This is a genomic window from Pseudomonas sp. TE4620, from assembly GCF_056279045.1.
The window spans coordinates 1,075,808-1,302,501 of record NZ_JBWBQO010000001.1 but is presented as its reverse complement, the minus strand read 5'-3'; the positions used below and the strand labels follow the sequence as shown (position 1 = coordinate 1,302,501).

191 protein-coding genes, 9 tRNA genes, 3 rRNA genes, 4 pseudogenes and 1 riboswitch (2 of these 208 running past the window's edge) are annotated in these 226,694 nt (G+C 62.5%); of the genes and pseudogenes, 93 read left to right on the top strand and 114 right to left on the bottom strand.

Going from position 1 to position 226,694, the window contains the following annotated elements; genetic code table 11:
* The 4 genes from ACZ9A3_RS06160 to ACZ9A3_RS06145 form a co-directional block, all read left to right on the top strand.
* Positions 1 to 226: the final stretch of a GlcG/HbpS family heme-binding protein gene (locus tag ACZ9A3_RS06160; protein ID WP_093385019.1), read on the top strand. It extends 305 nt beyond the left edge of the window; only the last 226 of its 531 coding nucleotides appear in the window; the start codon falls outside the window, past its left edge; its stop codon occupies positions 224 to 226.
* Complete coding sequence (locus ACZ9A3_RS06155; protein WP_256326751.1) at positions 223 to 900, top strand: response regulator transcription factor; 678 nt, start codon at positions 223 to 225, stop codon at positions 898 to 900. Before ACZ9A3_RS06160 ends, ACZ9A3_RS06155 begins: the two co-directional genes overlap by 4 nt.
* A complete protein-coding gene (locus ACZ9A3_RS06150; protein WP_476252234.1) occupies positions 884 to 2,098 on the top strand; it encodes a sensor histidine kinase in 1,215 nt (404 codons plus the stop codon). The genes ACZ9A3_RS06155 and ACZ9A3_RS06150 overlap by 17 nt, the downstream gene beginning before the upstream one ends.
* A 74-nt stretch (positions 2,099 to 2,172) precedes the next feature.
* Positions 2,173 to 2,649, top strand: a complete 477-nt coding sequence (locus ACZ9A3_RS06145; RefSeq protein ID WP_258597176.1) for an LEA/WHy family protein — start codon at positions 2,173 to 2,175, stop codon at positions 2,647 to 2,649.
* 21 nt (positions 2,650 to 2,670) lie between these two features.
* On the opposite strand, the gene ACZ9A3_RS06140 is transcribed toward ACZ9A3_RS06145, so the two are convergent.
* Positions 2,671 to 2,925, bottom strand: coding sequence for a hypothetical protein (locus ACZ9A3_RS06140; RefSeq protein WP_045201352.1), 255 nt, complete (start codon positions 2,923 to 2,925; stop codon positions 2,671 to 2,673).
* Between the two features lie 131 nt (positions 2,926 to 3,056).
* On the opposite strand from ACZ9A3_RS06140, the gene ACZ9A3_RS06135 reads away from it, so the two are divergent.
* Complete coding sequence (locus tag ACZ9A3_RS06135; protein WP_045201351.1) at positions 3,057 to 3,377, top strand: ElaB/YgaM/YqjD family protein; 321 nt, start codon at positions 3,057 to 3,059, stop codon at positions 3,375 to 3,377.
* A gap of 54 nt (positions 3,378 to 3,431) precedes the next feature.
* Here the strand turns inward: ACZ9A3_RS06135 and ACZ9A3_RS06130 are convergent, their stop codons facing one another.
* Together ACZ9A3_RS06130 and ACZ9A3_RS06125 are read right to left on the bottom strand one after the other, a co-directional pair.
* Complete coding sequence (locus tag ACZ9A3_RS06130; protein WP_093385032.1) at positions 3,432 to 4,046, bottom strand: response regulator transcription factor; 615 nt, start codon at positions 4,044 to 4,046, stop codon at positions 3,432 to 3,434.
* Position 4,047: 1 nt separating this feature from the next.
* Positions 4,048 to 5,847, bottom strand: a complete 1,800-nt coding sequence (locus tag ACZ9A3_RS06125; RefSeq protein ID WP_283817137.1) for a PAS domain-containing sensor histidine kinase — start codon at positions 5,845 to 5,847, stop codon at positions 4,048 to 4,050.
* Positions 5,848 to 6,040: 193 nt separating this feature from the next.
* On the opposite strand from ACZ9A3_RS06125, the gene ACZ9A3_RS06120 reads away from it, so the two are divergent.
* The 3 genes from ACZ9A3_RS06120 to ACZ9A3_RS06110 all read left to right on the top strand — a co-directional run bounded on the left by ACZ9A3_RS06120 (position 6,041) and on the right by ACZ9A3_RS06110 (position 10,652).
* Entirely contained in the window at positions 6,041 to 7,663 is a 1,623-nt protein-coding gene (locus tag ACZ9A3_RS06120) for an acyl-CoA synthetase (RefSeq protein WP_045201348.1), read from the top strand.
* Positions 7,664 to 7,687: 24 nt separating this feature from the next.
* Complete coding sequence (locus ACZ9A3_RS06115) at positions 7,688 to 9,457, top strand: acyl-CoA dehydrogenase C-terminal domain-containing protein (protein WP_476252233.1); 1,770 nt, start codon at positions 7,688 to 7,690, stop codon at positions 9,455 to 9,457.
* Between the two features lie 190 nt (positions 9,458 to 9,647).
* Positions 9,648 to 10,652: a FecR family protein gene (locus tag ACZ9A3_RS06110; RefSeq protein ID WP_093385040.1), complete on the top strand. Its 1,005-nt coding sequence runs from the start codon at positions 9,648 to 9,650 to the stop codon at positions 10,650 to 10,652.
* Positions 10,653 to 10,678: 26 nt separating this feature from the next.
* Here ACZ9A3_RS06110 and ACZ9A3_RS06105 read toward each other — a convergent pair whose 3' ends face one another.
* Positions 10,679 to 11,998, bottom strand: coding sequence for a Na+/H+ antiporter family protein (locus ACZ9A3_RS06105; protein WP_045201345.1), 1,320 nt, complete (start codon positions 11,996 to 11,998; stop codon positions 10,679 to 10,681).
* Positions 11,999 to 12,267: 269 nt separating this feature from the next.
* Between ACZ9A3_RS06105 and ACZ9A3_RS06100 the strand changes: the two are divergent.
* The 4 genes and pseudogenes from ACZ9A3_RS06100 to ACZ9A3_RS06085 all read left to right on the top strand — a co-directional run.
* A pseudogene (locus ACZ9A3_RS06100) lies at positions 12,268 to 13,557 on the top strand (cache domain-containing protein); the annotation flags it as partial.
* Between the two features lie 102 nt (positions 13,558 to 13,659).
* Positions 13,660 to 14,415 (top strand): methyl-accepting chemotaxis protein, encoded by a 756-nt coding sequence (locus ACZ9A3_RS06095; protein ID WP_371128684.1) that lies wholly within the window; start codon positions 13,660 to 13,662, stop codon positions 14,413 to 14,415.
* 104 nt (positions 14,416 to 14,519) lie between these two features.
* Entirely contained in the window at positions 14,520 to 15,506 is a 987-nt protein-coding gene (locus ACZ9A3_RS06090) for an ABC transporter substrate-binding protein (protein WP_476252232.1), read from the top strand.
* Positions 15,503 to 16,354 carry an ABC transporter permease gene (locus ACZ9A3_RS06085; protein WP_476252231.1) on the top strand — a complete coding sequence of 284 codons (852 nt, stop codon included), beginning with the start codon at positions 15,503 to 15,505 and terminating at the stop codon, positions 16,352 to 16,354. Before ACZ9A3_RS06090 ends, ACZ9A3_RS06085 begins: the two co-directional genes overlap by 4 nt.
* A 40-nt stretch (positions 16,355 to 16,394) precedes the next feature.
* Here ACZ9A3_RS06085 and ACZ9A3_RS06080 read toward each other — a convergent pair whose 3' ends face one another.
* The 4 genes from ACZ9A3_RS06080 to ACZ9A3_RS06065 are packed head-to-tail and all read right to left on the bottom strand — an operon-like array spanning position 16,395 to position 19,001.
* Complete coding sequence (locus ACZ9A3_RS06080; RefSeq protein ID WP_476252230.1) at positions 16,395 to 17,714, bottom strand: sensor histidine kinase; 1,320 nt, start codon at positions 17,712 to 17,714, stop codon at positions 16,395 to 16,397.
* A complete protein-coding gene (locus tag ACZ9A3_RS06075) occupies positions 17,711 to 18,379 on the bottom strand; it encodes a response regulator transcription factor (RefSeq protein ID WP_045201340.1) in 669 nt (222 codons plus the stop codon). Before ACZ9A3_RS06075 ends, ACZ9A3_RS06080 begins: the two co-directional genes overlap by 4 nt.
* Positions 18,379 to 18,693: a PepSY domain-containing protein gene (locus tag ACZ9A3_RS06070; RefSeq protein ID WP_093385064.1), complete on the bottom strand. Its 315-nt coding sequence runs from the start codon at positions 18,691 to 18,693 to the stop codon at positions 18,379 to 18,381. Before ACZ9A3_RS06070 ends, ACZ9A3_RS06075 begins: the two co-directional genes overlap by 1 nt.
* A complete protein-coding gene (locus tag ACZ9A3_RS06065) occupies positions 18,693 to 19,001 on the bottom strand; it encodes a PepSY domain-containing protein (RefSeq protein WP_093385069.1) in 309 nt (102 codons plus the stop codon). Before ACZ9A3_RS06065 ends, ACZ9A3_RS06070 begins: the two co-directional genes overlap by 1 nt.
* Positions 19,002 to 19,160: 159 nt before the next feature.
* Between ACZ9A3_RS06065 and ACZ9A3_RS06060 the strand changes: the two genes are divergently transcribed.
* Both ACZ9A3_RS06060 and queD read left to right on the top strand, forming a co-directional pair.
* Positions 19,161 to 20,243: a patatin-like phospholipase domain-containing protein gene (locus ACZ9A3_RS06060; protein ID WP_476252229.1), complete on the top strand. Its 1,083-nt coding sequence runs from the start codon at positions 19,161 to 19,163 to the stop codon at positions 20,241 to 20,243.
* A gap of 49 nt (positions 20,244 to 20,292) precedes the next feature.
* A complete protein-coding gene (gene queD, locus ACZ9A3_RS06055) occupies positions 20,293 to 20,649 on the top strand; it encodes a 6-carboxytetrahydropterin synthase QueD (protein ID WP_010226613.1) in 357 nt (118 codons plus the stop codon).
* Positions 20,650 to 20,773: 124 nt separating this feature from the next.
* On the opposite strand, the gene rrf is transcribed toward queD, so the two are convergent.
* From rrf to ACZ9A3_RS06030, 5 genes are all read right to left on the bottom strand, one after another.
* Positions 20,774 to 20,889, bottom strand: a 5S ribosomal RNA gene (gene rrf, locus ACZ9A3_RS06050).
* 136 nt (positions 20,890 to 21,025) lie between these two features.
* Positions 21,026 to 23,915, bottom strand: a 23S ribosomal RNA gene (locus ACZ9A3_RS06045).
* 214 nt (positions 23,916 to 24,129) lie between these two features.
* Positions 24,130 to 24,205: transfer RNA gene (locus ACZ9A3_RS06040), tRNA-Ala, on the bottom strand.
* Between the two features lie 10 nt (positions 24,206 to 24,215).
* Positions 24,216 to 24,292: transfer RNA gene (locus ACZ9A3_RS06035), tRNA-Ile, on the bottom strand.
* An 85-nt stretch (positions 24,293 to 24,377) separates the two neighbouring features.
* A 16S ribosomal RNA gene (locus ACZ9A3_RS06030) occupies positions 24,378 to 25,915 on the bottom strand.
* The 16S, 23S and 5S rRNA genes sit together here with 2 tRNA genes alongside, the layout of an rRNA operon.
* Before the next feature lie 596 nt (positions 25,916 to 26,511).
* Between ACZ9A3_RS06030 and rhtA the strand changes: the two genes are divergently transcribed.
* The gene (rhtA, locus tag ACZ9A3_RS06025; RefSeq protein WP_045202035.1) at positions 26,512 to 27,399 is read left to right on the top strand and encodes a threonine/homoserine exporter RhtA; all 888 of its coding nucleotides are present in this window, start codon (positions 26,512 to 26,514) and stop codon (positions 27,397 to 27,399) included.
* A 185-nt stretch (positions 27,400 to 27,584) separates the two neighbouring features.
* Positions 27,585 to 27,866: a hypothetical protein gene (locus tag ACZ9A3_RS06020; protein WP_045202036.1), complete on the top strand. Its 282-nt coding sequence runs from the start codon at positions 27,585 to 27,587 to the stop codon at positions 27,864 to 27,866.
* Between the two features lie 59 nt (positions 27,867 to 27,925).
* Here the strand turns inward: ACZ9A3_RS06020 and ACZ9A3_RS06015 are convergent, their stop codons facing one another.
* The gene (locus ACZ9A3_RS06015; protein WP_213601939.1) at positions 27,926 to 29,737 is read right to left on the bottom strand and encodes an aminopeptidase P family protein; all 1,812 of its coding nucleotides are present in this window, start codon (positions 29,735 to 29,737) and stop codon (positions 27,926 to 27,928) included.
* Positions 29,738 to 29,793: 56 nt separating this feature from the next.
* Positions 29,794 to 30,954: a cysteine desulfurase family protein gene (locus tag ACZ9A3_RS06010; RefSeq protein ID WP_213601941.1), complete on the bottom strand. Its 1,161-nt coding sequence runs from the start codon at positions 30,952 to 30,954 to the stop codon at positions 29,794 to 29,796.
* Between the two features lie 220 nt (positions 30,955 to 31,174).
* Between ACZ9A3_RS06010 and ACZ9A3_RS06005 the strand changes: the two genes are divergently transcribed.
* Positions 31,175 to 32,284, top strand: coding sequence for a DUF3182 family protein (locus tag ACZ9A3_RS06005; RefSeq protein WP_258597161.1), 1,110 nt, complete (start codon positions 31,175 to 31,177; stop codon positions 32,282 to 32,284).
* On the top strand, positions 32,271 to 33,041 hold the full coding sequence (locus ACZ9A3_RS06000) for an alpha/beta hydrolase family protein (RefSeq protein WP_045202044.1): 771 nt from the start codon (positions 32,271 to 32,273) through the stop codon (positions 33,039 to 33,041). Before ACZ9A3_RS06005 ends, ACZ9A3_RS06000 begins: the two co-directional genes overlap by 14 nt.
* Here the strand turns inward: ACZ9A3_RS06000 and ACZ9A3_RS05995 are convergent.
* Positions 33,024 to 33,401 carry an antibiotic biosynthesis monooxygenase gene (locus tag ACZ9A3_RS05995; RefSeq protein WP_093385094.1) on the bottom strand — a complete coding sequence of 126 codons (378 nt, stop codon included), beginning with the start codon at positions 33,399 to 33,401 and terminating at the stop codon, positions 33,024 to 33,026. The two genes, ACZ9A3_RS06000 and ACZ9A3_RS05995, sit on opposite strands and share 18 nt — an antisense overlap.
* Before the next feature lie 88 nt (positions 33,402 to 33,489).
* On the opposite strand from ACZ9A3_RS05995, the gene soxR reads away from it, so the two are divergent.
* Entirely contained in the window at positions 33,490 to 33,954 is a 465-nt protein-coding gene (gene soxR / locus ACZ9A3_RS05990; RefSeq protein ID WP_476252228.1) for a redox-sensitive transcriptional activator SoxR, read from the top strand.
* On the opposite strand, the gene ACZ9A3_RS05985 is transcribed toward soxR, so the two are convergent.
* Positions 33,951 to 35,375, bottom strand: coding sequence for an FAD/NAD(P)-binding protein (locus ACZ9A3_RS05985; RefSeq protein ID WP_093385103.1), 1,425 nt, complete (start codon positions 35,373 to 35,375; stop codon positions 33,951 to 33,953). The genes soxR and ACZ9A3_RS05985 overlap by 4 nt on opposite strands.
* Before the next feature lie 78 nt (positions 35,376 to 35,453).
* Positions 35,454 to 36,434 carry a GlxA family transcriptional regulator gene (locus tag ACZ9A3_RS05980; RefSeq protein WP_093385108.1) on the bottom strand — a complete coding sequence of 327 codons (981 nt, stop codon included), beginning with the start codon at positions 36,432 to 36,434 and terminating at the stop codon, positions 35,454 to 35,456.
* A gap of 107 nt (positions 36,435 to 36,541) precedes the next feature.
* Here ACZ9A3_RS05980 and ACZ9A3_RS05975 point away from each other — a divergent pair, with 107 nt between their 5' ends.
* The gene (locus ACZ9A3_RS05975) at positions 36,542 to 37,099 is read left to right on the top strand and encodes a cysteine hydrolase family protein (RefSeq protein ID WP_093385113.1); all 558 of its coding nucleotides are present in this window, start codon (positions 36,542 to 36,544) and stop codon (positions 37,097 to 37,099) included.
* Positions 37,100 to 37,120: 21 nt separating this feature from the next.
* Here the strand turns inward: ACZ9A3_RS05975 and ACZ9A3_RS05970 are convergent, their stop codons facing one another.
* On the bottom strand, positions 37,121 to 37,684 hold the full coding sequence (locus tag ACZ9A3_RS05970; RefSeq protein ID WP_093385117.1) for a helix-turn-helix domain-containing protein: 564 nt from the start codon (positions 37,682 to 37,684) through the stop codon (positions 37,121 to 37,123).
* 84 nt (positions 37,685 to 37,768) lie between these two features.
* On the opposite strand from ACZ9A3_RS05970, the gene ACZ9A3_RS05965 reads away from it, so the two are divergent.
* The 7 genes from ACZ9A3_RS05965 (at position 37,769) to ACZ9A3_RS05935 (ending at position 44,929) form a co-directional block, all read left to right on the top strand.
* Positions 37,769 to 38,716, top strand: a complete 948-nt coding sequence (locus ACZ9A3_RS05965) for a DMT family transporter (RefSeq protein ID WP_476252227.1) — start codon at positions 37,769 to 37,771, stop codon at positions 38,714 to 38,716.
* A 149-nt stretch (positions 38,717 to 38,865) separates the two neighbouring features.
* The gene (locus tag ACZ9A3_RS05960) at positions 38,866 to 41,781 is read left to right on the top strand and encodes a monovalent cation/H+ antiporter subunit A (RefSeq protein ID WP_213601946.1); all 2,916 of its coding nucleotides are present in this window, start codon (positions 38,866 to 38,868) and stop codon (positions 41,779 to 41,781) included.
* A complete protein-coding gene (locus ACZ9A3_RS05955; protein WP_010224297.1) occupies positions 41,781 to 42,125 on the top strand; it encodes a Na+/H+ antiporter subunit C in 345 nt (114 codons plus the stop codon). Before ACZ9A3_RS05960 ends, ACZ9A3_RS05955 begins: the two co-directional genes overlap by 1 nt.
* Entirely contained in the window at positions 42,122 to 43,807 is a 1,686-nt protein-coding gene (locus ACZ9A3_RS05950; protein WP_476252226.1) for a monovalent cation/H+ antiporter subunit D, read from the top strand. Before ACZ9A3_RS05955 ends, ACZ9A3_RS05950 begins: the two co-directional genes overlap by 4 nt.
* Entirely contained in the window at positions 43,804 to 44,292 is a 489-nt protein-coding gene (locus tag ACZ9A3_RS05945; protein ID WP_045202063.1) for a Na+/H+ antiporter subunit E, read from the top strand. The genes ACZ9A3_RS05950 and ACZ9A3_RS05945 overlap by 4 nt, the downstream gene beginning before the upstream one ends.
* Positions 44,289 to 44,567: a K+/H+ antiporter subunit F gene (locus ACZ9A3_RS05940; RefSeq protein ID WP_038996132.1), complete on the top strand. Its 279-nt coding sequence runs from the start codon at positions 44,289 to 44,291 to the stop codon at positions 44,565 to 44,567. Before ACZ9A3_RS05945 ends, ACZ9A3_RS05940 begins: the two co-directional genes overlap by 4 nt.
* Entirely contained in the window at positions 44,564 to 44,929 is a 366-nt protein-coding gene (locus ACZ9A3_RS05935; RefSeq protein ID WP_045202065.1) for a Na+/H+ antiporter subunit G, read from the top strand. The genes ACZ9A3_RS05940 and ACZ9A3_RS05935 overlap by 4 nt, the downstream gene beginning before the upstream one ends.
* A gap of 2 nt (positions 44,930 to 44,931) precedes the next feature.
* Here the strand turns inward: ACZ9A3_RS05935 and ACZ9A3_RS05930 are convergent, their stop codons facing one another.
* Positions 44,932 to 45,138, bottom strand: coding sequence for a hypothetical protein (locus ACZ9A3_RS05930; protein WP_045202068.1), 207 nt, complete (start codon positions 45,136 to 45,138; stop codon positions 44,932 to 44,934).
* Positions 45,135 to 45,605: a hypothetical protein gene (locus ACZ9A3_RS05925; protein ID WP_045202070.1), complete on the bottom strand. Its 471-nt coding sequence runs from the start codon at positions 45,603 to 45,605 to the stop codon at positions 45,135 to 45,137. Before ACZ9A3_RS05925 ends, ACZ9A3_RS05930 begins: the two co-directional genes overlap by 4 nt.
* Positions 45,606 to 45,924: 319 nt before the next feature.
* On the opposite strand from ACZ9A3_RS05925, the gene ACZ9A3_RS05920 reads away from it, so the two are divergent.
* Positions 45,925 to 46,134, top strand: a complete 210-nt coding sequence (locus ACZ9A3_RS05920) for a hypothetical protein (protein ID WP_045202071.1) — start codon at positions 45,925 to 45,927, stop codon at positions 46,132 to 46,134.
* 12 nt (positions 46,135 to 46,146) lie between these two features.
* Here the strand turns inward: ACZ9A3_RS05920 and ACZ9A3_RS05915 are convergent, their stop codons facing one another.
* From ACZ9A3_RS05915 to exaC, 7 genes are all read right to left on the bottom strand, one after another.
* A complete protein-coding gene (locus ACZ9A3_RS05915; RefSeq protein ID WP_045202073.1) occupies positions 46,147 to 46,362 on the bottom strand; it encodes a hypothetical protein in 216 nt (71 codons plus the stop codon).
* Between the two features lie 114 nt (positions 46,363 to 46,476).
* Positions 46,477 to 47,697 (bottom strand): methyl-accepting chemotaxis protein, encoded by a 1,221-nt coding sequence (locus ACZ9A3_RS05910; protein ID WP_408980582.1) that lies wholly within the window; start codon positions 47,695 to 47,697, stop codon positions 46,477 to 46,479.
* Between the two features lie 543 nt (positions 47,698 to 48,240).
* On the bottom strand, positions 48,241 to 48,645 hold the full coding sequence (locus tag ACZ9A3_RS05905; RefSeq protein WP_045202077.1) for a TraR/DksA family transcriptional regulator: 405 nt from the start codon (positions 48,643 to 48,645) through the stop codon (positions 48,241 to 48,243).
* 283 nt (positions 48,646 to 48,928) lie between these two features.
* Positions 48,929 to 50,596: a PAS domain-containing hybrid sensor histidine kinase/response regulator gene (locus ACZ9A3_RS05900; protein ID WP_258597144.1), complete on the bottom strand. Its 1,668-nt coding sequence runs from the start codon at positions 50,594 to 50,596 to the stop codon at positions 48,929 to 48,931.
* Positions 50,580 to 51,743 carry an alcohol dehydrogenase-like regulatory protein ErcA gene (gene ercA, locus ACZ9A3_RS05895; protein WP_045202081.1) on the bottom strand — a complete coding sequence of 388 codons (1,164 nt, stop codon included), beginning with the start codon at positions 51,741 to 51,743 and terminating at the stop codon, positions 50,580 to 50,582. Before ercA ends, ACZ9A3_RS05900 begins: the two co-directional genes overlap by 17 nt.
* A 124-nt stretch (positions 51,744 to 51,867) precedes the next feature.
* Positions 51,868 to 51,939 (bottom strand): pyrroloquinoline quinone precursor peptide PqqA, encoded by a 72-nt coding sequence (gene pqqA, locus ACZ9A3_RS05890; protein WP_009394664.1) that lies wholly within the window; start codon positions 51,937 to 51,939, stop codon positions 51,868 to 51,870.
* Positions 51,940 to 52,049: 110 nt separating this feature from the next.
* Positions 52,050 to 53,570 (bottom strand): acetaldehyde dehydrogenase ExaC, encoded by a 1,521-nt coding sequence (exaC, locus tag ACZ9A3_RS05885; protein ID WP_213601948.1) that lies wholly within the window; start codon positions 53,568 to 53,570, stop codon positions 52,050 to 52,052.
* Between the two features lie 202 nt (positions 53,571 to 53,772).
* On the opposite strand from exaC, the gene ACZ9A3_RS05880 reads away from it, so the two are divergent.
* Together ACZ9A3_RS05880 and ACZ9A3_RS05875 are read left to right on the top strand one after the other, a co-directional pair.
* Positions 53,773 to 54,213 carry a hypothetical protein gene (locus tag ACZ9A3_RS05880; protein ID WP_476252225.1) on the top strand — a complete coding sequence of 147 codons (441 nt, stop codon included), beginning with the start codon at positions 53,773 to 53,775 and terminating at the stop codon, positions 54,211 to 54,213.
* Between the two features lie 30 nt (positions 54,214 to 54,243).
* Positions 54,244 to 58,284, top strand: a complete 4,041-nt coding sequence (locus ACZ9A3_RS05875; RefSeq protein ID WP_476252224.1) for a hypothetical protein — start codon at positions 54,244 to 54,246, stop codon at positions 58,282 to 58,284.
* A 41-nt stretch (positions 58,285 to 58,325) separates the two neighbouring features.
* Here the strand turns inward: ACZ9A3_RS05875 and ACZ9A3_RS05870 are convergent, their stop codons facing one another.
* From ACZ9A3_RS05870 to ACZ9A3_RS05835, 8 genes are all read right to left on the bottom strand, one after another.
* Positions 58,326 to 59,099: an enoyl-CoA hydratase gene (locus ACZ9A3_RS05870; protein ID WP_010224326.1), complete on the bottom strand. Its 774-nt coding sequence runs from the start codon at positions 59,097 to 59,099 to the stop codon at positions 58,326 to 58,328.
* 14 nt (positions 59,100 to 59,113) lie between these two features.
* Complete coding sequence (locus tag ACZ9A3_RS05865; protein ID WP_093385159.1) at positions 59,114 to 60,241, bottom strand: acyl-CoA dehydrogenase; 1,128 nt, start codon at positions 60,239 to 60,241, stop codon at positions 59,114 to 59,116.
* Between the two features lie 8 nt (positions 60,242 to 60,249).
* Positions 60,250 to 61,443, bottom strand: coding sequence for an acetyl-CoA C-acyltransferase (locus tag ACZ9A3_RS05860; protein WP_093385163.1), 1,194 nt, complete (start codon positions 61,441 to 61,443; stop codon positions 60,250 to 60,252).
* 18 nt (positions 61,444 to 61,461) lie between these two features.
* Positions 61,462 to 62,229: an SDR family NAD(P)-dependent oxidoreductase gene (locus ACZ9A3_RS05855; RefSeq protein WP_258597139.1), complete on the bottom strand. Its 768-nt coding sequence runs from the start codon at positions 62,227 to 62,229 to the stop codon at positions 61,462 to 61,464.
* Between the two features lie 12 nt (positions 62,230 to 62,241).
* Positions 62,242 to 63,894 carry an AMP-binding protein gene (locus tag ACZ9A3_RS05850; RefSeq protein ID WP_093385175.1) on the bottom strand — a complete coding sequence of 551 codons (1,653 nt, stop codon included), beginning with the start codon at positions 63,892 to 63,894 and terminating at the stop codon, positions 62,242 to 62,244.
* A 130-nt stretch (positions 63,895 to 64,024) separates the two neighbouring features.
* The gene (locus tag ACZ9A3_RS05845) at positions 64,025 to 68,404 is read right to left on the bottom strand and encodes an NEL-type E3 ubiquitin ligase domain-containing protein (RefSeq protein WP_476252223.1); all 4,380 of its coding nucleotides are present in this window, start codon (positions 68,402 to 68,404) and stop codon (positions 64,025 to 64,027) included.
* Between the two features lie 44 nt (positions 68,405 to 68,448).
* Positions 68,449 to 69,486 carry an AraC family transcriptional regulator gene (locus tag ACZ9A3_RS05840; RefSeq protein ID WP_476252222.1) on the bottom strand — a complete coding sequence of 346 codons (1,038 nt, stop codon included), beginning with the start codon at positions 69,484 to 69,486 and terminating at the stop codon, positions 68,449 to 68,451.
* Positions 69,487 to 69,559: 73 nt separating this feature from the next.
* A complete protein-coding gene (locus tag ACZ9A3_RS05835; RefSeq protein ID WP_045202095.1) occupies positions 69,560 to 70,423 on the bottom strand; it encodes a LysR substrate-binding domain-containing protein in 864 nt (287 codons plus the stop codon).
* 112 nt (positions 70,424 to 70,535) lie between these two features.
* Between ACZ9A3_RS05835 and ACZ9A3_RS05830 the strand changes: the two genes are divergently transcribed.
* From ACZ9A3_RS05830 to ACZ9A3_RS05815, 4 genes are all read left to right on the top strand, one after another.
* A complete protein-coding gene (locus ACZ9A3_RS05830; RefSeq protein ID WP_093385185.1) occupies positions 70,536 to 71,642 on the top strand; it encodes a 2-aminoethylphosphonate--pyruvate transaminase in 1,107 nt (368 codons plus the stop codon).
* A 56-nt stretch (positions 71,643 to 71,698) separates the two neighbouring features.
* A complete protein-coding gene (gene phnX / locus ACZ9A3_RS05825) occupies positions 71,699 to 72,526 on the top strand; it encodes a phosphonoacetaldehyde hydrolase (protein ID WP_476252221.1) in 828 nt (275 codons plus the stop codon).
* A 236-nt stretch (positions 72,527 to 72,762) separates the two neighbouring features.
* A complete protein-coding gene (locus tag ACZ9A3_RS05820) occupies positions 72,763 to 73,695 on the top strand; it encodes a dermonecrotic toxin domain-containing protein (RefSeq protein WP_476252220.1) in 933 nt (310 codons plus the stop codon).
* A gap of 32 nt (positions 73,696 to 73,727) precedes the next feature.
* On the top strand, positions 73,728 to 78,635 hold the full coding sequence (locus tag ACZ9A3_RS05815) for an NEL-type E3 ubiquitin ligase domain-containing protein (RefSeq protein WP_476252219.1): 4,908 nt from the start codon (positions 73,728 to 73,730) through the stop codon (positions 78,633 to 78,635).
* Positions 78,636 to 78,684: 49 nt separating this feature from the next.
* On the opposite strand, the gene ACZ9A3_RS05810 is transcribed toward ACZ9A3_RS05815, so the two are convergent.
* Positions 78,685 to 79,239 carry an NADPH-dependent FMN reductase gene (locus ACZ9A3_RS05810; RefSeq protein ID WP_093385206.1) on the bottom strand — a complete coding sequence of 185 codons (555 nt, stop codon included), beginning with the start codon at positions 79,237 to 79,239 and terminating at the stop codon, positions 78,685 to 78,687.
* 150 nt (positions 79,240 to 79,389) lie between these two features.
* Here ACZ9A3_RS05810 and ACZ9A3_RS05805 point away from each other — a divergent pair, with 150 nt between their 5' ends.
* Positions 79,390 to 79,608, top strand: coding sequence for a hypothetical protein (locus tag ACZ9A3_RS05805; protein WP_038996154.1), 219 nt, complete (start codon positions 79,390 to 79,392; stop codon positions 79,606 to 79,608).
* Between the two features lie 6 nt (positions 79,609 to 79,614).
* Here the strand turns inward: ACZ9A3_RS05805 and ACZ9A3_RS05800 are convergent, their stop codons facing one another.
* The 4 genes from ACZ9A3_RS05800 to ACZ9A3_RS05785 all read right to left on the bottom strand — a co-directional run bounded on the left by ACZ9A3_RS05800 (position 79,615) and on the right by ACZ9A3_RS05785 (position 84,040).
* Entirely contained in the window at positions 79,615 to 81,870 is a 2,256-nt protein-coding gene (locus tag ACZ9A3_RS05800; protein WP_093385210.1) for an Orn/Lys/Arg family decarboxylase, read from the bottom strand.
* A 78-nt stretch (positions 81,871 to 81,948) separates the two neighbouring features.
* Positions 81,949 to 82,746, bottom strand: coding sequence for a DNA polymerase III subunit epsilon (gene dnaQ, locus ACZ9A3_RS05795; protein WP_082075525.1), 798 nt, complete (start codon positions 82,744 to 82,746; stop codon positions 81,949 to 81,951).
* Between the two features lie 37 nt (positions 82,747 to 82,783).
* On the bottom strand, positions 82,784 to 83,230 hold the full coding sequence (gene rnhA / locus ACZ9A3_RS05790; protein ID WP_045202106.1) for a ribonuclease HI: 447 nt from the start codon (positions 83,228 to 83,230) through the stop codon (positions 82,784 to 82,786).
* Positions 83,231 to 83,281: 51 nt separating this feature from the next.
* Entirely contained in the window at positions 83,282 to 84,040 is a 759-nt protein-coding gene (locus ACZ9A3_RS05785; protein WP_045202108.1) for a class I SAM-dependent methyltransferase, read from the bottom strand.
* 79 nt (positions 84,041 to 84,119) lie between these two features.
* Between ACZ9A3_RS05785 and gloB the strand changes: the two genes are divergently transcribed.
* The 7 genes from gloB (at position 84,120) to ACZ9A3_RS05750 (ending at position 93,937) form a co-directional block, all read left to right on the top strand.
* Positions 84,120 to 84,899 carry a hydroxyacylglutathione hydrolase gene (gene gloB / locus ACZ9A3_RS05780; protein WP_045202110.1) on the top strand — a complete coding sequence of 260 codons (780 nt, stop codon included), beginning with the start codon at positions 84,120 to 84,122 and terminating at the stop codon, positions 84,897 to 84,899.
* A 99-nt stretch (positions 84,900 to 84,998) separates the two neighbouring features.
* Positions 84,999 to 86,423, top strand: a complete 1,425-nt coding sequence (locus ACZ9A3_RS05775) for a LysM peptidoglycan-binding domain-containing protein (protein ID WP_093385225.1) — start codon at positions 84,999 to 85,001, stop codon at positions 86,421 to 86,423.
* Between the two features lie 126 nt (positions 86,424 to 86,549).
* Positions 86,550 to 88,379, top strand: a complete 1,830-nt coding sequence (locus ACZ9A3_RS05770) for an extracellular solute-binding protein (protein WP_195885971.1) — start codon at positions 86,550 to 86,552, stop codon at positions 88,377 to 88,379.
* The gene (locus ACZ9A3_RS05765) at positions 88,376 to 90,229 is read left to right on the top strand and encodes an extracellular solute-binding protein (RefSeq protein WP_093385230.1); all 1,854 of its coding nucleotides are present in this window, start codon (positions 88,376 to 88,378) and stop codon (positions 90,227 to 90,229) included. The genes ACZ9A3_RS05770 and ACZ9A3_RS05765 overlap by 4 nt, the downstream gene beginning before the upstream one ends.
* A 1-nt stretch (position 90,230) precedes the next feature.
* Positions 90,231 to 91,304, top strand: a complete 1,074-nt coding sequence (locus tag ACZ9A3_RS05760) for a microcin C ABC transporter permease YejB (protein ID WP_045202116.1) — start codon at positions 90,231 to 90,233, stop codon at positions 91,302 to 91,304.
* A 1-nt stretch (position 91,305) separates the two neighbouring features.
* Complete coding sequence (locus ACZ9A3_RS05755; protein ID WP_476252218.1) at positions 91,306 to 92,325, top strand: ABC transporter permease; 1,020 nt, start codon at positions 91,306 to 91,308, stop codon at positions 92,323 to 92,325.
* A 1-nt stretch (position 92,326) separates the two neighbouring features.
* A complete protein-coding gene (locus ACZ9A3_RS05750) occupies positions 92,327 to 93,937 on the top strand; it encodes an ABC transporter ATP-binding protein (RefSeq protein WP_093385235.1) in 1,611 nt (536 codons plus the stop codon).
* A gap of 125 nt (positions 93,938 to 94,062) precedes the next feature.
* Here the strand turns inward: ACZ9A3_RS05750 and ACZ9A3_RS05745 are convergent, their stop codons facing one another.
* The 7 genes from ACZ9A3_RS05745 to ACZ9A3_RS05715 all read right to left on the bottom strand — a co-directional run bounded on the left by ACZ9A3_RS05745 (position 94,063) and on the right by ACZ9A3_RS05715 (position 103,111).
* Complete coding sequence (locus tag ACZ9A3_RS05745) at positions 94,063 to 95,934, bottom strand: SurA N-terminal domain-containing protein (protein WP_045202122.1); 1,872 nt, start codon at positions 95,932 to 95,934, stop codon at positions 94,063 to 94,065.
* Positions 95,935 to 96,132: 198 nt separating this feature from the next.
* Positions 96,133 to 96,405, bottom strand: coding sequence for an HU family DNA-binding protein (locus tag ACZ9A3_RS05740; RefSeq protein ID WP_045202124.1), 273 nt, complete (start codon positions 96,403 to 96,405; stop codon positions 96,133 to 96,135).
* Between the two features lie 148 nt (positions 96,406 to 96,553).
* Positions 96,554 to 98,950, bottom strand: a complete 2,397-nt coding sequence (lon, locus tag ACZ9A3_RS05735; protein WP_045202125.1) for an endopeptidase La — start codon at positions 98,948 to 98,950, stop codon at positions 96,554 to 96,556.
* Positions 98,951 to 99,101: 151 nt separating this feature from the next.
* A complete protein-coding gene (gene clpX, locus ACZ9A3_RS05730; protein ID WP_010224368.1) occupies positions 99,102 to 100,385 on the bottom strand; it encodes an ATP-dependent Clp protease ATP-binding subunit ClpX in 1,284 nt (427 codons plus the stop codon).
* Between the two features lie 108 nt (positions 100,386 to 100,493).
* Positions 100,494 to 101,135, bottom strand: coding sequence for an ATP-dependent Clp endopeptidase proteolytic subunit ClpP (gene clpP, locus ACZ9A3_RS05725; RefSeq protein WP_010224369.1), 642 nt, complete (start codon positions 101,133 to 101,135; stop codon positions 100,494 to 100,496).
* A 91-nt stretch (positions 101,136 to 101,226) separates the two neighbouring features.
* Complete coding sequence (gene tig / locus ACZ9A3_RS05720; RefSeq protein ID WP_476252217.1) at positions 101,227 to 102,540, bottom strand: trigger factor; 1,314 nt, start codon at positions 102,538 to 102,540, stop codon at positions 101,227 to 101,229.
* A 271-nt stretch (positions 102,541 to 102,811) separates the two neighbouring features.
* On the bottom strand, positions 102,812 to 103,111 hold the full coding sequence (locus ACZ9A3_RS05715) for a DUF6388 family protein (RefSeq protein ID WP_093385240.1): 300 nt from the start codon (positions 103,109 to 103,111) through the stop codon (positions 102,812 to 102,814).
* 262 nt (positions 103,112 to 103,373) lie between these two features.
* Here ACZ9A3_RS05715 and ACZ9A3_RS05710 point away from each other — a divergent pair, with 262 nt between their 5' ends.
* The 3 genes from ACZ9A3_RS05710 (at position 103,374) to ACZ9A3_RS05700 (ending at position 105,331) form a co-directional block, all read left to right on the top strand.
* Positions 103,374 to 103,787 (top strand): hypothetical protein, encoded by a 414-nt coding sequence (locus tag ACZ9A3_RS05710; RefSeq protein WP_052676584.1) that lies wholly within the window; start codon positions 103,374 to 103,376, stop codon positions 103,785 to 103,787.
* A gap of 72 nt (positions 103,788 to 103,859) precedes the next feature.
* Positions 103,860 to 104,375, top strand: coding sequence for a sigma-70 family RNA polymerase sigma factor (locus tag ACZ9A3_RS05705; protein WP_258610185.1), 516 nt, complete (start codon positions 103,860 to 103,862; stop codon positions 104,373 to 104,375).
* Complete coding sequence (locus ACZ9A3_RS05700) at positions 104,372 to 105,331, top strand: FecR domain-containing protein (RefSeq protein ID WP_476252216.1); 960 nt, start codon at positions 104,372 to 104,374, stop codon at positions 105,329 to 105,331. Before ACZ9A3_RS05705 ends, ACZ9A3_RS05700 begins: the two co-directional genes overlap by 4 nt.
* 7 nt (positions 105,332 to 105,338) lie before the next feature.
* On the opposite strand, the gene ACZ9A3_RS05695 is transcribed toward ACZ9A3_RS05700, so the two are convergent.
* The 11 genes from ACZ9A3_RS05695 to ACZ9A3_RS05645 form a co-directional block, all read right to left on the bottom strand.
* A complete protein-coding gene (locus ACZ9A3_RS05695) occupies positions 105,339 to 106,106 on the bottom strand; it encodes an ATP-binding cassette domain-containing protein (protein ID WP_476252215.1) in 768 nt (255 codons plus the stop codon).
* A 1-nt stretch (position 106,107) separates the two neighbouring features.
* Positions 106,108 to 107,118 (bottom strand): FecCD family ABC transporter permease, encoded by a 1,011-nt coding sequence (locus tag ACZ9A3_RS05690; protein ID WP_045202137.1) that lies wholly within the window; start codon positions 107,116 to 107,118, stop codon positions 106,108 to 106,110.
* Positions 107,115 to 107,945 carry a heme/hemin ABC transporter substrate-binding protein gene (locus tag ACZ9A3_RS05685; protein ID WP_093385269.1) on the bottom strand — a complete coding sequence of 277 codons (831 nt, stop codon included), beginning with the start codon at positions 107,943 to 107,945 and terminating at the stop codon, positions 107,115 to 107,117. The genes ACZ9A3_RS05690 and ACZ9A3_RS05685 overlap by 4 nt, the downstream gene beginning before the upstream one ends.
* Positions 107,942 to 108,514, bottom strand: coding sequence for an STN domain-containing protein (locus ACZ9A3_RS05680; RefSeq protein WP_476252214.1), 573 nt, complete (start codon positions 108,512 to 108,514; stop codon positions 107,942 to 107,944). Before ACZ9A3_RS05680 ends, ACZ9A3_RS05685 begins: the two co-directional genes overlap by 4 nt.
* Before the next feature lie 210 nt (positions 108,515 to 108,724).
* Positions 108,725 to 108,809: transfer RNA gene (locus ACZ9A3_RS05675), tRNA-Leu, on the bottom strand.
* 53 nt (positions 108,810 to 108,862) lie between these two features.
* Positions 108,863 to 108,938: transfer RNA gene (locus ACZ9A3_RS05670), tRNA-His, on the bottom strand.
* Between the two features lie 83 nt (positions 108,939 to 109,021).
* Positions 109,022 to 109,106 (bottom strand) — tRNA-Leu (locus ACZ9A3_RS05665).
* A 53-nt stretch (positions 109,107 to 109,159) separates the two neighbouring features.
* Positions 109,160 to 109,235 (bottom strand) — tRNA-His (locus ACZ9A3_RS05660).
* 83 nt (positions 109,236 to 109,318) lie between these two features.
* A tRNA-Leu gene (locus ACZ9A3_RS05655) sits at positions 109,319 to 109,403 on the bottom strand.
* 53 nt (positions 109,404 to 109,456) lie between these two features.
* Positions 109,457 to 109,532 (bottom strand) — tRNA-His (locus tag ACZ9A3_RS05650).
* A 41-nt stretch (positions 109,533 to 109,573) separates the two neighbouring features.
* Positions 109,574 to 109,650, bottom strand: a tRNA-Arg gene (locus tag ACZ9A3_RS05645).
* A 285-nt stretch (positions 109,651 to 109,935) separates the two neighbouring features.
* Here ACZ9A3_RS05645 and folD point away from each other — a divergent pair.
* A complete protein-coding gene (gene folD / locus ACZ9A3_RS05640) occupies positions 109,936 to 110,790 on the top strand; it encodes a bifunctional methylenetetrahydrofolate dehydrogenase/methenyltetrahydrofolate cyclohydrolase FolD (RefSeq protein WP_093385281.1) in 855 nt (284 codons plus the stop codon).
* Between the two features lie 61 nt (positions 110,791 to 110,851).
* Here folD and ACZ9A3_RS05635 read toward each other — a convergent pair whose 3' ends face one another.
* The 6 genes from ACZ9A3_RS05635 to ACZ9A3_RS05610 are packed head-to-tail and all read right to left on the bottom strand — an operon-like array spanning position 110,852 to position 116,786.
* Positions 110,852 to 112,591: an ABC transporter substrate-binding protein gene (locus tag ACZ9A3_RS05635; protein ID WP_045202144.1), complete on the bottom strand. Its 1,740-nt coding sequence runs from the start codon at positions 112,589 to 112,591 to the stop codon at positions 110,852 to 110,854.
* 50 nt (positions 112,592 to 112,641) lie between these two features.
* On the bottom strand, positions 112,642 to 112,914 hold the full coding sequence (locus ACZ9A3_RS05630) for a DUF2160 domain-containing protein (RefSeq protein WP_045202145.1): 273 nt from the start codon (positions 112,912 to 112,914) through the stop codon (positions 112,642 to 112,644).
* Positions 112,915 to 112,924: 10 nt separating this feature from the next.
* Complete coding sequence (locus tag ACZ9A3_RS05625) at positions 112,925 to 113,725, bottom strand: carbohydrate ABC transporter permease (protein ID WP_045202146.1); 801 nt, start codon at positions 113,723 to 113,725, stop codon at positions 112,925 to 112,927.
* A gap of 9 nt (positions 113,726 to 113,734) precedes the next feature.
* The gene (locus ACZ9A3_RS05620; protein WP_045202147.1) at positions 113,735 to 114,598 is read right to left on the bottom strand and encodes a carbohydrate ABC transporter permease; all 864 of its coding nucleotides are present in this window, start codon (positions 114,596 to 114,598) and stop codon (positions 113,735 to 113,737) included.
* On the bottom strand, positions 114,595 to 115,692 hold the full coding sequence (locus ACZ9A3_RS05615; protein ID WP_093385287.1) for an ABC transporter ATP-binding protein: 1,098 nt from the start codon (positions 115,690 to 115,692) through the stop codon (positions 114,595 to 114,597). Before ACZ9A3_RS05615 ends, ACZ9A3_RS05620 begins: the two co-directional genes overlap by 4 nt.
* Positions 115,692 to 116,786, bottom strand: a complete 1,095-nt coding sequence (locus ACZ9A3_RS05610) for an ABC transporter ATP-binding protein (protein WP_213601983.1) — start codon at positions 116,784 to 116,786, stop codon at positions 115,692 to 115,694. The genes ACZ9A3_RS05615 and ACZ9A3_RS05610 overlap by 1 nt, the downstream gene beginning before the upstream one ends.
* Positions 116,787 to 117,030: 244 nt before the next feature.
* On the opposite strand from ACZ9A3_RS05610, the gene ACZ9A3_RS05605 reads away from it, so the two are divergent.
* The 10 genes from ACZ9A3_RS05605 (at position 117,031) to ACZ9A3_RS05560 (ending at position 126,489) form a co-directional block, all read left to right on the top strand.
* A complete protein-coding gene (locus ACZ9A3_RS05605) occupies positions 117,031 to 118,839 on the top strand; it encodes a sigma-54-dependent Fis family transcriptional regulator (protein WP_213601985.1) in 1,809 nt (602 codons plus the stop codon).
* A 5-nt stretch (positions 118,840 to 118,844) separates the two neighbouring features.
* A riboswitch (cobalamin riboswitch) is annotated at positions 118,845 to 119,048 on the top strand.
* A gap of 106 nt (positions 119,049 to 119,154) precedes the next feature.
* Complete coding sequence (locus tag ACZ9A3_RS05600; RefSeq protein ID WP_045202155.1) at positions 119,155 to 119,541, top strand: (2Fe-2S) ferredoxin domain-containing protein; 387 nt, start codon at positions 119,155 to 119,157, stop codon at positions 119,539 to 119,541.
* A complete protein-coding gene (locus ACZ9A3_RS05595; protein ID WP_476252213.1) occupies positions 119,538 to 120,470 on the top strand; it encodes an ABC transporter substrate-binding protein in 933 nt (310 codons plus the stop codon). The genes ACZ9A3_RS05600 and ACZ9A3_RS05595 overlap by 4 nt, the downstream gene beginning before the upstream one ends.
* Before the next feature lie 133 nt (positions 120,471 to 120,603).
* Positions 120,604 to 121,521 carry a citrulline utilization hydrolase CtlX gene (ctlX, locus tag ACZ9A3_RS05590; RefSeq protein WP_093387627.1) on the top strand — a complete coding sequence of 306 codons (918 nt, stop codon included), beginning with the start codon at positions 120,604 to 120,606 and terminating at the stop codon, positions 121,519 to 121,521.
* Between the two features lie 20 nt (positions 121,522 to 121,541).
* A complete protein-coding gene (locus tag ACZ9A3_RS05585; RefSeq protein WP_093385303.1) occupies positions 121,542 to 122,588 on the top strand; it encodes an ornithine cyclodeaminase in 1,047 nt (348 codons plus the stop codon).
* 248 nt (positions 122,589 to 122,836) lie between these two features.
* Positions 122,837 to 123,616 carry an ABC transporter substrate-binding protein gene (locus tag ACZ9A3_RS05580; protein ID WP_045202161.1) on the top strand — a complete coding sequence of 260 codons (780 nt, stop codon included), beginning with the start codon at positions 122,837 to 122,839 and terminating at the stop codon, positions 123,614 to 123,616.
* Positions 123,617 to 123,691: 75 nt separating this feature from the next.
* Positions 123,692 to 124,417 (top strand): ABC transporter permease, encoded by a 726-nt coding sequence (locus ACZ9A3_RS05575; RefSeq protein ID WP_038996184.1) that lies wholly within the window; start codon positions 123,692 to 123,694, stop codon positions 124,415 to 124,417.
* Positions 124,414 to 125,127 (top strand): ABC transporter permease, encoded by a 714-nt coding sequence (locus tag ACZ9A3_RS05570; protein WP_093385307.1) that lies wholly within the window; start codon positions 124,414 to 124,416, stop codon positions 125,125 to 125,127. The genes ACZ9A3_RS05575 and ACZ9A3_RS05570 overlap by 4 nt, the downstream gene beginning before the upstream one ends.
* A gap of 3 nt (positions 125,128 to 125,130) precedes the next feature.
* Positions 125,131 to 125,982, top strand: coding sequence for an ABC transporter ATP-binding protein (locus ACZ9A3_RS05565; protein ID WP_256326752.1), 852 nt, complete (start codon positions 125,131 to 125,133; stop codon positions 125,980 to 125,982).
* A gap of 12 nt (positions 125,983 to 125,994) precedes the next feature.
* The gene (locus ACZ9A3_RS05560) at positions 125,995 to 126,489 is read left to right on the top strand and encodes an Lrp/AsnC family transcriptional regulator (protein WP_010224632.1); all 495 of its coding nucleotides are present in this window, start codon (positions 125,995 to 125,997) and stop codon (positions 126,487 to 126,489) included.
* Between the two features lie 9 nt (positions 126,490 to 126,498).
* On the opposite strand, the gene ACZ9A3_RS05555 is transcribed toward ACZ9A3_RS05560, so the two are convergent.
* The 8 genes from ACZ9A3_RS05555 to ACZ9A3_RS05520 all read right to left on the bottom strand — a co-directional run bounded on the left by ACZ9A3_RS05555 (position 126,499) and on the right by ACZ9A3_RS05520 (position 132,501).
* On the bottom strand, positions 126,499 to 127,551 hold the full coding sequence (locus ACZ9A3_RS05555) for an AI-2E family transporter (protein WP_045202231.1): 1,053 nt from the start codon (positions 127,549 to 127,551) through the stop codon (positions 126,499 to 126,501).
* 12 nt (positions 127,552 to 127,563) lie between these two features.
* Complete coding sequence (locus ACZ9A3_RS05550) at positions 127,564 to 128,331, bottom strand: DUF4892 domain-containing protein (RefSeq protein WP_249744445.1); 768 nt, start codon at positions 128,329 to 128,331, stop codon at positions 127,564 to 127,566.
* 145 nt (positions 128,332 to 128,476) lie between these two features.
* A complete protein-coding gene (locus ACZ9A3_RS05545; protein WP_476252212.1) occupies positions 128,477 to 129,331 on the bottom strand; it encodes an alpha/beta hydrolase in 855 nt (284 codons plus the stop codon).
* A complete protein-coding gene (locus tag ACZ9A3_RS05540; RefSeq protein WP_476252211.1) occupies positions 129,328 to 130,122 on the bottom strand; it encodes an alpha/beta hydrolase in 795 nt (264 codons plus the stop codon). The genes ACZ9A3_RS05545 and ACZ9A3_RS05540 overlap by 4 nt, the downstream gene beginning before the upstream one ends.
* A gap of 92 nt (positions 130,123 to 130,214) precedes the next feature.
* The gene (locus ACZ9A3_RS05535; RefSeq protein ID WP_045202171.1) at positions 130,215 to 130,562 is read right to left on the bottom strand and encodes a hypothetical protein; all 348 of its coding nucleotides are present in this window, start codon (positions 130,560 to 130,562) and stop codon (positions 130,215 to 130,217) included.
* A 100-nt stretch (positions 130,563 to 130,662) separates the two neighbouring features.
* Positions 130,663 to 131,118, bottom strand: a complete 456-nt coding sequence (gene sixA / locus ACZ9A3_RS05530) for a phosphohistidine phosphatase SixA (RefSeq protein ID WP_045202173.1) — start codon at positions 131,116 to 131,118, stop codon at positions 130,663 to 130,665.
* Positions 131,115 to 131,462 (bottom strand): DUF4389 domain-containing protein, encoded by a 348-nt coding sequence (locus ACZ9A3_RS05525; protein WP_045202175.1) that lies wholly within the window; start codon positions 131,460 to 131,462, stop codon positions 131,115 to 131,117. The genes sixA and ACZ9A3_RS05525 overlap by 4 nt, the downstream gene beginning before the upstream one ends.
* Before the next feature lie 13 nt (positions 131,463 to 131,475).
* Entirely contained in the window at positions 131,476 to 132,501 is a 1,026-nt protein-coding gene (locus ACZ9A3_RS05520; protein WP_045202177.1) for an NAD(P)H-dependent glycerol-3-phosphate dehydrogenase, read from the bottom strand.
* Between the two features lie 171 nt (positions 132,502 to 132,672).
* Between ACZ9A3_RS05520 and ACZ9A3_RS05515 the strand changes: the two genes are divergently transcribed.
* From ACZ9A3_RS05515 to fabB, 5 genes are all read left to right on the top strand, one after another.
* Positions 132,673 to 134,784 carry a TonB-dependent receptor plug domain-containing protein gene (locus ACZ9A3_RS05515; RefSeq protein ID WP_476252210.1) on the top strand — a complete coding sequence of 704 codons (2,112 nt, stop codon included), beginning with the start codon at positions 132,673 to 132,675 and terminating at the stop codon, positions 134,782 to 134,784.
* Entirely contained in the window at positions 134,784 to 135,677 is an 894-nt protein-coding gene (locus ACZ9A3_RS05510; RefSeq protein WP_045202181.1) for an ABC transporter substrate-binding protein, read from the top strand. Before ACZ9A3_RS05515 ends, ACZ9A3_RS05510 begins: the two co-directional genes overlap by 1 nt.
* The gene (locus tag ACZ9A3_RS05505; RefSeq protein ID WP_045202183.1) at positions 135,674 to 137,602 is read left to right on the top strand and encodes an ATP-binding protein; all 1,929 of its coding nucleotides are present in this window, start codon (positions 135,674 to 135,676) and stop codon (positions 137,600 to 137,602) included. Before ACZ9A3_RS05510 ends, ACZ9A3_RS05505 begins: the two co-directional genes overlap by 4 nt.
* Before the next feature lie 205 nt (positions 137,603 to 137,807).
* The gene (gene fabA, locus ACZ9A3_RS05500) at positions 137,808 to 138,323 is read left to right on the top strand and encodes a 3-hydroxyacyl-[acyl-carrier-protein] dehydratase FabA (protein WP_045202185.1); all 516 of its coding nucleotides are present in this window, start codon (positions 137,808 to 137,810) and stop codon (positions 138,321 to 138,323) included.
* An 11-nt stretch (positions 138,324 to 138,334) separates the two neighbouring features.
* Positions 138,335 to 139,555: a beta-ketoacyl-ACP synthase I gene (gene fabB / locus ACZ9A3_RS05495; RefSeq protein ID WP_045202187.1), complete on the top strand. Its 1,221-nt coding sequence runs from the start codon at positions 138,335 to 138,337 to the stop codon at positions 139,553 to 139,555.
* A 57-nt stretch (positions 139,556 to 139,612) separates the two neighbouring features.
* On the opposite strand, the gene ACZ9A3_RS05490 is transcribed toward fabB, so the two are convergent.
* The 3 genes from ACZ9A3_RS05490 to ACZ9A3_RS05480 form a co-directional block, all read right to left on the bottom strand.
* Positions 139,613 to 141,238 (bottom strand): methyl-accepting chemotaxis protein, encoded by a 1,626-nt coding sequence (locus ACZ9A3_RS05490; RefSeq protein ID WP_476252209.1) that lies wholly within the window; start codon positions 141,236 to 141,238, stop codon positions 139,613 to 139,615.
* A gap of 139 nt (positions 141,239 to 141,377) precedes the next feature.
* Positions 141,378 to 141,842 carry a DUF3859 domain-containing protein gene (locus tag ACZ9A3_RS05485; protein WP_045202191.1) on the bottom strand — a complete coding sequence of 155 codons (465 nt, stop codon included), beginning with the start codon at positions 141,840 to 141,842 and terminating at the stop codon, positions 141,378 to 141,380.
* Positions 141,843 to 141,908: 66 nt separating this feature from the next.
* Complete coding sequence (locus ACZ9A3_RS05480; protein WP_476252208.1) at positions 141,909 to 142,916, bottom strand: amidohydrolase family protein; 1,008 nt, start codon at positions 142,914 to 142,916, stop codon at positions 141,909 to 141,911.
* Positions 142,917 to 143,020: 104 nt separating this feature from the next.
* Here ACZ9A3_RS05480 and ACZ9A3_RS05475 point away from each other — a divergent pair, with 104 nt between their 5' ends.
* The gene (locus ACZ9A3_RS05475) at positions 143,021 to 143,881 is read left to right on the top strand and encodes a pirin family protein (protein WP_093385334.1); all 861 of its coding nucleotides are present in this window, start codon (positions 143,021 to 143,023) and stop codon (positions 143,879 to 143,881) included.
* A gap of 84 nt (positions 143,882 to 143,965) precedes the next feature.
* Here ACZ9A3_RS05475 and ACZ9A3_RS05470 read toward each other — a convergent pair whose 3' ends face one another.
* The 4 genes from ACZ9A3_RS05470 to ACZ9A3_RS05455 form a co-directional block, all read right to left on the bottom strand.
* Entirely contained in the window at positions 143,966 to 144,691 is a 726-nt protein-coding gene (locus ACZ9A3_RS05470) for a dienelactone hydrolase family protein (protein ID WP_213601999.1), read from the bottom strand.
* Positions 144,692 to 144,747: 56 nt separating this feature from the next.
* On the bottom strand, positions 144,748 to 146,652 hold the full coding sequence (gene htpG / locus ACZ9A3_RS05465; protein WP_123568226.1) for a molecular chaperone HtpG: 1,905 nt from the start codon (positions 146,650 to 146,652) through the stop codon (positions 144,748 to 144,750).
* Between the two features lie 94 nt (positions 146,653 to 146,746).
* The gene (locus tag ACZ9A3_RS05460; RefSeq protein WP_045202202.1) at positions 146,747 to 147,208 is read right to left on the bottom strand and encodes a PaaI family thioesterase; all 462 of its coding nucleotides are present in this window, start codon (positions 147,206 to 147,208) and stop codon (positions 146,747 to 146,749) included.
* Positions 147,205 to 147,681 (bottom strand): PaaI family thioesterase, encoded by a 477-nt coding sequence (locus tag ACZ9A3_RS05455; RefSeq protein ID WP_093385345.1) that lies wholly within the window; start codon positions 147,679 to 147,681, stop codon positions 147,205 to 147,207. Before ACZ9A3_RS05455 ends, ACZ9A3_RS05460 begins: the two co-directional genes overlap by 4 nt.
* Positions 147,682 to 147,833: 152 nt before the next feature.
* Here ACZ9A3_RS05455 and ACZ9A3_RS05450 point away from each other — a divergent pair, with 152 nt between their 5' ends.
* Positions 147,834 to 148,109 carry a hypothetical protein gene (locus ACZ9A3_RS05450; protein WP_045202206.1) on the top strand — a complete coding sequence of 92 codons (276 nt, stop codon included), beginning with the start codon at positions 147,834 to 147,836 and terminating at the stop codon, positions 148,107 to 148,109.
* 86 nt (positions 148,110 to 148,195) lie between these two features.
* Here the strand turns inward: ACZ9A3_RS05450 and ACZ9A3_RS05445 are convergent, their stop codons facing one another.
* From ACZ9A3_RS05445 to sdhC, 12 genes and pseudogenes are all read right to left on the bottom strand, one after another.
* Entirely contained in the window at positions 148,196 to 148,936 is a 741-nt protein-coding gene (locus ACZ9A3_RS05445; RefSeq protein ID WP_045202208.1) for a DUF599 domain-containing protein, read from the bottom strand.
* Positions 148,937 to 149,125: 189 nt separating this feature from the next.
* The gene (gene brnQ / locus ACZ9A3_RS05440; RefSeq protein ID WP_045202210.1) at positions 149,126 to 150,439 is read right to left on the bottom strand and encodes a branched-chain amino acid transport system II carrier protein; all 1,314 of its coding nucleotides are present in this window, start codon (positions 150,437 to 150,439) and stop codon (positions 149,126 to 149,128) included.
* Positions 150,440 to 150,793: 354 nt separating this feature from the next.
* Entirely contained in the window at positions 150,794 to 151,678 is an 885-nt protein-coding gene (sucD, locus tag ACZ9A3_RS05435) for a succinate--CoA ligase subunit alpha (protein WP_045200545.1), read from the bottom strand.
* Positions 151,678 to 152,541, bottom strand: a pseudogene (gene sucC / locus ACZ9A3_RS05430) (ADP-forming succinate--CoA ligase subunit beta); the annotation flags it as partial. The gene sucD and the pseudogene sucC, both read right to left, overlap by 1 nt.
* An 89-nt stretch (positions 152,542 to 152,630) precedes the next feature.
* Positions 152,631 to 153,221 (bottom strand): annotated as a pseudogene (locus ACZ9A3_RS05425) (ATP-grasp domain-containing protein); the annotation flags it as partial.
* A 175-nt stretch (positions 153,222 to 153,396) separates the two neighbouring features.
* Positions 153,397 to 154,833, bottom strand: a complete 1,437-nt coding sequence (gene lpdA, locus ACZ9A3_RS05420) for a dihydrolipoyl dehydrogenase (protein WP_038996215.1) — start codon at positions 154,831 to 154,833, stop codon at positions 153,397 to 153,399.
* A gap of 105 nt (positions 154,834 to 154,938) precedes the next feature.
* Positions 154,939 to 156,159: a 2-oxoglutarate dehydrogenase complex dihydrolipoyllysine-residue succinyltransferase gene (gene odhB, locus ACZ9A3_RS05415; RefSeq protein ID WP_045200542.1), complete on the bottom strand. Its 1,221-nt coding sequence runs from the start codon at positions 156,157 to 156,159 to the stop codon at positions 154,939 to 154,941.
* A gap of 42 nt (positions 156,160 to 156,201) precedes the next feature.
* The gene (locus ACZ9A3_RS05410; RefSeq protein ID WP_045200540.1) at positions 156,202 to 159,033 is read right to left on the bottom strand and encodes a 2-oxoglutarate dehydrogenase E1 component; all 2,832 of its coding nucleotides are present in this window, start codon (positions 159,031 to 159,033) and stop codon (positions 156,202 to 156,204) included.
* A gap of 246 nt (positions 159,034 to 159,279) precedes the next feature.
* Complete coding sequence (locus tag ACZ9A3_RS05405) at positions 159,280 to 159,984, bottom strand: succinate dehydrogenase iron-sulfur subunit (protein ID WP_010224678.1); 705 nt, start codon at positions 159,982 to 159,984, stop codon at positions 159,280 to 159,282.
* Positions 159,985 to 159,995: 11 nt separating this feature from the next.
* Entirely contained in the window at positions 159,996 to 161,768 is a 1,773-nt protein-coding gene (gene sdhA, locus ACZ9A3_RS05400) for a succinate dehydrogenase flavoprotein subunit (RefSeq protein WP_045200538.1), read from the bottom strand.
* Between the two features lie 3 nt (positions 161,769 to 161,771).
* Positions 161,772 to 162,140 (bottom strand): succinate dehydrogenase, hydrophobic membrane anchor protein, encoded by a 369-nt coding sequence (gene sdhD / locus ACZ9A3_RS05395; RefSeq protein WP_028945358.1) that lies wholly within the window; start codon positions 162,138 to 162,140, stop codon positions 161,772 to 161,774.
* Positions 162,134 to 162,520 (bottom strand): succinate dehydrogenase, cytochrome b556 subunit, encoded by a 387-nt coding sequence (gene sdhC, locus ACZ9A3_RS05390; protein WP_174242293.1) that lies wholly within the window; start codon positions 162,518 to 162,520, stop codon positions 162,134 to 162,136. The genes sdhD and sdhC overlap by 7 nt, the downstream gene beginning before the upstream one ends.
* 350 nt (positions 162,521 to 162,870) lie before the next feature.
* On the opposite strand from sdhC, the gene gltA reads away from it, so the two are divergent.
* Positions 162,871 to 164,160 carry a citrate synthase gene (gene gltA / locus ACZ9A3_RS05385; protein WP_010224685.1) on the top strand — a complete coding sequence of 430 codons (1,290 nt, stop codon included), beginning with the start codon at positions 162,871 to 162,873 and terminating at the stop codon, positions 164,158 to 164,160.
* A gap of 142 nt (positions 164,161 to 164,302) precedes the next feature.
* Here gltA and ACZ9A3_RS05380 read toward each other — a convergent pair whose 3' ends face one another.
* The 10 genes from ACZ9A3_RS05380 to ACZ9A3_RS05335 all read right to left on the bottom strand — a co-directional run bounded on the left by ACZ9A3_RS05380 (position 164,303) and on the right by ACZ9A3_RS05335 (position 172,016).
* Entirely contained in the window at positions 164,303 to 164,908 is a 606-nt protein-coding gene (locus ACZ9A3_RS05380) for an START domain-containing protein (protein WP_213602003.1), read from the bottom strand.
* Positions 164,909 to 164,940: 32 nt separating this feature from the next.
* Positions 164,941 to 165,195, bottom strand: a complete 255-nt coding sequence (locus ACZ9A3_RS05375; RefSeq protein ID WP_045200534.1) for a YkgJ family cysteine cluster protein — start codon at positions 165,193 to 165,195, stop codon at positions 164,941 to 164,943.
* A gap of 127 nt (positions 165,196 to 165,322) precedes the next feature.
* The gene (locus ACZ9A3_RS05370; RefSeq protein WP_309475569.1) at positions 165,323 to 165,640 is read right to left on the bottom strand and encodes a translation initiation factor 2; all 318 of its coding nucleotides are present in this window, start codon (positions 165,638 to 165,640) and stop codon (positions 165,323 to 165,325) included.
* A 217-nt stretch (positions 165,641 to 165,857) separates the two neighbouring features.
* Positions 165,858 to 167,303 (bottom strand): aminotransferase-like domain-containing protein, encoded by a 1,446-nt coding sequence (locus ACZ9A3_RS05365; RefSeq protein WP_045200530.1) that lies wholly within the window; start codon positions 167,301 to 167,303, stop codon positions 165,858 to 165,860.
* Between the two features lie 425 nt (positions 167,304 to 167,728).
* The gene (locus tag ACZ9A3_RS05360) at positions 167,729 to 167,878 is read right to left on the bottom strand and encodes a hypothetical protein (protein WP_476252207.1); all 150 of its coding nucleotides are present in this window, start codon (positions 167,876 to 167,878) and stop codon (positions 167,729 to 167,731) included.
* A 351-nt stretch (positions 167,879 to 168,229) separates the two neighbouring features.
* On the bottom strand, positions 168,230 to 169,039 hold the full coding sequence (locus ACZ9A3_RS05355; protein WP_045200527.1) for an OmpA family protein: 810 nt from the start codon (positions 169,037 to 169,039) through the stop codon (positions 168,230 to 168,232).
* Positions 169,036 to 169,389: a DUF4398 domain-containing protein gene (locus tag ACZ9A3_RS05350; protein WP_045200525.1), complete on the bottom strand. Its 354-nt coding sequence runs from the start codon at positions 169,387 to 169,389 to the stop codon at positions 169,036 to 169,038. Before ACZ9A3_RS05350 ends, ACZ9A3_RS05355 begins: the two co-directional genes overlap by 4 nt.
* Before the next feature lie 9 nt (positions 169,390 to 169,398).
* Entirely contained in the window at positions 169,399 to 170,223 is an 825-nt protein-coding gene (locus ACZ9A3_RS05345) for a substrate-binding periplasmic protein (RefSeq protein WP_093385362.1), read from the bottom strand.
* Between the two features lie 113 nt (positions 170,224 to 170,336).
* On the bottom strand, positions 170,337 to 171,266 hold the full coding sequence (locus tag ACZ9A3_RS05340; protein ID WP_045200521.1) for an electron transfer flavoprotein subunit alpha/FixB family protein: 930 nt from the start codon (positions 171,264 to 171,266) through the stop codon (positions 170,337 to 170,339).
* Positions 171,267 to 172,016 carry an electron transfer flavoprotein subunit beta/FixA family protein gene (locus tag ACZ9A3_RS05335; protein ID WP_010224703.1) on the bottom strand — a complete coding sequence of 250 codons (750 nt, stop codon included), beginning with the start codon at positions 172,014 to 172,016 and terminating at the stop codon, positions 171,267 to 171,269.
* A gap of 544 nt (positions 172,017 to 172,560) precedes the next feature.
* On the opposite strand from ACZ9A3_RS05335, the gene ACZ9A3_RS05330 reads away from it, so the two are divergent.
* The gene (locus ACZ9A3_RS05330) at positions 172,561 to 174,225 is read left to right on the top strand and encodes an electron transfer flavoprotein-ubiquinone oxidoreductase (protein ID WP_045200520.1); all 1,665 of its coding nucleotides are present in this window, start codon (positions 172,561 to 172,563) and stop codon (positions 174,223 to 174,225) included.
* Between the two features lie 61 nt (positions 174,226 to 174,286).
* On the opposite strand, the gene ACZ9A3_RS05325 is transcribed toward ACZ9A3_RS05330, so the two are convergent.
* The 4 genes from ACZ9A3_RS05325 to ACZ9A3_RS05310 form a co-directional block, all read right to left on the bottom strand.
* Complete coding sequence (locus ACZ9A3_RS05325) at positions 174,287 to 174,688, bottom strand: type II TA system antitoxin MqsA family protein (protein ID WP_476252206.1); 402 nt, start codon at positions 174,686 to 174,688, stop codon at positions 174,287 to 174,289.
* A 229-nt stretch (positions 174,689 to 174,917) separates the two neighbouring features.
* Positions 174,918 to 176,228 (bottom strand): MFS transporter, encoded by a 1,311-nt coding sequence (locus ACZ9A3_RS05320; protein WP_476252205.1) that lies wholly within the window; start codon positions 176,226 to 176,228, stop codon positions 174,918 to 174,920.
* Positions 176,229 to 176,324: 96 nt separating this feature from the next.
* A complete protein-coding gene (locus ACZ9A3_RS05315; protein WP_045200513.1) occupies positions 176,325 to 176,810 on the bottom strand; it encodes a hypothetical protein in 486 nt (161 codons plus the stop codon).
* Between the two features lie 181 nt (positions 176,811 to 176,991).
* The gene (locus tag ACZ9A3_RS05310) at positions 176,992 to 177,471 is read right to left on the bottom strand and encodes a sigma-70 family RNA polymerase sigma factor (protein WP_093387632.1); all 480 of its coding nucleotides are present in this window, start codon (positions 177,469 to 177,471) and stop codon (positions 176,992 to 176,994) included.
* 227 nt (positions 177,472 to 177,698) lie between these two features.
* Between ACZ9A3_RS05310 and ACZ9A3_RS05305 the strand changes: the two genes are divergently transcribed.
* The 3 genes from ACZ9A3_RS05305 to ACZ9A3_RS05295 are packed head-to-tail and all read left to right on the top strand — an operon-like array spanning position 177,699 to position 182,249.
* Complete coding sequence (locus ACZ9A3_RS05305) at positions 177,699 to 178,877, top strand: efflux RND transporter periplasmic adaptor subunit (RefSeq protein WP_476252204.1); 1,179 nt, start codon at positions 177,699 to 177,701, stop codon at positions 178,875 to 178,877.
* Complete coding sequence (locus tag ACZ9A3_RS05300; RefSeq protein ID WP_093385375.1) at positions 178,878 to 180,845, top strand: MacB family efflux pump subunit; 1,968 nt, start codon at positions 178,878 to 178,880, stop codon at positions 180,843 to 180,845.
* A gap of 3 nt (positions 180,846 to 180,848) precedes the next feature.
* Positions 180,849 to 182,249, top strand: coding sequence for an efflux transporter outer membrane subunit (locus ACZ9A3_RS05295; RefSeq protein WP_476252203.1), 1,401 nt, complete (start codon positions 180,849 to 180,851; stop codon positions 182,247 to 182,249).
* Between the two features lie 79 nt (positions 182,250 to 182,328).
* On the opposite strand, the gene pvdP is transcribed toward ACZ9A3_RS05295, so the two are convergent.
* Positions 182,329 to 183,951 carry a pyoverdine maturation tyrosinase PvdP gene (pvdP, locus tag ACZ9A3_RS05290; protein WP_213602012.1) on the bottom strand — a complete coding sequence of 541 codons (1,623 nt, stop codon included), beginning with the start codon at positions 183,949 to 183,951 and terminating at the stop codon, positions 182,329 to 182,331.
* 145 nt (positions 183,952 to 184,096) lie between these two features.
* Between pvdP and ACZ9A3_RS05285 the strand changes: the two genes are divergently transcribed.
* Positions 184,097 to 185,068 carry a siderophore-interacting protein gene (locus tag ACZ9A3_RS05285; RefSeq protein ID WP_093387635.1) on the top strand — a complete coding sequence of 324 codons (972 nt, stop codon included), beginning with the start codon at positions 184,097 to 184,099 and terminating at the stop codon, positions 185,066 to 185,068.
* A 332-nt stretch (positions 185,069 to 185,400) separates the two neighbouring features.
* Positions 185,401 to 185,544, top strand: a complete 144-nt coding sequence (locus ACZ9A3_RS05280) for a hypothetical protein (protein ID WP_176794282.1) — start codon at positions 185,401 to 185,403, stop codon at positions 185,542 to 185,544.
* A 374-nt stretch (positions 185,545 to 185,918) separates the two neighbouring features.
* Here the strand turns inward: ACZ9A3_RS05280 and ACZ9A3_RS05275 are convergent, their stop codons facing one another.
* The 3 genes from ACZ9A3_RS05275 to ACZ9A3_RS05265 form a co-directional block, all read right to left on the bottom strand.
* Positions 185,919 to 187,331, bottom strand: a complete 1,413-nt coding sequence (locus tag ACZ9A3_RS05275) for an aspartate aminotransferase family protein (protein WP_093385389.1) — start codon at positions 187,329 to 187,331, stop codon at positions 185,919 to 185,921.
* Positions 187,332 to 187,489: 158 nt separating this feature from the next.
* Complete coding sequence (locus ACZ9A3_RS05270; protein WP_093385393.1) at positions 187,490 to 188,815, bottom strand: ATP-binding protein; 1,326 nt, start codon at positions 188,813 to 188,815, stop codon at positions 187,490 to 187,492.
* Positions 188,812 to 189,495, bottom strand: a complete 684-nt coding sequence (locus ACZ9A3_RS05265; RefSeq protein WP_045200496.1) for a response regulator — start codon at positions 189,493 to 189,495, stop codon at positions 188,812 to 188,814. Before ACZ9A3_RS05265 ends, ACZ9A3_RS05270 begins: the two co-directional genes overlap by 4 nt.
* 174 nt (positions 189,496 to 189,669) lie before the next feature.
* Here ACZ9A3_RS05265 and dsbD point away from each other — a divergent pair, with 174 nt between their 5' ends.
* The 4 genes from dsbD (at position 189,670) to ACZ9A3_RS05245 (ending at position 193,535) form a co-directional block, all read left to right on the top strand.
* Positions 189,670 to 191,373: a protein-disulfide reductase DsbD gene (dsbD, locus tag ACZ9A3_RS05260; RefSeq protein ID WP_476252202.1), complete on the top strand. Its 1,704-nt coding sequence runs from the start codon at positions 189,670 to 189,672 to the stop codon at positions 191,371 to 191,373.
* Positions 191,373 to 192,230, top strand: a complete 858-nt coding sequence (locus tag ACZ9A3_RS05255; protein WP_045200576.1) for a TlpA family protein disulfide reductase — start codon at positions 191,373 to 191,375, stop codon at positions 192,228 to 192,230. The genes dsbD and ACZ9A3_RS05255 overlap by 1 nt, the downstream gene beginning before the upstream one ends.
* On the top strand, positions 192,215 to 192,979 hold the full coding sequence (dsbG, locus tag ACZ9A3_RS05250) for a thiol:disulfide interchange protein DsbG (protein WP_045200491.1): 765 nt from the start codon (positions 192,215 to 192,217) through the stop codon (positions 192,977 to 192,979). The genes ACZ9A3_RS05255 and dsbG overlap by 16 nt, the downstream gene beginning before the upstream one ends.
* Before the next feature lie 76 nt (positions 192,980 to 193,055).
* Positions 193,056 to 193,535 (top strand): YkgB family protein, encoded by a 480-nt coding sequence (locus ACZ9A3_RS05245; protein WP_045200489.1) that lies wholly within the window; start codon positions 193,056 to 193,058, stop codon positions 193,533 to 193,535.
* A 4-nt stretch (positions 193,536 to 193,539) separates the two neighbouring features.
* Here the strand turns inward: ACZ9A3_RS05245 and ACZ9A3_RS05240 are convergent, their stop codons facing one another.
* Positions 193,540 to 206,502 (bottom strand): non-ribosomal peptide synthetase, encoded by a 12,963-nt coding sequence (locus tag ACZ9A3_RS05240; protein ID WP_476252201.1) that lies wholly within the window; start codon positions 206,500 to 206,502, stop codon positions 193,540 to 193,542.
* 335 nt (positions 206,503 to 206,837) lie between these two features.
* Here ACZ9A3_RS05240 and ACZ9A3_RS05235 point away from each other — a divergent pair, with 335 nt between their 5' ends.
* Positions 206,838 to 207,368 (top strand): RNA polymerase factor sigma-70, encoded by a 531-nt coding sequence (locus ACZ9A3_RS05235; RefSeq protein WP_093385407.1) that lies wholly within the window; start codon positions 206,838 to 206,840, stop codon positions 207,366 to 207,368.
* A 63-nt stretch (positions 207,369 to 207,431) separates the two neighbouring features.
* On the opposite strand, the gene ACZ9A3_RS05230 is transcribed toward ACZ9A3_RS05235, so the two are convergent.
* Entirely contained in the window at positions 207,432 to 208,445 is a 1,014-nt protein-coding gene (locus ACZ9A3_RS05230; protein ID WP_045200484.1) for a GNAT family N-acetyltransferase, read from the bottom strand.
* 62 nt (positions 208,446 to 208,507) lie between these two features.
* A complete protein-coding gene (locus ACZ9A3_RS05225; protein ID WP_045200574.1) occupies positions 208,508 to 209,269 on the bottom strand; it encodes a substrate-binding periplasmic protein in 762 nt (253 codons plus the stop codon).
* A gap of 207 nt (positions 209,270 to 209,476) precedes the next feature.
* Between ACZ9A3_RS05225 and ACZ9A3_RS05220 the strand changes: the two genes are divergently transcribed.
* Together ACZ9A3_RS05220 and ppnP are read left to right on the top strand one after the other, a co-directional pair.
* Positions 209,477 to 210,028: a 3'-5' exonuclease gene (locus ACZ9A3_RS05220; RefSeq protein ID WP_045200482.1), complete on the top strand. Its 552-nt coding sequence runs from the start codon at positions 209,477 to 209,479 to the stop codon at positions 210,026 to 210,028.
* Between the two features lie 70 nt (positions 210,029 to 210,098).
* Positions 210,099 to 210,383, top strand: a complete 285-nt coding sequence (gene ppnP / locus ACZ9A3_RS05215; protein ID WP_010225980.1) for a pyrimidine/purine nucleoside phosphorylase — start codon at positions 210,099 to 210,101, stop codon at positions 210,381 to 210,383.
* 78 nt (positions 210,384 to 210,461) lie between these two features.
* On the opposite strand, the gene ACZ9A3_RS05210 is transcribed toward ppnP, so the two are convergent.
* Positions 210,462 to 211,151 carry an alpha/beta family hydrolase gene (locus tag ACZ9A3_RS05210; protein ID WP_093385412.1) on the bottom strand — a complete coding sequence of 230 codons (690 nt, stop codon included), beginning with the start codon at positions 211,149 to 211,151 and terminating at the stop codon, positions 210,462 to 210,464.
* A 49-nt stretch (positions 211,152 to 211,200) separates the two neighbouring features.
* Here ACZ9A3_RS05210 and ccoN (ACZ9A3_RS05205) point away from each other — a divergent pair, with 49 nt between their 5' ends.
* The 16 genes and pseudogenes from ccoN (ACZ9A3_RS05205) to ACZ9A3_RS05130 form a co-directional block, all read left to right on the top strand.
* Positions 211,201 to 212,625, top strand: coding sequence for a cytochrome-c oxidase, cbb3-type subunit I (ccoN, locus tag ACZ9A3_RS05205; protein WP_038996264.1), 1,425 nt, complete (start codon positions 211,201 to 211,203; stop codon positions 212,623 to 212,625).
* Positions 212,626 to 212,635: 10 nt separating this feature from the next.
* Positions 212,636 to 213,244, top strand: a complete 609-nt coding sequence (ccoO, locus tag ACZ9A3_RS05200; RefSeq protein WP_038996265.1) for a cytochrome-c oxidase, cbb3-type subunit II — start codon at positions 212,636 to 212,638, stop codon at positions 213,242 to 213,244.
* A gap of 5 nt (positions 213,245 to 213,249) precedes the next feature.
* The gene (locus ACZ9A3_RS05195; protein WP_010225988.1) at positions 213,250 to 213,447 is read left to right on the top strand and encodes a cbb3-type cytochrome oxidase subunit 3; all 198 of its coding nucleotides are present in this window, start codon (positions 213,250 to 213,252) and stop codon (positions 213,445 to 213,447) included.
* Entirely contained in the window at positions 213,444 to 214,391 is a 948-nt protein-coding gene (gene ccoP, locus ACZ9A3_RS05190; protein WP_093385416.1) for a cytochrome-c oxidase, cbb3-type subunit III, read from the top strand. The genes ACZ9A3_RS05195 and ccoP (ACZ9A3_RS05190) overlap by 4 nt, the downstream gene beginning before the upstream one ends.
* A gap of 487 nt (positions 214,392 to 214,878) precedes the next feature.
* Positions 214,879 to 216,321, top strand: a complete 1,443-nt coding sequence (gene ccoN, locus ACZ9A3_RS05185; RefSeq protein WP_038993873.1) for a cytochrome-c oxidase, cbb3-type subunit I — start codon at positions 214,879 to 214,881, stop codon at positions 216,319 to 216,321.
* Positions 216,321 to 216,929 (top strand): cytochrome-c oxidase, cbb3-type subunit II, encoded by a 609-nt coding sequence (gene ccoO, locus ACZ9A3_RS05180; RefSeq protein ID WP_036994387.1) that lies wholly within the window; start codon positions 216,321 to 216,323, stop codon positions 216,927 to 216,929. The genes ccoN (ACZ9A3_RS05185) and ccoO (ACZ9A3_RS05180) overlap by 1 nt, the downstream gene beginning before the upstream one ends.
* A gap of 5 nt (positions 216,930 to 216,934) precedes the next feature.
* The gene (locus ACZ9A3_RS05175; protein ID WP_010225992.1) at positions 216,935 to 217,132 is read left to right on the top strand and encodes a CcoQ/FixQ family Cbb3-type cytochrome c oxidase assembly chaperone; all 198 of its coding nucleotides are present in this window, start codon (positions 216,935 to 216,937) and stop codon (positions 217,130 to 217,132) included.
* Complete coding sequence (gene ccoP, locus ACZ9A3_RS05170; RefSeq protein ID WP_045200473.1) at positions 217,129 to 218,109, top strand: cytochrome-c oxidase, cbb3-type subunit III; 981 nt, start codon at positions 217,129 to 217,131, stop codon at positions 218,107 to 218,109. Before ACZ9A3_RS05175 ends, ccoP (ACZ9A3_RS05170) begins: the two co-directional genes overlap by 4 nt.
* Before the next feature lie 252 nt (positions 218,110 to 218,361).
* Positions 218,362 to 219,774, top strand: a pseudogene (gene ccoG, locus ACZ9A3_RS05165) (cytochrome c oxidase accessory protein CcoG); the annotation flags it as partial.
* A gap of 62 nt (positions 219,775 to 219,836) precedes the next feature.
* On the top strand, positions 219,837 to 220,376 hold the full coding sequence (locus ACZ9A3_RS05160; protein ID WP_045200468.1) for a FixH family protein: 540 nt from the start codon (positions 219,837 to 219,839) through the stop codon (positions 220,374 to 220,376).
* A gap of 106 nt (positions 220,377 to 220,482) precedes the next feature.
* Positions 220,483 to 222,936, top strand: coding sequence for a heavy metal translocating P-type ATPase (locus ACZ9A3_RS05155; RefSeq protein WP_093385420.1), 2,454 nt, complete (start codon positions 220,483 to 220,485; stop codon positions 222,934 to 222,936).
* A 12-nt stretch (positions 222,937 to 222,948) separates the two neighbouring features.
* Positions 222,949 to 223,161 carry a cbb3-type cytochrome oxidase assembly protein CcoS gene (gene ccoS, locus ACZ9A3_RS05150; protein WP_010225999.1) on the top strand — a complete coding sequence of 71 codons (213 nt, stop codon included), beginning with the start codon at positions 222,949 to 222,951 and terminating at the stop codon, positions 223,159 to 223,161.
* Positions 223,154 to 223,837 carry a sulfite exporter TauE/SafE family protein gene (locus ACZ9A3_RS05145; protein ID WP_093385427.1) on the top strand — a complete coding sequence of 228 codons (684 nt, stop codon included), beginning with the start codon at positions 223,154 to 223,156 and terminating at the stop codon, positions 223,835 to 223,837. The genes ccoS and ACZ9A3_RS05145 overlap by 8 nt, the downstream gene beginning before the upstream one ends.
* Positions 223,838 to 223,920: 83 nt before the next feature.
* Positions 223,921 to 225,303, top strand: coding sequence for an oxygen-independent coproporphyrinogen III oxidase (gene hemN, locus ACZ9A3_RS05140; RefSeq protein WP_093385431.1), 1,383 nt, complete (start codon positions 223,921 to 223,923; stop codon positions 225,301 to 225,303).
* Positions 225,304 to 225,421: 118 nt separating this feature from the next.
* A complete protein-coding gene (gene fnrA / locus ACZ9A3_RS05135) occupies positions 225,422 to 226,156 on the top strand; it encodes a Crp/Fnr family transcriptional regulator FnrA (RefSeq protein ID WP_010226003.1) in 735 nt (244 codons plus the stop codon).
* A 53-nt stretch (positions 226,157 to 226,209) separates the two neighbouring features.
* Positions 226,210 to 226,694, top strand: the 5' portion of a protein-coding gene (locus ACZ9A3_RS05130) for an adenine phosphoribosyltransferase (protein WP_045200461.1). The gene runs 64 nt beyond the window's last position; the window shows 485 of its 549 coding nt (coding positions 1-485); its start codon is at positions 226,210 to 226,212; its stop codon lies beyond the right edge, outside the window.

Genomic DNA, 226,694 nt, shown 5'->3' with positions numbered 1-226,694 from the left:
CAACGACCACGAACAGAGCCTGAGCCTGGCCTTCCACGCCATCGGTCTGACCACCTTGAGTGGCGGCGTGCCAGTGTTGCTCGATAACCAGGTGATCGGCGCAGTTGGCATAGCCGGGGCGCCGGGGCAGAATGCCCTGGGCCAGGACTTCGACAGCCTTTGTGCCGAAGCCGGCATCAAGGCAATTGGGGCGCAATGGACGGTCAACACGGAAACCGGACAATGATTGAGATACTTCTGGTCGAAGACGACCGCACCCTGGCCGGTTCGTTGGCCGACTACCTGAGCGAAGTCGGCTTTGACATCGATTTTGCCTTCAATGGCCAAACCTGCCTGGAGCGCACCCTGCAGCAGCGCTATGACGCCATCGTCATGGACGTGACCATGCCCGGGCTCGATGGTCTGCGCGCCTGCAAGGCATTGCGCAAGCGCCAGGACCAGACGCCAATCCTGTTTCTTACTGCACGCGATGCCCTGGCCGACAAGCTCGACGGCTATGAGGCCGGCGCCGATGACTACCTGATCAAGCCGTTCGAGCCCCAGGAGCTGGTGTGCCGCCTGCATGCGCTGCTGCGTCGCGGCAAACTGCCTTCCCACGCCGAACAGCTACAGTGCGGCGAGCTGCTGATCGACCTCAAGCGTCAGATGGTTTACCGCCAAGGTATCGCCATCGAGCTACAGGAAGTGCCGATCCGCCTGCTTTCACTGCTGGCCGAAGCAGCGCCTGACGCCGTCAGTCGCAAGAAACTGGAAAATGCCCTGTGGCCTGACGAGTTGCCCGAGAGTGACCCGCTACGCAGCCATATCTATCGCCTGCGCCAGGCCCTGGACCGGCCATTCGAGCGTGAGCTGGTCAAAACCGTTCACGGAAAAGGTTATCGCCTTGCTATTCCCGACTAGATCGTTCTTCGCCCGCGCGCTCTATACCCTGCTGCCCTTTACGGTGATCGTCGCCGTGCTTTACAGCCTGCTGGTCTGGACTTCGATCACAGTCACAGAAGACCATATCGTCAACAGTTACCTGGATCGTGAGGTGGCGCGCTTTCAGCAAAACCATGCAAGCGCCCCGGACCAAGCCCAGTTGCCCGCCACCAGCTACCTGCACAGTTACTGGGGCAACGACAAAAGCCTGCCGGATGCCTATCGCGAACTGCCGTTGGGGCGCCATGAACTGGACGATGAACGTACCCACGTACAGGTCATCTACCTGCCAACGGCCGGACAGAACCTCTACATCGAACTGGACGAGTCGCAGCTCAGCTCCCTGGATCGACATGCCAACCTGTTGTTCAGTATCCTTTGGGGAGTGGCTGGGCTGGTGATCATTGCCGGCGCGCTGTTGGCGGTCATCGGTGCCCGCCACCTCGCCGCACCGGTCACGCAATTGGCCGATGCCGTAAGTCGGGGTTGGCAGCCGGACACTCAACTGCCCGGACATGAACGCCACGATGAAGTCGGCACCCTCAGCCGCGCGCTGTCGCAGTTGGTTGAACGCCTGCACTGTGCGCTTGAGCGTGAACGCGCCTTTACCCGCCACACCAGTCACGAACTGCGCACGCCACTGGCAGTGATGCGCAACAGCCTGGCGGTCTTGCGCCTGACCGGCTGCAGCGAAGAAAAACGCGCGCGCAACCTGGCCCGCCTTGAGCAGGCCAGCGGCGAGATGGAAACCATGGTGCAGCTGTTCCTCTATCTGGGCCGCGAAGATGAACGCATGCCAGCGCAGGCCGTGGCCTTGCGAGCGTTGCTGGAAGCGTGCGAGCACAAACACGCCGGGTTGATCGCCAGCAAGCACCAAGCCGTCGTCATGCACGTCGACCCGCGCCTGTGCATCGAAGCGCCCCCCAGTGTCTTGCAAGTGCTGGTCAACAACCTGATTGGCAATGCCCTGCAGCATGGCGCGCGCTACCTGTACATCGAAGCCGAGGCCAGTCACCTGCAGTTGGTCAACGGCCTGGGTGACGAACACACTGCGTTGTCGGGTTTCGGCTATGGCCTGGATATTGTGCAACGCCTTTGCGCCTATTGCGGCTGGCGCCTGAGCACCTGGCGCGAAGACGATCGCTTTATTGCTAGGGTGGACTTTCACCGCGCCTGATCAGCAGCGAGTGCCCTGACCGGCCAAAGCCTGTCTATGATGGGCTCGAACTGTTCACCTCAAGGACTGCCCGAATGAGCCATACCTTGCGCCTGTGTATAGCTTTAATGCTGACCTTCACCCTGAACGCCTGCGCCCTGTTGCAGCCCCGCGACCCGGTGAACATCAGCGTGATCGGCATCGAGCCCCTGCCCGGCCAGGACCTGGAACTGCGCATGGCGGTGAAGATCCGTGTGCAGAACCCCAACGAAACCGCAATCGACTACAACGGCATCGCCCTCAACCTTGAGGTCAATGGCCAGCCGCTGGCGGCCGGTGTCAGCGATCGCAGTGGCAGCATCGGGCGTTTCAGCGAGCAGGTACTGGTAGTGCCGGTGAGCATCACCGCGTTCTCGGTGCTGCGCCAGGCCGTGGGCCTGAGCCAGGTGCGCAGCCTCGATGGCCTGCCGTACACGGTGCGCGGCAAACTGGCCGGTGGCGCCTTCGGGACCCGGCGCTTCAGTGACAGCGGCCGGCTCAACCTGCCACAGCCAGCCAACGCCACCTGGTGATGGCGTGATGGGCCCGGGGGCTTACTTGGCCGCGGCCATCAGCTTGTTGACTTCACTGCGGACCATGTTGGCGTACTCGGGCGGCGACATGCCGTCCAGCTCTGCCCGCACCCATTCGGCCCACTTGCCCTTGCGCCGCGGCTTTTCGGCGATGATTCGCGCCGCATCGGCCTTGGCCTTGCCCAGGTTGGTCTGCCAGAGCTCGAACAGGCGTGCTTTCTCGTCCTCGATCTGCGCCCGTTCGGCGAAGCTCTTGTTGGCCAGATTGAAACTCATGAGGGGTGTCCTGCCGCTAGAAAATAGGCGCTATCTTACACTGTAGCCGCCGATGCCCGGCAAACCGCTGCAACTTTCAGCGCCCGCCGGCATCCACTGTTCAATGCCCATCAACTGACGAGGAAGCACCCATGGCCAGGAAAACCACCGTGCAAAGCGATGCCGAGCAAATCAAGGACCAGGCGTTCAGTGAGCTGCAGGCGTTGATCGAGGAGTCGGAAAAACTGCTCAGCGAAAGCGCCGCGCTGGTTGGCGAAGAAGCCGAAACCCTGCGCGCCCAGGTCGGACTGAAACTGAAACAGGCCCGCGACGCGGTCACTGGCGTGCGCAGCAAGGCGCAGCCGGTGGTCGAGGCCACCCAGGACTACATCGGCGGCCATCCGTGGCAGACGGTAGCGATTTCGGCAGGCTTTGGCCTGGTGGTCGGTTTGCTGCTGGGGCGCAGGCCATAAACGCATCGCAGGTCCTGCTCGCTCCTGTAAGAGCAGGCAGGACCTGCGATGAACTCAACGCAAACTCAACGGCTGCACCAGCCCACAGGCAATCGCCATGCCCACCAGCGCCGGCAAATGCTCGGCCTGCATGCGCTTCATGACCCGCGAGCGATAGAGGTCGACGGTCTTCACGCTGACCTGCAACTGCTCGGCAATTTCCCGATTGGTAAAACCCCGCACCAACGGCAGGAACACATCGCGCTCACGGGGCGTGAGGCTGTCGATGCGCGCCTGCACCGCTTCCAGCGGCCCGGCATGACGCGCCTGGCCAAGGGCGGCCTGAACGCTGTCGAGCAGTAGCTGGTCGTTGTAGGGTTTCTCGATGAAATCGCAGGCCCCGGCCTTGAAGGCGCGCACCACGATCGGCACATCGGCATGGCCGCTGACGAAGATTACCGGCAAATCGATGCCGCGGGCGCGCAGCGCTTCCTGCACGCTCAAACCGCCCATGCCCGGCATGCGCACATCCAGCAGCACGCACGCCGGCCGATGGCTGTCGCAAGCGTCAAGAAAGGCCTGGCCACTGGTGAACGGCAGCGCCTGCAAGCCCACCGACTCGAGCAACCACAGGGTCGAATCGAGCATGCCCTGGTCATCGTCGACCACATACACCCGCGGTTCCTGCATATCACTCCCCACTGTTGGCCACCGGCGCCAGCCGGCAGCACAAGATCAATCCGCCCGCCTCACCAGGCTGGGCCTGCAAGGTGCCACCAAAACCTTCGATGATACTGCGGCTCATGCTCAAGCCCAGCCCCAGGCCGTCCGCCTTGCTGGTGTTGAACGGCGTGAAGATACCGTCCAGGCGCTCGGCCGCCACCCCCGGGCCCTGGTCGCTGACGCGGATCGCCAGCCAACCGGCCTCAAGCTTGGCGCTGAGCAGGATACCCGAGGCCCGGCCGTTGTGCTGTTCGCGATTGGCATCGATGGCGTTGCGCAACAGGTTGAGCAGTACCTGTTCGAGCAGCACCCGGTCGGCGTACACCGCGGGCAGCCCGGCGACCACGCGCTGCTCGATGCTCACCTGGTCGCGGCTGGCTTCCCAGTCGCACAGGCGCACCGCTTCGGCCACGACATCGGCAATCGCCAGGGCCTGCAAGCGCCGCGGTTCCTTGCGCAGGAAGGCGCGCAAGCGCTTGATCACCTCGGCGGCATGGGTCGCCTGTTCGTTGATGCGCTGCAAGCCCTGGGCGACCCGTTGCGCCGCCTGCGGGTCGCGCTCAACAGCTTGCAGGTAGCGCAGGCTGGCGCTGGCGTAATTGACCACCGCCGCCAGCGGCTGGTTGATTTCATGGGCGATCCCCGAGGCCAGTTCACCGAGGGTGATCAACCGGGCGCTGTGGGCCAGTTCGTCCTGATGGCGGCGCTGCTGGTTTTCGCGCAGTTCCCGCTCGGTCATGTCGCGGGCCACCAGCGAGTAGTAGCGCTCGCCACCGGCAGCGCGATGGGCCAGCAGCACCAGCGATACCGGGAACGCCGCGCCGCCCTGATGCGGCACCAGCCGCGCCTCGGCCTGCCACACGCCCTGCTGCTCGGCGCGCTGCCAGCCTTCGCTGTGCAGGCGTTGCTGCAGCGCTGGGTCGAGCAAGGCCTGCAAGCCGGGCAGCGGCTCGACCTCCTGCAGCCCCAGGGCCCGGCGCGCCGAACGGTTGAGGTAGCTGAGGCGGCCGTCGCGGTCGCTGAACAGCACCAGGTCAGTGTTGGCTTCGACCACCTCGGCCAGGCGCCGGCGGTTTTCCTGGGCCTCGATGCGCACGCTGATGTCGCGCGAGACGCTGACAATTTCCACCACCGCGCCAGTGTAGGTTTCGCGGATGGCGCGGCTGGCGATCTCGAACCAAAGGTAACGGCCATCACGGTGGCGCACCCGCCAGGTCATGGTCTGGTAGCCGTCCTGCTCCAGCGCCTGGGACGCCTGCAACAGCGCTTGCCGGCGATCCTGCGGGTGAAACAGCGACTGCACCGGCACCCCGCGCAGCTCCTCTGGCCAGTAACCGAGCAGGCGCAAGGCGGCAGGCGAAGCATCGATAAAGCGGCCATCGGGCGTGTGCCGGGAAATCAGGTCGGTGGTGTTCTCGGTGATCAACCGGTACAGGCGCCGGGCCTGGCTGGCGTCGCGCTCGCCCTGGCGCTCCGGGGTGGCGTCGCGGCAACGCGCCAGCACTTGCTGGCCGGCGTCATCGGGGATGAAGGTCCAGAGCAGAATCTGCCCGGCCACCTGCGCCTCGACCTCGCTGATCGCCCGCCCCTGCTCCAGGCAAGCGCGTACCAGGGCCCGGTAGTTGCTCGGTAGCCAGCGCTCGACGTCACGCTCGGGGCCCATCAAGGCCTGCAAGGCTGGATTGCTGGTCAGCAGACGAGCCTCGGCATCCAGCAACAGGCTCGGTTGCGGGTCCTTGGCCAGCAGCAGGGAAAACGAAGTATCCAAAAACGGTGCCTCTGGGCTTTTATAGTATTTATACCATATTGCTATAGTCTATCTTCCAGTTACCATAGCCATTCGCGTAAAACTTGCGACAGCGGAAGGGCCTGCCCTTCACGACACCTGAACAGAGCTAACAATCAGCCATCGGGGGTTTCAGTTCGCCAATGGGCGGCTGCCTCCTGCACAGGACGACCTCATGTCGATTTTCTCCCAGGGCCTGGCGCCCGCCCCTGTCAATCATGTTGCCTTGAGCCCCTTGAGTTTCATCGAGCGTACCGCCGCCGTCTATGGCCAGTACCCGGCAGTGATTCATGGCGCGATCCGCCGTAACTGGCAACAGACCTATGAACGTTCGCGCCGCCTGGCCAGCGCCCTGGCCGGGCGCGGTATCGGCCAGGGCGATACGGTGGCGGTGATGCTGCCGAACATTCCGGCCATGCTTGAAGCGCACTTTGGCGTGCCGATGATCGGCGCCGTGCTCAACGCCCTCAACGTGCGCCTGGATGCCGAAGCGATTGCCTTCATGCTCGAGCACGGCGAAGCCAAGGTGCTGATCACTGACCGCGAATTTCACAAGGTCATCGAAGCGGCCCTGGCGCTGATGAAATACCCGCCGCTGGTGATCGATGTCGATGACCCGGAATACGGCGAAGGCCAGGCGGTCAGCGACCTCGACTACGAGGCGTTTCTGGCTGAAGGCGACCCCGAGTTCGCCTGGCACTGGCCCGAGGACGAATGGCAGGCGATCTCGCTGAACTACACCTCCGGTACCACCGGCAATCCCAAGGGCGTGGTCTACCACCACCGCGGCGCCTACCTCAATGCCCTGGGCAACCAGATGACCTGGGCCATGGGCAACCATCCGGTGTACCTGTGGACGTTGCCGATGTTCCACTGCAACGGCTGGTGCTACCCCTGGACCGTCACCGCCCTGGCCGGCACTCATGTGTTCCTGCGCCGGGTCGACCCGCAGAAGATTCTTACCCTGATCCGCGAGCACCAGGTCAGCCACCTGTGCGGCGCGCCGATCGTGCTCAATGCGCTGATCAACATGCCCGAGTCGGCCAAGGCAGCGATCGATCACCCGGTCAATGCCATGGTTGCCGGTGCGGCGCCACCGGCCAAGGTCATTGGTGCGGTGGAAGAAATGGGCATCAAGGTCACCCACGTCTATGGCCTGACCGAAGTCTATGGCCCGGTGACCGTCTGCGCCTGGCACGCCGAGTGGGATGAGCAACCGCTGGCTGAACGGGCGCGGATCAAATCGCGCCAGGGCGTGCGTTACCCGACCCTCGAAGGCCTGATGGTCGCCGACCCGCAAACCCTGGAGCCGGTGCAACGCGACGGCAACACCCTGGGCGAGATCTTCATGCGCGGCAACACGGTAATGAAGGGCTACCTGAAAAACCCCGAAGCCACCAGCGAGGCCTTCCGAGGCGGCTGGTTCCACACCGGCGACCTGGCCGTTTGGCATGCCGACGGTTACGTCGAGATCAAGGACCGGCTCAAGGACATCATCATTTCCGGTGGCGAGAACATCTCTACCATTGAAGTCGAAGACACCCTGTACAAACACCCGGCAGTCCTCGAAGCCGCCGTGGTCGCCCGCCCGGATGAAAAGTGGGGTGAAACCCCTTGCGCCTACATCACCCTCAAGGCCGGCTGCGAGGCCACCCGCGAAGCCGAGATCATCGCCTTTTGCCGCGAGCACCTGGCCGGCTTCAAGCTACCGAAGACCGTGGTATTCAGCGAGTTGCCGAAGACCTCCACCGGCAAGATCCAGAAGTACCTGTTGCGCGACTGGGCCAAGGCGCTCTGACCCCCTTTGACAGCGAGAACTGCCATGCCTGAATTCAATGCTCCCCTGCGCGACATGCGCTTTGTCCTTCATGAAGTGTTCCATGGCCCGGCGCTGTGGGCGCGCCTGCCGACCCTGGCCGAGCGGGTCGATGCCGACACCGCCGATGCCATCCTCGAAGAGGCGGCAAAAATCACCAGCCAGCTGATTGCCCCGCTCAACCGCAGCGGCGATGAACAGGGCGTGGCCTTCGAGGCCGGTGGCGTGCGCACCCCGGACGGCTTTCGCCAGGCCTGGCAAACCTACCGCGACGGTGGCTGGGTGGGCCTGGCCGGTAATCCTGAGTTTGGCGGCCTGGGCATGCCGAAGATGCTCGCGGTGCAGTTCGAAGAAATGCTCTATGCCGCCAACTGCAGCTTCAGCCTGTACTCGGCCCTGAGCGCCGGCTGCTGCCTGGCGATCGACGCCCACGCCAGCGAAGCACTCAAGGCCAGTTACCTGCCGGCGCTGTACAGCGGCCAATGGGCCGGCACCATGTGCCTGACCGAACCCCATGCCGGCACTGACCTGGGGATCATTCGCAGCAAGGCCGAGCCCCAGGCCGATGGCAGCTACAAGGTCAGCGGCACCAAAATTTTCATCACCGGCGGCGACCAGGACCTGACCGAGAACATCATCCACCTGGTGCTGGCCAAGCTGCCGAATGCGCCGGCCGGGCCCAAGGGCATCTCGCTGTTCCTGGTGCCCAAGCGCCTGGTCAATGCCGACGGCAGCCTGGGCGCCAGCAACGCGGTGAGCTGCGGTTCGCTCGAGCACAAAATGGGCATCAAGGCCTCGGCCACCTGCGTGATGAACTTCGACGGCGCCAGCGGCTACCTGATCGGTGAACCCAATCGCGGCCTGGCGGCGATGTTCACGATGATGAATTACGAGCGCCTGTCGATTGGCATCCAGGGCATTGGCTGCGCCGAGGCCTCGTACCAGAATGCCGCCCGCTACGCCCGTGAGCGCCTGCAAAGCCGCGCGGCCAGCGGCGCCCAGAACAAGCAGCAGATTGCCGACCCGATCATCGTCCACCCGGATGTGCGGCGCATGTTGCTGACCATGCGCGCCCTCACCGAAGGCGGGCGCGCCTTCGCCACCTATGTCGGCCAGCAACTGGATATCGCCAAGTACGCCGAAGACGCCGATGAACGCAACGCGGCGCAACGCCAGGTGGCCTTGCTGACGCCGGTGGCCAAGGCCTTTTTCACCGACAACGGCCTGGAAAGCTGCGTGCTCGGCCAGCAGGTGTTCGGCGGCCACGGCTACATTCGCGAATGGGGCCAGGAGCAACTGGTGCGGGATGTGCGCATCGCGCAGATCTACGAAGGCACCAACGGTATCCAGGCCCTGGACCTGCTCGGGCGCAAGGTGGTGGCCGATGGCGGCCAGGCGCTGGCGGCCTTTGCCGCGCAGATTCGCCAGTTCAGCGAAAGCGAACCGCCGTTTCGTCAACCATTGCTCGAGGCCCTGGCCCGGCTTGAAAACATCAGCCAGTGGCTGTGCGAGCAAGCGCGCCACGACCCGAATGCCATCGGCGCGGCCTCTGTGGAGTACCTGCAGCTGTTCGGCTACGTTGCCTACGCCTACATGTGGTCACGCATGGCTGCGGTCGCCCGCGATGCGCTGGTTCAGGACCCTGCCTTCTACGGTGCCAAGTTGGCCAGCGCCGGGTTCTTTTTCGAACGCCTGCTGCCACGCACCCTGTCGCTGCACGCGAGCATTCGCGCCGGCAGTGCTCCATTGTTCGAGCTGGATGCCGCGCAGTTCTGAAAACAACCTGCGCCGCTGCTCAGTGGCGCAGGCCTACCTTTCGTCTGTGATTTTGTAGGTAATCATTGTCAGATCCGCGGTTTTACGGGGTTTTGACGGTAAAAAATCTTACAACTGATAGTCATTCGCCATTATCTCGGTTCTCGCCCGCCTACCCTGCAAGGTAGAATGGACAAAACCGGGAGTTTCAATGAACCACACCAGTCTCAGCGACGCCGAACACGATGCCATCACCGATGCCGCCGCACAGTGGTGCCTGCGCCTGCAAGCTGAAGACTGTACCGCCGCCGAGCGACGCGCGTTCGAGCAATGGCTGAAAGCCCACCCGCTGCACCTGCAGGAATATCAGGCGATGGTCGAGATCTGGCAAACCGCCGATCACTTGCCACGCAGTTTCCCGGACAACGTCGTAGCGCTGCCTCGACCGCAGCGCAGCCAATGGCAACGGTTGGCCAGCGCCGCAGCCATCGCCCTGGTCGCCCTGCCAGCCGGCGCCTGGATCGGTTGGGAACAAGGCTGGCTGCCCAATAGATACCAGTCCCTGGAGACCGGCGAGCGGGTCAATCGCGTAGTGCTCAGTGATGGCAGTGAAGTCGAACTCAACCTCAATACCGAACTGCGCTTCACCAACTACAAGGATGAGCGCCGGGTAACCCTGGTCAGGGGCGAGGCGTTCTTCAAGGTCCGTCACGACAGCCAGCACCCGTTCGTGGTGCACGCGGCCAATGGCTGGACGCGGGTCACCGGCACCCAGTTCAACGTGTGGAAGTACGATGACCAGGTCAAAGTCACCCTGGTCGAAGGCTCGGTGCTGGTCAGCAGTGACGGCAACGCCAGCGACAGCAGCTATCGTCTTGGCCCGGGCATGCAGGCCAGCTACAAGGCCGGCGACTATGAGCCACGTCTGGACCAGACCGCCAACCAGGACAACAGCCTGGCCTGGCGTACGGGCAAGCTGATCCTCGACAACCAGAGCCTGGCCCAGGCCCTGCCGATGATCAACCGCTACCTGGAAAAACCGCTGCTGCTGGCCGATACCGGTACCGGCAGCATCCGCATCAGCGGCATCTACAACACCAGCGAGATCAAGCGCCTGGTCAGCACCCTGCCCAAGGTGCTGCCGGTGTACCTGACCCAGAACAAGAACGGCAACATGGTGCTCAACCGCATCTCGCCGCCGCCCGCCAAAGGCTGAGCCTTGCGCTCAGCCCTCGCCCTGCCCTAGAGCATCATCGCCGCCAGCCAACCGAACGCCAGCAACGGCAGGTTGTAGTGGATGAAAGTCGGTACCACAGTGTCCCAGATATGATGATGCTGGCCGTCGACGTTCAGCCCCGAGGTCGGCCCCAGGGTCGAGTCCGAGGCAGGTGATCCGGCATCGCCCAGGGCACCGGCGGTACCGACGATGCACACCGTGGCCACAGGATCAAAGCCCAGCTGTACGCACAGCGGCACGAAGATCGCTGCCAGGATCGGCACGGTGGAGAACGACGAGCCGATGCCCATGGTCACCAGCAGGCCCACCAGCAGCATCAGCAGTGCGCCGACGCCCTTGCTGTGGTTGATCCAGGACGCCGAGGTCTCGACCAGGGTCTTGACCTCACCGGTGGCCTTCATCACCTCGGCAAAGCCCGAAGCGGCGATCATGATGAAGCCGATCATGGCCATCATCTTCATGCCTTCGGTAAACAGGTCGTCGGTGTCTTTCCAGCGCACGATGCCCGACACCGAGAAGATCAGAAAGCCGGCCATGGCACCGATAATCATCGAGTCCAGCCACAGCTGGATGATGAACGCCGCCGCAATGGCAACGCCCGCTACCAGCAGGGTCAGCGGGTTGTAGCTGACTGCCACCTGCTCGACCTGTTCGATTTTCTCCAGGTTGTACACACGCTTTTTGCGGTAGCTGATGAACACCGCCACCAGCAAGCCGAAGAGCATGCCCGCAGCCGGGATGGCCATGGCATGGGTAACGTTGACGCCGCTGACATCCACACCGCTGCGGCTGACGTTGGCCAGAAGGATTTCATTGAGAAAGATATTGCCGAAACCCACTGGCAGGAACATGTACGGGGTGATCAGGCCGAAGGTCATCACACAGGCCACCAGGCGCCGGTCGATCTGCAGCTTGGTCAGCACGTACAGCAGGGGCGGCACCAGCAACGGAATGAAGGCAATGTGGATGGGCAGGATGTTCTGCGAGGAAATCGCCACCACCAGCAGCAGGCCGATCAGTAACCACTTGACCTTGCCGCCTTCGCCATGGCCTTGGCGATCGACCATGGCCAGGGCGCGGTCGGCCAGGGCGTGGGCCATGCCCGACTTGGCGATGGCCACGGCGAAGGCGCCGAGCAAGGCGTACGACAACGCCACCGTAGCACCGCCACCCAGCCCGCCATTGAACGCCTTGAGCGTGCCTTCGATGCCCAGACCACCCACCAGGCCACCGGCCAGGGCGCCGATGATCAGGGCAATCACCACATGCACACGGGACAGGCTCAATATCAGCATGATGCCGACCGCGGCAATTACTGCATTCATTCTGTAACCTCTAGAAACCAGACAAAAAGCGACCGATCCGGCGACAGACTGCCCGCGAGCAGTGGCCGAACGACAGGTATTTTTATGGGAGGGCGCACACTTTGAAGCAGCCCCCCGCACTTGTCAAAAAAAGGCCTTGGCGACCTGCGACAACGTGTCGCTTGAATAGACGAAAACGACGCATTTCAATTGAACGTTTGAATAAAGAAAACGGCATCGCGGCCGACATAGTCGGCAGCCTCAATCTTTCAGGATCAAAGGACTTCGCCATGTCGTTCAGACAACTTTCCATTCAGTGGAAGATCACCCTGCTGGCCGGCCTGTGCCTGGCCGGCATCGTCACCCTGCTGGTGGGACTCTCGCTGTATCGCATGGAGCACAGCACGCAACTGGTCAAGGCCAGCAGCATGCAGATGCTCACCGAAGCGGCCCAGGGGCGCATTGAATCCCAGGGTGAAGTCCAGGCACTGAACATCCGTCGCCAGTTCATGGACGCCTACCAGTACGGCGCCGGCTTCTCGCGCCAGGTGCTGTTTTTGCGCGAGCAGGCCGAAAAACGCTTCCTCGATGCCTTCGACCTGCGCGAAGACATGACCCGCCAGGTGCGCGCGGCCCTGCAGGCCAACCCCGAGCTGCTCGGCCTGTCGCTGGTGTTCGAGCCCAACGCGCTGGACAACAAGGACGCGTTGTTCGTCGACCAGAAAGACCTGGGCAGCAACGAGAAAGGCCGCTTCGCCCTGTACTGGTCGCAACCGACCCCGGGCCAGCTGACCTCGATGGCGCTGCCCGAACGCGACATGAATGACACCAGCATCGGCCCCAGCGGCGAGCCGGCCAACACCTGGTCGGTATGCCCGCGCACCACCGGCAAGGTCTGTGTGATCGAGCCCTACTTCTATGAGATCAACGGCCAGCAGGTGCTGATGACCAGCATCGTGTTCCCGCTGAAGGCGGCCGACAAAGTCATCGCCACCCTGTCCATCGACATCAATCTCAACAGCCTGCAGGCCATGAGCCAACAGGCCAGCCGCAACCTCTACCAGGGCCAGACCCAGGTCGGCATCCTCAGCCCCGTGGGCCTGCTGGCCGGCTACAGCCCGGACGCCAGCAAGCTGGCCCAGCGCTTTGACCAGGTCGATAGCGAAAAAGGCGCCGAACTGATCCGCCTGCTCGGCGACAGCACGCCGCTGCACAGCATCCACCACAATCAGCGCCTGAAAGTGCTGGCCTCGTTTGCGCCAATACCTGGCGGCAAGCCCTGGGGCGTGCTGCTCGACGTGCCGGAAAGCGCCCTGACCGGCCCGGCCGAAGCCCTCAAGCAAGAGCTCGACCAGCGCAACACCAGCGGCACCCTGATGGAATTGGGCCTGGGCCTGCTGGCGGCCATCGTCGGCTTGTTGCTGATCTGGTTGATGGCGCGCACCGTGACCCGGCCGATCCTTGGCGTGGCGGCGATGCTCAAGGACATCGCCAGCGGCGAAGGCGACCTGACCCGGCGCCTGACCTACGACAAGCGCGACGAACTGGGCGAACTGGCCGGCTGGTTCAACCGTTTTCTCGACAAGCTGCAACCGACCATTGCCGAGGTCAAGCGCTCGGTCCAGGCCGCCCGCGATACCGCCGACCAGTCTTCGGCCATCGCCACCCAGACCAGCGCCGGCATGGAGCAGCAGTATCGCCAGGTCGACCAGGTGGCCACCGCTTCCCATGAGATGAGCGCCACCGCCCAGGACGTCGCCCGCAGCGCTGCGCAAGCCGCCCAGGCCGCCCGCGACGCCGACCAGGCGACCCGCCAGGGCCTGGCGGTGATCGACCGTACCACCAGCAGCATCGACACCCTGGCTGCCGACATGAGCACCGCCATGAGCCAGGTCGAGGGCCTGGCCGAGAACAGCGAGAAGATCGGTTCGGTGCTGGAAGTAATCCGCTCGATTGCCGAGCAGACCAACCTGCTGGCCCTCAACGCCGCCATCGAGGCCGCGCGTGCCGGTGAAGCCGGCCGTGGTTTTGCCGTGGTTGCCGACGAGGTGCGCAACCTGGCGCGCCGGACCCAGGAGTCGGTAGAAGAAACCCGCCAGGTCATCGAACAGCTGCAAGCCGGTACCCGCGACGTGGTCGGCGCCATGGACAGCAGCCATCGCCAGGCCCAGGGCAGCGTCGAACAGGTCGGCCAGGCAGTCACCGCCCTGCAGCAGATCGGCAATGCGGTCACGGTGATCAGCGACATGAACCTGCAGATCGCCAGCGCCGCCGAAGAACAGAGCGCGGTGGCCGAAGAAATCAACAGCAACGTGGCGACCATTCGTGATGTCACCGAATCGCTGTCGGAACAGGCCAACGAATCGGCGCGGGTCAGCCAGTCGCTCAACAGCCTGGCCAACCAGCAGCAGGGGCTGATGGATCAGTTCCGGGTGTGAAAACTTCACGGGGCAAGCCTGCTCCTATTCATCTGTAGGAGCGGGCTTGCCCCGCGATCGGTCTACTACACTTGCCGGACTCCCTACCCTGCGAGCGAGGCACAATGAAGCCGATCACCACCTTGCTGGCCAGCGCCTTCCTGGCGCTGGGCCTGGTCACCTCAAGCGACGCCGCCGATAAATCCACGCCCATTCGCTTTGGCGACATCACCTGGGAAAGCGGCAGCCTCACCACCGAAATCCTGCGGCTGATTGTCGAAAAAGGCTACGGCTACCCCACCGATATCCTGCCCGGCAGCACCGTGAGCATGGAAGTGGCGCTGGCGCGCAACGACATCCAGGTCATCGGTGAGGAATGGGCCGGCCGCAGCCCGGCCTGGATCAAGGCCGAGCAGGCCGGCCAGGTGTTCAGCATCGGCGATACGGTGAAGAACGCCGATGAGGGCTGGTATGTGCCGGCCTACGTGATCAAGGATCTGGCGCCAAAGCTGCGCTCGGTGGCCGACCTCAAACAGTACAAGGCCGTGTTCAAGGACCCTGAGTCCCCCGACAAGGGCCGCTTCCTCAACAGCCCCAGCGGCTGGACCTCCGAGACCGTCAACAGCCAGAAGCTCAAGGCCTACGGGCTGGACCAGGACTACGTGAACTTTCGCAGTGGCTCGGGCGCGGCGCTCGATGCTGAAATCACCTCGGCGATCCGCCGCGGCAAGCCTGTGTTGTTCTACTACTGGAGCCCTACCCCGCTGATGGGCCGCTACGAACTGGTGCGCCTGGAAGAACCCGCTTTCGATGCCCAGGCCTGGAAGACCCTGACCGATGCCAGCAACCCCAACCCACAAGGCACGCGCTCACTGCCGGCGAAATTGTCGATTGGTGTTTCGGCGCCATTCAAAAAGGACTATCCCGAACTGGTCGAGTTCTTCGCCAAGGTCGACCTGCCCATCGATACCCTGAACAAGACCCTGGCGCAGATGAGCGAAAAGCGCGAGTCACCCAAGGATGCCGCGCTCAGGTTCATGCGCGATTACCCTGGTATCTGGAAAGCCTGGCTACCCGTCGAAGTGGCGCGCAAGGTCGAGGCCAGCCTGTGAGTGGAGGTTTTCCCGAAGCGCTGCACTACTCCTTTGCCGATGCCGTTAACCGTTTTGTCGATTGGTTGGTGCTGGCTTACGGCGACCAGCTGCGCAACGTTTCCGATGGCTTGCTGCAGGTGCTGGTTGGCCTCGAGAACCTGCTGCGCCTGGCGCCCTGGTGGCTGTTGCTGGTGATTGTCGCGCTGATGACCTGGCACGCCAGCCGCAGCATCACCCGCGCCCTGGTGCTCAGCGGCCTGTTGTTTCTGATCGGCGTGGTCGGCCTGTGGGACAAGCTCCTGCAGACCTGCGCACTGGTGCTGGTGAGCACCGGCCTGTGCGTATTGATCGGCGTCCCGCTCGGCATCCTCCTGGCCAGCCGACCGTTGGCGCGCAAGCTGCTGATGCCGGTGCTCGATGTCATGCAAACGCTGCCCAGCTTCGTCTACCTGATCCCGGTGCTGATGCTGTTCGGCCTGGGCAAGGTACCGGCGATCTTCGCCACCTTGATCTACGCCCTGCCGCCGTTGATCCGCCTGACCGAACTGGGCCTGAGCCAGATCGACCCGAGCCTGACCCAGGCGGCCCACGGCCTGGGCGCCAGTCGCTGGCAGCGGCTGCAGCGGGTGCAACTGCCGCTGGCGCTGCCGAGCATCATGGCCGGGCTCAACCAGTCGGTGATGATGGCGCTGTCGATGGTGGTGGTCGCCTCGATGATTGGCGCGCGCGGCTTGGGCGAGGATGTGCTGGCAGGAATTCAGACGCTCAATGTCGGCAAAGGGGTGGAGGCCGGGTTGGCGATTGTGGCGCTGGCGATGGTGATTGACCGGATTAGTCAGGCGTATGGGCAACCGCGGCGCGGTTAGAATTTGCGGGCCTCATCGCGATCCGACTTGCCCCGCGATGCTATCTGACCCTGCGCGGCAGCTCGATGCTGACCCGCAAGCCACCCAGCGGACTCTCAAGCAGACGCATCTGCCCGCCCCAGGCTTCGACGATATCGCGCACGATGCCCAGGCCCAGGCCGTGGCCATCGACCTGCTCGTCAAGCCGGGTACCGCGCTCAAGCACTTGTTCACGAGCCGCCTGCGGAATGCCGGGGCCGTCATCATCGATCCACAGGCAATAGCGTTGCGGCTGTTCTTCGATGCTCAACTGCACCTCGCTGTCGGCCCATTTGCAGGCATTGTCCAGCAGGTTACCCAGCAGTTCGAGCAGGTCTTCGCGGTCCCAGGGCAGGAGCAAACCGGGCGGCACCTGCTTGCTCAACTCCAGGCCTTCGCCATGGATCATGCCCAGGGTCGACAGCAGCCCGGGCAGCTCGGCATCGCAATCAAACTGCGCGCCCGGCAACGCATCGCCAGCCAGCCGCGCGCGATTGAGCTCACGGCTCAGGCGCTGCTGGATCTGCTCGAGCTGGTCGCGCAACTGGGCACGGACTTGCGGCAAGTCTTTGAGGCGTTCGCTGGAGGCCAGGCTAAGCAGCACCGCCAACGGCGTCTTCAGCGCATGCCCGAGGTTGCCCAGGGCATTGCGTGAACGACGCAGGCTGTCTTCGGTGTGGGCCAGCAAGTGGTTGATCTGTGCGACCAGGGGCTCAAGCTCGGTAGGCACCTGGGTATCGAGCTGCGAACGCTGGCCTTGCTGCAGTTGGGCGATCTGTTCGCGGGCGCGCTCCAGCGGCCGCAGCGAGCGGGTCACGGTGATGCGTTGCAGTACCAGGATCAACAACAGTGCGACCAGACCCAGCCCCAGGCCGATCTGCTGCATGCGCCTGAAGCCATCGCGCACCGGGGTATAGTCCTGGGCCACGCTGATGGAAATCGCCTGGCCCAGGCGCCGGTAATCGGCCCGCAGCACCAGCAGTTGCTGGCCTTCCGGCCCCAGCTCCAGGCCGGCGTGCAGCCCCGGGGATTGCGGCGCCGGCATGTCCATGTCCCACAACGAACGCGAGCGCCAGTTGCCGCCGTCAAAATCGATGCGAAAGTAATAGCCGGAAAACGGCCGCTTATAGGCCGAGGAAATTCGCCGCTCATCCAGTTCAAGGCCGGTCTGGCCGCGTACCAGGGCCACCAGCAGGTTTTCGCTCTCCTTGCGCAGACCGGTCTCCAGGTAGCGCTGCAGGCCAGCCTCGAACAGCCACAGGCTGATCTGCGCCAAGGCCAGCCCGACCAGCACCAATACCGCAATCAGGCCAAGGCTCAGGCGTGCCTGAATCGACTTCACTCGCAGCTCCCGGCATAGCGATAACCCTGGCCACGGCGGGTTTCGATCACGCTACGGCCGAGCTTGCGGCGCAGGTGATTGACGTGCACTTCGAGAACGTTGGAATCGCGCTCGGTCTCACCGTCGTAGAGGTGTTCGGCGAGGTGGCTTTTCGACAGGATCTGTTGCGGGTGCAACATGAAGTAGCGCAACAGGCGAAACTCGGCAGCGGTGAGCTGGATGTCGACGCCGGCGCGGGTGACGCACTGGCGGCCTTCGTCCAGCTGCAGGCCGGCGGCTTCAAGGGTCGGCTGGTTGGCCAGGCCGCGGGCACGGCGTAGCAGCGACTGGATGCGCAGCTGCAGCTCTTCTGGATGAAACGGCTTGCTCAGGTAATCATCGGCACCGGCCTTGAGCCCCTCGATACGCTCGGCCCACGAGCCGCGCGCGGTGAGGATCAGCACCGGTGTCACCAGCCCCGATGCCCGCCACTGGGCCAGCACCTCAAGCCCCGGCAAGCCAGGCAAGCCGAGGTCGAGAATAATCAGGTCATAGGGTTCGCTGCTGCCCTGGTAGACCGCATCCCTGCCGTCGGCCAGCCAGTCGAGCGCATAGCCCTGGCGTTGCAGGCTCTGGGTCAGTTCATCCGCCAGCGGCACGTTGTCCTCGACCAGTAACAGGCGCATCAGTCATCTTCCTCGTCTTTGAGCAGCGCTCCATTGGTAGCGTCGAGCTTGATCTCGCGTACCACGCCTTCAGGGGTCAGCAATTCGACCTCGTACTCATACCTGTCGTGTTTCTCTTCCAGCTCCGCTTCCAGCAGTTTCGCCCCGGGGTAACGCCCCAGGGCGGACTGCAGCAGTTGCTCAAGCGGCAGGATCACGCCCTGCTGACGCAATTGCAGGGCTTCATCCTGATCGAGGTCGCGGGCCGAAGCCAGCGAGCAGAGGGCCAACAGCGCGATGAGAAGTGTCTGTGCTGTTCGCGATCGAACGGTCATTAGTTATCCCGGGCATCCTTGAGGATTTCACCGGTCTTGGCATCCATGTCGACATCCCACTCGACATTCTGAGCGTCACGCAGTTCGACCTTGTAGATGTAGCGGCCGTACTCGTCTTCCAGCTCGGAATCGGTGACGGTTGCGCCTGGGTGCTTGGCTACTGCGGCGGCCTTGAGTTCGTCCAGAGACTTGATGGTCTTGGCGTTGACCAGTTTTACGACCTCGTCAGGCTGTACATCTTTAGCCATTGCAACGTTGGCGCTCAGGGCAAGGGCAGCAGTGGCGAACAGGGCAGTCAAAGTTTTCATGGTGTCTCTCCGTTGAGATCAAAAATGTTTCTACGGGGCCTAGAGTACCCAACCGAACTTAATTGAAGCTGAAAACAACTGGCGACATGATAGCGCAGCCCTGCCCCACTTCCGGAGCGCTGTTCTTTATAATTACCGGCTCAAGACAGCGAGGCCCGTATGAGTGCAATCCATATCAAGTACCCGGCGCTGACGCTCAAGGCCGGCAATCGCGCCTTGCAGCGCATCCGCGAGCGTGGATTACAGGCTGCCGATGTGGGTGTGCTGCCGGGTGCAGCTGGGGGGCCCAAGGCCCTCGGCATACAAGGCCTGGACCTGGCGTTGTTCGGCCATTGGTTGCCCAGCGCACCTCGTGAGCGGGCGTTGATCGGCGCATCCATCGGCTCCTGGCGCTTTGCCAGCGCCTGCTTGCCCAACCCCGCCCAGGCCCTGCAGCGCCTGGGCCAGCTGTACACCGAACAGGACTTTGCCAAGGGCGTGACCCAGGCCGAAGTCAGCCGCAGCTGCGAGCGCATGCTCGATGAACTGCTCGAAAACCGCGACGCACAGATACTCGCAAGCCCGGGCTACCGCCTGAACATCATGGTGGTCAAAAGCCATGGCCTGCTTGCTGACGATCACCGCGGGCGCCTGGGCATGGGCCTGTCATCGGTCATCGCTGACAACCTGATTGGCCGTGCACGCCTGTCGCGGCACTTCGAGCGAATCATCTTGCACGACGCCCGCAGCGCTCCGCCATTGCAGCCACTGACGGACTTCCCCTCGCGCTGCCTGCCACTGGATGTTGCCAATTTGCGCCATGGCCTGCTGGCCTCGGGGTCGATCCCGATGGTCATGCAAGGCGTACGCGATATTCCGGGTGTCGGTCAGGGGACCTATCGAGATGGTGGCTTGCTGGACTATCACCTTGACCTGCCTTTTGCCGGCGATGACCTGGTGCTCTATCCGCACTTCACCGACAAGGTCATCCCCGGCTGGTTCGACAAGGCCCTGCCGTGGCGCCGTGGGGATACCCAGCGCTTGCGCAATGTGCTGCTGCTTGCGCCTTCGCCGCAGTACCTGGCCAGCCTGCCCTACGGCAAGCTGCCGGATCGTAGCGATTTCAAGCGCTTCATGGGCGATGCGGGCAGCCGTCAGCGTTATTGGCACAAGGCAATGGCTGAAAGCCAGCGCCTGGGCGACGAGCTGCTCGAACTGATAGAAACCGGCAAGCTGCACACGCATCTGCAACCACTGAAGTGACCATGCTGGTAAACTGGCAGCCAGCATTGGTTTACAGAGTCAAGATATCGTGGAAATTTTCAAAGAGTTTACGTTCGAATCGGCCCACCGCCTGCCCCACGTGCCTGAAGGGCACAAGTGCGGTCGCCTGCATGGCCATTCGTTCAAGGTTGCCCTGCACCTGACCGGCCCGCTCGATCCACATACCGGCTGGATCCGCGACTTCTCCGAGATCAAGGCGATCTTCAAGCCGCTGTACGAACAACTGGACCATAACTACCTGAACGACATTCCTGGCCTGGAGAATCCGACCAGCGAAGTGATCGCCAAGTGGATCTGGGACCAGGTCAAGCCACTGCTGCCAGAGCTGTCCAAGGTACGCATTCACGAGACCTGCACCAGTGGTTGCGAGTACTACGGCGACTGAGTCGGCGAAGGAAGCGAACAAACCACCCTGCGGGGTGGTTTTTTTTGGCTGGCATTTTATCCAGCTGGGCGCTGAAAAGACAAAACCCCTACCTGCATATGCAGATAGGGGTTTCGGAATTTAATCTTGACGATGACCTACTCTCACATGGGGAAACCCCACACTACCATCGGCGATGCATCGTTTCACTGCTGAGTTCGGGATGGGATCAGGTGGTTCCAATGCTCTATGGTCGTCAAGAAATTCTGTTGCCAGAAGGTCTTGTTCAGACACTCCAGCGAATCGGGTATGTGATGTTTGTGAGTTACAAATCTTCGGCTGTGCAGTCTTCACAACACCGCAATCTGGTCTTCGACGCAAATTGCTTGGGTGTTATATGGTCAAGCCTCACGGGCAATTAGTATTGGTTAGCTCAACGCCTCACAGCGCTTACACACCCAACCTATCAACGTCGTAGTCTTCGACGGCCCTTCAGGGAGCTCAAGGCTCCAGTGAGATCTCATCTTGAGGCAAGTTTCCCGCTTAGATGCTTTCAGCGGTTATCTCTTCCGAACATAGCTACCCGGCAATGCCACTGGCGTGACAACCGGAACACCAGAGGTTCGTCCACTCCGGTCCTCTCGTACTAGGAGCAGCCCCTCTCAAATCTCAAACGTCCACGGCAGATAGGGACCGAACTGTCTCACGACGTTCTAAACCCAGCTCGCGTACCACTTTAAATGGCGAACAGCCATACCCTTGGGACCGGCTTCAGCCCCAGGATGTGATGAGCCGACATCGAGGTGCCAAACACCGCCGTCGATATGAACTCTTGGGCGGTATCAGCCTGTTATCCCCGGAGTACCTTTTATCCGTTGAGCGATGGCCCTTCCATACAGAACCACCGGATCACTAAGACCTACTTTCGTACCTGCTCGACGTGTCTGTCTCGCAGTCAAGCGCGCTTTTGCCTTTATACTCTACGACCGATTTCCGACCGGTCTGAGCGCACCTTCGTACTCCTCCGTTACTCTTTAGGAGGAGACCGCCCCAGTCAAACTACCCACCATACACTGTCCTCGATCCGGATAACGGACCTGAGTTAGAACCTCAAAGTTGCCAGGGTGGTATTTCAAGGATGGCTCCACGCGAACTGGCGTCCACGCTTCAAAGCCTCCCACCTATCCTACACAAGCAAATTCAAAGTCCAGTGCAAAGCTATAGTAAAGGTTCACGGGGTCTTTCCGTCTAGCCGCGGATACACTGCATCTTCACAGCGATTTCAATTTCACTGAGTCTCGGGTGGAGACAGCGCCGCCATCGTTACGCCATTCGTGCAGGTCGGAACTTACCCGACAAGGAATTTCGCTACCTTAGGACCGTTATAGTTACGGCCGCCGTTTACCGGGGCTTCGATCAAGAGCTTCGCGTTAGCTAACCCCATCAATTAACCTTCCGGCACCGGGCAGGCGTCACACCCTATACGTCCACTTTCGTGTTTGCAGAGTGCTGTGTTTTTAATAAACAGTCGCAGCGGCCTGGTATCTTCGACCGGCATGGGCTTACGGAGCAAGTCCTTCACCCTCACCGGCGCACCTTCTCCCGAAGTTACGGTGCCATTTTGCCTAGTTCCTTCACCCGAGTTCTCTCAAGCGCCTTGGTATTCTCTACCCAACCACCTGTGTCGGTTTGGGGTACGGTTCCTGGTTATCTGAAGCTTAGAAGCTTTTCTTGGAAGCATGGCATCAACCACTTCGTCGCCTAATGGCAACTCGTCATCAGCTCTCGGCCTTAAGATCCCGGATTTACCTAAGATCTCAGCCTACCACCTTAAACTTGGACAACCAACGCCAAGCTGGCCTAGCCTTCTCCGTCCCTCCATCGCAATAACCAGAAGTACAGGAATATTAACCTGTTTTCCATCGACTACGCTTTTCAGCCTCGCCTTAGGGACCGACTAACCCTGCGTCGATTAACGTTGCGCAGGAAACCTTGGTCTTTCGGCGTGGGAGTTTTTCACTCCCATTGTCGTTACTCATGTCAGCATTCGCACTTCTGATACCTCCAGCAAGCTTCTCAACTCACCTTCACAGGCTTACAGAACGCTCCTCTACCGCATCACCTAAGTGATACCCGTAGCTTCGGTGTATGGTTTGAGCCCCGTTACATCTTCCGCGCAGGCCGACTCGACTAGTGAGCTATTACGCTTTCTTTAAAGGGTGGCTGCTTCTAAGCCAACCTCCTAGCTGTCTAAGCCTTCCCACATCGTTTCCCACTTAACCATAACTTTGGGACCTTAGCTGACGGTCTGGGTTGTTTCCCTTTTCACGACGGACGTTAGCACCCGCCGTGTGTCTCCCATGCTCGGCACTTGTAGGTATTCGGAGTTTGCATCGGTTTGGTAAGTCGGGATGACCCCCTAGCCGAAACAGTGCTCTACCCCCTACAGTGATACATGAGGCGCTACCTAAATAGCTTTCGAGGAGAACCAGCTATCTCCGAGCTTGATTAGCCTTTCACTCCGATCCACAGGTCATCCGCTAACTTTTCAACGGTAGTCGGTTCGGTCCTCCAGTCAGTGTTACCTAACCTTCAACCTGCCCATGGATAGATCGCCCGGTTTCGGGTCTATACCCAGCGACTAAACGCCCTATTAAGACTCGCTTTCGCTACGCCTCCCCTATTCGGTTAAGCTCGCCACTGAATATAAGTCGCTGACCCATTATACAAAAGGTACGCAGTCACCTAACAAGTAGGCTCCCACTGCTTGTACGCATACGGTTTCAGGATCTATTTCACTCCCCTCTCCGGGGTTCTTTTCGCCTTTCCCTCACGGTACTGGTTCACTATCGGTCAGTCAGTAGTATTTAGCCTTGGAGGATGGTCCCCCCATATTCAGACAAAGTTTCTCGTGCTCCGTCCTACTCGATTTCATGACTAAGAGATTTTCGCGTACAGGGCTATCACCCACTATGGCCGCACTTTCCAGAGCGTTCCGCTAATCTCAAAGCCACTTAAGGGCTAGTCCCCGTTCGCTCGCCACTACTAAGGGAATCTCGGTTGATTTCTTTTCCTCAGGGTACTTAGATGTTTCAGTTCCCCTGGTTCGCCTCTTGCACCTATGTATTCAGTACAAGATACTCAGCTTATGCTGAGTGGGTTCCCCCATTCAGAGATCTCCGGATCAAAGTCTGTTTGCCGACTCCCCGAAGCTTATCGCAGGCTACCACGTCTTTCATCGCCTCTGACTGCCAAGGCATCCACCGTATGCGCTTCTTCACTTGACCATATAACCCCAAGCAATCTGGTTATACTGTGAAGACAACATTCGCCGAAAACTTGTAATTACTCACAAATTTTACCTTAGCCTGAACACACACCAGTGAAAGTGCTGTCCAGTCTATCTTTCTATCACATACCCAAATTTTTAAAGAACGATTCTGAAAAAGTTCAGAAATCAATATTCGATACGAATATTCATTTCTAAGCTTTGACGTAAGGTGGTGGAGCCAAGCGGGATCGAACCGCTGACCTCCTGCGTGCAAGGCAGGCGCTCTCCCAGCTGAGCTATGGCCCCAACAAGAAACTGGTGGGTCTGGGCAGATTCGAACTGCCGACCTCACCCTTATCAGGGGTGCGCTCTAACCAACTGAGCTACAGACCCAGTTAAGAGCTGTTACCGATATCGTCTTCTTCAATGAATCAAGCAATTCGTGTGGGAGCTCATAAGACAGCTGATGTCTGTCGATTAAGGAGGTGATCCAGCCGCAGGTTCCCCTACGGCTACCTTGTTACGACTTCACCCCAGTCATGAATCACACCGTGGTAACCGTCCTCCCGAAGGTTAGACTAGCTACTTCTGGTGCAACCCACTCCCATGGTGTGACGGGCGGTGTGTACAAGGCCCGGGAACGTATTCACCGCGACATTCTGATTCGCGATTACTAGCGATTCCGACTTCACGCAGTCGAGTTGCAGACTGCGATCCGGACTACGATCGGTTTTGTGAGATTAGCTCCACCTCGCGGCTTGGCAACCCTCTGTACCGACCATTGTAGCACGTGTGTAGCCCAGGCCGTAAGGGCCATGATGACTTGACGTCATCCCCACCTTCCTCCGGTTTGTCACCGGCAGTCTCCTTAGAGTGCCCACCATAACGTGCTGGTAACTAAGGACAAGGGTTGCGCTCGTTACGGGACTTAACCCAACATCTCACGACACGAGCTGACGACAGCCATGCAGCACCTGTGTCAGAGTTCCCGAAGGCACCAATCCATCTCTGGAAAGTTCTCTGCATGTCAAGGCCTGGTAAGGTTCTTCGCGTTGCTTCGAATTAAACCACATGCTCCACCGCTTGTGCGGGCCCCCGTCAATTCATTTGAGTTTTAACCTTGCGGCCGTACTCCCCAGGCGGTCAACTTAATGCGTTAGCTGCGCCACTAAAATCTCAAGGATTCCAACGGCTAGTTGACATCGTTTACGGCGTGGACTACCAGGGTATCTAATCCTGTTTGCTCCCCACGCTTTCGCACCTCAGTGTCAGTATGAGCCCAGGTGGTCGCCTCTCGCCACTGGTGTTCCTTCCTATATCTACGCATTTCACCGCTACACAGGAAATTCCACCACCCTCTGCCCTACTCTAGCTTGCCAGTTTTGGATGCAGTTCCCAGGTTGAGCCCGGGGATTTCACATCCAACTTAACAAACCACCTACGCGCGCTTTACGCCCAGTAATTCCGATTAACGCTTGCACCCTCTGTATTACCGCGGCTGCTGGCACAGAGTTAGCCGGTGCTTATTCTGTCGGTAACGTCAAAATACTCACGTATTAGGTAAGTACCCTTCCTCCCAACTTAAAGTGCTTTACAATCCGAAGACCTTCTTCACACACGCGGCATGGCTGGATCAGGCTTTCGCCCATTGTCCAATATTCCCCACTGCTGCCTCCCGTAGGAGTCTGGACCGTGTCTCAGTTCCAGTGTGACTGATCATCCTCTCAGACCAGTTACGGATCGTCGCCTTGGTGAGCCATTACCTCACCAACTAGCTAATCCGACCTAGGCTCATCTGATAGCGCAAGGCCCGAAGGTCCCCTGCTTTCTCCCGTAGGACGTATGCGGTATTAGCGTTCCTTTCGAAACGTTGTCCCCCACTACCAGGCAGATTCCTAGGTATTACTCACCCGTCCGCCGCTGAATCGAAGAGCAAGCTCTTCTCATCCGCTCGACTTGCATGTGTTAGGCCTGCCGCCAGCGTTCAATCTGAGCCATGATCAAACTCTTCAGTTCAATACTGCTTGGGTTTTGAGAAAACCCTAAACTTGGCTCAGCAATCTCAAATGACTTACTTTCAAATCTTTCGATTTTCGTGTAGCCACTTGTGATGCTGATAATCTTTTTGACTATCAGTCTGAGCTCACAAGCACCCACACGAATTGCTTGATTCAGTTGTTAAAGAGCGGTTGGTTAAGAGCTTTTCGTCTCAACCGAGGCGCGCATTCTACGCTTTCCTCAGAGCCTGTCAAGCGTTTATTTTGAAGTTTTTCGTTTCGCTTCAAACACTTGACTCGCTGCAATCTCTCGTAGCGGGAGGCGAATTCTACAGCGTTTCAAACCGCTGTCAACTGCCTTTTTCACCGCTGCCAATCTTTCGATCGAAGCCCCTCCGGATGACCCTGGAACCGCTAACTCTTTGAAACTCAAGGAGTTTTCAGTTCCGACTGCGCCGGAAGTGGGGCGAATTATAGAGAGATTAAATCGGACGTCAAGGGTTAATTCAGAAAACCCCGAACAAAAGAATAATGAGCAGTATATTGCTCATTATTGGGCCTTTGCGCATCATAGTCTGCCCGCGCTAGTACCTATATAAGGAATGCCCTCCCGCAATGAATAGCCAACCCCGCAGCCTGGCCGCCACTCTCTTCCCTATTGGCTTGCTGCTGATCGCCATGGCCTCGATCCAGTCCGGGGCCTCGCTGGCCAAGAGCATGTTCCCGGTAGTGGGCGCACAAGGCACCACCACCCTGCGCCTGATCTTTGCCAGCATCATCATGTTGTTGCTGCTGCGCCCCTGGCGCGCCAGGCTCAGTGCCAGCACCCTGCGCACCGTGATCATCTACGGTATGGCCCTGGGCGGGATGAATTTCCTCTTCTATATGTCGCTGCGCACCGTGCCACTGGGCATTGCCGTCGCCTTGGAGTTTACCGGCCCGCTAGCCGTCGCCCTGTACGCGTCGCGACGGGTCGTGGATTTTCTCTGGATCGGCCTGGCGGTAATTGGTTTGCTGCTGTTGATTCCGATCGGCCAGACCAGCGCCGGCATCGACCTGGTTGGCGCAGGCTACGCACTGGGCGCCGGCGTGTGCTGGGCGCTGTACATTCTATATGGGCAAAAGGCCGGTGCCGAGAACGGCATCCAGACCGCCGCCCTGGGCGTGATGATTGCCGCGCTGTTCGTCGCCCCCATCGGCATAGCCCATGCCGGTAGCGCGCTGCTCACCCCATCACTGCTGCCTATCGCCCTGGGCGTTGCGATACTCTCCACGGCCCTGCCCTACAGCCTGGAAATGGTCGCCCTGACACGCATGCCCGCCCGGACCTTCGGCACCTTGATGAGTATCGAACCCGCGTTCGGCGCACTATCAGGCTTGCTGTTCCTGGGCGAAGTGCTGACCGTAGCGCAATGGCTGGCTATTGCCGCAATCATTACCGCCTCAGTTGGCGCCACCCTGTCACTGCGCAAGGAACGCCCGGCGCTGGTTGCCGCTGACTGATTTGAGAAATATTTGCATTTAAATAGACGCTGGTCATTGTGCCGGACTTCCACCATCTTTAAGCTGTCATATAACGTCAACCTTAAAGATATCTAATTGACAAGACAGGGACGCGAAGAGGCATCAGGGACGAAGCACGGGAAATTAGACACGGGCGGTAGACCCGGTACGCATTAAGGACAGGAATGAAACGAATTTTGCTCATCCTAGCCATTTTGGCCATCGCGGGGTGTGCGGCGACGGCGAGCACCGAAGTCAAACGAGGCAAGAAAGGCCTGCACATCAACTGCTCTGGCCTGTCTTCATCTTGGGACAAATGCTACGCCAAGGCCGAAGCCTCCTGCGGCAGCAAAGGCTATAAAGTCATTGCCCGTTCAGGTGACGGCGATGCCGAGCCCGGTGACTATCCTTTTGGCCTCAACCCTGCTGGCTACACCAGCCGCAGCATGATCGTCATCTGCAAGTAAGCTGATCAAAAAACAAGGGCAGCCCACAGGCCGCCCTTGCTGTCACTGCCGTCTAGATATCAGATCGATTCCGTACGAACCTGCAACCAACGCAACGCAGGCCCCTCCAACAATGGCGAAAGGCGCTTGCGTACCTCTGCGTGATAGCCATTGAGCCAGTCACGCTCCTCACTACTCAATCGCTCCGTCAGCAGGCAGCGGGTATCGATCGGACACAGCGTCAGGGTTTCAAACTCGAGAAAGTCGCCAAACGCGCTTTTGCCCGCCTCACGGTTGAACACCAGGTTCTCGATACGCACGCCCCACTCGCCGGGACGATAGGTACCGGGCTCGATCGAGGTGATCATTCCCGCCTGCATGGCGGTCTGTGGCGCGGCGGCGGCCTGATAGGCAATCACCTGCGGCCCTTCATGCACATTCATGAAGTAGCCGACACCATGCCCTGTGCCATGACCGTAGTCGACCTGCTCCGCCCAGATGGGCGCACGGGCTATGGCATCGAGCAGTGGCGACAGGATGCCGCGAGGGAAACGCGCGCGGGACAATGCAATGACACCTTTGAGTACCCGGGTGCAGTCCTGTTTTTGTTCAACAGAGGGGTTGCCTATCGGCACCATCCGGGTGATGTCGGTAGTCCCGCCCAGGTACTGTCCGCCGGAATCGATCAGCAACAGACCATCGCCTTCAATGCGCGCGTGGGATTCGTCGGTTGCCCGGTAATGCGGCATGGCGCCATTGGCATTGAAGGCGGCGATGGTCGAGAAGCTCAGCGAGACGAACCCCGGGCGACGTGCACGCGAAGCACTGAGCTGTTCATCCACGCTTAGCTCGGTGATCGGCTCGCCGCGCCCCTGGGCCGCCTCGAACCAGGCGAAGAATTCGCACAGCGCCGCGCCATCTTGCTCCATGGCCTTGCGGATATGTGCAAGGTCGGCTGCGCTTTTCTGCGACTTGGCCAGCGTGGTCGGGTTCAACCCTTCTACCAGGCGAACGCCATTGGCGGCATTGGCCAACAGGCCACTGGTAACTCGCGCCGGGTCGATCAGCAGGCTGGCGCCAGCGGGAATCGCGGCCAGTGCCGAGGCAACCTCGGCATAGTCGCGCAAACTGATGCCGTCGACTTCCAGCACATGACGCAAATGTTCGTCGACCTTGTTCAGGGCGACGAACAGGGTGGCCTGACCTTGGCTGATCAGGGCAAAGGAGACGAACACCGGATTGTAGGAAACGTCACTGCCGCGCAGGTTGAACAGCCAGGCGATGTCGTCCAGAGTGGCGATGAAGTGCCAGTCGGCGCCACGCTCGCCCATGGCCTGACGCAGGTTGGCCAGTTTTTCGGCACGACTGACCGTGGCTTCGGGCGGCAGGTGCTGGTACACCGGGTTTTCCGGCAGCGCCGGGCGGTCAGCCCAGATTTGCCCGAGCAGATCCCTATCACTTAACAAACGCACGTTGCGCGCCTTGAGCCGCTCGCCCAGCTGGCGTGCAGATGCCAGGGCCATGACCGCGCCGTCGACCGCAACCACGCCGCCTTCAGGGGCCTGCTCGGCCAGCCAGTCCAGCGGACCGGGCTTGCCTGGCAGCAACTTCACCAGTTCGATGGTAGTGCCCGCCAGTTCCTTTTCTGCCTGTTCCCAATAGCGGCTGTCCGCCCACAGGCCGGCGAAGTCGGCGCTGACGATCAAGGTGCCGACCGAGCCATGGAACCCGGACAACCATTGCCTGGCCTGCCAATAACCGGGCAGGTATTCGGAAAGGTGCGGGTCGGCCGAAGGCACCAACAGGGCATCGACGCCTTCGCGCTGCATCACTTCACGAATACGTTCCAGGCGCGTATTCACCGCTTCCTGCGTTGAAGACTGAGTGTTCATGCTGACTCCTGCTACCACGGCATCCATTGTTATAGGCGCTGATAATGGAACAGGCTTCAGCCCTGGGCAACCGCCCAGAAGGGTTGTGATTGTAACGAGGCCTTTATCGCGCGGATTGCCTGGTCGATGTCTTCTGCCCGGGTGTAGCGGCCCAGGCTCAGGCGAAGGGTCTGGCGCGCGGCCTGCGGTTCGAGCCCCAGCGCAAGAAGCACGTGGGACGCTGCATTGCTCGCCGAATTGCAGGCTGAGGTCGAAGAAAATGCCAAGGTCTGGGCCAACGTCGAAAAATCGGGAACGTCACCGCCGAAGGTAAGACTCAGGGTATGCGCGACGCGTTGCCCGGCACTGCCGTTGAGCTTCACCCCGGGCACGCTCAGCAACTGATCGAGCAAGCGCTGCTGCAGATGAGCGATGCGCCGGGTTTCGTCGTCAAGCAGCGCCTGGGCCACGGCAAACGCCTCGCCCATGCCGACGATCTGGTGCGTTGCCAGCGTCCCGGAGCGCAGCCCGCCTTCGTGCCCGCCGCCGTGGATCTGCGCTTGCAGCAAGGGCCTGGCGCGCTCTCCTACATACAAGGCGCCAATACCTTTGGGCCCATAGACCTTGTGCGCGGAAAAGGACATCAAGTCGACCGGCCAGCGGGCCAGGTCGATCGACAGCTTGCCCGCCCCTTGCGCCGCGTCCACATGCAGCAAGGCGCCATGCTGGCGTACAACCTCGGCCAGCGCCGGGATATCGTTGACGGTCCCCAGCTCGTTATTCACCAGCATCAGTGAAACCAGGAAGGTATCTTCGCGCAGGGCTGCGCGAAGCGCTTCGGTTGTGATCAGGCCCTGGGCGTCGGGCGCGAGCAAGGTCAGCTCGAATCCGTTTTGCTCAAGCTGGCGAACGGTATCGAGCACCGCCTTGTGTTCGATCTGGCTGGTAATGATGTGACCACCCTGGCGCCCCTGGGCGAGGCCCTTGAGCGCCAGGTTGTTCGATTCGGTCGCCCCCGAGGTCCAGACGATCTGCCCGGCCTGCGCCCCCACCAGCCCGGCAACCTGGGCACGGGCATTCTCCACGGCCGTGCGCGCGTTCTGCCCGTAGTAATGGGAGCTGGAGGCCGGATTGCCAAAATTGCCCGAGGCGCCCAGACAGCTGACCATGGCCTGGATGACTCGCTCGTCGACCGGTGTCGTGGCGGCGTAGTCGAAATACAGCGGAAGATCGTTCATGACAGCAGGCTCTCTGGTTGTCGTCGCCATGCAAAGCAGACGTTGCCTAAATCCGTGTAGGGAAAGTGCAACGCCATAGTGCACCAGCCACCAATAGAACTATAAATTATCAATTTTCATATTTATATAACCTAAAAAACCATCCTTCAGTCACTCACCCTGAACTTCTGCCACTCATGGACTTCACATTCAGTACAGCCCGGCAAGGGAGGATCTGCCCATGCTCCGATCGACAGACCGCAAGCAAGGCGTGGTGCTGCTGGATACCCGTCAAAGTACACCCGAACACGAACACAGTGTGCACCTCAAGCTCGCCGAACGGCTCGCGCAGTTGTTCCACACCGAGGTGGTCAGCCCTGCCCAGCCGCCGACGGCAAAACAGAACTTCTACTACCTGCCCACTGAAACCCTGATCGGTGCCGAACGCTATCGGGCAATGGGCATTGGCGCACCGACCGATCTGTTTGGCGGCCTGGTCAGCCAACCGTTTATGGCCACCAAGGCGATTTCCCACCCGATTGCGGCCGATGCGCGTTTTCCGCTGGGCTGGAGCAATGATTTCGCCCGGCTGGCCCAGGATGCGCTGCTTCGTGGCTACAGCGTCTTTAGCCTCGACGATGCCCTGCGCGCCGCACAATTGCTGTTGCGCGAGGGGCCCCTGCGCCTCAAGCCGGTACGCGCCACCGCAGGCCGCGGGCAATCCGTGATCGACAACATGAAAGGCCTGGAACAGGCACTGGGCGCCATGGATGAACAGGAAATAGCCCTCTGGGGCCTGACCCTGGAGGAGAACCTCAGCCAGGTGCAGACCTTCAGCGTCGGCCAGGCCCTGGTCGCCGGCATCCTCTGCAGCTACTACGGCACCCAACAGTTGACCCGCGACCATCAGGGCGAGGAGATCTACGGCGGGTCGGACCTGGTGCTGGTGCGCGGTGACTACGACGACCTGCTGCAACTGCAACTGGAAGATCACCTGCGCCTGGCCATTACCCAGGCCAGGACCTACGAACAGGCCGCGCTGCAGAGCTTCCCTGGGTTTATTGCCTCACGGCGCAACTATGACGTGGCACGCGGCCTTAACAGCCAGGGCAAGCTGCGCAGCGGCGTGCTCGAACAATCCTGGCGCATCGGTGGTGCCAGCAGTGCCGAGGTACTGGCGCTGCAGGCGTTTGCCGCTGACCCGGCGCTGATGCGCGTGCGCGCCTCCACCCATGAAGCCTTCGACGCGCCTGAGCTGCCCGCCGATGCGACGATTTTCTATCAGGGGGACGACAGTGAACTCGGACGAGTCTGCAAATACGCACGGATCCGCGACTATGACCATCCATAGCGAAGCGATCGAGATTCCGGTCGATGGCGAGAGCATCGCCGGAACCATCGTCAGCCCCAGTGCCAAGGTGCCCGCCATCCTCTTTGTGCACGGCTGGGGTGGCAGCCAGCAACGCGACCTGGCCAGGGCCAAGCAGATCACCGGCCTTGGCTGCGTGTGCATGACCTTCGACCTGCGTGGCCACGAGAAGACCGAAAGCCAGCGCCTGAGCGTTACCCGCGAGCAGAACCTCGCTGACCTGGTTGGCGCCTACGATCGGCTGGTCAGTCATCCGGCAGTCGACAGCAGCGCCATCGCCCTGATCGGCAGCAGCTACGGCGGCTACCTGGCGACCTTGCTTACAGCCTTGCGCCCGGTCAAATGGCTGGCATTACGGGTGCCGGCGCTGTACTGGGATGAGGAATGGAAGCTGCCCAAACAAGCCCTCGACCGCCAGCGTCTGAGCGACTACCGTCAGCGCCCGCTCGCGCCGGCAGACAACCGTGCACTGGGCGCCTGCGCCGAGTTTGCCGGCGATGTGCTGCTGGTGGAGTCGGAACAGGACGACTTCGTGCCACACAGCACCTTGATGAGTTACCGCTCAGCCTTCGTCAGTGCCCATTCGCTGACCCACCGGATCGTCGACGGCGCCGACCACGCGCTGTCCAGCGACCGCAGCCAGAAGGCCTACAGCTCTATTCTCAGTGCCTGGATCAGCGAAATGGTCATTGGCGCGCGACTTGACCGCTACCCGCATCATTCACCCTGGTACTCCTGAGTCCATAGGCAGTTGGCAGTGCAGCCCGTGCTCGGCTGTACGCGCCAGGCTGCTGAGGGTCTGGAAGGCATTGAAGTTCACGCTTCTGGCCTGGTGCTGGCGAATCAGTTGCAGGAACGGCTCCTGCTCGAAACTGCTGACAGCAGCCTCCCAGGCAGTACGCGACCGCCACTGCAGGTATTGCAATACCCGGCTGCCATCATCGCTGGCCTGGATACTGGCAGCGACCAGGCCGTTGTGCTGCACGGCAAGGTACTCGCTGCGCAGCACCAGCGCCTGGGCCAGCGCGTGTTGACGATCCGGCGCCACCTCGAACTCGATCATCTGGGTAAAACACAGGCTGTTGTCTGAAACCAGCATGAAGCTACTCCCTCTGCCTTTGCACTTGCGGTGCGATGGCAGGCAGGGTAAAACCTCGAGTTAACTAGAGGTCAAGAGAAATCCTGTCATGCCCGATACCGCCCAGAGCGCCCTCAGCGTCGGCCAACTGTCGGCGCGCAGCGGCGTGGCCGTGACCGCCCTGCATTTCTACGAAAGCAAAGGCCTGATCTACAGCACCCGCAGCGCCGGCAACCAGCGCCGCTACCCGCGCGAAACCCTGCGTCGGGTGGCGGTGATCAAGATGGCGCAACGCCTGGGTATTCCCTTGGCCTCCATTCATGCCGCGTTGCAAACGCTGCCGGTGGGCCGTGCACCGAGCGTGAAGGACTGGCAACGGCTATCGGAGCAATGGCGCCAGGACCTGACCCGGCGCATCGACAAGCTGATGGTGCTGCGCGACCAGCTCGACGGCTGCATCGGCTGCGGCTGCATGTCGCTGCAAAGCTGCCCGCTGCGCAACTGTGACGACCAGCTCGGCGAACAGGGCCCCGGGCCGCAACTGCTGGAGCCTGGCGCCGAACACGACGACTAACGGCCCGTGCCGGCCAGAAGCTGCGCCAGCGCCTTGGCCTGCAAGGCCACGTCGGTCACCGATGTGCTCTCCCACCACAACCCGCGCAGCGGCGGGCCCATGGCAAACAGCTGCGAACTGTAGCGGCCCTCGCCATCCTGCACCGCGCCCTGGGCGTTTGCGGCGATGCCCAGGGCCAGCGGCCCCGGCTGGATCAGCCGGCGTTGCAGCAAATTCTGCGGCAAGGGCCGGGCCACCCGGCGCCAGTCGTACTCAATACCGGTGGAATTGATCAGGGCGTCGGCGCTGATCCGCTCGACCTGCGTTTGCCCGCGAAAGCGCAGCTTGACCACCGGCAGGCGGTCGGCGCCGGTTTCGACCCCTTGCAACGACGCCGCATGAATCCGCAATCGCCCTGCTTCGATCAACTGCGCCAGCAATGCCGCTCCCGGCGGTGGCGATCGATGATGATGGCTCTCCCACCAGGGCCGCACATGGCGCACGAACTGGCGCTTGTGACGCTCGCTGGCCTGGCTCCAGAGCCTGCCGATATGCACGCGCACGGTGTCCAGGGGCGCCTGCCAGTCGATGCCCTGCTGCTGGGCCAGGCGGCACTGATTGCGCAAGGCCCGCAGCAGTTGCAATGGACTGCGCAGTGACAGGTCCGCAGCGAGAAAATCTTCCCATGCCGGCGGTTGACGACGTACATGAGGTAGCAGGCCGTGGCGCGAAAACACCTCGATCGGGCCGCGATGGCCGGCTGCCTGCAGCGACACCACGGCGTCGACCATGGTCAACCCGGAACCGATAATGACCACCCGGCCGTCCGGGTTGATCGACCGCATGGCCTGGATATCCCAGGGGTCCACACAGGCGCTGTTGAAAGCATTGTCGCCGCGTTGGGGAGTACGCGCGGCGGCAAACATGCCGGTGGCCAGGACGGCCCGGCTGGCGCGCAAGGTCCGACCGTCGGCCAGGCTTACGCTGAGCCCCAGTTCATCCACCGCCAGGTCCAGCGCCTCGGCCTGAACATGCTCAAGCCACGAGCCCTGCTGCGCACCCACCGCCTGCGCCTCGGCCAGGCGCTGACGGACATACACGCCAAACAGCCCGCGAGGCGCAAACAGCTCTGTCACCGGTACCCCTTGCGCGGCCGACTCTGGCCAGCCTCCGGCAGCAATGTGCTGGCCCAGCCACTGGCTCAGGTCATCGGCGTTGTCCGGGTCGACACTCATGCGCGCGGCATTGCCGTTGAGGGTGTGCCCCAGGTGCGTGGCGCTGTAGGCTTCGCCGCGCCCCAGTTCATCGCGTGGCTCGACGACCAGTACACGGCGCTGGCCAGCTTGGCGCAGCAACTGCGCCGCGAGCAGCGCTGCGCTCAAGCCACCGCCAATGATCAGCACATCAGCCGCAGGGTTGTTGGGGTGTTCAGGGGCGCTCATGGCGTTCTCCGTCTTGTTTGCAACGGATAATAGGCAACAAAACGCCAGGTGCGCAGCCCGGCCTGTACCAAAGTAGGATCAAGCCACCACAGCGGTGAGTCGGCGCCGGTAGTCGCTGGGGGCAAGGCCGGTGACCTTGAAGAACACTTTGCGAAACGCGCCCGGGTCCTGATAGCCGACACCCCAGGCGATCTGGTCGATTGAGCGGTTGGTGAACTCAAGCATGCGGCAAGCCCGCCCGACCCTGACCTGCTGGCAGTACTCGGTGGGTTTAAGGCCCGTGGCGCTGCGAAACCGGCGCAGGAAAGTGCGCTGCTCAAGGCCGGCACACGCGGCCATGGCCGCCAGCGACACCTCACGCGCGCCACTGCCCTGCAACCAGTGCTGGACCTTGAGCACCGCCTCATCGCCGTGGTCCAGCCGAGGGCTGAAGACGCTGCCGGGGTGCTGCCCGCCGCTGACCCGTTCGACCGCCAGGAACCGCGCAGTCTCCGCCGCCAGGGTTTCGCCCAGGAAACGCTCGACCAGTTTCAGGCCCAGATCGGTCCAGGCCATCAACCCGGCCGAGGTGATGATGTCGCCGTCATCGAGCAGCGGCAGGTTGGCTTCGACCTGCACCTGCGCAAAGCGCTCGGCCAGTGATTGCGCGAAATTCCAGTGGGTGGTCGCCGGGCGCCCGTCAAGCAGGCCGCTGGCGGCGATGAAGAACACCCCGACGCAAACCGACACCAGCAACGCGCCGTCCGCATGCCATTGACGCAGGCTGGCACAGTAGCGATCGAGCAGTTCGGGCGAGGGCGCCTGGGTCAGGCTCGGCGGGATGATCATGGCCCGCAGCGGGTGCAGGCTGCCTGGGTGCGTGTCGAAGGTTACCTGCAGTTGCTGATCAGGCCCCTCGCTCCAATGGCTGACGCGCAGTGCAGGCCGCTCCAGCGCCCCCAACTCCAGGCGCAGGCGGTTGGCCACGGCAAACAGATCGGTCAGGCCATGCACGGCGGCCAGTTGCGCGCCGGGATAAACCAGCACGCCAATTTCCAGAGTGTCCTGCGCCGCTGCCATTGTCAGTTTTTCCCGCCAATTTGTCGTTCGCGCCAATCCGCAAGCGCATCGTCCAAGCCTATAACTATCACCACGCCACAACCACTCCCCAACACGAGGCTTTTGACATGAGCAAGCAGGCACTGATCGTCATCGATATCCAGAACGATTACTTCCCCGGCGGCAAATGGACCCTGGATGGTGCCGATGCGGCAGCCGACAACGCCGCCAGCATCCTTGAGGCCGCCCGCGCCCGCGGCGACCTGGTGGTGCATGTACGCCACGAGTTCGAGTCCGAAGACGCGCCGTTCTTCACCCCGGGCTCGCAAGGTGCGCAGATTCACCCCAAGGCCGCCAGCCGCGCAGGCGAGCCGGTGCTGCTCAAGCACAAGGTCAATTCGTTCCTGGGTACCGGGCTCAAGCAGTTGCTGGACGAGCAGAACGTCAGCGAACTCACGGTGATCGGCAGCATGAGCCACATGTGCATCGATGCCGTCTGCCGCGCGGCGGCCGATTACGGCTATGGCGTCACCGTGGTTCACGATGCCTGCGCGACCCGCGCCCTGGAGTTCAACGGTATCACCGTGCCGGCGGCGCAGGTGCATGCAGCCTTTATGGCATCGCTGGCCTTCGCCTACGCCCAGGTGATTTCCACCGAGCACTACCTGACCGACACCAAGCGCTGAGTGCCGTGACCCGCCGCGGGCTCAGATCACCACATTGCGCACGAAGCGGGTCGCCACCTCGCCGTCATTGCGATAGGCATAGCGGCGATTGCTGGCAAAGGTGAAGAACTCGCCAGCATTGAGCCGCTGTTGCTGCCCTTCGACCTCCAGGGTCAGGCAGCCTTCGAACACAAACAACTGCTCGCTCCAGCCATCGGCATCGGGCTCGCAGGGGTAGACCTCACCGGGTTCCAGGCGCCACTCCCAGAGTTCGACCTCCCGGGTGGCGGCGGAGCTTGCCAGCAGCACGGCCTTGCTGCCGGGATGCACACCGGCCCAGGCCAGTTCGTTGATGCGGCTCGGGTCGCGGTTATCCGGCGCCTTGATCAAGTCACTGAAGGCAACTTGCAGGGCTTCGGCGATCAGATCGAGAGTAGTCAGACTGACATTCTTTTCGCCGGCCTCGATGGCCACCAGCATGCGCCGGCTGACCCCGGACTTTTGCGCCAGGGCACTCTGGCTCAATTGGGCAGCATGGCGCAGGCGACGAATGTTCTGGCTGACATGCTGAAGCACCGAGGCGCGTTGAGGGGAATCTTTGTGCACTATATTGCTCATCAATAGGGGTTGCGCAGTATACTGCCCACTTTCGCCGCAATTGTGCGTCGACCCTCTTCCGTGTGCAAGGCCATGACCCCAACGAACTCCGCTGAACGCCCTTCCGTTTCCTTCCGGCTGAGCAAGGCCGAACTGGTGCTGGTGTTTATCACTATGCTCTGGGGCGGCACCTTTTTGCTGGTGCATAACGTGATGACGGTCAGCGGGCCGATGTTCTTCGTCGGTTTGCGCTTTGCCGCCGCGGCCTTGTTCGTCGGCCTGGTGACGGCCCGCTCGCTGCCGGGCCTGACCGCTACCGAACTCAAGGCCGGGGTGTTGATCGGTGTATCGATCATGCTTGGCTACGGCCTGCAGACCGTTGGCCTGCAAACCATCAGCAGCAGCCAGTCGGCATTCATCACCGCCCTGTACGTACCCTTCGTGCCCTTGCTGCAATGGCTGGTGCTGGGCCGCCGCCCGGGCCTGATGCCAAGCCTGGGGATTGGCCTGGCGTTTGCCGGCCTGATGCTGCTGGCAGGCCCCGGTGGTGGTTCGCTGCAGTTCAGTCCGGGGGAAATCGCCACCCTGGTCAGCGCCGTAGCCATTGCCGCAGAAATCATCCTGATCAGCCGCTACGCCGGCCAGGTGGATGTTCGCCGGGTAACCGTCGTGCAACTGGCCACCGCCTCGGCGCTGTCGTTCATGATGGTGGTACCGACCCAGGAGCGCCTGCCGGACTTCTCCTGGCTGTTGCTGCTCAGCGCCGTGGGCCTGGGGGCGATGAGCGCGGTGATCCAGGTGGCGATGAACTGGGCACAGAAATCGGTCTCGCCAACCCGTGCCACGCTGATTTATGCCGGTGAACCGGTGTGGGCCGGCATCGTCGGGCGCATTGCCGGCGAGCGCCTGCCAGGCGTGGCCCTGCTTGGGGGTTTGCTGATCGTCGTCGCCGTGGTGGTCAGCGAGCTGAAGTTTCGCCGCCGTAACCAAGAGCAGACGACTCTCGAGGCCCACGCCGAAGAACGCGAACCGGGTCTGTGATCGACAAATGCAGGCTATCCTTTGAAAAAAACTGTTATAAAAAAAAGGATTGATACAGCGCTCTTGTAGGATTCTGCGACAGCTTGCGGGTTGGTGATCGACCAGTCGCCACGTATGATCCCTTACAAACTCCTGCAGATTAGAAATCTATGTCCTTGATAGTGCTACTGCTTCTGCCGTTCGTCGGCAGCTGCCTGGCGGCTGTCTTGCCGCACAACGCACGTAACAGCGAATCGCTGCTGGCCGGACTGGTCGCCCTGGTGGGCACTGTCCAGGTCGCTTTGATGTACCCGCAGATCGCCCATGGCGGCGTGATCCGTGAAGAATTCCTGTGGCTGCCGAGCCTGGGCCTGAACCTGGTCCTGCGCATGGACGGCTTCGCCTGGCTGTTCTCCTTGCTGGTGCTGGGCATCGGTACCCTGGTGTCGCTGTACGCGCGCTACTACATGTCGCCGCAAGACCCAGTACCGCGCTTCTTTGCCTTTTTCCTGGCGTTCATGGGTGCCATGCTCGGCCTGGTGATTTCCGGCAACCTGATCCAGATTGTATTCTTCTGGGAACTGACCAGCCTGTTCTCGTTCCTGTTGATCGGCTACTGGCACCATCGCGCCGACGCCCGCCGCGGTGCCTACATGGCCCTGATGGTCACCGGCGCGGGTGGCCTATGCCTGCTGGCGGGGGTACTGCTGCTCGGCCATGTGGTCGGCAGCTACGACCTGGACAAGGTCCTCGCTGCCGGTGAGCAGATTCGCAACCATGCCCTGTATCCCGTCCTGTTACCCCTGATCCTGCTCGGCGCGTTGAGCAAAAGCGCGCAATTCCCCTTCCACTTCTGGCTGCCCCATGCCATGGCGGCGCCCACCCCGGTCTCGGCCTACCTGCACTCGGCGACCATGGTCAAGGCCGGGGTATTCCTGCTGGCGCGGCTGTGGCCGGCGCTCTCCGGCACCGAGGAATGGTTCTGGATCGTCAGCGGCGCCGGCGCCGCCACCCTGGTGCTCGGCGCCTTTGCGGCGATGTTCCAGAACGACCTCAAGGGCCTGCTGGCCTATTCGACCATCAGCCACCTGGGCCTGATCACCCTGCTGCTGGGCCTGAACAGCCCGCTGGCAGCGGTCGCCGCGGTGTTTCACATCCTCAACCATGCCACCTTCAAGGCCTCGCTGTTCATGGCCGCAGGGATCATCGACCACGAAAGCGGCACCCGCGACATCCGCCGCCTCAGCGGTCTGTTCCGGCTCATTCCGTTCACCGCGACCCTGGCCATGGTCGCCAGCGCCGCGATGGCCGGGGTGCCGTTGATGAACGGCTTCCTGTCCAAAGAGATGTTCTTCGCCGAAACCGTATTCATCAGCTCCACCGCCTGGGTCGAAGCGGCCTTGCCGGTCATCGCCACCCTCGCCGGTACCTTCAGCGTTGCCTATGCCTTGCGCTTTACCGTCGACGTGTTCTTCGGCCCGCCGGCCACCGACCTGCCGCACACGCCCCACGAGCCGCCGCGCTGGATGCGCGCGCCGGTCGAATTGCTGGTGATGACCTGCCTGGTGGTCGGCATCTTCCCGGCGCAATCGGTCGGCCCGCTGCTGGCCGCTGCCGCTTTGCCGGTGGTGGGCGGCACCCTGCCCGAGTACAGCCTGGCGATCTGGCACGGCTGGAACGCGCCGCTGATCATGAGCCTGATCGCCATGAGCGGCGGCATCATCCTTTACCTGCTGCTGCGCAACCAGCTCAAGCTCGGGCGTTTCCCGTCGCCGCCGCTGATCGAGCGCTTCAACGGCAAGCGCCTGTTCGAACATGGCCAGGTGCTGATCATGCGCACCGCCCGGCGTTTCGAACGGGTGTTCACCACCCGGCGCCTGCAAAAGCAGCTGTTCATGCTGGTGCTGATCGCCCTGCTGGCCGGCCTGCTGCCGATGCTGCACAGCGGCCTGAGCTGGGGTGACCGGCCGAAGATCCCGGGCTCGGGTGTGTTCGTCATGCTCTGGCTGATCGCCATTGCCTGCGCCCTGGGCGCTGCCTGGCAGGCCAAGTACCACCGGCTGGCGGCGCTGACCATGGTCAGTGTCTGCGGCCTGATGACCTGCATTACCTTTGTCTGGTTCTCGGCCCCGGACCTGGCCCTGACCCAACTGGTGGTCGAGGTGGTCACCACGGTGCTGATCCTGCTCGGCCTGCGCTGGCTGCCACGGCGGATAGAAGGCGTCTCGCCGCTGCCGGGTACCCAGGAGCGCGCACGCCTGCGCCGCCTGCGCGACCTGCTGCTGGCGGTCGGCGTCGGTGGCGGCATGGCGCTGCTGTCCTATGCCATGCTGACCCGCCCGACCCCCAACGACATCTCCTCGTTCTACCTGAGCCGGGCCTTGCCCGAAGGTGGCGGCAGCAACGTGGTCAACGTTATGCTGGTGGACTTCCGCGGCTTCGATACCCTCGGCGAGATCACCGTGCTGGTGGCCGTGGCCCTGGCGGTGTTCGCCCTGCTGCGACGCTTCCGCCCGCCCAAGGAGAGCATGCAGTTGCCGGCGCAGCAGCGCCTGCTGGCCCCGGACGTGGTCACCGACCTGGTCAACCCGCGCCACGCGGCCGACACCGCGCTGGGTTTCATGATGGTGCCGGCGGCGCTGGTGCGCCTGCTGCTGCCGATCGCCCTGGTGGTGTCGATGTACCTGTTCATGCGCGGCCACAACCAGCCAGGCGGCGGTTTCGTCGCCGGCCTGGTAATGTCGGTGGCGTTCATCCTCCAGTACATGGTGGCCGGCACCCAGTGGGTCGAGGCGCAGATGAGCCTGCGACCGCTGCGCTGGATGGGCACCGGGCTGCTCTGCGCGACCCTCACCGGGGTTGGCGCGATGCTGCTCGGCTACCCGTTCCTGACCACCCACACCGCGCACCTGCATTTGCCATTGCTGGGTGACACCCACCTGGCCAGTGCGCTGTTCTTCGATATCGGCGTGTTCACCGTGGTGGTCGGTTCGACCCTGCTGATCCTCACCGCGCTGGCTCACCAGTCGGTGCGTGGTCATCGCCCGGGCAGCCAACAGAAACCCACTCAAGCAGGAGCCGCCTGATGGAAGAAGTCATTGCAATCGCCATTGGCGTGCTCGCCGCCTCCGGGGTCTGGCTGATCCTGCGGCCACGGACCTTCCAGGTGGTCATGGGCCTGTGCCTGCTGTCGTACGGGGTCAACCTGTTCATCTTCAGCATGGGCAGCCTGTTCATCGGCAAGGAGCCGATCATCAAGGACGGCGTGCCCCAGGATCTGCTCAACTACACCGACCCGCTGCCCCAGGCCCTGGTGCTCACCGCGATCGTCATCAGCTTCGCCATGACCGCACTGTTCCTGGTGGTGCTGCTGGCTTCGCGCGGCCTGACCGGGACCGACCATGTCGATGGCCGGGAGCCTAACGAATGAGTGCGATGACCCAACTGATCGTCGCGCCCATCCTGCTGCCGTTGCTGACCGCAGCGCTGATGCTGCTGCTCGGGGAAAAACGCCGGCCGCTCAAGGCGCGCATCAACCTGATCTCCAGCCTGCTCGGCCTGGGTATCGCCATCACCCTGTTGCTATGGGTGCAGGGTCAGGGCCAGGCCAGCTCGATTGGCGTCTACTTGCCCGGCAACTGGCCGGCGCCGTTCGGCATCGTGCTGGTGGTCGACCGTCTATCGGCCCTGATGCTGGTACTCACCGGCATCGTCGGGGTCAGCGCCCTGGTGTTCGCCATGGCCCGCTGGGACCGCGCCGGCGCCAGCTTCCACGCGCTGTTCCAGATCCAGCTGATGGGCCTGTATGGCGCCTTCCTGACCGCCGACCTGTTCAACCTGTTCGTGTTCTTTGAAGTGTTGCTGGCAGCCTCCTACGGCCTGATGCTGCATGGTTCGGGGCGCGCGCGGGTCAAGGCCGGCCTACACTACATCGCCATCAACCTGCTGGCCTCGTCACTGTTTTTGATTGGTGCGGCGATGCTCTACGGCGTCACCGGCACCCTGAACATGGCCGACCTGGCCCTGAAAATCCCGCTGGTACCAGAGGCCGATCGCGGCCTGCTACACGCCGGCGCGGCGATTCTGGCCACGGCGTTCCTGGCCAAGGCCGGGATCTGGCCACTGAACTTCTGGCTGGTGCCGGCATATTCGTCGGCCAGCGCACCGGTGGCCGCGCTGTTCGCGATCATGACCAAGGTCGGCTTCTATACCGTACTGCGCCTGTGGACCTTGCTGTTTTCCGGACAGGCCGGTGCTTCGGCGTTCTTTGGTGGCGACTGGCTGATCTACGGCGGCCTCGCCACCCTGGGCTGCGCGGCGGTATCGATACTGGCCGCGCAGCGCCTGGAGCGCATGGCCAGCCTGAGCATCCTGGTCTCGGCCGGCACCTTGCTGGCGGCCATCGGCTTCGGCCAGGCAACCCTGACCGCCGCCGCGCTGTTCTACCTGGTCAGCTCGACCCTGGCGCTGTGCGCGCTGTTTTTGCTGGCTGAGCTGATCGAGCGCTCGCGCTCGGCCAACGAGATTCCCCTGGATGATGAAGGCGACGGCCTGCCCTCGCCCGTCGAGTCGCTGCACCCACCCAAAGGCATCAACCTCGATGACGAACAGAAAGCGGTGATCGGCCAGGTGATCCCCTGGACCATGGCCTTCCTCGGCTTGAGCTTTATCGCCTGCGCCCTGCTGATCATCGGCATGCCGCCGCTGTCGGGCTTTATCGGCAAGCTCAGCCTGATCAGCGCACTGTTCAACCCGCAAGGGCTGGGTGTGGCGCCGGAGCAGCCGTTGAGTGTCGCCGGCTGGATGTTGGTGGCGTTGCTGGTGCTCTCCGGCATGGCTTCGCTGATCGCTATGACCCGCGTTGGCATCCAGCGTTTCTGGACCCCGCAGGAGCGCCCTTCGCCGCTGCTGCGCCGCTTTGAGTGCATCCCCATCGTGGTGCTGCTGGGCTTGTGCGTGCTGCTCAGCCTGCGCGCCGAGCCGCTGCTGCGCTACACCCAGGACACCGCCGCCAGCCTGCAGGACCCCGAGCAATACGTCAGCGCCGTGCTCGGCACCCGACCGATTCCGGGGCCGACCAGCCTGGCCGCCAGCACCGAGGTGCAGCCATGAAGCGCCTGTTCCCTGCCCCGCTGCTGTCGCTGTCGCTGTGCCTGCTGTGGCTGCTGCTGAACCTCTCGGTAAGCCCGGGCAACCTGCTGCTGGGCGCCCTGCTCGGCGTTGTTGCGCCGCTACTGATGGCGCCGCTGCGCCCGCTGCAGGTACGCATTCGCCGCCCGGGCACCATCGTGCGCCTGATCCTGCGGGTCGGCGTCGATGTGCTGGTGTCCAACCTGCAGGTCGCCCGCGGCGTGTGGTCGGCCAAGCGCCGTCCGCCGCGCTCGCGCTTCGTGCACATTCCCCTGGAACTGCGTGACGCCCACGGCCTGGCCGCTTTGTCGATGATCACCACGGTGGTCCCAGGGACCATCTGGTCGGAGCTGGCACTGGATCGCAGCGTGCTTTTGCTGCATGTGTTCGATCTGGATGACGAGGCGCAGTTCATCGAGCACTTCAAGCACACCTATGAACGCCCGCTGATGGAGATCTTCGAATGACTGGCCTGCTTGCCAATGCCATTCTCGCCAGCCTGTTCATCTTCGCCCTGGCCATGGCCCTTACCCTGTGGCGGCTGTTTCGCGGCCCTTCGGCGCAGGACCGGGTCCTGGCACTGGACTACCTGTATATCCTGGCCATGCTGATGATGCTGGTGCTGGGTATCCGCTACGCCAGCGACACCTATTTCGAAGGGGCACTGCTGATCGCGCTGTTCGGCTTTGTCGGCTCCTTCGCCCTGGCCAAATTCCTTCTGCGTGGCGAGGTGATCGAATGATCAATGCCAATGAACTGCCGTTGTGGGTCGAGGTGCTGGTGGCCGTGTTACTGCTACTCAGCAGCCTGTTCGCCCTGAGCGGTGCGGTCGGCCTGATTCGCCTGAAGGACTTCTTCCAGCGCATGCACCCACCAGCACTGGCCTCGACCCTGGGCGCCTGGTGCGTGGCCCTGGCCTCGATCCTGTACTTCTCGATGCTCAAGGAGTCACCGGTGCTGCATGCCTGGCTGATTCCGGTCCTGCTGTCGATCACCGTGCCGGTCACCACCCTGCTGCTGGCGCGCGCTGCATTGTTTCGCAAGCGCATGGCCGGGCATGATGTACCTGAAGAAGTCAGCAGTGGCCGCGACCGCGGCAACTGAACTCAGCCGCTGAGCTGCTGCAGCTCGCGGCGGACCATGGCGGCGTACTCGGGCGGGCTCAACTGGTAGAGCTGAGTGGCGACCCAGGCAAACCAGGCGCCTTGCAACTGCGGGCGCTGCGACAGCCACTGTTCGGCCAGGGCACGGGCCTGGGCCTGGTGCCGGGCATGAAAGTCGGCGCGGCTGGTGCGCTCGGCGGATGCGCTCACTCGCTGGCCTTGAAAGTGGTCAGCTCACCCTTCTGCCATTTGGCAACCTTGCGGGTCACGGCCTTGAGGGTCTTGCTCAAGCCTTCCTGCAACTGCTCGTGGGCGGCGAATACCAACACCACGCCCTGGCCTTCCTTGAAGACAATACCTTCGCCTTCAGGCACCGAGACAAAGGCATAGTCACCCAGGCCATACACCGTCAGTTTGATTTCGCGAAAACGGATTTCCAGCTTGCCACCTTCGCGGCTGGGCAACACTGCGGCGCGAAAATGATCGCCAACCTTGAGCTCCAGACGCTGCTTGTCATCCACCACCAATGCGGTTTCAGTATCGATCTCGGCCATGTACAGACCTTCCGCGTTTTGTTCGGTGACGTAAACAAAACGCGATTGAAACTGTTTGACCAGTTTCGCCCTGAGGTCGCCCAAAACGAACAGGGCATGTGTATCAAGATTGCTGACTGCCAAAGAAGAATTCCTCAAAAACCGATTACACGCCGCTCCCCCCGCAGGCTGTGAGGCAGCCGCAAGGCAACGGTACTTCAATTCGAAGTCTGAAAGACTAGTGGATTTGTGCATGAAAAGTCTGTGCAGACTGGCAAAGCAACCCGCAGGAATGTTTACCCATTACTGCAAGCTTTAGTCAGTTTGCAGATTTTCAGCAGATTTCCTTAAACGGAGACGCTTTTTCTGACAGCACTACCGCAACAAAAGTGCGATAGATGAGAGCAAGCCCTTTAGCAGGACGGGCTCCTGGAAATCATCCACAGAACACAGGGAAGCGAATATGCACGAAAACACCGAATTCCGTCGAGAGCCTAAAGGCGTTTCCTACAGAGAATATGCTGTTCACTCACACAACAGCACCCCGCGCTTCGTGGTAGTACCGGCCGGCATCGGCTTCTTTCACATCACCGAACAGGCCACCGGACGCGTCAGGGGCTTTCGCCGCGAGCATACCGAAGCCTGTGCCCTGGCCCGTCACCTGGAAAACTGACCGGCGCCTGGCTCAACCGGCCTGACGCGCAACGGCGGGCCGGTCATCCCCGTGCAACTGCTGCAGCCAGGCCGCCTGGCATTCCTGGGCTTCATTGCGGCTGGCGAAAGCCGTGCCTCGTCGTTCACCGTTGACCAGCACCACCCAGCACACGCGCTTGCCCAGCGCCTGTAGCGACGCAGGTACGCCGCTGCCAATCATCACTGCAACATCGACTTGGCTATTCATCATTCCCTCCGGAATTTATTAGCAACCTAACGATATGCGTATGATAAGACCTGGGCGCTCAGGGAAAAAGCTATCCCCGGCATAGCTGTTTTACATTGCAGGTAACAAAACCGCTCAACCCTGCTGCGGCCGGTAGCCCAGACGCAAGCCTCCCCAATGCCTGCCCTGCACCAGGATCGGTACCGACAGGTCGTGCATCAGTTCACCGGTATCGCGGGTATAGGTTTGCAACAACACCGGCTGTTGATGGCTGCCGCAGCGAATGCCGGTACGGTCGTCGAACTTGCGCTTGCTGCGATTGTGCGCGGTATCCAGGGCCGGGTCGCCGGTCAACGGCTGATTGAAGGCAGTGTTGTGGGTGGGCACATAGCCCTGCTGGGTACAGGCGATAGCAAACACCAGGCCCTCATGCAGCTTGAGCAACGGCTCCTGGATTGCCGGCAGGACCTGGTCGGTATAGTGATCAAAGCGGGTGCGAAAACGGGCCGGCGACGTGCCGGGGATTTGCTGGTAGTGGCGGTCGAACAAGTCCTCGAGACTGATGCGCCCTTGGGCAATATCGTTCTCAAACTGTTCGCCAATTCGCTGCGCGCCTTGACGGGCGAGGTCGTAAACACGCTGGTGATAGTCATCCAGGCCCACTTCGGCAAGACGCTCGCTGATGCTTTCAGCCTGCCCTTCCAGTTGCACTGCAGCCTGGGCCAGGCGCTGGGTTTGCTGGTCGCTGACCTGCAGGTCGCTGCGCATGCGCTCCACGGCCTCGAACAGGCTGTCCAGTTGCAGGCGGTTGGTCTCGGTGCCCTCGGCGATCTCGCCGATCTGCTGCTCGACCCCGGCAGCCAGCCCGGCAATGCTGTCCAGTTGCTCGCCGGTGTGTTCGACCTGGTCGACCCCGCTGTGCAGGTCATCGGACAGTTCGCGAATCTGCTCGACCACCTGCGCCGTACGCTGCTGGATATCGGCGACCATCTGCCCGACCTCTTCGGTAGCGCTGGCGGTGCGCCCGGCCAGGCCGCGGACCTCGTCGGCGACCACGGCAAAGCCACGCCCATGGTCACCCGCCCGGGCGGCTTCGATGGCAGCGTTGAGGGCCAGCAGATTGGTCTGGCTGGCGATGGTCTGGATGACCAGGGTAACCCGGGCAATGTCCTCGCTGCGCTGGTGCAGCGCCTCGATCAGTTCACGGCTGGCGGTAGCCCGCTCGCTCAGGTGATGCATGCGCTGGATCGACTCGGCCAGCACCGTGCGCCCGGCGGCGCTGCTTTCGTGAGCACTGCGGGCAGCGACCAGGGCCTGTTGGCTCAACTGCGAGGTGGCCTTCTCGGTGCCGATCATCACTTCGGCGCTGCTGACAATCTGCGCAGCGGCATCCAGTTGCGATTGCAGCTTGCCGGCCAACTGTTGCACCGAGAACGCCACTCCGGCCGCCGACAGTGCATTGTCGCTGGTGGTTCGGGCCAGGTCGCGGGTCAGCTCGGCCAGCGGCTCGCGGGTTTGCTGCACGACAATCGTCGCCTTGCGCAAGCGCGGTAGCCACAGCGCCAGCAAGGCCAGCGGCAGGCCGATATAGAACGAAAGCCCGGCAAACGCCATAGCTGCCAGCAACCCTGCCAGCACCAGGCTTTGCAAAACCGTATCTGACCACGGCGCAACGGCGAACGGCGCAGCTTGCCCTTCAACCACGGCGCCAGGCAGAGATCCTTCTCGCATCATGTTTTGGCTCCATCGCAGCACGTCTTGTTGTGCGGCCATTAAACGCCACTATTAGGCCATTAGCCATGCTTCCTTGGGTGTAAGACCGGTGCCCTTGATACAGGGCAAGAAAAGCAAAACCCCCGAAGATCGCTCTGCGGGGGTTTGCGGTGACACCTGCGCGGGTCAGGCCTGGCGCTGGTGCTTGTCGATCTGCTCGTGACGCTCTTGAGCTTCGATGCAGTACTTGGTGGTCGGGCTGATCAGCAGGCGCTTGAGGCCGATCGGCTCACCGCTGTCGTCGCACCAGCCGAAGCTCTCGTCAGCAATGCGGCCCAGGGCCATTTCCAGCTGCGGCAGCAGGCGCTGGTCACGGTCGATGGTATTGACCAACCAATGGCGCTCTTCTTCGACCGAGGCGGCATCGGCAGGATCGGCAGGCGTGTCCAGGCTTTCGATGGTTACACGGCTTTGCTCGATGCGCTCATGGATTTCGACCTTCATCTGCTGCAGCAGCGAGGTGAAGAAAGCCAGTTGCTCAGCGTTCATGTAGTCATCGGCCGGCATGGCCAGCAACTTTTCCTTTGTCATTGATTTCTCTATAAAAAATACGTGCATTAAGGCGAATCGGGTGCTCCTGGCGAACAGCTCGCCAGCAGCGGAATTCTTCAAGCACCATCCGGCACTCAATTTACAGGGGGCGGCAGTCTAAGGCCGAGATTCACACTGGGCAACAGAAATGACGGTGCAAATGACCGAAAAGGCCCTGCAGGCCCTCCCCCGGCGCTGGTTTATAACAAAAAAACCGCGGCGCAGGCGCTTTCCCGGGGACAAACGGTCATTCTCCGACAAAAACCTTGTAACAAAGATCCCCTCAACCGAGCAACTGGCTCAACACCGCGCGCAACTTGCCAGGCTTCACCGGCTTGTTCAGCAAGGGTGCGCCCAGGCGCTGCATGGCCCGGCGGCTCTGGTCGCTGCGGTCAGCGGTGATCATCACGGCAAAGATGCTGCAGGCGAAATGGCGACGCAAATCGCGCACCACCTCGCAACCGGTTACGCCGTGGTCCAGATGGAAATCTGCCAGGATCAGCTCCGGCGCCCGGCCGTCGAGCACCACCAGGGCGCTGGCATAGTCGCTGGCGGTAAGCACCTCGCAGCCCCATTGCTGCAGCAGCGCGGCCATGCTTTGCTGGATGCTCAGTTCATTGTCCAGAACCAAAAGCCGGCGCCCTGGCAATGGGTCGCCAACACTGGGCAGCACCAGCGTCGATGGCGGCAACTCACTGGGCTGCTCACTCGACAATGGCACATCGATGCTGAACACCGAGCCGCGTCCCGGCCATGAGCGGACCTGCACCGGGTAATCAAGAATGCGCGCGATCCGCTCGACAATCGCCAGCCCCAGCCCGACGCCTTTGCGATCAGCGGCGCGGCCAACATCCAGCTGGTTGAATTCAAGAAAGATCGACTGCAATCGATCGGCGGCAATGCCACGGCCGCTGTCCCAGACTTCCAGACGCAGGTACTCGCCCCGGCGCCGCGCGCCGAGCAGAATGCTTCCGTGCTCGGTGTAGCGGCAGGCATTGCTGAGGAAGTTGCGCAGGATCCGTGTGAGCAGGCGCAGGTCGGTGCGTACCGCCAGGCGCGCGCTGCGCAGGCGCAGGCTGAGCCCGGCGGCTTCGGCCACGGGCTGGAACTCCGAGGCCAGCGGCGCCAGCACTTCATCCAGGCGGTACAGCTCGAGGTCGGGCTTGATCGCCGCCTGGTCCAGCCGCGAGATATCCAGCAGGTCGGTGAGCAGGTCCTCCGCGCCTTCAAGGGCCTGGTGGGCACGCTCGACCAGTTGCTGTTCACTCTTCGCTAGCGATCGCTCGCGCAAGGTCGAGATCAGCAGCCGGGCGGCATTGAGCGGTTGCAGTAGGTCGTGGCTGGCCGCCGCCAGGTACTTGTCCTTGCTGCGATTGGCCGCCTGAGCGGCGTCGCGCGCTTCGATCAGCTCATTGGTGCGCTCGGCGACCCGCTGCTCGAGCTGGTCGTTAAGTTGCTGCAGGCGCGCCTGGGCCTGCTTGCGTTCGGTGATGTCGGCGACAAAGCCTTCGACCACGCCCTCTTCGTCGGGCCGCAGCAGCAGGTTCATCAGCACGTCGATATGGCTGCCATCTCGCCGGCGTAGCTGGGTCTCGTAGCCGATCAGCGCCTGCTCGCGCTGCAGTACCTGGGCGATGGCCAGCAGTTCATCCTGGCCGCCGGCGAACAGATGGCTGGCCAGGTCGTTGCGCGACAGCACCAGGGCCTGGGCGTCGACATACCCGAGCATGCGCGCCAGCGCCGGGTTGGCGGCGCGCATGCCATCTTCGAGGCTGGCCTGGAAGATACCGTGCACGGCGTGCTCGAACAGCCACTTGTAGCGATTGCGCTCGGCTTCCAGCTCTTCCAGGCGCACCGCCAGTTCCGGGTAATGACTCTTGCGTACGGTGTGGTTGCTCAGCCCCAGCAAACCGGCCAGGGCATCGCCCGCCGGTTCAAAGGGCCTCGCCATACACCACCTCGACGTCGCGCTGGCTGGAGCTGCGCGGGTTGGTGAGGATGCACGGGTCATCCATGGCGTGCTGGGACAGGAATGGAATATCACTGAGGCCAACGCCATGCAGGCCGAGAGTTTCATGAAAGCCCACGGCGCGCTTGAGGGCGATCAGGTGCTCGACCAGACGCTGGCTGATCTGCTTGTGGCTCAGGCCCCGGCAATCGATGCCCAGGGTTTGCGCAATCACCTTGAACCGCTCTGGCGCGGCGCTGTAGTTGAACGCCACCACATGCTCGACCAGCACCGCATTGCACAGCCCATGGGGCAAGTCGAGAAAGCCGCCCAGGCTGTGGGACATGGCATGCACGGCACCGAGAATCGCGTTAGAGAACGCCAGCCCCGCCTGCATGCTGCCGAGCATGATCTTCTCGCGCAGGGCGATGTCGTCGGGGTTGGCGATCATCTGTACCAGGTTGCCGTCGATCAGGCGCATGGCCTCCAGCGCATGGGGGTCGGTCAGCGGCCCGTGACCGGTCGAGACGAACGCCTCGATGGCATGCACCAGGGCATCGATGCCGGTACAGGCGGAGAGGAACGGGTCCATGCTCAGGGTGGTCTCAGGATCGATCAACGACACATCCGGCACCACCGCTTTGCTGACGATGGAAAACTTCATGCGTTCCTGCTGGTTGGAGATGATCACGAACTGGGAAACGTCGGCGGAGGTACCGGCGGTGGTCGGGATCAGGATCAGCGGCGGGCTTGGCACGCGAATGGTGTCGACCCCTTCGAACTCGAGAATGTGCCGGCCATGGGCAACCACGATGCCGATGCCCTTGGCGCAATCCATCGGGCTGCCGCCACCGACGGCGACGATCACGTCGCACTGTTCGCTGCGGTAGCGCTCGGCGCCGGCCATTACCTCTTCAACCCGCGGGTTGGGGGATACCTCGGTGTACAGGCAGTAATCGATGCCCAGGCCCTGCAGGCTGGCTTCGATATCGCCGACCCAGCCGGCGGCGATCACGCCGGGGTCACTGACCAGCAGGACCTTGCGCGCGCCGAAGGTCTTGGCGTAGTTGGCGACATGATGCCGGCAACCGGCGCCGAAGATGATTTCCGGGGAGACGAACTTGCGCAACTGGCTCAGCTTCGGGCTCATGGGACGCCTCTGTTCTTGTTGTAATAGCGCCAGCCTAAAGCATCCCGCATCGATTGCAATCAGACCATCGGCGGGCAGAAACAGGAGCGCCGACCGCTGCAAGCAGCGACCGGCGCAAGAGGGATCAGCGATTGGCGAAGTACATGGTCACTTCAAAACCGATACGCAGATCAGTGAACGCAGGCTTTTTCCACATAGGTCCATCCTCTTCTGGCACCACAGGATTGCGGTGCACCTATTAATACACCGTTGCCGGTGCGGGTCGAATGCTACTTTGGAAGCGTTTCTTTCAGCCTATCCGGGCCCTCAGAAGAACCCCAGCGGGTTGACGTCGTAACTGACCAGCAGGTTTTTGGTCTGCTGGTAATGGTCGAGCATCATCTTGTGGGTCTCGCGGCCGACCCCGGATTTCTTGTAGCCACCGAACGCGGCGTGGGCCGGGTACAGGTGGTAGCAGTTGGTCCACACGCGCCCGGCCTTGATGCCCCGGCCCATGCGGTAGGCGCGGTTGATGTCGCGGGTCCAGACCCCGGCGCCCAGGCCGAACTCGGTGTCGTTGGCAATTGCCAGTGCCTCGGCTTCGTCCTTGAAGGTGGTCACGCCGACCACCGGGCCGAAGATTTCTTCCTGGAACACGCGCATCTGGTTGTGGCCTTTAAGCAAGGTCGGCTGGATGTAATAGCCGCTGGCAAGGTCGCCACCCAGGCGCTCACAGTCACCGCCGGTCAGCACCTGGGCGCCCTCTTCGCGGGCGATCTGCAGGTAGGAGAGAATCTTGTCGTATTGCTGCTCGGATGCCTGGGCGCCGACCATGGTCTCGGTGTCCAGCGGGTTGCCGCGCTTGATCTGGCTGATCTTTTTCAGGACCTGGGCCATGAACGGCTCGTAGATCGACTCCTGGATCAACGCCCGCGATGGGCAGGTGCACACTTCGCCCTGGTTGAAAAACGCCAGCACCAGGCCTTCGGCGGCTTTCTCGATGAAGGCCGGCTCGGCCTGCATGATGTCTTCGAAGAAGATGTTCGGCGACTTGCCGCCCAGCTCGACGGTCGACGGAATGATGTTCTCGGCGGCGCATTTCATGATGTGCGAACCGACCGGGGTGGAGCCGGTGAAAGCAATCTTGGCGATACGCTTGCTGGTGGCCAGGGCTTCACCGGCTTCGCGGCCCAAGCCATGAACGATGTTGAGCACGCCTGCCGGCAGCAGGTCACCGACCAGTTCGGCGAACACGGTAATCGACAGCGGCGTCTGCTCGGCCGGCTTGAGCACCACGCAGTTGCCGGCGGCCAGGGCCGGGGCGAGTTTCCAGGCGGCCATCAGCAGCGGGAAGTTCCATGGAATGATCTGCCCGACGACCCCGAGCGGCTCATGAAAATGGTAGGCCGCGGTGTGCTCGTTGATCTCGGCGGCACTGCCTTCCTGGGCGCGGATGCAGCCGGCGAAGTAACGGAAGTGGTCGGCGGCCAGTGGCACGTCGGCATTCAGGGTTTCGCGGATGGCCTTGCCGTTGTCCCAGGTTTCACTCAGGGCCAGCACTTCGAGGTGCTGCTCGATGCGATCGGCGATTTTCAACAGGATGCGCGAACGTTCCTGCACCGAGGTGCGGCCCCAGGCAGCGGCGGCGCCATGGGCGGCGTCCAGCGCCAGGTCGATGTCGGCCGCGCCCGAGCGCGGGAACTCTGCAATCGTCTGGCCATTGACCGGCGAACCGTTGTTGAAGTACTGGCCGGTCAGCGGCGCGACGAATTCGCCGCCGATGTAGTTACCGTAAACGGCCTTGAAGCTGATCAGGGCATCAGCGGTGCCAGGGGCTGCGTAGATCATCGGGACCTCATGTGCGGTGCGGGCCTGTCGGCATGACAGGCAGCTGGCTCGATGGTAAGCAGGCGCACGGCAGGCGCGAATCGGCCCTTGGCAGGTACCGTCTCGTCAATTGGTAGTAACGCCTGGGTGCTACCCGAATACCGCCTGCTCATGCGTGTGCGCAGGTCATATGGAGCCTCCCTTTTTTTGGAAGCCTCGCCAGATGACCGCCTCGTCCCCCCATCAGTCCATCGCCGAACAGGCCACCTTGAGCTGCGCGGTAGCCAAGCGTTTCGTCAAGCGCCCCGCCCTGCTCGAAGTGGCCGGGCAGCTTCTGCTTGAGCATTGGGACCAGCGGGGGCTGTCACTGCAGCACAACCCGCTGACGCTTTATCTGATCAGCCAGCACGGCGCGCAGGTGCATATCCGCCAGTTGCCGCAAGTGCTGATCGAGCGCTATTGCCTGGGCAGTACCTTGAACCTGGACAGCAACGAAGATTGTCTGAGCCGGTATCCTCAACAAGGCCACGACGCACTGCTCGATGTCGACCTGCACGCCCTAGAGCTGCTGATCAACGAGTGTGGCCCGTTGATCCTTGAAGCCTTCCTGCAGGCGCTGGTCGAGTTCTGGAGCCAGAGTGACGAGCGCGGTGAAACACCCTAGGGCTGGTATGCCGGCTACCTGCAAAGGCTGATGAAAGACGCTATCGAGATAGCCCTGAGCGCCGGCACGCTGAGCGCCGACCAAGCGGCGAGCGCCGGGGTCGTTACCGCGTTTCCAACTGCGCAACAACGCAGCAGCTACGCCAACCTGCAGGGCTACAGCGTCCAGCAACTGACAGTCGACCTGACCTCGGCCCAGGTCATTGATGCCGACCTGTCCAGCGCTTTACTGATCGAGGATTTCCCCGACCCACCAAAGCCTCAAGTGACGGTCCTGTTTACCCTGGTAGGTGCGCTGGCGCCCTTCGAGTCCCCCCAGGGCTTGCTCGACATGCTCGCCAGAAGCTGGCCACGATCGTTGCTTAGCGCAGCGCCACCCACGCAATTCACCCCGACAAGCACCTCGGCGTTCGAAGTTCAGGCAGGCGGATTTCTCAAGCAACAATTGCGCTTGATCGAAATCATCGCCCTGGCTTCAAGAACCCATGAGCAAGCGCAAGCACTCAATGCCACCCTTGATCGCTCCACCTCGATGCTGGACCTGTGTACGGCCGAGGAACTGGAACGCCAGAACAAGATCGCGCTTGTGCTGCCGACCTGGCTGCTCGACAGTGAACTGGCCATTCGCTACAGCACCTTGTTGATCGATCAGGCCCAATCACACAAAACTGCTGGCGGCAAAACCTGGCGCGATGATATCGATACCGCCGAAGCATTCGCCTGCAAGGTCCTGGACGCGAGGATCGCGCAGGATCACCCCGGCGCAGGCTTTAACGCCGAGGACGTGTTGATCAGCAATCGCCAGGTCATCGCCAGCGCCATCCCCGGGCAGGGCAGCCTGATCACCGATGGCGCCATCAAGGTCGTCAGCTTTTCCCTTGCACAGCTGGCCATCGACAACCTCGGCGTGTTGGCAGCAGGCACCGTGCGCGTGCACCTGGTCAACGGTGCCCAACTGCCGGAGTGGATGAACGAGCACTATGTTCGATCCCTGGTACGTGAACTGGATATGGGTGCGATGTATCCGCAGACCTTGCAACAGCAGCTTCTGGATGAACCTGCGCAGTTTCAAACCAGGCGAACGCTGTTCTGCACACAGCTAAAAACCCAGCTACCGCTGCTGGCGCTGGAGCTGCATCTGCGTGACAAGCGTCTGAGCCTGGCCGCGTGCCAGGCGGTGGATGCGCTGTTTGGCCTGGCAGAGCCGGGCATTTGGGTGCTGCGCCCCATGGCCCTGTTGCGCTCAACCGGTGCTACGGGCGATACATTGCTCAATGCCTGGCTGATCGAAACGAGTGACGTCAGGCAGGGCCCCTGCGTGCTTTATCGCCCATTGCATAGCGAACCGTTGCTGGAGTTTCACGACCGGATTGCTCTGTTCGATGCCTTCGCCAGCAGCGGCCCATTGCAGGATGACCTGCTCGAGCGCCTGCCCGAACATACGCGCCCGATCTATGCCAATGGCGGCCTGCGTGAACCGCATATCCACCGCTTTGTTCCCGGCGCCGAGTTCGAACGGCTGCAGACACCGGCACCTGCCCGTCTGGATATGGCCCTGGCCAAAGGCACAGTACACCAGCTGATCTACCAGGCCAGCGCCCGGGAGCTGGTCGAACGGGCCAGGCGCCACTCGACCAGCAGCGCACAGTCGCGCTGGGACGCCTGGAAGCAACTGGGATGGTTGATGTTCAACACCTTACTGCCCTTGTTCGAGGGTGGCGTCGCCAAGGTTGCCTGGATGATCCAGGTCATCGACAGTGCCAAGCGCCTGCTCGAGAGCGATGAAAAGGCCAGCCCCGGCAAGCATCGCCAAGCGTTCGCCGACTTGCTGGTCAACATCGCCATGGTCCTTTTCGTGCACGCCACCCGCCGCCTGGGCATCAAACCCGAGACGCCGGCGCACCCTGGCGATGGGCCAAAGCCGGTCAGAGTTCCCAGCACCCAGGTACTGCCGGCGCCACAGGCCGAACTGAACTTCAGTTGGGCACGTCCCGACCACCAGCTGACGACGCAACAAAAACTCCAGCTTGAGCGCCTGGCCAGCCCGCTGGCACCCTCCATGCTCGGTAGCCCCATTGCCAACGGCGCACTGCAGGGCCTTTACCTGCACAACGAGCAACTGTACTTCGCCCAGGGTACTCACGCCTACCCCGTGCAATACGATGCCGGCGTCAAGCAGCCTCGCATCGTTAGCGGACCATGGCTGAGAAGAGACGAAGCCCGGCGCTGGACGCTGGATCTGCGTTTGCGCCTGCGCGGTGGCCAGCCGCTGCGCAATCGCCTCACGTCTGCCGACCTGCAGCAGTCGATCGACAACCTGGATGAGACATTACGCACCCAGCAAAGCGCCGCCCTGGCCAGCCAACAGCGGCTGCACAATTTTGCCCGGCAGATCAGCGACGACACTGACCCGCGCATCCTGCAAGGCTACCTGGACAAGATGGAAGCGCTGTCACAGGACTTTGAACAACACCTGCGGACACTGCACGAGCGCAATGAAAAGCGCCCGCTCAATCAATACAAAACCCTGCGGGCAAAAGCCCTGTTTGAACGGGCGCGTTGCGAACTGTCCGTGATTGCGACCCTGGGCAAACTGTACAAACCGTTGCGCCAGCACTTTGTCCAGACGGTGAAAGACGCCGAAGGCGCCTTGCCTGATGCAGGTACGCACGAACATTCATTGCAAACCAGCCTGCTCGACCAGGTTGATCCCTTGATCGGCAAGTTGATCGACCATCACCAAACCCTTACCGCCACCCGCGAGCATCTGCACAAGCTGTCCAGCATTCGCCAACCCACAATCCAGGTGATGGAACTGAGCCTCGACGAACCAGCCATCCGCCCCGCATCGCGGCTGTATTGGTACACCCTGCGCAGCGAAGTGCTGAGTAATCGCTTGCGGCTGGTGGAGACAGACGAAGACTCCAGCGAAAGCGATTACTGGCTCGAGCACAGTTGGCGCAATATCGAGCAGGGCATGCTGCAACGCATGAACTTGCTGGCACTGAGCCGCGAGGAGATAGAAGTTCATGCCCGGGTGCTGGACAACATCCAGCGCCACTTCGATACCGCGCTGCGCCAGCTGGGTAACCTGAAGAGTTTGCTGCCCGGGCAGCAAGCCGCCAATAGCCTGGTGTCCAGGCTCGAAACCGACATGGCACTGATGCTCAAGGAAACCCGCGCCGACCTTGCCGAATACCCGCAGCCACTGCTTGAGCGCAGCAGCCTGCGTCAATTGCACCGGCAAGTGCCGGGGCTGATCGAAACCCGCGATGAAGGCGTGCTGCTGGGGCAACAGCGGCGCAACAGTGAAGGTATCGTCGACATTCACAACCCGCAGGATGACAGCGTCCGCGCGTCCTACCGAGAAGACCCGCAGACAGGTAGCTGGGAGCCCTTGGCTGTCGAACAAGCGCTACTGCCACAGGTCGCAGACGCCGAGCTGAGCGCTTTGCTGAGGGAAGGCATGCGCCTTGCGGCACTCGCCAGGCAAGACATCCAGCGCCTCAAGCGCCAGGGTAAAAGCACCTACCTGCCGGTCGAGATTGAGGAGATCGCCGAACGCCGACAACGGTCACTGCTCGCTCAGCGTCAAGCCATCGAACGCGCCCTGACCCAAAGCAACCAGACCGATCAGGCCGCCGACAACACCGATGCTGCCTTGCAGATCAAGTTGCTGGATGACGTCGCCAATGAACTGTTGCAGACCGGCGCGCAACTGAGGACAGAGGCGGCCCTGGCGCAAGCGCCGAGCATGCGCGAACTGGAGTACCTGCTGGGCAAGGGCCAGGTGAAACTCAAGCGCCTGGTCAGGCGCAAGCCGCTGGCCAGCACCCGGGACTGGGCTCAGGATTACCTGGATGAATACGTGGTGCTGCACGCCAACAAACCCTTGTGGTATGCGCACTTTCACTACGCGGCCGAAAACACCGCAATCGACGACTTCAAGGCCGCACACCTGAAGCTTGCCAGTCAGCGCTATGACCGCGGGCAGTTCGTCGAAAGCAACAAGCTGGTGCACCGCGGGCCGATAAGCCTGGCGGCGGCCCGGCAATGGTTCTTCAAGGAGTGATGCAGTAAAAAACGGGCGCTGGCAACAGCGCCCGATCAATCTCAGCGATCCTTGAACTGCGCCTCACGCTTGGCGATGAACGCCGCCATGCCTTCCTTCTGGTCTTCGGTGGCGAAGGCTGCATGGAATACCCGGCGCTCGAAGCGCACGCCCTCGGCCAGGTTGACCTCGAACGCGCGGTTAACGCTTTCCTTGACCATCATAGTCATCGGGATCGACTTGCTGGCGATGGTCGCCGCCACCTTCAGCGCTTCTTCCAGCAGCTCGGCTTGCGGCACCACACGCGCCACCAGTCCGGCACGCTCGGCTTCCTCGGCGCCCATCAGACGCCCACTCAGGCACAGTTCCATGGCCTTGGCCTTGCCCACGGCGCGGGTCAGGCGCTGGGTACCGCCCATGCCCGGCAGCACACCGAGATTGATTTCCGGCTGGCCGAACTTGGCGTTGTCGGCGGCGAGGATGAAGTCGCACATCATCGCCAGCTCGCAGCCGCCGCCCAGGGCAAAACCCGACACCGCGGCAATGATCGGCTTGCGCCGGTTGGCAATGCGGTCTGCGTCGCTGAACAGGTCATCGACGTAGATCTGCGGGTAGCGCAGGTCGGCCATTTCCTTGATGTCGGCGCCAGCGGCGAAGGCCTTGGCGGAGCCTGTCAGCACCACGCAACCGATGTTCGGGTCGGCTTCGAGCTGGTCCAGGGCCTGGTTGATTTCGCCGACGATCTGCGCGTTCAGGGCATTGAGCGCCTGCGGTCGGTTGAGGGTGATCAGGCCGACCTTGCCGTGGATGTCCAACAGAATGGTTTCAAATGACATGCAAGCTGCTCCCTTCAAAGATTGCGCGCAATGACCATGCGCTGAATATCGCTGGTGCCTTCGTAGATCTGGCAGACCCGCACATCGCGGTAGATGCGCTCCAGCGGAAAGTCGCTCAGATAGCCATAACCGCCAAGGGTCTGCAAGGCATCCGAACAGACCTTTTCGGCCATTTCCGAGGCGAAAAGCTTGGCCATCGACGCTTCGACCAGCGCCGGACGCCCGGCATCGCGCAGCGCCGCGGCATGCAGCACCATCTGCCGGGCCACGGCAACGCGGGTGGCCATGTCGGCCAGGCGAAAAGCCACGGCCTGGTGTTCGATCAATGGCTTGCCGAAGCTTTCGCGCTCGCGCGCATAGTCACGTGCTACCTCGAAGGCGGCGCGGGCCATGCCCACCGACTGCGAGGCAATGCCGATACGCCCGCCTTCAAGGTTGGCCAGGGCGATCTTGTAGCCTTCGCCCTCCTCGCCGAGGCGGTTGGCCACCGGCACGCGCAGATTTTCAAAGACGATCTGGCAGGTGTCGGAGGCGTGCTGGCCGAGTTTGTCCTCGACCCGTGCCACCTGGTAACCCGGCGAGTCGGTGGGCACGATGAAGGCACTGATGCCGCGCTTGCCGGCCCCGGGGTCGGTTACCGCAAACACTATCACCACCCCGGCGTTCTGCCCGGAGGTGATGAACTGCTTGCAGCCGTTGAGCACGTAGTGATCGCCATCTCGGCGGGCGCGGGTCTTCAGGCTGCTGGCATCGGAGCCGGCTTGCGGCTCGGTCAGGGCGAAGGCGCCGAGCATCGCGCCGCTGGCCAGCGGGGTGAGGAACTGCTGCTTCTGCTGCTCGCTGCCGAACTTGAGAATCGGCACGCAACCCACCGAGTTGTGCACACTCATGATCGTCGAGCAGGCGCCGTCGCCCGCGGCGATTTCTTCCAGGGCCATGGCGTAGGCGACATAGCCGGTATCACTACCGCCCCACTGCTCCGGCACCAGCATGCCGAACAGGCCCAGTTCGGCCATCTCCTGGATGGCTTCTTTGGGGAAGCGGTGCTCGCGGTCCCACTGCTCGGCAAACGGGCGCAGGCGCTCCTGGGCGAACTGACGCACGGCGTCGCTGATTTGCTGTTGTTCGTCATTGATTAGCATGGTGCACCTCAGTACAGACACTCGACGGCCATGGCCGTGGCTTCACCGCCGCCAATGCAGATGGCGGCAATGCCGCGATGCAGGCCTTTCTGACGCAGGGCTGCGAGCAAGGTAACCAGGATGCGCGCGCCGGAAGCGCCGATCGGGTGGCCCAGGGCGCAGGCGCCGCCATGCACGTTGACCTTGTCGTGGGGCAGGTCCAGGTGCTTCATCGCCGCCAGGGTGACCACGGCAAAGGCTTCGTTGATTTCGAACAGATCGACCTCTGCCAGGTTCCAGCCGGTGCGTTTGATCAGCTTGTCGATGGCGCCGATCGGGGCGCTGGGGAACAGCGCCGGGGTGTCGGCGAACGCCGCGTGGCCATGGATCACCGCCAGCGGTTTCAAGCCTTGCTTCTCGGCCTGGGAGCGGCGCATCAGCACCAGCGCCGCCGCGCCATCGGAGATGGAGCTTGAGTTGGCCGCGGTCACCGTGCCACCTTCGCGAAAGGCCGGCTTGAGCTGCGGGATCTTGTCCAGACGGGCCTTGGGCGGCTGCTCGTCGTCGCTGATCAGGCGCTGAGTCTTGCCCTCGGTGACTTCGACCGGGACGATCTCGCTGGCGAAGCTGCCGTCCTTGATCGCTTGCTGGGCACGGGTCAGCGAGGCGATGGCGAAATCGTCCTGCTGCTGGCGGGTAAAGCCATTGCTTTCGGCGCAGTCCTCGGCAAAGGTGCCCATCAGCCGGCCCTTGTCGTAGGCGTCTTCCAGACCGTCGAAGAACATGTGGTCGATGATCTTGCCATGGCCCATGCGATAACCGCTGCGGGCTTTGTCCAGCAGGTAAGGGGCGTTGGACATGCTCTCCATGCCGCCGGCCACCACCACCTCGGCACTGCCGGCCAGCAGCAGGTCGTGGGCCATGATTGCCGCCTGCATGCCCGAGCCGCACATCTTGTTGAGGGTGGTGCAGGTGGTGCCCTTGTTCAGGCCGGCGCCCAACGCCGCCTGGCGCGCCGGGGCCTGGCCCAGGCCTGCCGGCAGCACGCAGCCGAACAGCACTTGTTCGACGCTGTCGGGGGCAACACCTGCGCGCTCGACGGCGGCGCGAATGGCGGCAGCGCCCAGTTGCGGTGCGGTAAGGCTTTTCAGCTCGCCCTGCAGGCCGCCCATGGGCGTGCGCACGGCGCTGACGATTACGATCGGATCATTGGCGAGGGTCATGTTTGAGTGCTCCTGAAATTACTTGGCGGCCATGCGCAAGGCGCCGTCGAGACGGATCACCTCACCGTTGAGCATGCTGTTTTCAATGATGTGGCGGGCCAGCGCGGCGTACTCCTGCGGGCGCCCCAGGCGTGGCGGGAACGGCACGCCGGCGGCCAGCGAGTCGCGCACTTCCTGGGTCATGCCGGCCATCATCGGGGTTTCGAAAATGCCCGGGGCGATGGTCATCACGCGGATGCCGAAGCGCGCCAGCTCACGGGCCGCCGGCAAGGTCAGGCTGGCAATCGCGCCCTTGGAGGCGGCATAGGCGGCCTGGCCGATCTGGCCGTCATAGGCGGCAATCGAGGCGGTGTTGATGATCACCCCGCGTTCACCGTCAGCGCCCGCCTCGCCTTCGGCCATGGCCGCAGCGGCCAGGCGCAGCAGGTTGAAGCTGCCGATCAGGTTGACGTTGATCACCCGGCTGAAGCTTTCCAGGCCATGCGGGCCGTTCTTGCCCAGGACCTTCTCGGCGCCGACGATACCGGCGCAGTTGATCAGCCCGTGGATTTTGCCGAAGGCGGCAACCGCCGCATCGATCGCAGCCTGGGCGGCGGCTTCCTGGCTGATGTCGGCCACCGCGAAGTGCGCCCTGGCGCCCAGCTCGCGGGCTTTGGCGGCGACCGCTTCGGCATTGAGGTCGACCAGCATGACCTGGGCACCGGCCTCGATGAGCATCTGCGCGGTGGCAGCGCCCAGCCCGGAAGCGGCGCCGCTGACGATGAAGTTGTTATTGGCAATCTGCATGATGTTGGTTCCTCAGGCGCTGGCGGTCGACGCCAGCGCGGCCTGTTGTTTGGCTATTTCCTGGTTGCGCAGGATGAAACGTTGCAGCTTGCCGCTCGGCGTCTTGGGCAGCTCGCTGACAAATTCGATTTCCCGTGGGTAGGCGTGGGCATACAGGCGCTGACGCACGTGCTGCTTGAGGGCCTCGGCCAGTGCTTCGCTCGGCTCTTGGCCTTTGGCCAGCACCACGAATGCCTTGATCAGCTCGGTCCGCTCCGGGTCCGGTTTGCCCACCACCGCGGCTTCGATCACCGCCGGGTGTTCGATCAGCGCGCTCTCGACATCGAACGGGCCGACCCGGTAGCCGGAGGTGGTGATCACGTCATCGCTGCGGCCGACAAAGCTGATGCTGCCGTCGTCGTTGAGCTCGACTGTGTCGCCGCTCAAGTAGTACTTGCCGACGAACGCCTTGGTCGGCAAACCCTGGTAGCCGGCAAACCAGCACAGCGGCGACTGCTCGCGGTCGACAGCGAGAATGCCCGGCTGCCCGGCAGGCAGTTCGTTGTGTTGTTCATTGAGCACGACGATGCGGTGACCGGGGACGGCGAAGCCGGCAGAGCCCAGGTGCACCGGGTGCTGCAGGCCGTGGTGGTTGCACAGGACCATGCCCAGTTCGGTCTGCCCGTAGTGGTCGTGAATGGTCACGCCCAGCTCATCGGCAAACCAGCGGATCACCTGCGGGTTAAGCGGCTCGCCGGCGCTGCTGAGCACCCGCAGGCGGCCCTTGATCGGCGCGCTGAACTCGCTACCAGCGGCGATCAGCAGGCGGTAGGCCGTCGGCGAGCCGGCCAGGTTGCTGATGGCGTACTTGTTGATGACCCGGCAGGTGCTCTCGACGCTGAACGGCCCATCGAAAAACGTGGTGGCATGGCCCAGGGCAAGCGGACCGGTCACGGCGTAATAAAGCCCGTAGGCCCAGCCCGGATCGGCGAGGTTCCAGAAGCTGTCTTCAGGGCGCAGGTCGATGGCATCGCGCATGTAGCCCTGGAAGGCGACGATGGCCCGTAGCGGCACTTCCAGCGGCTTGGCCGGGCCGGTGGTGCCGGAGGTGAACATCAGCAGGAACGGTGCCTCGGCCCCCAGCAGCACCGGTTCGCAGTGATCACTGGCCAGCGCCAGTGCGCTGTGAAAGTCGATATCGCCGGAGCCTGGCGCAGCACCCACGCAGATGACCGTCGGGCAGCCATGCACGTCGTCGAGCTTGCTGCGATTATGCGGTTCAGTGACGACTACCTTGGCTGCGGACTGCTCCAGCCGGTGCTCGATGGCCTTGGGCCCGAATGCGGTAAACAGCGGCTGATACACCGCCCCCAGGCGCCAGGTGGCCAGTACCGTGATCAGCAGCTCGGCCGTACGCGGCATCAACCCGGCAACCCGGTCGCCGACGCCCACACCCTGGGCCCTGAGCACATTGGCCAGGCGCGCGGCAGACTGTTGCAGTTGCTCGAAGCTGTAGCGCGCGCTGCTGCCGTCGCGGCCTTCCCAGTTCAGGGCAATACGATTGCCGCCGACATGCCGGTCGCAGCACTCGACGCAGGCATTGAGTGCCTCAAGGTTGCCTTGCAGGGCAGCCGCAGCGGTGTGCAGGTAGTCGAACCCTTGCGCCGCGGCGCGGTAATCACGCATCGCCAGACTCCTCGTTTGTTATTGTTGGAATAAAACGATTGGTCTGAAGATAGTCGCGCCAGAGCTGGCGCGGGACAATGGCCAAAGCTGTCAAAGTGGATGACTGGTTTGGCCGCTGGCCCTGACGCTACTACTGACCCTCGGCTTTTGTGACAAGCAAAGGCTTGGTCAGCGCCACAATCAACGCCCCTACCTTCTCGGCACGCTCGACCGCCAGCACATCCACTGCAGCCTCGTCGCCTCCTGCCATGTCGGTCAGTTCCTGCAGCCGATCGACGAAGGGCTCTTCAACCTCCGCGAACGATTGCGGATAAGTGTCACGCAGGTAATTGACCCAGAAATCCCGGGAAGCGATGAAGTCCAGCAGTTCATCTCCGGCTTCAGCTGTGCGTACTGTCCTGGCCGCGTCGTCGAGCTGACGCGAGGTTACCCCCGCCACCCCGCCAAACTGCATGTAACGTGGCTGGCCGGGCAGGTCCAGGGTCTCGGCCAGACCAACCCGATAGGCCAGGCTGACCTCCACCTCGTCGACGCCCAGGCCGCTGGCCTGACGCGCATGGATATCCTCCCGGGCAACCTGCTCGACACGCTCAAGGCGAAACAAGCGCCTGGCCACCCCAAGCAAGCGGCTGGCCTGGTTTTCCGAGCCAGGCTGCTGCTCGGCTTGCCACAAGAAGTAACCCACTTCGAGGTTACTGAAGCAATCCGAAACGCTGTCGACGCAGGTCCTCGGTGCTGAGGCCAGCTTGAACAGGGTCGAACGCAGCGTCTGGCTGTCTACCGCCTCTTCGACAAGAGCCCAGACCCGCCAGCTCAGGTCCTCGCGGTTCATCCGGTAGTCCGCAGTGCTGGTCAGCTCGCCGAGCAGACGCAGAAAACCTGCGCTGTCCTCTGACCGTGCGAGATCATCCCATTGCCCCGCACGCACTTCGTACACCCGCTCATCCAGGGTGGCCAGCCAAAGCGCACGAGCATCGACCGGCAGCTCGTGCTCATCCTCTTCTGGCAGTTGCATGCCATCGAGCTCGGCCAGGCGTTGCCAGGTCGCCTGCGCCAAGGGGTTGCCCTGCAAGTAGATGGCGTCACGGATCACCCCAGGGGTATGGAAAAAGCGCTCGGGCAAGGTGGCGATCAGATTGTTGCGCAAGTCGGCCTGCTCCAGGAACGGTCGGCTGAGCAACCCGCGCGGCAAGGCTTGCATGCCGGTGTTGCGCAAGCTCAGTTCGCGCAAACGGTGCAAGGGCCGCAGGTTGAGGTTGCGCCGCAGCGGGTTGTTGTCCAGCACCAGCATGCGCAGTTGGTTCAACCGGGCCAGTGCATCGACATCCATGGCCTGCAGGGCGATGTGGTTATGTTCCAGCCTGAGGGTGCGCAACGCCGACATGTGCTCAAGACCGGACGGCAACTGGTCAAAAAAGTTGTTGCTCAGGTTCAGCCAGCGAGTGTTCGAAAACGCCCGAAAAAACGACGCCGGCAGCCTGCGCATACGCATGCCGACCATGACCACATCGACCACATGAGCAAAGCTGATCTCGCCCGGCAGATTGGGAAAGGTCGGGATATGCCGGCCAACAATGCTCAGGCGATAACCCTGGAGAATCCCGTTCGCGTCAATGATCGGCTCGCTTTGACGACGCCAGCAGTGGCGCAGCGCTTCGGCCACGCGATTGCGTGGCGACAACAGCACCGTAGCGCTAACACTTGCTTGCGCAGGTGCTGCGGCCTCCCAGGTGCTCAGCGTCTGATCGAGCAACTGATACTCCTGCTCGAGCCGCTGCAACGCCAGCAGCACTGAAGAGCCACTTTCGCGCAGACGGGCGATAAAGGTTTCGCGCTGCTCGGCATCAAGGCCGGGAAACAAGGCACACAAGCGGTTGCTGATGCTTTGCGCCACCGCCTGAGCAGCCCCTCGGCCACTCAGCAGATACCCTACGCGGCCATCTGCCAGGCGATGTCCCGGGTTGAACCAGCGCCGGACCGGCGCCAGGCCCAGAACCCCTTCCAGTTCGCTGGTAGCGACCGGCAGCTGGGCAATCAGGTCCGCGCGCATTTGCCCAAGCGCATGCAGCCCCTGCCATCCCAGGCCTTCACGCTGGGCATCATTCAACGAAGCGGCAATCACCTGTAGCAATCCCCCGCTCAGCTCGACGTCCTCAGCGCCATCTGGCTGATCGCCGTAGAGCTGGTAAACGCCTTGCTGGCGGACGATGACCCTGTGCAGCCCAGGGCTGTCTTCGGGCTTCAGCCGGTCGAGCAAACGGCTGTAGGGAAAGCGGTCATGCAACGCCAGGTTCACCTCTTGCGGCCACCCCGGCAAACGCCGGAGTGCATAGAACACCAGGTGAGCGCTGTCCAGCGAACCGCCGTAGCCAAGGTATAGACCTTCACGGGCGCGAGTCAGTTGTGCCACCCGAGCCAGCATCCGCGCCTGTTCCGCCAGCTCAAGGGGTACGCGCGCCTGGGCTGCCAGCAGTGCGCGCGCTTCATCGCTGGCCTGTGCAAGCAAGGCCAGGCCATAGGCGTCGGGTAAGGTGGGGAAGTCCCGCTGGAGCGTTGCCAGCAGCGGGTCGTCAGGCAAGTACCGTGTAGAAAGCGACACACCGTGCTGGTTCTGGGCGAAGCGCTCAAGGGTGTCTCGCAGGCCTATCGGCATCCGGCGGTTTTCCACCAGTAACCCGCGCAGTTCATCTTCATCGATAGCCGCCACCTGCAACAGCGCACTCACCTCGCTCACGCTCATCAGCCCGGCAGCGGGCCACAGGCGTTCGAGCAGATGCGACTGGCCCTGCCAGGCCAGCGGCCACTCATCACGCAAGCGCCAGGCGCGTTCGCCGTTGAACTCGACGACCGGCCCGTACGCGCCGGCACGTTGCTGATGAACCAGGCGCCACGGACCTTGCTGCGGTACCCGACGGACTTCGTAAACTTCGCCGCGTAGCGGCAGGTAACTGCGCCCGTCGGCCAGGTGCAGGCCGCTATCGGTCAAGCGCGAGCCGGCGGGAATGCGCCCCAGCTGGTAAGGGCGCAGATCCCGGCGCCATAAGCGCGGCTGATTGCTTTCGAGGGTGACCGGTAACAGTGACTGGACAAAATCGCTGCGCTTGAACGCTCTGCCGACACTATGGATACCCGCCCCCAGCGCTACCGTCACCGCCACAGTCTGGGCAACACCGAGCAGATGCTCGAGTGCTTCGCCGCGATGCCCGCGCAGCCAGTCTTCGGCCCCTTCGAACACCTCGCTCAAGGTCTGCAGTGCAAGATGCCCGAGCAACAACCCACCCACAGCGGGAACGAACAGGCCGACCAGGTTGAGTGCCGTCCAACCGGCCGCAGCCAGATCAGAACGCCACGCTCGGGTCGCCGCACTGTCGACATCGGCGGTCGGCACCGCCAGTACCCGGGCATCGGCCTTGATCCGTGCCAGCTGCAATTGACAGAGACCGGTGAACAGATCACCACGCAGGAGCGTGCCCGCCAGGTCCAGGTCAACGCTTGAGTCGGTGAGTCTGGTTGCCAGCAACAGGGCAAAACCGGCACGTTGCTGCAAACCGATCAGCGCACTGAAGTAGGCGCGATACGACTCGGACCCCTTGAGCGACTCAGCCAGTGCCACGTTGAAGGCAAACCAGGAGCGGTAACTGCGCAAAGGCTGCTGCCGGTCGGTCGGAAAATACACCAACAACCCGCGAATCAGGCTGGCCTCGGTCCAGCGCAGCGCCCCTTGCGGCGGGTCGCCGCGCACTTCGAAAACCACCGCACCGCTGACCTGGCAGTTCAGCGCACTCAGTTGATAAATACGTACTTCCAACCCGCCATGGCTGACCTGGGATGCGCCCGAGACGACTTGCTCGAGCATCTGGTAGGCCAGCGCATCGATCTGCCCGCGCAAATGAGCGAGGCGCGCAGCCACTTGCAGGGCCAGGCGCTTTTCCTCGGCCAGGTCCTGCTCAGCCGGCGCGAAGACATCCTCCAGATGCTGCTGGAAACGCCTGCCCACATCCAGCTCACGGCAGACGCTGGCCACTTTTTCGGGCGCATCGAGCAAAACTGTCTCGAGTTCGCCTGCAGTGACGATCGCTGTCCCGACATAGTAGCTGCTGGCGGCTGTCTGGCGAGCGCCAAAACCTTGCAGCAGGCGTTGCATCAAGGGCTGGGTGAGCAGAATCGTATCATCACTAGGCAGCCCGATACCCTGGCTAGGCTTGAAGTCGCGCAGTACTTCACGCCACTGGTCGCTATCGAGATTGCCCTGGTAGTTGAGCTTGTCGTGCAGTGCGTCTGCCAGCAACGGCTGGGCGAAAGCATCAATCGCCTGGAGTTCATCGAGGGTTGCGTGGACGGCTTGCTGGCTGTGCCGAAGCCTTGCGAAATCATCGCGCAAATCATTGATCTGCTCGACGGAGGCGGTTCTAAGCCAGTCAGGCAGGATATGACCGATGAATTCATCGGTCACCCCGGGCTGGGTGATCGCAGCCGGTGTGGCTGGGGATCGGGCGGCAGGGTTAGGCACGTTCAAGGTCCTGGGGGAATGGCAATCCTCCAGCCTAGAAACGCTTAACCATCACTGGCAGCGAGAGGCGTTTCACCCTGGCCGATCAATGCCCGATAGTGGCCCGGATTGCAGCCATACCACTTGCGAAAGGCCTTGTAGAACGAGCTGCTGTCAGCAAACCCCAGGCGCTCGGCGATTTCGGCGAAGCTTATCTGTTCCTGGGCCAGCCAGGCGATTGCCAGCTCCTTGCGTACACTGTCCTTGAGGCCCTGGTAGGTGGCGCCCTCCTCGGCCAGGCGTCGACGCAGGGTCGAGGCCGATATGCACAGTTGCTGGGCCTGGGCCTCGGTTTCCGGCCAATCACCGGCGGGAAGCTGGCGCAGCGATTCCTTGATCCGCCGCGCCAGGCTCGCCGGGTCGCGGTACTTGACCAGAATATTGGCCGGCGCCTCGGCCAGAAAGCGCTGCAGCTCTTCCGGCGTGCGCTTGAGCGGCAGGTCCAGGCAATCGGCGGCAAAGATCATCCGCGTGCGTGGCCGGTCAAACTGCAGGTTCTCCGAGAACATCACCCGGTAATCGTCGCAAAACGGCGGCTCGGCACAACGCAGCTCAATGGCCAGGATCGGGATGCGCCGCCCGGCCAGCCAGCAGGCGACGCCATGCACAATCATCCAGAAGGTGAAGTAGGTGAAGGCCCGGCGCGGCTCATCCCGGGGCTCGCCGATGACGATCTCCGCCAGGCTTTGCTGGCGCACCAGCGCCGGCTGCAGGTGCTCGAGCATCAGCCCGAGAAACGCCAGGGCGCTTTCAAGCCCGGCGCCCAACGTGGGCTGGGCCATGGACGAGCGGCACACAAAGGCCAGGCTGCCCGTGCGCAGGCCACGCGGGTCCATGCAGAAGAACTCATCGTGGCAACGACGAGCCAGCAGCCGCCAGAGCTGCGCGTAGGCCCCGGCGGGCACCCGCGCATCGGCCTGCTGCAACTGTTCGGGGTCGATCCCCACACGACTGAGCAGGGCCTGGCTCGCGGCGCCGGGGGCGCAGCTTTGCAGCAGCGCCTCGCGCACCAGTTGCATGGAGATGGTGTCTTTCTCCGCCATCAGCAGTCGTTCGCCTTGCCTGTAGTGTTTGCCCGCCATCTTAGGGGCCCGCCGGGAAAAAACCAGCCCCGCCTCATACCGCTGCCGCCAGGCTGAGAAACGCCTGGATCAGGCGCAGTTCGCGGCGTCGCTCCAGGCAGCCGATCATGTGCTGGTTGATCAGCCCCGCTGCGCCGATGGGCCGCGCCACCACCCGCGGGTCATGGCTGATCTCCAGCGACGAAACGATACCGATGCCCAGCTCGGCCGCTACCGCTTCAGTCACCGCCTCGCGGCTGTCGAGCTCCAGCAGCACGCGCGGCTGCACCTGGGCATCGCGGCAGGCCTGATCGAAGGTGCGGCGGGTAATCGAACTGGGTTCGCGCAGTACCATGATCTGCCGGTCCAGCTCGCCAAGGGGCAATTCCTCGGCGCTGGCCGCCCAGGCATGCCCGGCCGGCAGCAAGGCGCAGATCCGTGAATCGCCCAGGCTTTGCAGGTGCAGGCCCTTGCGCGACTCGACCTCGGTCATCACCGCGACATCGGCATGCTCGCTGAGCAGCGCCGCCAGGGTTTCCTGGGCGTTGCCCAGACGCAGGTTGACAGTGATCCCCGGATACCGCGCGCGCAGCTGCGCAAGCATCGGCATGACCCGGTGCGGGCCGTCGGCGGCCACTTCCAGGCGCCCGGTGAGCAACTGGCGGTTGGCCTCGAGCATCGCCTGGGCTTCTTCGGCAAGGCCAAACATCGCGCGGGTGATCGCCGCCAGGCGAATGCCCTCCTCGGTCAGCTCGACACGTCGCGCCGTGCGGCGCAGCAAGGTGATCTGGTAGTGCTCCTCAAGCGCCTTGACATGCCCGGTCACCGCCGGCTGGCTGATGAACAGGCGGGCGGCGGCGCGGGTAAAACTGCCCTCACGGGCCACGGCATCGAAGGCGCGGAGCTGGAACAGGTTCATATCTATCGGCCTGACTTATGACTGGCATAACAACAAACAATTTGATTGATAAGGCACGGAATTGCAACGTAGGCCCCGTAGATTCAGCCCACCGCTTGCGAGGACTACCGGAATGAGTAACGCCCCTATCCTGCTGACCCCTGGCCCCCTGACCACCTCGGCCCGTACCCGCCAAGCGATGATGGTCGACTGGGGTTCATGGGACCGCGACTTCAACCAGCTCACCGCCAGCCTCTGCGAGCAACTGCTGGCCATCGTCAACGGTGCCGACAGCCACCATTGCGTGCCCCTGCAAGGCAGCGGCACCTTTGCCGTGGAAGCGGCCATCGGCACCCTGGTGCCCCGCGACGGCAAGGTCCTGGTACTGATCAACGGCGCCTACGGCCAGCGCCTGGCAAAGATCTGCAAGGTGCTGGGTCGCGCCTGCAGCACCTTCGAAACCGCCGAAGACCAGCCGACCACTGCCGCTGACGTCGACCGTCTGCTGAGCGCCGACAGCAGCATTACCCACGTGGCACTGATTCACTGCGAAACCAGCACCGGTATTCTCAACCCGCTGGCAGAGATTGCCGCGGTTATCGCCGGCCACGGCAAACGCCTGATCATCGATGCCATGAGCTCGTTCGGCGCCTTGCCGATCGATGCCCGCCAGGTGCCATTCGATGCCCTCATCGCCGCCTCCGGTAAATGCCTGGAAGGCGTGCCTGGCATGGGCTTCGTCTTTGCCAACAAACAGTCGCTGGCCGCCGCCGAAGGCAACTCGCCGTCGCTGGCCATGGACCTGCATGACCAGCACGCCTACATGGCCAAGACCGGCCAGTGGCGCTTCACCCCACCAACTCATGTGGTGGCGGCGCTGCACGAGGCCTTGCTGCAGTACAACGAACAAGGCGGCCTGCCGGCCCGCCACCAGCGCTATGCCAGCAACTGCAAGACCCTGCTCGACGGCATGGCCGCCATTGGCTTGCGCAGCTTCCTGCCCGCCGAGATTCAGGCGCCGATCATCGTCACCTTCCATGCCCCGAACGATCCGCGCTACCAGTTCAAGGACTTCTACGAGCGGGTCAAGGCCAAGGGTTTCATCCTCTACCCGGGCAAGTTGACCCAGGTCGAAACCTTCCGCGTCGGCTGCATCGGCTGCGTCGGCCCGGACGGCATGCAGGCCGCGGTCGATGCCGTGGCTCAGGTGCTGCGGGAAATGGAAGTGCTGGACATCTGATACCCCGAAGCCTTTTTACCCGATCAGCGCAACCACCCGCTCAAGGAACCCTGAACATGAACTACAACACCCCGACGCAACTGCAAGCCGCGATCCTCGACTGGGCCGGCACCGTGGTCGATTTTGGCTCCTTTGCCCCAACCCAGATCTTTGTCGAGGCGTTCGCCGAGTTCGACGTCGAAGTGTCTATCGAGGAAGCCCGCGGGCCGATGGGCATGGGCAAGTGGGACCATATCCGCACCCTGTGTGACCAGCCGCTGATCGCCGAGCGCTACCGCAAGGTGTTCGGCCGCACGCCGACCGACGCGGACGTCACTGCCATCTATGAGCGCTTCATGCCACTGCAGATCGAGAAGATCGCCGTGCACTCGGCGCTGATCCCCGGCGCCCTAGACACCCTCACCGAGCTGCGCCAAGACGGTCTGAAGATCGGCTCGTGCTCGGGCTATCCGAAAGTGGTGATGGACAAGGTGGTGGCACTGGCCGCGCAGAACGGCTACGTCGCCGATCACGTGGTGGCCACCGACGAAACCCCGAACGGCCGCCCCTGGCCGGCCCAGGCCCTGGCCAACGTGATTGCCCTGGGCATCGATGATGTCGCTGCCTGCGTCAAGGTCGACGACACCGTGCCAGGCATCCTCGAAGGCCGGCGCGCCGGCATGTGGACGGTAGCGCTGGTGTGCTCGGGCAACGCCCTGGGACTGACCTACGAAGGCTACCGCGCCCTGGCCTCGGACACCCTCGATAGCGAGCGCAAGCGCATTCATGCGTTGTTCGCAGGCTCGCGCCCGCACTACCTGATCGACACCATCAACGAACTGCCAGAGGTGATCGCTGATATCAACAAGCGCCTGGCTCGTGGGGAAATGCCGCAGGCCGTGTAAGCACGTTGCACAGCTGATTGACCCAGCAATCTAAACAGGCAGGACAAGTTACCCAACTTGACCTGCCTGTTTGCTCATGCCGCCCCGGGCAAGTGACAAAAGGTGTTAGATATAGTCGTTATTGCCGCAAATTCACGATCTTTTCACCGACTTTCCCAACCAACATTCAAACTTTTTCCCTTGAGCTTTCCACCGTACGCTCAGTGCCTACACCTCAAGGAAGAAGGTTTTAATTCATGTCTGTTGACCTCAGCTCCCCTACCCGACCAACCGATTTCACACCCATCTCAAGCAAGCTACCCGCGTGGCTGATCAGCGCCCCTGCCGCCACTCATGCTGCGCTACGCAAGGTCGACGTGCAGACATTGCCCTGGCTGGCTGATGCACGGCATACCGATGCGCAGACACTGGAACAGCTGCAAAGGGTGTATATCCGCCATCGCCGCCACGAGCAGCGGGTCCACGAGATACTTGCCGCACTTCCGGCCATCGAGTCCTATGCCGAACCCTTGTTGAAAGCCAAGCTGCAGGAGCGATTCGGCCTGGATGTCGATGTGCACAACAGTTATCTGTTCCATGCCCGGCGCGTGGTCAGCGACGGCTCTTTCCTGACGTTGTCGCAGGATCCAGCGGTCAAGGCTGGTGCCGCGATCAAAGCTGCCACCCAGTCGCTGCTGGCCTGTGCCCTGCAGAACTTCGAAGCCTGGGAAGCCGCGCCGGGCGCCATGACTGACGATCGCGGGCGGACATCGATCGCCTCGCGCATCTACTACTCCGACCCGGCACTCAACCGGCCCGGGCGCTACCCCGACGAGTCGCCGCTGAAAATCGTTCCCGAGCAGTTTGCTGCCCTGTGCCGCGAACTTGACCTGGGCGGTACCTACCAACAGTTGATACACCGCGTACTCAACCCGGAGTCCGCTGCTGGTGATGCTGCCGACGCCGCCAGCGCCAACGTGCGCGCCGACTTCAAACAGCTCGAGCAATCGACGTTCCTCCTGCATACGCACATTGCGCGGTTGAAAAAAACCATCAGCCCGCAGATGCATGGCGTATTGCTGGATATCGCTCGAAACAAACCGGCAACCCTGGACGGGATAACGATAACCCGTAACTTTCTCAAACTCTGGGATGTCGAACTCAGCGCCATCGTTGTCTTCGGTAAATAGACCGCAGTGCCAGCCAGCACAGCGAAAAGGTCGTGGTCTACATTCCCGATGACCCCTACGACCCGCTCAGGGAGTACCCCTCGCTTGCGCACTTTTTCGCGTCCCTGCGTGACAGCTTTCTGAAGCCGGACTACCAGCAGCTCTTTGCCCGATTTGTACCTGCACGCCAGCGCGCGCGGTTGTTTGCTCGCCTGCACCAGGCTTTCTATCCCAAGGTCTGGAACAGTGCCGCGGGCTACTACGAAGAAAAACTCGACCGCAACGCCAGCCTGCACCTGCGCGAAGGTACCTTTTTCGGCAACCTGCTCAACGCGCTGTACCAGCAAAAAATCACCCAGCTCAAGGACGATGCCCTGTTTCACGGCGTGCCCACGGCCGCCGAGGACCACAAGTCGCTGCAAGACAAGCTGCTGTACTTTGTCCAGACTACGCTCAACGTGCTCAATATCGCCGCGTTCGTGGTGCCGGTGCTCGGCGAGGTGATGCTGGCCGTCACCGCCGTACAACTGTGCAACGAAGTCTATGAAGGCATCGAGAGCCTGGCCAGGGGCGAGAGCCAGCAAGCCTGGGGCTACCTGATGGATGTGGTCGAAAACCTGGCGATGATCGCCGCCCTGGGAGGCCTCTCGGCGGCAGGGGGCGGCGCTGCGGTACCAGCCCCTGAGCTGGTCAGGCAGATGCAGAGCGTGCAACTGGCCGATGGCAGCACGCGCCTGTGGAAACCCGACCTGCAGCCATTCGCCCAAGACGTCAGGCTACCCGCCGAGTTGCAACCCAATGCCTCCGGGCTCTACGACTACCAGGGCCGACAATGGCTGGTGCTCGAAGGCCGCACCTACGCGGTCAAGCCGCCCGCTGCCAGCGCGCCCTACCGGCTGGAACATCCGTGGCGCATGGGCGCCTACGAGCCGCCTTTGCGCCATAACCAGGCAGGCGCCTGGCTGCAGGTTACCGACCAGCCGCTTGAGTGGGAAGGCATCCGCCTGTTTCGACGGCTCGGACATGCCGGCGCCGAGTTCTCCGATGAAGTCGCCAGCACCATCATGCGCGTCAGCGAAACCCATCAGGCACAACTGCGTCACGCATTGAGCGAAGGCCTGCACCCACCCGCCCTGTTCAGCGACACGCTACACCGCTTCCGTCTGGAACATGAGCTTGACCGCTTCACCCAGCTACTGGAGGCAGGAGATCCGCACGCCGAACCGGCCCTGCAACTGCAACTACTGGCCGAGGCGCACGGCTGGCCGAACGGCCAAGCGCTGACCGTGCTCGATGAGCAGGGTAAGGTGCTTGCGCAGTACCACAGCCAAAGTGGCAATGCGCTGCCCCGCCCCCTGCAGGTGCGGCTCGGTGGTGATGACGTTCTCGATGCACTGATGCGGCAAATGACCAAGGCAGAGCTCGAAGGACTGCTGCAACACCCGCTGGGTTCAGGCGAGCCCAACTTCACCACAGCGAAACGCCAGTTACAGCAACAACTGGCGACCCAGGCAAAAACCCACAAAACCCGACTGTTCAATGAACGCTACCAGGCACTGCAAAAAACCGACGCTGGCCCGGTGCTGCAGGTCCAGCAATCCTTCAGCGGCCTGCCCACGGTGGTGGTCGAGGAACTGCTGCGCCACGCCAGCCCGGCAGAACTTGAACAATTGCGTGTCAATGCGCGCATTCCTGTACGAATTGGCGAAGAAGCCCGTGCCTACCAGCATAAGCTGCGTCTGAATCGTGCGTATGAAGGGCTGTATCTGGACGCTGGCAGCAGTTCCGACAGCGAGCGGCTGGCGCTGCATACCCTGGGCACTCTATACGGCTGGTCCACCGACGTACGCCTGGAGGTCCGCGAGGGTTCAACCCAGGGGGCGCTACTCGACAGCATCGGCAGCAGCGAAGCGCCCATTCGCAAGATCCTGGTCAGCGATGGCACCACCTACCGCACCTACGAGGCCGACGGACGCCAATTGCATGGCCGTGACAACCTTTATGCCACAGTCCTGCACGCGCTGCCGGACGCCCAACGCAGTGCCCTGGGCTTTGCCGACGTCAGCCAGCACGCAGCGCTCAAACAGGCCGTACAGTCGCAACCGCTACTGGCCCGGCACAGCTTGAGAGCCGTGCTGAAGATGCAAGCGCTCAAGCCCGGCGCCCGCTCCCCGATGCGCCTGGCCGATGGCAGGCTTGGTTTCCCGTTGAGCGGACGCGGCAGGCTGGCGGGCTTCATCCTTGAAGAGACGCTGCTGGACAAGATCCGTCTGCTTGAATTCGAGCACGCCTTTCCCGAGCAGATCCTGCAGATGTTCTACGACGCGCAGTGGAGCCGTGCGGACATCGACCAGCGCCTGGATCAGTTACTTGCAGAGCAACAGAGCCTGCGCGATCACCTTTCCAACTGGACCGATGCCGCCAGTTCAATGCCGCCCTTGAGCGCTGCGCGCATGAACAGCCGCACACGCATCGCCGAGGCGTTGTGGCGTCACTGGCGCGCCAACAACCTGCCCGAACTGAGTCAAGCCACCACCGCGTTGCAACTCGCAGACGTTTACCTGATCGACTTCCCTGCGCAATTGCCCGATTTCATCCAGCAGCGCGTGCAGGAGCTGCAACTGTGGAACGTGAACCCTGACGTTGCGCCGGGCAATCCGCTGATCGACCTGGACAACGAGCGCAACATACTGGGCCGCTTCTTCCAACACCTCCCCCAGGTAAAGTCAGTGCTTTTCGGCCAGAGCTTTGGCCAACCCAGCTATCCCTTCATCGGCCAGACGGTGCTGGAACATTACCCGCAACTGCGCGAACTGAGCCTGATCGATACCCGGTTGTACATCGGCCAGGCCGAAATCAACCTCTACCGGGGTTTCAGCCAGCTTCAACGCCTGGACCTGAGCGGCAACACCCTCAACATACTCGGCAACATCGACCTCAGCGGCTTGAACCTGCAGTACCTGGGGCTGAACCGCACCAGCCTTCGCAGCTGGCCACAGTGGCTCGACAGCGCCAACCTGAATGCAATTGCCGAAGTCTCCCTGGCCGACAACCAGATCACCACGGTACCCGCCGCCGTGCTGGAAAACCCCATCGGTAGCGGGCATCACACCCGGGTTTCGTTACTGAACAACGAGCTTTCGCGGGACACCCTGATCCGCATGCGTCTGAGTGAAGGTGAAGGCAGACGCTTCAGCTTTGAACTGACCATTGCAGAGAATCTTCGCGCCATCCTGGATGTCATGACCCAGGAACGTGCGGAGCTGGATGAAGCCTTTGTGCAGTGGGCCGAAGCGTCCCACTCAGGCGCACCGCTACGCGATGAACAGATTGCCTCCAGGCGCCGCCTGGGCCGCCTGGTGCACGACTTGTGGAGCCACGAACCAACACATGGCCACGTTGGCGCCTTGCGCGTCGAGGCAATTGCCTTGAACGACTTCCCCAGGCGATTGCCGGCGTTTTTCTATCATCGCCTGCGCAGGCTGCAGCTTCTGCGCGTGGGGACCCATGCCAGTGAATTGCACCAGTTTCTCAGTGACTTTCCTTACCTGGACAGTTTGCACATCGAAGGGCATGACACCCCGCTGGGCAGCTTGAATGCGGCGGTGCCGCAATTGCGGATGCTGGAACACCTGAGCCTGATCGACCTGGGCTTGAACATCGATCAGTCGGCGCTGGCAACGCTGCAACTCATGCCAGGGCTGACTCAACTGCAACTTGACGCAAATGTTATCGGCGAGATTACCGATGCCTCTGCATTGCGCAACATCGAGCAGTTGAGCCTCAACAATGTCGGCCTGCAAACCTGGCCGCAATGGCTGGAGACGCTGCTGCCCGGTCCGATGCAACGCCTGTCGCTGGTTGGCAACCAGTTGCGCGAACTGCCCGAGCGAATTCTCGCGAACCCACGCACTGAAGAACATCACACTGAAATTTCCCTGACCGGCAACCCGCTGAGCCACGAGAGCATGCGTCGCGCGCACTTGTCCGAAGGTTTCAATCGCGCCTACGACTTCTATATGGACTTGCCGCCCGATATCCGTGCCCTGGAGCGTGAACCACACTATTCAAGCGAGCCTTCCCCCTCTTCCCCTGAAGAAGCCGAATCCGGTGCGGATGTCTGGCTAAGCGGTGCCGAGGACCGCAGTGCGATACGCAGAGGTATCTGGCAACAGATCGAAGACGGCGCAGACGCCAGCGACCTGCTGGGGGTCATCAGCCATCTGCAGCACAGCGCCGACTATCGCGATGCTGGTAGCCGCAATGGCCTTACCGAACGGGTTTGGGGCGTGCTCGAGGTAGCCGCCAATGACACAGAGCTGCGCCTGGTCCTCAACGGCATGGGTGCCGAACCCTTGCAGCAGATCAGGCAGCGCGACACTTGCCCCGATGGCATACGCCTGGCGTTCAACCAGATGGAAATTCAGGTGTTCATTCGTCAATCGCTGCAGGGCGTTGCCGCCGAACAGCGGGGCAGTTCCCTGTACGCCCTCACTCGCCGTCTGTACCGGCTGGAGGCTCTGGACAATGCCGCCCGCGAACAGGCCGGTAGCCGCGACGAATCCGAAGTGCGCCTGGCCTATCGCCTGCAATGGGCCCGTGAGCTGGACCTGCCGGTGCCGCCGAGCAACATGTTGTACCGAACGGCCGCCAACATTCGCCCCGGGGAACTGGATGCTGCGTTGAACCAGGTACGCCAGGGCGAAGGCGGCCAGGCCTTCCTCGACTTCGCCAGGGGGCGGGACTTCTGGGTGGATTACCTGCGCGAGAGCCACGCCGATCGTTTCATGGCGCTCAAGTCTGCCTACGAGGCCGAGGTACTGGAGCTGTACGACCTCTATCCGGATGACAACCCCGACCAGATTGCCGCACGCATCACCGCGCTGGAGCAACAGTTCAAGCGCAACGAAAGCAACCTGATCGAGGCGCTGACCAACCTGGCAGGGCAACAGCAACGTTGAACCTGCCTTTGCACCGGCCAGCCTTGAGTAAGGTGGCCGGTGCAATGCCTCAGTTCTGGTGGCGCGCGACCCACACGGCGAACTTGTCGATAAAGGTCTGCAGGAACGGCCGGGTCTTCTCCGACAGCTTGCCGTTGTCGTCAAACAGCGTTCCCGCCCCACCGATGTACGCTTCAGGCTGCTGCATGCACGGCACATCAAGGAACACCAGCGACTGGCGCAGGTGATGGTTGGCACCAAAGCCGCCCACCGCCCCCGGCGACACACTGATCACCGCCCCGGGCTTGCCACTCCAGGCGCTCTGGCCATAGGGCCGCGAGCCCACATCGATGGCATTTTTCAACACTCCCGGCACCGAGCGGTTGTACTCGGGGGTGACAAACAGCAGCGCATCACTGCCGCGAATCTGCTCGCGAAACGTTTTGTAGGCCTGCGGCGGATTGACGTCGATATCCTCGTTGTACAAGGCCAGCTCGCCAATTTCGACGATGTGCAGCTTGAGGCTGGATGGCGCAAGCTCGGCCAGCGCGCGGGCGACTTTGCGGTTGAGGGATTCCTTGCGCAAGCTGCCGACGACGACGGCGACTGAATACACCTGGCTCATGGCAAATTCCTGATGTGATGAACAAAGGGAGTTGTAGGTATAGATGATCCGGCACGGCCCTGAAGTTTTTTTCCATACAGGCAAAACTTACCAGGCAAAACAGTGGTCTATGCCTGACAGATACTTATTTCTTCAGAGGTTGTACGGTAAATGACAGCAGTACTGGTCGGACAGTTTCATGCACGGGACGCCGAGGGCCGCATCTATCCCGTTCATGAGTTCCAGGAAGCCACCCTGCAGGCCGACGGAAGCGCCGCATCCCTGCCCATTACCACCTACAAGCTGGCAATCGGTGACCGGGTCAACCACCTGGGTGAAGACCGTTTTGAGCTGGTCCAGAGTGGCGTGGAAATCATCCGCATTCCTTGAGCCCGCTCAGGCCTTGATGCAATCGACGGTATAGACCCGTCCCTGCGCTGTGGTTTCATGCTGCAACCCATGGACATCGGCGACAAAACCGGGAAAGCCGCTGTCGAAGGCAGCAGCAAAGGCCAGGTAGTCGATGATCGAACGGGTCGCCTCGGTAAAGCGCTCCCCCGGCATGATCAACGCAATGCCCGGCGGATAGGGCACCAGCATCACCGCAGCGATGCGCCCGAGCAACTGCTCGATCGGCACCGCCTCGACCTCCCCGCGCACCATCCGGTCATAGGCATCGGCAGGTTTCATCACCACTTCCGGCAAACGCGTGAACAGGCGCTTGAGTTGCTTGGCCGTGGCATTGCTGCGGTAGCAAGCGTGCAACTGGTCACACAGGTCGCGCAAGCCCAGGCCCTGGTAACGCACTGGATCGAGCTGGGCGACGCAGGGCAGGCATTCGAGCAGGCGGGTGTTGGCATCGTAGTTGCGCTTGAACTCAAGCAACTCGGTCAGCAGCGTGCTCCATTTGCCCTTGGTGATGCCCATCGAGAACAACACCAGGAAGGTGTAGAGCCCGGTCTTTTCCACCACCAAGCCGCGCTCCCAGAGAAACTTGCTGACCACCGCGGCCGGGATGCCATGCTCGCTCAAGGCGCCGCCGGCACTGAGCCCGGGCATCACCAGGGTGACCTTGATCGGGTCGAGCAGCACGTAATCGTCACTGACATCAGCGAAACCGTGCCAGTCGGCCTGGGGCTGCAACAGCCAGTCTTCGGTGGCGAGCCGCCGTGCACCGTCCGCCAGCGGCGGCTGCCAGATGCTGAACCACCAGTCATCAGCGGCCATGTGCTCACGCAGGTTGGCCATGGCCCGGCGAAAGCTCAGCGCCTCATCGAACATTTCCTGCAGCAAGGAGCGCCCGGCCGGGCCTTCCATCATCGCCGAAGAGACATCCAGCGAGGCGAGGATGCTGTACTGCGGCGAGGTGGAAATATGCATCATGAAGGCTTCGTTGAAGCGGTCGCGGTCCAGCTGGCGGGCGCCTCCGTCCTGCACATGGATCATCGACGCCTGGCTGAAGGCAGCCAGCAGCTTGTGGGTCGAGTGAGTGCTGAACACCAGCGGGCTGTCGGCACTGCGCGAAGTGCCCATGGCGTAACGCCCGCGGAAGAACTCGTGAAACGCCGCGTAGGCATACCAGGCCTCATCAAAATGCAACACCTCGACACTGTTGCCCAGTTCCTGCTTGATCAGCTCGGCGTTGTAGCACAAGCCGTCATAGGTGGAGTTGGTCACCACCGCCAGCTTGACCCTGGGCGGAAGGCCACGGGCCAGGGGGTTGGCGCTGATCTTGGCGGCAATCGAGGCCTGGCTGAATTCGCTCAGCGGGATTGGCCCGATGATCCCCAGCTCGTTGCGCTCCGGGCACAGGTACAAAGGGATGGCCCCGGTCATGATGATCGCGTGGACCACCGACTTGTGGCAGTTGCGGTCGACCAGCACCAGGTCATCTCGACCGACCATCGAGTGCCAGACAATCTTGTTGGCGGTGGAAGTGCCATTGATCACAAAAAAGGTATGGTCGGCACCGAAATTCTTTGCCGCCCGCGCCTCGGCGGCCGCCAGCGGCCCGGTGTGATCGAGCAGCGAGCCCAGCTCAGGGACCGACACCGACAGGTCCGAACGCAGGGTGTTCTCGCCGAAGAACTGGTGAAAGGCCTGGCCGACCGGGCTTTTGCGATAGGCCACGCCACCGCCATGGCCGGGGGTGTGCCATGAGTAGTTCGATTGCGCGGTGTGCTGTACCAGCGCCTTGAAAAAGGGCGGCAGCAAGCCATCCAGATAACTGTGCGCGGCCCGCGCCACCTGGCGGGCGAGAAACGGCACGGTGTCTTCGAACAGGTAGAGAATGCCGCGCAGCTGGTTCAGCTCGCTCATGACATCGGCAGGGGCATTCTCCAGGGTCACCTGCTCGCCCAGGGCGAAGATCGGCAGGTGCGGTGCACGCACCCGGGCCAGGCGAATCAGTTCGACCATGTTCTGTAAAAGGTGAGTGTTTTCCCCAGCGCCTTCGGCAGCAATCAGCATGCACGCCAGGCCGTGATGGGTGGCGGCGACCAGGCGGCCTTCGGCGTAATCGACGGCCGGCAGGATGGTGAAGCCGTCCTGGGCCAGCTCCTGGGCAATTGCGCGAACACGCTCGCCAGCGACCGTATCGGCCTTGATGTCGCGATGCACGATGAGGACGGGGAACTTGAGGTCCTTGTACATGGGCGGGCGCTTCCTCCGGGTGACAGCTCTGTCACCTCAGGGTAGAAGGTCGCCAGCGCCCCTGCGCGGCAAATTGCCTCAGTTTGCTTCGGACAACTGCTGCCACAGCGCCGGGCCACCGGCGGACTTGGCGATGGCTTCCAGACGCGCCATGTGCAGCTCGAGCTCCTGCTCGCTGGCGCGAATGATCCGCCCCGGCTGGCGACTGGCAGGCAGGCGGCGAATTTCGCTGCCGCGGTTGTCGTCGCCCTCCTCTTCGCCATCGGCACCGTGGCCGGCCAGCGACAGGCTGGTCTGGCCACCGGTCATGCTCAGGTAGACGTCGGCCAGCAGCTCGGAGTCGAGCAGTGCGCCGTGCAGCTCACGGCCGGAGTTGTCGACACCATAGCGTTTGCACAACGCATCGAGGCTGTTGCGCTGCCCCGGATGACGCGAGCGGGCCATCATCAGGGTGTCGAGAATGGTGCAGTGCTGGGAGATGTCGGCGCGATCGTGCTGGCCGAGCAAGGCGAATTCGTTGTTGATGAAGCCAACGTCGAACGCCGCGTTGTGGATGATCAGCTGGGCGCCCTGAATGAACTCGAAGAATTCATCGGCGACTTCAGCAAAGCGCGGCTTGTCGAGCAGGAAGGAGTCGGTGATGCCGTGGACGCCAATGGCGCCCTCGTCACTTTCGCGGTCCGGCTGCAGGTAGACGTGGAAATGGCGCCCGGTCAGGCGCCGGCCCATCAGCTCGACACAACCGATCTCGATGACCCGGTGGCCGTCAGTCACCGGCATACCGGTGGTTTCGGTGTCGAGGACGACCGACCTGTTGTTCTGAATCTCCACGCCGATGGTCTCCTGCCGCGTACAGTCTGGTGAAAAGCCGGCCATTCTACCTCAGCTCAAGGGCGAGTGGCGGCCGGTGTAGTCAACGCAGACCACGGACCTCGTCAACACCGCGGTTAGCCAGTTGATCGGCACGCTCGTTGCCATGATGGCCAATATGCCCGCGGACCCATTTCCAGGTCACTTTGTGCCGGCCCACCTGTTCATCGAGCAACTGCCAGAGGTCGGCGTTCTTTACCGGTTCTTTGGCGGCGGTTTTCCAGCCGCGTTTTTTCCAGTTGACCATCCACTCGGTGATGCCTTTCATCACGTACTGGGAGTCGGTGACCAGCAGCACTTCGCACTCGCGCTTGAGCGCTTCCAGGCCCTTGATCGCCGCCATCAGTTCCATACGGTTGTTGGTGGTCTCGCGTTCGCCGCCCCACAGCTCCTTTTCGACGCCCTTGCACACCATCAGCACACCCCAGCCGCCCGGGCCGGGGTTGCCCTTGCAGGCACCATCGGTGAAGATTTCGACGCTATCGCTCATTTACAGCCTTTTTCATCAATGATTTGGCCCCGCGCCCAGGGGGCCCGGAACTCAGGGTTCGGAATGGCGCCGGTTGACCTTGGCCATCGGCAGCGGCAGCAGTTTGCCCATCGGCTCGCGGCGCTCCAGGCGCAGGGGCCGCAGGCCGACCACCATCTTGCGCGCCACCAGCAGGTAGACACCGCCACCGGCACTCTGCCAGCCACCGGCGATCCGCTCCCAGCCGGCCAGGCGCTGTTGCCAGGCGGGGGATGCGAGCGGCGGACGATAGCACCCGAAGCGGCGTTTCTCCAGCGCGAAACCCAGCAGGTTGAGCCAGTCGCCAACCCGCGACGGGGAAATGCAGCGCGCCTTGCGCAAGGCATCATGGGCGAACACCCGGCGTACGCCCCAACTGCTCCAGGGGTTGATGCCGACGATCAGCAAATGACCACCCGGGCGCACACTGCTGGCGGCCTCGCGCAGCAGGCCATGGGGCGACAGGCTGAAGTCCAGGCCATGTTGCAGCACCACGACGTCGGCGGCATGTTCGCTCAGTGGCCAGGCCTGTTCTTCACAGACGATCTCGACCCCGGGCAGCGGCGCGCCGAGGCGCACGTTACGCTGCACCTGCGGGGCCTTGGGCGGTGCTTCGGCGCAGGGGCCGTAATGCACCAGGTAACCGCCGAAGTAACGCCCCAGTTCCTCTTCGAGCAGGCGTTGCTCTTCTTTGAGCATCATTTGCCCCAACGGGCCGGCGAACCAGTCGCGGGCCAGGCTGATCAGCTCCAGCCACTGCGGATCGGCCTGGGCGAAGGCTTGATCGGTCATTGCAGTCTCCCTTGAAGGTTCTCGACAGCGCGCATAGCTACTAAGATGCACCCATGTCCACCGTTTGGCGAATCGCACCATGATACAGATCGATGCCCTGCCCGCTTTCAACGATAACTACATCTGGTTGTTGCAAGATGCTGCCAACCAGCGTTGCGCGGTGGTCGATCCAGGCGATGCCGCGCCGGTTCTGGCCTGGCTTGAGCGCCATCCCGGCTGGCAACTGAGCGACATCCTCATTACCCATCACCACCACGATCATGTCGGTGGCGTCGAGCAGCTCAAGTCCCACACCGGCGCGACCGTCTACGGCCCGGCCCACGAGCGCATCCCTGGCCGTGACCAGGCCCTGGAGGACAACGCCAGCGTGCGCGTTCTGGGCCTGGATTTCCAGGTTATCGCGGTGCCTGGACACACCCTGGGACACATTGCCTATTATTGCCCGCAAACAACCACCCCGGTGCTGTTCTGCGGCGACACCCTGTTCGCCGCCGGTTGCGGGCGCCTGTTCGAGGGCACGCCGGAGCAGATGCACCACTCCCTGCAGCGCCTGGCCGCGCTGCCCGCCGCCACCCTGGTGTATTGCACCCACGAATACACCCTGAGCAACCTGCGCTTCGCCCAGGCGGTGGAGCCTGAAAACCCGCACATTGCCCAACGCTTCGCCGACGTTACCCAGCTTAGGGCACAAGATCGCATCACGTTGCCATCAACCCTGGCCCTGGAAAAGCTCACCAACCCCTTTCTGCGGACCACCGAAACATCCGTTAAAGAAAAACTAGACGAACGGATTGACCACTTAAACCCTACGCCAAGTGCTGTTTTTGCTGGGTTGCGTGCTTGGAAAGATACGTTCTAAACAGCCGCTGCTGGTGACGGAAAGTTCTGAAAGGTTGACCGTTGGGGGGCCGCTTTCTAGAATCCCCCGACATTTTTGCCCGGAACTTCGTCCCAGCCAATGTCGTCCACTAGCCGCAGAACCTTCAATTCCGTCGCCCTGACGCGCCTGGCCCAAGCCAGTGCGCTGGCCCTGGCCGCCACCCTCGTGGGCTGCCAGAGCACCCGTCAAGTCGACGAATCCGACAGCGTTCGCGCGCACAACTACCAGGCCCGGGCCAAGCAGAAGCCGTTGATCGTACCGGTCAAGCCGGTCGTCGAGCAGGCCCCCCAGGACGTCTGGGAGCGCATGCGCCAGGGCTTCGTGCTGCAGGACGGAGTTGCGGTCAACCCGCGCATCGAACAGCAACGCCTGTGGTTCGCCAGTAATCCTTCGTTCCTCGAAACCGCCGGCGACCGTGGCAGCCTGTACATCCACTACATCGTCGAACGCCTCGAAGAGCGCAACATGCCGCTGGAGCTGGCGCTGCTGCCGGCGATCGAGAGCGCCTACAACCCCATGGCCTACTCCCGGGCCCATGCGGTGGGGCTGTGGCAGTTCATCCCGTCCACCGGGCGCTACTTCAACCTGCGCCAGACCCGCTTCTACGATGGCCGTCGCGATATCACCGCCTCGACCAACGCCGCGCTGGACTACCTGACCCGCCTGCACGACATGTTCAACGGCGACTGGCTGCTGGCCCTGGCCGCCTACAACGCCGGCGAAGGCACGGTCAGCCGCGCCATCGAGCGCAACGAGAAGCTCGGCCTGCCAACCGACTACTGGAACCTGCCGCTGCCGCAGGAAACCCGCGACTACGTGCCCAAGCTGCTGGCCCTGTCGCAGGTGGTGATGACGCCGCAAGCCTATGGCGTCAACCTCAACCCGATTGCCAACGAGCCCTACTTCGAAGCCGTGGCGATCAAGGACCGCCTCGACCTGTCACGGGTCGCAGCCCTGGCCGAGATCGACGAAGACGAACTGTTCCAGCTCAACCCGGCCTTCAAGAAGCGCATGACCGTCGACGGCCCGCAGCAACTGCTGGTGCCGACCGCCAAGGCGCAACTGCTGACCGCTTCGCTGTCGAACATGAAGCCTGAAGAACTGCTGACCCTGCAGCCGAAAAAGGCCGTGTTCGAAGCTGCCATGGCCGAAGCCGCGCCGCGCACCACCACAACCCGTAACAGCCGTTACCGGGTCAAGCGTGGCGACAACCTGGCCAGCATTGCCAAGGCCAACAAGGTCAGCGTCAAGGACTTGCAGCGCTGGAACAAGCTTTCCGGCAAGAACCTCAAGGCCGGCCAGACCTTGGTGATGCAGAACGCCCAGCCGGTTGGCGCCAAGAACCAGAAGAAATCCACCCAGTACAAGGTGCGCAAAGGCGACTCGCTGTACCTGGTGGCCAAGCGCTTCAACGTCGAGATGCAGCACCTCAAGCGCTGGAACCCACGCAGCGGCCACGCCCTCAAGCCAGGCCAGACCCTGACCGTCTACCTGAACCATTGAGGTCCGTGCTCCGGTCACTGACCGGAGCCACCTGCCCCGCCCCACGCGGCACTCTTTTTCCAGTCGATACAAGCTGTTACTGTAGCTGGAATAAAGCCCAAGCCGCCTGGATCGGATCTCGACTTGATACGTCCCCTCCTGTTGCTGTCACTCAGCCTGGCCTTGAGCTTTCCCGCGGGCGCAACAATCAGCGAAAGCCACGGTTACGCCCAGTTCGGCACGCTCAAGTATCCAGCCAAATTCACCCACTTCGACTGGGTCAATCCGCAAGCGCCCAAGGGCGGCACCTTGCGCGCCATGGCATTTGGCACCTTCGACACCCTCAACCCCTACACCTTCAAGGGCTCAAGCCCGGTCACCACGCCGAACTTCTTGCAGTACGGGGTGAGCGAGCTGAACGAAACCCTGATGGTCGGCACCGGCCAGTACGACCCCTCCGGTGATGAGCCCACTTCAAGCTATGGCCTGATCGCAGGCTCGGTCGAGTACAGCGAAGACCGCAGCTGGGTGGTGTTCAACCTGCGCCCCGAAGCGCGCTTTCACGATGGCAAGCCGATTACCGCCAGCGACGTGGCGTTCTCCTATCGCACCCTGCTCAAGGAAGGCCATCCGATCTACCGGACCAACCTGCAGGAAGTCAAACGCGTCGATATCCTCAACCCGCGACGCATCCGCTTTGTCTTCAAGCGCGCCGGCAACCCGCTGCTGATCCTGCGCCTGGGCGAGATGCCGGTGCTGCCGGCACACTACTGGAAAGGCCGCGACTTCAAGGCCACCACCTTCGAGCCGCCTTTGGGCAGTGGCCCCTACCGCATCACCCAGGTGCAGCCTGGGCGACGCCTGGTGTTCGAGCGGGTGAAGAACTACTGGGGCAAGGACCTGGCGGTGAACCGCGGCAAGTACAACGTCGACCGCGTCGAGTACGAGTTCTATCGCGACAGCGCAGTGGCCTTCGAAGCCTTCAAGGCCGGTGAGTTCGACATCTACATCGAGCACCAGGCGAAGAACTGGGCCAACGGCTACAACTTCCCGGCGGTGCGCCGCGGCGATGTGATCAAGGCACAGATCCCGCACAAGATCCCGACCCAGACCCAGGGCCTGTTCATGAACAGTCGCCGGGCGACCTTCAGCGATGCGCGGGTTCGCCAGGCACTGGGGCTGATGCTCGACTTCGAGTGGACCAACCGCGCCCTGTTCAGCAGCGCCTACCAGCGCGCCACCAGTTACTACCCCAACAGCGAATTCGCCGCCAGCGGCCTGCCGGTGGGCAAGGAATGGCTGCTGCTGGCGCCCTACCGCAAACAACTGCCGGCGGCGCTGTTCACCGAGCCCTATTCGGTGAGCCACACCGACGGCCGAGGGATCAACCGCCAGACCTTGCGCCAGGCCCTCGAGCTGCTTGGCCAGGCCGGCTGGAAGCTCAATGGCCAACGCCTGCTCAACAGCGCCGGGCAACCCTTGAAGCTGGAACTGTTGCTGGTCAATCCGAACCTTGAACGGATCCTGCAACCTTATGTCGAAAATCTCGCCAGCATTGGCATCGAAGCACGCTTGCGCACGGTAGACCGGGCCCAGTACAAACAACGCCTGGACCAGTTCGACTTCGACATGATTCTGATGACCCTGAACCAGACCCTGAGCCCGGGCCTTGAACAATGGCTGTACTTTCACTCAAGCCAGGCCTCGACCAAGGGCAGCAAGAACTATGCTGGCGTGAAAGACCCGGTGGTCGATCACCTGCTCGACACCCTGCTGGCCGCCCAGAGCCGTGAAGACCAAGTGGCCGCCGCCCGCGCCCTGGACCGGGTGCTGCTGTGGCAGTACTACATGATTCCCAACTGGTATCTCGACAACCACCGCCTGGCCTACCGCAATCGCTTTGCCTTTGTGGCCACGCCGCCCTATACCCTGGGGCTCAACAGCTGGTGGATCAAGCCTTCGGAGAAAGCCCAATGATGCCAATGTCCCGCCTGCGCCTGAAGGCCTGCGCACTGCTGCTGGCCTGCCTCGGTGGCCAGGCACTGGCTGCACCGCAACACGCCCTGACCCTTTACGATGAAGCGCCGAAATACCCGGCAGGCTTCAAGCACTTCGACTACGTCAACCCCGACGCGCCCAAGGGCGGCACCTTCCGCCAGGCCGGCTTCGGCGGCTTCGACAGCCTCAACCCGTTCATCAACAAGGGTGTTTCCGCCGACGACATCGGCCTGATCTACGACACTCTGATGACCCAAAGCCTGGATGAGCCCTTCACCGAGTACGGCCTGGTCGCCGGCAAGATCGAGAAAGCTCCGGACAACAGCTGGGTACGCTTCTACCTGCGCCCCGAAGCACGTTTTCATGACGGCCAGCCGATGCAGGCTGAAGACGTGGTGTTCACCTTCAACACCCTGATCAAGCACGGCGCACCGCTGTACCGCGGTTACTACGCCGACGTCGCCGAAGTGATCGCCGAAGATCCGCAGCGGGTATTGTTCAAGTTCAAGCACAGCAACAACCGCGAGCTGCCGCTGATCCTCGGCCAGTTGCCGGTGTTGCCCAAGCACTTCTGGGAAAACCGTGAGTTCACCAAGGGCAACCTCGAAGTTCCCCTGGGCAGCGGCCCGTACAAGGTCGCCGAGGTCAAGCCGGGGCGTTCGATTCGCTACGAGCGGGTCAAGGACTACTGGGGCAAGGACCTGGCGGTCAATCGCGGCTTTTACAACTTCGACGAGATGACCACCGACTATTACCGCGACAGCGCCGTCACCCTCGAAGCGCTCAAGGCCGGCCAGTTCGACTACCGCCTGGAAACCGCCGCCAAGAGCTGGGCCACCGCCTACGACGTGCCAGCCGTACGGCAGAAACGCCTGATCCTCGAAGAGCTGCCCAACGGTAACCCGACCGGCATGCAGGGCTTCGTCTACAACATCCGCCGCCCGCTGTTCCAGGATGTGCGGGTACGTGAAGCGCTGAGCCTGCTGCTGGACTTCGAATGGACCAACAAGCAGCTGTTCAACGGCGCCTACACCCGCACCCGCAGCTACTTCGAGAACTCCGACATGGCCGCCACCGGCCTGCCCGACGCCGCCGAACTGAAAATTCTCGAACCGCTGCGCGGCAAGATCCCCGACCAGGTGTTCACCCAGCCCTTCGCCAACCCGGTCACCGATGGCAGCGGCATGATCCGCGAACAGCAGCGCAAAGCCTACAAGCTGCTGCAGGACGCCGGCTGGCGCATCGTCGACGACAAGATGGTCGACGCTCAGGGCAAGCCAGTGTCGATCGAGTTTCTCCTGGCCCAGACCGAGTTCGAACGCATCCTGCTGCCGTTCAAGCGCAACCTCGCCGACCTGGGCATCGACCTGGTGATTCGCCGGGTCGATGTTTCGCAGTACATCAACCGCCTGCGCTCGCGGGACTTCGACATGATCGTCGGCGGCTACCCGCAGTCCAACTCGCCGGGCAACGAGCAACGCGAGTTCTGGCAGAGTGCTGCTGCCGACAACCCCGGCAGCCGCAACTTCATCGGCCTTAAAGACCCGGCCATCGACACCCTGGTCGAGCAGTTGATCAATGCCGACTCGCGGCAAAGCCTGATCGAGCATTCGCGCGCCCTCGACCGGGTGCTGCAATGGGGCTTCTACGTGATCCCCAACTGGCACATCAAGACCTGGCGCGTGGCCTACTGGAACCACATCGGCCACCCCAAGGTGTCGCCCAAATACGACATCGGCATCAACACCTGGTGGATCAAGCCGGATGTCGAGCCGGTGGTACCGCTGAACCCGGCGCCCGAGGCGCAAGCGGCCGAAGGGGCGAAATAGCATGCTGGCCTATATCTTTCGCCGTTTGCTGCTGATCATCCCGACCCTGCTGGGCATCCTGATCATCAACTTCATCATCATCCAGGCCGCCCCAGGCGGCCCGGTCGAGCAGATGATCGCCAAGCTTGAAGGCTTCGAGGGCGCCACCAGCCGGATTGCCGGAGGGGGTGCCGAAGTCTCGGTGGCCGGCTCCAACTACCGCGGCGCCCAGGGCCTGGACCCTGCCCTGATCAAGGAAATCGAGCAGATGTACGGCTTCGACAAATCGGCGCCGGAACGCTTATGGATCATGATCAAGAACTACGCCCACCTGGATTTTGGCGACAGCTTCTTCCGTGATGCCAAGGTCATCGACCTGATCGTCGAGAAGATGCCGGTGTCGATCTCCCTGGGGCTGTGGAGCACGCTGATCATGTACCTGGTGTCGATCCCCCTGGGCATCGCCAAGGCCACCCGCCACGGCAGCCACTTCGACGTCTGGACCAGCTCGGCGATCATCATCGGCTACGCCATTCCGGCGTTCCTGTTCGCCATCTTGCTGATCGTGCTGTTTGCTGGCGGCAGCTACCTGGACTGGTTCCCGCTGCGCGGCCTGACTTCGAACAATTTCGACGAGCTGAGCACCGCCGGCAAGCTGCTCGATTACTTCTGGCACCTGGTGCTGCCGGTCACCGCCCTGGTGATCGGCAACTTCGCGACCATGACCCTGCTGACCAAGAACAGCTTCCTCGACGAGATCAACAAGCAGTACGTGGTCACCGCCAAGGCCAAGGGCCTGAGCCCTAACCGCGTGCTCTACGGCCATGTGTTTCGCAACGCCATGCTGCTGGTGATCGCCGGTTTCCCGTCGGCGTTCATCGGTATCTTCTTCACCGGCTCCCTGCTGATCGAGGTGATCTTCTCCCTCGATGGCCTGGGCCTGATGAGTTTCGAGGCGGCGATCAACCGCGACTACCCGGTGGTCTTCGGCACCCTGTTCATCTTCACCCTGCTCGGGCTAGTGGTGAAGCTGATTGGCGACCTGACCTACACCCTGGTCGACCCACGTATCGACTTCGACAGCCGGGAGCACTGAGATGAACCTGTCACCTCTGAATCGCCGGCGCTTCGAGCGCTTCAAGGCCAACCGCCGCGGCTGGTGGTCGCTGTGGCTGTTCCTGATCCTGTTCGGCCTGAGCCTGGGCGCCGAGCTGATCGCCAATGACAAGCCACTGGCCGTGCGCTACGACGGCCAATGGTATTTCCCGGCGCTCAAGCGCTACCCGGAAACCACCTTCGGCGGCGAGTTCCCGCTGGAAGCCAACTACAAGAGCCCGTACATCCGCGAACTGCTCGCCGCCAAGGACAGCTTCGTGCTGTGGGCGCCGATCCCGTTCAGCTACCAGAGCATCAACTACGACCTCAAGGTCCCGGCCCCCGCCCCGCCGTCGGCGCAGAACTGGCTGGGCACCGACGACCAGGGCCGCGACGTGCTGGCGCGGGTCATCTATGGTTTCCGTATCTCGGTGTTGTTTGCCCTGACCCTGACCATCCTCAGCTCGATCATCGGCGTGATCGCCGGTGCCCTGCAGGGTTTTTACGGCGGCTGGGTGGACCTGGTCGGGCAACGCTTCCTGGAAATCTGGTCGGGGCTGCCGGTGCTGTACCTGCTGATCATCCTCGCAAGCTTCGTGCAACCGAATTTCTGGTGGCTGCTGGGGATCATGCTGCTGTTCTCGTGGATGAGCCTGGTGGATGTGGTGCGCGCCGAGTTCCTGCGCGGGCGCAACCTTGAGTACGTGCGCGCGGCACGGGCGCTGGGCATGCAGAACGGCGCGATCATGTACCGGCATATCCTGCCCAACGCGATGATTTCGACCATGACCTTCATGCCGTTCATTCTCACCGGCGCCATCGGCACCCTGACCGCCCTGGACTTCCTCGGCTTCGGCCTGCCGCCCGGCGCGCCGTCGCTGGGCGAACTGGTGGCCCAGGGCAAGTCCAATCTGCAAGCGCCCTGGCTGGGCATGAGCGCCTTCGCGGTGCTGGCCTTGATGCTCAGCCTGCTGGTGTTCATCGGCGAGTCCGCCCGCGATGCCTTCGACCCGAGGAAATGAGATGAGCAAGCAAACCTTGATCGAAGTCCGTGACCTGGCCGTCGAGTTCGTCACCGGCGATCAATCCCAGCGGGTGGTCGAAGGTGTCAGCTTCGACATCCGCCGCGGCGAAACCCTGGCCCTGGTCGGTGAAAGCGGTTCGGGCAAGTCGGTGACGGCGCACTCGATCCTGCGCCTGCTGCCCTACCCGCTGGCCCGCCACCCGAGCGGCAGCATCCTGTTCGAAGGGCAAGACCTGCTGACCCTCGACGAGAAAAAGATGCGGCGCATACGCGGCAACCGCGTGGCGATGATTTTCCAGGAGCCGATGACCTCGCTCAACCCGCTGCACAACATCGAAAAGCAGATCAACGAGATCCTCCTGCTGCACAAGGGCCTGCGCGGCAAGGCGGCCACCGAGCGCACCCTGGAGCTGTTGGCGATGGTCGGCATACCCGAGCCGCACAAACGCCTCAAAGCGCTGCCACACGAGCTCTCAGGCGGCCAGAGGCAGCGTGTGATGATTGCCATGGCCCTGGCCAACGAGCCTGACCTGCTGATCGCCGACGAACCGACCACGGCGCTGGACGTCACCGTGCAGTTGAAGATCCTCGAGTTGCTCAAGTCCCTGCAGGCACGCCTGGGCATGGCGCTGCTGCTGATCAGCCACGACCTCAACCTGGTCAAGCGCATTGCCCACCGGGTCTGCGTGATGCAAAAGGGCCAGATCGTCGAGCAAGCCGACTGCGATGCACTGTTCCGCCACCCCAAGCATCCCTACACGCAGATGCTCCTCGGTGCCGAGCCCAGCGGCGGCCCGGCCGGCAACCCGCCCGGCGCGCCGATGCTGCAGGTCGAGAACCTGCGCGTGTGGTTCCCGATCAAGAAGGGTCTGTTGCGACGCACCGTCGATTACGTCAAGGCGGTGGACGGCATCAACTTCGACCTGCCCCAGGGCCAGACCCTGGGCATTGTCGGCGAAAGCGGTTCGGGCAAGTCGACCCTGGGGCTGGCGATCCTGCGCCTGCTGGGCAGCCAGGGCAGCATCCGCTTTCAGGGCACGAGCCTTGAGCACCTGACCCAGCAGCAGGTACGCCCGCTGCGCCGGCAGATGCAGGTGGTTTTCCAGGACCCGTTCGGCAGCCTCAGCCCGCGCATGTGCGTCAGCGACATCGTCGGTGAAGGCCTGCGCATCCACCGCATGGGCAGCGCCGCCGAGCAGGAGCAGGCAATCATTGCCGCCCTGCAAGAGGTCGGCCTTGATCCGCAGGCGCGGCACCGTTACCCGCACGAGTTCTCTGGCGGCCAACGCCAGCGCATCGCCATTGCCCGGGCACTGGTGCTCAAACCGGCACTTATCCTGCTCGATGAGCCGACCTCGGCCCTGGACCGCACCGTGCAGCGCCAGGTGGTCGAGCTGTTGCGCTCATTGCAGAGCAAGTACAACCTCACCTACCTGTTCATCAGCCACGACCTGGCGGTGGTCAAGGCGCTCAGCCACCAGTTGATGGTGGTCAAGCAAGGCCAGGTGGTGGAGCAAGGGGTGGCGGCGGACATCTTTGCCGACCCGCAGCATGCGTATACCCGGCAGTTGCTGGAGGCGGCGTTTCTGGTGCCAGCTGCCGTTCAGTAGCCTCTTCGCGGGGCAAGCCCGCTCCTACAAACCGGCGGGAGCGGCGGTGCGGCGACCCGACTTGCCCCGCGATGAAAACAGAAAAGGCCGCATAAGCGGCCTTTTCTGTTTCAAGCATCCAGCACTCAGTAGCGAGTGATATCCGCTTTGGCTTCCAGCTGCTTGCGGTATGCCGCGAAGTCCTGCTGGCCGGCGCGCGAAGCGAGGAAGCGGCGGTAGCTCGCTTTCTCTTCTTCAGTGGCCGCTGTGCCTTCGTTGACGCCGTTCAGACGCAGTACCACCAGGCTACCATCGTTAAGGGTGACGCTGGCGTACACCGGCTTGTCCTTGGCTTCAGGCTTGCTCATACGGAACAGTGCCTGCAGCTCGACCGGGTCGATACCGTCCTGGCTACGCGATACCGCCTCCTGAACCTTCCAGGCCTGACCGTCCTGGCTGGCCGCCAAGGCAATCTTGCCATCGCGCAGACCGGCGATCAGGGCATCGGCCTTGGTCTTCAGGGCAGCAGTCGCCTGCTCTTTGGCCAGGTGCTTGCGGATGCTCTCGGAGACCACTTCAAGGCCCAGTTGCTCAGGCTTGCGGTGTTCCTTGACGCGCAGCACCACGATGGTTTCCGGATCCAGCTCGATCGCCGTGCTGTTGGAGCCTTCTTCCAGCACTTCAGTGCTGAATGCCGCCTGGATCACCGCGCGGTTGGCAGTGATGCCTTCACCGCCTTCACGACCGAACGCTGGCGAGGTATGCACCTTCAGGCCCAGTTCCTGCGCCGGCTGGGCCAGGTCGGAGGCTTCGAAGGCCGAGTCTTCCAGCTGCTTGGTCACTTCGACAAAGCGCTGTTCGACCTGCTGGGTTTTCAGCTCACGGGTCAGCTTGTCTTTCAGGCTGTCGAAGCTTGGCACTTCAGGCGCCTGCACATCGAGTAGCTTGATCAGGTGGAAACCGTATTCGGTACGCACCGGGCCCGAGACCTGGTCCTTGTTCAGCGCATACAGTGCGTCTTCGAAGGCCGGATCATAAACGCCCTGGCCGGCATAACCGAGATCACCGCCATTGCTGGCCGAGCCCGGGTCCTGGGAGAACTCCTTGGCCAGAGTGGCAAAGTCTTCGCCCTTGGCCAGGCGCGCCTGGATTTCTTCGATCTTGGCCTTGGCCTGCCCCTCGTTCACCTTGTCATTGATTTCAACAAGAATGTGCGCGGCATGCCGCTGCTCGGCCAGGTTGGCGATTTCTTTCTCGTACAGCGCCTTGAGCTCGTCCTGGTTGACTTCAACCTGGTCGAAGAACGCGGATTTCTTCAGCTCGATGTAGTCGATGACGACCTGGTCGGGGCTCATGAACTCCTTGGCGTGTTCGTCGTAGTGCGCCTTGATCTGCTCGTCGGTAACCTTGACCGCGGCCGGGTCGGCCTTGAAGGTCAGCGAAGCGAAATCACGGGTCTGTTTTTCCAGACGGGCGAAAGCGTCGACCTGGTCGTCGGTAACAAAACCGCTGCCGGCAAGGCCGGTGCGCAGTTGGCCGATGAGCATTTCCTGAGCCAGCATTTCGCGGAACTGCAGACGGCCGTAGCCCATCTGGCGAATGACCTGATCGAAGCGCTCGGGGCTGAACTTGCCGTCCACCTGGAACTCAGGGGTTTGCAGGATCAGTTGGTCGAGGGCAGCTTCGGAGAAAGCGAACTTGGCGTCTTCGGCGCCTTGAAGCAGCAACTTGCGATCGATCAAGCCCTTGAGCGCGGCTTCACGCAGCATTTGCTCGTTGAGCATGGCCGGATCGAAATCCTTGCCCAGCTGTTGCATCAGCTGTCGACGTTGCATGTCGACGGCCTGGCTCAGCTCGTTCTGGCTGATCTTGTCGCCATTGACCTTGGCAGCGTCCTGGCTGTGGGTGGTGGCCTGGAAGATGGCATCGAAGCCGGTCAGTGCCATCAAGGCTACGATGACACCGATGATGGTCTTGGCAATCCAACCTTGTGAATTGTCCCTGATATTCTGCAGCATGCGTCCCCCAGAAACGGTTGTACTGAATGAACCAACCGTGGAGCGTGGGTAGAGTCCTGATAGAAGAAAGGCGCATCCGAGGATGCGCCTTCTCGTAACTGGCCGAGCGCCGGGAACCTGGTATCAGGCCTCCCGGCGCTCGGCAGCCGGACCAGGCGTGAGCCCGGCTCGGTTAGGCGTGAGCCTGAAGGAAGCGACTTAGTTGACGGCTTCTTTCAGAGCCTTGCCAGCCTTGAAGCCAGGCTTCTTGGCGGCAGGGATTTCCAGAGTCTTGCCGGTTTGCGGGTTGCGGCCGGTGCGAGCTGGACGGTCGGTGACCGAGAAGGTACCGAAACCTACCAGTACCACGGAATCACCTGCCTTCAGGGCGCCGGTGACGGATTCGATTACTGCGTCCAGCGCTTTGCCAGCGGCAGCTTTCGAAATATCAGCAGATGCGGCGATAGCGTCAATCAGTTCCGACTTGTTCACTCTAAGTCCCCTTATATCTCTATTGAGTTTGTTTCTAAGTATGTAATGAAAAGCTAAACGAGCGCTGGGTGGCCTGTTGACACTTAAGTGCCGCTTTATAACAAGGGCCTGAAAATACTGTCAAGAAAGCCCCCCAGCCAAATACGTACTAATGTGTGCTGATTCTTTCCTTGGAATCGCTGTCGCGCTTTTCATCCTTGGCGACAATCTCCGGAGCCACATCGGGCAAGGGCTCCGGGGCGTATTGCAGCGCAATTTGGAGGACTTCGTCAATCCATTTGACCGGTTTAATCTGCAGATCCTGCTTAATATTCTCAGGAATTTCCTTCAGATCACGCACATTCTCTTCCGGAATGATCACCGTCTTGATTCCACCCCGGTGAGCGGCCAGCAGTTTTTCCTTCAAACCACCGATTGCCAGCACCTGACCACGCAAGGTGATCTCGCCGGTCATGGCCACATCGGCACGCACTGGGATCTGGGTCAGGGCCGAAACCAGGGCGGTGCACATGCCGATACCGGCACTTGGACCATCCTTGGGCGTGGCGCCTTCGGGCATGTGGATGTGGGTATCGCGCTTCTCGTGGAAGTCGGCAGGAATCCCCAGGCTGCGGGCGCGGCTGCGCACCACGGTTTGCGCGGCAGTGATGGACTCGACCATGACATCACCGAGCGAGCCGGTCTTGATCAGCTGACCCTTGCCCGGAATCACTGCGGCTTCGATGGTCAGCAGTTCGCCGCCCACCTGGGTCCAGGCAAGGCCGGTGACCTGGCCAACCTGATCCTGCTGCTCGGCCAGGCCGTAGCGGTACTTGCGCACGCCCAGGTAGTGCTCGAGCTGCTCGCCAGTAACCTTCACCGCCACCTGCTTGAGGCCGGCGTGCTCCTTGACCACCTTGCGGCAGATTTTCGCGATCTGGCGCTCCAGGCCCCGCACGCCGGCTTCGCGGGTGTAGTAGCGGATGATGTCGCGGATCGCCGAGACGTCGATCTCCAGCTCGCCCTTTTTCAGGCCGTTGGCCTTGATCTGCTTGGGCGACAGGTACTTGACCGCGATGTTGATCTTCTCGTCCTCGGTGTAACCCGGCAGGCGGATGACTTCCATCCGGTCCAGCAAGGCTGGCGGGATGTTCATCGAGTTCGAGGTGCAGAGGAACATCACGTCCGAGAGGTCGTAGTCGACCTCCAGGTAGTGATCGTTGAAGTTGTGGTTCTGCTCGGGGTCGAGCACTTCCAGCAACGCCGAGGCCGGATCGCCGCGCATGTCGCTGCCCATCTTGTCGATTTCGTCGAGCAGGAACAGCGGGTTGCGTACGCCAACCTTGGTCATTTTCTGAATCAGACGACCGGGCATCGAACCGATATAGGTACGGCGGTGACCGCGAATCTCGGCCTCGTCGCGCACGCCACCGAGGGCCATGCGTACGAACTTGCGGTTGGTGGCACTGGCGATCGACTCGGCCAGCGAGGTTTTACCCACGCCAGGCGGCCCGACCAGGCACAGTACCGGACCACGGATCTTTTTCACCCGTTTTTGCACTGCGAGGTACTCAAGGATGCGCTCCTTGACCTCCTCCAGGCCGTAATGGTCGGCGTCGAGAATTTCCTCGGCCTTGGCCAGGTCCAGACGCACCTTGCTCTGCGCCTTCCACGGCACCTGCACCAGCCAGTCGAGGTACGAGCGCACCACAGTGGCTTCGGCCGACATCGGCGACATCTGCTTGAGCTTGTTCAGCTCGGCCTGGGCCTTGGCGTAGGCGTCCTTCGGCAGGCCGGCAGCGTCGAGACGCTTTTTCAGCTCCTCGACTTCGTTGTGACCTTCTTCGCTGTCGCCGAGCTCTTTCTGAATGGCCTTCATCTGCTCATTCAGGTAGTACTCGCGCTGGCTGCGCTCCATCTGTTTCTTGACCCGGCCACGGATACGCTTCTCGACCTGCAGCAGGTCGATTTCGGCATCCAGCAGCGCCAGCACGTGTTCGACACGAGCCGACAGGTCGAGGATCTCGAGGATTTCCTGCTTCTGCTCGATCTTCAGCGCCATGTGCGCTGCCATGGTGTCGACCAGGCGCCCGGGCTCATCGATGCTGTTGAGCGACGACAGGACTTCAGCCGGGACTTTCTTGCCCAGCTGAACATATTGTTCAAATTGTGACAGCAAGCTGCGGACGAAGACTTCAGACTCGCGCTCGGCAGCCTGGGATTCGTCGATCAGCGAAACTTCGGCACGAATGTGGCCGTCGACTTCGTTGAAACGCTCGACCGCACCGCGCTGTTCGCCTTCGACCAGCACCTTGACGGTGCCATCGGGCAGTTTCAGCAGTTGCAGGACGGTGGCAATGGTACCGACGCGGTACAGGGCGTCTTCGCCTGGATCGTCGTCAGCGGGGTTCTTCTGGGCCAGCAGGAGAATCTGCTTCTCGCCCGTCATCGCGGCCTCAAGGGCCTCGATGGACTTCTCGCGCCCCACGAACAGTGGGATGACCATGTGCGGATAGACGACGACATCGCGCAATGGCAAGAGAGGCAAGTCGAGGGTGGTCTTCATGATTTCGCCTCTACAGCGGCCTTATGGCCGGAAACCGATGGATTTTGAGCGTGGAGTTAATGTGGGGGCAGGCCCGCAAAAAAACAAGCTCTGCGACAGGAAAAGCAAAGGGGCCCGAAGGCCCCTTGCTTGAATCGAGCCGCGTGGCGACTCAGACGTCGGGTGCAGCCTTGGCTTGCGGCTCGCTGTTCTCGTAGATCAACAGCGGCTGCGAAGAGCCATCGATGACGCTCTCGTCGATCACCACCTTGCTGACATCCTTCTGCGAAGGAATCTCGTACATGGTGTCGAGCAGGATGCCTTCGAGGATCGAACGCAGGCCACGGGCCCCGGTCTTGCGCTCCAGGGCCTTGCGGGCCACGGATTTGAGCGCATCACTGCGGAACTCCAGGTCCACGCCTTCCATTTCGAACAGCTTGGCATACTGCTTGGTCAGGGCGTTCTTCGGCTCGGTCAGAATCTGCATCAAGGCAGCTTCGTCGAGCTCGTCGAGGGTCGCCAGAACCGGCAGACGACCGACGAACTCCGGGATCAGACCGAACTTGACCAGATCGTCAGGCTCGACTTCACGCAGCGACTCGCCAACCTTCTTGCCTTCCTGCTTGCTGCGTACTTCGGCACCAAAGCCGATGCCGCCGCGGGTGGAACGCGCCTGGATGACCTTTTCGAGGCCCGAGAACGCACCGCCACAGATAAACAGGATGTTACGCGTATCGACCTGCAGGAATTCCTGCTGCGGGTGCTTGCGGCCACCTTGCGGCGGTACCGAAGCGACCGTGCCTTCGATCAGCTTGAGCAGCGCCTGCTGCACGCCCTCGCCCGAAACGTCGCGGGTGATGGACGGGTTGTCCGACTTGCGCGAGATCTTGTCGATTTCGTCGATGTAGACAATGCCCATCTGGGCCTTTTCCACGTCGTAGTCGCACTTCTGCAGCAGTTTTTGAATGATGTTCTCGACGTCCTCTCCCACGTAACCGGCTTCGGTCAGGGTGGTGGCATCGGCGATGGTGAACGGTACATTCAACAGACGCGCGAGGGTTTCGGCGAGCAGGGTCTTACCCGAGCCCGTCGGACCGATCAGCAGGATGTTACTCTTGCCGAGCTCGACGTCGTCGTTCTTCTTGTCGCGTTGATTCAGGCGCTTGTAGTGGTTGTACACCGCTACCGCCAGTACCTTTTTCGCACGCTCCTGACCAATGACGTACTGGTCCAGGATGGTGCTGATTTCTTTCGGCGAAGGCAGTTTATGCGCGCTGCTCTCGGCCTGGGCTTCCTGCACCTCCTCACGGATGATGTCGTTGCACAGGTCGACGCACTCGTCGCAGATAAATACCGAGGGGCCGGCAATCAACTTGCGCACTTCGTGCTGGCTTTTGCCGCAGAAGGAGCAATAGAGCAATTTGCCGTTGTCCTCGCCGTTACGGGTGTCAGTCATTCGATCGATCCAATCCGGTAGGCTTGCAACACAAGATGAAGGCAATTGCGGGCTTTTTCAAGTCCGCAGGTAGGCGCAATGCGCGCCCGCCTGCTCTGGCACCCGGATTCAGGAGGCCAGTTGCCGCTTGTCGTAGACCGAGTCGATCAGGCCGTATTCGGCTGCGCGCTCGGCGCTCATGAAATTGTCGCGCTCAGTATCGCGCTTGATGGTCTCCAGGTCCTGACCTGTGTGGTAGGCCAGCAGCTCGTTCAGACGCGACTTGATGGAGAGGATTTCCTTGGCGTGGATCTCGATATCCGTGGCCTGGCCCTGGAAACCGCCCAGTGGCTGGTGAATCATCACCCGCGAGTTCGGCAGGCAGTGACGCTTGCCCTTGGCACCTGCGGCCAGCAGGAAGGCGCCCATGCTGCAGGCCTGGCCGATGCAGATGGTCGAGACGTCCGGCTTGATGAACTGCATGGTGTCGTAGATCGACATGCCGGCAGTCACCGAACCGCCCGGCGAGTTGATGTAGAGATGGATATCCTTGTCCGGGTTTTCCGCTTCAAGGAACAGCATCTGCGCCGCTACCAGGTTGGCCATGTAGTCCTCTACCGGGCCGACCAGGAAGATCACCCGCTCCTTCAGAAGGCGCGAGTAGATGTCATAGGCGCGTTCGCCACGAGCGGATTGCTCGATAACCATCGGGACCAGGCCGCCTGCGGCCTGGATGTCAGAGCTCTGCTGATAATAAGAATTGCGGGACATGTCCTGCACTCACTCCCAAATAGTCATGTCTTGAATACGCACAAGCCAGCTCGAAGGCTGGCTTGTGGTGTTTTCCTACGAAGCTGGCGTATTACTCAGCGGCGGCAGGTGCCTGGGCTGGTTTTACGGCTTCTTCGTACGAGACCGATTTGTCGGTCACAGTCGCTTTCTGCAGAACAGTATCCACAACTTGTTCTTCCAGCACAACCGAACGGACTTCGTTCAGTTGCTGGTCGTTCTTGTAGTACCAAGCGACGACCTGCTCAGGCTCCTGGTAAGCCGAAGCCATTTCCTGGATCATTTCGCGAACGCGGTCTTCGTCCGGCTTCAGTTCGTTCTGCTTGACCACTTCGGCGACGATCAGGCCCAGCACGACGCGGCGCTTGGCTTGCTCTTCGAACAGCTCGGCCGGCAGTTGCTCAGGCTTGATGTTGCCACCGAACTGCTGAACGGCTTGAACGCGCAGGCGGTTCACTTCGTTTTCCAGCAGGGCTTTCGGGACTTCGATCGGGTTGGCAGCCAGCAGGCCGTCCATTACCTGGTTCTTGACCTTGGTCTTGATCGCCTGACGCAGTTCACGCTCCATGTTCTTGCGAACTTCGGTGCGGAAACCTTCCAGGGTTGCTTCCTTGATACCGAACTGGGCGAAGAACTCTTCGGTCAGCTCAGGCAGCTTTGGCTCGGCAACGCTGTTGACGGTAACGGTGAACTCGGCGGCTTTGCCAGCCAGGTCCAGGTTCTGATAGTCCTCGGGGAAGGTCAGGTTCAGAACGCGCTCTTCACCGGCCTTGGCGCCGACCAGGCCTTCTTCGAAGCCCGGGATCATGCGGCCGGAACCCAGTACCAGCTGGGTGCCCTTGGCCGAACCGCCAGCGAACACTTCACCGTCGACCTTGCCGACGAAATCGATGTTCAGCTGGTCTTCGTTCTGGGCAGCGCGGTCAGCGGCTTCGAAACGCACGTTTTGCTTGCGCAGCACTTCGAGCATGTTGTCCAGGTCGGCGTCAGCCACTTCGGCGCTCAGGCGCTCGACGGCGATCGAGCCGAAACCGGCAACGGTGAACTCAGGGAATACTTCGAAAATGGCGACGTATTCGAGATCTTTGCCCTTTTCGAACGATTTTGGCTCGACGGCAGGGGCGCCAGCCGGGTTCAGCTTCTGCTCGACCACAGCTTCGTAGAAGGAAGCCTGGACCAGGTCGCCGAAGGCTTCCTGACGGGCGGCGTCTTCGTAGCGCTGACGGATCACGCTCATCGGCACTTTGCCAGGACGGAAGCCTGGGACCTTGGCGCGACGGGCAGTCTGTTGCAGACGCTTGTTGACTTCGGTCTCGACGCGCTCGGCCGGAACGGCGATGGTCATGCGGCGCTCGAGAGCAGAAGTATTTTCAACAGAAACTTGCATGGATATTCCTCGTTGCACAGACGTTAGCCGGCGATACCCGACTCCAGAATCAAGGGCAAGCATTCTAGTGGCTCAAAGACCAGAAGTCACCCCGTTCAGGACGACGAGAAAGTACGCCGGTCCATTTAATTCAAAGACCCCGGCAAAAACCTTGCCCAAGGCCGCTCAACACACGCAGCCCCTGGCCTGGACGCCACAGCTGAAGCCATGATGATCCAGACCCTGGGCTGCATAAAATCTTGTCAAAACACTACAAATCCGAGTTGCAGCGTTACGAATCCTGTTCGATTTCGTTGAACTCGCAATACTCTTCCCACGCCATCCCCAGCGCCTCGGCAACCTCGCGATGCACCTCAAGGCGCAGGGCCGCAAGCTCCTCGTCGGACTCGGCAATCAGTTGCAAGGTCAGCTCCCAGGGTTCGACCCCCTGCTCCTGCGCGGCATCCTCGAAGGCCCAGAGGACCTGCTGAGCCTGCTCGTGCTCGCTGAGCCCGGCGATCTCTTCGCGCATCTGCGGATTAGCCTCGGCATAGCGCTGCAGGGCGATGGCCTGACGTTCTGGTGAAATCATGGTGGTTTCCTTTTTGCGACCCTAAACCCGGCCACTGTTTCAACCGGCTGAAATTTATCAGCTTTTCGTCGATTGTCACCAGGCCGTCAAAACATGCATGAATAATCCACCCCGATTGTCGGAAATTTCATGAACAATGGGGGGTGGGCCGTTGTCTAGGAATAGCTTGCCCACTAAGCTAGCAACGTGCCACATCGTTAATACGATTCATTATCGCTTGGCACCTCCTGCAAAATCACAGCGCCAATGCAAGGAAGTACCCGTGCTGATCAAACTCATCTCTGGCTGTTGCCTGGCACTTTGCTGTTCCCTCGTCAGCGCTACAGTGCTGCAAACCTCCTTCGATCAAGACGCCCGCTACTCGATCGTGAGCGTGTCGGGTGATCCTTCCCAGCGCACTGTAATCACCCAGCGTGTCGGCATCAGCGGGACCAGCTACAGTGCCCGCCAGTTCGATTGCAGCGCACGCACAGTACGCTTCATGGGCTCGGGAGCTTCGCTGGAGGACCTTCAGGACGCCGAGGCCGACAACGAGCTCACTCCGATCTTCAAAGGCTCACTGTCCAGAGCCATCAGCCAGGTAGTCTGCGACGAAAGCGTGCAAGCAGGCACTGCGGCAGCTGGGCCGCCCGGCAAATCCGCTCACGGCCAGCCGGTGACCAGCATTTCTCAATAACAATAATTATCAATTGATAATCATTCTCGCTATAATGGGCGTCCGTTCCGCTTTACGCCGGCCACGCACCCGATGGACACCCGCCCCGCTACACCTGGACTGAATACGTGCCTGAGCACCCTGTACAACGACCATCACAATTGGCTGCACCGATGGCTACGCAATCGTATCGGCTGCCCGGAACATGCCGCCGACATTGCCCACGATACCTTCCTGAGCATCCTCGGCTCCAAAGACCTGTTCAGGATCCGCGAACCCCGCTCGTTTCTCTCGACCGTGGCGCGGCGACTGATGGCCAATGTCTATCGCCGCCGCCTGGTCGAGCAGGCGTACCTGGAAACACTGGCCAGCCTGCCTGAAGCAGTTGAACCGTCACCCGAAGTCCGCGTGCTGGCACTTGAAGCTCTGACCCTGCTCGATCGCATGCTCGACGCCCTGCCGGCCAAGGTCCGCGAAGCCTTCTTACTGTCGCACCTGCAGGGCCTGAAGATCGCCGAAATCGCCGAACGCCTGCAGGTCAGCAGCCGCTCGGTAAAGCTGTACCTGGTGCGGGCCAACCAGCATTGCTTTTTTGCTGACCTGCCATGACCCCCTCCCCCTTTAACCCGCGTACTACTCGCGAAGCCGCACAGTGGCTCACCGAAACCATGGAAGGCGCACTCAGCCCCGAGCAGCAGCGGGCGCTTGAGCAGTGGCGCGCCGCCCATCCGGACAACGAACGTGCCTGGCTGCACATCGAGGCCCTGCGTCGACGCATGGCCGGGCTGGAGCCACATGCCGGCTACCAGAGCCTTTCCCGGGGCAGCCAGGGCCGCAGTCGCCGGCAAGCGCTCAAGGCACTGGCGGTGCTCGGCCTGTTCGGCTGCGCCGGGCAACTGGCCTATCGCAACGTCTGGCAGCCGGGCCCGGAACTGACCTACCGCAATGGTGCCAGCGCCCCACAACACATCGAGCTGGAAGACGGCAGCCAATTGACCCTCGACGCAAGTACCGAAATCACCGTGCTGTTCGACAGCCGCCAGCGCCGCGTGCAACTGCTCGCCGGGCGCCTGTTGATCCGCAGTGGCCACCCCTCGAACGCCAATCAACGCCCGTTAAGCGTTTACACCGTACATGGCCAGGTACGGGCATTGGGGACGCGTTTTAGTGTCGAGCTGCAAGAGCCAGCCACGCAGGTCGAGCTGTTCGACGGTGCAGTCGAGGTGCAGGCGCGGCAATCACCCGCCAACCCCCTGCGCCTGGCTCCCGGGCAGCGCGCGCGCTTCACCCCGACCCGCATCGAACCGGCCACCGGCACCTCGGCCGAACCGGCCTGGAGCAAGGGCTTGCTGGTGGCCGACAACATGCGCCTGGATGCCTTTGTCGAGCAACTCAGCCGCTACCGGCCTGGCCTGTTGCGCTGCAGCGACGAGATCGCTGCGTTGCGTATCTCCGGCGTTTATCCGCTGGCCGACACCGATGCGGTGCTCGACGCCCTGCCCCTGTCATTGTCCGTGCAGGTGCTGCGGCGCTCACGCTACTGGGTTACGTTGAGTCAGCGCTAGACGCCACTTACGGCGCCAGCTCAATGCTCACCTGGTGTTGTTTACCCGTCGTTACCCGTACCTGCGCACCAAACACCTGGGCAATGCGCTGCTCGCTGAGCACCTGGGCCGGCGCGCCGCTGGCGCAAAGCCGGCCGCCTTCGAGCAGCCAAAGGCGGTCGCAGTAGCGCGCAGCCAGGTTCAGGTCGTGTAACACACAGACCACGGCAATACGCGGCGAACGGGTCAGCGTGCGCAACACCCGCATGAGGTTCTGCTGCTGGCCGATATCCAGGGCGCTGGTGGGTTCGTCCAGCAACAGCAGGCAGCCGCGACCATCGTCCCAGGCGTCAGTCAGCGGGCTGATTGCCAATTGGTTCATGGCCCGGGCAATGGTTACCCGCTGCAGCTCGCCGCCAGACAGCGACAACACTCCCCGGCCAAGCAAGTGACGGACATCCAGCGCATCGATAATGCCCGGGCACGGCTCGCCAGGGTGCTGCTGACCGAGACGAATGAATTCTTCGACCCGCCAATCGAAAGCACTGTCCATCTGCTGCGTCACCAGCGCGCGCCGGCGCGCCAGTTGCCCGGGCAAATAAGCGGGCAACGCTCGACCGAGCAACTCGACCTGCCCGCCCGCCGGTTGCAGGTAACCGGATATCAACGACAACAGCGTGCTTTTGCCCGCGCCATTGGGGCCGATCAACCCAAGAAGCTCACCTGCCCGTACCCGCTCGCTGAACGGCGCCAGGGCAAAAGGACGCTCCAGGCTGACATTGATCAGTTCAAGCATGTCAAAACTCCCGCACCTTGCGACCGAGTAACAACCAGAGAAAGTACGGCCCGCCAATAATGCTGGTGACCAGGCCGACGGGGATTTCCGCCGGGCTGGTAAGACTGCGTGCCAGGGTATCGGCGACCAGCAACAGGATCGCTCCGCAGAGCATTGAAGCCGGAATCAGCAAACGGTGGCCCGGGCCGAAATACAGGCGCAGGCAATGCGGCACCAGCAGGCCGATAAAGCCGATGATGCCGCTCAGCGCCACGCACAGGCCCACGCCCAGCGACGAAGCCAGCACCACACGGTTTTTCAACCGGTCGCCATCCAGCCCGGCGGCGTGCGCAGACACCTCGCCCAGCTGAAACAAGTCCAGATCGCCCGCGCAGCGCGCCAGCACCCACAAGCTCAGGGGCAAGACCAGGGCGGCCACCGATACGGTCGACCACTCGGCGCTGCTCAGGCTGCCCATGCCCCACAAGCTCAGCTGGCGCAACTGCTCTTCGCTGGCGACAAAGGTGAGGATGCCGCCCAGGGCACCGGTCAGGGTGTTGATGACCAAGCCGGCCAGCAACAAGGTGATGGTCGACTCGCGCCCTTTGTAGCCGCGGCCAATACGAAAAATCACCAGGGTCACCAGCAACGCGCCAATAAAGCCTGCGAAAAACTGCCCATAAAGCTCCAACCCGGCAAAGCGGCCATTGAACAGTACGACCCAGATCGACACCGCCAGCCCGGCGCCGCTGGCCTGGCCGAGCAGGGTCGGGTCGGCCAGGGGGTTGCGAAACAGGCCTTGCATCGCCGTGCCGCCCACCGCCAGGGTCGAGCCCACCAGCACTGCCAGCAGCAGACGCGGCAGGCGCACTTCGCTCCAGACCTGCCACTCCAGGGCGGTGGGCAGATCACCGAACACAATCCGTGGCGACAAGCCGATACTACCGACCAGCGAACACACCACCAGCAGGGCGCACAGCCCTGCCAGCATCAGCATCAGTATCGGCAGCGAGACGCTGCTTGCGCGCCTCATGGAAACAGCGCTCCTGCGTCCTGGCGTAGCTGCAGCATGGCCTGCACCGTGCGCGGCCCGAGGTTGAGCAGCGCCTGGTCATCGACCTGCACCAAGCGCCGATGCTGTCCGGCCGGGGTATGGGCCAGGCCGCCCAGTTTCCACAGGTTGTCTTCACCCCCAAGTGCCGCCAGCCCGGCGCGGCTGACGATGACGAAATCCGGCGCCAGTGACACCATGGCTTCAGCCGCCACTTGCTTATAGGCATTGAAGGTCGCGCAGTTTTCGATCCCCGCCTGCGCCAGTGCCGCCTGAGCTTCGGTGCCTTGCCCCATGATCAGCGGCGTCATGCCGGCATGATTGAAAATGAACAGCGCCTTCGGTCCTTTGAGCGCCGGCGTCTTGGCCAACTGCCCAGCCAACTGTCGCTGCTCATCAAGCAACGGTTGCGCCTGCGCCTGTAGGTTCATGGCCGCCGCCACCTGCTCGATCTTTGCCGGGATATCGCCGACACCCTTGCCGCGGGCAATGCTCAGCACTTCAAGCCCCAGGCCGCTCAACTGACGCAGCACGATAGCCGGACGGGCAGCATCGCTGATCAGCAGCCGTTGCGGCTTGAGCGCCAGCACCCCTTCTGCCGAGAGCTGGCGCATGTACCCCACCGACGGCAGGTTGGCGATGGCCTGCGGAAAGCGACTGGAATCATCGCGCCCGACCAGGCGCGAAGTACCGCCCAGGCGCTCGACAATTTCCGCCAGGTCGTTGCCGATCACCAGCGTATCGGCGGTTTCGGCCTGCACGGTCATGACCGCACAGGCCGCCAGCACGCCAAGCAGCAAAGCCTTCATCGCGCCGCCTCCAGGGCATCCAGCCACTCACGCCAGGCCGGTTGTTCAGGCTGCCCCGCCGGACGACGAGCAAAGACCTGGACAATCAGACGCTGCTCGGCATCAAAAAACTCGAGGCTGGTGACGCCGCCGACCTGGTTCGGTTTGTAAACCCGCCAGATCTGCGCATCCGGCGCATCGGCGATCCTGAAGCAGGTATGATCTTTGAGCCGCTCAACCCACAGGCCAGTGCCCATCAGCAGCAGGTCGAAAGCCTCCTTGAGGGTGTACTCGCCGCTCAGGCCCTGGGTGCTGCGGTTCTCGCTGAGTTGCGGATCGAAGGTGAGGATCACCCCGGTAGCGGTGGCCAACTGGTTCAAGGCCGGCGCCAACTGCCCTGGCGCAATTTCATAATGCTTGCGCAGCGGCGCCTGCTGGGTCGCGCCTCCTTCAGCGGCATTGGCCAACGACCAGGCGCTGCTGCCGCCCGCCAAAGCCAGTGCGGTCAGCGCACTGCAGGCAATCTTGCGTGCAGCGTTTTTGTTGTTTGGCTGCAGCCGCTGAACGGCGGCCGGCTGTGTGCTCTTCACGAGGCGCTCCCTTGCAGATTGAAATGATCTTGTAGGAGAGGTCACGCGAGGGAAGCAAAAAGGGAAATGAAAATCAGTCCCATCTGAAACTATTTTCTATTTGGCCGGAAACCAGCAGGCAGGAATCAAACCCTGGAAACGAAAAAAGCCGCACAAGGCGGCTTTTTCGAGGCTTTCTCGCGCTTCAGTGAAGGGCGGTGAAAGCTTGGATGGTGCGGACGAAGAGACTCGAACTCTTACAGCTTGCGCCGCTGGAACCTAAATCCAGTGTGTCTACCAATTTCACCACGTCCGCATGAAGCGTTTAAAACAAAGGCGCCGGATTTTCATCGGGCGCCTTTGGGAATATGGGGTGGACGATGGGAATCGAACCCACGACCACAGGAATCACAATCCTGCGCTCTACCAACTGAGCTACGTCCACCATATTGCATGTGCCGCTTTGCACCTGTCAAAGCTGCTTTTGAAACATTCACGCGCTTCAGCGAAGGGCGGTGAAACGTTGGATGGTGCGGACGAAGAGACTCGAACTCTTACAGCTTGCGCCGCTGGAACCTAAATCCAGTGTGTCTACCAATTTCACCACGTCCGCATGACGCTTTTAAAGCAAAGGCGCCAGACTTTCATCAGGCGCCTTTGGGAATATGGGGTGGACGATGGGAATCGAACCCACGACCACAGGAATCACAATCCTGCGCTCTACCAACTGAGCTACGTCCACCATATTGCATGTGCCGCTTTGCACCTGTCAAAGCTGCTTTTGAAACATTCACGCGCTTCAGCGAAGGGCGGTGAAACGTTGGATGGTGCGGACGAAGAGACTCGAACTCTTACAGCTTGCGCCGCTGGAACCTAAATCCAGTGTGTCTACCAATTTCACCACGTCCGCATGACGCTTTTAAAGCAAAGGCGCCAGACTTTCATCAGGCGCCTTTTGGAATATGGGGTGGACGATGGGAATCGAACCCACGACCACAGGAATCACAATCCTGCGCTCTACCAACTGAGCTACGTCCACCATATTGCAGTTACCGCTTTACTTGTGCCAAAGCTGCCGATTGGCGCACCCGGCAGGACTCGAACCTGCGACCATCCGCTTAGAAGGCGGATGCTCTATCCAGCTGAGCTACGGGCGCATATTTAATCTGCTTTCTGTGACGATTACAAATTAACTTTTAGCCGTACCGAACAAGCTAAAAAATCTGCTCATTCTGCCTGACCTTGCTAACCAGTGCTAGGCTCTGCCCGACAAGTGCGACGAATCTTATAGACGAGTGGAAAGGTCGTCAACAGTTTTCTAAAAAAAATTCATTTTATTTAAGGGCTTAGGGCAATTGCCAGACCAAGCGCCTTTGCCCTCGGGCCCCTTCATGCGAGAATGCGCGCTCTTTTTATTCCCTCTCGATGGTTAATCACGCGTCATGACTGCACACCTTATCGACGGCAAGGCGATCGCCGCCAGCCTGCGCCAGCAGATCGCCCAACGTGTCGTGGAGCGTCGCCAGCAAGGCCTGCGTACGCCTGGCCTGGCGGTGATCCTGGTCGGCACCGACCCCGCTTCTCAAGTCTATGTCTCGCACAAGCGCAAGGATTGCGAAGAGGTCGGCTTCAACTCCCAGGCCTTCGACCTGCCCAGCGATACCACGCAGCAAGCCCTGACCGAGCTGATCGATCGCCTCAATGACGACCCGAACATCGACGGCATCCTCCTGCAACTGCCATTGCCGGCGCACCTGGATGCCTCGCTGCTGCTCGAGCGCATTCGCCCCGACAAGGACGTCGATGGTTTCCATCCGTATAACGTCGGCCGCCTGGCCCAGCGTATCCCGCTGCTGCGCCCGTGCACTCCAAAAGGCATCATGGCCCTGCTCGAAAGCACCGGCCAGGACCTGTACGGCATGAACGCGGTGGTCGTTGGCGCCTCCAACATCGTTGGCCGGCCGATGGCCATGGAACTGCTGCTGGCCGGTTGCACCGTGACCGTCACCCACCGCTTCACCAAGGATCTGGCCGGTCACGTCGGCCGCGCCGACCTGGTGGTAGTGGCTGCCGGCAAGCCGGGCCTGGTCAAGGGTGAGTGGATCAAGGAAGGCGCGATCGTCATCGACGTCGGCATCAACCGCCAGGAAGATGGCAAGCTGGTGGGCGATGTGGTCTACGAGACCGCCCTGCCCCGCGCCGGCTGGATCACCCCGGTACCGGGTGGCGTCGGGCCGATGACCCGCGCCTGCCTGCTGGAAAACACCCTGTATGCGGCCGAAGAGCTGCATAAGTAAGTGTTGATGGCGGGATAAAAAACGGCACCTGTGAAGGTGCCGTTTTTTTGTGCCTGTGTGGTTATTTGCGCGCAGCCTCCCAGGATTTGAGCAGCTCGCTGTAGCTCACGGTCTCGCCCTGGGGCTTCTCGTTGGCCAGTTTCGGCTTCGGCGCACCGGGCTGATCAAACCAGTACTGAGCATCTTTCTCGGGATTGAGCTTCGGCGCACAGGTGGCCTGGGCCTTGGAACGCTCCAGACGAGCAAGGATCGCGTCCTGATCCTTGGCCAGGCCGTCGAGCGCCTGTTGCGGGGTTTTCTCGCCACTGGCCGCCTCGGCAATGTGGCTCCACCACAGCTGAGCCAGGCGCGGGTAATCCGGCACGTTGGTGCCGGTCGGGGTCCATTGCACCCGCGCCGGGCTGCGGTAGAACTCCACCAGGCCGCCGAGCTTGGGCGCAAGGTCAGTCATGGCCTGGGAGTTGATATCAGACTCGCGGATCGGCGTCAGGCCGACGATGGTCTTTTTCAGCGAGACGGTCTTGGAGGTGACGAACTGGGCGTACAGCCAGGCCGCCAGGCGTTGCTTCTCCGGGGTCGACTTGAGGAAGGTCCAGGAGCCGGCGTCCTGATAACCCAGCTTCATGCCCTCCTCCCAGTACGGCCCCTTGGGCGACGGCGCCATGCGCCACTTCGGCGTGCCGTCGGCGTTCATCACCGGCAGGCCCGGCTTGGTCATGTCGGCGGTAAAGGCTGTGTACCAGAAGATCTGCTGGGCGATGTTGCCCTGGGACGGTACCGGCCCGGACTCGGAGAAGGTCATGCCCTGGGCCTCGGGCGGTGCATAGGCGCGCATCCAGTCGACATATTTTTGCGTGGCATACACCGCCGCCGGGCCGTTGGTATCGCCGCCACGGGTGACACTGGAACCGACCGGGTGGCAGTCCTCGACGCGAATCCCCCATTCGTCCACCGGCAGGCCATTGGGCAAGCCCTTGTCGCCGCCGCCGGCCATGGAGAACCAGGCGTCGGTGAAGCGCCAGCCCAGTGACGGGTCTTTCTTGCCGTAGTCCATGTGCCCGTAGACACGCTTGCCGTCGATTTCCTTGACGTCCTCGCTGAAAAACTTGGCGATGTCTTCATAGGCCGACCAGTTCACCGGCACGCCCAGTTCGTAGCCGTACTTTTCCTTGAACTTGGCCTTGAGGTCGGGGCGGTCGAACCAGTCGGCGCGGAACCAGTAGAGGTTGGCGAACTGCTGGTCGGGCAGCTGGTAAACCTTGCCGTCCGGCGCGGTGGTGAAGGAGATGCCGATAAAGTCCTTGAGGTCCAGGGTTGGCGAGGTGTAGTCCTTGCCTTCATTGGCCATCAGGTCGGTGATCGACTCAGTCTTGCCGTAGCGAAAGTGCGTACCGATCAGGTCGGAATCATTGACCCAGCCGTCGTAGATGTTCTTGTCCGACTGCATCTGCGTCTGCAGCTTTTCTACCACGTCACCTTCTTGCAGCAGGTCGTGGGTCAGCTTGATCCCGGTGATCTCGCTGAAGGCCTTGGCCAGCACCTTGGACTCGTATTCATGGGTGGCGATGGTTTCCGACACCACGTTGATCTTCATCCCGCGAAACGGCTCGGAAGCCTTGATGAACCACTTCAACTCTTCGAGCTGCTGCTCGGGAGTCAGGGTCGAAGGCTTGAACTCGCTGCCGATCCATTTTTTCGCGGCATCTTCGTAGGCATCGGCCCAGGCGCTGGCGTGAAAGCTGCCCAGCACCAGCAGGGCTGCCAGGGTCAAATGTCGCCGGTTCTTGTTGTTGTCGAACATTGTGATCTCCCGATTGAGTATTTTCACCCAGGCGCGCCGATTGCCCTCGGCTACCCCCAGCGCATCACCACCAACAGCCAGGCCAGGGACAGCAGCGAGGCCACCCACAGGTTCCAGTCGCTGAGCCCGATTACCAGCAAATGCAGGTAAGCGCTGCCCAGCAAAGCAATGAACAGCCGGTCGCCACGGGTGGTGGCAATCGGCAGAAAGCCGCGACGCTCGACGCATGGCCGGCGCAGCTCGTACACCGTCATGCCCAGCAGCAACAGGCCGATCGCGGCGAAGAAGATCGCCGTCGGCAGGGTCCAGGCCATCCAGTCCATAGCGCGCTCCTCAGACCCGGCCCAGGGCAAAGCCCTTGGCCACATGGTTGCGGACAAACCAGATCACCAGCATGCCCGGCAGAATGGTCAATACCCCGGCGGCGGCCAGCACGCCCCAGTCGATCCCCGAGGCCGACACCGTGCGGGTCATTACCGCGGCAATCGGCTTGGCATTCACCGAGGTCAGGGTGCGCGCCAGCAGCAATTCGACCCAGGAAAACATGAAGCAGAAAAACGCCGTGACTCCGATGCCGGAGCCAATCAGCGGGACGAAGATCTTCACGAAGAACCGCGGGAAGCTATAGCCATCGATGTAGGCGGTTTCGTCGATCTCCTTGGGCACCCCGGACATGAAGCCCTCAAGGATCCACACCGCCAACGGTACGTTGAACAGGCAGTGGGCCAGGGCCACGGCAATGTGCGTATCGAACAGGCCAATGGAGGAATACAACTGGAAGAATGGCAGCAGGAACACCGCCGGCGGCGCCATGCGGTTGGTCAGCAGCCAGAAGAACAGGTGCTTGTCGCCCAGAAACCGGTAGCGCGAAAAGGCATAGGCGGCCGGCAAGGCCACGCTCAGCGAGATCACTGTGTTCAGGCACACGTAGTACAGCGAGTTGATATAGCCGCTGTACCAACTGGGGTCGGTGAAGATCACCCGGTAGTTGTCGAAGGTGAAGTTCTGCGGCCACAGGGTCAGGCCGCCGAGGATCTCGGTGTTGCTCTTGAACGACATGTTCAGCAGCCAGTAGATCGGCACCAGCAGGAACAGAATGTACAGCAGCAGCGCCAGCGTCTTGCGCAGGTTCATGGGCGGCCCCTACTGTTTGTCGGCGTGGGTCATGGCGGTATAGAACAGCCACGACACCAGCAGGATGATCAGGAAGTACACCAGCGAGAACGCCGCCGCCGGACCCAGGTCGAACTGCCCCACGGCCATCTGCGTCAGGGTCTGGCTGAGGAAAGTGGTGGCATTGCCAGGCCCGCCACCGGTGAGCACGAACGGCTCGGTGTAGATCATGAAGCTGTCCATGAAGCGCAGCATCACCGCGATCAACAGCACGTTCTTCATCTTCGGCAACTGGATATGCCGGAACACTGCCCAGGCCGAAGCGCGGTCGATGCGCGCCGCCTGGTAATAGACATCGGGGATTGCGCGCAAGCCGGAGTAACACAGCAGCGCCACCAGCGAGGTCCAGTGCCAGACGTCCATCACCAGCACCGTGACCCAGGCATCCATGGTGTTGGCGGCGTAGTTGTAGCTGATGCCCAGCTGGTTGAGCGAAGCGCCCAGCAGGCCGATGTCGGCGCGGCCGAAAATCTGCCAGATGGTGCCGACCACGTTCCACGGGATCAGCAGCGGAATGGCCATGACGATCAGGCACAGCGACGACCAACGGCCCTTGGTCGGCATGGTCAGGGCGATGGCGATGCCCAGGGGGATTTCGATCAGCAGCACGCAGGCCGAATAGATGAACTGGCGCAACAGCGAGTCGTGCAGGCGCGGATCCTGCAGCACCTGGCGGTACCAGTCGGCGCCGACGAAGTAGCGACTGGACTGGTCGAAAATGTCCTGCACCGAGTAGTTGACCACGGTCATCATCGGCACCACAGCGCTGAACGCCACCAGCAGGAACACCGGCAGCACCAGCCACCAGGCCTTGTTGTTGGGCACTTTGTTCATGGCCGGGCCTCCAGCAGTACGTCATCGGCATAGAGCATCAGCCACTGCGCCGGAAAACTGATCCAGGCCTGGCCCTCGGGCAGCGTGCGGTCCTCGCCCAGGCGCACTTTGAGCGGCACGCCTTGCAGGTCGAGGCTGAGAATCTTGTAGGTACCCAGGTCTTCGACATCCACCACCCGGGCGCTGAAGCCTTCGTCGAACGGGGTGTCCCAGACCTGGACGAATTCCGGGCGGATGCCCACTTGCAGGCGCACGGCACTGGTCGCAGCCAGGCGCGCCTGCAACTCCAGCGGCAACGCCAGGTGAATGCCGGCGAAGCCGACGCCACCAGGCTGCACCTGCACCGGGATCAGGTTCATCCCCGGGCTGCCGATGAAATAGCCGACGAAGGTATGGCGCGGACGCTCGAACAACTCGCGCGGGGTGCCGAACTGGACGATCTGGCCGCCATACATCACCGCGATCTTGTCGGCGAAGGTCGAGGCTTCGAGCTGATCGTGGGTGACGTAGATCATGGTGATATTGAACTGCTCGTGGATCTGCTTGAGCTTGCGCCGCAGCTTCCACTTAAGGTGCGGGTCGATCACCGTCAGCGGCTCGTCAAAGAGGATCGCCGAGACGTCGTCGCGCACCAGCCCACGGCCCATGGAGACCTTCTGCTTTTCATCGGCGCTAAGGTTGCGGGCTTTTTTCTTCAGCAGGTTGCCGAGGTCGAGCACCTCGGCGATCTCGGCCACCTTGCTGGCAATGCGCGCTTCATCCAGGCCCTGGTTGCGCAGCGGGAAGGCCAGATTGTCGAACACCGTCATGGTGTCGTAGACCACCGGAAACTGAAACACCTGGGCGATGTTGCGCGCCTGTGGCGACAGTTCGTTGACCACCTTGCCATCGAACAGTACCTGGCCGTGGGACGGGCTGAGCAACCCGGAAATGATATTGAGCAAGGTCGACTTGCCGCACCCCGATGGGCCGAGCAAGGCGTAGGCGCCGCCTTGCTCCCAGACATGTTCAAGCTCACGCAAGGCATAGTCGTCCGCACCCTGGGGGGCACGGCTGTAGCTATGGGCCAGCTGCTGCAGACGAATCTCGGCCATCAGGCGACCCTCGTTTCACGCAAGCCCGGGGCCTGCACCAGTTGCCCGGCGGGGTCGAAGACGAACAGCTTGTGGGTGGGGATGAACACCCGGATCGGCGCATCGACGTGGTACTCGTGCACCCCTGGCAAGTGCAGGACCAGGCGAAAGTGCTCGTTGCGCACATGCAGGAAGGTTTCCGAGCCGCTGATTTCCGCCAGCTCCACCAGCACCGCCAGCTCCAGGTCATCGTCGTTGGACGGCACCAGGCTGATATGGCTCGGACGCACGCCGAAGCGGTAGTCGCCATCGCCGATGCGGCGCAGGTCGGCGTTCATGGCGAAATGCACAGCACCGGCAAAACTCACTTCGTTGCCGTTGATACGCCCGGGCATCAGGTTGATCGGCGGTTCGGAAAACAGCTCGGCGGCCAGCACCGTGCGCGGCTGGTGGTAAACCTGAGCAGTGGGCCCGCTCTGGACGATGCGCCCTTCATGGAGGATGGTGGTGGTGCCGCCCAGGGCCAGGGCCTCGTTGGGTTCGGTGGTGGCGTACACGGCAATGCAGTGGCGCGCGGCGAACAGCTCGCGCATCTCCTGGCGCAGCTCTTCGCGCAGCTTGTAGTCGAGGTTCACCAGCGGTTCGTCGAAGAGGATCAGCTCGGCATCCTTGACCAGTGCCCGGGCCATGGCCGTGCGTTGCTGCTGGCCACCGGAAAGCTCCAGCGGCAAGCGCTGCAGATACGGTTCGATACGCAGCATCTGCGCGGTCTGCTGGACCTTCTCGCGGATCAGCGCTTCGCCCATGCGCGCCTGGCGCAAGGGCGAGGCGATGTTCTCGAACACACTCAAGGTCGGATAATTGATGAACTGCTGATAGACCATCGACACGTTGCGCTGGCGCACCGGCCGGCCGGTGACATCCTCGCCATTCATCAGCACCCGGCCACGGTCCGGCCGATCAAGCCCGGCCATCAGGCGCATAAGGCTGGTCTTGCCGGCCAGGGTGCGGCCGAGCAGCACATTGAACGAGCCGGGTTCGAAGCGCAGGCAGGCATCGTCGATGCACAGCTGGTTATCCACGGTACGGCTGACATGCTCAAGGGTGAGCGACATGGCGCGGCCTTCTTGTTGTTAGCGGACAGGCGCCTGCTATAGAGCGAGATTCATGCCAGCGCTGGCCAAGCCGTTGTCGGCAAAGGACTTTCAGCAGATTGTGGCTTTGCCAAAGTTCACTCCTGAACACAAATGAACAACCTTCACTGCACGGTTGAACAGCCGCGGCATTGACAATGAACAGGACTGAACAACACTGGATCACACAAAAACAACAACACTGCCGCCGGCAGAGGACGGGCCCATGGCCGCATCCACCAGCGCCCATGCGCAACTGATCCAGGCGTCCTGGCAGCGCTGCCGCGCCTACGGCCTGGACCACCAGTCGCAACCGCAGTTCGGCGACGCATCTACTGTGCAGGTCAGCGAGCTGCTCGAACGCCAGCACTCGCTGCTGGGCACCACTCGCGACGAGGTGCTGCCGCAGTACGCGCACCTGCTGGGTAACTCCAGCTACCTGATCATGCTCAGCGACGATCACGGCCAGTTGCTCGATGCCTGGGGCACCCGGCGCTTTATCGACCCGCGCCAGCGCCACGGCTTTGTCGCCGGTGCCTGCTGGCGCGAGCAAGGGGTGGGCACCAACGCCATCGGCACAGCCCTGGCCACCGGCGAAGCGGTACATGTCAGCCAGGACGAACACTTCCTCAAGCTCAACCGCTTCATGGCCAGCGCCGCCGCGCCGCTGTTCGATGCCGAGCGCCAGCTGATCGGCGTGCTCGATGTGTCCAGCGACAGCTACCTGCCGACGGCGCAAACTCAGGGCCTGGTACGGATGATGAGCCAGAGCCTGGAGAACCGCCTGATCCTGGCGCGTTTTGCCGGGCACTACCAACAGCTGAGCTTCAACACCGGGGCCAACAACCTCGACAGCCAATGGGCCGGGCTGTTGGTGTTCGATGACCAGGGCCGGGTGCTGGCGGCCAACCGTCGGGCCGACAGTCTGCTTGGGCAGAACCCACTGCAACTGAACCTGGAGCAGTTGTTCCGCACGCCGCTGGCGCAACTGTTGGCCCACCGGGCTGACCAGCCATTTGCGCTGCAGGTGGCCGGGCGCAACCGCTTCCATTGCCTGCTGCATGCCCCCACAGCATCACCAGCAGCAGCGCTCAACCGCCCGCAACCAAGCTGCGATCCGCGTATCGACAAGGCCCTGCGCCAGGCCGGGTTGCTGCTGGAAAAAGACATCCCGCTGTTGATCGAGGGCGAAACCGGCGCCGGCAAGGAGGTCTTTGTCACCGCCCTGCACCGCGCCAGTAGCCGCGCCACGCAGCCATTGATTGCGGTGAACTGCGCGGCGATTCCGGCCGAGCTGGTCGAGTCGGAGCTGTTCGGCTACGAGAAAGGCGCGTTCACCGGCGCCCACCACAAGGGCAACATCGGACTGATCCGCAAGGCCGACCATGGCATTTTGTTTCTCGACGAAATCGGCGACATGCCGCTGCCCACCCAGGCACGCCTGCTGCGCTTTCTGCAAACCCGCAGCATCCAGCCACTGGGCAGCGGCGAACCGACGCCGGTGGATATCCGCGTGGTCTCGGCGACCAACCACAACCTCGCCGAACAGGTGCGCCTGGGTCATTTTCGCCAGGACCTGTACTACCGCATCGCCGGCCTGAGCCTGATGCTGCCACCGCTGCGCGAACGCAGCGACCGCCTGGCCCTGATCGAACAGCTCCACCAGCAGTACCGCGAACCGGGGGCACCGACGCAATTGCCCGGCAAAGTGCTGGAACTGCTGCTTCAGCATCCCTGGCCGGGCAACCTGCGACAACTGGCCAGCGTGCTGCAGGTGGCCCTGGCGTTGGCCGGCGAACGGCCGATTGCCGTGGAGCACCTGCCCGACAGTTTCTTTGCCGACCTGCCTGAGACCAAGCCCGCCGCGCCAGTGCTGGCCACGCCGGCAAACACTGACGATCTCGGCCAGCGCCTGCGTGCCCTCAATGGCAATATCTCGGCCCTGGCCCGGGCCCTCGGCATCAGCCGCACCACCCTGTACAAGCGCCTGCACACCCAGGGCCATGCCGGCGCAGTTGACGAACGCCTGGGCTGATGGTCAGATGCCTGCCAGTTTCAGGTGCCTGCCGCCGCCGTGCGTCAGGTGAAACGGGAAGCCGGTGCGTCGTTATCGACCAGTCCGGCGCTGCCCCCGCAACGGTAAGCGAGTGAAGCATTCAACACGCCACTGTGCCCACAGGCACGGGAAGGCGAATGACTTTACGCCTCGCAAGCCCGGAGACCGGCCTGAAGCCCCACGACTGCATGCAGTCACTTAGGCAAACCTGCGGAGGGCGGGCACGAGCCGGCTGCCTGGCGCGTGTTGGCCGGGGCCCTCCTGTGCGCTTCGCGAATATTTTTCGAGAAGTCCATGACAGCAACAACCCCCAAACGTCGCCGCGGCCGCCTCGCCGAAGAGCAAATCCAGAGCAAGCCGGAGTGGTCGCAGATCCCCGAGCATACCCGCCATGTGATGCTCTGCACCGGCCCGCGCTGCGTACAACGCGGTGCCCTGCCACTGTGGAAAGTCCTGCGCCGCGAGCTGCTGGTGGCCAACCGCATCGAAACCACTGACGGCGTGCTGCTGACCCGCAGCCATTGCCAGTTCCCGTGCAACCTCGGCCCGGTGCTGACGGTATATCCGGACCGCTGCTGGTACCGGGTAGCCAACGCCGAAGACGCTCAGCGCCTGGTGCGTGTGCACCTGATCGACGGCCAACCGGTGCCCGAGTTGCTGCTCAACGGCCAGGGCTCATGAGGGGGTTGGGCGCCAGCGTGCTGGCCCTGTTGAGCAGCAGCGCCATGGCCCTGGACTATCAGAACTGCGGACACACCTGGCAACTGCCACAGGAGCGCCCGCAACGCATCCTGGCCCTCAACCAGCACGCCGCCGACCTGCTGCTGGCCCTGGACGCCGGCCCGGCGCTGGCCGCCGTCAGCTATATAGATGATGACGCCCAGGCGCTGACCAGCGGACGCTATCGCGGCGTCCCCCTGCTGTCGCGTCGCTACCCGGCAACCGAAGTGGTCTATGCCCAAGGTTACGACCTGCTGGTCGGCGGCTTTGCCAGCGCCTTTCGTGACCGCGACGGGGTCGCCCCGCGCACCACCCTGCAGGCCAACGGCATCGCCAGCTACCTTCTGGAAAACGCCTGCGCGCCAGCGCCGGAAAACGGCTTTGCCGCCATTGAACAAGACCTGCGCAGCCTCGGCCACCTGTTGCAGCGCGAGGCCCGGGCCAGCCAGTTGATCACCCGCCAGCGCCAGGACCTGGCCGCCGCCAAAACCATCGCCGGGCACAGCCCGCCGCTGTCGGTGTTCTACCTCGACAGCGAGGTCAACGGCCTGCAAAGCGAAGGCAAGCGCGGTTTCATCACCCAGTTGATCGACGCAGCAGGCGGGCGCAACCTGTACGCCGAGGTGGAGCTGAACCGGGTTACGGTGGATGCCGAGCGCCTGCTGCGCGCCGATCCTGACGTGATCATCCTTGCCGATGCGGTGTGGTCGCCGGCCGCCGGCAAGCGCGCCTACCTGCATAAACACCCGGCGCTTTCGCACCTGCGCGCGGTACGCGACGACCGCCTGATCGACCTGCCCTTCAGCCATATCGTGCCCGGCGAACACAGCGCCCGTACCGCCCTGACCCTGGCGCGCCAACTGCGCGCCTTGAAGCAACAGCGGCCTTGACCCGTCGCAGCAGAATCCGCTGCCAAACCCACTATTTCAGCTTTACCGGCTGAGCACCCAATGCGCTTCAGCCGGGATTTATCCTTGATCACGTCGACAATAAGCACACAGCCAACCCCGGATGCGTGCCTCGATGCAAACAACAAATACAGTCTTGATGATCCGCCCGGCGCGGTTCGCCTTCAACCCGGACACCGCCCTCAACAACCGTTTCCAGCAAGCCCTGCTCGACCCGCAGCAGGCACAGCAGAAAGCGCTGGAAGAGTTCGATGGCTACGTCGATACCCTGCGCCAGCACGGTGTCGAAGTGCTGGTGGTGCAGGACACCCCGGCGCCGCACACCCCTGATTCGATCTTCCCCAACAACTGGTGGAGCAGCCACGCCGACGGCAGCCTGGTGCTCTACCCGATGGAGGGCCAGAACCGCCGCCTGGAGCGCAGCAAGGGCGTGCTCAAGGTGCTTGAAGAGCGCTTCGCCGTCCGTCAGACCATCGATCTGAGCCCCTTGGAACAGCAGAGTATGTATCTGGAAGGGACCGGCAGCATGGTCCTCGATCGCGAACACCGGATCAGCTACGCCTGCCACTCCGGGCGCACCCACACCCAGGCCCTGCGCCTGTTCGCCGAACAGCTCGATTATCGCCTGTGCCTGTTCCACGCCGTCGACCGCCACCAGGCACCGATCTATCACAGCAACGTGATGATGAGCGTCGGCCGCGGGCTCTCGGTGGTCTGCCTGCAGGCGCTGCCCGAGGCCGATGAGCGTCGCGCCCTGGAGCATTCGCTGCGCGACACCGGCAAGGACATCCTGGCCCTGGACTTCGACCAGCTCGAAGGTTTTGCCGGCAACATGCTCGAAGTCCACGACAAGCAAGGCCAGCCACTGCTGGTGATGTCGCGCAGCGCCTGGCGCTCGCTCACCCCAGAACAACGCCGGCAGGTCGAGCAGCACAGCCACCCGGTGGTGGTGAACATCGACCATATCGAGCGCATCGGCGGCGGCAGCGCGCGCTGCATGCTCGCCGAAGTGCACCTGCCTGTCCGTCACTGATTACAACAAAGGAGTTCACCATGACCCGCTATATCGACGTTACCGACCTCAGCCGCCTGGTGGCACGCAAAGGCCTGAGCACCTGCATCAGCGAGATGGCCGAGTACATCCGTGAGGACTACCTGCGCTGGCACGACTTCGAAAAATGCGCGCGCCTGGCCAACCACTCGGCCGACGGGGTGATCGAGCTGATGCCGGTGTCCGATGCCAACCTGTACGCCTTCAAGTACGTCAACGGCCACCCGAAAAACACCCAGCGCGGCATGCTCACAGTGATGGCCTTCGGCGCCCTGGGCGACGTTGATAGCGGCGCGCCGGTGCTGCTCAGCGAGATGACCCTGACCACCGCCATCCGCACCGCCGCCACCTCGGCCCTGGCCGCGCGCTACCTGGCGCGCAAAAACAGCCGCAGCATGGCGCTGATCGGCAACGGCTCACAGAGCGAGTTCCAGGCCCTGGCCTTCCATGCCCTGCTGGGCATCGACGACATCCGCCTGTATGACCTGGACCCTGCGGCCAGCGCCAAGCTGGTGGCCAACCTCGCCGCCTTCCCGGCCATCAAGGTCAGCGTTGCCGGCTCTGTCGCCGACGCGGTGCGCGGCGCCGATATTGTCACCACGGTGACTGCCGACAAGGCCTACGCCACCATCCTCACTCCGCAAATGATCGAACCTGGCATGCACCTGAATGCCGTCGGCGGCGACTGCCCGGGCAAGACCGAACTGCACCGCGAGATCGTCGAGCGCGCCCGGGTGATCGTCGAGTACGAACCGCAAAGCCGCATCGAAGGCGAAATCCAGCAAATGCCTGCCGACTCGCCCACCACCGAATTCTGGCAAGTGGTCAACGGCCAGGCCGCCGGGCGCGAAAACGCCGAGCAAGTGACCCTGTTCGATTCGGTCGGCTTTGCTCTAGAGGACTATTCGGCCCTGCGCTATGTGCTGGACGTCGCCAAGGCCCTGGACATCGGCAGCGAGATTGCCCTGGTGCCGGAGCTCAAGGACCCGAAAGACCTGTTCGCGCTGCTGCGCGCCCCGGTTGCAGACCTGCAGAAAAAACGCGCCTGAGGCCGACCGATTCTGCCGCGCCGCGGTGCGGCAGATCGGAAACCGCTGCACACGAAGCTCAAACAGGAGGTGCTCCAGCCGATTCGGCTGCCATTCACGCGTTAACAGCAAAATCCGGCAGCCGACGCCGGCGCAAACGACACAAAAAAAACGTCGTCATCGCGCATTCTGAGCCCGACCAGAGAGTCACTAAAAGACCAGAAGCGCACCACTGCCCTACATCAACTATAAAACTCAGGGATACTCATATGACTTCGCTGCGAAAGCTCCTCAGCGTGCTGCTCCTGCCACTGTGCGCAAGTGCGGTGCAGGCCAAGGAATGGACCGAGATCCGTTTCGGCGTCTACCCCGAATACCCCCCTTTTGAATCGGTTGCTGCCGATGGCAGCCTGCAAGGCTTCGACATCGAGCTGGGCAACGCCATCTGCGCCAAGCTGCAGGTCAAATGCACCTGGGTGCACAACGAATTCGACGGCATGATCCCGGCCCTGCGGGCACGCAAGTTCGACGCGATCATGTCGTCGATGGCGGTGACCCCGGCGCGGCAGAAACAGATCGATTTCAGCGCCAAACTGTTCCTCAGCCCGACCTCGGTTATCGTGCGCAAGAGCGCCGACTTCGGCGATACCCCGGAATCGCTCAAAGGCAAGCAGGTCGGCGTGCTGCAAGGCTCGCTGCAGGAAGCCTACGCCCGCGCCAAACTGGCGCCGCTGGGGGCCCAGGTCAAGGCTTATCAGGCTCAGGACCAGAACTACGCCGACCTGCTCAACGGCCGTCTCGACGCCACCTTGACCGACAAGCTCGAAGCCCAGCTCAACTTCCTTTCCAAACCCGAAGGCGCCGACTTCAAGAGCGGCCCGGCGATCAAGGACCCGACCCTGCCCCTGGATATCGCCATGGGCCTGCGCAAGAACGACAGCGAGCTCAAGGCCCTGCTCGACAAAGGCATTGCCGCGGTGCACGCCGACGGTACCTTCGCCGAAATCCAGAAAAAATACGTCGGCGACCTGGATATCTACAACGAGTAAGCCGTGTAGTCGCGATCGGCTCGCCCTGAGCTGATCGCGCCCGCATTTGCCCTGCGTCCTACCGAGATTTTTCCCGTGAACGACTTCCTTCACTCCCATGGCTGGCAGGCCTTGAGCCTGCAGGGCTTCGGCCCGCTGTTGCTGCAAGGGACCTGGATGACCCTGAAACTGGCGCTGTTGTCGCTGGCCCTGAGCCTGGCACTGGGCCTGTTCGGTGCCAGCGCCAAGCTCTCGCGGCTGAAACTGCTGCGGGTACCGGCCACTCTGTACACCACGCTGATTCGCAGTGTGCCGGACCTGGTGCTGATCCTGCTGATTTTCTACACCTTGCAATTGTGGCTCAACGACCTGACCGAGCTGCTCGGCTGGGACTACTTCGAGATCGACCCGTTCACCGCCGGGGTCATCACCCTGGGCTTTATCTACGGCGCTTATTTCACCGAGAACTTTCGCGGGGCGATCCTCAGCGTCCCGGCCGGACAACTGGAAGCCGCCACGGCCTACGGTCTGAGCCGCGCGCAACGCTTTCGCCTGGTGCTGTTCCCGCAACTGATGCGCTTCGCCCTGCCGGGCCTTGGCAACAACTGGCTGGTGCTGCTCAAGTCCACTGCGCTGGTGTCGATCATCGGCCTGGCCGACCTGGTCAAGGCCGCACAAAACGCCGGCAAGACCACCAACAACACCCTGTACTTCCTGATCATCGCCGGGCTTGTGTACCTGCTGATCACCACCCTCTCCAACCGTCTGTTCAAGCACCTGGAGCGGCGTTACAACACCGGTATCAAGGGGCTGGCACGATGATCGAACTCTTTGAGCAATACGGCCAGGCCTACCTCTACAGTGACGGCGCCGGGCTTTCCGGGCTGGCCATGACCCTGTGGCTGTTCGTCATCACCATGGTCCTGGGCTTTTTCCTGTCGCTGCCGCTGGCCCTGGCGCGGGTCTCGCGCAGCCTGTGGTTGCGCTGGCCGGTGGAGTTCTACACCTTCGTGTTCCGCGGCACGCCGCTGTATATCCAGCTGTTGATCTGCTACACCGGCCTGTACGGGCTGGAGGTGGTGCGCGATCACGCCCTGCTCGACCAGTTCTTTCGCAATGCGCTGAACTGCACCCTGCTGGCTTTCGTGCTCAATACCTGCGCCTACACCGTGGAGATTTTCGCCGGGGCGATTCGCAATATCCCCCATGGCGAGATCGAAGCGGCCCAGGCCTACGGCCTGCACGGCTGGAAGCTGAACCTGTTCGTGGTGCTGCCGGCGGCTCTGCGCCGCTCATTACCGGCTTACAGCAACGAGCTGATCCTGATGCTGCACGCTACCTCGCTGGCTTTTACCGCCACCATCGCCGACATCCTCAAAGTCGCCCGCGATGCCAATGCCGCCACCTTCCTGACCTTCCAGGCCTTCGGAACCGCGGCACTGCTGTACATGTTGCTGTCCTTCGCGCTGGTCGGGCTGTTTCGCCTGGCCGAGCGGCGCTGGATGGGTTTTCTTGTTCCTGCCCGAGGCTAACTCATGACCACTACCGCACACGCCTTGTCGACCGGCGAACACACTCACAGCACACGTCCAAGCCCGCGCATTGCCAACGTCGCCGCCGACGCCACGGTAAAACTGAGCGTTGCCGACCTGCACAAACGCTACGGCGATCATGAAGTGCTCAAGGGTGTCTCGCTGCAGGCGCGCAAAGGCGACGTGATCAGCCTGATCGGTGCCAGCGGCTCAGGCAAGAGCACCATGCTGCGCTGCATCAACTTCCTTGAGCAACCCGATGCCGGGGTCATCACCCTCGATCAGCAGACCATCGAAATGCGCCAGGGCCGCGCCGGCAGCCGGGCGCCGCACCCGGCGCAGTTGCAGAACCTGCGCACGCGCCTGGCCATGGTGTTCCAGCACTTCAACCTGTGGAGCCACATGACGGTGCTTGAGAACATCTGCATGGCGCCGCGGCGGGTGCTCGGGGTCAGCAGCCAGGAAGCCGAAGCGCGGGCACGCAAGTACCTGGACAAGGTCGGCCTGCCGGCCCGCGCCGCTGACCAGTACCCGGCGTTTCTTTCCGGTGGTCAGCAACAGCGGGTGGCGATTGCCCGGGCCCTGGCCATGGAGCCGGAAATCATCCTCTTCGATGAACCGACCTCGGCCCTCGACCCGGAGCTGGTTGGTGAAGTGCTGAAAGTCATACAGACGCTGGCCGAGGAAGGCCGTACCATGCTCATGGTCACCCACGAGATGGGCTTTGCCCGCCAAGTGTCGAGCCAGGTGCTGTTTCTGCATCAGGGCCGGGTCGAGGAACAAGGAAGCGCCGAGATACTTGACCAGCCGCAGAGCGAACGCCTGCAGCAATTTCTTTCCAACCGTTTGAAGTGAAGCCGAACCTGCATGGATACCAAGGTCAACAGCCCACAGACCACGCCGCCCCTGGACCGGATCGACGAAGCGATCATCGATGTGTTGCGCCACAACGGGCGCATCACCTATGAAAAGCTCTCATCGCTGGTGCACCTCACCCCTCGCCCATGCCTGGAACGGGTGCGCAAGCTGGAACGGCGCGGAGTGATTCGCGGCTATGGCGCGATCATCGATGTGCAGATGGTTTCGCCGGGGCTGTCGCTGCTGGTGCTGGTGGCCCTCTCCAACCAGAGCGGGCGCGCCGCGCAAAAGGCCTTCGAGGCCTGCGTGCGCGCCTGCCCGCAGGTGTTCGACTGCCAGCTGATCAGTGGCCACTTCGACTACAGCTTGCGCATGCGCTGCCGTGACATGGAGCACTACCGGGTGCTGACCGAAACCTGGATGAACAACGACGAGCTGCACATCGACAAGCTGGTCGCCCACCCGGAGCTGGCGGTGGTGAAGAACACCGCCCCCCAGCTCTAGGCCACCAACTCAGGTACGCGGCGGCGCCACCGGCCCGCTGCGCGACCAATCGAGCAACAGGCTGTAGGCCACCGCCAGCAAGGTCGGGCCGATGAACAGGCCGATAAAGCCGAAGGCCAGCAAGCCGCCAAACACCCCGAGCAAGACGATCACCAGCGGCAGGTTACCGCCACGGCTGATCAGGTAGGGTTTGAGCACGTTGTCGACGCCGCTGATGATGAAGGTACCCCAGAGGCCGAGGAACACCGCCATGCCGTACTCGCCCTGCCAGGCCAGCCAGGCGGTAGCCGGCACCCAGGCCAGCGGTGGGCCCATGGGAATCAGGCTGAGCATGAAGGTGACGATCCCCAGCACCAGCGCCCCTGGCACACCGGCAATCAGGAAGCCGATCAGCGCCAGTACCGCTTGCGCCGCAGCGGTGCCGATCACGCCGTTGACCACCCGTTGCACGGTACCTGCCACCAGTTCGAGGTAGTACTCGGCGCGCTCGCCGATCAGGCGGTCCAGCAGGCGCAGGACAAACGCCGCCAGGCGCGGCCCGTCACGGTAGAAGAAGAACACGAAGACCAGGCTCAGGGTCAGCTCGAGAATGCCGCTGCCGATCTGCGCGCTGCGCGCCAGCAGCCAGTTGCCGACCTGGCCCAGGTACGGCTTGATGGTGACCAACAACGCAGCGCCTTGCTGGTCAATGGTGTTCCACATGCCCACCAGGCGCTCGCCGACAAAAGGCACGCTGCCCAGCCAGCCCGGCGCATCGGGCAGGCCATCGACCTGCACGTCGCGCACGAAGGCGGTGGCATCGCGAATATGGTCGGCCAGGTTGAAGCCCAGCCACACCAGCGGCAACGCCACCAGCAATATCCACAAGGTGGTCAACAACCCTGCGGCGAGGGTTTCGCGACCGCCGAGCAGGCGCGTCAACAGACGCATCAGCGGCCAGCTGGCGTAGGCCAGGATGGCCCCCCAGAGCAGCGCCGAAATGAACGGTGCCATCACCCAGAGGCCTGCGCCAAGCAGCGCCAGCAGGATGATCTGCACCAGCAGGCGGTCATTATTGGGCATCATGTTTCTCGATCAACGAATCAGTTCGACGTGGAAACCATCAGTCTCGGCGCTACCCACTTCCAGTCGCGCTGGACGCACCCCGGCCTTTACCAGTTGCTCACGCCAGTCTTGCGCCTTGGCCCCGCTCAGGCTCACGCGCAAGGTGGTGTTGTTGTTCAGGCTGCGCCCGATCAGGTTGACCCAGGCCGCAGGCGGCTCGCCGTTCAAGTCAGGGTAGTCGAGCTTGCCGGTGTCGAGCAGTTCGCGCATCAAGGTGGCTGGCGTGGGCAGCAACTCGCCCAGGGGCGCATCGGCGACGAACTCTTCGACGTGCAGGTAAGCACGCTTGTTGCCACGGGTGATGCTGTACAGGGCGACCAGGGTGTTGCTCTGCTCGGCGGAGCGGCGCAGCAGAATGAACGCCTGTTGCTCGTCGGCACCCGACAACGTGCGGTTCTTGAACACCTCGTTGGCCCACAGGCTGTTCTCGCCACAATCACGCGCCTGGCACCAGAACAACGGATAACCGCCATCGTTCTGCAGGGCTTCGCGGGCGGCGGTGAAGGCTTCGTTGGCACTGCGCTCGCGGGGCAGCTCATAGGTGGTGGAGCTGACCTGGCCGCGGCTTTCGATCTTGCCCTCGACCCGCAGCTGATTGCTGATCTTGCGCAGGCCGCCCAAGGGGTAGATGCGCTCCTGCGGTACCGCCGCGCGCTGATCGACCACCTTGGCGTCCAGCGGAACCGGCAGGCCGTCGGCCAGCAACGGCAGGCTGGCGAGAACGCCGAGCCCGGCCATGGCCGCCCGGGTAAGCAATTTGAGCCTCATAGGCTCGTCACCGAGCGCGGGGCGTCAAGGTGGTCAAATGATGTGGCGTTGTCTTGCTCGTTCATGGTTGTCTCCCTGTTCAACCCGCCAAGCCTCGACAGTTGCCGGTCACAAGTCAAGAAATGCCAAAGAAGCGATTGAAACAGTCTGCAACAAGGGTTGCGCCGGCCTCGTCATTCAGGTGCAGATGATGACCGCCCGGCAGTTGTTCTCGCTCAAAGGGTAGCTGCTCGAGCAACTCGCTGTGGCGCGCCAGCATGCCGTCGGCGGCCACCACCAGTTTCGCCGGGCAGGCGATGCGTTGCACGAAGCTCATGGCCTGGGCCTGGTTCAGTCGCGTGGGCGATGGCAGGGTCAGGCGGCTGTCGCTGCGCCAAGTGTAGCCACCGGGTACCGGCATCAGCCCACGCTGGGCAAGTAGCTCGGCCGCCTCGCGGCTGACCGCCACCAGGCCCTTCATGCGTGCCTCGATGGCCTGCTCGAGGGTCGAGTGCACGGCCTTGCGCTTGCTGTCCAGGCGCAGTTGCGCCTGCAGGGCCATGCCCATGCGTTCGGCGGCATCCTGCGGGCCGCTGGTGGGCGGGATGACCCCGTCGATCAAGGCCAGGCGGGTGATGCGTTCGGGCAAGGCGCCGGCCAGCAGCACCGAAATGATCGCCCCCAGCGAGTGCCCGAGCAGGGCAAAGTGCTCCCAGCCCATCTGCTCGGCCACCCGCAGTACATCGTGGGCGTAGTCGGCCAGGGCGTAGCCGGCGCCGGCCGGGCGATGCTCGGAATGGCCATGGCCGGCCAGGTCCAGGGCGAGGATGCGCAGGCCCTTGAGCCGGGGCGCCAGGCGGGCAAAGCTGTTGGCGTTGTCCAGCCAGCCGTGCAGGGCAATCACCGGCAAGCCGTCGGCCGGGCCGAACAGGTGCGCGGCCAGCTCGATATGGCCCAGGTTCAGGCGTACTTCTTCCATTTCAGTGCTCATGTCGGGGTGTCCTGCCAGCGCTCGAACAGGCCCTTGATCAGGCTGGCGGTATCGCTCGGGTGCTCCAGCGGAAACATATGACCGCCCGGCAGGCTGTGGTATTCGCCCCTGGGCATGCCACGCACGGCCAGGGCGTGATGGCGCTTGACCACCCGGCTGTGGCTGCCACGGACCATGGCCAGGGGCAGCTGCAGCTGTTTGGCCGGGATCGGGCTGGTGTGCGGCAGGCTGCGGTAGATGCTGATCTCGGTAGCCGGGTCAAAGCGCAGGCGCAAGCCGTCTGCGCCGGGCTGCAAGCCATGCTCAAGGTAGGCGTCCAGGCATTCGGGATCGAAATGGCGGAACAGCGTTTTGCCAGCGAAATAGGCCCGTGCGCTGTCACGGTCGGCAAAGGCTTCGCGGCGGCCCAGGGTGCGCCCGGCCGGGGTGATGCGATCGATGAAGCCCATGCGCTTGGCGGCCTGGATCAGCCACTGGTCGACCCGGGTCAACACCGGCGAATCGAGCATCACCACGCCGCGGTAGTACTGCGGGCAGCGCAGCGCCGCATGCAGATGCAACACACCCCCCAAAGAATGCCCGACGCCCCAGACCGGGCCCGGCTGTTGCTCCAGGTGATGGATCAGCTCGTCGACCAGGTTCTGCCAGTTGTCGTTGACCGGAAAGCGCGGATCGTGGGCATGCTGGGCCAGGTGGCTGACCTGATAGTCCGGCGCCAGCGCCGCAAAGAGCTTGCCGTAGGTGGCCGAGGGAAAGCCATTGGCATGGGCGAAGAAGATCTGCTGCGACATGGCCGCCAATCCAGAAGGAAGTGATGGCTCATTGTCGGCAACCGCACCCGTGGCGGCAATGTCCGGAAAAGCCATCGGCGACGGCAATCAGGTCAATACTCGCCGAAACTGGCCATCGAGCGGCGCAGGCAGGCCTGCATATAGGCCAGTTGCTGCTCGAGGGCTTCGCGGGCGCGACGCTTGTCTTCGACATCGAGCTCAAGCCGGCGCAGGGCCAGGCAACTGGTCTGCAGCAGGTGTGACATGCGAATGCTGGCCTGGCGCAGTTGCTCCAGCTCGTACTGGCCTTCGAACTTGCGCAGCAGGTAGTCGAGCTTGGCGTCGGCGCTGTCCTGCAACATGCGGTACTCGGCAAAGTCCAGCGCCTGGTGCTTTTGCACCTTGTCGAGCGCCGGCTGCACGTCGGCCGAGTACACCAGATCCAGATGTCTACTGCTCATAGTCCAATTCCCTGGGACACCCTGCCCCGCAACTTGATTGCACGCTAACAAGGTGTACCGGGCAGGACAACTGGTAAAAATGCTAGGTCGATCAGCGGATTTATGGATGATTCAGGCCACGCAAGGTCATCAGCCCCGCCAGCGGCCACTCACCCTCGAGTTCGGCCAGGCTGGCGGTGCTCATCGGCGCCGGAGGTTGGCGGCTGCCATGCGCCAGCAGGCTGACCAGGTTGCCCACCAGCGGCTGGTGACTGACCAGCAACACTTCGTTCACGCCCAGGTTCTCCAGCTCGCTGATTACCGCGTGCGGGTCACTATCGGGGGTCAGCCACGGCACGGTCTGCACCGGTTTGCCGAAGCCGAGGGCTTCGTGGACCAGCGCCGCAGTCTGCTGGGCGCGCACATAGGGGCTGGCGAGAATCACCTGCAGCGGCTGCCCGAGCAACTGCGCCGCGCTACGCAGCACCTGCTCGCGGCCATGGGCGGTGAGACGGCGCTCGGCATCGGTGTTGGCCCGCTGCTCGGCTTCGCCGTGACGCAGCACCCACAACTTCACAGCTTCGGCTCTTCGTCGCGCACCGGGTGCGCTGCCGGCGGCACGCTGTGGGCAGCCTCGCCTTCAGGCGCGCGCGGGGTTGGCCAGTCGGCGAATGGCCAGGGCTTCTGGTCACTGTGGAAGCTGCCGAAGCGGCCGATCTGGGCCAGGAACTGGCTGAGGCTGTCGCCGAAATTCATCAGGCTGGCACTCGGTGCGCCGTAGATAAGCCGGTAGATCAGTTGCACCAGCACCAGGCCACCGAGCAGCAGCTCGGCCAATTGCCAGACCACCAGGAACACCAGCATCCACAGCACGCGCAAGATGATCGACTCGCGCTGGGTCTGGTTTGAAGAATCGTTCATGTCCTGCTCCTGCTTAGTTGAAACCGCTGGTGGAGATAAAGTCGACATCGGTTTTCGGCTCGCCACGCATCAACAGCTCGATCACCTGGGTCAGGGTCCGGCCTTCGAACAGGATCGCATGCAAGCCGGCGACCAGGGGCATGTACACCTGGACCTCCTGAGCTTTGACCTTGAGCACCTTGAGGGTGTTCACCCCTTCGGCGACTTCGCCCAGGCGGCTGACCGCCTCGTCCAGGCTCAGGCCCTGGCCCAGGGCATGACCGACCTGGTAGTTGCGGCTCTTGGGCGAGGAGCAGGTGACGATCAGGTCACCGACCCCGGCCAGGCCCAGGAAAGTCATCGGGTTGGCGCCCTGGCTGACGGCAAAGCGGGTCATCTCGGCCAGGGCGCGGGTAATCAGCATACTCTTGGTGTTCTCGCCCATACCCAAGGCCACGGCCATCCCGGCAATGATTGCGTAGACGTTCTTCAACGCCCCGCCCAGCTCGACACCAAAGCGGTCGCCGCTGGCATAAACACGGAAGGTGCGCCCGTGCAGCACAGCCTGGACCTGCTGGCAGAGGGCCTCGTCTTCACTGGCGACCACGGTGGCGGTCAGCGCGTGCTCGGCCACTTCACGGGCCAGGTTCGGCCCGGACAGCACGCCGATGCGCGCCTGGGGGGCGATTTCTTCGAGGATCTGGCTCATCAGCTTGAAGCTTTGCGCCTCGATGCCCTTGGTCAGGCTGACCAGCATCTTGCCGCCCAGCAGCTGGGCGTGGGGCGCCAGCACGCTGCGCAGGGCGCTGGAAGGCAAGGCGACGAAGATCAGCTCGCAGGCCTGCAGGGTCGCCAGCAGATCATTGACCGGCTCGACCCCGGCATGCAACTTGATGCCCTTGAGGTAGCGCGGGTTCTCGCGGTTGCTGCGCATGGCCTCGGCCTGCTCGGGGTCGCGCATCCATTGGCGCACCCGAACACCGTTTTCTGCCAGCAGATTCGCCACGGCGGTGCCGAAACTCCCGCCTCCCAGAACTGCAACAGGCTGCTGTTCAGTCATATCCAATCCGTTAAAACCAATTTAAGTGGCGACCTGCGCATTATACGGAGCGCCGGTGCCAGAGCCAGTGGCAGATGACCGAATCGCCGTTGGGAAGCGTCGCGCCATGACTGGAAAATGCCCACCACTCGGTTAACATGCCCGACTTGAACCTGTTACCAAGGCCGCACTGTGTCTTTTGGCCCGACCTGCAAACGCCCTTTATTACTGCTGACTGCCCTGCTCAGCGGCCCCAGTGTGGCTGACGACCTGTTCGTCGACAGCCAGGCTTTGCCGCAAGTGCTCACCGCCACCCGCCTCAAGCAATCGCCAGCGGCGGTGCCGGGCAGCATGACCGTGCTCGACAACGCGCTGATCCGCGCCAGCGGCGCCCGCGACATACCCGAACTGCTGCGCCTGGTGCCGGGGATGATGATCGGCTACGGCGCCGGCAACCAGCCGACGGTCAACTACCACGGCAGCAACGTCAACGATGCCCGGCGCATGCAGGTGCTGATCGACGGCCGCTCGGTGTACCGCGCAGGCCTGGCCACGGTGGACTGGAGCGATATCCCGCTGGCCATGGAAGACATCGAGCGCATCGAGGTGTTCCGCGGCCCCAACACCGTCAGTTACGGCGCCAATGCGCTGATGGCGGTGGTCAATATCCTCACCCGCAGCCCGGCCGACAGCCACGGCACGCGCTTGAAAGTCACCCGTGGCCAGCGCGGCATCACTGACTGGTACGCAAGCCAGGGCCTGGGCTGGGACGGTGGCGACCTGCGTCTGTCATTGTCGGGCATGCAGGACGACGGCTTCGACGAGAACCACCTGGGCCAGGACTACCGCGACAGCCGCCGCCTGAACCGCCTGAACCTCAGCGCCAGCCACACCCTGGCCAGCAACCAGAGCCTGGAGTGGCAGTTCGCGGCCAAAGAAGGCAGTGACCAGCGTCCTTATACCTATAAACCAGTGTTTCCCTACGTTACTGCCGCCGGCAACAACGCCGACCTCAACGCCAAGGATTACGCCGGCTCGCTGCGCTGGAACATCGACTTCAACCCGAACCATAGCCTGTACATCCAGGGCTCGGCCCAGCACTGGGAACGTGAACAGGTGTGGCGCGCCTGCGATGCGGCGCTGTCGTTCAGCCCGCAACTGACCCAGCTCTGGCGCCTGAACCCGAACTACGCCGAGCAGGTGGCGCGCAACATCACCTCACCCCTGCCCGCCGGCAGCAGCGAGGAGACCGCGCTGGCAACGCAAGTCCAGCAGCAATGGCGCAACGGCGGCGCGCAGCAGGTGTGCGGCGACATCGACCAGAGCACCCGGGAAACCCGCTACGACCTTGAAGTGCAGGACACCCTGAGCCTGTCCGACAGCCTGCGCCTGGTCAGTGGCGCCAATTACCGCTACGACCGCGCCGACTCGCAGACTTACTTCAATGGCAGCCTCGACGACAGCACCTGGCGCCTGTTCGGCCACCTGGAATGGCGCGCCGACGAGCACTGGATCCTCCAGGGCGGGGCCATGTACGAAGATGCCCGGCTGTCCGGCAGCTCGCTGACCCCGCGGGTGGCGGTCAACTACCTGATCACCCCGCGCCATGGCCTGCGCGCGGTTTACTCGGAGGCGGTACGCTCGCCGGACATGTTCGAGAACAACGTCAACTGGAGCTACCGGGTCAATAACCTGGAACCTGGCGCCTTCGGCCAGCGCGACGCCGATTACTTCGTCAAGACCCGCGGCCCGGGCGATCTCGAGCAAGAGCGCATGCGCTCGCGGGAACTGGGCTATAACGGTTACTTCGCCGATGCCGACCTGAGCGTCGACCTCAAGCTGTTCTACGACGAAATCACCGGCATGATCAGCGAACCGCTGCGCAACAACCAGTACATTGCCAGCAACAGCAACAAGGCCCGCTTCAGCGGCAGCGAAGCGCAGCTGGACTGGCGCCTGAGCCCGGCCGATCGCCTGCGCATGACCTACGCCTACGTCGATGCCTGGGCCAGCAACCCAGCCGACCGGCGCCTGAGCGCCCACAACAGCGGTTCGGCCGGCTGGCTGCGGGACTGGGGCGGCGGCTGGTCCAGTGCGCTGCTCTACTACGGCGACGATGCCCTCAACCAGTACCGCTTCGAACGCGTCGATTTACGCGTGGCCAAGCACCTGCGCTGGAACCGTACCAGCCTGGAACTGGCCGGCATGCTCCAGCAGCGCCTGGATGACGAGCCGACGACCATCTACGACAACCGCTATGACAGCCGTCACGTGCTGTCTTTCAGTGCGGAGCTGGCGTTCTGATGCGCCGCCTGCGGCGCTGGCTGCTGCTGGTCTGCCTGTGGCCCCTGGGCAGCCTGTCGGCCAGTGAGATCCTGCTCACTGCCAGCCAGGACAACCCCGGCGTGCGCAGCTTCGTCGACGCCTTGCGCGAGCGCCGCCCGGCTGACCAGGTGCGCTTCGTGCCGGTGGCCGAGCTGCCCCGACCGAGCCAGATTAAAGCCGCCACCCGCTTGATCCTGCTCGATGGCGCCAGCCTCGAGTGGCGCCTGAGCGAAAGCGCCGGTCCACCGGCGCTGGCCTTGCGCGTCAGCCGCGTCCAGGCCCAACAGCGTCTGGGCAGCCTGCGCCCGCCTTACCTGAGCCTGCTATGGAGCGACCCGCCGCTGGCCCGCCAGCTGCGCCTGACCCGCTACCTGTTGCCGCAGGCCAAGCGCGTGGGCGTGCTGTATGCCGAGCACAGCCAGTTTCTGCTCGACGAGTTGCGCAAGGCGGCCAGCCCGTTGGGCCTGGAGATCATCGCCGAAGCCTGGCCAGACCTGCGCGACAGCCGCCCACTGCAAAGTCTTCTGCAAAACAGCGATGTACTGCTGGGCATCGACGATCCACAGTTGTACAACTCGAAAACGGCGAAAAACGTTCTGCTCAGCAGCTATGGCCGGCAAATGGCGCTGATCGGGCCTAATGCCGGCTTCGTCAAGGCCGGCGCCCTGGCCAGTACCCTGAGCGATCAGGACGACTGGCTGGCGGTGCTCGAGCGGCTGCTCAACCAGGCCCCCAATCGCTGGCCACGCACGCTCTATCCGGATCACTTCAACGTGCTCGGCAACCAGCAGGTGGCCCGCGCCCTGGGCATCGAAGCGATTGACCCGTCCGCCGCCGCCCTGGCCCTGGCCGAAGGAGAAAGCACACCATGAGACGGCGCCTGAGCTGGGACATCCACACCCGCACGCAGATCATCAGCCTCGGCCCGGCCCTGTTGCTGACCCTGCTGCTGATCAGCTTCTTTACCTTCGTGCGTATCCAGGATTTGCGCCAGGAGCTCAACCACACCGGTCAGTTGATCGCCAACCAGTTGGCCCCGGCCTCCGAATACGGGGTAATCGCCGGTAATAACGAAGTGCTCGAAAGCCTCATGCGCGCGACCTTGAGCATCCCCCACGTGCGCTTTCTCGAGGTCCAGGACAGCAGCAACCATATCCTCGTGTATGTCGAGCAGCCGGACGAAAGCAACAACCGCGCACAGCAGGTCGAAGTGTTCCAGGCCCCCATTCGCCTGCAGCAGATCCGCCTGGACAACGACTTTTTGCACAGCAACGCACCGGCCAGGAGCATCGGTGACGACTATCTGGGCCGGGTAATCGTCGGCATGTCGGACGATGCCTTCAGCGAGCGCCAGCAGGAAATCGTGGTCAAGGCCGGGATCCTCGCGCTGTTTGCCCTGCTGTTCACCTTTATCCTCGCCCGGCGCCTGGCCCTGAGCCTGGCCAAGCCGATCAGCGACATGGGCCATGCGGTCAAGGCCATCCAGCAAGGGCAGTTCAATGCGCCGCTGCCGGTGGTCGACGACAGCGAACTGGGCCATCTGGCGCGGCACATCAACAACCTTGCCAGCGCCCTGGGCACAGCTAGCCATGAACAACAGCAAGCCATGTCGCAGCTGATCCAGGCCCGCGAAGAAGCCGAACAGGCGAACAAGGCCAAATCCGACTTCCTGGCGATGATGAGCCACGAACTGCGCACGCCCATGAACGGCGTCATGGGCATGCTGCAACTTCTGGAAACAACCCCGCTCAACGAGGAGCAGGCCGAATACACCGCGGTGGCCAGCGAGTCGACCGGGCACCTGCTCAAGGTCATCAACGATATCCTCGATTTCTCGCGCATCGAGCGCACCAACCTCGAGCTTGAGCATATCGACTTCAACCTCGGCGAGCTGATCGGCAGCAGCGTGCAATCGTTCCAGCACCTGGCCCAGCAGCGCCAGCTGGAGCTGCAACTGCGCCTGCCGCCGGGCATGGAACAACTGCAAGTGGTGGGCGACCCGACGCGCATCCGCCAGGTGCTGCTCAACCTGATCGGCAACGCCCTGAAATTCACCGAGCGCGGCAGCGTGCACATCGAACCGCGCTGGCAGGTGCTCGACCGCCAGCTGATCTGGTTCACCTGCGCGGTGCGCGACACCGGCATCGGCATCGACAGCACCCGCCTGGAGATGATGTTCGTTGCCTTCCAGCAAGCCGACAGCTCGATCTCACGCCGTTATGGCGGCACCGGCCTGGGCCTGTCGATCGCCCGCACCCTGGCCGAGCGGATGGGCGGAACCCTGCGCGGCGAAAGCCGTGAAGGCCTGGGCTCGACCTTTACCCTGGAAATGCCCCTGGCCCTGTCGACCGCGCAAACGCCGCGCCTGCCCAGTGGCCTGACCCGCCCCGAAGACGACGGCCAGGGCCGACGGATCCTGCTGGTCGAGGACAATCCGGTGAACCAGACGGTGATCGAAGCGATGCTGCGCAGCCTGGGCTTTGAAGTCTGCGTTGCAGTTGATGGCGCCCAAGCCGTGGCCCAGGCCGGACGTCAGCGCTTTGCCGCCGCACTGATGGATTGCCGCCTGCCGATCATCGATGGCTACGAGGCCACCCGGCGCATTCGCCTGCTGCCACAGGCGGCGGCCATGCCGATCATCGCCCTGACCGCCAATGCCTTGCAGGGCGATCGCGAGCGTTGCCTGAACGCCGGCATGAACGACTACCTGGCCAAGCCGTTCAAACGCACTGATCTGCAGCAAATTCTGCAACGCTGGCTGCCCGGTCAGACAGCTGTGACTGGCGATAAATGCTAAATTGCGGCAGTCTAAGAGACTGGACAAGCGCCGCGAAGGGCTTGAAAATAAAATTTCAGTGCACAAGTGTACTTCTTTGCCCCGTGCGCTGTGACTTTCACTACAACGCAATAGTCTATGTGTAGGCTGCCGGCTCAAACGCTAGCGTTTTGGGACGGCCGGGAAGATTTGCCCCCTGCCGCACGGGGACTATTGAGGAGCTCGCATGACCAAACAAAACGCCTTTACTCGGGAAGACCTGCTGCGCTGCAGTCGCGGTGAGCTGTTCGGCCCAGGTAACGCGCAACTGCCCGCCCCGAACATGCTGATGGTTGATCGCATCACCCATATCAGCGCCGAGGGTGGCAAGTACGGCAAAGGTGAATTGGTCGCCGAGCTGGATATCACCCCGGACCTGTGGTTCTTCGCCTGCCACTTCGAAGGTGATCCGGTGATGCCGGGCTGCCTGGGCCTGGATGCCATGTGGCAGCTGGTCGGTTTCTACCTCGGCTGGCAAGGTTTGCCGGGCCGTGGCCGCGCCCTGGGTTCGGGCGAAGTGAAATTCTTTGGCCAGGTCCTGCCGACCGCCAAGAAAGTCACCTACAACATTCATATCAAGCGCGTCCTCAAAGGCAAGCTGAACATGGCCATCGCCGATGGTTCGGTCAGCGTCGACGGTCGCGAGATCTACACCGCCGAAGGCCTCCGGGTCGGCGTCTTCACCTCCACTGACAACTTCTAAGGGTTATCCGCATGCGCCGCGTCGTTATCACTGGTCTGGGCATCGTTTCGTGCCTGGGCAATGACAAAGAGACCGTCTCCGCCAACCTGCGTGCAAGCCGCCCTGGCATCCGATTCAACCCGGAATATGCCGAAATGGGTCTGCGTAGCCAGGTTTCCGGCTCCATCGACCTCAACCTCGAAGAACTGATCGACCGTAAAATCTACCGCTTCGTTGGTCACGCCGCTGCCTATGCCTACCTGGCAATGGCCGACGCGATCAAGGACTCGGGCCTGACCGAAGAGCAGGTTTCCAACCCGCGTACCGGCCTGATCGCAGGCTCCGGCGGCGCCTCGACCCTGAACCAGATGGAAGCGCTGGACATCCTGCGCGAGAAAGGCGTCAAGCGCGTTGGCCCGTACCGCGTCACCCGGACCATGAGCAGCACCGTCTCGGCGTGCCTGGCCACCCCGTTCAAGATCAAGGGCCTGAACTACTCCATCGCCTCGGCCTGCGCCACCAGTGCTCACTGCATCGGTACCGCGATGGAACAGATCCAGATGGGCAAGCAGGACATCGTCTTCGCCGGTGGCGGTGAAGAAGAGCACTGGAGCCAGTCGTTCCTGTTCGACGCCATGGGCGCCCTGTCCAGCAAGCGCAACGACACCCCGGAAAAAGCCTCCCGCGCCTACGACGCTGACCGTGACGGTTTCGTCATCGCCGGCGGTGGCGGCATGGTCGTGGTTGAAGAGCTGGAACACGCCCTGGCCCGTGGCGCCAAGATCTACGCCGAAATCGTCGGCTACGGCGCGACGTCCGATGGCTACGACATGGTCGCGCCAAGCGGCGAAGGCGCCATCCGCTGCATGCAGATGGCCATGTCCACCGTCGACACCCCGATCGACTACCTGAACACCCACGGCACCTCGACCCCGGTGGGCGACGTTGCCGAGATGAAGGGCGTTCGCGAAGTGTTCGGCGACAAGGCTCCGGCCATCAGCTCGACCAAGAGCCTGTCCGGTCACTCCCTGGGCGCCGCCGGCGTTCACGAAGCGATCTACTGCATGCTGATGATGGAGGGCAACTTCATTGCCGGTTCCGCCAACATCGACGAGCTGGACCCGGAAGTGGCCGACCTGCCGGTGCTGACCAAGACCCAGGAAAACGCCAAGATCGATACCGTGATGAGCAACAGCTTCGGTTTCGGCGGCACCAACGCTACCCTGGTACTCAAGCGCTGGGCTGGCAAGTAAGGGCTGGCCCCTTGCACTCAAAACGCCCCGACTCGTCGGGGCGTTTTTGTTTGTGCCTTACACCGAAAAGCGCCCCACCAGCCCATTGAGCTCAATCGCCAGCTGTGACAACGCCTGGCTCGCCGCATTGGTCTGATTCGCCCCCGCCGACGTCTGCATCGCCAGGTCGCGAATATTGGTCAGGTTGCGATCCACCTCCCGCGCCACCTGCGCCTGCTGCTCCGAGGCACTGGCGATCACCAGGTTGCGCTCGTTGATCAGGCTGATGGCCGCGGCAATCTCCTCCAGCGCCGCCCCGGCGGCATGTGCGCCTTCCAGGGTGCCGCGCGCCCGCTCGTTGGTCTGCTGCATACCCTCGACCGCACGATTGGTGCCCTGCTGGATGCCGTCGATCATCTGCTCGATTTCCCGGGTCGACTGCTGGGTGCGATGGGCCAGTGCCCGCACCTCGTCAGCCACCACGGCAAAACCGCGCCCGGCATCACCGGCGCGCGCCGCCTCAATCGCCGCGTTCAGGGCCAGCAGGTTGGTTTGCTCGGCAATCGCGCCGATCACATCCAGCACCTTGGTAATGCCATGCACCTGTTGCGCCAGTTGCCCGACCTCTTCGGCGTTGGCGATGACGCCAGCGGCCAGGTCTTCGATCGAGGTCACGGTCAGGCGCACCTGCTCGCGCCCTTGACGGGCAATGCGGTCGGACTCGCGCGAGGCTTCGGAGGTGGCCACGGCATTGCTCGCCACCTCCTCCACCGCCGTGGTCATCTGGTTGACCGCGGTGGCCGCCTGTTCGATTTCCTGGCTTTGCTGCATCAGCCCGCGGGTGGCATCTTCGGTTACCGCGCTGAGCTCTTCGGAGGCCGAGGCCAGCTGGCTGGAAGAATCGGAGATGCGCCCGATGGTATCGCGCAGGCTTTGCTGCATCTGTTTCAAGGCCGCCAGCAAGCGCGCCGGCTCATCCTTGCCCTGCACCGAGATCTGCGGGGTCAGGTCACCGGTGGCGACCACTTCGGCGACCTGCAGCGACTGCGCCAGTGGCCGGACGATGCTGCGGGTCAGAGTCAGGGCCAGGACCACGGTGAGCACTACGGCGGCGATCAGCAAGCCGATCACCCAGATCCGCGCCTGCGTGTAGACGACTTCGGCAAGGTCGGTGGCGCTGTTGGCATGCTGATTATTGAGCGCGATCAGCTCGTTGAGGCTGGCGGTCATCTGGTCGGCGAGCTGGTTCATCTCGCCATTGACCATGGCCACCGCCTCTTCCACCCGGTGCTCGGTGGACAACTGCACCACCTGGGCCTGCAGCTTGAGGTAGCGCCGCTCCAGGTCCAGGTAGCGGTCGAACAGGGTCTGTTCTTCAGGCAGGACGATCAGCGCCTGGTACTTCTGCTGGGCCTTGTCCAGGCCGGACTTGATCTCTTCGATGCGCGACTTGTTCTGCTCCAGCGCCGCCGCATCGCGATTGACCAAAAGGCGCAGGGTCAAGGCGCGGATGCGCAACATGTCCTGGGTCATCTGCCCGACCGAGATCACGCTGGGCAACCAGTTGCTGTCGACCTGCTCGGACTGCTGGCGCATGCTGGTCATCTGCATCAAGGCAAACGCACCCAAGGCAAACACCAGCGCCGCCACCAGGCCGAAGCCCAGGCCGGCCCTGGGCGCGATATTCATGCTTCTCAAGCTCATCTTCTGGCTCCCTCCAAAAGCGCTGCTCAATAGGGCAGCAGTCCTTGCTTCTAGACGGTATCGGCCTGTGGAAAATTTGCGTAAGACGAAAACGTGATATCAAAAGGCCTTATGATCGCGACGCCAGGGTCGCCCTGCCTCAGCGCACGGTAAAGCGCTGCTCGGCCAGCAGGCGATCGCCCTGAAAGACCATGAAATGCCATTGCCCCGGCACTACTTCGTGGTTCTCGGTGAACTCGTAGGCCATGACATCCTGGACCGCACCGGGCACCAGCTTTTGCACCACTTCGAACTTGTCGTGGCGCTTGCCGTCCGGCGTGCGCACGCCAGGGGTGAGGTACAGCAGGGTCAGCGGCGTGTCCTCGGCGACCTTGCCTTCCAGCCGGTAGCGCATACCGAACTTGCTACCCAGGCGCGCCGGGATTTCATCGGTGGGCTGGATGGTCTGGTTGCTCTGGCTCAGCACCCGTTCACCGGGCTGGAAGTTCTGGTGGCGGGTTTCGAACAGACCGTACTCGACCGGGCCTTCGACGCGAACCTCGGCAGCGGCCAGGCCACTGACCAGCAACAGCCCGCACAGGGCGCTGAAACGACGTGGAAACATAGTGCACTCCATCAGGTTGATGGCGGCAGGCTATGACGCGGGCATGACAAGCTGATGACAGTGCTGTCATTTGCGTGCCTTGGGCAGCACCGCGAGGAAGTTGTCGCGGGCGACCTTTTGCGCCACCTCGGCAGGCAAGGCATCCAGAAACGGATCGAAACCATGCAACTGTTCGCCCAGGCTGTTGAAGCGCCCGACCACGTCGGAGCCAAGCATGAAGCGCTCAGGGAATCGTTTGACCAGCGCCAGCCACTCAGCCCTGGGCTTGCCCTTCTCATCCAGCAGATAAGGCTGCAGCACGCTCCAGGACAGGTCTATGTACAGGTTCGGGTAATCCTCGAGCATCCGTGTCAGGGTCGGCAGCAGAAAATCCAGCTGCGTCTGGTGCCGATGAATCTCCATACTGGTGCCGGCATGGGCCCAGATGAAGCGGGTGTGCGGGTGATTGCGCAACGGCTCTTCGATTTCCGCCAGGTACAGCGGGTTGCGTTCGCGCTTGGAGGTGATGTTGGAATGGATCAGCACCGGCAGGTCCTGCTCGGCGGCCAGGTGATAGATGCGGGTCATGGCCTCGTTGTTGGCCCTGGGCGTGTCGCCGCTGGTCAACGCGGTGAGGTCGTCGTGGCGGGTGAACACCTCGCCGATCCCCTGCCACAGGCCCGGGTGCAGCGCGAGCATGCGTTCGATGTGGGCCACGGCGTTCTTGTCTACCGGGTTGAAGCCGGTGAGAAACGGATGAAAGCGCTGGCGCTGCTCAGGCGAAAGCTTCTCCAGCGCCGCAGCAACGTAGATGTCGGTGGCGCTGTACCAATAGGCATCGGCATCGTCGCCCGCGTAGTAACGCGGGCGCTTGGGCTCGTCTTCGTGCCACTTCTTGGCCACCGGGATGCCGGAAATCATCGACTGGTCGATGCGCGCCTCATCCATGGCCTTGAGCAAGGCGTCCATGCCGGCGGTTTCCTGGAAAAAATCGACGTAATGCAGGTGCGCATCACTGTAGTGATACTCGCGCGCCTGCGCCGCCTGCAGCGGTAGCCCCAGCAACAGCGCCCAGCCCAGACACCTGGCAATCATTTCACATTCCTTCTGGCCGATTCAGACAGGGTAGACCGGAGCGAACACACGCCAGTTCAGCAGGTTATGCTACAAGAACTTTCCCTGCTGGCCTGGAGCACACCGTGAGCCTTCCCCTGGTCATCCGCCCTCGCGCCGAATCGGTCGAAGGCCAACCCATCCTGCGCCCCCTGCCCTCGGCCCAGTGCCGCAGCGTCGGGCCGTTCGTGTTCTTCGACCACATGCTCGAAACCGACTACCCGGCCGGGCGCGGCATGAACATCCGCCAGCACCCGCATATCGGCCTGTCGACCCTCACCTACCTGTTCGAGGGCGAGATCCAGCACAAGGACAGCCTGGGCTCGGATCAACGGGTCAAGGCCGGTGAAGTCAGCTGGATGACCGCCGGCAGCGCCATTGCCCATGTCGAGCGCACGCCGGCCGAACTGCTGCCTGGCAGCTCGCGATTGCACGGTTTGCAGGTGTGGCTGGCATCGCCCAAAGCGCATGAGCAAGGCCCGGGGCACTACAGCCATCATCCGGCGGCGAGCCTGCCGGTCAGTGACAGCCTGGGGGTGCGCATTCGCATGATTGCCGGCAGCGGCTTTTGCCTGCAATCGCCAGTGCCGGTGTTGTCACCGACCCTGTATGCGCTGGTGCAGATGCAGGCGGCCACTACCCTGACGGTGCCCACCGAGCATGCCGAGCGTGCGCTGTATGTACTGGATGGCGAAGTCAGCCTCGACAATGAAGCGCTCGAGCCGTGCAGCCTGGTGATCTTGCCGCACGGTGCAGAGATGAGCCTGTATGCCGACAGCGAAAGCCAGTTGGTGCTGTTTGGCGGGGCGCCGCTGGACGGGCCGCGGCGGATGAACTGGAATTTTGTTGCCAGCGATCCGGCGCTGATCGAGCAGGCGCGGGCACGCTGGGCGGCCGGGGAGTGGCCGACGGTGCCGGGGGAAACTGAAAGGATCGAGCTGCCTTGAGGTTATCGCGACCGCTACGCGGTCGATCGCCGGCAAGGCTGGTGCCCACAAGGTCAAGTGTGGGAGCCAGCCTTGCCCCTTCACTCAGCGCTGGAACACGTCATCGAGCAAATTGTACATTGCCCGGAACGCGCGCTTGGATGTGCGGGCGTCGTACTTCATCTTGCCGGGAATGTTCGCCGCGATATCGGTGAACGAATGCACCGCGCCGCCATAGCTGATCAGTTGCCAATCGACCTTGGCCGCATCCATCTCGACTTCGAAGGCCGGCAACTGCTCTTTGGGCACGAACGGGTCGGCGGCGCCATGCAGCACCAGCATCGAAGCCTTGACCTTGCCTTCTACCGCCGGCAGCGGCGTATCGAGGGTGCCGTGGAACGACACCGCAGCCAGCAGGCGGGCATCTTCGCGGGCCAGCTCCAGGGCGCAGCAACCGCCGAAGCAGAAGCCGAAGGTGGCCAGCTTGCCCGGCTCCAGTACCGCCTTCGATTGCCCCAGCAACTGGTCCAGCGCCGCCTTCAGGCGCTTGCGCAGCTCGACGCGGTCGTTCTTCAGCGGCATCATCGCCGCCCCTGCTTCATCCATGTTCGACGGTCGCAGGGTCTGGCCGTAGATGTCGGCCAGCAACACCACATAACCCTGAGCGGCGACTTCGCGGGCGATACGCTCGGCGCCCTCGCCCACCCCCATCCAGTTTGGTGCCATCAAAAGCCCAGGCTGCTCGCGGGCGCCCTGGGTAAAGAACAAGCGGCTCTCATAGGCTTTGCCGGCAACATGATAGACCAGCGATTCGACGGTAACCTTGCTCATGCACTCCTCCTTGCACAATGAAAAAAGCCCGCCGAAGCGGGCTTTCCTGCAACTACTTAAGCCGACAATTCGACCAGCAGCTTGTTCAGGCGACGAACGTACGCCGCCGGGTCCTTGAGGCTATCGCCCGCCGCCAGCGCGGCCTGATCGAAGAGGATGTGCGAGAAGTCGGCGAAACGGTCTTCGCTCTGCTCGTTGTCCAGCTTCTCGATCAGCGGGTGGCCCGGGTTGAATTCGAAGATCGGCTTGGAGTCCGGCACCTTCTGTCCGCTGGCTTCGAGGATCTGGCGCATCTGCAGGCCCAGGTCCTGTTCACCGATAGCCAGGATCGCCGGCGAATCGGTCAGGCGGTGCGACACGCGCACTTCGCTGACGCTCTCGCCCAGCGCCGCCTTGAGGCGCTCGACCAGGCCTTCTTTCTCCTTGGCGACTTCTTCCTGGGCTTTCTTGTCCTCTTCAGAGTCCAGCTTGCCCAGGTCCAGGTCACCGCGGGCGACGTCGACGAAGCTCTTGCCGTCGAATTCGCTCAGGTAGCTCATCAGCCACTCGTCGATACGGTCGGTCAGCAGCAGCACTTCGATGCCTTTCTTGCGGAAGACTTCCAGGTGCGGGCTGTTCTTGACCTGCGCGTAGGATTCGCCGGTGAGGAAGTAGATCTTGTCCTGACCTTCCTTGGCGCGGGCCAGGTAGTCGGCCAGGGCAACGCTCTGCTCGCCGCTTTCGTCATGGGTGGAGGCGAAACGCAGCAGGCCGGCGATCTTTTCCTTGTTGGCGAAGTCTTCAGCCGGGCCTTCTTTCATCACCTGGCCAAAGTTCTTCCAGAAGCCCTTGTACTGCTCAGGCTCGTTCTTGGCCAGCTTCTCGAGCATGTCCAGCACGCGCTTGGTCAGCGCCGACTTCATCGAATCGATGATCGGGTCTTTCTGCAGGATTTCGCGCGAAACGTTCAGCGACAGGTCGTTGGAATCGACCACGCCCTTGATGAAACGCAGGTACAGCGGCAGGAAGGATTCTGCCTGGTCCATGATGAACACACGCTGCACGTACAGCTTCAGGCCGCGTGGCGCTTCACGCTGGTACAGGTCGAACGGGGCGCGGGCCGGTACGTAGAGCAGCGAGTTGTACTCAAGCTTGCCTTCGACCTTGTTGTGGCTCCAGGCCAACGGGTTCTCGAAGTCGTGACCGATGTGCTTGTAGAACTCCTGGTATTCCTCGTCCTTGATCTCGGTACGCGGACGGGTCCACAGGGCGCTGGCGCGGTTGACGGTTTCCCATTCTTCGGCCGGCTTTTCTTCACCTTCGCCGGCTTCGACCTGTTTTGGCAGCTCGATCGGCAAGGCGATGTGGTCGGAGTACTTCTTGACGATGTTGCGCAGGCGCCAGCCGTCGGCGAACTCTTCTTCACCTTTTTTCAGGTGCAGGACGATGCGCGTACCGCGCTCGGCCTTGTCGACAGTGGCAACTTCAAAGTCACCCTCGCCCTTGGACGACCAGTGCACGCCCTCGGCAGCTGGCAGGCCGGCGCGGCGGCTGAATACGTCGACCTTGTCGGCGACGATAAAGGCCGAATAGAAGCCCACGCCGAACTGACCGATCAGGTGCGAGTCCTTCTTCTGGTCGCCGGTGAGGTTTTTCATGAAGTCGGCGGTGCCGGACTTGGCGATGGTGCCCAGGTGCGCGATGACCTCTTCGCGGCTCATGCCGATGCCGTTGTCTTCGAGGGTGACGGTGTTGGCGTCCTTGTCGAAGCTCAGGCGGATTTTAAGCTCGGCGCCGCCTTCGAGCAGCTCTGGCTTGGCCAGGGCTTCAAAGCGCAGTTTATCGACGGCGTCGGAGGCGTTGGAAATCAGTTCGCGAAGGAAGATTTCCTTGTTCGAATACAGGGAATGGATCATGAGGTGCAGCAGTTGCTTCACCTCGGTCTGGAAGCCCAGGGTTTCTTTTTGAGTTTCCACACTCATGGTCTTCAACACTCCGATCTGATGGCAGTTGTCGTTGGGCAGGCCGGCGGCCTGCTTTCACGGCGGGATGCACAACAGATGGGGGTGGCTGGGGCTATTTCAAGGGCGAAGTCATTTCTTCGATCTTGAAATGCGCGCGCGCCGTGGCAATCGGTTCGTCCGCGTCGCCCTGCCAGGCGGTTATGGCCACGTTGGTTACCCGCCGGCCCTGGCGCCATAGCTGGCAGCGGGCGTAGGTGTCGCGGTAGTGGCCGGCGCGCAGGTAGTCGATGGAAAAGTCGATGATCTTCGGGATCGCCGCGCTTTCGCTGAAAATCAGCAGGTACAGCGCCGCCGACAGCTCCATGAAGCCTGCGATCACCCCGCCGTGGATCGCCGGCAGCAACGGATTGCCAATGTTGTCCTGGCTGGCCGGCAGGCAAAACAACAGGTCATCGCCCTGGCGGCTGCACTGGATACCAATCAATCCGGCATAAGGGATCAACTGCAGCAGCGGCTCATAATTGCCTTCGGCATGGGCCTGGCGCAGTTGCTGGTGTACCTCTGGCGGAATCATTGGCCGCTCCCCTTGAGCTTGCTGGCGAAATTCAGGCCGCCCTTGATACCCTTGCCCAGGCGCATGAAAGTGCCAACCACCTGGGCGATCGGCTGCTCCGGGTCGTCCTGGTAGGCCAGCCCACGGGTGAAGATCACATCGCGAGAAACGCGGTAGCAGTAGGCATGGCCGAAGATGTCCTTGCCGGCCTCGGCCGGCTGCATGTAGTCGATGCGCAGGTCTAGCGTCGGGCATACCTCGAACTCAGGCAGCGCACAAAGGGTAGCCATGCCGCAGGTGGTGTCCATCAGGGTGGTCACCGCCCCGCCATGCACGGCGCCGGTCTGTGGGTTGCCGACGATCTTCGTCGAGTACGGCAACACCAGGGTCATGCCCTGGGCATCAGCGTGATGCACGCGCATCTGCAGCACCTGGCAATGTCGCAATGCCGAGAGAAAACGTTCGGCCATTGCCAGCAAAGAAGTGTCGGTCATTTGAAAAACTCCCGGGCCATTGAGAACATGCACACAGTCTGGCAAATGTCCATATAGAACCATTTGTTATATATCTGTATTGTGCGCGGAACTTCTACCGGTTACTTGAGCTCGAAGGAACAAGTAACTTATTCCACAAGGAGAAACACCCCATGCGTAAACCTTTTGCTTTTGCCGTTATGCTCGCCGCTGCTCTGGGCCTGGCCGCTTGCGATAAAGCCAGCGAGAACAAAGCCCAAGATGCTCAACAACACGCCGAGCAAGCCCAAGAGAAGATGGGTGAAGCTCAGGATAAAGTGAACGAGGCCGCGAAAGAAAACGCCGAAGCCGCCAAAGATCAGGCCGAAGCGCAACAGAAAGCCGCTGAAGAAGCTGCAAAAGAAGCTGCACCTGCTGCTCCAGCTACTCCTGCCGAGCCTGCCAAGTAAGCAAGCCCGCCGGAATAAAAAAACCCGACGCTGTCGGGTTTTTTTATGCCTGTTGCAATAGGGTTAAACGATTCAGTCAATAACCTTCAGGCGAGGTTCTCTTTGCCGGGTTCCGCCACCGGCGCTTCGGTCGGGGTATAGACCATCACATCGAGCACATCGGAGTGGAATTCACGGCGATACAGCACCAGTACTACCCCGGTACTCATCAACATAAACAACCAGGGGCTGATAAACCAGCAGAGCATGGCCATGCCGAAGTAATAGGAACGCAGGCCAAAGTTGAACTGGTTGGCGGCCAGGGAAATAACCTTGGCCGCTCTAAGGGCAAAGGCCTTGCGCTCAAGTTCGCTGACCTGACGCTCGCCGATCATCGGCGCCGAACCCACCAATACGGCGGCGAAGTTGTATTGACGCATGCACCAGCTGAAAGTGAAGAAGGCGTACACAAATACCATCGCCAGGCACAGCAACTTGATTTCCGACATGCCCTGGGACGCCTGCTGCACCAGCGGCAGGTCTGCCAGCAACGATACCGCACGGTCTGATGCGCCGAGCACGGTGAGAATACCGGCCAGGATGATCAAGGTGCTGGAGGCAAAGAACGAGGCGTTGCGCTCCAGGTTACCGATCACGCTGGCATCGGCGATGCGGTTGTCACGCAGCAGCATGCGGCGCATCCAGTCTTCGCGGTACAGGTGCAGCACGCTGGCCAGGCAAGCGGTATCGCGGCCCTTCCAGGTGGCATAACGGGTGTATCCGCCCCAGCAGACAACGAACCAGCAGGCGGCCAGCAAGTGGATCAGATTGCTTTGAATGAAGCTCATGCAAGGTCCTGATTGAAGTTTCGAGCACAATAAAGCCCATTGACCGGCTTTCGACGCTTTAGCGCAGAAAAAGACACGTCTGCCGTGCAGAAACGAAAAAGCCCCGCGTCCTTGCGGACACGGGGCTCGGAATTTGCCGTGACGGTCACCCTGTTGGCTTGTGGCCGGTGTCCGTCATAGGGCCAATTCTCAGGCCAGCACTTCGCGTGGCTTGCCAAGCATGCGGTCACACACCACCGCAACGCCCAGGGCCACTACCGACGGTACCAGCCAGGCCAGGCCCTGCTCGCTCAGCGGCAGGTGGGCGAGGATTTCCGGCAGTTCGCTGGCCAGGGCGGTGCCCTTGATGGCATCGATCATGCCGAACAGCAGCGAAACCAGCATCACCGGCGCGAGGATGCGCACCTCGGAATTCCACAGTTCTTTGCAGAAGCTCAGGCCTACGACCACGATGCACGGCGGGTAGATAGCCGTCAGCACCGGAATCGAGAACATGATCAGCTTGGTCAGGCCGAGGTTGGAGATCAGCAGCGAGAAGCCTGCAAGGATCACCACCAGGGTGCGGTACGACAGCGGCAGTACCTGGCTGAAATACTCGGCACAGGCGCAGGTCAGGCCAACTGCGGTCACCAGACAGGCCAGGGCGATCAGCACGGCCAGGAAGCCGCTGCCCAGCGAGCCGAAGGTGTGCTGTACATAGGCATGCAGTACCGCTGCGCCGTTGCTGGCACCGGCGGCGATTTCATGGCTGCCGGCACCCAGGCGGAACAGGCTGATGTACACCAGGGCCAGGCCGACCCCGGCGATCAGGCCGGCGATGATCGCGTAGCGGGTGATCAGCCGCGGCGATTCGACACCGCGCGAACGGATGGCGTTGACGATGACGATACCGAACACCAGGGCGCCGAGGGTATCCATGGTCAGGTAACCATTGATGAAGCCCTGGGAGAACGGTGCGGCAACGTAGGCCGGCTGCGCTTCACCGATACCACCGGCGGGCAGCATGAACGCGGCGATGCCGAGTGCGGCCAGGGCGATGATCTTCAGCGGCGCGAGGAAGCGACCGACGGTGTCGAGCAACTTGCCCGGGTACATGGACACCGCCAGCACCACCAGGAAGTACACCAGGCTGTAGATAAACAGGGCCAGCGGGCTTTCACCGGTCAGCGGCGCAACACCCACCTCGAAGGATACGGTGGCGGTACGCGGAGTGGCGAACAGCGGGCCTACCGACAGGTAGCACACCGCCGCCAGCAGGCCGCCGGCGACCTTGCCGATCGGGCTGCTCAGGGCATCCATGCCGCCGCCGACCTTGGCCAGAGCGACAACAGTGATAACCGGCAGGCCCACAGCAGTGATCAGGAAACCCAGCGCCGCCATCCACACGTGTGGACCGGATTGCAGACCGACGATAGGTGGGAAAATGATATTGCCCGCGCCGACGAACAAAGCGAACGTCATAAAACCAAGTGCCAGGATGTCCTGGCCTTTCAAAACTTTCATTAAGGAAATACCACACTGCTGAAATCGGGATTTAGAGAGGGATTTCCCCTTGGGTGAGGGAAATGCTGCCTGGCTGGATGAGCCAGACCCGTTTAGCGTGTCGTTCCCTTTTGGGGAGCGGGCACAAAATGAGTGCATAGGTTAACGAATTTGTCACAGAAACGCACTGCTGCAGGGCTGCTTGTCCGATGTGTGAATATGCGTGTCGCTTGCGCGACAGCCTCAAGCGGCAAGTTACAAGCCGCAAGCTTGCCGCAATACCCTCTTGCAGCTTGAAGCTTGCCCCTTGCCGCTGCTGCCCGGTAAACAAAAAAGGCCACCCGAAGGTGGCCTTTCTTGTTTACCGGGCAGTGCTTACTTCTTCACTTCCCAGCCAGTCAGCTCGGCCAGGGCCTTGCCGATGTCTGCCAGCGAACGCACGGTTTTCACACCAGCATCCTGCAGCGCAGCGAATTTCTCGTCTGCAGTGCCTTTGCCGCCGGAGATGATGGCGCCAGCGTGGCCCATACGCTTGCCCGCAGGAGCGGTAACACCAGCGATGTAGGAAACCACAGGCTTGGTGACGTTGGCCTTGATGTAGGCAGCTGCTTCTTCTTCAGCCGAACCGCCGATCTCGCCGATCATGACGATCGCTTCGGTCTTCGGGTCTTCCTGGAACAGCTTCAGGATGTCGATGAAGTTGGAGCCCGGGATCGGGTCGCCACCGATACCGACGCAGGTGGACTGACCGAAACCGGCGTCAGTGGTCTGCTTGACCGCTTCGTAGGTCAGGGTGCCGGAACGCGAAACGATACCGACCTTGCCTGGCAAGTGGATGTGACCTGGCATGATGCCGATCTTGCACTCGCCCGGAGTGATGACGCCTGGGCAGTTAGGGCCGATCAGGGTAACACCCAGCTCGTCGCACTTGACCTTGGCATCGAGCATGTCCAGGGTAGGAATGCCTTCGGTGATGCAGACGATCAGCTTGATGCCGCCGAAGGCAGCTTCCAGGATCGAGTCCTTGCAGAAAGGAGCTGGAACGTAGATGACCGACGCATCAGCGCCGGTAGCTTCTACTGCTTCTTTCACAGTGTTGAACACTGGCAGGCCCAGGTGGGTGGAACCACCCTTGCCTGGTGTCACGCCGCCGACCATCTTGGTGCCGTAGGCGATGGCTTGCTCGGAGTGGAAAGTACCTTGCGAGCCGGTGAAGCCCTGGCAGATGACTTTGGTGTCTTTATTGATCAGGACGCTCATTACTTGCCCTCCGCAGCTTTGACAACTTGTTGAGCAGCGTCGGTCAGGCTGGTTGCCGCAATGATGTTCAAACCGCTTTCTGCCAGTACTTTAGCACCCAGTTCAGCGTTGTTGCCTTCCAGGCGAACAACAACCGGTACCTTGACGCCGACTTCTTTCACAGCGCCGATGATGCCTTCGGCAATCATGTCGCAACGAACGATGCCGCCGAAGATGTTGACCAGAACGGCCGCGACATTGCTGTCGGACAGAATGATCTTGAAGGCTTCGGTAACGCGCTCTTTGGTAGCACCACCACCTACGTCGAGGAAGTTGGCTGGCTTGCCGCCGTGCAGGTTGACGATGTCCATGGTACCCATGGCCAGGCCGGCACCGTTGACCATGCAGCCGATGTTGCCTTCCAGGGCCACGTAGTTCAGCTCGAAGCTGGCAGCGTGGGCTTCACGAGGATCGTCTTGCGACGGGTCGTGGAAGGTTTTCAGCTTAGGCTGACGGTACATGGCGTTAGCGTCGATGTTGATCTTGGCATCGAGGCAGTGCAGGTCGCCGTCGGCCTTGATGACCAGCGGGTTTACTTCCAGCAGGGCCAGGTCGTGTTCTTTGAACAGCTTGGCCAGGCCTACGAAAATCTTGGCGAACTGAGCAACTTGCTTGCCTTCCAGACCCAGCTGGAACGCCAGTTCACGACCCTGGAATGGCTGAGCGCCAACCAGTGGATCGATAGTAGCCTTGATGATCTTCTCAGGAGTCTCGTGAGCGACTTTCTCGATGTCCACGCCACCTTCGGTGGAAGCCATGAACACGATACGGCGGCTCGAACGGTCGACTACAGCGCCCAGGTACAGCTCTTTGGCGATGTCAGTGGGATTTACTGGCTGACCAGGTTACAGACGGCCAGGTCGTGTGCGAACCAGCTCTTTGACCACAGCGGGTTTGGACTGAGCGCCAACCAGTCCAGCAGGGCCAGGTCGTGTTCTTTGAACAGCTTGGCCAGGCCTACGAAAATCTTGGCGAACTGAGCAACTTGCTTGCCTTCCAGACCCAGCTGGAACGCCAGTTCACGACCCTGGAATGGCTGAGCGCCAACCAGTGGATCGATAGTAGCCTTGATGATCTTCTCAGGAGTCTCGTGAGCGACTTTCTCGATGTCCACGCCACCTTCGGTGGAAGCCATGAACACGATACGGCGGCTCGAACGGTCGACTACAGCGCCCAGGTACAGCTCTTTGGCGATGTCAGTGCAGGATTCGACCAGGATCTTGGTCACTGGCTGACCGTTGGCGTCGGTCTGGTAGGTTACCAGACGCTTGCCCAACCATTGCGCAGCGAACGCCTTGGCGTCTTCCTTGCTGCGAACCAGCTTGACGCCGCCCGCTTTACCGCGACCACCGGCGTGGACCTGGGCTTTGACAACCCACTCGGTGCCACCGATCTTGTCGCAGGCTTCTGCGGCAGCTTCAGGGGTGTCGACTGCGAAACCCTTGGAAACTGGCAGGCCGTATTCAGCGAACAGCTGCTTACCCTGATACTCGTGAAGATTCATGCTTTTTACCGTCTTCGTTAGGTACTGCGCTTCGGCGCTGCGCTCCATGGGAGTGCCGCGCCACCTGTGACCACTTGCCCCCGGTATGCTCCGGGAGTTCGAGTCCGGCGGACTTTCCGCGGTGAGTCATGCACGCAAGACTCACGACGGGCCACCCGCCGTGGTTTCTTATTGTTTAACGCTTCTTACGGTTGGCAACGTGAATGGCACCGCCATTCACAGCCAGCGCGGCTTCATGCAGCGCTTCGGACAGGGTCGGATGGGAGAAAACCATCATGCCCAGGTCTTCGGCGCTGGTGCCGAATTCCATTGCGATTGCACCCTGCTGCACCAGTTCGGCAGCCGATGGGCCAATCACGTGTACACCCAGGACGCGGTCGGTCTTGGCATCGGCGATGACCTTGACGAAACCACCGGTGTCGTTGGCAGCCATCGCACGGCCGCTGGCCGCGAACGGGAAGGTGCCCACGTTAACCTCAACGCCTTCGGCCTTCAAGGTCTGTTCGGTTTTACCGACCCATGCGATTTCCGGGTGGGTGTAGATAACCGACGGGATCAGGTCGTAGTTCATCTGGGCTTTGTGGCCCTTGATGCGCTCGACGACCATGATGCCCTCTTCCGAGGCCTTGTGCGCCAGCATCATGCCACGAACCACGTCACCGATGGCGTAAACGCCCGGTACGCTGGTCGCGCAGTGATCGTCGACGAAGATGAAACCACGCTCGTCGATGGTCACGCCGCTGTCGGCAGCCAGCAGATCGGTGGTCACCGGACGACGGCCGACCGCAACGATCAACTTGTCGAAGGTGATCTTCTGCTCGCCGTTGGCGTCGGTGTAGGTCACTTCGACTTCAGCGCCGTTGACCTTCGAGCCGGTCACGCGAGCGCCCAGCTTGATGTCCAGGCCTTGCTTGGTCAGGGTTTTCAGCGCTTCCTTGGAGACAGCGGCGTCAGCGGCCATCAGGAAGGTGTCCAGGGCTTCGAGGACGGTGACTTCTGCGCCCAGGCGAGCCCAGACCGAACCCAGCTCCAGGCCGATCACGCCAGCACCGATCACGCCCAGGCGCTTAGGTACGGTTTGGAATTCCAGGGCGCCGGTGGAATCGACGATGACGTTCTGGTCGACCGGAGCCGGTGGAATGTCGATCGGACGCGAACCGGAAGCCAGGATGACGTTCTCGGCTTCGATGATTTCGGTGGTGCCGTCAGCCTTGGTGACTTCGACTTTCTTGCCAGCCAGCAGTTTACCGTGGCCCTGGATCGAGGTGACGCCGTTGGCCTTGAACAGGGTGGCAACACCGCCGGTCAGGTTTTTGACGATGCCAGCCTTGCGGCCAACCATCGCGGCGACGTCCATCTTCACTTCGCCAGTGGAGATACCGTGGACGTTGAAGCTCTCTTTGGCTTCCTTGTACTTCCAGGAGCTGTCCAGCAGCGCCTTGGAAGGAATGCAACCCACGTTCAGGCAGGTACCGCCGAGGGCCAGCTTGCCTTCGCCGTCAGTGTACTTCTCGATACAGGCAGTGCTCAGACCGAGTTGCGCAGCCTTGATGGCAGCTACGTAGCCGCCAGGACCTGCGCCAATCACTACCACATCAAATTTTTGCGACATTCAGAAAATCCTCTTTAAAGCTGCAAGCGATAAGCTGCAAGCCACAAGCTCAAGCGCAAACCGTTCAGGCTTGCCGCTCGAAGCTTGCAGCTTGCAGCTGCTCAATCAGATATCCAGCAGCAGACGAGCCGGGTCTTCCAGCAGGTTCTTGATGGTCACCAGGAAGGTCACGGCTTCTTTACCGTCGATCAGACGGTGGTCGTAGGACAGTGCCAGGTACATCATCGGGCGGATCACGACCTGACCGTTAACGGCCATAGGACGCTGGATGATGTTGTGCATGCCCAGGATCGCAGCCTGCGGCGGGTTGACGATCGGGGTCGACATCATCGAACCAAAGGTACCACCGTTGGTGATGGTGAAGGTACCGCCGGTCATTTCGTCGATCGACAGTTTGCCGTCACGGGCTTTCTTGCCGAAGGTGGCGATGCCGTTTTCGATTTCAGCCAGGCTCATCTGCTCGGCGTTACGCAGTACCGGTACCACCAGGCCGCGGTCGCTGGAAACGGCAACGCCGATGTCCGCATAACCGTGGTAGACGATGTCGGAACCGTCGATCGAGGCGTTGACGGCCGGGAAGCGTTTCAGCGCTTCGGTGGCAGCCTTGACGAAGAACGACATGAAGCCCAGGCGTACGCCGTTGTGGGTCTTCTCGAACAGGTCCTTGTACTTCGAACGCAGGGCCATGACTTCGGTCATGTCGACTTCGTTGAAGGTGGTCAGCATGGCCATGTTCGACTGAGCTTCGACCAGGCGCTTGGCAACGGTTGCACGTACGCGAGTCATCGGTACACGCTTCTCGGTGCGATCGCCAGTGGCGACGACCGGGGCAGCGGCAGCAGCGGCTGGCTTGGCGGCAGGTGCGGCAGCCGGAGCGGATTTCTTCGCTTCGATGGCAGCAACCACGTCTTCCTTGGTGATGCGACCGTCTTTGCCGGTGCCCTTGATGCTGTTCAGGGCGATGCCGTTTTCTTCGGCCAGCTTGCGGGCAGCCGGAGCGCCGATGGCGTCTTCGTCGCCAGCAGCAGCGGCAGCAGGAGCAGCGGCGGCAGGCGCGGCAGCAGCGGCAGGCGCCGCGGCAGCAACACCACCTGCTTCGATCGAACCCAGGACTTCGTCGGACAGGACGGTTTCGCCCTCGCCCTTGACGATAGCGCCCAGCACGCCGTCAGCGGTAGCCAGTACTTCCAGGACAACCTTGTCGGTTTCGATGTCGACGATCAGCTCGTCACGCTTGACCGCTTCGCCCGGTTGCTTGTGCCAGGTGGCAACGGTGCCATCGGCAACCGATTCCGGGAAAGTAGGGGCTTTGATCTCGATAGCCATTATCAGTGGTTCCTTAAATTCGGTTTCTGGTGCGCGATGGCATTAAACGGTGAAGGCATCTTGCAGCAGTTTTTCCTGCTGCTCGGCGTGCATCGAAGCGTAACCACAAGCAGGTGCTGCCGAAGCATCGCGACCGGCGTACTCGAGGACCAGGTCCTTGTTGTGACGGGTCAGAATGCGACGCATGTGGTGTTGGCTGCTGTACCAGGCGCCCTGGTTCATTGGCTCTTCCTGGCACCACACCACATCTTTGAGATTGGTGTACGGCGCGAGGATTTCGACCAGGTCGTCTTCAGGGAACGGATACAGCTGCTCGATACGCACGATGGCGATATCTTCGCGGCCTTCGGCACGGCGTTTTTCCAGCAGATCGTAGTAGACCTTGCCGCTGCACAGAACCAGGCGCGTGACGTTCTTCGGATCGAGGGTATCGATTTCCGGGATCACGGTCTGGAACGAGCCTTCGGCCAGTTCTTCCAGGGTCGAGATGGCCAGTTTGTGGCGCAGCAGCGACTTTGGCGTCAGCACGATCAGCGGCTTGCGCAGCGGACGGATGACCTGACGACGCAGCAGGTGGTAGATCTGAGCCGGCGTGGTCGGTACGCAAACCTGCACGTTGTGCTCGGCGCACAGCTGCAGGTAACGCTCCAGACGTGCCGAGGAGTGCTCAGGCCCCTGCCCTTCATAACCGTGTGGCAGCAGCATGGTCAGACCGCACAGACGGCCCCACTTGTGCTCGCCGCTGGTGATGAACTGGTCGACAACCACCTGGGCACCGTTGGCGAAGTCGCCGAACTGGGCTTCCCAGATCACCAGCGCGTTCGGCGTGGTGGTGGAGTAGCCGTATTCGAAGGCCAGTACCGCTTCTTCCGAGAGGAAGGAGTCGTACAGGTCGAACTTAGGCTGACCGGCGTACAGGTTCTGCAGTGGCAGGTAGGTGCTGGCGTCTTTCTGGTTGTGCAGTACCGCGTGGCGGTGCGAGAAAGTGCCGCGACCGATATCCTGACCCGTCATGCGGATCGGATGACCTTCAAACAGCAGGGTCGCGTAGGCCATGGTTTCGGCGTAGCCCCAGTTGATCGGCAAGCCACCGGCCTGCATCTTCTGGCGATCTTCGTAGATCTTCGAAACCTGACGCTGAACCACGAAACCTTCCGGCAGCTCCAGCAGCTTGGCCGACAGTTCCTGCAGGGTCTTCAGATCGAAGCGGGTGTCGTGACGCGCGGTCCAGGTGTGACCCAGGTACGGACGCCAGTCGACGAACAGCTCTTTGTTCGGCTCTTTAACCAGGCTTTTTACTACGTGCAGGCCGTTATCCAGCGCGTTGCGGTACTCGTCGACCTTGGCCTGGACGCGCTCGGCGTCAAGACGGCCCGACTGGGTCAGGGCTTCGGCGTAGAGTTCGCGGGTGGTGCGCTGCTTGGCGATCTGCTGGTACATCAGCGGCTGGGTGCCGTTCGGCTCGTCGGCCTCGTTGTGGCCGCGACGACGGTAGCAGACCAGGTCGATGACCACGTCACGCTTGAACTGCATGCGGTAATCGACCGCCAGCTGGGTCACGAACAGCACCGCTTCCGGATCATCACCGTTGACGTGCAGGATCGGCGCCTGAATCATCTTGGCGACGTCGGTGGCGTACTCGGTGGAACGCGAGTCCAGCGGGTTGCTGATGGTGAAACCAACCTGGTTGTTGATCACGATGTGCACGGTACCGCCGGTCTTGAAACCGCGGGTCTGCGACATCTGGAAGGTTTCCATGACCACGCCTTGACCGGCGAATGCCGCGTCACCGTGGATGGAAATCGGCAGTACCTTGTCGCCAACGGTGTCGTTGCGACGGTCCTGACGGGCACGTACCGAACCTTCAACCACTGGCGAGACGATCTCCAGGTGCGAAGGGTTGAACGCCATGGCCAGGTGAACTTCGCCACCGGCGGTCATCACGTTGGACGAGAAGCCCTGGTGGTATTTGACGTCACCGGAGCCCAGCTCGACCTTCTTCTTGCCTTCGAACTCGTCGAACAGGTCGCGCGGGTTCTTGCCGAAGGTGTTGACCAGGACGTTCAGACGGCCACGGTGAGCCATGCCGATGACAACTTCCTTGGTGCCGTAGGAACCGGAGCGTTGAATCAGCTCGTCCAGCATCGGAATCAGGCTTTCGCCGCCTTCCAGGCCGAAACGCTTGGTGCCCGGGTATTTGGTACCCAGGTATTTTTCCAGACCCTCGGCGGCGGTGACGCGCTCGAGCAGGTGGCTCTGAATATCCGCGGAGAAGACTGGACGCCCACGCACGCTCTCCAGACGCTGCTGGAACCAGCTGCGCTGCTCGGAGTCGACGATGTGGGTGAATTCGGCGCCAATGGTGCGGCAATATGTCTGCTGCAAAGCGTCGAAGATTTCGCGTAGGCTCGCTTCCTCTTTGCCGATGAACAGGTCGCCGGCACGGAAGGTCGTATCAAGATCGGCATTGGTCAAGCCGTAATGATTGATCGACAGGTCTACTGGCGCAGGGCGCTGCCACAACCCCAGGGGGTCGAGCTTAGCGGCTTGGTGGCCGCGCATACGGTAGGCCTGGATCAGTCGCAGAACTTCAACCTGCTTCTTCTCGTGTTCACTGCTCACGCTCCCGGCGGAAACCGGTTGGGCGCGGCGCTGGTTCTTTGCCAGCAGTACGAAATGGTCGCGGATTGTAGAGTGCGATACATCGGTAGCGGTGCTGCCTTCGGCGGGCAACTTCTGGAAGTAAGTGCGCCACTCTTCTGGCACAGCGTTAGGGTCGTGCAGGTAAAGCTCGTAGAGCTCTTCCACATATGCAGCGTTACCACCTGAAAGGTGGGCGCTATCCCACATGCGCTGCATCACGCTTTCTTGCATGCTTGGTCACCCTCGGTTAGGGGACGGATCGGCAAGAGCCACAGCACGCCTGGAAAAGTCCTAATGCAGCGACCCAACCAAGCCACCAAGGATCCTACAGATTTTCCGGGTACCAGCCCGGAAGCCCCTGCTGGTCTCATATCTTCATAGGTAAAAGCTTGGGCTTTGTGGGCCCTAGCTCGGGTTTCACCTTGGTGCGGGCAAGGGCCCGCACCTTGGCGTACTACGGGTACAACACTTTTAAAATCAGGTACCGCTTTGCAGCAGCATGTTACGTACGTGACCGATGGCCTTGGTCGGGTTCAGACCTTTAGGGCAAACGTTTACGCAGTTCATGATGCCGCGGCAACGGAACACGCTGAACGGGTCATCCAGCGAAGCCAGACGCTCCTGGGTCTTGGTGTCACGGCTGTCGGCCAGGAAACGGTAGGCCTGCAGCAGTGCAGCTGGACCGAGGAACTTGTCCGGGTTCCACCAGAACGACGGGCAGGAAGTCGAGCAGCAAGCGCACAGGATGCACTCGTACAGGCCGTCCAGCTTTTCGCGTTCTTCCGGCGACTGCAGACGCTCGATGGCCGGAGCCGGCGTATCGTTCTGCAGGAATGGCTTCACCTTCTCGTACTGTTTGTAGAAGATGCTCATATCGACGACCAGGTCACGAATGACCGGCAATCCAGGCAACGGGCGAACGATCAGCTTGTTGCGCTTGACCACGGCCGACAGCGGCGTGATGCAGGCCAGGCCGTTCTTGCCGTTGATGTTCATGCCATCGGAACCGCAAACACCTTCACGGCAGGAACGACGATACGAGAAACCTTCGTCCTGTTCCTTGATCAGTGCCAAGACATCGAGAACCATCAGGTCCTTGCCGCCGGTATCGACCTGGAACACCTGCATCTTGGGTGCCGAGTCGGTATCGGGGTTGTAACGATAAACTTCGACTTGCAACATTGTGGCCACCCTTAGTAAGTCCGGACTTTAGGCTCGAACGCCGGAACGGTTTTCGGCGCGAAGTTGACGGCGCGCTTGGCGACGCGCTTCTCACCCGGGAAGTACAGGGTGTGGCACAGCCAGTTTTCGTCGTCACGGTCTTCGAAGTCTTCACGGGCGTGAGCGCCGCGGGACTCTTTACGGACTTCTGCAGCGATGGCAGTGGCTTCAGCGACTTCCAGCAGGTTCTGCAGCTCCAGCGCTTCGATACGCGCGGTGTTGAAGGCCTGGGACTTGTCGTTGATCTTGACGTTGGCGATACGCTCGCGCAGGCCAGCCAGTTGCTCGATACCCTTCTGCATGTATTCGCCGGTACGGAATACACCGAAGTAGTTCTGCATGCAGCTTTGCAGTTCGCGACGCAGGGTAGCCACGTCTTCGCCGGTGTTGCGCTCGTTGAGCTTGTTCAGACGGCTCAGGGCAACATCGATGTCGGTGTCGCTGGCGTCGAGGTATTCGATACCGTCGCTCAGTGCTTTTTCCAGGTGCAGGCCGGCGGCGCGACCGAAGACCACCAGGTCGAGCAGCGAGTTGCCGCCCAGGCGGTTGGCACCGTGAACCGATACGCACGCCACTTCACCGACCGCGAACAGGCCCGGGATGATGTGGTCGACGCCATCGGCGTCCTGGGTCATGGCCTGGCCATGGATGTTGGTGGCAACGCCGCCCATCATGTAGTGGCAGGTTGGCACAACAGGAACCGGCGCGACCACAGGGTCAACGTGAGCGAAGGTCTTGGACAGCTCACAGATGCCTGGCAGGCGGCTGTGCAGTACTTCTTCACCCAGGTGGTCAAGCTTGAGCATCACGTGGTCGCCGTTAGGGCCACAGCCGTTGCCGGCGATGATCTCTTTAACCATGGAACGGGCCACAACGTCACGACCGGCGAGGTCTTTGGCGTTAGGCGCATAACGTTCCATGAAACGCTCGCCATGCTTGTTGATCAGGTAACCGCCTTCACCGCGGCAACCTTCGGTGACCAGTACACCAGCGCCGGCGATGCCGGTCGGGTGGAACTGCCACATCTCGATGTCCTGCACCGGAACGCCTGCACGCAGGGCCATGCCGATACCGTCACCGGTATTGATCAGGGCGTTGGTGGTGGAGGAGTAGATACGGCCTGCACCGCCGGTGGCCAGAACAGTGGCCTTGGCTTTGATGTACAGGGTTTCGCCGGTTTCGATGCAGATGGCGATCACACCGACGAACGCACCTTCCTGGTTCTTCACCAGGTCAACGGCGTAGTACTCGTTGAGGAAGGTGGTGCCTGCTTTCAGGTTGCCCTGGTACAGGGTGTGCAGCAGCGCGTGACCGGTACGGTCGGAAGCGGCGCAGGTACGGGCGGCCTGGCCACCTTTACCAAAGTCCTTGGACTGACCGCCGAACGGGCGCTGGTAGATACGGCCTTGCTCGGTACGCGAGAACGGCAGACCCATGTGGTCCAGCTCGAACACGGCAGCAGGACCTTCCTGACACATGTATTCGATAGCGTCCTGGTCACCGATATAGTCGGAACCCTTGACAGTATCGTACATGTGCCAGCGCCAGTCATCGTTCGGGTCGGCCGAAGCGATGGCGCAGGTGATGCCACCCTGGGCCGATACAGTGTGCGAACGGGTCGGGAAGACCTTGGTGATCACGGCAGTCTTGTGACCGCCCTGAGCCAGCTGCAGCGCTGCGCGCATGCCGGCACCGCCGCCACCAATGATGATGGCGTCGAATGAAATCGTAGGAATGTTAGCCATGAATCAGATACCCCAGAGAATCTGCACACCCCAGACGAAGTACGCGAACATCGCGACACCACATACCGCCTGGAACAGGAAACGTACGGCAGTCGCCGACTTGCCCAGCGCCATCGGCGTCAGGTAGTCGGTGGCAATGGTCCACATGCCGACCCAGGCGTGAGCGCCCAGGGCCACAAGGGCCAGCAGACTGAAAATACGCATCGCGTTGTTGGAGAACAGAGCGTGCCACTGGGCAAACTCGATGCCCGGGTGCGCGACCAGGTATCCGATCAGGAAAATGAAATAAGCCGCGAGAACGACCGCAGAAACGCGCTGCGCCATCCAGTCATAGAGGCCCGAACGCGAGAGGTTCGTGACGTTGGTTACCATATCCAAACTCCTGCCAGCACAATCACCACCACGGAAACGGCGATGATAATTTTCGAGCCCAGTCGGCCGCCTTCCAGCGTTTCACCGATGCCCATGTCCATGATCAAGTGGCGCACACCGGCTACCAAGTGATACAGCAAGGCGGACAGGAGGCCCCATGCCACGAACTTGGCCAGCGGACTGGTCAAGCATGCCTTCACCTCGGCGAAACCTTCCTCCGAACCCAGGGATTTGCCCAATGCATAAAGCATGAAGCCAAGGCCGAGGAAGAGGATGATGCCGGAAACACGGTGAAGAAATGACGTAACGCCGGTAATGGGGAGTTTGATGGTCCTTAGGTCTAGGTTTACAGGTCGTTGGCTTTTCACGGCTTTTTTCACACTGAAGAGCCCCTAGCAAGCAGGGCAAAGTTGTTGGTAAGTGTACTGGTCAGGTACCCACCACCCAGGGAGTGACGACCCCAGCAACACGGGCTTGCAAGCCCCTGGCGGTCGGGGGCCGATTATAGACAGTTAGGCTACTAATGACAACGCAGACACCTAGCCCAAATAGCGCATTGCCTTTAGCGAACAAAAGGCGTAAACGGGCGGTAATTTCGAGGAAAAACAGCGCCCAAAGCCCTTTACAACCGTGCTTTAGGCAAATTGACATTCGAATTTATCTCACTATAGTGGTGCGGGCCCTGCGTGGGGGGTCTGTCTGATGATTTCAAGCATTAATAGGAGGCCACATGGCTGACAAAAAAGCGCAGTTGGTCATCGAGGGCGCAGCCCCCGTCGAGCTGCCCATTTTAACCGGCACCGTTGGTCCCGATGTTATCGACGTTAGAGGGTTGGGGGCCACGGGTCACTTCACTTTCGACCCTGGTTTCATGGCGACCGCATCCTGCGAGTCGAAGATCACTTATATCGACGGCGACAAGGGTATCCTGCTGCACCGCGGCTATCCGATCGAGCAGCTGGCCGAAAAATCCGACTACCTCGAGACTTGCTACCTGCTGCTCAACGGCGAACTGCCGAATGCCGAGCAGAAGGCTCAGTTCGTCAGCACCGTGAAGAACCACACCATGGTTCACGAGCAGTTGAAGTCCTTCTTCAACGGCTTCCGCCGCGACGCCCACCCGATGGCTGTCATGTGCGGCGTGGTTGGCGCCCTGTCGGCGTTCTACCATGACTCGCTGGACATCAATAACCCGCAGCACCGCGAAATCTCCGCGGTCCGCCTGGTCGCCAAGATGCCGACCCTGGCAGCGATGGTGTACAAGTACTCCATGGGCCAGCCCATGATGTATCCGCGCAATGACCTGTCGTACGCGGAAAACTTCCTGCACATGATGTTCAACACCCCGTGCGAGATCAAACCGATCAGCCCGGTGCTGGCCAAGGCAATGGACCGGATCTTCATCCTCCACGCCGACCACGAGCAGAACGCATCGACCTCCACCGTCCGCCTGGCCGGCTCTTCGGGTGCCAACCCGTTCGCCTGTATCGCTGCCGGCATCGCTGCACTGTGGGGCCCTGCCCACGGCGGCGCCAACGAAGCGGTACTGACCATGCTCGATGAAATCGGCGATGTCTCGAACATCGACAAATTCATCGCCAAGGCCAAGGACAAGAACGATCCGTTCAAGCTGATGGGCTTCGGTCACCGCGTTTACAAAAACCGCGACCCGCGCGCCACCGTGATGAAACAGACCTGCGACGAAGTCCTGCGCGAGCTGGGCATCAAGAACGACCCGCAGCTGGAACTGGCCATGCGCCTGGAAGAGATCGCCCTCACCGATCCTTACTTCATCGAGCGCTCGCTGTACCCGAACGTCGACTTCTACTCGGGGATCATCCTCAAGGCGATCGGCATTCCAACCAGCATGTTCACCGTGATCTTCGCCCTGGCGCGGACCGTCGGCTGGATCTCGCACTGGAAAGAAATGCTCTCCAGCCCGTACAAGATCGGCCGCCCTCGCCAGCTGTACACCGGCTACGAGTCGCGCGACATCGTCAAACTGGAAGACCGCAAGTAAGCCTTTGGGCCGAACACGAAAAAAGGCTGCCCTCGGGCAGCCTTTTTTATTGCGCTGATCGCGGGCTGCAGTTCTGTGGGAGCGGGCTTGCCCCGCGATTGCCCAACAGTTGCCTCAAGCCCGCCAACTGATGCAACTGTACTTACGGCTTCTCGGCCAGCTCTTTCAACGCCTTCAAGGTATTGAACGGCGCATCGACCACAAACTTGTTCGCCACCATCGACGGCACGCTGCCGCCCGGCTCGGTGTGCACCTGGTAAGTCACTTCGGTGCCGCCGTCTTTTGGCTGCAGCTTCCAGAACCCATCAACCTTGGCCACCCGCACGAAGCCCTTCTCTTCCGGCAGGTACGTGGGCACGCCTTGAAGCTTGCGGATCAGGCTGCCATCAGCCGCTACGGTAGTGGTGACATGCATGACCGAATCACGCGCAGTGACCGGCCACGGGGTATTAAATTGAGTGTAGGTCCAGCTCTGGTCACCTTCGGTTTTCAGCAGCTTTTGCGTCTTGCACTCATGAATCCAGGCGCAGGCCCCGGCAACGTCTTCCTGCAGGGCCCTGACCTTGGCCAGTGGCGCCTTGATAAAGGTAACGCCGCGATAGGCCTTGTAGTCGGAACCGGCAACCTCACTGAGATCGATCTTGATTCCGTCTTCTTTCTTGGCCTGCTTCCAGTCCTCGGCATGCGCCAGGGGCACCAGCGCCGCTCCCAGACCCAACACCAGTGCCATGTGCTTAAACGATCCCATGCTTTTGTTCCTTATTGTCGAAGATCCGCGTTTCAAGCTGCCGTCATTTGCTCCAGCCACCCCAGGATCCTGATCGCCTCGTCGCGGTCGTTGCCGCAGATCTCGGCCTCTGCCTTGAAACCACCACACACCGGCGGGCGCTCGGGCTTGCCGAACAAGCCGCAGAGGTTGGCAACCGACAAGTGCAGGCAGCGCTCACCGGCGGGCTTGCCCTTGGGCATCCCCGGTATCGGCGAGCTGATGGAAGGCGCAATGCAGCAGGCGCCACAACCTTCACGGCAATTCATGACAACAGGATCCTCGGAGTAACAAATGATGAATGAACCCGGATAGTAACCGCTTAAACAGGCGTTTGAAATTGCTCGCAGGATGAAATATCAACCCCAAAGGGGTGACTGGACAGTCAGTTTCGCCCTACTGCTTGAACTCGAACTCAATCGCCGCGCCTTCGACATCCTTGCGACTGTCGTTACGCAGTTGCAGCTGCATTTCGTTGCTGATCAGCCGGCCATTGAGCTGAAACGGGCTGTCGGAAGGCGGTTTCTCACCAAACAGGTAGGGCAGCAATGGCTTGGGCAAAGGTGCCTGCTCCTGGGTATCGGGCTTGAGCTCCTTGACCATGCCCGAGGGCAGGCTCAGGTCGAGCTTGGTCTTGGACAATGGCGCGGGCGCCGCCTTGGCATTTTTGCGTACGCTGCGCTGGGTGGCTTTGGTGCTTGCCTTTTTACGCACCGGCGGCGCTTTTGCCTGCTTTGGCTTGGCTGCAGGCTTGGCGCTTTTGCTAGTGGAGGTTTTGCCGGCCGGTGCGGTTTCGGCCACTGCTGCCCAGGTGCAAGCCAAGCCACCGAGCAAACACAGGGACAGCCCGATACAACGCAACGCTTTCATAGGCACCGACGATTATCCCTAAAAATGCTTATGCTCCCCGTTCCTGACACGACTGGCAAGTCTAGAAAAAAGCGCCCGAGGCCGATTCCTGGCACAACTGGCTGGCGAGCATGCCCAGGGTCATCACCGCCCGCTCCGCCTCACGATTCCACGGGATGCCGCAGTTCAGACGAATGCAGTGGTTGAATTGCTCGGTGTTACTGAAGATCAACCCTGGGGCGATACTGATGCCCTGCTGCAGCGCACGCACGTGCAATTCCTGGGTATTGACCCGGCCCGGCAGGCTCACCCAGAGAATGAAACCGCCGGTGGGCCGGGTCATCTGCGTACCTTCCGGGAAATGCTGTTGCACCGCCAGCTGGTAGGCGCTGAGATTTTTCCGATATTCCTGGCGGATGAAACGCAGATGCCGGTCGTAACCACCGTTCTCCAAGTAGGACGCCACCCCCATCTGCGTCACGCTGCAGGCCGAGTGGGTGGTAAAGGTCTGCAAGCGCTGGATTTCCGCCTGGTACTTGCCGGCAACCATCCAGCCGATACGCACACCGGGAGACAAGGTCTTGGAAAAGCTTGAGCAATAGATCACCCGCCCGAGCCGGTCGAAGGCCTTGAGCGCCTTGGTCTTGCCCTGCTCGAACATCAACTCGCCATAGATATCGTCTTCGATGATCTGGATGTCGAAATCCGACGCCAGGCGCAACAGCTGCTTCTGGCGATCTTCCGGAATGGTGCCGCCCAGCGGATTGCTCAGGCGCGCGGTCAGCACCAGGGCCTTGATCGACCACTGGTTGGCCGCCAACTGCAACGCTTCGAGGCTGATGCCGGTGGATGGATCGCTGGGGATCTCGATGACTTTCAGGCCAAGCAGGTCGGCCAGTTGCAGCAAACCGTAGTAGGTCGGTGATTCGGCGGCGATCAGGTCGCCCGGCCGGGTCAGCACCCGCAACGACATCTGCAGGGCATCGACGCAGCCATGGGTGACCACCACTTCGCTGGGGTCGACCACCACGCCGGCATCGCGCATGCGAATGGCGATCTGCCGGCGCAACGGCTCGAAACCCGGGCTGAACATGTAGCTGAACGCCCGCGGGCTATGAAAGCGGGTGACCTTGGCCAATTGCTGGTGCAACGCGCGCACCGGCAAATAGTCGACATGCGGCACCGCCGCGCCAAAGGGAAACACCCCGTCGCGCCGGGCTTCGGTCAATACCTGCTGGATGATACTGCTGCGCGTGACCAGCCCCGGGCGCTCGACCCGGGCGATATCCGGCGTCTGTGCGGTCAACGCAGGGGTCTGGTGCACGTAATAGCCGGACTGCGGCCGCGCGCGAATCAAGCCCTGGTCTTCGAGATTGGCATAGGCCTGCAGCACCGTGGCATGGCTGACATTGAGCTGCGAGCTCATCTTGCGCACCGACGGCACCCGCTCACCTGGCTGGTACACACCGCGGCGAATATCTTCGGCCAGTTGCTGGGCGATGCGCTGGTAGAGCAACAGGTTGGTCATGATCAGTTCTCGACACGCAGGCAATGTAGTTGTTTTTGTACGGCTGTTTTCGGCCAAGAATACCGGAACAGTTGCGAAGTGTACTGGGACAGATTGCAGAATAGTCGACAATACAGTTGTGTGACAGAGGCGGGGATGCGCCATTTGTCACAACCAGGGTGGGGATGTTGAGGCTGCGAGCTTATCCATTCGATGTGGCGCCGCTGCTGGCCCCTTCCGCCCTTACGGCGGGTCCCTTTTGTTCTTGGCAAAAGGAACCAAAACCGCTCGCTCCAGCATACGGCCCTACGCTGCGCTCCGGGTTCCTTCGCTACGGTGCCTTCCAGGGGCATCGCGGCCTACGACTTGCTTCGCCAAGTCTACGTCTCGCGACTTCGGCCTGGGCCGAAGGGTGCTACGCACCAACCCCCTCCAGACACCTACGCTCAGCCTCCTGAAGTCGCGAAGTTACGGGCGGCGCCTGCACAGGTGTATCTGCGAAAGCAGATGTTGGCGCAGCCAGGCTGACCCAGGAGCGGGACAAGCCCGCTGGCAAAACGAGTACCAACTTGCTTGATCTTGATCTTGATGTTCATGCACGCATTTCCAGGCGCCGCGAAACGCGACTTCAGGAGGCTGAGCGTAGGTGCCTGTAGGGGCGGTGCGCAGCACCTTCGGCGTCAGCCGAAGACGCGAGACGTAGACTTGGCGTAGCAAGTCGTAGGCCGCGATGCCCCGGAAGGTGCCGTAGCGTAGGGCCGTATGCAGGAGCAAGCGGTTTTGCCTACTTTTCCCAAGAGAAAAGTAGGCCGCCGTAAAGGCGGAAGGGGCCGGCAGCCGCACCGCACCGAATGGATAAGCCCGCAGCTTCAAAAACCCAACCCAAGCCCCTGAAGAGCCATAAAAAACCCGGAGAGGAACACTCACCGGGTTTCTTCATCCATTACTCAGCGCGCCGCGCCAAGCTTGCCCTTGTCGTCGGAAAAGACGATCTCGACCCGACGGTTCTGCGCCCTGCCCCGCTCCGAGGCATTGGCCTCGACCGGATACTGGTCGCCATAGCCCTCGACCTCGATGCGCTTTTCATCAACACCCAGGTCGATCAGCATATCGGCTACCGCCTGAGCCCGATCCCGGGACAATTTGAGGTTATCCTCAGGCGCGCCCGTGCTGTCGGTATAACCCTCGATACGGATAATGCGCTTGGGGTTGAGCTGGAGGAACTGCACCAGCTTGAGCACCGTGCGGCTGGCCGAGTTTTTAAGCTCCGCATGCCCGGTGTCGAACAGCACGTCGCCCAGGGTCATCACCAAGCCACGGTCGCTCTGCTCGGTGGCCAGGCTGACGATCTGCGCTTCCAGCCATTTGCCCTGCTGCTGCACGCTGGCAAGCTTGGCCTCACGCAACGCCAGCTGCAGGCGCTGACGCTCAAGCTCAAGCTTGGCCAGGCGTTCCTGGTTGAGCACCAGATTGCTGTGCTCGCGGGCAATATCGCTGTAGCGCTGGCTCAGGTAGGCGTAATGGCGCACATCGGCGCCGGTCCCCAGATAACTGGACAGGCGCTCGGCACGGGCCAGCGATTCACCGGCACGAATCACGTCACGCGGCGCGCTGCGCAAAACGTTGGAATCGTCCTTGACCGTCTGGAACTTGGCCGTGGCCTCGTCCAGCGCCGTCTCGCTGCGCTGGCTGGCGCAGCCCTGCAGGCCGACCACACCGACCAACAACAGTGCTGCCAATGGTTTGATCGAACTCACCGCTGCTCCCCCAACTGTTTACGCAGGCGATTGACCCGCGATTGCAGCAAGTCCAGCTGCTCCTTGCTCTTGACCGTCAGCACCCGCGCCTCGGCCAGGCGCGCGTCCAGCTCGGCCTGCTCGGCGCGCATGCGCGCGTCACGGTAGGATTCGCTGGTCATGTTGACTCGGGCCCGAGCCAGTTTTTCTTCGGCCTGCTTCAGCTCTGCCACTTCGTCGGTGGCACCCACCGCCTTGGCCTGCTCCAGTGCCTGCTCGGACAGGCGCAACTGTTCATTCGGGGCCGGGTCATTGGCACATCCGGCCAGGGCCAGCAGTGCCAGAGCGGCGAATAATGGATGAGTTCTCACGCAATCTTCCTACTGTTTAGGGGCATCCAGCGGCGCCTGCATCTGCGCTTTCCAGCGTTCGACATTACGTTGCAGCACCGCCTGAGACACGCCGGAGGCCGGCAATTCTGTCAGCTTTTTTGCCAATTGTCCGCGCAACCAGGCGTCATTGCATGCCGAATTATGCGACAGCGCCAGGTACAGGCCCGGGCGATCCAGAGGCAAGCCGCGGGCAATCAGCTCGTTGTTCATGCCCAGGGCCTGAGCCATGGCCATCCCGGCGTAGCGCCCGGCCAGCACATAGTCGACCTGACCGAGCAGCAACTTCTGGAAGGCCTGGGTCAGATTCTGCGAAGGTGCCAGCTGCAACTGGCTCTTGGCGTAGGCAGTAAATTCCGGGGTCATGCGCGCTTTTTCCGAGACGCTGCCGCGATGCTCGTGCAAATCGGCCAGGGTGTTATAGACCAGCGGCGAATCGTGGCGAGTCCACACCACGTATTCGTTGCTCAGCAGCGAGGGATGGACGAAGTCGACCGTAGTCAGCTCGGCCACCGCGAAGGGTGAATCGATCAGCAAATCGACACGACCGCTGCGCACCTCTTCCAGGGCCTGGCTGCGGCTGCCGCTGTCGAGGACTTCAACCTTCAGGCCCAGCTCGCTGGCTACCTGCCTGAACAGGTCGACGTTGGCGCCCATCAGGTGCTTGGGATCTTGCGGATCGCGCCACGAGTACGGCGGCGCATCGGGGCTGCCGGTGGCCACCAGCCGCTCGCACTTGCCCACCGCCCACGCTTGCAACGGCATCAGCACCGCAGCGAACACCAGCGCCGTATTTATCTGGCCACGCCATCCCATGCAACCACTCCCTACTTTCTAGCCAGAATGAAAAAGCCCGATCTGCCGGGCTGTGCAAGGCAGGCCTGCACAGCCCGAACGGACCGGGCTCTTTTATAAGTGAAGCGACTGGATTAAACCAGCTTCTCCAGCTCAGGGATGGCTTCGAACAGGTCAGCCACCAGGCCGTAGTCGGCCACCTGGAAGATCGGCGCTTCTTCGTCCTTGTTGATCGCAACGATCACTTTGGAGTCTTTCATGCCGGCCAGATGCTGGATCGCGCCAGAAATACCGACGGCGATGTACAGCTGTGGTGCAACGATCTTGCCGGTCTGACCGACCTGCATGTCGTTGGGTACGAAACCTGCGTCGACCGCAGCGCGCGAAGCACCGACGGCAGCGCCGAGCTTGTCGGCCAGGGCGTACAGGTGCTTGAAGTTGTCACCGTTCTGCATGCCACGACCGCCGGAAACGACAATCTTGGCAGCGGTCAGCTCAGGGCGGTCGGACTTGGCCAGCTCTTCGCCAACGAAGGCCGATTTGCCTGCGTCGTGGGCAGCAGCGACAGCTTCAACGGCAGCCGAACCACCTTCAGCGGCAACGGCGTCAAAGCCGGTGGCACGGACGGTGATGACTTTGACGGCAGCGTTCGATTGCACGGTGGCAATGGCGTTACCGGCGTAGATCGGACGCTTGAAGGTGTCAGCCGATTCAACCGAGATGATCTCGGAAATCTGGTCGACGTCCAGCAGCGCGGCAACGCGCGGCAGGATGTTCTTGCCGTTGGAGGTGGCAGGAGCCAGCACGTGGCTGTAGCCCTTGCCCAGCTCGGCTACCAGCGGCGCGACGTTTTCTGGCAGCTGGTGAGCGTAGGCGGCGTTGTCGGCAACCAGGACCTTGGCAACGCCAGCGATCTTGGCCGCGGCTTCAGCGACGCCACCGACGTTCTGGCCTGCGACCAGCACATGGATGTCGCCACCGATCTTGGCGGCAGCAGCAACAGTGTTCAGGGTGGCCGGGGCAACGGCACCGTTTTCGTGTTCAGCGATAACCAGGATAGTCATTTAGATTACCTTCGCCTCGTTCTTCAATTTCTCGACCAGTTCAGCAACCGACTTGACCTTGATACCGGCGCTGCGGGCAGCCGGCGCTTCGACTTTCAGGGTCTTGTTGGTAGAGGCGGTGGAAACGCCCAGCGCGTCTGGAGTAACGGTCTCCAGCGGCTTCTTCTTGGCCTTCATGATGTTCGGCAGCGACGCGTAGCGCGGCTCGTTCAGGCGCAGGTCGGTGGTGACGATGGCTGGCAGGTTCAGCGCAACGGTCTGCAGGCCGCCGTCGATTTCGCGGGTAACGTTGACCTTGTCGCCAGCAACCTCGACCTTGGAGGCGAAGGTGCCCTGGGCGTAACCGCTCAGTGCAGCCAGCATCTGGCCGGTCTGGTTGTTGTCGCTGTCGATGGCTTGCTTGCCAAGGATCACCAGCTGCGGTTGTTCTTTGTCGACCACTGCCTTGAGCAGCTTGGCCACAGCCAGCGAAGTCAGCTCTTCAGCCGATTCGACCAGGATGGCGCGGTCGGCACCCAGTGCCAGGGCAGTACGCAGTTGCTCCTGGGCAGTGGCCGGGCCGACGGTAACGACGACGATCTCGCTCGCAACGCCCTTCTCTTTCAGGCGCACGGCTTCTTCTACGGCAATTTCGCAGAAGGGGTTCATGGACATCTTGACGTTAGCAAGGTCGACGCCGGAGTTGTCCGCCTTGACGCGAACCTTGACGTTATAGTCGACCACTCGTTTGACAGCTACAAGAACCTTCATGGATTCCTCGTTACTCTCCGGTGAAAAGAATGTCGCCTGGGGCAAACCCGGCGATTGCGCGTGGGTACAAGGGCACCTCTAAAAACGATCACAGGTGGACGAATTTAACCCTGACCCAGCGGTCTCGTTTCGGCCTGTCAGTTGCAAAACCCGTGGGTCATTATTTGTCGTGGCGTGTAAACTCCACTACAAAGCGGGTTGTGGCGTAACTGCCCTGCTTTTCGCCTGGTTTTTAGGGGTGCTCCTGCATCCTGCGGTCAGCCTACGGCGAGCGCAAAACCGCTCGTATCTTGACCGTAACGCCCAATCCGGTCAATACGGCAAACCGGTCAGCTTCAAGCCGCGCTTCTTTGATTTTACTGGCCTGCGGCAAATTCAAACAAACGTTTGTATTGGACCCCGCGAGTGGTGTAGATATAATGCGCGGCCAAGAGAAAGCGGTGTAGTCCGTCATCGCTCGAGCTACAGCCCGAGCGTCTGAAAAATGACCGCCTGACACCCGCCAACAAAGAAAAACCGATGAGCCTTGAGTAGGAGAGAACCTGTGGAACGCGAATACATGGAATTCGACGTGGTCATTGTCGGCGCTGGCCCGGCTGGCCTGTCCGCCGCCTGCCGACTGAAGCAGAAGGCCGCCGAAGCCGGTAACGAAATCAGCGTCTGCGTGGTCGAGAAAGGCTCGGAAGTCGGCGCCCACATCCTCTCCGGTGCGGTGTTCGAACCTCGCGCCCTGAACGAACTGTTCCCGGACTGGAAAGAGCTCGGCGCCCCGCTCAACACCGAAGTCAAACGCGACGACATCTATGTGCTCAAGGATGCCGGCAGCTCGATCAAGGTCCCTGACCTGTTCGTGCCCAAGACCATGCACAACGAAGGCAACTACATCATCTCTCTGGGTAACCTGTGCCGCTGGCTGGCCCAGCAGGCGGAGAACCTGGGCGTCGAGATCTACCCGGGCTTCGCCGCCCAGGAAGCCCTGTTCGACGAAAACGGCGTGGTCCGCGGGATTATCACCGGCGACCTCGGCGTCGACCGTGAAGGCAACCCGAAAGAAGGCCTGTATACCCCAGGCATGGAGCTGCGCGGCAAGTACACGCTGTTCGCCGAAGGCTGCCGTGGCCACATCGGCAAACAGCTGATCAAGCGTTTCAACCTCGACAGCGAGTCCGACGTCCAGCATTACGGCATCGGCTTGAAAGAAATCTGGGAAATCGATCCGGCCAAGCACGAACAAGGCCTGGTTGTGCACACCGCAGGCTGGCCGCTGGATGTCATGGCCAAGGAAAACACCGGTGGATCGTTCCTCTATCACCTGGAAAACAACCAGGTAGTCGTAGGTTTGATCGTCGACCTGTCCTACTCCAACGCCTACCTGTCGCCGTTTGACGAATTCCAGCGCCTGAAACACCACCCGGTGATCAGCCAGTACCTCGAAGGCGGCAAGCGCATCAGCTACGGCGCCCGCGCCCTGGCCAAAGGTGGTTTGAACTCGCTGCCGAAAATGGTCTTCGCCGGCGGCGCCCTGATCGGTTGCGATCTGGGCACCATGAACGTGGCCAAAATCAAGGGCAGCCACACCGCCATGAAATCCGGCATGCTCGCCGCCGATGCGGTGGCCGAAGCCCTGCTGGCAGGTGGTGAAGGCGGCGATCAACTCAACAGCTACGTTACAGCGTTCAAAGCCAGCTGGCTGTATGACGAGCTGTTCTCCAGCCGTAACTTCGGCCCGGCCATGCACAAGTTCGGCCCGATGCTCGGCGCGGCGTTCAACTACCTCGACCAGAACTGGTTCGGTGGCAAACTGCCGTTCACCCTGCACGACACCAAGCCGGACTACGCCTGCCTGAAGCTGGCGGCCGACTCGAAAAAAATCGACTATCCAAAACCGGATGGCAAGCTGAGCTTCGACAAGCTGAGCTCGGTATTCCTCTCCAGCACCAACCATGAAGAAGAGCAGCCGTGCCACCTGAAACTGGCTGACGCGAGCATCCCGATCGGCACCAACCTGCCGCTGTACGACGAACCGGCCCAGCGCTACTGCCCGGCTGGCGTGTACGAAGTAGTCAGCCAGGAAGACGGCAGCAAGCGCTTCCAGATCAACGCCCAGAACTGCGTGCACTGCAAGACCTGTGACATCAAGGACCCTTCGCAGAACATTACCTGGGTCACCCCGGAAGGCGCCGGCGGCCCGACTTACCCGAACATGTAAGTCAGCCGGCCTAAAAAAGCCCCCTCGCCGTTGTGGCCAGGGGGCTTTTTTATCGCTTGTGTCAGGCCGTTCTGACTTCTTCGAACAACTCAGGGTGGCGATCAAGTAGCTTGAGCAATTTGACCAGGGCCAAGGGAGGCTTGGTCTTGCCGTTTTCGTAACGGGAGAATGCATTGACCCCGCCGCCGAATATTTCCGCTGCTTCACGCTGATCAAGTGCCAGCTTCTTGCGTACGGCAGCAATAAATTGCGGGTCGACAGCCGCAGCATTGACCTGCCGATTGAAAGCGAGCATCGCCGCACTGACACGCCGCGACTCTGTATCACTGAGCACCATCTCAGCGCAGGCAGGGCAGTAATCCCCGGCAACATCAGTCACCCGGGTTGTCTCACCTTTGTAGGTGTACGGCAGATCGCGCCTGGCACTGACCAGCTCAGCCGCGCCACAGGCTGGACATTTCATTTTCACAACTCCTTGAAGGACACGATGAGCACATCATCGATGACCGTCAGTTTCAGGTAGACCCGCCAGCGCCCTGACCGTCGAAAGCCTGCAATGAGGCGTGCCTTTCTCCATGAGCAAATTAACCTAATAGGTTCAATTTGGCAAATAGGTTAATCCATTTGCCCCGCTCTAGAGTCTGCCCGATCAGCGCCCAGGCAGCAGGGAACCATTGTCACAGCAGATGAACTCAGCAGCGCACCGCCTCATCTTCGAAGGGCACCGCTTCACGTGCGCCAAAGTACAGTGCCGTAAGCAAGCCAACCACACCCATGACCAGGCAAAAGCCCACGCACACCCATGGGCTCCACGGCATCAGGGCGATCAGCAGCAATGGCGTGGTGCTCGCCCACAGGGCGTAGGCAATGTTGTAGGTAAAGGAAATGCCCGAGACGCGAATCTGCGCCGGGAACAAGCCGACCATCACCGATGGCACCACCCCCACCACGCCACAAGACAGGCCAGCAATGGCATAGGCCAGCCCGGTCCAGCCCCAGCCAGCCACCAGGCTGGCGTAAAGGCCGGCGATGCCCAAGGGCAGCAGCAGGCTGTAGATCATCAAGGCCCGCCAGGCGCCGATACGGTCCACCAGCAAGCCGGCCAGCACACAACCGATATTGAGAAAAACAATGCCCATGCTGCTCAAGGCGAAGGTGTGCCCGGCACTCATGCCGAAGCGCTGCTGCATCACCGTCGGGGTGATCACCACCAGCACCACCACCGCCGAGGTCAGCACGCAGGTGAGCAGCGCTGCCGGTATCAGCGCCCGGCGATGCTCACGCAACACGGTGCGCAAGGGGAAAGCCGGCGGCTGCTCACGGCGCTCGCGCAAGGCCAGGAACACTGGTGTCTCGCTCAACCAGCGGCGCAGCCAGACTCCGATCACGCCGAATACGCCGCCGAGCAGGAACGGGTAGCGCCAGGCGTAATCGAGGACTTCCTGGGGGCTGAACAGCTGTGCCAGCGCCGTGGCGGTCAGGGCGCCGAGCAGGTAACCGAAGGTCAGCCCTGCCTGCAAAAAACCCAGGGCGTAGCCGCGGCGCCCGGGCGGGGCGTGCTCGGCGACGAAGGTCCAGGCGCTCGGCACCTCGCCCCCTACCGCGGCACCCTGAAGGATGCGCAAGGCCAGCAGGATCAGCGGCGCTGCGTAGCCAATATCGGCATAGGTGGGCATCACCCCGATCAGCAGGCACGGCAAGGCCATCATCAGGATGCTCAGGCTGAACACCCGTTTGCGCCCCAGGTGGTCGGCGAAATGGGCCATCAGGATGCCGCCCAGCGGCCGCGCCAGATAACCGGTTACAAAAATCCCGAAGCTCTGCAGCAAACGCAGCCATTCGGGCATCTGCGGTGGGAAGAACAACTGGCTAAGGGTCAGGGCGAAGAACACGAATATGATGAAGTCGTAGATCTCCAGCGCCCCGCCCAGGGCCGCCAGGCTCAGGGTCTTGTGGTCGCTGCGCGATAGCTGCAGCGGGCGCGCAGGGTCAGTGGCCGTCATAGGGGTATCCGCAAGTGATCGAGTGCCGGTACGACAGGCGCACCAAGGCAAACGCAAGAGGATAGCAAAAGCTACCCGGCCACACCCAGCGCGGCTTCAGGACTGGCGGCAAAACGCGGTTTGGGCCAGGTCCATTCGCCGTGGGTTGTACGCCGGCCTGGCGGTGCGCTCGGGGATGCCCGGCAAATGGCCGATCACCTGCGGCGAGTCAATGATATGCATGAAGGACTGGATGGTCTCGTTGTCCGGAACCTTGGACAGGCTGACATTCACCGCGCGGCGCTGGTTGTCGGGAATCGAGGGGATCTTCAAGTGTTGCGATTCGTACAGCAAGGCGTGCTGGATCAGCGGATTGACCCGGCAGAACCGTTCCAGATCAACGCCGGCATGGCTGGCCAGGTCGATGTTGCCCAGCAGCAGGTTGAACGGTTGCAGTGCGCTCTGCACCAGGCGTTGCAGATCCTCGAAGCTCTCGACCGGGGCTATGCGGTAATAGCCCATGCCATTGAGCATCCGTTCCAGTTGCAGCAACTGCATCGGGTGTTCGTCGGCAATCAGGATCCGCAGCGATTTGTTCGGCATCGTCATGACCAAGGCAGAGAGCGTTAGAGACGTTCCTTGACCATACTGCGCCAGATCATCAATTGCAGGCTATTGGCGGGCACTTCGCCAGAGAGAGGGTCTTTACTGATAGTTGTCGGGAAATCGCCATAAATCAAGCAAGGCCATGACGGAATTTTCACATTTTTTCGACGTTGGCCGGTTACTGCGATTCCCACTGACGCATGCGCAGCCGGCAGTGTTTCATGGCGTTAACAATATGTTTCTCCACCACACTGCGCGAGATGCCCAGGCGCTCGGCGATCTGCGGGTGAGAAAGGCCGTCGAGCTTGCGCAGCAGAAAACTCTCGCGACAAGGCTGACTGAGTTCGGCCAGGGCGCGCTGCATCAGGTCCAGGCGCTGATTGAGGTCCATGCTTTGGGATGGCGCGGGGGTAAAGAAACGCTCATCGCTGTCGAGCACTTCAAGCGGCTCGGACTGGCGCAGCAAACCACGTCGATGCCCATCGATCACAAGATTCAGAGCGGTGCGATAGAGAAACGCCCGGGGATGCTCGATATCGTCTTCACCGTTGCGCTCGAGCACGCGGATATAGGCATCGTGGGCAACGTCTTCAGCCGCCTGCCGGTTACCCAGGCGGGCACAGAGAAAACTCACCAGTTCGCGATAGTAGTTTTCCAACACAACACCTGGCCGCGACATCTGCGGGGGTTCCCTGACTCGTGGTTGAGCGGATCTGAATGATGGCAGTATGCAATAATACAAATTATAATTATTCTCAGCAAGATCAGACCTTGATCCCGGTAAATTCCACGGCCCCCACCTCGTTTACCTGGGAGCCTCCCGTGTCTGCCGTGCCGCTTCGGCAGTGAGATGTCACGGGCCATTCCATCCGGCTGGAACCCTGCATGAAACGCTCATCGAATACTCGTCGCCTGCTGTTGTGTGGCCTCGGCCTGCTCAGCCTGGGCGCCCTGCTCGCCTGGAAAACCCTGCCCGCCGGTGGCGACCCGTTGAGCACCGTTACCGTGACCCGTACCGACATCGAAAGCAGCGTCACGGCCCTGGGTACCTTGCAGCCGCGGCGTTATGTGGACGTGGGTGCCCAGGCCTCCGGGCAGATCCGCAAACTGCACGTCGAGGTGGGAGATCAGGTCAAGGAAGGTCAGTTGCTGGTTGAGATCGACCCCTCCACGCAGCAGGCAAAGCTTGATGCCGGGCGTTTCTCTATCGACAACCTCAAGGCCCAGCTGGATGAACAGAAGGCTCAGTACCAACTGGCCGAGCAACAGTTCAAGCGCCAGCGCAACCTGGCCGCCGGCGGCGCCACCCGCGAGGAAGACGTGCAAAGCGCCCAGGCCCAGTTGAAGGTCACCCAGGCGCGCATCGACATGTACCGCGCACAGATTCGCCAGGCCCAGGCGAGCCTGCGCAGCGACGAGGCTGAGCTGGGTTACACGCGCATTTATGCACCGATGGCCGGCACCGTGGTCGCCGTCGATGCCCGCGAAGGCCAGACCCTTAACGCCCAACAGCAAACCCCGCTGATCCTGCGCATCGCCAAGTTGTCGCCAATGACCGTCTGGGCCCAGGTGTCCGAGGCCGATATCGGCCATGTCAAACCGGGCATGAGCGCCTACTTCACCACCCTGGCCGGCGGCAAGCGCCGCTGGACCAGCAGTGTGCGGCAAATTCTGCCGGTGCCGCCCAAACCCCTCGATCAATCCAGCCAGGGCGGTGGCAGCCCGGCCAGCGCCAGTGGTAGCGGCGCCAGCAGCAAAGTGGTGCTCTATACCGTACTGCTGGATGTCGATAACCCGGACAACGCCCTGATGGCAGAGATGACCACCCAGGTGTTCTTCGTTGCCGGGCGTGCCAGCAAGGTGCTCACCGTACCGGTGGCAGCCCTGGATGATCATGCCGACGGCAATGACCTGCGCATTGCCCAGGTGCTCGACAGCAAGGGCAAGGTCAACCAGCGCCAGGTCCGCACCGGCCTCAGCGACCGCTTGCGGGTGCAGGTGCTCGACGGCCTTGCCGAGGGCGAGCGCCTGCTGATCGGCGCACCTGCCGCAAGCGGGGGTTGAATGTCCACGCCCCTGATCGAACTGCGCGACATCCGCAAATCCTACGGTGGTGTCGATACGCCCAAGGTCGAGGTGGTCCGCGGCATCAGCCTGGCCATCCATCCCGGCGAGTTCGTCGCCATTGTCGGCGCCTCCGGCTCCGGCAAGTCGACGCTGATGAACATCCTCGGCTGCCTTGATCGTCCGACCTCAGGCAACTACTACTTCGCCGGCAAGGACGTCGCCGACCTCGACAGCGACGAGCTGGCCTGGTTGCGCCGTGAAGCCTTCGGCTTCGTGTTCCAGGGCTATCACCTGATCGCTTCGGGCTCGGCCCAGGAAAACGTCGAGATGCCGGCCATCTATGCTGGCACCCCCGCCGCCGAACGCCATGCCCGCGCCGCCGCCTTGCTCGAACGCCTGGGCCTGGCCAGCCGCACCGGCAACCGCCCGCACCAGTTGTCTGGCGGCCAGCAACAGCGGGTGTCGATCGCCCGCGCCTTGATGAACGGCGGACACATCATCCTCGCCGACGAACCGACCGGGGCACTGGACAGCCAGAGCGGCGCCGAAGTCATGGCCCTGCTCGACGAACTGGCCAGCCAGGGCCACGTGGTGATCCTGATTACCCACGACCGCGAAGTCGCGGCGCGGGCCAAGCGGGTCATCGAGATTCGTGACGGCCTGGTGCTCAGTGATTCGGCAGAGCAATCTGCTGCTCCCGCCGCCAGCGCTCCCGGCCTGCAAGCCGAAGACCTGCGCCAGCGCCTGAACCTCGGCGCCACTGCCAGCGGCGCCTGGAAAGGCGAGCTGGTCGAAGCCCTGCAGGCGGCCTGGCGGATCATGTGGATCAACCGTTTCCGCACCGCCCTGACCCTGCTCGGGATCGTCATCGGCGTGGCTTCGGTAGTGGTCATGCTGGCCGTCGGCGAAGGCAGCAAGCGCCAGGTCATGGCGCAGATGGCAGCCTTCGGCTCGAACATCCTGTACCTGAGCGGCAGCGCCCCGACACTGCGTGAACCGGCCGGGGTCATCACCCTCGACGATGTCGCCGCAGTATCCAGCCTGCCGCAGGTGAAGATGATCATGCCGGTGATCGGCAACTCGCTGATGGTGCGCTACGGCAACAATAACCAGCAGTTCTATGTGGGTGGCAACAACACCCACTTCAGCGAAATCTTCAATTGGCCGGTGGTCGAAGGCAGCTTCTTCACCGAGGCCGATGAACAGAGCGCGGCAGCCGTGGCGGTCATCGGCCAGAAGGTGCGGGAGAAACTATTTGGAGCCGGTAACGACCCCATCGGCCAGTACATCCTGGTCGAAAACGTGCCCTTCCAGGTGGTCGGCATTCTCGCCGGCAAAGGCGCAAGCTCGGGCGACCAGGACAGCGACGAGCGCATCGTGGTGCCCTACTCGGCCGCCGCCATCCGCCTGTTCGGCAGCCGCAACCCGGAGTACGTGACCATCGCCGCCGCCGACTCACGGCGCGTGGCCGACACGGAAGCGGCCATCGACCACCTGATGCGCAAGCTTCACAACGGCAAACACGACTATGAACTGACCAACGACGCGGCGCTGATCCAGGCCGAAGCGCGCACGCAGAATACCCTGTCGCTGATGCTCGGCTCGATCGCCGCGATCTCGCTGCTGGTCGGCGGTATCGGGGTGATGAACATCATGCTGATGACGGTGCGCGAGCGTACCCGCGAGATCGGCATCCGCATGGCCACTGGCGCCCGCCAGCGCGACATCCTGCGCCAGTTTCTCAGCGAAGCGGTGCTGCTGTCGATGGTCGGCGGGGTCACCGGCATTGCCCTGGCCCTGTTGATTGGCGGCGTGTTGCTGCTGGCCGATATTGCCGTGGCCTTCTCCTTGCCTGCCGTGCTTGGCGCCTTTGCCTGCGCGGTGGTCACCGGCGTGGTGTTCGGCTTCATGCCCGCGCGCAAAGCCGCCCGCCTCGACCCGGTCAAAGCCCTTACCAGCGAATAATCCATGAACCTTCCCAGCCGTCTCAGTGTCCTGTCGATCAGTTTGGTGCTTGCCGCCTGTACCTCAACCACCCCTGCACCTTCGAGTGGCCTGCAGGCGCCAGCGCAGTGGCAGGGCCAGGCAGCCAGCACCCCGCTGCCCCACGAGAACTGGTGGCAGCAGTTCTCCAGCCCCGCGCTCGATCAACTGATCGAACACGCCCGGCGCAACAGCTTCGATCTGGCCGCTGCCGCCGCGCGTATTCGCCAGGCTCAGGCCTCGGCGGTCATTGCCGGCGCACCGTTGCTGCCTGAACTCAAGTTCACCCTGGATGCCAGACGCCAACGCCTGCTGCATGGCAACGGCTTCGACCAACTCGATGCCAGCAGCCGCGAACGCACCAGCACCTCGTTCGGCACCCGCTTGAGCGCCAGCTACGAAGTGGATTTCTGGGGCGGTAAAACGGCCGCACGCGACAGCGCCCTGTTCAACCTCGATGCCAGCCGTTTCGATCGCCAGACCGTCGAGCTGACCTTGCTCAGCGGTGTTGCCAACAGCTACCTGCAGAGCCTGGCCCTGCGTGAGCAGGTGCGTATCGCCCGCCTCAACCTGAGCAATGCCGAGGATGTCCTGCGCCTGGTCGAAACCCGCTATCAGTCTGGCTCGGCCACCGCCCTGGAACTGGCCCAGCAACGCAGCCTGGTCGCCGGCCAGCAGCGCCAGGTGCCGTTGTTCGAGCAGCAGTTGCAAGAGGCGCGCATCACCCTGGCAACCTTGCTCGGCGAGCCGGTGCAGGCGCTGCCCGCCCTTGAAGAATCAATTACCCGCCTGAACTGGCCGCAGATCGGCAGCGGCGTGCCCAGCGAGCTGCTCAGCCGCCGTCCCGACATTGCCACCGCCGAAGCCAGCCTGGCCGCCGCCCAGGCAGACGTGCAGGTTGCCCGCGCAGCAATGCTGCCGAGCCTGACCCTGGGCGCCGACCTGGGCTCGGGTGCCGACACCTTTGCCCAGGTGCTGCGCAGCCCCTACTACACCCTGAGTGCCGGGCTGGCTGCGCCGATCTTCAACAACGGCCGCCTGCGCGCCGAGCGCGACAAGGCCCGCGCCAAGCAGGACGAACTACTGGAGAATTACCGCAGCAGCATCATCAACGGCTTTGCCGATGTCGAGAAGGCGCTCAATGGCATCAGCGGTGTTGACCAGCAGCGCCAGTCGCAGGATGAGGAAGTGCAGCAGGCGCAGATCGCTTTCACCCTCTCCGAGCGCCGCTACCAGGCCGGCGCCGAGACCCTGCTGACCGTACTGGAAACCCAGCGCACCCTGTACCAGGCGCAAGACCAGCAGGTGCAACTGCGCCTGGCCCGCCTGCAAGGCAGCGTGGCGCTGTACAAGGCATTGGGCGGCGGATGGCAGGTGGTTCGCTAAATCATTGACCTGCCTGCACAAAACCTGTGGGGGCCGGCCTTGCCGGCGATGGCCCGCACAGCAGGCCCAATACAGCCAATCAGCTCACAATCCCGCGCAACGACAAATGCCGCGCATACCAGGGCCGCTGCGGCACCCGGCGCACCAGGTCGCCGATCTTGTCGTCTTCACCAAAGGTAATGCGCAGAGCCAGCTTCATGATCTCGACATCCATTTCCACCGATTTGCCCGGGAACATCCCCGGCGTGGTGCTGCAGCCATGGGTCACCGGCCCCAGCCACGGGTCGTCGACCTCGACCCAGCGCCCCGGGGCGAACCACTGCACGCCATTGACCTCAAGACGCCGAACCTGCCCCGGGTTGTAGCGCTCATGGGCGCGGTACCAATCCTCGATGCGATCATCGATCCAGCCATGGAAACCCCAGAACACCGGGTTGACGTGAGACGAGAACGGATCGCCGAGAAAGTCGTTTTCCGCCTCGTACCAGCGCCCGGCAAAATCAGCCGGGTCCCGGGCAAACGGCACTGGTGCACCGTTGACCGGATCACGTGGCACCGAGGCCCAGCACATGTGCAGCCAATCGTGCAGGTTCATTTCCAGCTCCGAACCGAATGCACCGAGGGTCAGCTTCGACAGGTACAGCGGGTCCTGGTACTGCGATTCCCAGACCTGGAAATTACTGCAGAAGGTCTCGCCGGCCTTGATCGCCGAGACCCATACGCCATAAGCCTCGTCGCCCGGTGCCCGCCAACCGGGCGGTACACAGTAACCGTCATGGTTGTCGTAATAGCGGGCAAAACCCTGGCGGTCGTGTTCGACGCTGGGTTGCGGCAAGGGGAAATGCGGCCATGACGGCAGGTCCTGCATCGACCGCGCCGTACCGAGCATATGCCGGTGCATGAACAGAAAGTCCACCCCCGAGCCATTGCGATGCTTGCGCGGGCCGCGGGCATCACGCTCCTTGTCACGCGGGCCGGGCTGCCAGCCCAGGCCACGCAAGGCACCGTGTTTTTCTTCAGACAGCCGATGCCATTTGTCACGGGTCGCGTGCCAGAGCTGATGGAACAAGCGGTGCTCGGCGCTGATCAGCCAGGCTTGCAACTGCGGAGTATAGGGCAGCCGCTCACGGGCTTCAGGAAACAGGCGCTTGACGGCAACGAAGTGACTGTCGGCCAAGGGCAAGACCATCGAGCGATCCAGCGGTTGCAAGCGGCCACTGAGGGTAGCGCTGCCAGCGTTGCCAAAACTGCCCCAGACTTCATCCAGGCTCGCGGTACATTCATAACCCGGCCCGCCCTGGGTGCTCATCAGCCGCCAGCGCACCGTGGCGGTGGACGCCCCGACCAGGTCGCCAAGCACTCGGTAGGCGGCCGGGGCGTCGCTGCGCAGAACCAGTTCGGTATCGACAAAACCACGCAGGCCACGGCCTTTGGCGGCGACGTCGAGGTACATCTGCAAGCCTTCCACAGGCAGCCCGGCGAGCTCGCCATCGGCACCGCTCAAACGCAAATCCCAGACGCCGCGCAATTGATCGGCCAGGTGCTGGCCAGCGGCATCCGCGAGCTCAACGCTGGCCTCGCCGGGGGTGACGATGTCGTCCTGTGGATCGTGGGTCAGTTGCTTGTGCGCGTAATAGGCGGCTGGCACGGTCGCGCCCGCCACCGCCAGGCCCGCTATGAATCCTCGTCGCGAAATCGTCATCGTCCTACCCGTATCAGCCATGAAGCAGGCTTTATCCAAGCTAGGACGTTTCCTGGAGGGGGAAATTTAACCACTGCCGCCCTGTGCTAATTCGATCGGCGGCTATTTCGTTTTCAAGGAACCTCCCTTGGAAAAGGTACCGCCCATGTCAGCCTCCACCTCCCTGACCAACGCCCTGGGCAACGGTCTGCGCAAGCTGGTCGGCAAACCTGCCAGAACCAGTGCCTACGGAGTGTTCGATGTGCAGCTCAAAGCCATCATTGCCCTCAGCCCGTCCCTCAGCCGCTTCGTGTTCAGCGGTGAGGATGTCGGGCAGATGCGTACCCTGGCTGCCGACCAGCGCATCAAGATCTTCTTTCCCTCTGCCGATGGCCAATACCCGAACCTGCCCAAGCAAGGTTCCTGGCAGCAAGCGCGTCGCGGCCTGAGCGCCGAGCAGAGCCCGCCGATGCGTACCTACACCATCCGCGACCTGCGCCGCGAGGCACTGGAAGTGGATGTCGACTTCGTCCTGCACGGCGTCAACGGCCCGGCATCGACCTGGGCGACCCAGGCACGCATCGGCGATCGCCTGCAGATGGTCGCCCCGAACCTGGCCTTCGACGCCGACCCCGGCGGCTACGAATGGCGCCCCCCGAAGAACCTGCGCAACCTGCTGCTGATCGGCGATGAAACCGCCCTGCCGGCAATAGCCGGCATCCTTGAGCAGGTGGCCGCAGACCTGCCCGAAGTCCCGGTACAGGCGTTCATCGAAGTCCCCTGCGAAGCCGATTGCCTCGACCTGACCTGCAGCCGCGCCACCGAACTGAACTGGCTGCCGCGCGAAGTGCTGCACTGCACCCACGGCGAAGCGATGATCCATGCCATCCGCGAGCTGGCGCGCCTGCCGGCAGCCGCAGCGCGTACAGGTGCGAAGGTCGCCCTGGAGGAGGTCGATATCGACCGGCAGATCCTCTGGGAACTGGCTCAACCCGGCAACGGCGACTTCTACGCCTGGATCGCCGGCGAGTCGGCAGCGGTGATGAATATCCGTCGCTACCTGATCACCGAGCGCGGGCTGGATCGCAGCGCCCTGACGCTGATGGGCTACTGGCGCGCGGGTCGCACGTTCGACTGAGGGCCATAAAAAGGGCTCTTCACTGAATCCTGGGTTGGGGGGCGCGAGCTTATCCATTCGCTGTGGCGCTGCTGCCGACCCCTTCCGCCTTTACGGCGGCCTACTTTTCTCTTGGGAAAAGTAGGCAAAACCGCTTGCTCCTGCATACGGCCCTACGCTGCGCTTCGGGTCCCCTCGCTACGGCACCTTCCGGGGCATCGCGGCCTACGACTTGCTACGCCAAGTCTACGTCTCGCGTCTTCGGCTGACGCCGAAGGTGCTGCGCACCGCCCCTGCAGGCACCTACGCTCGGCCTCCTGAAGTCGCATTTCGTGGCGCCTGGAAGTACGCGCATGAACATCAAGATGAAGCAAGTTGGTACTCGTTTTGCCAGCGGGCTTGTCCCGCTCCTGCGTCAGCATGGCTTTGCCAGCATCTGCTTTCGCAGATACGTCAGTGCAGGCGCCGCCCGTAACTTCGCGACTTCAGGAGGCTGAGCGTAGGTGTCTGGAGGGGGCTGGTGCGTAGCACCCTTCGGCCCAGGCCGAAGTCGCGAGACGTAGACTTGGCGAAGCAAGTCGTAGGCCGCGATGCCCCTGGAAGGCACCGTAGCGAAGGAACCCGGAGCGCAGCGTAGGGCCGTATTGGAGCGAGCGGTTTTGCCTACCTTTTCCCAAGAGAAAAGTAGGCCGCCGTAAGGGCGGAAGGGGCCGGCAGCGGCGCCACAGTGAATGGATAAGCTCGCAGCCTCAACATCCCAACCCAACCCAACCCAACCCAACCCAACCCAAGAATCATAGTCCCCAGGATAGCGTGAAGATCCATAAAAAAGCCCGGTGCACTGCCCCGGGCTTTTACATGCCTGGGCCATTTACAGTCTGGCCACCGCCGCAGCAACCGCCCGAGCAAAGCGCGCCGCCACCTCATCAACCTGCTCGGCAGTAATGATCAGCGGCGGCAGGAAACGCACCACGGCGCCCTGACGCCCGCCCAGTTCCAGAATCAGCCCACGCTTCAGGCATTCACGCTGCACCAGCGGTGCTAGACGCGGGCAGACCGGCGGATGCCCCTGGGCATCGAGCTGCCCTTGCGGATCAACCAGCTCGACCCCCAGCATCAGGCCACGGCCACGAATATCCCCCAACTGCGCGAAGTCCGCCTGCAAGCGGCGCAGATGACCGGCCAGGCGTTCGCCCATGGCCTGGGCATGGCTGCACAGGTCGTGTGACTTGAGGTAGTTGATCACCGCCGAGCCTGCGGCCATGGCCATCTGGTTGCCACGGAAAGTACCGGCGTGCGCCCCCGGCTGCCAGGTGTCCAGCCACTGGCGATAGACCACCACCGCCAACGGCAGGCTGCCGCCAATGGCCTTGGACAACACCACCACATCCGGAGTGATGCCTGCATGCTCGAAGGCAAACATTTTGCCGGTGCGGGCAAAACCACTCTGGATCTCGTCGACGATCAGCGCCACACCGGCCTTCTCGGTAATGCGCCGCACACCGCGCAGCCATTCGATGTCCGCCGGGATCACCCCGCCTTCACCCTGGACCACTTCGACGATCACCGCCGCCGGCAGTTGCACGCCGCTCTCCGGGTCGCTGAGCAGGTTTTCCAGGTAGTGCAGGTTGACCTTCACGCCCTCTTCGCCGCCCAGCCCGAAAGGGCAGCGATAGTCATAAGGGTACGGCAGGAACTGCACGCCATTGGCCAGCAAGGCGGCCAGCGGCTTCTTCGGCCCCAGGCTGCCCATCAGGCTCAGGGCGCCCTGAGACATGCCGTGGTAGCCGCCCTGGAACGACAGCACGGTGTTACGCCCGGTAGCGGTGCGCACCAGTTTCAACGCCGCTTCCACCGCGTCGGTGCCGGTCGGCCCGCAAAACTGGATCTTCGCTTCGCCGCGCAGTTGCTCGGGCAGCAGGCTGAACAGGTCCTGGACGAACTGGTCCTTGACCGGCGTGGTCAGGTCCAGGGTGTGCAGCGGCAGTTCATCGGCCAGCACCTGCTGGATCGCTTCGATCACCAGCGGATGGTTATGCCCCAGCGCCAGGGTCCCGGCGCCGGCCAGACAGTCGATGAACTGACGCCCTTCTACGTCTTCGACATAGATGCCACGGGCGCGCTTGAGCGCCAGCGGAATGCGCCGCGGGTAACTGCGGGCATTGGATTCCTGCAGGCTCTGGCGGGCCAGCAACGGCGACTCATTGAATGCATAAAGTGTTTCAGCAGCGTCTGCGGTGGAAGACACCGGCAGCGCCTGGGCAAGGCTGATAGCGACTGACATCTGGGAAACCCTCGCAAGCAAGCGGATGTGCCCGTCACGCGCCTGTTGCCAGAGGAGTGCGGGTTGTTATCGCTTGAAAAACGCTTCAGCGCCCTGCGGATTTAGCCGATGCCCATCAACGCTGCGGATTTTTTCAACTGCTGCTTTGCACTTACCGGTTACGACGGGTTTGCACGCAACGGAATGTGCAACAACACCCGCAAGCCATCGCTGCGGCTGTCAAAGCGCAAGCTGCCGGCACAGCGCTGGACGATCGCCTGGACAATCGCCAGGCCCAACCCGCATCCGCCGCTCTGGCTATGGCGCCAGAAGCGCTCGGTCAGGTGCTCGATGTCCTGTTCGGGAATACCGGGGCCGTGATCGCGCACCAAAAATGCCACCCGGTCCTGTTCCATCTGCACTGCCAGCTCCACCGGTTCGCTGCCACGGGTATGACGCAGGGCGTTGTCGAGCAGGTTGCGTAGGGCCGTGACCGCCAGTGGCGTGGGCATCCCGAGGTAGAGCTGGGCGGCGCCGGGCGCCAACTGCAGATCGATGCGCCCGGTGTTGTCGACCCCGGTGTCCAGGATTGCCTGGCGGGCGATCTGCTCGGCGTTGCACTGCAGGCCGTCTTCAAACGACAGTCGGCCTTCCACCCGGGCCAGCAGCAACAGTTGTTCAAGAGTCCGGTGCAGACGATCGGCGCCCTGCTCGGCGTGTTCAAGGGCCTGCTCGCGCACCTCGCCGTCGGTCATCCGTGCCACCTGCAGGTGGGTTTTGATCGCGGTCAGCGGGCTGCGCAGCTCATGGGCGGCATCATCGGTCAGGCGCCGTTCGCGCTCGATGGTCTGGCCAATGCGCAAAAACAGCTGGTTCTGGGTTTCCAGCAAGGGTTGCAGCTCACTGGGCAAGCCGCGCACCTGCAAGGGCTCAAGGGAGTCCGGGCTGCGCCGGCGCAAGGCATCGCGCATCCGGTTGAGCGGCGCCAGCCCCTTGCCAACACCCATCCACAGCAAGCCGAGGCTGCCGAGCAAGGCCATCAGCACCGGTGCCGAGGCCGCCAGCAGGATCGAACGGTTGAGGGCCTCGCGCTCCTGATGGCGGTCGGCGGTGGTAATGCGCACATCGCCATGGGCATAGGTGAAACTGCGCCAGCGAGCGCCGTCGATGGTCTGGTCGCGAAACCCGCTGCGCTGGTCGTCGAGGGGCTGCTCATTATTGTGGCTGCGGGCAAGAATCTCGCCGCGCAGCGAGCTGACCTGGCAGGCCATGCCGTCGACGCTCAACTGGTCGGCGCTCAGGCGCGTGCCCTCGCCCTTGCTCGACAGCGGTTGCGGCAACTGGTCGACCAGGCCGGCAACCATGCGTGCCGATGCCACCAGGCGCTGGTCGAGGGAGAACATCATCTGCATGCGCAGGTCGCGCAGCATCCACGCCGCGGCCAGCACCCAGATGACGATGAAGGCAGTGCCCAGGATCAGGGTCAGGCGCAAACGCAGGGTCATGCTTGCGGCTCCTCCGGCAGTTGCGCCGGGCCCAGGCGATAACCCAGGCCGCGCACGGTTTCGACGATACCGTTGCCCAGTTTGCGCCGCAGGTGATGGATATGCACGTTCAGGGCGTTGCTCTCGACCTCGTCGCCAAAGCCATAGACGCTGTCCTTGAGCTGTTCGCTGGAGAGCACCCGGCCACGGTTGTGTAGCAGCGCCTGCAATAGCGCCTGCTCGCGCCGCGACAGGTCGACCGGGCGGCCACCCAGGCAGGTTTCGCGGCTGCTGGGGTCGTAGCTTAGCGGGCCATGCTCGATGATGTTCACCGCTCGCCCGGCGGCGCGGCGCAGCAAGGTGTGCAGACGTGCGGCCAGTTCACGCAGGTCGAACGGCTTGAGCAGGTAATCGTCGCCACCGGCCTGCAGGCCCTCGACCCGGTCAGTGACCGCATCGCGGGCGGTGAGGATCAGCACCGGCAGCTCATGGCCCTGCTGGCGCAGGCGCTGCAGCAACTTGAGGCCGTCTTCGTCGGGCAGGCCGAGGTCGAGCACCATGACGTCGAACGCCGCGGCCTGGAGCATGGCCTGGGCCGCGCCGGCGCTGGCCACCCGGTCGACGGTCATGCCCTGGGCGCCCAGGCCGGCGCTGATGCCGCTGGCGATCAGGTCATCATCCTCGCAGAGCAGTACGTGCATGGTCGGGTCTCGATCTTAAAAGGCTTATTCAAGCCCAGGCGGATTAACCCAGGATTATGCCGCGCCAGGCCACAGCCGTCGCGGCCTTGGCGACAGCCGTCAGCCAACGGGTTAACTTTCGGTTAATCGGACTGGGCCAAGCTGAGCCCTTCATCGCATTGCCAAGGCGTCGACATGCGCGTTTTTCTGTTTGCCCTGATGTTCCTGCTAAGCGGCCTGAGCCAGGCCAACCCCTTTGCCCAGAGCGATTTCCTGCCGGTCAACAAGGCCTTCGTGTTCAGCAGCGAACGCCTGGAATCGGGGCAAATGCGCCTGCACTGGCAGATCACCGATGGTTACTACCTGTACCAGAAACGCCTGAAATTCGACGGCCTGGCCTCCGAGCAGCAACCGCAACTGCCACCCGCCCTGCCCCACAGCGATGAGTACTTTGGTGAAACCCAGGTCTACCGTGGCGAGCTCGAGCTGATCCTGCCCGCCAGCGCCAGCGGCGAACTGCGCATGGGCTGGCAGGGCTGCGCCGACGCCGGGCTGTGCTACCCGCCACAAACCAGTGTGGTCAGCCTGGGTGGTACAAGCGCCGCCGCGCAGGCCAGCGACCAGGCCCTGGCCGGCGGCATGCAACAGTCGACCCTGGCCTGGAACCTGCTGGCCTTCCTCGGCCTGGGCCTGCTGCTGGCCTTCACCCCGTGCTCGTTGCCGATGCTGCCGATTCTTGCAGGTCTGGTACTGGGCAGTGGTGCCAGTGCCCGCCGCGGCTGGTTGCTGGCCAGCGTCTATGTGCTGAGCATGGCCCTGGTCTACGCCGCCCTGGGCGTGGTTGCCGCATTGCTGGGCGCAAGCTTTCAGGCCTGGCTGCAGCAACCCTGGCTGCTGGGCACCCTGGCCGGGCTGTTCGTGCTACTGGCCCTGCCGATGTTCGGCGCCTTCGAGCTGCAGCTACCTGTATGGATCCGCGACCGCCTGGAGCGTGCCGGGAATGGCACCCGCGGCGGCAACCTGTACGGCGCGGCCTTGCTCGGGGCCTTGTCGGGCCTGCTGATGGGCCCGTGCATGACCGCACCGCTGGCCGGCGCCCTGCTGTACATCGCCCAGAGCGGCAATGCCGTGCATGGCGGCCTGGTACTGTTCACCCTCGGCCTGGGCATGGGCCTGCCGTTGCTGTTGCTGGTCACCCTCGGCAACCGCTACCTGCCGCGCCCGGGCGCCTGGATGAACCGGGTCAAGGGCCTGTTCGGCTTCGTCTTCCTGGCCATGGCCCTGTATACCTTGCGCGCAGTGCTGGAGCCTTCATTGTGGCTGGGCCTGGCCGGTGCCTGGCTGATCGCCCTGGCCTGGGCTGCGTGGCCGGCCTTGCAAGCTATGCGGGCGCTTCGGGCACTGTCGCTGCTGCTGGGCTTGTGGGGCAGCCTGTTGATCGTCGGCGCGGCAGCCGGTGGCAACGACCCCTGGCAGCCGCTGCAGCCGTTCACCGCCGCCAGCGCGCCAATGGGCCTTGCCGTGCCGCATGATGCCTTCACCACCGTCAGCCAGCCGGCCGAACTGCAGCGCGAGCTGGAGGCGGCCAAGGCCCAGGGCCAGTGGGTGATGCTCGACTACTATGCTGACTGGTGCGTGTCGTGCAAGGTCATGGAGAAACAGGTGTTCGCCCGCGCCGACGTACTGGCGGCGCTTGGCGGCGTGCGCCTGCTGCGCCTGGATGTGACCGCCGACGCACCGTCCAGTCGCGAGTTGCTGCAGCGCTACCAGGTCCCGGGCCCGCCCAGCCTGATCTGGATCGGCCCGGAGGGCAACGAGCGCCGGGCCCGGCGCATCACCGGTGAAATCGATGCGGCGAACTTCCTCCAACACTGGGCCGCTACCCGGAGCCAAGGATGATGCTGACCGTCGCACTCGGGCCACTGACCATGGCCCTGAACCACCTGCTGCTGATCTGCGCCCTGGCCCTGGCCAGCCTTGTTGGCTGGCGCGTCGCCAAGCGCGGCGGCGACAACCCCGAGTCGGTGCTGTTCGGCCTGTTCCTGCTCGGCCTGCTCAGTGCACGCCTGGGCTTTGTCATCCAGTACTGGGCGATGTACCGCGAAGACCTGCTGCAAGTCATCGACCTGCGCGATGGCGGCTTTCTGCTCTGGCCAGGCCTGCTGGCGGTAGCCATCGGCGCCTTCTGCCTCGGCTATCGCCGCCCGGCCCTGCGCCGGCCGCTGGGCTGGGGCCTGCTCAGCGGTGGCCTGTTCTGGCTGCTCGGCAGCCTGGCCAGCCACCTGTATGACCAGGGCACTCAACTGCCGGAAATGAGCTTGCGCAAGGCCAGTGGCCAGTCCGTCGAGCTCACCGACTACCGCGGCAAGCCACTGGTGATCAACCTCTGGGCTACCTGGTGCCCGCCGTGCCGGCGCGAGATGCCGGTGCTGCAACAGGCCCAGGGTGATTACCCGGACATCACCTTCCTGTTCGTCAACCAGGGCGAGGCGCCACAGACCGTGGTCACCTTCCTCGCCACCACCGGCCTTAATCTGTCCCACGTGCTGTTCGACAGCGGCGGCCAGCTGGCGCAGAAGGTCGGCTCCATGGCCTTGCCCACCACCTTGTTCTATAACGCCGAGGGTCGCCTGGTCGGCAGCCATCTTGGCGAGCTGTCGCGGGCCAGCCTCAGCCATGCCCTGCAATCTTTCGAGCACGCGCCCGCGCCTGCCGCCCCATCCCCCACAAGGAACGTCGCATGCGATCTCTGCTGAAACTGCCCCTCACCCTGGCCGTGGGCCTGATGACCAGCCAGCTGGCGCTGGCTGAAACACTCCCCAAGGCCATCCAGCAACTGGAGGCCAAAGGCGCAAAAATCAAAGGCAGCTTCGACGCCCCCGATGGCCTGCGTGGCTACGCGGCCGAATACCAGAACCGCGGCCTCGCACTGTACCTGACCGCCGATGGCAAGCATGTGCTGGTGGGCAGCCTGTTCGACGAGCAAGGCAAGGACCTGAGCCAGGCGCCGCTGGAAAAACTGGTGTACGCCCCCATGGCCAAGGAGGTCTGGGCAAAGATGGAAAAAACCGCCTGGATCGCCGACGGCAAGGCCGATGCACCACGCATCGTCTACCTGTTCAGCGACCCCAATTGCCCGTACTGCAACATGTTCTGGCAGCAGGCGCGGCCCTGGGTCGAATCGGGCAAGGTGCAGTTGCGGCACATCATGGTCGGTATCATCCGCGAAGACAGCCCGGGCAAATCGGCCGCCCTGCTGGCCAGCAAGGACCCGGCCAAGGCCCTGGCGCAACATGAAAAGGCCGGCAAGGCCAGTACCCTCAAGGCCTTGGACAAGGTTCCCGAAGCGGTACAAGCCAAGCTCGACGCCAACCTCGCGGTCATGGAAGAACTCGGTTTGTCAGCAACCCCGGCGATCTTCTACCTCGACGACCAGCAGCAACTGCAAACCCAACAGGGCGCACCGCGACCGGAGCTGCTGGGCAAGATCCTCGGCAAGCGTTGAGCACGCGATTGATGTAACAACAGGGCGGTCACGGCGTCTTGAGGATACCTGCCTCATCCCACCACAGGACCTCGCCATGACCCGCCCTGCCTACCTTGACCGCTTCATCCGCTCCTCCCTGGACATCCAGCTGCTGCGCTGGAGCCTGATCCTGATTTTCTTCGGCTTTGGCTATGCCAAGTGGTTCGATTACGAAGCCCAGGCCCTGATCCCGCTGATCGACAACAGCCCGTTGCTGTCCTGGCTGCACCTGGCCTTCGGCATCCACGGCGCCAGCTATGCGCTGGGCGTGGCGGAATGGGCGATTGGCGCGGCGTTGCTGGCCGGCATCTGGCAACCACGGCTGGCGGTGATCGGCGCCCTGGGCTCGGTGCTCACCTACGCCACCACCCTGACCCTGATCGTTACCACTCCGGGCGGCTGGGAGAACAGTGCTGGCGGGTTCCCCGCCATGGGCGGGGCGACGTCCTTCCTGATCAAGGACGCCGTGCTGCTGGCCGCTTCAGTCGCCTTGCTCAAGCACGACCTGCAGCGCAACAGCCCCACCCCGGCCTGAAGCCCTACAGCGCTTCCAGTTCAGCCATCAGGTCACTGAGACGGTCGACCTTGTCATCGCTCAGCTCACTGGCCTTCAGGCTCTGGACATAGGTTGCCAGCTCCTCGACCGTGCTGCACTCGAACATCGCCCGCAGCGGCACGTTCAGTTGCAGCACCTTTTGCACCCGCGAGGCGATCTGGGTGGCCAGCAGCGAATGCCCGCCCAACTCGAAGAAGTTGTCGCGCACCCCGACCCGCTCGGCCTTGAGCACCTCGGCCCAGATCCCGGCCAGGGTGCTCTCCAGTTCGCTGCGCGGCGCCAGGTAGGCCTGGCTGTGCTGGGCGCCGATGTCGATGGCCGGCAAGGCCTTGCGGTCGAGCTTGCCGTTGGCATTGAGCGGCAGTTGCTGGAGCCAGGCCCAGTGCAGCGGCACCATGTACTCCGGCAACTCGGCACGCAGGCGCTGCTTGACTTGCTCCAGCAGCACGCTGGTATCGACACCCGCAGTGCTGGCCACCAGATAGCCGACCAGGTGCTTGCCATTGACCCCGTCCTGCACGCCGACCGCCGCATCGCGAATCGCGCTTTGCTCATGCAGGCGCGCTTCGATCTCGCCCAGCTCGATGCGGTAGCCGCGGATCTTCACCTGATGGTCGATACGGCCGACGTATTCGAGCACGCCGTCAGGCCGCCGGCGCGCCAGGTCGCCGCTGCGATACAGGCGCTCGCCCGGTGCGCCGAACGGGTGCGGGATGAAGGCTTGCGCAGTGCGCAGCGGGTCGCCGACATAGCCCCGGCCGACGCCGGTACCGGCCACACACAACTCACCGACGGCGCCCAGCGGCACCAGTTGCTGATCGTCGCCAATCAGGTACAGGCGGTTGTTGTCGGTCGGCGTACCGATCGGCAGGTAGCTGCCACGGGTCGAGGCAGCATCGACGCGGAAGAACGCCACGTCATCGGAACACTCGGCCGGGCCATAGGCATTGACCAGGCCGATGTGCGGGTAGCGCTGCAGCCACTGCCAAGCCAGCTCCGGCGGCATCGCCTCACCGGTCGGCAGCATCCAGCGCAAGCCATCGAGCTGTTGCTGCTCGCAGGCGAGCATGCCCTGGATCAGCGACGGCACGCTTTCCAGTACGGTAATGCCGGTAGCCTGCACGTGTTCCAGCAACCCTTGCGGGTCGTGGGCAATGGCGTTCGGCACGATGGCTACCTGGGCCCCGAACAGCGGTGCGGCGAGGAACTGCCAGACCGAGATATCGAAACTTTGCGAGGCGGTCTGGGCAATCACATCCTGCTCGTCCAGTTGCAGGTACGGCACCTTGCTCAACTGGTTGTTGAGCATGCCGCGCTGCTCGACCATCACCCCCTTGGGCAGGCCGGTGGAGCCTGAGGTATAGATCACATAGGCAAGGTTGTCCGGCCCGCTGTAGATACCTGGATTAGCATCCGGCCCGACGACTGCCTGGACCTGCTCCCAGACCAGCAACTTCGGCCGCCCGGCACAGCTGAGCTCATCAAGCAGAGCACGGCCCTGCTCGGCACAGGCTGCGCTGCACACCAGCACCGGGGTACGACTGAGTTCGATGATCCGCTGCAGGCGTGCACCCGGCAGGCCAGGGTCCAGCGGCAGGTAACCGGCGCCGGCCTTGAAGCTGCCGACGATCATGCCCAGCAGCGGCAGGTCGCGTTCAGCCAGCAGCGCCACTGGCTGATCGATTGCCACGCCGGCGGCCACCAGCGCATGGCCCAGGCGGTTGGCCTGGCGGTTGAGCTCGAGGTAACTCAGCGAGTGTTCCAGGCAGCGCGCAGCAGTGCGTTGTGGATGCGCGGCAACCCGCGCCTCAAACAGTTCGACGTAGCTTTGCTCAAGGCTGTAGGCCTGCTCGCTGCGGTTGCAGTCGTCGAGCAAGAAGCTGCGCTCGGCTTCACCGAGTAATGGCAACTCGCTGACCTCGCCCTGGAAGCCGTCGGCCAGGGCCAGCAGCAGGCGCTTGAATTCGGCCAGCAAGCGCTCGACCGTGGCAGTGTCGAAGTAGCGCTGGTCGAACGACAAATGCAGGCCCAGGTCATCGCCCGGGTAGCAGACCGCGGTCAACGGGAAGTTGGTGTGGGTGCGCCCGGAATCGGAACTGGCGTTGAGGCTTTGTGCGCGATCGAGTACGGCAACCTCCACCGGCGCGTTCTCGAACACGAACAGGCTGTCAAACAGCGGCTGGCCCTTGGGCAGTTCGCTGCATTCCTGGATGCTCACCAGCGGCAGGTACTCGTACTCGCGCAGTTCCATGTTGCGTTCCAGCAGGCCTTGCAGCCACTGGCGCACGCTGCAGCGCTCGCCCGCGGCCGGCAGTTTTACCCGCAGGGCGATACTGTTGATGAACAGCCCGACCGTACGCTGCATCTGCGGCATGCTCACCGGCCGGCCCGCCACGGTGACGCCGAAAACCACGTCGCGCTCGCCGCTGTAGCGGCTCAGCACCAGCGCCCAGGCGGCTTGGGCAAAGGTGTTGATGGTCAGCTGATGAGCCTGGGCCAGCTCGCGCAAGCGGGCGCCATCGGTGGCATCGAGGCGCGTGTAGCAATCGCCGACTACCATTCCGGCATTTTCCACCGCATGGTCACGCAGCAATGGCCGGTCGCTGGGCACCGCGGTGCTGCGCTCGAAACCTTCGAGGTTGTTGCGCCACCACTGGCGCGCCTCGTCCAGGTTCTGGTGCTGCAGCCAGCTGATGTAGTCGCGGTAGCGCGGCGGCACCGGCAGTTGCGCCTGACGGCCCTCGCCCAGGGCCAGGTAGATCTCGAAGAAGTCATTCATCAACAGCGAACGGCACCAGGCATCGATGAGGATGTGGTGGTTGCTCATCATGAACCAGTAGCGGTCCTCGCCCACCCGCACCAGGCGCAGGTGGAACGGCGCCTGCTGAAGCAGGTCGAAACCGGCCTCGCGCTCGTGCTTGTGCAATGCCTGCAGGCGCGCTTCCTGTTCAGCTTCAGGGATACCCGACCAGTCTTGATAGTCGACCGCCGTCGCCCCCGGTTTGTGAATGATCTGTAGCATGGCCTCGCCGGCGTTCCAGCAGAACGAGGCGCGCAAGGCTTCGTGACGGCCAACCACCGCTTGCCAGGCCTGGGCAAAGCGCTGCGGGTCCAGCGCGCTGTTGATCCGGTAGCGGTCCTGCATGTAGTAGATGCCGGTGCCCGGCTCCAGCAGAGTATGCAGCAGCAGGCCCTCCTGCATCGGCGTCAGCGGATAGACGTCGTCGATTTGTGCAGCGGCGACCGGCAAGGCATCGATCTGCTCCTGGCTCAATTGCGCCAGCGGGAAGTCCGATGGCGTGAAGCTGCCAGTGCCCGGCGCCAGGCAATGCTCGATCAGGGCAATCAGTTCGAGCCGGTAGGCTTCGACCAGGGTTTCGATGGTTTCCTGGTCATAGCGCTCACGGCTGAAGGTCCAGCGCAACTGCAACTCTCCACCGTACACCTGGCCATCGACGCTCAGCCAGTTGGGCAGCGGCGCCTCCAGCGCATGGGCAAGCCCGACGCTTTCATCCACCGGCTGGTACAGCGCGCCGGCCTGGAACTGCTGGTCGAACTGGCCCAGGTAATTGAAGGTGATCCGCGCCTGGGGCAACGCGGCCATGGCTTCGCGCACCGGCGCATCGGCCAGGTAGCGCAGCACACCGTAGCCCAGGCCCTTGTGCGGCACCGTGCGCAATTGCTCCTTGATGGCCTTGATCGAAGCGCCCTGCCCAGCCGCCTCTTCGACGTTATGCGGGCTCAGGCTCAGCGGATAGGCACTGGTGAACCAGCCGACGCTGCGGGTCAGGTCCATGTCTTCGAACAGGTTCTCCCGACCATGGCCTTCCAGTTGCACCAACACCGAGCTGTCGCCGCTCCAGCGGCACAGCACGCGAGCCAGGGCGGTCAGCAGCAGGTCGTTGACCTGGGTGTGATAAGCAGCGGGCGCTTCCTGCAGCAATTGCCGGGTATGGGTCGCGTCCAACTGTACGCTGAGGGTCTGCGCCTGCTGGTGCAGGTTCGCCCCCTGCGGGTGATCGCAGGGCAGTTCGCGGCTGGCGCGGCTCAGTTGCGCTTGCCACCAGCTTTGCTCGTCACGCAGCGAGTCGCTGCCGGCATAAGCCAGCAGGCGCGCCGCCCAGTCGCTCATGGCGCGGGTCTTGGCCGCCAGCGGCTGACCGCGGTACAGCGCTTGCAGGTCTTCCAGCAACACCCGCCACGACACACCATCGACCACCAGATGATGGATCGCCAGCAACAGCCGCTGGCGGCCCTCGCCGTCTTCGACCAGCAAGGCGCGCAGCAGCGGCCCGTCTGCCAGGTCGAGGCTGCGCTGGACATCGCTGTACAGCGCCTGGCAGTCGCCCAGGTCGGCTACCGAGGCCTGCCAGAGCAACTCGCGCTGGTCGGCCTGGGCGTACTCGCCGTGCCACTGGCCGCCTGCCTGGGTGAAGCGCAGGCGCAAGGCATCATGCTGCTGCAGCAACTGCTGCAAGGCCTGCTCCAGGGGCTTGCCGTGCACACGCTCGGCGGGTGCCAGCAATACCGCCTGGTTCCAGTGCTGAGGGTGCGGCACATCGCTGTCGAAGAACCAGTGCTGGATCGGCGTCAACGCCGCGCGGCCGCTCAGCGGGCCCTGATCGATCTGGCTGGTTTCGCTGCGGCTGACCACGGTCGCCAGGGTCTGGATGGTCTGGTGCTGGAACAGATCGCGCGGGGTGAAATGCAGCCCGGCCTGACGCCCACGGCTGACCACCTGGATCGACAGGATCGAGTCACCGCCCAGTTCGAAGAAGTTGTCCTGCAGGCCAACCTGCTGAACGTTCAGTACCTCGCGCCAGATCGTCGCCAGTTGCTGTTCCAGCTCGCTGCGCGGCGCTTCATATCGTTGGCGGCCCTGCTCCAGGTCCGGCGCCGGCAAGGCGCGGCGGTCGAGCTTGCCATTGCCCATCAGCGGCAGCTGTTCAAGCAGTACCAGGTGAGTCGGCACCATATAGTCCGGCAGCTGCAGGCGCAGCTGCGCCTTCAGTGCATCACGCAGCGCGGCCTGTTCGGTGGCATCCGCCAGGGCCTGGTCGCAGACAAGATAACCCGCCAGTTGTTTGCCCCCGGGCATGTCCAGGGCCAGCACCACAGCCTCGCGCACCGCCGGGTGTTCAAGCAGGCGGGTTTCGATCTCACCCAGCTCGATACGAAAGCCGCGAATCTTCACCTGATGGTCGATTCGACCGACATACTCCACCAGCCCGTCAGCACCCTGGCGCACCAGGTCGCCGGTGCGGTACAGGCGCCCGCCATTGGCGCTGAACGGATCGGCAACAAAACGCTCGGCGCTCAAGCCCGGGCGCTCGTGGTAACCCTGGGCCAGGCCTGCGCCACCGACGTACAGCTCGCCAATGCCGCCTTGCGGCAACAGGGCCAGGTCGGCATCGAGGATGTACGCGGTGCGCGCACCGACCACGCTGCCGATCGGCACGCTAGCGGCGCCGGCTTCCAGTTGCGCGGGGGCCAGGCACGCCAGGGGCATGACCACGGTTTCGGTCGGGCCATAGGCGTTGAAAAACTGCTGCGGGGTAAAGGCCTGGCGAATGCGCTGCAGGTGCTCGCCGGTCAGCGCTTCACCGCCGGTGATCACCAGGCGCACCGGCAGCGCTTCGTTGCGGCTGGCCAGCCATTGCGCCAGCTGGCTGCCGTAACTTGGGGTAAAGCCAAGGATCGATACCTGCTGCTCGCGGATCAGCGTGCAGATTTCTTCCGCGCCCCACTGCCCCTGGGCACGCAGCACTACCCGCGCGCCACAGAGCAGCGGCACCAGCAGGCGCTCACTGGCCGCGTCGAAATTGATCGAGTAAAAATGCAGCTCACAGTCGTCGCTGCGCATGCCGAAGCGCTCGATCACCGCCTGGCAGTGCATGGCGATTTCACCGTGGCTGACCACCACGCCTTTGGGCTTGCCGGTGGAGCCGGAGGTGTAGATCAGGTAGGCCTGATGGGCCGGCAGGGTCAGCGACGGCAAGGCTTCGCGGCTATACGCGGCAAGGCCGTCACGGTCGTCTTCCAGGCACCAGCGGCCGACCTTGGCCGGCAACTCGCCGAGGGCTTCGAACAGTACCCGCTGGCCCAGCAACAGGGCGATGCCGCTGTCCTCGATCATGTAGTGCAGGCGCTCCAGCGGGTACTCAGGGTCGAGCGGCACATAGGCGCCGCCGGCCTTGAGGATTGCCAGCAAGCCCACCACCAGTTCCAGCGAACGCTCCAGGGCCAGGCCGACACGCACCTGCGGGCCGACGCCGCGCTCGCGCAGCACCCGGGCCAACTGGTTAGCGCGAGCATCGAGCTCGGCATAGCTCAGGTGCTGACCAGCAAAGGTCAGGGCCAGGGCCTCGGGCTGGCGCGCAGCTTGTTCGCTGAACAGCTGCTCAAGGGTCTGATTCAGCGCCAGGCTGTTGTCACCCTTGAGCGAGTCGCACAACGCCTGTTGCTCGACCGCCGCCAGCAACGGCAACTCGCCCAGGCGCTGCTCGGGATCACCCAGCAGCGCCACCAGCAGGTTCTGCCAGTGGCCGGCCATTTGTGCGATGCGTGGTTCGTCGAACAGGTCGCGGCTGTAAGTCAGGCAGCAACCCAGGCGGCGGTCGAGGTCGGTGACTTCCAGGTTGAGGTCGAACTTGGTCGCACGGGCGTCGTTGACCAGGTACTCGACCTGCATGCCGGCAAGCTCGCGGCTTTGCTGGAACTCCCAGCGCTGGACGTTGCACATCACCTGGAACAGCGGGTTGTAGGCACTGCTGCGGGGCGGCTGCAGGGCCTCGACCAATTGATCGAAAGGCAGGTCCTGATGGGACTGGCCATCGATCACGGTCTGGCGTACCTGCTCGATCAGCTCGCTAACGCGCATCTGCCCGTCGAGCTGGCAACGCAGCACCTGGGTGTTGAGGAAGGCGCCGATCAGGCCTTCGCTTTCCGGACGAATGCGGTTGGCCACCGGCGCGCCGATGCGCAGGTCGCGCTGGCCGCTGTAGCGGTACAGCAGCGCCGCCAGGGTGGCGGTCATGGTCATGAACAGGGTCAGACCGCGCTCGGCATTGAAGGCACGCACCCGCGCCGCCAGCTCCGGGCTCAGGTCGAAACGATAGAGCTCGCCACGGTGGCTTTGCACCGCCGGACGCGGGCGGTCGGCAGGCAGTTCCAGCACCGGGTGCTCATCGCCCAGCTTGGCCTGCCAGTAGTCGAGCTGGCGCTGACGCTCGCCGCTCTCCAGCCACTGGCGCTGCCATACGCTGTAGTCCAGGTACTGCACCGGCAAGGGCTGCAGCGGCGATTCGCGCTCGTCGACAAAGGCCTCGTACAGCTCGCCCAGCTCCCGGGCAAAGATGTCCATGGCCCAGCCTTCGGTGACGATGTGGTGCAACGTCAGGACGAAATAATGCTCACGCTCGCCGGCCTTGACCAGGCAGGCGCGCAGCAGCGGCCCGCGCTCCAGGTCAAACGGCTGGTGCGCCTGCTCATCGGCAAAGGCCTGCAGGCGTTGCTGGCGGTCCACCACGCCATAACTGGAAAAATCCAGCCAGCTCATCTGCAGGTTGCTGTCTTCGGCCACGCACTGGTACGGCACGCCGTCGATGCTCGGGAAGGTGGTGCGCAGGGTTTCGTGGCGCACGATCAGTGCCTGCAACGCCTGCTCGAAGCGGCTGACATCCAGCACCCCGCTCAGGCGCGCCATGCCGCCGACGTTATAGGCCGGGCTGTCGGGTTCCATCTGCCAGAGGAACCACATACGCTGTTGGGAGTAGGACAGCGGCACCGCCTGGCGACGGTCGATGCGCTGGATTTCGCCCTGCAGGTTGCGCGCGCCACTGTGCTGGATCGCCTCAACCGCAGCGGCAAAGGCCCCCAGTTCGCTGGCCTCGAACAGCGTGCGCAGCGGCAACTCGACGTTGCAGGCCTGGCGGGTACGGGAAATGATCTGGGTGGCCAGCAACGAGTGGCCACCGAGGGCGAAGAAGTCATCCTGCAGGCCAACCCGCGGGATGCCCAGCACCTCGCGCCAGATCGCGGCGATCTGCTGCTGCAGGGCACAGCCCGGCTCGATGTGTTCACGCGATTGCCATTGCGGCTCGGGCAAGGCCTTGCGCTCGATCTTGCCGCTCGGGCCCAGCGGCATCTGCGCCAGGTGAACCAGTTGCGCCGGGACCATATAGGCAGGCAATTGCTCGGCCAGGGCGGCCAGCATCTGCCCGCTCGCGTCGATACCGCTGTAGTAGCCGACCAGTTGCGGGCCGGCGGGGGTGTCGCGAATCATCACCAGCGCCTGCTCGACGCCGGGCTGCTTAAGCAGGCAAGCCTCGACCTCTTCGGGCTCGACCCGAAAACCGCGCAGCTTGACCTGCTGATCAAGGCGGCCCAGGTACTCCAGCGCCCCCAGGTCAGCCAGCCAGCGCGCCCGGTCACCACTGCGGTACAGGCGCTGGCCGTCGCCATCGGGCTGCGGCACGAAACGTTCGGCGGTCAGTCCCGCGCGTCCCAGGTAACCCCGGGCCAGACCGACGCCGCCCAGGTACAGTTCACCCGGCACGCCGGGCGAGGTAAGTTCGAGTTCATCGTCGAGCACCCTACACAGTACGTTAGCCAGCGGCCGGCCGATCGGCGAACGCGTACCGTCGGCAGCGCTGCACGGCCAGTGGGTAACGTTGATGGCGGTTTCGGTCGGGCCGTAACGGTTGTGCAGGGCCACCTGCGGCAATACCTGCAGCACCCGCTCACGCAGGCTGGCCGACAGCGCCTCACCGCCAGAGAACAACCGGCGCAGGCTGCTGCACTGTGCCGCCAACGGCTCCTGGACAAACACCTGGAGCAAGGCCGGGACGAAGTGCAAGGTGGTCACGCCATGCTCGCGCACCAGCTCGGCGATACGCTGCGGGTCACGGTGCTCGCCGGGGCCGGCCAGCACCAGTTGGCAACCGTTGACCAGCGGCCAGAAGCATTCCCACACCGACACGTCGAAGCTGATCGGCGCCTTCTGCATCAGCACGTCGCTGTCATTGAGTTGATAGCTGTCCTGCATCCACTGCAGGCGCTCGGCAAGTGCCGCGTGGGTATTGCCGACGCCCTTGGGCTGGCCGGTGGAGCCGGAGGTGTAGATCACATAGGCAAGGTTGTCGCCGTGCAGGTGCAGGCCCGGTGGCTGGCACGGCCAGCTGTCGAGCTTGAGGCGGTCCATGGCGATGGCGCTGACATCTGCGGGCAGGCTCAGGCGCTCGAGCACGTCGCTGTGGCTCAGCAGCAGGCTGGCACCACTGTCGGCGAGCATGTAGGCCAGGCGTTCTGCAGGGTAATCGACATCCAGCGGCACATAGGCCCCCCCGGCCTTGAGGATGGCCAGCAGGCCGATCAGCAGTTGCGGCGAACGCTCGGCGGCGATAGCCACGCACACATCCGGGCCAACGCCCTTGTCGCGCAGGTAATGGGCCAGGCGGTTGGCCTGCTGATGCAAGCTGGCGTAATCGAGGCTGCCGCCTTGCCACACCAGGGCGGTGCGTTCCGGAGTCTGGCGGGCTTGTTCGTTGAGCTGCTCAACTAACCACTGTTGTGCCGGTGCCGCCGGCGCCTGGCCCCAGGCGAGCAATTGCGCACGGCCATCGGCGTCCAGCAGTTGCAGCGCACCGATGGCGACCTGCGGTTGCGCGCAGACTTGCTCCAGCAAGCCGACCAGTTGGGCGCTGATGCGCGCCACGGTCGCGGCATCGAACAGCTCGTCGGCATAGTCGAACGACAGGCTCAGGCGGCCCTGATGGTCTTCTTCACTGTGCAGTTGCAGGTCGAACTTGGCCTCGCGGCTGTGCCACGGCAGCTCATCGGCCAGCAGCCCGGGAAGCCGACGCAGGGCGCTGAGGTCACGCTGCTGGTGGTTGAACATGACCTGGAACAGGCCCTGCTCGCGCGCTTGCGGGAAGGCTTCGAGCAGTTGCTCGAACGGCAGGTCCTGATGCGCCTGGGCCTCCAGGCTGCGCTCGCGCACCTGGGCCAACAGCTGGTTGAACGGCAGGCGTGAGTCAAGCTCGGCGCGCAGCACCTGGGTGTTGATGAAAAAGCCCACCAGGCCCTGGGTTTCCAGGCGCGGGCGGTTGGCGTTGGGCACCCCGACACGGATGTCGGTCTGCCCGCTGTAGCGGTGCAGCAGGCTCTGAAAGCCGGCCAGCAACACCATGAACAGCGTTGCGTCATGATCACGGGCCAGGCTGCGCAAGGCTTCGGCCAGGGTCGGCTGCAGGCGCACGCTCAGGCGCGCGGCGGCGTTGCTTTGGCGATTGGCGCGCGGGTGGTCGGTGGCCAGGTCCAGCACCGCGTGCTGCTCACCAAGCCGTTCCTTCCAGTACGCCAGTTGCCGGGCACTTTCACCCTCGGCAAGCCACTGGCGCTGCCAACTGCCGTAGTCGGCGTAGCCCAGGCTCAAGGCCGGCAGCCGGGCCTGCTGGCCCTGGCAATGGGCGGCGTACAGGCGCGAGAACTCATCAATGAGGATATTCATCGACCAACCATCGGCGATGATGTGGTGCAGGGTCACCCACAGCTGATGGTCTTCGCTGTCCAGCCGCACCAGGGTCACGCGCAGCAGCGGGCCCTGTTGCAGGTTGAAGGGCTGCATGGCTTCGGCTTCGCGCTGCGCCAATACGTCCTGGCTGCTGGCGGCAGACAGGTCCAGGCGCTGCAGGTTGAACACCTGGCTCGGCAGGATGCGCTGCAAGGCCTGGCCGTCTTCCTCGGCAAACACCGTGCGCAAGGCTTCGTGCCGCGCGACCAGGGCCTGGAAGCTGGCCTGCAGCGCCGCTTCGTCCAGCTCGCCGCGCAGGCGCAGAGCGCCGGGAATGTTGTACGCCGCACTGTGCGGCTGCAGTTGCCAGGTCAGCCACAGGCGGTTTTGTGCCAGCGACTGCGGCAGCGCCTGGGCGCGGTCGAGACGGCTGATGGCGCCACGGGCGACACCGCCATCGTGTTGCAACGCCGCCACTGCCGCGCTGAAGTCAGCCAGGGTCGGCGCCTCGAACAGCACCCGCACACCCAGCTCAATGCCCAACTCATCGGCCAGGCGCGCGCACACCTGGGTGGCGGCGATGGAGTTGCCGCCAAGCAGGAAGAAGTGATCGTCAGCGGCTATCTGCTCAAGGCCCAGCAATTGGCCCCACAGGCGGGCAACCCGGGCTTGCATACTGGTCGCCGCAACCGCCTGATCAGCCACCGCTGCTGCTTGCGGGTCGGGGAAACGCGCGTAGCAATCGAGACTGCCATCGTCCATGCGCAAGCGGCAGGCCGAGCGCTGCAGCTTGCCGCTGGAGGTCTTCGGCAAGGCGCCAGGGTTGAGCAGCAGGACCACCGCCGGCGCCTGCTGGCAGGCATCGGCGATCACCTGGCGCAGGGTCTTGATCAGGCTCGCAGGGGTGATGATTTTCTGTACGTTGCGGCTGACCTCGACGGCCACGCCGATGCCCTCCTCGCCGCAGTCATCGACCGCGAACACCGCCACCCGGCCTTTGCGCAGCACCTCGACTTCACGCTCCAGGGTCTTTTCCAGGTCCTGCGGGTAGAGGTTGTGGCCGCGTACGATCAGCAAGTCCTTGAGCCGACCGGTGACGAACAGCTCGCCATCGCGCAAGAAGCCCAGGTCACCGGTGCGCAACCAGGTCCGCCCGCCCTGCTCGACAAAGGTGCGCGCCGAGGCTTCGGGGTTGCGCCAGTAGCCCTTGGCGATGCTCGGGCCAGTGGCCCAGATTTCACCGACCTGGTTGTCGGCCAGCGGTGCCAGCGCGTGTGGCTCGACGATCTGCACCGTATGCAGCGGCTGGCTGCGCCCGCAACTCATCTGCACCGTGCCCCGGCCCGCTTCGGCGCTGTTGCGCGCCAGCGCCTGGCGATCAAGCTCCAGTGCGCCAATACCTTGGCCGCGGGTGCTGCCGCTGACGAACAAGGTGGCTTCGGCCAGGCCGTAGCTGGCAAAAAAATTCTCCGGCACAAAGCCGCAAGCGGCGAACTTGTCGGCGAAGGCCTGCAGGCTGTCCTGGCGGATCGGCTCGGAGCCGGAATAGGCCACCCGCCATTTACTCAGGTCGAGGCTGGCCATTGCCGCGGCGCTGACCCGTTCGCTGCACAAGCGATAGGCAAAGTCCGGCCCGCCGCTGATGGTGCCGCCATGGTCGCTGATCGCCTGCAGCCAGCGCTGCGGCCGGGCAAGAAAATACGCCGGGGCCATCAATACGCAGGGCACGCCACTGAAGATCGGTTGCAGCAGGCCTCCGATCAGGCCCATGTCGTGGTACAGCGGCAGCCAGCTGACGATCACGTCATCAGGGTTCACATCGATGCCGAAGCCCTCGCGGATCAGCACTTCGTTGGCTACCAGGTTGCCATGGCTGACCTGCACGCCCTTGGGCAATGCGGTGGAGCCGGAGGTGTACTGCAAAAAGGCTATGTCGTCGCCCTGCAGGGGCGGCGCCTGCCAGCCTGCGGCCAGTTCAGCGGCAAGGCTGTCGACTGCCAGCAGTTGTGGCGCGCCGGGCCCGGCCAACACTTCGAGAGCCTGCAGGCTGTCGTGCAGGGCGCTGGTGGTCAGCAGCAGGCGCGGCTCGGCATCGTCGATGATCGACAGCAGGCGCTCCTGGTGGTGACGGCGCGATGACTCTGGCGGATAGGCCGGTACGGCGATCACCCCGGCATACAGGCAAGCAAAGAACGCTGCGACGTAATCCGGGCCACTGGGGAACAGCAGGATGGCGCGGTCCCCCACCTCGGTACGTGCCTGCAAAGCCGCGGCGATGGTCCGCGCCCGCTGATCGAGGTCGTGATAGGAAAGCACGGCTTGATCACGCGGGTCTTCGGCCAGAAAGCGCAAGGCAACCCGGTCGGGTGTGCGCGCAGCACGTTGAACCAGCGCCTGGACCAGCGTAACCGGGAGTTCGAAGGCGTCCGTCATGAGGGGTTCCTGCCAGAGTCTGTACGTGAAATCAGGTCTCGGCCAGCGCAGGGCGGGCACACTGGCACCGCGTTGCGCCTTGCCGGAGCCGAGGATGTACAGAGAGGAACGGATGGCCGGAGGAAATAATTAAGACGTGCGCAGCCGGTCGGGCCGGGTGAAAAAATCTGGAGTTTGAAGCCGGTCACAAAGTAAAAGCTTAGAACCAAAAAGCATAGAGACTTATTAACTTTCGCATTTGACAATAATTATCATTACGAATAGTTTGTCGCACGTCGTAGGAAGCCTCCGAAACTGGAGCGCTCCACTTCCCTCTTAGAGATAAGGTGATTTCCATGGCGGAACAACTATCCACAAGTAAGTGCGATTCACCGTTACTCCAGGCGTTTGTCGACAACCGCAGCATCCTCGTGAAGATTGCCGCGCGCATTACCGGCTGTCGCTCCCGGGCCGAAGACGTGGTCCAGGATGCCTTCTTCCGGCTCAGCGCAGCGCCGCAGATCACCTCCTCGTTCAAGGCCCAGCTCAGCTACCTGTTCCAGATAGTGCGCAACCTGGCCATCGACCACTACCGCAAGCAGGCCATGGAGCTCAAATACTCCGGCAGCGAAGAGGAAGGCCTGAACGTCGTTATCCAGGGGGCTTCGCCAGAAGCCACGCATATCAACTTCGCCACCCTGGAACACATTGCCGAGGCGCTCAACGACCTGCCCCAGCGCACCCGCTACGCCTTCGAAATGTACCGCCTGCACGGCGTGCCACAAAAAGACATCGCCAAGGAACTGGGCGTCTCGCCGACCCTGGTCAACTTCATGATTCGCGATGCCCTGGTACATTGTCGGAAAGTCTCAAGCCAGAGGGCTTGAGAGCGACAAGCTGCAAGCTTCAGGCGGCAAGTGGGTAGTGATGCCGCTTGCCGCGCTTGAGGGTCAAAGCAACCTGCAACCTTCGAAGAACCGCTCCCGCCCCAGAATCATCAATGCCGCACGCTTGTGCGGAAAGTCGAACTCCTTCTCGCAATGAAAACACTGCTCGTGCATGTAGCCGATCATCTTGCCGTTGTCGGCACGTGGCTCGGCCACTACTCGCTGGGTGCGCGGATCGTCCAGGAACAGGTAGTGGACCAGCGCTGACAACCAGCTGGCGACCTTGTGCGGGCCACGATGCTGCTCCTCCCCCACCAGCATGTGGATGCCGCGATCGTAGTCGTCCACCGCATAGAATGGCGCGATGCGGTCTTCCTTGGCCCAGTAGGCTTCGAAGTAGGCGAACGGCTGGTCGTCGAAGCTACCGATCAGGGTCAGGCTGTGCGGATCGGCTTCGAGCTTGCTCAGGTAGTCACGGTGCTGTTCGAGGCTGCCGCCCTCCTGCCAGAAGTTGAGCACCCGCGGGTTGTTCTGCCAGCGGTTGAAACGCTCCAGGTCCTGATCGATTTCCAGGGTACGTAACGAGATCCAGGCGCCGAGCCGGGCATCGAAGCGCCGATACACTTCGCCACGCGGTTTTGGTGCGCGGCGGGGATGGCGCTTGCCGTCACTGAGCTGCATCTGCTGCGGGTACACGCCTGCGAAGGGCTGGCCGAGCCAGGGTTGTGGCAATTGCCAGAACAGGCTGCGTTCGCACAGGTACTGGCCCGGGCTCGGTGTGCTGACCAGCAAGCCGCTGTTCAGGGCGTCCTGCGGCGCTTCATGCAGCTGCCAGGTCAGGCGCTGACAACCAGGGTCGCGTGCAAACAACCAGTAACAGACAGCCCACAGGGCTTGCTGCGCGCGGTCGCGCGCGTAGTCTTCAAGCTGCACCTGCAAGGTCTCGCCCCGCTGCAGGCGCACCCGCACCAACGGGCTGCCTTCAAGTACCAGGCTCAGGTGGCAATCACCTTCATCGGCGCTGAGGCTGCGCCAGCGCGGCAAGGACAAAGTCGGCGAAGCGGAATCGAATGGCATGATCGAGGCTCACGGAAGGAATGATCGGCTCACCCTTGTGAACGTAGCCTGTGCAGGCAAATTTAGTCGCCCTTGGGCGTGCTGACGCTGATGCGATAGGGCTGGAAGATTTTCAGCATCGCGCCGTTGTCGCGCAGCGACTGCAACAACCTGGCAAACGCCGGCGCGCTGATCGGCGCACCCGGACGCAGCAGTGCGTAGTGATGGTAGACCTGGTCGACCCGGTCGGAGGCCAATAGCTGGTCGGCGCTTTGCGGGTTACGTACGAGAAAATCGCTCAGGTAAGAACGGGTCACCAGGGCGATATCGGCGCGGCCACGCTGAACCATCAGCAGGTTGCTGTCATGGGAATAGGTCAGGGTCGCGTTGTAGGTGTCGGCCAGGTACTTGGGGTCGGGATTGAAACTGGCGAAGGCGTAGTGATAGCCGCTGTACAACGCCAGGCGCTTGCCCTTGAGGTCGTTGAAGTAATGCTGATCGCGGCCGGACTGGCGATGGGTGACGAAGACTTCGGCGTCTTCCAGGCCCATGTCGACACTTTCATGGGGGATCTGCTGCCAGCCCCATTCAGGGTTTTCGAAGATCGCCATGTCGGTGCGCCCCTGCTGGAAGTCGCCAAAACGACGCGGGATCGAGGTCGGCACAAGGACGAAGCGATAACGTTGCTGGGTGTTGTTGAGCGCCTCGATCAATTGCGGCAACAGGCCGGTATCGGCGCCCTGCTCGGGCCGTACGGTATAGGGTGGAAAATGCGCTGCGCCGACCTTGACCTCGATTTCCTCTGCTGCCCAGGCTGAGGGCGACAGCCAGGTCGCGGCAAGCATGAACAGCAAGGGCACGGCCTGTGGCATGGGCGTCGAACTCAAAGCAACACACTCTTTGCGGATTTGAACCGGAATCCGCCTAAGCTAGGCGTTTTCCGGGCGTTGCACAACTGTCGGTTATGCCAAGCGCAGCAGGCAAAACGCCAGGGGATACCCGCCGCGCCCGAGTTTGGCTACGCTCTATCGAGTCTTGTATGGGAGCCTACTATGGGCCATTGGCTGGTGATCGACCTTGAAGCAACCACAGACGATGGCGGCTGGCCGGTCACGGATATGGAAATCATCGAAATCGGCGCGACCCTGGTGGATCGCCAGGGCCGTGAAGTCGGGCATTTCCAGCGTTTCGTGCGCCCGCGCCGGCGTCCGCAACTGACGCCGTTCTGCCGTGAACTGACGCACATCAGCCAGGCCAACGTCGACACTGCGGCCACCTTCACCGAGGTCTGGGCGCAGTTCGAGCGCTGGCTCGGCCATCATGCCAAGCACCTGGAGGGCTGGGTCAGCTGGGGCGATTACGACCGCAAGCAACTGCTGCAGGAGTGGCAGCAGTACCAGCTCGCCAGCCTGCTGCAGACCCTGCCGCACATCAACCTCAAGCAACGCTTCGCCAAGGCCCGCCAGTTGCAGCGCCCGCTGGGCCTCAATGGCGCGTTGCAACTGGCCGGCCTGCAGTTCAGCGGACAGCAGCACCGCGCCCTGGAAGACGCGCGCAACACTGCCCGCCTGCTGCCCCTGACCCTGCCGGCCAATGGCACCTGAAAGCGGATGACGACGCTGCGGGCCTTGGGCATACTGGCCTGCCTTTTTAGCCCCTGTTCAGGAGTCGCCCATGTTTAAAGTCAACGAGTACTTTGATGGCACGGTCAAGTCGATCGCCTTCGGCACCGCTGAAGGTCCGGCCACGGTTGGCGTAATGGCCCCGGGTGAATACGAGTTCGGCACTGCCCAGCGCGAAATCATGCACGTGGTCTCGGGCGCGTTGACGGTCAAACTGCCAGACAGCGACAACTGGGAAACTTTCAGCGCCGGCAGCCAGTTCAATGTCCCGGCCAACAGCAAGTTCCAGCTCAAGGTGGCGGTTGATACGGCTTACCTGTGCGAGTATCGCGGTTAAGCCGCTGTAGGAGCGGGCTTGCCCCGCGATCAGCGAGTGGCCACACCGCCGTAATCGCGGGCGAGCCCGCTCCTACCATCAGTGCAAAAAACCTGTGATCCTCTGCGCCGCCGTCGCCAGATGATCGGCATGGCTGAACCCCGAAGCCTTCAGCGGCTTCAGGTCATGATCCCCCGCCTGCAGCCAGCACAGCTCGATCGCTGACGACAGCGCATAACCTTCCACCGTCTGCCGGTTGCCCAGGGCATCGCGCTCGCCCTGAACAATCAGGGTCGGTGTCTGCAATCCGGCCAAATGCGCCACCCGTGGTTTTTCTGGCTTGCCCGCGGCATAGAACGGATAGCCCAGGCACACCAGCGCATCAGCGCCCAACTCATCGGCCACGAGACTGGCCATGCGCCCGCCCATGGACTTGCCACCGATCGCCAGCGTCCCAGTGACCAATGGTCGCACCTGGCTGTACACCTCACGCCAGCATTCGAGCAGTTTGGCCTGGGGATTTGGCGGCCTTTTGCCACCATCGATGCGTCGCTGGGCCATGTAGGGAAACTCGAAGCGCAGCACCCCCAGCCCTTGCTCCGCCAGCCTTTGCGCGATTTCCTCCATGAACCCGCTGTCCATCGGCGCACCCGCGCCATGGGCCAGGATCAGGCACCCCGAATGCTGGCCATCCCCCTGATTTTGCGGGGCATTCCACAGCCAGCCGCGGCTTTTGACCAGCCGCGCCCATTGATCCCCGTCAATACCGGCCAGTTGCCCATTACTCATGCTTGCCTCGCTGTTTAGTCTGCCTATAACCGTGGATGGGAACCCATACATGAACACAACCAGCAGTACCGCCTACAACTACAAGGTGGTCCGCCAATTCGCCATTATGACGGTGGTGTGGGGAATCGTCGGGATGGGGCTCGGCGTTTTTCTCGCCGCGCAACTCGTCTGGCCTTCGCTCAACTTCGACCTCCCCTGGACCAGCTTCGGCCGCCTGCGACCCTTGCACACCAACGCGGTGATCTTCGCCTTCGGTGGTTGCGCACTGTTCGCCGCTTCCTACTACTCGGTCCAGCGTACCTGCCAGACCACCCTGTTCTCGCCACGCCTGGCGGCTTTCACCTTCTGGGCCTGGCAATTGGTGATCCTGCTGGCTGCCATCAGCCTGCCGCTGGGTTATACCAGCTCCAAGGAGTACGCCGAACTGGAATGGCCGATCGACATCCTGATCACCATTGTCTGGGTGGCCTACGCCGTGGTGTTCTTCGGCACCCTGATGAAGCGCACCACCAAGCACATTTATGTGGGTAACTGGTTCTTCGGTGCGTTCATCATCACCGTGGCAATTCTGCACATCGTCAACAACCTGGAAATTCCGGTCAGCCTGACCAAGTCCTACTCGCTGTACGGTGGCGCCACCGACGCCATGGTCCAGTGGTGGTACGGCCACAACGCCGTAGGCTTCTTCCTGACCGCAGGCTTCCTGGGCATGATGTATTACTTCGTGCCGAAACAGGCCGAGCGTCCGGTGTATTCCTATCGCCTGTCGATCGTGCACTTCTGGGCGCTGATCACCCTGTACATCTGGGCAGGTCCCCACCACCTGCACTACACCGCCCTGCCCGACTGGGCGCAGTCGCTGGGCATGATCATGTCGCTGATCCTCCTGGCGCCAAGCTGGGGCGGCATGATCAACGGCATGATGACCCTCTCGGGTGCCTGGCATAAGCTGCGCAGCGACCCGATCCTGCGTTTCCTCGTGGTATCGCTGGCGTTCTACGGCATGTCGACCTTCGAAGGCCCGATGATGGCGATCAAGACCGTCAACGCCCTGTCGCACTACACCGACTGGACCATCGGCCACGTACACGCCGGCGCCCTTGGCTGGGTTGCGATGATCTCGATCGGCGCCCTGTACCACATGATCCCGAAAGTGTTTGGCCGCGAGCAGATGTACAGCCTCGGCCTGATCAACGCGCACTTCTGGCTGGCGACCATCGGCACCGTGCTCTACATCGCCTCGATGTGGGTCAACGGCATCGCCCAGGGCCTGATGTGGCGCGCAGTCAACGAAGACGGCACGCTGACCTACTCCTTCGTCGAAACCCTGGTGGCCAGCCACCCAGGCTTCATCGTGCGCTTCGTCGGCGGGGCGATCTTCCTCACCGGCATGTTGCTGATGGCCTACAACACCTGGCGCACCGTACGTGCCCCGGTGGCCGCGACCGCCCCTGCCGCTGCGCAGCTGGCCTGAGGAGACCCTGATGAAACACGAAGTAATCGAGAAGAACGTCTTCCTGCTGGTGCTGTTGATGGTGTTTGCCGTCAGCATCGGCGGCCTGACCCAGATCGTTCCGCTGTTCTTCCAGGACGTCACCAACAAGCCAGTGGAAGGCATGAAGCCTTACACCGCGCTGCAACTGGAAGGCCGCGACATCTACATCCGTGAAGGCTGCGTGCAGTGCCACTCGCAGATGATCCGTCCGTTCCGCGCCGAAACCGAACGCTACGGCCACTACTCGGTCGCCGGTGAAAGCGTCTGGGACCACCCGTTCCTCTGGGGTTCCAAGCGCACCGGCCCGGACCTGGCCCGCGTCGGTGGCCGCTACTCCGACGACTGGCACCGTGCGCACCTGTACAACCCGCGCAACGTCGTGCCCGAGTCGAAGATGCCGGCCTACCCATGGCTGGTTGCCAACCCGGTCGACAGCAGCCACACCGAGACCAAGTTGAGCACCATGCGCACCCTCGGCGTGCCGTACACCGATGCCGACATCAGCGGCGCGGTGGAATCGCTCAAGGGCAAGACCGAAATGGACGCGCTGGTTGCCTACCTGCAGGTGCTCGGCACCGCGATCAAGAACAAGAGGTAAGGGCCATGGACTTCACACTGGATATCGGCCAATTGCGCGGCCTGGGCACCCTGCTGGTGGCCATCGCCTTCATTGGCCTGTCGCTGTGGGTGTTCAACGGCCGGCGTGACCGTGAATTCGCCGAAGCCAGCCTGCTGCCGTTTGCCGACGACCGCCTGGCACCTGCCGCCAACGAACCCGAACCGAGGAGTAACGGGCAATGACCACCTTCTGGAGTACGTACATCTGCGTACTGACCATCGGTAGCCTGATCGGCCTGACCTGGCTGCTGCTGGGCACCCGCAAGGGCGAAACCAAAGGCACCACCGACCAGACCATGGGCCACAGCTTCGACGGCATCGAGGAGTACGACAACCCGCTGCCCAAGTGGTGGTTCTGGCTGTTCGTCGCCACCCTGGTGTTTTCGGTCGGCTACCTGATCCTCTATCCAGGCCTGGGCAACTGGAAAGGCATCCTGCCGGGCTATGAGGACGGCTGGACGCAGACCAACGAATGGCAAAAGGAAATGAACAAGGCCGACGCCAAGTTCGGACCGATCTTCGCCAAGTTCGCCGCCATGCCGGTGGAAGAAGTGGCCAAGGATCCGCAGGCGCTGAAAATGGGCGGCCGTCTGTTCGCCTCCAACTGCGCTGTTTGCCACGGTTCTGACGCCAAGGGTGCCTACGGCTTCCCTAACCTCACCGACAAGGACTGGCGCTGGGGTGGCGAGCCGGAAACCATCAAGGCCTCCATCATGGGCGGCCGTCACGGGGTAATGCCGGCCTGGGCCGATGTGATTGGCGAACAAGGCGTTGCCGACGTTGCCGCCTTCGTGCTGACCAACCTCGATGGCCGCAGCCTGCCGCAGGAAGCCAAGGCGGATCCGGCCAACGGCGAGAAGCTGTTTGCCGCCAACTGCGTGGCCTGCCACGGCCCTGAAGGCAAAGGCACCCCGGCCATGGGCGCACCGGACCTGACCCACCCGACCGCGTTCATCTACGGCTCAAGCTTCGCCCAACTGCAGCAGACCATCCGCTACGGCCGTCAGGGCCAGATGCCTGCCCAGGAAGCGATCCAGGGCAACGACAAGGTCCACTTGCTGGCCGCCTATGTCTACAGCCTGTCCCAGGAGCAACCTGCACAAGGCGAAAGCCTGTCTGCCAAGTAAAACGATTGAGTAACTGAGCCTTGACTCAAACCGCCGCATCGGCACCCGATGCGGCGGTTCCCTTCGCCCCTTGCGACCAAGTGTCGCACCCCGCCCTACCCCCGCCTTGCACCCCCCTCGATCACAACTAAGCTTGTTGCCACAGCGACTGAAACAGCCGGTGTGTTTGCACCTTTTTGGGGCATTTTTCGCCAGCGGTTCTGCGCAAAGGCTGATGGGGCCGACTCAAGCGCCGATCGGCGAGTGATGAACGGTACTGCGCACGCGCTCATCGAAAGCCTTTGCCATAGACGAAAAATCAAATTTTGGTACACATATCAGATAATTAATTGTGTACAATTTGCCCGCCACAAAGGCTCGAAACCGCCGTTGAACAGGCTTTGGCAAGGATCGGCGCGGGCGCCATCGCGTTGCAATAACCACACGGTTTATACATACTTGCGCCGATTTTTACCCTATAAAAACACCCAAACCGTGGAACCTTAGAATGAGCACAGCAATCAGTCCGACTGCTTATAACTATAAGGTCGTCCGCCAGTTCGCCATCATGACGGTGGTCTGGGGGATCCTTGGCATGGGGCTTGGTGTCTTCATCGCCTCGCAACTGGTCTGGCCCCAGCTGAACCTGGACCTGCCGTGGACGAGCTTCGGACGCCTTCGCCCATTGCACACCAACCTGGTGATCTTCGCCTTCGGTGGTTGTGCACTGTTTGCCACTTCCTACTATGTCGTGCAGCGAACCTGCCAGACGCGACTGATTTCCGACAGCCTCGCGGCCTTCACCTTCTGGGGTTGGCAAGCGGTCATCGTCGGTGCGCTCATTACCTTGCCGCTGGGCTACACCACGACCAAGGAATACGCCGAGCTGGAATGGCCGATCGCCATTTTGCTGGCCATTGTCTGGGTTACCTACGGCGTGGTGTTCTTCGGCACCATCGTCAAGCGCAAGACCAAGCACATCTATGTCGGTAACTGGTTCTACGGCGCCTTCATCGTGGTTACCGCGATGCTGCACATCGTCAACCACGCCTCGTTGCCGGTCAGCCTGTTCAAGTCCTACTCGGCGTATTCGGGTGCCACCGATGCGATGATCCAGTGGTGGTACGGCCACAACGCCGTAGGTTTCTTCCTGACCACGGGCTTTCTCGGCATGATGTACTACTTCGTGCCGAAACAGGCCGAGCGCCCGATCTACTCCTATCGCCTGTCGATCGTGCATTTCTGGGCGCTGATCACCCTGTACATCTGGGCAGGTCCCCACCACCTGCACTACACCGCCCTGCCGGACTGGGCGCAGTCGCTGGGCATGGCCATGTCGATCATCCTCCTGGCGCCAAGCTGGGGCGGCATGATCAACGGCATGATGACCCTCTCGGGCGCCTGGCATAAGCTGCGTACCGACCCGATCCTGCGCTTCCTCGTGGTTTCGCTGGCGTTCTACGGCATGTCGACCTTCGAAGGTCCGATGATGGCGATCAAGACCGTCAACTCGCTGTCGCACTACACCGACTGGACCGTCGGCCACGTACACGCCGGTGCCCTTGGCTGGGTAGCGATGATTTCGATCGGCGCCCTGTACCACATGATTCCGAAGGTTTACGGCCGCGAGCAGATGCACAGCACCGGCCTGATCAACGCGCACTTCTGGCTGGCGACCATCGGTACCGTGCTATACATCTCCTCGATGTGGGTCAACGGCATCACCCAGGGCCTGATGTGGCGTGCAATCAACGACGACGGCACCCTCACCTACTCCTTCGTCGAAGCCCTGCAGGCCAGCCACCCGGGCTTTATCGTCCGTGCCCTGGGCGGTGCGTTCTTCGCCTCCGGCATGCTGCTGATGGCGTACAACGTTTTCCGTACCGTGCGCGCCTCGAAGCCGGCCGAAGCTGAAGCCGCCGCTCAGATCGCTGTAGTTGGAGCTCACTGATGAAGCATGAAGTAGTCGAGAAGAATATCGGCCTGCTGGCCTTCTTCATGGTCATCGCCGTGAGCATCGGCGGCCTGACCCAGATCGTCCCGCTGTTCTTCCAGGACGTCACCAACAAGCCGGTCGAGGGTATGAAGCCGCGTACCGCGCTTGAGCTCGAAGGCCGCGACATCTATATCCGCGAAGGCTGCGTGCAGTGCCACTCGCAGATGATCCGGCCGTTCCGTGCCGAAACCGAACGCTATGGCCACTACTCGGTCGCCGGTGAAAGCGTCTGGGACCACCCATTCCTCTGGGGTTCCAAGCGTACCGGCCCGGACCTGGCCCGCGTCGGCGGTCGTTACTCCGACGACTGGCACCGTGCTCACCTGTACAACCCGCGCAACGTCGTGCCCGAGTCGAAGATGCCGGCCTACCCATGGTTGGTGGAGAACAAGCTCGATGGCAAGGACACGGTGAAGAAGATGGAAGTCCTGCGCACCCTCGGCACGCCGTACACCGATGAAGACATCGCCGGTGCCCGCGACGCGGTCAAGGGCAAGACTGAAATGGACGCCCTGGTTGCCTACCTGCAAGGCCTGGGCACCATCATCAAAAGCAAACGGTGACATTGATGGATATCGGGATGATTCGTGGCCTGGGCACCGTCGTGGTGATGGTGGCCTTTATCGGCCTGGCGTTGTGGGTGTTCAGTTCTCGGCGCAAGTCCGAGTTCGACGAAGCGACCATGCTGCCCTTCGCGGATGATCCCGAAGCCAGCAAGCACGTCGAGCAAGCGCAAGCGAAAGCGTCTAGGAGTAACAACGAATGACTACCTTCTGGAGTCTGTACGTCACCGTTTTGAGTCTGGGCACCATCTTCGCCCTGACCTGGCTGCTGCTGTCCACCCGCAAGGGCCAGCGCAGCGAAACCACTGAAGAAACCGTGGGCCACGCCTACGACGGCATCGAGGAGTACGACAACCCGCTGCCAAAATGGTGGTTCATGCTGTTCGTCGGCACCATCGTTTTCGCCCTTGGCTACCTGGTGCTGTACCCGGGCCTGGGTAACTGGAAAGGCATCCTGCCGGGCTACCAGTACCTGGACAACGACAAGAAAACCGAGTTTGCCAACGGCCAGGCCGGCTGGACCGGCGTGCACGAGTGGGAAAAGGAAATGGCCCGCTCGGACGCCAAGTTCGGGCCGATCTTCGCCAAATTCGCGTCGATGCCTATTGAAGAAGTGGCCAAGGACCCACAAGCGCTGAAGATGGGCGGGCGCCTGTTCGCCTCCAACTGCGCGGTGTGCCATGGCTCCGACGCCAAGGGCTCCTACGGCTTCCCTAACCTCACCGACAACGACTGGCGTTGGGGCGGCGAACCGGAAACCATCAAGGCCACCATCATGGGCGGTCGTCACGGGGTGATGCCGGCCTGGGCCGAAGTCATCGGCGAACAAGGTGTTGCCGACGTTGCTGCCTACGTGCTGACCAACCTCGATGGCCGCACCCTGCCCAAGGATGCCAAGGCGGATCCGGCCAACGGCCAGAAGCTGTTTGCCGCCAACTGCGTGGCCTGCCACGGCCCTGAAGGCAAGGGCACCCCGGCCATGGGCGCGCCCAACCTGACCCACCCGACCGCGTTCATCTACGGTTCGAGCTTCGCCCAACTGCAGCAGACCATCCGTTACGGCCGCCAGGGCCAGATGCCTGCCCAGGAAGCAATCCAGGGCAACGACAAGGTCCACCTGCTGGCCGCCTATGTCTACAGCCTGTCGCACCAGCCTGAGAAAACCGCTGAAGCGCAGTAATTCGCCCAGCTGGCAAAAGCCCCGTCAGTGAAACTGCCGGGGCTTTTTTATAGACCCTGTCCCGACCCATGACCTGTGTCAATTGACACGGGCCAATACACTATTAACCGCGATTCCCCAACGCGGCCAAAGGTCGCACCCCTCCCCCCTGGCGGCAGGACAGGCGGTATCATGCGCCCTAGAGCAGCAAGCTTTCGACTGCGGCCGGCAGGTACTGGCCGCGGCACTTCTCCACTGCCGTGGGACTCAATGATGAGCAAGCAGATTCCGGTACATGACGTCACCCCGCCTGCCAGTAAAGACACCAGCAGCGTCGATCTCTACGCCTCCCGAGAAAAAATCTACACCCGCGCCTTCACCGGCGTGTTCCGCAACTTGCGCATGGTCGGCGGCGCCGTCCTGTTCCTGCTGTACTTTGGTACGGTATGGCTGAACTGGGGTGGCCACCAGGCCGTCTGGTGGAACCTGCCGGAGCGCAAGTTCTACATTTTCGGCACCACCATCTGGCCTCAGGACTTCATCCTGCTCTCGGGCCTGCTGATCGTCGCCGCCTTCGGCCTGTTCTTCATCACCGTTTACGCCGGCCGCGTCTGGTGCGGCTACACCTGCCCGCAAAGCGTGTGGACCTGGATCTTCATGTGGTGCGAGAAAGTCACCGAAGGTGACCGCAACCAGCGCATGAAGCTCGACAAGGCGCCAATGAGCGGCAACAAATTCCTGCGCAAGCTGGCCAAGCACAGCCTGTGGCTGAGCATCGGCTTTGTCACCGGCATGACTTTCGTCGGCTACTTCTCGCCGATCCGCGAGCTGGTGATTGAGTTCTTTACCGGCCAGGCCGACGGCTGGGCCTATTTCTGGGTCGGCTTCTTCACCCTGGCCACCTACGGCAACGCCGGCTGGCTGCGCGAGCAAGTGTGCGTGTACATGTGCCCGTATGCACGCTTCCAGAGCGTGATGTTCGACAAAGACACCCTGATCGTTTCCTACGACCCGCGCCGCGGCGAAACCCGTGGCCCGCGTAAAAAAGACCTGGACTACAAGGCCAAGGGCCTGGGCGACTGCATCGACTGCACCATGTGTGTACAGGTGTGCCCGACCGGCATCGACATCCGTGACGGCCTGCAGATCGAGTGCATCGGCTGCGCCGCCTGCATCGACGCCTGCGACACCATCATGGACAAGATGAACTACCCCAAAGGCCTGATCAGCTACACCACCGAGCACAACCTGTCGGGGCAAAAGACCCACATGGTGCGCCCGCGCCTGATCGGTTATGCCGTGGTGCTGTTGACCATGATCGGCCTGCTCACTACCGCGTTCGTCATGCGTCCGCTGGTCGGTTTCGACGTCAGCAAGGACCGCGTGCTGTACCGCGAGAACGCCCAGGGGCGGATCGAGAACGTCTACAGCCTGAAGGTCATGAACAAGGACCAGCGCGACCACATCTACGTGCTCGAAGCCGGCGGCCTGCCTGACCTCAAGCTTGAGGGCGCACGGGAAATCCGCGTCGCGGCCGGCGATATCGTCAGCCTGCCGGTACAACTGTCGATGGCGCCGGAGCAACTGCCGTCGACCACCAACGAAGTCATCTTCACCCTCAAGGACGCTGACGACAGCGCCACCCAGGTTGAAGCCAAGAGCCGCTTCATCGGCCCGCAAATTCGATATCCCAGGTTGAAGCCAAGAGCCGCTTCATCGGCCCGCAAATTCGATAAGAGACTGAGCCCATGCCTTCTGCAACTGCCGCAAGCCCCTGGTACAAGCACCTCTGGCCGTGGATCATCATCGGTGTATTGGCCACCTCGGTGACCCTCAGCCTGACCATGGTGACCATCGCGGTGAACAACCCGGACAACCTGGTCAACGACAACTACTACGAGGCCGGCAAAGGCATCAACCGCTCGCTGGACCGCGAGCTGCTGGCCCAGACCCTCAACCTCAAGGCCAGCGTGCACCTGGACGCGCTGACCGGTGAAGTCGACCTGCGCCTGACCGGCAACAGCCAGCCGCAAACCCTGGAGCTGAACCTCATTTCGCCGACCCAGCCGGAGAAGGACCGCAAGATCATGCTGACCCGCAGCGACAGCGAAGCCGGCCGCTACCTCGGCCAGCTTGGCGACAAGGTCGAGGGCCGGCGTTTCGTCGAGCTGCTGGGCAGCCAGGACGCGCATGTCTGGCGCCTGTTCGAGGAAGAAGAAGTCGCTCACGACAAGACCCTGGTACTCGGTGACGAGGCGCTGCAAGGGGCTGAACACCTCGAGAAATAAGTCGTTGCTGATCGCGGGGCAAGCCCGCTCCCACAGGTGCAATGAATCCCTGTGGGAGCGGGCTTGACCCGCGATCAGCCCAACACCACACCTTGCGACTGACACCATGACCAGCCCCACGCCCTGCTACCACTGCGCCCTGCCCGTGCCCGCCGGCAGCCACTTCACCGCCGTGGTGCTTGGCCAGCCGCGGGCGTTTTGCTGTCCGGGCTGCCAGGCGGTGGCCGAAGCCATCGTCGCCGGCAACCTGGAAAGCTATTACCAGCACCGCAGTGAAGCCAGCGCCAACCCCGATGCCCTGCCCCAGCAACTGGTCGACGAACTGGCCCTGTACGACCGCGCCGATGTGCAAAAGCCCTTCGTGCGCCACAGCGGCGAGCTGGCCGAAACCACCCTGCTGATCGAAGGCATCAGTTGCGCCGCTTGCGGCTGGCTGATCGAAAAGCACCTGCGCAACCTGCCGGCGGTGGCCGAGGCGCGTTTGAACCTGTCCAACCACCGCCTGCAGGTGAGCTGGGCCGACAGTGCGTTGCCGCTGTCCAAGCTGCTCGCCGAGCTGCGCCACATCGGCTACGCCGCCCACCCCTACCAGGCCGACCGCGCCGCCGAACAACTGGCCAGCGAGAACCGCACCGCCCTGCGCCAACTGGGCGTGGCCGGGCTGCTGTGGTTCCAGGCGATGATGGCAACCATGGCCACCTGGCCGGAGTTCAACATCGACCTGAGCCCGGAGCTGCACACCATCCTGCGCTGGGTGGCGATGTTCCTTACCACGCCGATCGTGTTCTACAGCTGCGCACCGTTTTTTCGCGGCGCCGCCCGCGACCTGCGTACCCGCCACCTGACCATGGACGTCTCGGTATCGCTGGCCATCGGCCTGGCCTACGGTGCCGGGATCTGGACCGCAATCACCGGCAGCGGCGAGCTGTACTTCGACGCCGTGGGCATGTTCGCCCTGTTCCTGCTCGCCGGACGCTACCTTGAGCGCCGCGCCCGCGAGCGCACTGCCGCCGCTACCGCGCAACTGGTCAACCTGCTGCCGGCCTCGTGCCTGCGCCTGGGCGCGGCCGGGCAGAGCGAGCGGATCCTGCTCAGCGAACTGCGCCTCAAAGACTGCGTGTTGATCCAGCCAGGCCACGTGATCCCCGCCGACGGGCGCATCGTCAGTGGCCAGTCGAGCATCGACGAGTCGCTGCTTACCGGCGAGTACCTGCCGCAACCACGCAGCGCTGGCGACGCAGTCACCGCCGGCACCCTCAACGTCGAGAGCGCGCTGACCGTCGAGGTCCAGGCTCTGGGCCAGGACACTCGCCTGTCGGCGATCGTGCGCCTGCTGGAGCGGGCACAGTCGGAAAAACCGCGCCTGGCGGAAATCGCCGACCGCGCCTCGCAGTGGTTCTTGTTGTTTACCCTGATCGCCTCGGCCGCCATCGGCCTGCTGTGGTGGCAGATCGACCCGTCGCGGGCGTTCTGGATCGTCCTGGCCATGCTGGTCGCTACCTGCCCCTGCGCCCTGTCGCTGGCCACCCCGACCGCGCTGACTGCCGCCACCGGCACCCTGCACAAGCTCGGCCTGCTGCTGACCCGCGGCCACGTGCTGGAAGGCCTGAACCAGATCGACACGGTAATCTTCGACAAGACCGGCACCCTCACCGAAGGCCGCCTGACCTTGCGCGCAATCCGCCCCTTGCGCGACACCGACGCCGATCGTTGCCTGATGCTCGCCGCCGCCCTCGAAAACCGCTCCGAGCACCCCATCGCCCGCGCCTTTGGCCGCGCCAGCCAGGCTGCCGACGAAGTTCAGGCAATGCCCGGGCTGGGTCTTGAAGGCAAGGTAGGCGAGCACGTGCTGCGCATCGGCGAAGCCGGCTTTGTCTGCGCCCTCAGCGGCGCCCCCACACCGGCGATGCCAGACGAAGCCGGGCAATGGCTGTTGCTCGGTGACCAGCAAGGCCCGCTGGCCTGGTTCGTCCTCGACGACCGCCTGCGCAGCGATGCCGCCGACCTGCTGGCGGCCTGCCGCGCCCGTGGCTGGCAGACCCTGCTGCTGTCTGGCGACAGCTCGCCGATGGTCCACAGCGTGGCCGCCGAACTGCAGATCGACCAGGCCATTGGCAGCCTGCGCCCGGACGACAAGCTGGAGCAACTCAAGGCCCTGCAGCAGCAAGGGCGCAAGGTATTGATGCTCGGCGACGGGGTCAACGATGTGCCAATCCTGGCGGCGGCCGACATCAGCATCGCCATGGGCTCGGCCACCGACCTGGCCAAGACCAGCGCCGACGCGGTGCTGCTGTCCAACCGCCTGGACGCCCTGGTCCAGGCCTTCAGCCTGGCCCGGCGCACCCGGCGGATCATTATCGAGAACCTGCTGTGGGCCTCGGCGTATAATGGCGTCATGCTGCCGTTTGCCGCACTGGGCTGGATCACGCCAATCTGGGCGGCGGTCGGCATGTCGGTCAGTTCGCTGATCGTGGTCCTCAATGCCCTGCGCCTGACCCGCGTCAGCGGCCTGCCGGCCAGCCATGCGCCAGCCACTGCCACGCATCCCGCGACGGCCTGACCAGGAGCCCCCATGCCCGCGCTTTACATCATGATCCCGGCGGCCCTGCTGATCGTCGCCATCGCCATCTACATCTTCTTCTGGGCGGTGGACAGCGGCCAGTACGACGACCTCGACGGCCCGGCCCACAGCATCCTCTTCGACGACCAGGACCCGCAGCACCAGGCGGCCATGGACGAGGCCGACGGCAAGAAACCCGACGACGGTACCCCGCCCCGTGACTGAACTTCTGCCCCTGCTCAGCTCGGCGTTGATTCTCGGCCTGCTCGGTGGTGGCCATTGCCTGGGCATGTGCGGCGGCCTCATGGGCGCGCTGACCCTGGCCATTCCCAAGGAGCAACGCAGCCGCCGCTTTCGCCTGTTGCTGGCCTACAACCTGGGGCGCATCCTCAGTTATGCCCTGGCCGGCCTGCTGCTCGGCCTGGCCGGCTGGGCGGTGGCCAACAGCCCGGTGGCGACCGCCATGCGCGTACTGGCGGCGCTGCTGCTGATCAGCATGGGCCTGTACCTGGCCGGCTGGTGGAGCGGCCTGACCCGTATCGAGGGCCTGGGCCGGGGCCTGTGGCGGCATATACAGCCGCTGGCCAACCGCCTGCTGCCGGTCTCCAGCCTGCCGCGCGCCCTGCTGCTGGGCGCCCTGTGGGGCTGGCTGCCGTGCGGGCTGGTGTACAGCACCCTGCTCTGGGCCGCGAGCCAGGGCAATGCCGCCGACAGCGCGCTGTTGATGCTGGCCTTCGGCCTGGGCACCTGGCCGGTACTGCTGGCCACCGGCCTTGCCGCCGAACGCACCAGCGCCCTGCTGCGCCAGCGGGGCGTGCGTATTGCCGGCGGCGTGCTGGTGATGCTGTTTGGCCTGTGGACCCTGCCAGGGCCACACCAGCACTGGCTGATGGGCCACTGAAGCGGCGTTGATACAAATCAACACGGGTTTGCCCGGCACTCCCTAGACTCCGGACACTGCTGCTCTTTCTGGGGACTGCCCGCATGCTCGACGTTCTTCGTTGGGACTCCGACCTGATTCGCCGCTACGACCTGGCCGGCCCACGCTACACCTCCTACCCGACCGCGGTGCAACTGCACAGCGAAGTCGGCTCCTTCGACCTGCTGCACGCCCTGCGTGACAGCCGTCGTGCCGTTCGCCCACTGTCGATCTATGTACACGTGCCGTTCTGCGCCAACATCTGCTACTACTGCGCCTGCAACAAGGTCATCACCAAGGACCGTGGCCGCGCCGCGCCCTACCTGCAGCGCCTGGAGCAGGAAATCCAGCTGATCGCCTGCCACCTGGACCCCAAGCAGACCGTCGAGCAGTTGCACTTTGGCGGCGGCACCCCGACCTTCCTCAGCCACGTCGAGCTGCGCCAGCTGATGGCCCACTTGCGCCAGCATTTCAACCTGCTGGATGACGACTCCGGCGACTACGGCATTGAAATCGACCCGCGCGAGGCCGACTGGTCGACCATGGGCCTGCTCCGTGAGCTCGGCTTCAACCGCGTCAGCCTCGGCGTGCAGGACCTCGACCCGGTTGTGCAGCGGGCGATCAACCGCCTGCAGAGCCTGGAGCAGACCCGGGCGATCATCGAAGCGGCGCGCACCCTGCAATTTCGCTCGATCAACCTCGACCTGATCTACGGCCTGCCCAAGCAGACCCCGGAAGGTTTTGCCCGCACCGTCGAGGAAGTGATCAAGCTGCAGCCCGATCGCCTCTCGGTGTTCAACTATGCGCACCTGCCGGAACGCTTCATGCCCCAGCGGCGCATCGACAGCAACGAGCTGCCGGCCCCGGCGGCAAAACTGGAAATGCTCCACAACACCATCGAGCAACTGACCGCCGCTGGCTACGTGTACATCGGCATGGACCACTTCGCCCTGCCCGATGACGAGCTGGCGATTGCCCAGGAAGAGTCGACCCTGCAGCGCAACTTCCAGGGCTACACCACCCACGGGCATTGCGACCTGATTGGCCTGGGGGTCTCGGCCATCAGCCAGATCGGCGACCTCTATTGCCAGAACAGCAGCGACCTCAACACCTACCAGGACACCTTGTCCACCGCTCAACTGGCGACCAGCCGCGGCTTGATCTGCAGCGAGGATGACCGCCTGCGCCGGGCGGTGATCCAGCAATTGATCTGCCATTTCGAACTGGACTTCGCAACCATCGAGCGGGATTTCACCATTGACTTTCGCGGCTATTTCAACGACCAGTGGCCCGCCCTGCAGGCCATGCACAAGGATGGCCTGATCGAACTAGGCAACGACAGCATCAAGGTGCTGCCCGCCGGACGACTGCTGGTGCGCTCGGTGTGCATGGTGTTCGATGCCTACCTGGACCTGCACAATCGCCAACGTTTCTCCCGGGTTATCTGAGGTTTTTTGTCGCAGTCTTGTCCCGTCTGGCCTCGGCACAATCGTCCAAGCTGGCCGAAACACCCTAGCCTGGGTTACCCTTACGGCTTATGTGTGCTTTCCCACAAGGATTGAAGAAATGTCCGAGCCAGTTAAACTGCGCCCCCATAACCAGGCCCATTGCAAGGATTGCAGCCTGGCGCCTCTGTGCCTGCCCTTGTCATTGAACTTGGAAGACATGGATGCACTGGATGAAATCGTCAAACGCGGGCGTCCGCTGAAAAAAGGCGAGTTTCTGTTCCGCCAGGGCGACAATTTTGGCTCGGTCTATGCGGTGCGCTCCGGCGCCCTGAAAACCTTCAGCCTGAGCGACAGCGGCGAAGAGCAGATCACCGGCTTCCACCTGCCCAGCGAACTGGTCGGCCTGTCCGGCATGGACACCGAAGCCTACCCGGTGTCGGCCCAGGCCCAGGAAACCACCTCGGTGTGCGAGATTCCTTTCGAGCGCCTGGATGAGCTGTCGGTGCAACTGCCACAGCTGCGTCGCCAGCTGATGCGGGTGATGAGCCGGGAAATCCGCGACGACCAGCAAATGATGCTGCTGCTGTCGAAAAAGACCGCTGACGAGCGCATCGCCACCTTCCTGGTCAACCTTTCGGCGCGCTTCCGCGCCCGTGGTTACTCGGCCAACCAGTTCCGCCTGAGCATGTCACGCAACGAAATCGGCAATTACCTGGGCCTGGCGGTCGAGACCGTCTCACGGGTGTTCACGCGCTTTCAGCAGAACGGCCTGATCCAGGCCGAGGGCAAGGAAATCCATATCCTTGACCCGATTCAGCTGTGCGCCCTGGCCGGTGGTTCGCTGGAAAGCTGACCCCGCGGATAACAGGTATACTGGCGGGCATTCGTTTCTCAGGATACCCGCCCATGCCCAGCGCCACTTTCGACCTCAAAGCCCTGATCCGCCCCGTACCGGACTTCCCCAAGCCGGGCGTGATCTTTCGCGACATCACCCCGCTGTTCCAGTCGCCGCGGGGCCTGCGCCATGTCGCCGATGCCTTTATCGAACGCTATGTTGAAACCGAGTTCAGCCATATCGGCGCGATGGATGCGCGCGGCTTTCTGATCGGCTCGATCATCGCCCACCAGTTGAACAAACCCCTGATCCTGTTTCGCAAGCAAGGCAAGCTGCCGGCCGACGTGCTCGCCGAGGGCTACCAGACCGAGTACGGCGAAGCCTTCCTCGAAGTGCACGCCGACAGCCTCTGCGAAGGCGACTCGGTACTGATTTTTGATGACCTGATCGCCACCGGCGGCACCCTGCTGGCCGCCACCAAACTGGTACGGCGCATGGGCGCGCAGGTATATGAGGCGGCGGCGATCATCGATCTGCCGGAGCTGGGTGGCTCGCA

What these genes read in the sequence shown, in the direction of transcription:
- ACZ9A3_RS06155 (WP_256326751.1), top strand. Translation starts at nt 223, where the DNA reads ATGATTGAGATACTTCTGGTCGAAGACGACCGCACCCTGGCCGGTTCG.
- ACZ9A3_RS06145 (WP_258597176.1), top strand. Translation starts at nt 2,173, where the DNA reads ATGAGCCATACCTTGCGCCTGTGTATAGCTTTAATGCTGACCTTCACC.
- ACZ9A3_RS06140 (WP_045201352.1), bottom strand. Translation starts at nt 2,925, where the DNA reads ATGAGTTTCAATCTGGCCAACAAGAGCTTCGCCGAACGGGCGCAGATC.
- ACZ9A3_RS06135 (WP_045201351.1), top strand. Translation starts at nt 3,057, where the DNA reads ATGGCCAGGAAAACCACCGTGCAAAGCGATGCCGAGCAAATCAAGGAC.
- ACZ9A3_RS06130 (WP_093385032.1), bottom strand. Translation starts at nt 4,046, where the DNA reads ATGCAGGAACCGCGGGTGTATGTGGTCGACGATGACCAGGGCATGCTC.
- ACZ9A3_RS06120 (WP_045201348.1), top strand. Translation starts at nt 6,041, where the DNA reads ATGTCGATTTTCTCCCAGGGCCTGGCGCCCGCCCCTGTCAATCATGTT.
- ACZ9A3_RS06115 (WP_476252233.1), top strand. Translation starts at nt 7,688, where the DNA reads ATGCCTGAATTCAATGCTCCCCTGCGCGACATGCGCTTTGTCCTTCAT.
- ACZ9A3_RS06110 (WP_093385040.1), top strand. Translation starts at nt 9,648, where the DNA reads ATGAACCACACCAGTCTCAGCGACGCCGAACACGATGCCATCACCGAT.
- ACZ9A3_RS06105 (WP_045201345.1), bottom strand. Translation starts at nt 11,998, where the DNA reads ATGAATGCAGTAATTGCCGCGGTCGGCATCATGCTGATATTGAGCCTG.
- ACZ9A3_RS06095 (WP_371128684.1), top strand. Translation starts at nt 13,660, where the DNA reads ATGGAGCAGCAGTATCGCCAGGTCGACCAGGTGGCCACCGCTTCCCAT.
- ACZ9A3_RS06090 (WP_476252232.1), top strand. Translation starts at nt 14,520, where the DNA reads ATGAAGCCGATCACCACCTTGCTGGCCAGCGCCTTCCTGGCGCTGGGC.
- ACZ9A3_RS06075 (WP_045201340.1), bottom strand. Translation starts at nt 18,379, where the DNA reads ATGCGCCTGTTACTGGTCGAGGACAACGTGCCGCTGGCGGATGAACTG.
- ACZ9A3_RS06070 (WP_093385064.1), bottom strand. Translation starts at nt 18,693, where the DNA reads ATGACCGTTCGATCGCGAACAGCACAGACACTTCTCATCGCGCTGTTG.
- ACZ9A3_RS06065 (WP_093385069.1), bottom strand. Translation starts at nt 19,001, where the DNA reads ATGAAAACTTTGACTGCCCTGTTCGCCACTGCTGCCCTTGCCCTGAGC.
- ACZ9A3_RS06060 (WP_476252229.1), top strand. Translation starts at nt 19,161, where the DNA reads ATGAGTGCAATCCATATCAAGTACCCGGCGCTGACGCTCAAGGCCGGC.
- rhtA (WP_045202035.1), top strand. Translation starts at nt 26,512, where the DNA reads ATGAATAGCCAACCCCGCAGCCTGGCCGCCACTCTCTTCCCTATTGGC.
- ACZ9A3_RS06020 (WP_045202036.1), top strand. Translation starts at nt 27,585, where the DNA reads ATGAAACGAATTTTGCTCATCCTAGCCATTTTGGCCATCGCGGGGTGT.
- ACZ9A3_RS06015 (WP_213601939.1), bottom strand. Translation starts at nt 29,737, where the DNA reads ATGAACACTCAGTCTTCAACGCAGGAAGCGGTGAATACGCGCCTGGAA.
- ACZ9A3_RS06010 (WP_213601941.1), bottom strand. Translation starts at nt 30,954, where the DNA reads ATGAACGATCTTCCGCTGTATTTCGACTACGCCGCCACGACACCGGTC.
- ACZ9A3_RS06005 (WP_258597161.1), top strand. Translation starts at nt 31,175, where the DNA reads ATGCTCCGATCGACAGACCGCAAGCAAGGCGTGGTGCTGCTGGATACC.
- ACZ9A3_RS06000 (WP_045202044.1), top strand. Translation starts at nt 32,271, where the DNA reads ATGACCATCCATAGCGAAGCGATCGAGATTCCGGTCGATGGCGAGAGC.
- ACZ9A3_RS05995 (WP_093385094.1), bottom strand. Translation starts at nt 33,401, where the DNA reads ATGCTGGTTTCAGACAACAGCCTGTGTTTTACCCAGATGATCGAGTTC.
- soxR (WP_476252228.1), top strand. Translation starts at nt 33,490, where the DNA reads ATGCCCGATACCGCCCAGAGCGCCCTCAGCGTCGGCCAACTGTCGGCG.
- ACZ9A3_RS05985 (WP_093385103.1), bottom strand. Translation starts at nt 35,375, where the DNA reads ATGAGCGCCCCTGAACACCCCAACAACCCTGCGGCTGATGTGCTGATC.
- ACZ9A3_RS05980 (WP_093385108.1), bottom strand. Translation starts at nt 36,434, where the DNA reads ATGGCAGCGGCGCAGGACACTCTGGAAATTGGCGTGCTGGTTTATCCC.
- ACZ9A3_RS05975 (WP_093385113.1), top strand. Translation starts at nt 36,542, where the DNA reads ATGAGCAAGCAGGCACTGATCGTCATCGATATCCAGAACGATTACTTC.
- ACZ9A3_RS05965 (WP_476252227.1), top strand. Translation starts at nt 37,769, where the DNA reads ATGACCCCAACGAACTCCGCTGAACGCCCTTCCGTTTCCTTCCGGCTG.
- ACZ9A3_RS05960 (WP_213601946.1), top strand. Translation starts at nt 38,866, where the DNA reads ATGTCCTTGATAGTGCTACTGCTTCTGCCGTTCGTCGGCAGCTGCCTG.
- ACZ9A3_RS05955 (WP_010224297.1), top strand. Translation starts at nt 41,781, where the DNA reads ATGGAAGAAGTCATTGCAATCGCCATTGGCGTGCTCGCCGCCTCCGGG.
- ACZ9A3_RS05950 (WP_476252226.1), top strand. Translation starts at nt 42,122, where the DNA reads ATGAGTGCGATGACCCAACTGATCGTCGCGCCCATCCTGCTGCCGTTG.
- ACZ9A3_RS05945 (WP_045202063.1), top strand. Translation starts at nt 43,804, where the DNA reads ATGAAGCGCCTGTTCCCTGCCCCGCTGCTGTCGCTGTCGCTGTGCCTG.
- ACZ9A3_RS05940 (WP_038996132.1), top strand. Translation starts at nt 44,289, where the DNA reads ATGACTGGCCTGCTTGCCAATGCCATTCTCGCCAGCCTGTTCATCTTC.
- ACZ9A3_RS05935 (WP_045202065.1), top strand. Translation starts at nt 44,564, where the DNA reads ATGATCAATGCCAATGAACTGCCGTTGTGGGTCGAGGTGCTGGTGGCC.
- ACZ9A3_RS05920 (WP_045202071.1), top strand. Translation starts at nt 45,925, where the DNA reads ATGCACGAAAACACCGAATTCCGTCGAGAGCCTAAAGGCGTTTCCTAC.
- ACZ9A3_RS05915 (WP_045202073.1), bottom strand. Translation starts at nt 46,362, where the DNA reads ATGAATAGCCAAGTCGATGTTGCAGTGATGATTGGCAGCGGCGTACCT.
- ACZ9A3_RS05910 (WP_408980582.1), bottom strand. Translation starts at nt 47,697, where the DNA reads ATGATCGGCACCGAGAAGGCCACCTCGCAGTTGAGCCAACAGGCCCTG.
- ACZ9A3_RS05905 (WP_045202077.1), bottom strand. Translation starts at nt 48,645, where the DNA reads ATGACAAAGGAAAAGTTGCTGGCCATGCCGGCCGATGACTACATGAAC.
- ACZ9A3_RS05900 (WP_258597144.1), bottom strand. Translation starts at nt 50,596, where the DNA reads ATGGCGAGGCCCTTTGAACCGGCGGGCGATGCCCTGGCCGGTTTGCTG.
- ercA (WP_045202081.1), bottom strand. Translation starts at nt 51,743, where the DNA reads ATGAGCCCGAAGCTGAGCCAGTTGCGCAAGTTCGTCTCCCCGGAAATC.
- exaC (WP_213601948.1), bottom strand. Translation starts at nt 53,570, where the DNA reads ATGATCTACGCAGCCCCTGGCACCGCTGATGCCCTGATCAGCTTCAAG.
- ACZ9A3_RS05880 (WP_476252225.1), top strand. Translation starts at nt 53,773, where the DNA reads ATGACCGCCTCGTCCCCCCATCAGTCCATCGCCGAACAGGCCACCTTG.
- ACZ9A3_RS05875 (WP_476252224.1), top strand. Translation starts at nt 54,244, where the DNA reads ATGAAAGACGCTATCGAGATAGCCCTGAGCGCCGGCACGCTGAGCGCC.
- ACZ9A3_RS05870 (WP_010224326.1), bottom strand. Translation starts at nt 59,099, where the DNA reads ATGTCATTTGAAACCATTCTGTTGGACATCCACGGCAAGGTCGGCCTG.
- ACZ9A3_RS05865 (WP_093385159.1), bottom strand. Translation starts at nt 60,241, where the DNA reads ATGCTAATCAATGACGAACAACAGCAAATCAGCGACGCCGTGCGTCAG.
- ACZ9A3_RS05860 (WP_093385163.1), bottom strand. Translation starts at nt 61,443, where the DNA reads ATGACCCTCGCCAATGATCCGATCGTAATCGTCAGCGCCGTGCGCACG.
- ACZ9A3_RS05855 (WP_258597139.1), bottom strand. Translation starts at nt 62,229, where the DNA reads ATGCAGATTGCCAATAACAACTTCATCGTCAGCGGCGCCGCTTCCGGG.
- ACZ9A3_RS05850 (WP_093385175.1), bottom strand. Translation starts at nt 63,894, where the DNA reads ATGCGTGATTACCGCGCCGCGGCGCAAGGGTTCGACTACCTGCACACC.
- ACZ9A3_RS05840 (WP_476252222.1), bottom strand. Translation starts at nt 69,486, where the DNA reads ATGGCGGAGAAAGACACCATCTCCATGCAACTGGTGCGCGAGGCGCTG.
- ACZ9A3_RS05835 (WP_045202095.1), bottom strand. Translation starts at nt 70,423, where the DNA reads ATGAACCTGTTCCAGCTCCGCGCCTTCGATGCCGTGGCCCGTGAGGGC.
- ACZ9A3_RS05830 (WP_093385185.1), top strand. Translation starts at nt 70,536, where the DNA reads ATGAGTAACGCCCCTATCCTGCTGACCCCTGGCCCCCTGACCACCTCG.
- phnX (WP_476252221.1), top strand. Translation starts at nt 71,699, where the DNA reads ATGAACTACAACACCCCGACGCAACTGCAAGCCGCGATCCTCGACTGG.
- ACZ9A3_RS05820 (WP_476252220.1), top strand. Translation starts at nt 72,763, where the DNA reads ATGTCTGTTGACCTCAGCTCCCCTACCCGACCAACCGATTTCACACCC.
- ACZ9A3_RS05810 (WP_093385206.1), bottom strand. Translation starts at nt 79,239, where the DNA reads ATGAGCCAGGTGTATTCAGTCGCCGTCGTCGTCGGCAGCTTGCGCAAG.
- ACZ9A3_RS05805 (WP_038996154.1), top strand. Translation starts at nt 79,390, where the DNA reads ATGACAGCAGTACTGGTCGGACAGTTTCATGCACGGGACGCCGAGGGC.
- ACZ9A3_RS05800 (WP_093385210.1), bottom strand. Translation starts at nt 81,870, where the DNA reads ATGTACAAGGACCTCAAGTTCCCCGTCCTCATCGTGCATCGCGACATC.
- dnaQ (WP_082075525.1), bottom strand. Translation starts at nt 82,746, where the DNA reads ATGGCCGGCTTTTCACCAGACTGTACGCGGCAGGAGACCATCGGCGTG.
- rnhA (WP_045202106.1), bottom strand. Translation starts at nt 83,230, where the DNA reads ATGAGCGATAGCGTCGAAATCTTCACCGATGGTGCCTGCAAGGGCAAC.
- ACZ9A3_RS05785 (WP_045202108.1), bottom strand. Translation starts at nt 84,040, where the DNA reads ATGACCGATCAAGCCTTCGCCCAGGCCGATCCGCAGTGGCTGGAGCTG.
- gloB (WP_045202110.1), top strand. Translation starts at nt 84,120, where the DNA reads ATGATACAGATCGATGCCCTGCCCGCTTTCAACGATAACTACATCTGG.
- ACZ9A3_RS05775 (WP_093385225.1), top strand. Translation starts at nt 84,999, where the DNA reads ATGTCGTCCACTAGCCGCAGAACCTTCAATTCCGTCGCCCTGACGCGC.
- ACZ9A3_RS05765 (WP_093385230.1), top strand. Translation starts at nt 88,376, where the DNA reads ATGATGCCAATGTCCCGCCTGCGCCTGAAGGCCTGCGCACTGCTGCTG.
- ACZ9A3_RS05760 (WP_045202116.1), top strand. Translation starts at nt 90,231, where the DNA reads ATGCTGGCCTATATCTTTCGCCGTTTGCTGCTGATCATCCCGACCCTG.
- ACZ9A3_RS05755 (WP_476252218.1), top strand. Translation starts at nt 91,306, where the DNA reads ATGAACCTGTCACCTCTGAATCGCCGGCGCTTCGAGCGCTTCAAGGCC.
- ACZ9A3_RS05750 (WP_093385235.1), top strand. Translation starts at nt 92,327, where the DNA reads ATGAGCAAGCAAACCTTGATCGAAGTCCGTGACCTGGCCGTCGAGTTC.
- ACZ9A3_RS05745 (WP_045202122.1), bottom strand. Translation starts at nt 95,934, where the DNA reads ATGCTGCAGAATATCAGGGACAATTCACAAGGTTGGATTGCCAAGACC.
- lon (WP_045202125.1), bottom strand. Translation starts at nt 98,950, where the DNA reads ATGAAGACCACCCTCGACTTGCCTCTCTTGCCATTGCGCGATGTCGTC.
- clpX (WP_010224368.1), bottom strand. Translation starts at nt 100,385, where the DNA reads ATGACTGACACCCGTAACGGCGAGGACAACGGCAAATTGCTCTATTGC.
- clpP (WP_010224369.1), bottom strand. Translation starts at nt 101,135, where the DNA reads ATGTCCCGCAATTCTTATTATCAGCAGAGCTCTGACATCCAGGCCGCA.
- tig (WP_476252217.1), bottom strand. Translation starts at nt 102,540, where the DNA reads ATGCAAGTTTCTGTTGAAAATACTTCTGCTCTCGAGCGCCGCATGACC.
- ACZ9A3_RS05715 (WP_093385240.1), bottom strand. Translation starts at nt 103,111, where the DNA reads ATGATTTCACCAGAACGTCAGGCCATCGCCCTGCAGCGCTATGCCGAG.
- ACZ9A3_RS05705 (WP_258610185.1), top strand. Translation starts at nt 103,860, where the DNA reads ATGGACACCCGCCCCGCTACACCTGGACTGAATACGTGCCTGAGCACC.
- ACZ9A3_RS05700 (WP_476252216.1), top strand. Translation starts at nt 104,372, where the DNA reads ATGACCCCCTCCCCCTTTAACCCGCGTACTACTCGCGAAGCCGCACAG.
- ACZ9A3_RS05695 (WP_476252215.1), bottom strand. Translation starts at nt 106,106, where the DNA reads ATGCTTGAACTGATCAATGTCAGCCTGGAGCGTCCTTTTGCCCTGGCG.
- ACZ9A3_RS05690 (WP_045202137.1), bottom strand. Translation starts at nt 107,118, where the DNA reads ATGAGGCGCGCAAGCAGCGTCTCGCTGCCGATACTGATGCTGATGCTG.
- ACZ9A3_RS05685 (WP_093385269.1), bottom strand. Translation starts at nt 107,945, where the DNA reads ATGAAGGCTTTGCTGCTTGGCGTGCTGGCGGCCTGTGCGGTCATGACC.
- folD (WP_093385281.1), top strand. Translation starts at nt 109,936, where the DNA reads ATGACTGCACACCTTATCGACGGCAAGGCGATCGCCGCCAGCCTGCGC.
- ACZ9A3_RS05635 (WP_045202144.1), bottom strand. Translation starts at nt 112,591, where the DNA reads ATGTTCGACAACAACAAGAACCGGCGACATTTGACCCTGGCAGCCCTG.
- ACZ9A3_RS05630 (WP_045202145.1), bottom strand. Translation starts at nt 112,914, where the DNA reads ATGGACTGGATGGCCTGGACCCTGCCGACGGCGATCTTCTTCGCCGCG.
- ACZ9A3_RS05625 (WP_045202146.1), bottom strand. Translation starts at nt 113,725, where the DNA reads ATGAACCTGCGCAAGACGCTGGCGCTGCTGCTGTACATTCTGTTCCTG.
- ACZ9A3_RS05620 (WP_045202147.1), bottom strand. Translation starts at nt 114,598, where the DNA reads ATGAACAAAGTGCCCAACAACAAGGCCTGGTGGCTGGTGCTGCCGGTG.
- ACZ9A3_RS05615 (WP_093385287.1), bottom strand. Translation starts at nt 115,692, where the DNA reads ATGGCCGAGATTCGTCTGCAGCAGCTGGCCCATAGCTACAGCCGTGCC.
- ACZ9A3_RS05610 (WP_213601983.1), bottom strand. Translation starts at nt 116,786, where the DNA reads ATGTCGCTCACCCTTGAGCATGTCAGCCGTACCGTGGATAACCAGCTG.
- ACZ9A3_RS05605 (WP_213601985.1), top strand. Translation starts at nt 117,031, where the DNA reads ATGGCCGCATCCACCAGCGCCCATGCGCAACTGATCCAGGCGTCCTGG.
- ACZ9A3_RS05600 (WP_045202155.1), top strand. Translation starts at nt 119,155, where the DNA reads ATGACAGCAACAACCCCCAAACGTCGCCGCGGCCGCCTCGCCGAAGAG.
- ACZ9A3_RS05595 (WP_476252213.1), top strand. Translation starts at nt 119,538, where the DNA reads ATGAGGGGGTTGGGCGCCAGCGTGCTGGCCCTGTTGAGCAGCAGCGCC.
- ctlX (WP_093387627.1), top strand. Translation starts at nt 120,604, where the DNA reads ATGCAAACAACAAATACAGTCTTGATGATCCGCCCGGCGCGGTTCGCC.
- ACZ9A3_RS05585 (WP_093385303.1), top strand. Translation starts at nt 121,542, where the DNA reads ATGACCCGCTATATCGACGTTACCGACCTCAGCCGCCTGGTGGCACGC.
- ACZ9A3_RS05580 (WP_045202161.1), top strand. Translation starts at nt 122,837, where the DNA reads ATGACTTCGCTGCGAAAGCTCCTCAGCGTGCTGCTCCTGCCACTGTGC.
- ACZ9A3_RS05570 (WP_093385307.1), top strand. Translation starts at nt 124,414, where the DNA reads ATGATCGAACTCTTTGAGCAATACGGCCAGGCCTACCTCTACAGTGAC.
- ACZ9A3_RS05565 (WP_256326752.1), top strand. Translation starts at nt 125,131, where the DNA reads ATGACCACTACCGCACACGCCTTGTCGACCGGCGAACACACTCACAGC.
- ACZ9A3_RS05560 (WP_010224632.1), top strand. Translation starts at nt 125,995, where the DNA reads ATGGATACCAAGGTCAACAGCCCACAGACCACGCCGCCCCTGGACCGG.
- ACZ9A3_RS05555 (WP_045202231.1), bottom strand. Translation starts at nt 127,551, where the DNA reads ATGCCCAATAATGACCGCCTGCTGGTGCAGATCATCCTGCTGGCGCTG.
- ACZ9A3_RS05550 (WP_249744445.1), bottom strand. Translation starts at nt 128,331, where the DNA reads ATGGCCGGGCTCGGCGTTCTCGCCAGCCTGCCGTTGCTGGCCGACGGC.
- ACZ9A3_RS05545 (WP_476252212.1), bottom strand. Translation starts at nt 129,331, where the DNA reads ATGAGCACTGAAATGGAAGAAGTACGCCTGAACCTGGGCCATATCGAG.
- ACZ9A3_RS05540 (WP_476252211.1), bottom strand. Translation starts at nt 130,122, where the DNA reads ATGTCGCAGCAGATCTTCTTCGCCCATGCCAATGGCTTTCCCTCGGCC.
- ACZ9A3_RS05535 (WP_045202171.1), bottom strand. Translation starts at nt 130,562, where the DNA reads ATGAGCAGTAGACATCTGGATCTGGTGTACTCGGCCGACGTGCAGCCG.
- ACZ9A3_RS05525 (WP_045202175.1), bottom strand. Translation starts at nt 131,462, where the DNA reads ATGAACGATTCTTCAAACCAGACCCAGCGCGAGTCGATCATCTTGCGC.
- ACZ9A3_RS05520 (WP_045202177.1), bottom strand. Translation starts at nt 132,501, where the DNA reads ATGACTGAACAGCAGCCTGTTGCAGTTCTGGGAGGCGGGAGTTTCGGC.
- ACZ9A3_RS05510 (WP_045202181.1), top strand. Translation starts at nt 134,784, where the DNA reads ATGCGCCGCCTGCGGCGCTGGCTGCTGCTGGTCTGCCTGTGGCCCCTG.
- ACZ9A3_RS05505 (WP_045202183.1), top strand. Translation starts at nt 135,674, where the DNA reads ATGAGACGGCGCCTGAGCTGGGACATCCACACCCGCACGCAGATCATC.
- fabA (WP_045202185.1), top strand. Translation starts at nt 137,808, where the DNA reads ATGACCAAACAAAACGCCTTTACTCGGGAAGACCTGCTGCGCTGCAGT.
- fabB (WP_045202187.1), top strand. Translation starts at nt 138,335, where the DNA reads ATGCGCCGCGTCGTTATCACTGGTCTGGGCATCGTTTCGTGCCTGGGC.
- ACZ9A3_RS05490 (WP_476252209.1), bottom strand. Translation starts at nt 141,238, where the DNA reads ATGAGCTTGAGAAGCATGAATATCGCGCCCAGGGCCGGCCTGGGCTTC.
- ACZ9A3_RS05485 (WP_045202191.1), bottom strand. Translation starts at nt 141,842, where the DNA reads ATGTTTCCACGTCGTTTCAGCGCCCTGTGCGGGCTGTTGCTGGTCAGT.
- ACZ9A3_RS05480 (WP_476252208.1), bottom strand. Translation starts at nt 142,916, where the DNA reads ATGATTGCCAGGTGTCTGGGCTGGGCGCTGTTGCTGGGGCTACCGCTG.
- ACZ9A3_RS05470 (WP_213601999.1), bottom strand. Translation starts at nt 144,691, where the DNA reads ATGAGCAAGGTTACCGTCGAATCGCTGGTCTATCATGTTGCCGGCAAA.
- htpG (WP_123568226.1), bottom strand. Translation starts at nt 146,652, where the DNA reads ATGAGTGTGGAAACTCAAAAAGAAACCCTGGGCTTCCAGACCGAGGTG.
- ACZ9A3_RS05460 (WP_045202202.1), bottom strand. Translation starts at nt 147,208, where the DNA reads ATGATTCCGCCAGAGGTACACCAGCAACTGCGCCAGGCCCATGCCGAA.
- ACZ9A3_RS05455 (WP_093385345.1), bottom strand. Translation starts at nt 147,681, where the DNA reads ATGACCGACACTTCTTTGCTGGCAATGGCCGAACGTTTTCTCTCGGCA.
- ACZ9A3_RS05450 (WP_045202206.1), top strand. Translation starts at nt 147,834, where the DNA reads ATGCGTAAACCTTTTGCTTTTGCCGTTATGCTCGCCGCTGCTCTGGGC.
- ACZ9A3_RS05445 (WP_045202208.1), bottom strand. Translation starts at nt 148,936, where the DNA reads ATGAGCTTCATTCAAAGCAATCTGATCCACTTGCTGGCCGCCTGCTGG.
- brnQ (WP_045202210.1), bottom strand. Translation starts at nt 150,439, where the DNA reads ATGAAAGTTTTGAAAGGCCAGGACATCCTGGCACTTGGTTTTATGACG.
- sucD (WP_045200545.1), bottom strand. Translation starts at nt 151,678, where the DNA reads ATGAGCGTCCTGATCAATAAAGACACCAAAGTCATCTGCCAGGGCTTC.
- lpdA (WP_038996215.1), bottom strand. Translation starts at nt 154,833, where the DNA reads ATGTCGCAAAAATTTGATGTGGTAGTGATTGGCGCAGGTCCTGGCGGC.
- odhB (WP_045200542.1), bottom strand. Translation starts at nt 156,159, where the DNA reads ATGGCTATCGAGATCAAAGCCCCTACTTTCCCGGAATCGGTTGCCGAT.
- ACZ9A3_RS05410 (WP_045200540.1), bottom strand. Translation starts at nt 159,033, where the DNA reads ATGCAAGAAAGCGTGATGCAGCGCATGTGGGATAGCGCCCACCTTTCA.
- ACZ9A3_RS05405 (WP_010224678.1), bottom strand. Translation starts at nt 159,984, where the DNA reads ATGTTGCAAGTCGAAGTTTATCGTTACAACCCCGATACCGACTCGGCA.
- sdhA (WP_045200538.1), bottom strand. Translation starts at nt 161,768, where the DNA reads ATGGCTAACATTCCTACGATTTCATTCGACGCCATCATCATTGGTGGC.
- sdhD (WP_028945358.1), bottom strand. Translation starts at nt 162,140, where the DNA reads ATGGTAACCAACGTCACGAACCTCTCGCGTTCGGGCCTCTATGACTGG.
- gltA (WP_010224685.1), top strand. Translation starts at nt 162,871, where the DNA reads ATGGCTGACAAAAAAGCGCAGTTGGTCATCGAGGGCGCAGCCCCCGTC.
- ACZ9A3_RS05380 (WP_213602003.1), bottom strand. Translation starts at nt 164,908, where the DNA reads ATGGGATCGTTTAAGCACATGGCACTGGTGTTGGGTCTGGGAGCGGCG.
- ACZ9A3_RS05375 (WP_045200534.1), bottom strand. Translation starts at nt 165,195, where the DNA reads ATGAATTGCCGTGAAGGTTGTGGCGCCTGCTGCATTGCGCCTTCCATC.
- ACZ9A3_RS05365 (WP_045200530.1), bottom strand. Translation starts at nt 167,303, where the DNA reads ATGACCAACCTGTTGCTCTACCAGCGCATCGCCCAGCAACTGGCCGAA.
- ACZ9A3_RS05360 (WP_476252207.1), bottom strand. Translation starts at nt 167,878, where the DNA reads ATGAACATCAAGATCAAGATCAAGCAAGTTGGTACTCGTTTTGCCAGC.
- ACZ9A3_RS05345 (WP_093385362.1), bottom strand. Translation starts at nt 170,223, where the DNA reads ATGGGATGGCGTGGCCAGATAAATACGGCGCTGGTGTTCGCTGCGGTG.
- ACZ9A3_RS05340 (WP_045200521.1), bottom strand. Translation starts at nt 171,266, where the DNA reads ATGACTATCCTGGTTATCGCTGAACACGAAAACGGTGCCGTTGCCCCG.
- ACZ9A3_RS05335 (WP_010224703.1), bottom strand. Translation starts at nt 172,016, where the DNA reads ATGAAGGTTCTTGTAGCTGTCAAACGAGTGGTCGACTATAACGTCAAG.
- ACZ9A3_RS05325 (WP_476252206.1), bottom strand. Translation starts at nt 174,688, where the DNA reads ATGAAATGTCCAGCCTGTGGCGCGGCTGAGCTGGTCAGTGCCAGGCGC.
- ACZ9A3_RS05320 (WP_476252205.1), bottom strand. Translation starts at nt 176,228, where the DNA reads ATGACGGCCACTGACCCTGCGCGCCCGCTGCAGCTATCGCGCAGCGAC.
- ACZ9A3_RS05315 (WP_045200513.1), bottom strand. Translation starts at nt 176,810, where the DNA reads ATGCCGAACAAATCGCTGCGGATCCTGATTGCCGACGAACACCCGATG.
- ACZ9A3_RS05305 (WP_476252204.1), top strand. Translation starts at nt 177,699, where the DNA reads ATGAAACGCTCATCGAATACTCGTCGCCTGCTGTTGTGTGGCCTCGGC.
- ACZ9A3_RS05300 (WP_093385375.1), top strand. Translation starts at nt 178,878, where the DNA reads ATGTCCACGCCCCTGATCGAACTGCGCGACATCCGCAAATCCTACGGT.
- ACZ9A3_RS05295 (WP_476252203.1), top strand. Translation starts at nt 180,849, where the DNA reads ATGAACCTTCCCAGCCGTCTCAGTGTCCTGTCGATCAGTTTGGTGCTT.
- pvdP (WP_213602012.1), bottom strand. Translation starts at nt 183,951, where the DNA reads ATGACGATTTCGCGACGAGGATTCATAGCGGGCCTGGCGGTGGCGGGC.
- ACZ9A3_RS05285 (WP_093387635.1), top strand. Translation starts at nt 184,097, where the DNA reads ATGTCAGCCTCCACCTCCCTGACCAACGCCCTGGGCAACGGTCTGCGC.
- ACZ9A3_RS05280 (WP_176794282.1), top strand. Translation starts at nt 185,401, where the DNA reads ATGAACATCAAGATGAAGCAAGTTGGTACTCGTTTTGCCAGCGGGCTT.
- ACZ9A3_RS05275 (WP_093385389.1), bottom strand. Translation starts at nt 187,331, where the DNA reads ATGTCAGTCGCTATCAGCCTTGCCCAGGCGCTGCCGGTGTCTTCCACC.
- ACZ9A3_RS05270 (WP_093385393.1), bottom strand. Translation starts at nt 188,815, where the DNA reads ATGACCCTGCGTTTGCGCCTGACCCTGATCCTGGGCACTGCCTTCATC.
- ACZ9A3_RS05265 (WP_045200496.1), bottom strand. Translation starts at nt 189,495, where the DNA reads ATGCACGTACTGCTCTGCGAGGATGATGACCTGATCGCCAGCGGCATC.
- dsbD (WP_476252202.1), top strand. Translation starts at nt 189,670, where the DNA reads ATGCGCGTTTTTCTGTTTGCCCTGATGTTCCTGCTAAGCGGCCTGAGC.
- ACZ9A3_RS05255 (WP_045200576.1), top strand. Translation starts at nt 191,373, where the DNA reads ATGCTGACCGTCGCACTCGGGCCACTGACCATGGCCCTGAACCACCTG.
- dsbG (WP_045200491.1), top strand. Translation starts at nt 192,215, where the DNA reads ATGCGATCTCTGCTGAAACTGCCCCTCACCCTGGCCGTGGGCCTGATG.
- ACZ9A3_RS05245 (WP_045200489.1), top strand. Translation starts at nt 193,056, where the DNA reads ATGACCCGCCCTGCCTACCTTGACCGCTTCATCCGCTCCTCCCTGGAC.
- ACZ9A3_RS05240 (WP_476252201.1), bottom strand. Translation starts at nt 206,502, where the DNA reads ATGACGGACGCCTTCGAACTCCCGGTTACGCTGGTCCAGGCGCTGGTT.
- ACZ9A3_RS05235 (WP_093385407.1), top strand. Translation starts at nt 206,838, where the DNA reads ATGGCGGAACAACTATCCACAAGTAAGTGCGATTCACCGTTACTCCAG.
- ACZ9A3_RS05230 (WP_045200484.1), bottom strand. Translation starts at nt 208,445, where the DNA reads ATGCCATTCGATTCCGCTTCGCCGACTTTGTCCTTGCCGCGCTGGCGC.
- ACZ9A3_RS05225 (WP_045200574.1), bottom strand. Translation starts at nt 209,269, where the DNA reads ATGCTTGCCGCGACCTGGCTGTCGCCCTCAGCCTGGGCAGCAGAGGAA.
- ACZ9A3_RS05220 (WP_045200482.1), top strand. Translation starts at nt 209,477, where the DNA reads ATGGGCCATTGGCTGGTGATCGACCTTGAAGCAACCACAGACGATGGC.
- ppnP (WP_010225980.1), top strand. Translation starts at nt 210,099, where the DNA reads ATGTTTAAAGTCAACGAGTACTTTGATGGCACGGTCAAGTCGATCGCC.
- ACZ9A3_RS05210 (WP_093385412.1), bottom strand. Translation starts at nt 211,151, where the DNA reads ATGAGTAATGGGCAACTGGCCGGTATTGACGGGGATCAATGGGCGCGG.
- ccoN (WP_038996264.1), top strand. Translation starts at nt 211,201, where the DNA reads ATGAACACAACCAGCAGTACCGCCTACAACTACAAGGTGGTCCGCCAA.
- ccoO (WP_038996265.1), top strand. Translation starts at nt 212,636, where the DNA reads ATGAAACACGAAGTAATCGAGAAGAACGTCTTCCTGCTGGTGCTGTTG.
- ACZ9A3_RS05195 (WP_010225988.1), top strand. Translation starts at nt 213,250, where the DNA reads ATGGACTTCACACTGGATATCGGCCAATTGCGCGGCCTGGGCACCCTG.
- ccoP (WP_093385416.1), top strand. Translation starts at nt 213,444, where the DNA reads ATGACCACCTTCTGGAGTACGTACATCTGCGTACTGACCATCGGTAGC.
- ccoN (WP_038993873.1), top strand. Translation starts at nt 214,879, where the DNA reads ATGAGCACAGCAATCAGTCCGACTGCTTATAACTATAAGGTCGTCCGC.
- ccoO (WP_036994387.1), top strand. Translation starts at nt 216,321, where the DNA reads ATGAAGCATGAAGTAGTCGAGAAGAATATCGGCCTGCTGGCCTTCTTC.
- ACZ9A3_RS05175 (WP_010225992.1), top strand. Translation starts at nt 216,935, where the DNA reads ATGGATATCGGGATGATTCGTGGCCTGGGCACCGTCGTGGTGATGGTG.
- ccoP (WP_045200473.1), top strand. Translation starts at nt 217,129, where the DNA reads ATGACTACCTTCTGGAGTCTGTACGTCACCGTTTTGAGTCTGGGCACC.
- ACZ9A3_RS05160 (WP_045200468.1), top strand. Translation starts at nt 219,837, where the DNA reads ATGCCTTCTGCAACTGCCGCAAGCCCCTGGTACAAGCACCTCTGGCCG.
- ACZ9A3_RS05155 (WP_093385420.1), top strand. Translation starts at nt 220,483, where the DNA reads ATGACCAGCCCCACGCCCTGCTACCACTGCGCCCTGCCCGTGCCCGCC.
- ccoS (WP_010225999.1), top strand. Translation starts at nt 222,949, where the DNA reads ATGCCCGCGCTTTACATCATGATCCCGGCGGCCCTGCTGATCGTCGCC.
- hemN (WP_093385431.1), top strand. Translation starts at nt 223,921, where the DNA reads ATGCTCGACGTTCTTCGTTGGGACTCCGACCTGATTCGCCGCTACGAC.
- fnrA (WP_010226003.1), top strand. Translation starts at nt 225,422, where the DNA reads ATGTCCGAGCCAGTTAAACTGCGCCCCCATAACCAGGCCCATTGCAAG.